General features: G+C 45.3%; 196 protein-coding genes, 5 tRNA genes, 1 riboswitch and 1 other annotated feature (2 of these 203 only partly in view). Of the genes, 160 read left to right on the forward strand and 41 right to left on the reverse strand.

Annotated features, from left to right (window positions below; translation table 11 throughout):
* Window positions 1-2,298: the 5' portion of an alpha-mannosidase gene (locus tag KCTCHS21_RS05390; RefSeq protein WP_130605666.1), read on the reverse strand. It extends 426 nt beyond the left edge of the window; the window shows 2,298 of its 2,724 coding nt (coding positions 1-2,298); the start codon lies at window positions 2,296-2,298; the stop codon falls past the left edge of the window.
* A 396-nt stretch (window positions 2,299-2,694) separates the two neighbouring features.
* On the opposite strand from KCTCHS21_RS05390, the gene KCTCHS21_RS05395 reads away from it, so the two are divergent.
* The 10 genes from KCTCHS21_RS05395 to KCTCHS21_RS05440 all read left to right on the forward strand — a co-directional run bounded on the left by KCTCHS21_RS05395 (window position 2,695) and on the right by KCTCHS21_RS05440 (window position 17,886).
* Window positions 2,695-4,788, forward strand: coding sequence for a carbohydrate-binding protein (locus KCTCHS21_RS05395; protein WP_130605668.1), 2,094 nt, complete (start codon window positions 2,695-2,697; stop codon window positions 4,786-4,788).
* Window positions 4,789-5,134: 346 nt separating this feature from the next.
* On the forward strand, window positions 5,135-5,746 hold the full coding sequence (locus KCTCHS21_RS05400) for a carbohydrate-binding protein (RefSeq protein WP_130605670.1): 612 nt from the start codon (window positions 5,135-5,137) through the stop codon (window positions 5,744-5,746).
* A 106-nt stretch (window positions 5,747-5,852) separates the two neighbouring features.
* On the forward strand, window positions 5,853-6,662 hold the full coding sequence (srtB, locus tag KCTCHS21_RS05405) for a class B sortase (protein WP_130605672.1): 810 nt from the start codon (window positions 5,853-5,855) through the stop codon (window positions 6,660-6,662).
* Between the two features lie 110 nt (window positions 6,663-6,772).
* Window positions 6,773-7,774, forward strand: coding sequence for an ABC transporter ATP-binding protein (locus KCTCHS21_RS05410; RefSeq protein WP_197726504.1), 1,002 nt, complete (start codon window positions 6,773-6,775; stop codon window positions 7,772-7,774).
* Window positions 7,775-7,781: 7 nt separating this feature from the next.
* The gene (locus tag KCTCHS21_RS05415; RefSeq protein ID WP_130605674.1) at window positions 7,782-8,582 is read left to right on the forward strand and encodes an ABC transporter permease; all 801 of its coding nucleotides are present in this window, start codon (window positions 7,782-7,784) and stop codon (window positions 8,580-8,582) included.
* A 1-nt stretch (window position 8,583) separates the two neighbouring features.
* Entirely contained in the window at window positions 8,584-9,390 is an 807-nt protein-coding gene (locus KCTCHS21_RS05420) for an ABC transporter permease (RefSeq protein WP_130605676.1), read from the forward strand.
* A 113-nt stretch (window positions 9,391-9,503) separates the two neighbouring features.
* A complete protein-coding gene (locus tag KCTCHS21_RS05425; protein WP_197726505.1) occupies window positions 9,504-12,620 on the forward strand; it encodes a glycosyl hydrolase family 95 catalytic domain-containing protein in 3,117 nt (1,038 codons plus the stop codon).
* 361 nt (window positions 12,621-12,981) lie between these two features.
* Window positions 12,982-13,650 (forward strand): hypothetical protein, encoded by a 669-nt coding sequence (locus tag KCTCHS21_RS05430; RefSeq protein WP_130605678.1) that lies wholly within the window; start codon window positions 12,982-12,984, stop codon window positions 13,648-13,650.
* Window positions 13,651-13,707: 57 nt separating this feature from the next.
* Window positions 13,708-13,917, forward strand: a complete 210-nt coding sequence (locus tag KCTCHS21_RS05435; RefSeq protein ID WP_130605680.1) for a hypothetical protein — start codon at window positions 13,708-13,710, stop codon at window positions 13,915-13,917.
* Between the two features lie 873 nt (window positions 13,918-14,790).
* On the forward strand, window positions 14,791-17,886 hold the full coding sequence (locus tag KCTCHS21_RS05440; protein ID WP_130605682.1) for a ThuA domain-containing protein: 3,096 nt from the start codon (window positions 14,791-14,793) through the stop codon (window positions 17,884-17,886).
* Window positions 17,887-17,997: 111 nt separating this feature from the next.
* Here the strand turns inward: KCTCHS21_RS05440 and KCTCHS21_RS05445 are convergent, their stop codons facing one another.
* Both KCTCHS21_RS05445 and KCTCHS21_RS05450 read right to left on the reverse strand, forming a co-directional pair.
* Window positions 17,998-20,643 carry a glycoside hydrolase family 3 protein gene (locus KCTCHS21_RS05445; protein WP_130605684.1) on the reverse strand — a complete coding sequence of 882 codons (2,646 nt, stop codon included), beginning with the start codon at window positions 20,641-20,643 and terminating at the stop codon, window positions 17,998-18,000.
* A gap of 137 nt (window positions 20,644-20,780) precedes the next feature.
* Complete coding sequence (locus tag KCTCHS21_RS05450; RefSeq protein ID WP_130605686.1) at window positions 20,781-21,632, reverse strand: AraC family transcriptional regulator; 852 nt, start codon at window positions 21,630-21,632, stop codon at window positions 20,781-20,783.
* A 221-nt stretch (window positions 21,633-21,853) separates the two neighbouring features.
* On the opposite strand from KCTCHS21_RS05450, the gene KCTCHS21_RS05455 reads away from it, so the two are divergent.
* The 20 genes from KCTCHS21_RS05455 (at window position 21,854) to trxB (ending at window position 51,555) form a co-directional block, all read left to right on the forward strand.
* A complete protein-coding gene (locus KCTCHS21_RS05455; RefSeq protein WP_130605688.1) occupies window positions 21,854-22,987 on the forward strand; it encodes an ABC transporter ATP-binding protein in 1,134 nt (377 codons plus the stop codon).
* Window positions 22,984-25,926: an extracellular solute-binding protein gene (locus KCTCHS21_RS05460; protein WP_130605690.1), complete on the forward strand. Its 2,943-nt coding sequence runs from the start codon at window positions 22,984-22,986 to the stop codon at window positions 25,924-25,926. The genes KCTCHS21_RS05455 and KCTCHS21_RS05460 overlap by 4 nt, the downstream gene beginning before the upstream one ends.
* Window positions 25,923-26,894, forward strand: a complete 972-nt coding sequence (locus KCTCHS21_RS05465) for a carbohydrate ABC transporter permease (protein WP_197726506.1) — start codon at window positions 25,923-25,925, stop codon at window positions 26,892-26,894. The genes KCTCHS21_RS05460 and KCTCHS21_RS05465 overlap by 4 nt, the downstream gene beginning before the upstream one ends.
* A 4-nt stretch (window positions 26,895-26,898) precedes the next feature.
* Window positions 26,899-27,756, forward strand: coding sequence for a carbohydrate ABC transporter permease (locus KCTCHS21_RS05470; protein WP_130605692.1), 858 nt, complete (start codon window positions 26,899-26,901; stop codon window positions 27,754-27,756).
* A gap of 26 nt (window positions 27,757-27,782) precedes the next feature.
* A complete protein-coding gene (locus KCTCHS21_RS05475; protein ID WP_130605694.1) occupies window positions 27,783-29,798 on the forward strand; it encodes a YIP1 family protein in 2,016 nt (671 codons plus the stop codon).
* Between the two features lie 40 nt (window positions 29,799-29,838).
* A complete protein-coding gene (locus tag KCTCHS21_RS05480) occupies window positions 29,839-32,028 on the forward strand; it encodes a DUF5696 domain-containing protein (protein ID WP_130605696.1) in 2,190 nt (729 codons plus the stop codon).
* Window positions 32,025-32,918: a carbohydrate ABC transporter permease gene (locus tag KCTCHS21_RS05485; RefSeq protein ID WP_232058092.1), complete on the forward strand. Its 894-nt coding sequence runs from the start codon at window positions 32,025-32,027 to the stop codon at window positions 32,916-32,918. Before KCTCHS21_RS05480 ends, KCTCHS21_RS05485 begins: the two co-directional genes overlap by 4 nt.
* Window positions 32,918-33,895, forward strand: coding sequence for a carbohydrate ABC transporter permease (locus KCTCHS21_RS05490; protein WP_130605698.1), 978 nt, complete (start codon window positions 32,918-32,920; stop codon window positions 33,893-33,895). The genes KCTCHS21_RS05485 and KCTCHS21_RS05490 overlap by 1 nt, the downstream gene beginning before the upstream one ends.
* A 136-nt stretch (window positions 33,896-34,031) precedes the next feature.
* On the forward strand, window positions 34,032-35,405 hold the full coding sequence (locus tag KCTCHS21_RS05495) for an ABC transporter substrate-binding protein (protein WP_130605700.1): 1,374 nt from the start codon (window positions 34,032-34,034) through the stop codon (window positions 35,403-35,405).
* A gap of 137 nt (window positions 35,406-35,542) precedes the next feature.
* Window positions 35,543-37,864, forward strand: a complete 2,322-nt coding sequence (locus KCTCHS21_RS05500) for a glycoside hydrolase family 95 protein (protein WP_130605702.1) — start codon at window positions 35,543-35,545, stop codon at window positions 37,862-37,864.
* A gap of 513 nt (window positions 37,865-38,377) precedes the next feature.
* Entirely contained in the window at window positions 38,378-40,072 is a 1,695-nt protein-coding gene (locus KCTCHS21_RS05505; protein ID WP_130605704.1) for a CocE/NonD family hydrolase, read from the forward strand.
* Between the two features lie 17 nt (window positions 40,073-40,089).
* Complete coding sequence (locus KCTCHS21_RS05510; protein WP_232058093.1) at window positions 40,090-41,598, forward strand: extracellular solute-binding protein; 1,509 nt, start codon at window positions 40,090-40,092, stop codon at window positions 41,596-41,598.
* Window positions 41,599-41,734: 136 nt separating this feature from the next.
* Window positions 41,735-41,917: a hypothetical protein gene (locus KCTCHS21_RS05515; protein ID WP_130605706.1), complete on the forward strand. Its 183-nt coding sequence runs from the start codon at window positions 41,735-41,737 to the stop codon at window positions 41,915-41,917.
* A gap of 155 nt (window positions 41,918-42,072) precedes the next feature.
* A complete protein-coding gene (locus KCTCHS21_RS31070; RefSeq protein WP_162309278.1) occupies window positions 42,073-42,279 on the forward strand; it encodes a hypothetical protein in 207 nt (68 codons plus the stop codon).
* 401 nt (window positions 42,280-42,680) lie between these two features.
* Window positions 42,681-45,392, forward strand: coding sequence for a glycosyl hydrolase family 28-related protein (locus KCTCHS21_RS05525; RefSeq protein WP_232058094.1), 2,712 nt, complete (start codon window positions 42,681-42,683; stop codon window positions 45,390-45,392).
* Between the two features lie 229 nt (window positions 45,393-45,621).
* Window positions 45,622-46,593: an ABC transporter permease gene (locus KCTCHS21_RS05530; RefSeq protein WP_130605712.1), complete on the forward strand. Its 972-nt coding sequence runs from the start codon at window positions 45,622-45,624 to the stop codon at window positions 46,591-46,593.
* A 33-nt stretch (window positions 46,594-46,626) separates the two neighbouring features.
* Window positions 46,627-47,511, forward strand: a complete 885-nt coding sequence (locus tag KCTCHS21_RS05535) for a carbohydrate ABC transporter permease (protein WP_130605713.1) — start codon at window positions 46,627-46,629, stop codon at window positions 47,509-47,511.
* 52 nt (window positions 47,512-47,563) lie between these two features.
* The gene (locus KCTCHS21_RS05540; protein ID WP_130605716.1) at window positions 47,564-49,144 is read left to right on the forward strand and encodes an extracellular solute-binding protein; all 1,581 of its coding nucleotides are present in this window, start codon (window positions 47,564-47,566) and stop codon (window positions 49,142-49,144) included.
* A 128-nt stretch (window positions 49,145-49,272) separates the two neighbouring features.
* Window positions 49,273-50,496, forward strand: a complete 1,224-nt coding sequence (locus KCTCHS21_RS05545; RefSeq protein WP_130605718.1) for an enolase C-terminal domain-like protein — start codon at window positions 49,273-49,275, stop codon at window positions 50,494-50,496.
* Between the two features lie 126 nt (window positions 50,497-50,622).
* Entirely contained in the window at window positions 50,623-51,555 is a 933-nt protein-coding gene (gene trxB / locus KCTCHS21_RS05550; RefSeq protein WP_130605720.1) for a thioredoxin-disulfide reductase, read from the forward strand.
* 563 nt (window positions 51,556-52,118) lie between these two features.
* Here trxB and KCTCHS21_RS30815 read toward each other — a convergent pair.
* The 4 genes from KCTCHS21_RS30815 to KCTCHS21_RS05565 form a co-directional block, all read right to left on the reverse strand.
* The gene (locus KCTCHS21_RS30815) at window positions 52,119-52,277 is read right to left on the reverse strand and encodes a hypothetical protein (protein ID WP_157993957.1); all 159 of its coding nucleotides are present in this window, start codon (window positions 52,275-52,277) and stop codon (window positions 52,119-52,121) included.
* A 56-nt stretch (window positions 52,278-52,333) separates the two neighbouring features.
* Entirely contained in the window at window positions 52,334-52,891 is a 558-nt protein-coding gene (locus KCTCHS21_RS05555) for a peroxiredoxin (RefSeq protein ID WP_130605722.1), read from the reverse strand.
* 131 nt (window positions 52,892-53,022) lie between these two features.
* On the reverse strand, window positions 53,023-53,784 hold the full coding sequence (locus KCTCHS21_RS05560) for a winged helix-turn-helix transcriptional regulator (protein ID WP_130605723.1): 762 nt from the start codon (window positions 53,782-53,784) through the stop codon (window positions 53,023-53,025).
* Window positions 53,754-54,158: a Fur family transcriptional regulator gene (locus KCTCHS21_RS05565; RefSeq protein WP_130605725.1), complete on the reverse strand. Its 405-nt coding sequence runs from the start codon at window positions 54,156-54,158 to the stop codon at window positions 53,754-53,756. The genes KCTCHS21_RS05560 and KCTCHS21_RS05565 overlap by 31 nt, the downstream gene beginning before the upstream one ends.
* 127 nt (window positions 54,159-54,285) lie before the next feature.
* Between KCTCHS21_RS05565 and corA the strand changes: the two genes are divergently transcribed.
* From corA to KCTCHS21_RS05595, 6 genes are all read left to right on the forward strand, one after another.
* The gene (corA, locus tag KCTCHS21_RS05570) at window positions 54,286-55,239 is read left to right on the forward strand and encodes a magnesium/cobalt transporter CorA (protein WP_130605727.1); all 954 of its coding nucleotides are present in this window, start codon (window positions 54,286-54,288) and stop codon (window positions 55,237-55,239) included.
* A gap of 36 nt (window positions 55,240-55,275) precedes the next feature.
* Window positions 55,276-55,941: an HAD family hydrolase gene (locus KCTCHS21_RS05575; RefSeq protein WP_130605729.1), complete on the forward strand. Its 666-nt coding sequence runs from the start codon at window positions 55,276-55,278 to the stop codon at window positions 55,939-55,941.
* Between the two features lie 100 nt (window positions 55,942-56,041).
* On the forward strand, window positions 56,042-57,136 hold the full coding sequence (locus KCTCHS21_RS05580; protein ID WP_130605731.1) for a GntR family transcriptional regulator: 1,095 nt from the start codon (window positions 56,042-56,044) through the stop codon (window positions 57,134-57,136).
* A 106-nt stretch (window positions 57,137-57,242) separates the two neighbouring features.
* Window positions 57,243-57,947 carry an L-ribulose-5-phosphate 4-epimerase gene (gene araD / locus KCTCHS21_RS05585; RefSeq protein WP_130605733.1) on the forward strand — a complete coding sequence of 235 codons (705 nt, stop codon included), beginning with the start codon at window positions 57,243-57,245 and terminating at the stop codon, window positions 57,945-57,947.
* A gap of 54 nt (window positions 57,948-58,001) precedes the next feature.
* Window positions 58,002-59,675, forward strand: a complete 1,674-nt coding sequence (locus tag KCTCHS21_RS05590; RefSeq protein WP_130605735.1) for a ribulokinase — start codon at window positions 58,002-58,004, stop codon at window positions 59,673-59,675.
* Window positions 59,676-59,800: 125 nt separating this feature from the next.
* Window positions 59,801-60,448 carry a TVP38/TMEM64 family protein gene (locus KCTCHS21_RS05595; RefSeq protein WP_130605737.1) on the forward strand — a complete coding sequence of 216 codons (648 nt, stop codon included), beginning with the start codon at window positions 59,801-59,803 and terminating at the stop codon, window positions 60,446-60,448.
* A gap of 3 nt (window positions 60,449-60,451) precedes the next feature.
* Here KCTCHS21_RS05595 and KCTCHS21_RS31460 read toward each other — a convergent pair whose 3' ends face one another.
* Window positions 60,452-61,939 (reverse strand): hypothetical protein, encoded by a 1,488-nt coding sequence (locus tag KCTCHS21_RS31460; RefSeq protein ID WP_179952662.1) that lies wholly within the window; start codon window positions 61,937-61,939, stop codon window positions 60,452-60,454.
* 610 nt (window positions 61,940-62,549) lie between these two features.
* On the reverse strand, window positions 62,550-62,678 hold the full coding sequence (locus tag KCTCHS21_RS31910) for a hypothetical protein (RefSeq protein WP_269472745.1): 129 nt from the start codon (window positions 62,676-62,678) through the stop codon (window positions 62,550-62,552).
* Window positions 62,679-62,842: 164 nt separating this feature from the next.
* On the opposite strand from KCTCHS21_RS31910, the gene KCTCHS21_RS05610 reads away from it, so the two are divergent.
* The 11 genes from KCTCHS21_RS05610 (at window position 62,843) to KCTCHS21_RS05660 (ending at window position 79,090) form a co-directional block, all read left to right on the forward strand.
* Window positions 62,843-63,871, forward strand: a complete 1,029-nt coding sequence (locus KCTCHS21_RS05610) for a LacI family DNA-binding transcriptional regulator (RefSeq protein WP_130605740.1) — start codon at window positions 62,843-62,845, stop codon at window positions 63,869-63,871.
* 132 nt (window positions 63,872-64,003) lie between these two features.
* Window positions 64,004-65,362 carry an ABC transporter substrate-binding protein gene (locus KCTCHS21_RS05615; RefSeq protein ID WP_130605742.1) on the forward strand — a complete coding sequence of 453 codons (1,359 nt, stop codon included), beginning with the start codon at window positions 64,004-64,006 and terminating at the stop codon, window positions 65,360-65,362.
* Window positions 65,363-65,582: 220 nt separating this feature from the next.
* Window positions 65,583-66,482: a carbohydrate ABC transporter permease gene (locus KCTCHS21_RS05620; RefSeq protein ID WP_232058095.1), complete on the forward strand. Its 900-nt coding sequence runs from the start codon at window positions 65,583-65,585 to the stop codon at window positions 66,480-66,482.
* Window positions 66,472-67,299, forward strand: a complete 828-nt coding sequence (locus KCTCHS21_RS05625) for a carbohydrate ABC transporter permease (protein WP_130605744.1) — start codon at window positions 66,472-66,474, stop codon at window positions 67,297-67,299. The genes KCTCHS21_RS05620 and KCTCHS21_RS05625 overlap by 11 nt, the downstream gene beginning before the upstream one ends.
* A 33-nt stretch (window positions 67,300-67,332) precedes the next feature.
* A complete protein-coding gene (locus KCTCHS21_RS05630; RefSeq protein ID WP_130605746.1) occupies window positions 67,333-68,424 on the forward strand; it encodes a Gfo/Idh/MocA family protein in 1,092 nt (363 codons plus the stop codon).
* Complete coding sequence (locus KCTCHS21_RS05635) at window positions 68,421-69,155, forward strand: ThuA domain-containing protein (RefSeq protein WP_130605748.1); 735 nt, start codon at window positions 68,421-68,423, stop codon at window positions 69,153-69,155. Before KCTCHS21_RS05630 ends, KCTCHS21_RS05635 begins: the two co-directional genes overlap by 4 nt.
* A gap of 471 nt (window positions 69,156-69,626) precedes the next feature.
* A complete protein-coding gene (locus KCTCHS21_RS05640; RefSeq protein ID WP_130605750.1) occupies window positions 69,627-72,893 on the forward strand; it encodes a TIM-barrel domain-containing protein in 3,267 nt (1,088 codons plus the stop codon).
* Between the two features lie 88 nt (window positions 72,894-72,981).
* Entirely contained in the window at window positions 72,982-76,833 is a 3,852-nt protein-coding gene (locus tag KCTCHS21_RS05645) for a TIM-barrel domain-containing protein (protein WP_130605752.1), read from the forward strand.
* A 159-nt stretch (window positions 76,834-76,992) separates the two neighbouring features.
* On the forward strand, window positions 76,993-77,895 hold the full coding sequence (locus tag KCTCHS21_RS05650; protein WP_232058096.1) for an alpha/beta hydrolase: 903 nt from the start codon (window positions 76,993-76,995) through the stop codon (window positions 77,893-77,895).
* 313 nt (window positions 77,896-78,208) lie between these two features.
* Complete coding sequence (locus tag KCTCHS21_RS05655) at window positions 78,209-78,547, forward strand: ArsR/SmtB family transcription factor (protein WP_130605754.1); 339 nt, start codon at window positions 78,209-78,211, stop codon at window positions 78,545-78,547.
* A gap of 27 nt (window positions 78,548-78,574) precedes the next feature.
* Window positions 78,575-79,090 (forward strand): SRPBCC domain-containing protein, encoded by a 516-nt coding sequence (locus KCTCHS21_RS05660; protein WP_130605756.1) that lies wholly within the window; start codon window positions 78,575-78,577, stop codon window positions 79,088-79,090.
* Window positions 79,091-80,000: 910 nt separating this feature from the next.
* On the opposite strand, the gene KCTCHS21_RS05665 is transcribed toward KCTCHS21_RS05660, so the two are convergent.
* Window positions 80,001-81,152, reverse strand: coding sequence for a virulence factor (locus KCTCHS21_RS05665; RefSeq protein ID WP_130605758.1), 1,152 nt, complete (start codon window positions 81,150-81,152; stop codon window positions 80,001-80,003).
* A gap of 166 nt (window positions 81,153-81,318) precedes the next feature.
* On the opposite strand from KCTCHS21_RS05665, the gene KCTCHS21_RS05670 reads away from it, so the two are divergent.
* From KCTCHS21_RS05670 to KCTCHS21_RS05685, 4 genes are all read left to right on the forward strand, one after another.
* A complete protein-coding gene (locus tag KCTCHS21_RS05670; RefSeq protein WP_130605760.1) occupies window positions 81,319-82,269 on the forward strand; it encodes an MBL fold metallo-hydrolase in 951 nt (316 codons plus the stop codon).
* 21 nt (window positions 82,270-82,290) lie between these two features.
* Window positions 82,291-83,919, forward strand: coding sequence for an ABC-F family ATP-binding cassette domain-containing protein (locus tag KCTCHS21_RS05675; protein WP_130605762.1), 1,629 nt, complete (start codon window positions 82,291-82,293; stop codon window positions 83,917-83,919).
* 228 nt (window positions 83,920-84,147) lie between these two features.
* The gene (locus KCTCHS21_RS05680; protein WP_130605764.1) at window positions 84,148-85,026 is read left to right on the forward strand and encodes a cation diffusion facilitator family transporter; all 879 of its coding nucleotides are present in this window, start codon (window positions 84,148-84,150) and stop codon (window positions 85,024-85,026) included.
* A gap of 1,005 nt (window positions 85,027-86,031) precedes the next feature.
* A complete protein-coding gene (locus tag KCTCHS21_RS05685) occupies window positions 86,032-86,910 on the forward strand; it encodes a C40 family peptidase (RefSeq protein WP_232058097.1) in 879 nt (292 codons plus the stop codon).
* A gap of 234 nt (window positions 86,911-87,144) precedes the next feature.
* On the opposite strand, the gene KCTCHS21_RS05690 is transcribed toward KCTCHS21_RS05685, so the two are convergent.
* Window positions 87,145-88,260 (reverse strand): MGDG synthase family glycosyltransferase, encoded by a 1,116-nt coding sequence (locus tag KCTCHS21_RS05690; protein ID WP_130605766.1) that lies wholly within the window; start codon window positions 88,258-88,260, stop codon window positions 87,145-87,147.
* Between the two features lie 103 nt (window positions 88,261-88,363).
* On the opposite strand from KCTCHS21_RS05690, the gene kapB reads away from it, so the two are divergent.
* The 3 genes from kapB (at window position 88,364) to KCTCHS21_RS05705 (ending at window position 91,415) form a co-directional block, all read left to right on the forward strand.
* Window positions 88,364-88,744 carry a sporulation phosphorelay system protein KapB gene (gene kapB, locus KCTCHS21_RS05695; RefSeq protein WP_130605768.1) on the forward strand — a complete coding sequence of 127 codons (381 nt, stop codon included), beginning with the start codon at window positions 88,364-88,366 and terminating at the stop codon, window positions 88,742-88,744.
* 196 nt (window positions 88,745-88,940) lie between these two features.
* The gene (locus tag KCTCHS21_RS05700) at window positions 88,941-91,223 is read left to right on the forward strand and encodes a hypothetical protein (RefSeq protein ID WP_130605770.1); all 2,283 of its coding nucleotides are present in this window, start codon (window positions 88,941-88,943) and stop codon (window positions 91,221-91,223) included.
* A gap of 15 nt (window positions 91,224-91,238) precedes the next feature.
* Complete coding sequence (locus tag KCTCHS21_RS05705) at window positions 91,239-91,415, forward strand: YjfB family protein (protein ID WP_130605772.1); 177 nt, start codon at window positions 91,239-91,241, stop codon at window positions 91,413-91,415.
* Between the two features lie 88 nt (window positions 91,416-91,503).
* Here the strand turns inward: KCTCHS21_RS05705 and KCTCHS21_RS05710 are convergent, their stop codons facing one another.
* On the reverse strand, window positions 91,504-92,778 hold the full coding sequence (locus KCTCHS21_RS05710; RefSeq protein WP_130605774.1) for a stalk domain-containing protein: 1,275 nt from the start codon (window positions 92,776-92,778) through the stop codon (window positions 91,504-91,506).
* Between the two features lie 287 nt (window positions 92,779-93,065).
* Here KCTCHS21_RS05710 and gltB point away from each other — a divergent pair, with 287 nt between their 5' ends.
* The 5 genes from gltB to KCTCHS21_RS05735 all read left to right on the forward strand — a co-directional run bounded on the left by gltB (window position 93,066) and on the right by KCTCHS21_RS05735 (window position 99,641).
* Window positions 93,066-97,670: a glutamate synthase large subunit gene (gene gltB, locus KCTCHS21_RS05715; protein WP_408621764.1), complete on the forward strand. Its 4,605-nt coding sequence runs from the start codon at window positions 93,066-93,068 to the stop codon at window positions 97,668-97,670.
* 224 nt (window positions 97,671-97,894) lie between these two features.
* Window positions 97,895-98,557 carry a hypothetical protein gene (locus KCTCHS21_RS05720; RefSeq protein WP_130605776.1) on the forward strand — a complete coding sequence of 221 codons (663 nt, stop codon included), beginning with the start codon at window positions 97,895-97,897 and terminating at the stop codon, window positions 98,555-98,557.
* Entirely contained in the window at window positions 98,554-99,084 is a 531-nt protein-coding gene (locus KCTCHS21_RS05725; protein WP_130605779.1) for an accessory gene regulator ArgB-like protein, read from the forward strand. Before KCTCHS21_RS05720 ends, KCTCHS21_RS05725 begins: the two co-directional genes overlap by 4 nt.
* Window positions 99,077-99,205 (forward strand): AgrD family cyclic lactone autoinducer peptide, encoded by a 129-nt coding sequence (locus KCTCHS21_RS05730; RefSeq protein ID WP_130605781.1) that lies wholly within the window; start codon window positions 99,077-99,079, stop codon window positions 99,203-99,205. The genes KCTCHS21_RS05725 and KCTCHS21_RS05730 overlap by 8 nt, the downstream gene beginning before the upstream one ends.
* Window positions 99,206-99,275: 70 nt before the next feature.
* Complete coding sequence (locus KCTCHS21_RS05735) at window positions 99,276-99,641, forward strand: LytTR family transcriptional regulator DNA-binding domain-containing protein (protein ID WP_157993958.1); 366 nt, start codon at window positions 99,276-99,278, stop codon at window positions 99,639-99,641.
* A gap of 460 nt (window positions 99,642-100,101) precedes the next feature.
* Here the strand turns inward: KCTCHS21_RS05735 and KCTCHS21_RS05740 are convergent, their stop codons facing one another.
* Complete coding sequence (locus KCTCHS21_RS05740; protein ID WP_130605785.1) at window positions 100,102-100,476, reverse strand: helix-turn-helix domain-containing protein; 375 nt, start codon at window positions 100,474-100,476, stop codon at window positions 100,102-100,104.
* 244 nt (window positions 100,477-100,720) lie between these two features.
* Between KCTCHS21_RS05740 and KCTCHS21_RS05745 the strand changes: the two genes are divergently transcribed.
* The 13 genes from KCTCHS21_RS05745 (at window position 100,721) to KCTCHS21_RS05805 (ending at window position 113,395) form a co-directional block, all read left to right on the forward strand.
* A complete protein-coding gene (locus tag KCTCHS21_RS05745) occupies window positions 100,721-101,179 on the forward strand; it encodes a PilZ domain-containing protein (protein WP_130605787.1) in 459 nt (152 codons plus the stop codon).
* Between the two features lie 19 nt (window positions 101,180-101,198).
* The gene (locus KCTCHS21_RS05750; protein WP_157993959.1) at window positions 101,199-102,254 is read left to right on the forward strand and encodes an LCP family glycopolymer transferase; all 1,056 of its coding nucleotides are present in this window, start codon (window positions 101,199-101,201) and stop codon (window positions 102,252-102,254) included.
* A gap of 271 nt (window positions 102,255-102,525) precedes the next feature.
* Window positions 102,526-103,446, forward strand: a complete 921-nt coding sequence (locus KCTCHS21_RS05755) for an ABC transporter ATP-binding protein (RefSeq protein WP_130605791.1) — start codon at window positions 102,526-102,528, stop codon at window positions 103,444-103,446.
* 4 nt (window positions 103,447-103,450) lie between these two features.
* Complete coding sequence (locus KCTCHS21_RS05760; protein WP_232058098.1) at window positions 103,451-104,236, forward strand: ABC transporter permease; 786 nt, start codon at window positions 103,451-103,453, stop codon at window positions 104,234-104,236.
* Between the two features lie 305 nt (window positions 104,237-104,541).
* On the forward strand, window positions 104,542-105,219 hold the full coding sequence (locus KCTCHS21_RS05765) for a CpsD/CapB family tyrosine-protein kinase (protein WP_130605795.1): 678 nt from the start codon (window positions 104,542-104,544) through the stop codon (window positions 105,217-105,219).
* A 149-nt stretch (window positions 105,220-105,368) separates the two neighbouring features.
* Window positions 105,369-106,256 (forward strand): UTP--glucose-1-phosphate uridylyltransferase GalU, encoded by an 888-nt coding sequence (galU, locus tag KCTCHS21_RS05770; protein ID WP_130616376.1) that lies wholly within the window; start codon window positions 105,369-105,371, stop codon window positions 106,254-106,256.
* Between the two features lie 46 nt (window positions 106,257-106,302).
* Window positions 106,303-106,935 (forward strand): sugar transferase, encoded by a 633-nt coding sequence (locus KCTCHS21_RS05775; RefSeq protein WP_232058212.1) that lies wholly within the window; start codon window positions 106,303-106,305, stop codon window positions 106,933-106,935.
* Between the two features lie 14 nt (window positions 106,936-106,949).
* A complete protein-coding gene (gene fcl / locus KCTCHS21_RS05780) occupies window positions 106,950-107,903 on the forward strand; it encodes a GDP-L-fucose synthase (protein WP_130605799.1) in 954 nt (317 codons plus the stop codon).
* Window positions 107,904-107,911: 8 nt separating this feature from the next.
* Entirely contained in the window at window positions 107,912-108,949 is a 1,038-nt protein-coding gene (gmd, locus tag KCTCHS21_RS05785; protein ID WP_130605801.1) for a GDP-mannose 4,6-dehydratase, read from the forward strand.
* Window positions 108,946-110,088, forward strand: a complete 1,143-nt coding sequence (locus tag KCTCHS21_RS05790; RefSeq protein WP_130605803.1) for a glycosyltransferase family 4 protein — start codon at window positions 108,946-108,948, stop codon at window positions 110,086-110,088. Before gmd ends, KCTCHS21_RS05790 begins: the two co-directional genes overlap by 4 nt.
* Before the next feature lie 52 nt (window positions 110,089-110,140).
* Window positions 110,141-111,496 (forward strand): sugar phosphate nucleotidyltransferase, encoded by a 1,356-nt coding sequence (locus KCTCHS21_RS05795; protein ID WP_130605805.1) that lies wholly within the window; start codon window positions 110,141-110,143, stop codon window positions 111,494-111,496.
* A 28-nt stretch (window positions 111,497-111,524) separates the two neighbouring features.
* A complete protein-coding gene (locus tag KCTCHS21_RS05800) occupies window positions 111,525-112,796 on the forward strand; it encodes a glycosyltransferase WbuB (protein ID WP_197726507.1) in 1,272 nt (423 codons plus the stop codon).
* Window positions 112,793-113,395 (forward strand): putative colanic acid biosynthesis acetyltransferase, encoded by a 603-nt coding sequence (locus KCTCHS21_RS05805; protein WP_130605807.1) that lies wholly within the window; start codon window positions 112,793-112,795, stop codon window positions 113,393-113,395. The genes KCTCHS21_RS05800 and KCTCHS21_RS05805 overlap by 4 nt, the downstream gene beginning before the upstream one ends.
* Before the next feature lie 201 nt (window positions 113,396-113,596).
* On the opposite strand, the gene KCTCHS21_RS05810 is transcribed toward KCTCHS21_RS05805, so the two are convergent.
* From KCTCHS21_RS05810 to KCTCHS21_RS05820, 3 genes are read right to left on the reverse strand one after another with little or no spacing between them, the layout of a single operon-like run.
* Window positions 113,597-114,901: a DUF4910 domain-containing protein gene (locus KCTCHS21_RS05810; RefSeq protein WP_162309279.1), complete on the reverse strand. Its 1,305-nt coding sequence runs from the start codon at window positions 114,899-114,901 to the stop codon at window positions 113,597-113,599.
* A gap of 33 nt (window positions 114,902-114,934) precedes the next feature.
* On the reverse strand, window positions 114,935-116,548 hold the full coding sequence (locus KCTCHS21_RS05815; protein WP_130605811.1) for a hypothetical protein: 1,614 nt from the start codon (window positions 116,546-116,548) through the stop codon (window positions 114,935-114,937).
* Complete coding sequence (locus KCTCHS21_RS05820; RefSeq protein ID WP_162309280.1) at window positions 116,545-117,861, reverse strand: DUF4910 domain-containing protein; 1,317 nt, start codon at window positions 117,859-117,861, stop codon at window positions 116,545-116,547. The genes KCTCHS21_RS05815 and KCTCHS21_RS05820 overlap by 4 nt, the downstream gene beginning before the upstream one ends.
* A 156-nt stretch (window positions 117,862-118,017) precedes the next feature.
* Between KCTCHS21_RS05820 and KCTCHS21_RS05825 the strand changes: the two genes are divergently transcribed.
* The 19 genes from KCTCHS21_RS05825 to KCTCHS21_RS05915 all read left to right on the forward strand — a co-directional run bounded on the left by KCTCHS21_RS05825 (window position 118,018) and on the right by KCTCHS21_RS05915 (window position 139,791).
* A complete protein-coding gene (locus tag KCTCHS21_RS05825; protein ID WP_162309281.1) occupies window positions 118,018-118,782 on the forward strand; it encodes a cytidylyltransferase domain-containing protein in 765 nt (254 codons plus the stop codon).
* A gap of 35 nt (window positions 118,783-118,817) precedes the next feature.
* Complete coding sequence (locus KCTCHS21_RS05830) at window positions 118,818-119,693, forward strand: aldo/keto reductase (RefSeq protein WP_232058213.1); 876 nt, start codon at window positions 118,818-118,820, stop codon at window positions 119,691-119,693.
* Window positions 119,694-119,708: 15 nt separating this feature from the next.
* Window positions 119,709-121,001, forward strand: a complete 1,293-nt coding sequence (locus KCTCHS21_RS05835) for an aminotransferase class III-fold pyridoxal phosphate-dependent enzyme (RefSeq protein ID WP_130605819.1) — start codon at window positions 119,709-119,711, stop codon at window positions 120,999-121,001.
* A 104-nt stretch (window positions 121,002-121,105) separates the two neighbouring features.
* The gene (gene pseB, locus KCTCHS21_RS05840) at window positions 121,106-122,086 is read left to right on the forward strand and encodes a UDP-N-acetylglucosamine 4,6-dehydratase (inverting) (RefSeq protein ID WP_130605821.1); all 981 of its coding nucleotides are present in this window, start codon (window positions 121,106-121,108) and stop codon (window positions 122,084-122,086) included.
* A complete protein-coding gene (gene pseC, locus KCTCHS21_RS05845) occupies window positions 122,083-123,282 on the forward strand; it encodes a UDP-4-amino-4,6-dideoxy-N-acetyl-beta-L-altrosamine transaminase (protein ID WP_130605823.1) in 1,200 nt (399 codons plus the stop codon). The genes pseB and pseC overlap by 4 nt, the downstream gene beginning before the upstream one ends.
* The gene (gene pseG, locus KCTCHS21_RS05850; protein WP_130605825.1) at window positions 123,279-124,328 is read left to right on the forward strand and encodes a UDP-2,4-diacetamido-2,4,6-trideoxy-beta-L-altropyranose hydrolase; all 1,050 of its coding nucleotides are present in this window, start codon (window positions 123,279-123,281) and stop codon (window positions 124,326-124,328) included. The genes pseC and pseG overlap by 4 nt, the downstream gene beginning before the upstream one ends.
* A complete protein-coding gene (locus tag KCTCHS21_RS05855) occupies window positions 124,322-124,969 on the forward strand; it encodes a formyltransferase family protein (RefSeq protein WP_197726508.1) in 648 nt (215 codons plus the stop codon). Before pseG ends, KCTCHS21_RS05855 begins: the two co-directional genes overlap by 7 nt.
* A 9-nt stretch (window positions 124,970-124,978) precedes the next feature.
* A complete protein-coding gene (pseI, locus tag KCTCHS21_RS05860) occupies window positions 124,979-126,037 on the forward strand; it encodes a pseudaminic acid synthase (RefSeq protein WP_130605827.1) in 1,059 nt (352 codons plus the stop codon).
* A gap of 3 nt (window positions 126,038-126,040) precedes the next feature.
* Entirely contained in the window at window positions 126,041-127,210 is a 1,170-nt protein-coding gene (locus KCTCHS21_RS05865) for a glycosyltransferase (protein ID WP_130605829.1), read from the forward strand.
* A 30-nt stretch (window positions 127,211-127,240) separates the two neighbouring features.
* Window positions 127,241-128,275: a GNAT family N-acetyltransferase gene (locus tag KCTCHS21_RS05870; protein WP_130605831.1), complete on the forward strand. Its 1,035-nt coding sequence runs from the start codon at window positions 127,241-127,243 to the stop codon at window positions 128,273-128,275.
* 20 nt (window positions 128,276-128,295) lie between these two features.
* On the forward strand, window positions 128,296-129,255 hold the full coding sequence (locus KCTCHS21_RS05875) for a GNAT family N-acetyltransferase (protein ID WP_130605833.1): 960 nt from the start codon (window positions 128,296-128,298) through the stop codon (window positions 129,253-129,255).
* A gap of 19 nt (window positions 129,256-129,274) precedes the next feature.
* Window positions 129,275-130,408: a polysialyltransferase family glycosyltransferase gene (locus KCTCHS21_RS05880; protein ID WP_130605835.1), complete on the forward strand. Its 1,134-nt coding sequence runs from the start codon at window positions 129,275-129,277 to the stop codon at window positions 130,406-130,408.
* A 97-nt stretch (window positions 130,409-130,505) separates the two neighbouring features.
* Window positions 130,506-131,258, forward strand: coding sequence for a YveK family protein (locus KCTCHS21_RS05885; RefSeq protein WP_130605837.1), 753 nt, complete (start codon window positions 130,506-130,508; stop codon window positions 131,256-131,258).
* Between the two features lie 48 nt (window positions 131,259-131,306).
* A complete protein-coding gene (locus KCTCHS21_RS05890) occupies window positions 131,307-132,446 on the forward strand; it encodes a glycosyltransferase family 4 protein (RefSeq protein ID WP_130605839.1) in 1,140 nt (379 codons plus the stop codon).
* A 21-nt stretch (window positions 132,447-132,467) separates the two neighbouring features.
* Window positions 132,468-133,901: an O-antigen ligase family protein gene (locus tag KCTCHS21_RS05895; protein ID WP_130605841.1), complete on the forward strand. Its 1,434-nt coding sequence runs from the start codon at window positions 132,468-132,470 to the stop codon at window positions 133,899-133,901.
* Window positions 133,898-135,469 (forward strand): murein biosynthesis integral membrane protein MurJ, encoded by a 1,572-nt coding sequence (murJ, locus tag KCTCHS21_RS05900; RefSeq protein WP_130605843.1) that lies wholly within the window; start codon window positions 133,898-133,900, stop codon window positions 135,467-135,469. The genes KCTCHS21_RS05895 and murJ overlap by 4 nt, the downstream gene beginning before the upstream one ends.
* A 38-nt stretch (window positions 135,470-135,507) precedes the next feature.
* Window positions 135,508-136,689, forward strand: a complete 1,182-nt coding sequence (locus KCTCHS21_RS05905; protein ID WP_130605845.1) for a glycosyltransferase — start codon at window positions 135,508-135,510, stop codon at window positions 136,687-136,689.
* A gap of 114 nt (window positions 136,690-136,803) precedes the next feature.
* Window positions 136,804-138,417 (forward strand): glycosyl hydrolase family 28-related protein, encoded by a 1,614-nt coding sequence (locus KCTCHS21_RS31545; protein WP_197726509.1) that lies wholly within the window; start codon window positions 136,804-136,806, stop codon window positions 138,415-138,417.
* A gap of 15 nt (window positions 138,418-138,432) precedes the next feature.
* Window positions 138,433-139,791, forward strand: a complete 1,359-nt coding sequence (locus KCTCHS21_RS05915) for a glycosyl hydrolase family 28-related protein (protein ID WP_157993960.1) — start codon at window positions 138,433-138,435, stop codon at window positions 139,789-139,791.
* A 61-nt stretch (window positions 139,792-139,852) separates the two neighbouring features.
* On the opposite strand, the gene KCTCHS21_RS05920 is transcribed toward KCTCHS21_RS05915, so the two are convergent.
* Window positions 139,853-140,704 carry a glycosyltransferase family 2 protein gene (locus KCTCHS21_RS05920; protein WP_130605849.1) on the reverse strand — a complete coding sequence of 284 codons (852 nt, stop codon included), beginning with the start codon at window positions 140,702-140,704 and terminating at the stop codon, window positions 139,853-139,855.
* 172 nt (window positions 140,705-140,876) lie between these two features.
* Between KCTCHS21_RS05920 and KCTCHS21_RS05925 the strand changes: the two genes are divergently transcribed.
* The 4 genes from KCTCHS21_RS05925 to KCTCHS21_RS05940 all read left to right on the forward strand — a co-directional run bounded on the left by KCTCHS21_RS05925 (window position 140,877) and on the right by KCTCHS21_RS05940 (window position 145,224).
* Window positions 140,877-142,070, forward strand: coding sequence for a glycosyl hydrolase family 28-related protein (locus tag KCTCHS21_RS05925; RefSeq protein WP_162309282.1), 1,194 nt, complete (start codon window positions 140,877-140,879; stop codon window positions 142,068-142,070).
* A gap of 54 nt (window positions 142,071-142,124) precedes the next feature.
* The gene (locus KCTCHS21_RS05930) at window positions 142,125-143,702 is read left to right on the forward strand and encodes an S-layer homology domain-containing protein (protein ID WP_162309283.1); all 1,578 of its coding nucleotides are present in this window, start codon (window positions 142,125-142,127) and stop codon (window positions 143,700-143,702) included.
* A gap of 123 nt (window positions 143,703-143,825) precedes the next feature.
* Window positions 143,826-144,572 carry a YveK family protein gene (locus KCTCHS21_RS05935; RefSeq protein WP_157993961.1) on the forward strand — a complete coding sequence of 249 codons (747 nt, stop codon included), beginning with the start codon at window positions 143,826-143,828 and terminating at the stop codon, window positions 144,570-144,572.
* Window positions 144,553-145,224 carry a CpsD/CapB family tyrosine-protein kinase gene (locus tag KCTCHS21_RS05940; RefSeq protein ID WP_130605857.1) on the forward strand — a complete coding sequence of 224 codons (672 nt, stop codon included), beginning with the start codon at window positions 144,553-144,555 and terminating at the stop codon, window positions 145,222-145,224. The genes KCTCHS21_RS05935 and KCTCHS21_RS05940 overlap by 20 nt, the downstream gene beginning before the upstream one ends.
* A 364-nt stretch (window positions 145,225-145,588) precedes the next feature.
* Here the strand turns inward: KCTCHS21_RS05940 and KCTCHS21_RS05945 are convergent, their stop codons facing one another.
* Window positions 145,589-146,917 (reverse strand): hypothetical protein, encoded by a 1,329-nt coding sequence (locus KCTCHS21_RS05945; protein WP_130605859.1) that lies wholly within the window; start codon window positions 146,915-146,917, stop codon window positions 145,589-145,591.
* Between the two features lie 185 nt (window positions 146,918-147,102).
* Between KCTCHS21_RS05945 and KCTCHS21_RS05950 the strand changes: the two genes are divergently transcribed.
* From KCTCHS21_RS05950 to KCTCHS21_RS05990, 9 genes are read left to right on the forward strand one after another with little or no spacing between them, the layout of a single operon-like run.
* A complete protein-coding gene (locus KCTCHS21_RS05950; RefSeq protein WP_130605861.1) occupies window positions 147,103-148,083 on the forward strand; it encodes a polysaccharide pyruvyl transferase family protein in 981 nt (326 codons plus the stop codon).
* Between the two features lie 31 nt (window positions 148,084-148,114).
* The gene (locus KCTCHS21_RS05955) at window positions 148,115-148,990 is read left to right on the forward strand and encodes a glycosyltransferase family 2 protein (protein WP_408621766.1); all 876 of its coding nucleotides are present in this window, start codon (window positions 148,115-148,117) and stop codon (window positions 148,988-148,990) included.
* 24 nt (window positions 148,991-149,014) lie between these two features.
* Window positions 149,015-150,103 carry a glycosyltransferase family 4 protein gene (locus KCTCHS21_RS05960; protein WP_130605865.1) on the forward strand — a complete coding sequence of 363 codons (1,089 nt, stop codon included), beginning with the start codon at window positions 149,015-149,017 and terminating at the stop codon, window positions 150,101-150,103.
* Window positions 150,100-151,263: a glycosyltransferase family 4 protein gene (locus KCTCHS21_RS05965; protein ID WP_130605867.1), complete on the forward strand. Its 1,164-nt coding sequence runs from the start codon at window positions 150,100-150,102 to the stop codon at window positions 151,261-151,263. The genes KCTCHS21_RS05960 and KCTCHS21_RS05965 overlap by 4 nt, the downstream gene beginning before the upstream one ends.
* Window positions 151,232-152,500, forward strand: coding sequence for a hypothetical protein (locus tag KCTCHS21_RS05970; RefSeq protein ID WP_130605869.1), 1,269 nt, complete (start codon window positions 151,232-151,234; stop codon window positions 152,498-152,500). Before KCTCHS21_RS05965 ends, KCTCHS21_RS05970 begins: the two co-directional genes overlap by 32 nt.
* A gap of 31 nt (window positions 152,501-152,531) precedes the next feature.
* On the forward strand, window positions 152,532-153,998 hold the full coding sequence (locus KCTCHS21_RS05975) for an MOP flippase family protein (protein WP_130605871.1): 1,467 nt from the start codon (window positions 152,532-152,534) through the stop codon (window positions 153,996-153,998).
* A gap of 24 nt (window positions 153,999-154,022) precedes the next feature.
* The gene (locus KCTCHS21_RS05980) at window positions 154,023-155,207 is read left to right on the forward strand and encodes a glycosyltransferase (protein WP_232058099.1); all 1,185 of its coding nucleotides are present in this window, start codon (window positions 154,023-154,025) and stop codon (window positions 155,205-155,207) included.
* A 3-nt stretch (window positions 155,208-155,210) separates the two neighbouring features.
* On the forward strand, window positions 155,211-156,557 hold the full coding sequence (locus KCTCHS21_RS05985; protein ID WP_130605873.1) for a UDP-glucose dehydrogenase family protein: 1,347 nt from the start codon (window positions 155,211-155,213) through the stop codon (window positions 156,555-156,557).
* Window positions 156,544-157,551 (forward strand): glycosyltransferase family 4 protein, encoded by a 1,008-nt coding sequence (locus KCTCHS21_RS05990; RefSeq protein WP_162309284.1) that lies wholly within the window; start codon window positions 156,544-156,546, stop codon window positions 157,549-157,551. The genes KCTCHS21_RS05985 and KCTCHS21_RS05990 overlap by 14 nt, the downstream gene beginning before the upstream one ends.
* Window positions 157,552-157,618: 67 nt before the next feature.
* Here the strand turns inward: KCTCHS21_RS05990 and KCTCHS21_RS05995 are convergent, their stop codons facing one another.
* Both KCTCHS21_RS05995 and KCTCHS21_RS06000 read right to left on the reverse strand, forming a co-directional pair.
* Window positions 157,619-158,044 carry a bactofilin family protein gene (locus KCTCHS21_RS05995; RefSeq protein WP_130605877.1) on the reverse strand — a complete coding sequence of 142 codons (426 nt, stop codon included), beginning with the start codon at window positions 158,042-158,044 and terminating at the stop codon, window positions 157,619-157,621.
* A 5-nt stretch (window positions 158,045-158,049) separates the two neighbouring features.
* The gene (locus KCTCHS21_RS06000) at window positions 158,050-158,979 is read right to left on the reverse strand and encodes a M23 family metallopeptidase (protein WP_130605879.1); all 930 of its coding nucleotides are present in this window, start codon (window positions 158,977-158,979) and stop codon (window positions 158,050-158,052) included.
* 117 nt (window positions 158,980-159,096) lie between these two features.
* On the opposite strand from KCTCHS21_RS06000, the gene cls reads away from it, so the two are divergent.
* Window positions 159,097-160,530, forward strand: a complete 1,434-nt coding sequence (gene cls, locus KCTCHS21_RS06005; RefSeq protein WP_331871863.1) for a cardiolipin synthase — start codon at window positions 159,097-159,099, stop codon at window positions 160,528-160,530.
* On the opposite strand, the gene ligD is transcribed toward cls, so the two are convergent.
* Window positions 160,527-161,408: a non-homologous end-joining DNA ligase gene (ligD, locus tag KCTCHS21_RS06010; protein ID WP_130605881.1), complete on the reverse strand. Its 882-nt coding sequence runs from the start codon at window positions 161,406-161,408 to the stop codon at window positions 160,527-160,529. The genes cls and ligD overlap by 4 nt on opposite strands.
* 136 nt (window positions 161,409-161,544) lie before the next feature.
* Here ligD and KCTCHS21_RS06015 point away from each other — a divergent pair, with 136 nt between their 5' ends.
* The gene (locus tag KCTCHS21_RS06015) at window positions 161,545-161,865 is read left to right on the forward strand and encodes a catDE operon transcriptional regulator CatR (protein WP_130616381.1); all 321 of its coding nucleotides are present in this window, start codon (window positions 161,545-161,547) and stop codon (window positions 161,863-161,865) included.
* 162 nt (window positions 161,866-162,027) lie between these two features.
* Window positions 162,028-162,978 carry an ATP-dependent DNA ligase gene (locus tag KCTCHS21_RS06020; RefSeq protein ID WP_130605883.1) on the forward strand — a complete coding sequence of 317 codons (951 nt, stop codon included), beginning with the start codon at window positions 162,028-162,030 and terminating at the stop codon, window positions 162,976-162,978.
* Between the two features lie 49 nt (window positions 162,979-163,027).
* On the opposite strand, the gene ku is transcribed toward KCTCHS21_RS06020, so the two are convergent.
* Window positions 163,028-163,915, reverse strand: a complete 888-nt coding sequence (gene ku / locus KCTCHS21_RS06025) for a non-homologous end joining protein Ku (RefSeq protein WP_130605885.1) — start codon at window positions 163,913-163,915, stop codon at window positions 163,028-163,030.
* Between the two features lie 124 nt (window positions 163,916-164,039).
* Here ku and KCTCHS21_RS06030 point away from each other — a divergent pair, with 124 nt between their 5' ends.
* The 3 genes from KCTCHS21_RS06030 to KCTCHS21_RS06040 all read left to right on the forward strand — a co-directional run bounded on the left by KCTCHS21_RS06030 (window position 164,040) and on the right by KCTCHS21_RS06040 (window position 165,251).
* Window positions 164,040-164,219 carry a hypothetical protein gene (locus tag KCTCHS21_RS06030; RefSeq protein ID WP_130605887.1) on the forward strand — a complete coding sequence of 60 codons (180 nt, stop codon included), beginning with the start codon at window positions 164,040-164,042 and terminating at the stop codon, window positions 164,217-164,219.
* Window positions 164,216-164,401, forward strand: coding sequence for an H-type small acid-soluble spore protein (locus KCTCHS21_RS06035; RefSeq protein ID WP_130605889.1), 186 nt, complete (start codon window positions 164,216-164,218; stop codon window positions 164,399-164,401). Before KCTCHS21_RS06030 ends, KCTCHS21_RS06035 begins: the two co-directional genes overlap by 4 nt.
* Before the next feature lie 289 nt (window positions 164,402-164,690).
* On the forward strand, window positions 164,691-165,251 hold the full coding sequence (locus KCTCHS21_RS06040; protein WP_130605891.1) for an FAD-dependent oxidoreductase: 561 nt from the start codon (window positions 164,691-164,693) through the stop codon (window positions 165,249-165,251).
* A 50-nt stretch (window positions 165,252-165,301) separates the two neighbouring features.
* Here the strand turns inward: KCTCHS21_RS06040 and KCTCHS21_RS06045 are convergent, their stop codons facing one another.
* Window positions 165,302-165,628 carry a YjgN family protein gene (locus KCTCHS21_RS06045; protein ID WP_130616382.1) on the reverse strand — a complete coding sequence of 109 codons (327 nt, stop codon included), beginning with the start codon at window positions 165,626-165,628 and terminating at the stop codon, window positions 165,302-165,304.
* A gap of 361 nt (window positions 165,629-165,989) precedes the next feature.
* On the opposite strand from KCTCHS21_RS06045, the gene KCTCHS21_RS30820 reads away from it, so the two are divergent.
* Window positions 165,990-166,157 (forward strand): hypothetical protein, encoded by a 168-nt coding sequence (locus KCTCHS21_RS30820; RefSeq protein WP_157993963.1) that lies wholly within the window; start codon window positions 165,990-165,992, stop codon window positions 166,155-166,157.
* A gap of 283 nt (window positions 166,158-166,440) precedes the next feature.
* On the opposite strand, the gene KCTCHS21_RS06050 is transcribed toward KCTCHS21_RS30820, so the two are convergent.
* Together KCTCHS21_RS06050 and KCTCHS21_RS06055 are read right to left on the reverse strand one after the other, a co-directional pair.
* The gene (locus KCTCHS21_RS06050) at window positions 166,441-167,370 is read right to left on the reverse strand and encodes an IS3 family transposase (protein ID WP_331872307.1); all 930 of its coding nucleotides are present in this window, start codon (window positions 167,368-167,370) and stop codon (window positions 166,441-166,443) included.
* Window positions 167,371-167,387: 17 nt separating this feature from the next.
* Complete coding sequence (locus KCTCHS21_RS06055; RefSeq protein ID WP_130605895.1) at window positions 167,388-167,708, reverse strand: transposase; 321 nt, start codon at window positions 167,706-167,708, stop codon at window positions 167,388-167,390.
* A gap of 179 nt (window positions 167,709-167,887) precedes the next feature.
* Between KCTCHS21_RS06055 and KCTCHS21_RS30825 the strand changes: the two genes are divergently transcribed.
* The gene (locus tag KCTCHS21_RS30825; RefSeq protein WP_157993965.1) at window positions 167,888-168,055 is read left to right on the forward strand and encodes a hypothetical protein; all 168 of its coding nucleotides are present in this window, start codon (window positions 167,888-167,890) and stop codon (window positions 168,053-168,055) included.
* Window positions 168,056-168,332: 277 nt separating this feature from the next.
* Here KCTCHS21_RS30825 and KCTCHS21_RS06060 read toward each other — a convergent pair whose 3' ends face one another.
* Window positions 168,333-169,091: a CAP domain-containing protein gene (locus KCTCHS21_RS06060; protein WP_130605897.1), complete on the reverse strand. Its 759-nt coding sequence runs from the start codon at window positions 169,089-169,091 to the stop codon at window positions 168,333-168,335.
* A 5-nt stretch (window positions 169,092-169,096) separates the two neighbouring features.
* Window positions 169,097-169,228: riboswitch (cyclic di-AMP (ydaO/yuaA leader) on the reverse strand.
* 245 nt (window positions 169,229-169,473) lie between these two features.
* Between KCTCHS21_RS06060 and thiL the strand changes: the two genes are divergently transcribed.
* Genes thiL through tsaD form a run of 5 tightly spaced genes read left to right on the forward strand, consistent with a single transcriptional unit; the run spans window position 169,474 to window position 173,392 of the window.
* Entirely contained in the window at window positions 169,474-170,511 is a 1,038-nt protein-coding gene (gene thiL / locus KCTCHS21_RS06065; protein ID WP_130605898.1) for a thiamine-phosphate kinase, read from the forward strand.
* A gap of 8 nt (window positions 170,512-170,519) precedes the next feature.
* Window positions 170,520-171,044 carry a tRNA (adenosine(37)-N6)-threonylcarbamoyltransferase complex ATPase subunit type 1 TsaE gene (gene tsaE / locus KCTCHS21_RS06070; RefSeq protein ID WP_130605900.1) on the forward strand — a complete coding sequence of 175 codons (525 nt, stop codon included), beginning with the start codon at window positions 170,520-170,522 and terminating at the stop codon, window positions 171,042-171,044.
* The gene (tsaB, locus tag KCTCHS21_RS06075; protein WP_130605902.1) at window positions 171,041-171,835 is read left to right on the forward strand and encodes a tRNA (adenosine(37)-N6)-threonylcarbamoyltransferase complex dimerization subunit type 1 TsaB; all 795 of its coding nucleotides are present in this window, start codon (window positions 171,041-171,043) and stop codon (window positions 171,833-171,835) included. Before tsaE ends, tsaB begins: the two co-directional genes overlap by 4 nt.
* 4 nt (window positions 171,836-171,839) lie before the next feature.
* Window positions 171,840-172,334 carry a ribosomal protein S18-alanine N-acetyltransferase gene (gene rimI / locus KCTCHS21_RS06080; protein ID WP_130605904.1) on the forward strand — a complete coding sequence of 165 codons (495 nt, stop codon included), beginning with the start codon at window positions 171,840-171,842 and terminating at the stop codon, window positions 172,332-172,334.
* Window positions 172,331-173,392 (forward strand): tRNA (adenosine(37)-N6)-threonylcarbamoyltransferase complex transferase subunit TsaD, encoded by a 1,062-nt coding sequence (tsaD, locus tag KCTCHS21_RS06085; protein ID WP_130605906.1) that lies wholly within the window; start codon window positions 172,331-172,333, stop codon window positions 173,390-173,392. Before rimI ends, tsaD begins: the two co-directional genes overlap by 4 nt.
* 79 nt (window positions 173,393-173,471) lie before the next feature.
* Window positions 173,472-173,736: a binding site (T-box leader), on the forward strand.
* A 151-nt stretch (window positions 173,737-173,887) separates the two neighbouring features.
* Here tsaD and KCTCHS21_RS31075 read toward each other — a convergent pair.
* Window positions 173,888-174,169: a hypothetical protein gene (locus tag KCTCHS21_RS31075; RefSeq protein WP_130605908.1), complete on the reverse strand. Its 282-nt coding sequence runs from the start codon at window positions 174,167-174,169 to the stop codon at window positions 173,888-173,890.
* A gap of 35 nt (window positions 174,170-174,204) precedes the next feature.
* On the opposite strand from KCTCHS21_RS31075, the gene KCTCHS21_RS06095 reads away from it, so the two are divergent.
* Together KCTCHS21_RS06095 and KCTCHS21_RS06100 are read left to right on the forward strand one after the other, a co-directional pair.
* Window positions 174,205-175,794: a 2-isopropylmalate synthase gene (locus tag KCTCHS21_RS06095; protein ID WP_130605910.1), complete on the forward strand. Its 1,590-nt coding sequence runs from the start codon at window positions 174,205-174,207 to the stop codon at window positions 175,792-175,794.
* Window positions 175,795-175,805: 11 nt separating this feature from the next.
* Entirely contained in the window at window positions 175,806-176,618 is an 813-nt protein-coding gene (locus KCTCHS21_RS06100; protein ID WP_130605912.1) for a class I SAM-dependent methyltransferase, read from the forward strand.
* A 414-nt stretch (window positions 176,619-177,032) separates the two neighbouring features.
* Here the strand turns inward: KCTCHS21_RS06100 and abc-f are convergent, their stop codons facing one another.
* Window positions 177,033-178,952, reverse strand: coding sequence for a ribosomal protection-like ABC-F family protein (gene abc-f, locus KCTCHS21_RS06105; RefSeq protein ID WP_130605914.1), 1,920 nt, complete (start codon window positions 178,950-178,952; stop codon window positions 177,033-177,035).
* A gap of 156 nt (window positions 178,953-179,108) precedes the next feature.
* Between abc-f and KCTCHS21_RS06110 the strand changes: the two genes are divergently transcribed.
* The 7 genes from KCTCHS21_RS06110 to groL all read left to right on the forward strand — a co-directional run bounded on the left by KCTCHS21_RS06110 (window position 179,109) and on the right by groL (window position 185,434).
* On the forward strand, window positions 179,109-179,735 hold the full coding sequence (locus tag KCTCHS21_RS06110) for a 5-formyltetrahydrofolate cyclo-ligase (protein WP_130605916.1): 627 nt from the start codon (window positions 179,109-179,111) through the stop codon (window positions 179,733-179,735).
* 154 nt (window positions 179,736-179,889) lie between these two features.
* Window positions 179,890-180,378, forward strand: a complete 489-nt coding sequence (locus tag KCTCHS21_RS06115) for a MogA/MoaB family molybdenum cofactor biosynthesis protein (protein ID WP_130605918.1) — start codon at window positions 179,890-179,892, stop codon at window positions 180,376-180,378.
* A 308-nt stretch (window positions 180,379-180,686) separates the two neighbouring features.
* The gene (gene tatA / locus KCTCHS21_RS06120) at window positions 180,687-180,917 is read left to right on the forward strand and encodes a twin-arginine translocase TatA/TatE family subunit (protein ID WP_130605920.1); all 231 of its coding nucleotides are present in this window, start codon (window positions 180,687-180,689) and stop codon (window positions 180,915-180,917) included.
* A 93-nt stretch (window positions 180,918-181,010) separates the two neighbouring features.
* On the forward strand, window positions 181,011-181,787 hold the full coding sequence (gene tatC, locus KCTCHS21_RS06125; RefSeq protein ID WP_130605922.1) for a twin-arginine translocase subunit TatC: 777 nt from the start codon (window positions 181,011-181,013) through the stop codon (window positions 181,785-181,787).
* 150 nt (window positions 181,788-181,937) lie between these two features.
* Window positions 181,938-183,209: a methyl-accepting chemotaxis protein gene (locus tag KCTCHS21_RS06130; RefSeq protein WP_162309285.1), complete on the forward strand. Its 1,272-nt coding sequence runs from the start codon at window positions 181,938-181,940 to the stop codon at window positions 183,207-183,209.
* A 231-nt stretch (window positions 183,210-183,440) separates the two neighbouring features.
* Window positions 183,441-183,725, forward strand: a complete 285-nt coding sequence (gene groES / locus KCTCHS21_RS06135; RefSeq protein WP_130605926.1) for a co-chaperone GroES — start codon at window positions 183,441-183,443, stop codon at window positions 183,723-183,725.
* Window positions 183,726-183,808: 83 nt separating this feature from the next.
* Window positions 183,809-185,434 (forward strand): chaperonin GroEL, encoded by a 1,626-nt coding sequence (groL, locus tag KCTCHS21_RS06140; protein WP_130605928.1) that lies wholly within the window; start codon window positions 183,809-183,811, stop codon window positions 185,432-185,434.
* Between the two features lie 169 nt (window positions 185,435-185,603).
* Here groL and KCTCHS21_RS06145 read toward each other — a convergent pair whose 3' ends face one another.
* Window positions 185,604-185,738, reverse strand: coding sequence for a sporulation protein YjcZ (locus KCTCHS21_RS06145; protein ID WP_130605930.1), 135 nt, complete (start codon window positions 185,736-185,738; stop codon window positions 185,604-185,606).
* A gap of 334 nt (window positions 185,739-186,072) precedes the next feature.
* On the opposite strand from KCTCHS21_RS06145, the gene KCTCHS21_RS06150 reads away from it, so the two are divergent.
* Window positions 186,073-186,432 carry a hypothetical protein gene (locus KCTCHS21_RS06150; protein WP_130605932.1) on the forward strand — a complete coding sequence of 120 codons (360 nt, stop codon included), beginning with the start codon at window positions 186,073-186,075 and terminating at the stop codon, window positions 186,430-186,432.
* Window positions 186,433-186,541: 109 nt separating this feature from the next.
* Here the strand turns inward: KCTCHS21_RS06150 and KCTCHS21_RS06155 are convergent, their stop codons facing one another.
* Window positions 186,542-187,714, reverse strand: coding sequence for a M20 family metallopeptidase (locus KCTCHS21_RS06155; protein WP_130605934.1), 1,173 nt, complete (start codon window positions 187,712-187,714; stop codon window positions 186,542-186,544).
* 209 nt (window positions 187,715-187,923) lie between these two features.
* Here KCTCHS21_RS06155 and KCTCHS21_RS06160 point away from each other — a divergent pair, with 209 nt between their 5' ends.
* Genes KCTCHS21_RS06160 through KCTCHS21_RS06170 form a run of 3 tightly spaced genes read left to right on the forward strand, consistent with a single transcriptional unit; the run spans window position 187,924 to window position 191,081 of the window.
* On the forward strand, window positions 187,924-188,910 hold the full coding sequence (locus tag KCTCHS21_RS06160) for a Gfo/Idh/MocA family protein (RefSeq protein WP_130605937.1): 987 nt from the start codon (window positions 187,924-187,926) through the stop codon (window positions 188,908-188,910).
* Between the two features lie 43 nt (window positions 188,911-188,953).
* Entirely contained in the window at window positions 188,954-190,009 is a 1,056-nt protein-coding gene (locus tag KCTCHS21_RS06165) for an AraC family transcriptional regulator (RefSeq protein ID WP_130605939.1), read from the forward strand.
* Window positions 190,002-191,081: a Gfo/Idh/MocA family protein gene (locus KCTCHS21_RS06170; protein WP_130605941.1), complete on the forward strand. Its 1,080-nt coding sequence runs from the start codon at window positions 190,002-190,004 to the stop codon at window positions 191,079-191,081. The genes KCTCHS21_RS06165 and KCTCHS21_RS06170 overlap by 8 nt, the downstream gene beginning before the upstream one ends.
* Window positions 191,082-191,135: 54 nt before the next feature.
* Here the strand turns inward: KCTCHS21_RS06170 and KCTCHS21_RS06175 are convergent, their stop codons facing one another.
* Together KCTCHS21_RS06175 and KCTCHS21_RS06180 are read right to left on the reverse strand one after the other, a co-directional pair.
* Window positions 191,136-192,896: a sensor histidine kinase gene (locus KCTCHS21_RS06175; RefSeq protein WP_130605943.1), complete on the reverse strand. Its 1,761-nt coding sequence runs from the start codon at window positions 192,894-192,896 to the stop codon at window positions 191,136-191,138.
* Entirely contained in the window at window positions 192,886-193,611 is a 726-nt protein-coding gene (locus KCTCHS21_RS06180) for a response regulator transcription factor (RefSeq protein WP_130605945.1), read from the reverse strand. The genes KCTCHS21_RS06175 and KCTCHS21_RS06180 overlap by 11 nt, the downstream gene beginning before the upstream one ends.
* Window positions 193,612-193,825: 214 nt before the next feature.
* On the opposite strand from KCTCHS21_RS06180, the gene KCTCHS21_RS06185 reads away from it, so the two are divergent.
* The 3 genes from KCTCHS21_RS06185 (at window position 193,826) to KCTCHS21_RS06195 (ending at window position 197,058) form a co-directional block, all read left to right on the forward strand.
* The gene (locus KCTCHS21_RS06185; protein ID WP_130605947.1) at window positions 193,826-194,839 is read left to right on the forward strand and encodes a M23 family metallopeptidase; all 1,014 of its coding nucleotides are present in this window, start codon (window positions 193,826-193,828) and stop codon (window positions 194,837-194,839) included.
* 170 nt (window positions 194,840-195,009) lie between these two features.
* Window positions 195,010-196,179, forward strand: coding sequence for a pyridoxal phosphate-dependent aminotransferase (locus tag KCTCHS21_RS06190; RefSeq protein WP_232058100.1), 1,170 nt, complete (start codon window positions 195,010-195,012; stop codon window positions 196,177-196,179).
* A gap of 42 nt (window positions 196,180-196,221) precedes the next feature.
* Window positions 196,222-197,058, forward strand: a complete 837-nt coding sequence (locus KCTCHS21_RS06195; RefSeq protein WP_130605949.1) for a VanW family protein — start codon at window positions 196,222-196,224, stop codon at window positions 197,056-197,058.
* A 626-nt stretch (window positions 197,059-197,684) separates the two neighbouring features.
* Here KCTCHS21_RS06195 and KCTCHS21_RS06200 read toward each other — a convergent pair.
* Complete coding sequence (locus tag KCTCHS21_RS06200) at window positions 197,685-200,792, reverse strand: ATP-binding protein (RefSeq protein WP_130605951.1); 3,108 nt, start codon at window positions 200,790-200,792, stop codon at window positions 197,685-197,687.
* Between the two features lie 194 nt (window positions 200,793-200,986).
* On the opposite strand from KCTCHS21_RS06200, the gene KCTCHS21_RS06205 reads away from it, so the two are divergent.
* The 5 genes from KCTCHS21_RS06205 to KCTCHS21_RS06225 all read left to right on the forward strand — a co-directional run bounded on the left by KCTCHS21_RS06205 (window position 200,987) and on the right by KCTCHS21_RS06225 (window position 204,977).
* Window positions 200,987-201,631, forward strand: a complete 645-nt coding sequence (locus KCTCHS21_RS06205) for a M50 family metallopeptidase (protein ID WP_232058101.1) — start codon at window positions 200,987-200,989, stop codon at window positions 201,629-201,631.
* Between the two features lie 97 nt (window positions 201,632-201,728).
* Window positions 201,729-203,288: a tetratricopeptide repeat protein gene (locus KCTCHS21_RS06210; RefSeq protein ID WP_130605955.1), complete on the forward strand. Its 1,560-nt coding sequence runs from the start codon at window positions 201,729-201,731 to the stop codon at window positions 203,286-203,288.
* Between the two features lie 32 nt (window positions 203,289-203,320).
* Window positions 203,321-203,650, forward strand: coding sequence for a hypothetical protein (locus tag KCTCHS21_RS06215; protein WP_197726510.1), 330 nt, complete (start codon window positions 203,321-203,323; stop codon window positions 203,648-203,650).
* Window positions 203,651-204,024: 374 nt separating this feature from the next.
* Entirely contained in the window at window positions 204,025-204,498 is a 474-nt protein-coding gene (locus tag KCTCHS21_RS06220; protein WP_130605957.1) for a 2-thiouracil desulfurase family protein, read from the forward strand.
* A gap of 260 nt (window positions 204,499-204,758) precedes the next feature.
* A complete protein-coding gene (locus tag KCTCHS21_RS06225) occupies window positions 204,759-204,977 on the forward strand; it encodes a hypothetical protein (RefSeq protein ID WP_232058102.1) in 219 nt (72 codons plus the stop codon).
* 195 nt (window positions 204,978-205,172) lie between these two features.
* Here the strand turns inward: KCTCHS21_RS06225 and KCTCHS21_RS06230 are convergent, their stop codons facing one another.
* Window positions 205,173-205,505 (reverse strand): hypothetical protein, encoded by a 333-nt coding sequence (locus KCTCHS21_RS06230; protein WP_130605961.1) that lies wholly within the window; start codon window positions 205,503-205,505, stop codon window positions 205,173-205,175.
* Between the two features lie 68 nt (window positions 205,506-205,573).
* Between KCTCHS21_RS06230 and KCTCHS21_RS06235 the strand changes: the two genes are divergently transcribed.
* Both KCTCHS21_RS06235 and KCTCHS21_RS06240 read left to right on the forward strand, forming a co-directional pair.
* Window positions 205,574-206,401 (forward strand): hypothetical protein, encoded by an 828-nt coding sequence (locus KCTCHS21_RS06235; RefSeq protein WP_130605963.1) that lies wholly within the window; start codon window positions 205,574-205,576, stop codon window positions 206,399-206,401.
* Between the two features lie 132 nt (window positions 206,402-206,533).
* Window positions 206,534-207,841 (forward strand): ABC transporter substrate-binding protein, encoded by a 1,308-nt coding sequence (locus KCTCHS21_RS06240; protein ID WP_130605965.1) that lies wholly within the window; start codon window positions 206,534-206,536, stop codon window positions 207,839-207,841.
* Window positions 207,842-207,913: 72 nt separating this feature from the next.
* On the opposite strand, the gene KCTCHS21_RS06245 is transcribed toward KCTCHS21_RS06240, so the two are convergent.
* Window positions 207,914-208,645 carry a class I SAM-dependent methyltransferase gene (locus KCTCHS21_RS06245; RefSeq protein ID WP_157993966.1) on the reverse strand — a complete coding sequence of 244 codons (732 nt, stop codon included), beginning with the start codon at window positions 208,643-208,645 and terminating at the stop codon, window positions 207,914-207,916.
* 334 nt (window positions 208,646-208,979) lie between these two features.
* Here KCTCHS21_RS06245 and KCTCHS21_RS06250 point away from each other — a divergent pair, with 334 nt between their 5' ends.
* From KCTCHS21_RS06250 to KCTCHS21_RS06285, 8 genes are all read left to right on the forward strand, one after another.
* On the forward strand, window positions 208,980-210,116 hold the full coding sequence (locus tag KCTCHS21_RS06250) for a LolA family protein (RefSeq protein WP_130605969.1): 1,137 nt from the start codon (window positions 208,980-208,982) through the stop codon (window positions 210,114-210,116).
* Window positions 210,117-210,331: 215 nt separating this feature from the next.
* On the forward strand, window positions 210,332-211,519 hold the full coding sequence (gene alr / locus KCTCHS21_RS06255) for an alanine racemase (RefSeq protein ID WP_130605971.1): 1,188 nt from the start codon (window positions 210,332-210,334) through the stop codon (window positions 211,517-211,519).
* A 188-nt stretch (window positions 211,520-211,707) separates the two neighbouring features.
* The gene (locus KCTCHS21_RS06260) at window positions 211,708-211,989 is read left to right on the forward strand and encodes a CopG family ribbon-helix-helix protein (protein ID WP_130605973.1); all 282 of its coding nucleotides are present in this window, start codon (window positions 211,708-211,710) and stop codon (window positions 211,987-211,989) included.
* 3 nt (window positions 211,990-211,992) lie between these two features.
* A complete protein-coding gene (locus tag KCTCHS21_RS06265) occupies window positions 211,993-212,343 on the forward strand; it encodes a type II toxin-antitoxin system PemK/MazF family toxin (protein ID WP_130605975.1) in 351 nt (116 codons plus the stop codon).
* Between the two features lie 86 nt (window positions 212,344-212,429).
* Window positions 212,430-213,662, forward strand: coding sequence for an aminopeptidase (locus KCTCHS21_RS06270; RefSeq protein WP_130605977.1), 1,233 nt, complete (start codon window positions 212,430-212,432; stop codon window positions 213,660-213,662).
* A 164-nt stretch (window positions 213,663-213,826) separates the two neighbouring features.
* On the forward strand, window positions 213,827-216,007 hold the full coding sequence (locus KCTCHS21_RS06275; RefSeq protein ID WP_130605979.1) for a Tex family protein: 2,181 nt from the start codon (window positions 213,827-213,829) through the stop codon (window positions 216,005-216,007).
* Between the two features lie 132 nt (window positions 216,008-216,139).
* The gene (locus KCTCHS21_RS06280; protein WP_130605981.1) at window positions 216,140-216,607 is read left to right on the forward strand and encodes an RrF2 family transcriptional regulator; all 468 of its coding nucleotides are present in this window, start codon (window positions 216,140-216,142) and stop codon (window positions 216,605-216,607) included.
* A 183-nt stretch (window positions 216,608-216,790) separates the two neighbouring features.
* Window positions 216,791-217,441, forward strand: a complete 651-nt coding sequence (locus KCTCHS21_RS06285; protein ID WP_130605983.1) for a nitroreductase family protein — start codon at window positions 216,791-216,793, stop codon at window positions 217,439-217,441.
* 98 nt (window positions 217,442-217,539) lie between these two features.
* Here the strand turns inward: KCTCHS21_RS06285 and cmpA are convergent, their stop codons facing one another.
* Window positions 217,540-217,680: a cortex morphogenetic protein CmpA gene (gene cmpA, locus KCTCHS21_RS06290; RefSeq protein ID WP_130605985.1), complete on the reverse strand. Its 141-nt coding sequence runs from the start codon at window positions 217,678-217,680 to the stop codon at window positions 217,540-217,542.
* An 87-nt stretch (window positions 217,681-217,767) separates the two neighbouring features.
* The gene (locus KCTCHS21_RS06295; RefSeq protein WP_130605987.1) at window positions 217,768-218,124 is read right to left on the reverse strand and encodes a hydrolase/acyltransferase; all 357 of its coding nucleotides are present in this window, start codon (window positions 218,122-218,124) and stop codon (window positions 217,768-217,770) included.
* Window positions 218,125-218,247: 123 nt separating this feature from the next.
* Between KCTCHS21_RS06295 and KCTCHS21_RS06300 the strand changes: the two genes are divergently transcribed.
* Window positions 218,248-218,739: a SprT family protein gene (locus KCTCHS21_RS06300; protein ID WP_130605989.1), complete on the forward strand. Its 492-nt coding sequence runs from the start codon at window positions 218,248-218,250 to the stop codon at window positions 218,737-218,739.
* Here the strand turns inward: KCTCHS21_RS06300 and KCTCHS21_RS06305 are convergent.
* Together KCTCHS21_RS06305 and KCTCHS21_RS06310 are read right to left on the reverse strand one after the other, a co-directional pair.
* Window positions 218,728-220,119 (reverse strand): MFS transporter, encoded by a 1,392-nt coding sequence (locus tag KCTCHS21_RS06305; RefSeq protein WP_130605991.1) that lies wholly within the window; start codon window positions 220,117-220,119, stop codon window positions 218,728-218,730. The genes KCTCHS21_RS06300 and KCTCHS21_RS06305 overlap by 12 nt on opposite strands.
* A gap of 62 nt (window positions 220,120-220,181) precedes the next feature.
* A complete protein-coding gene (locus KCTCHS21_RS06310) occupies window positions 220,182-220,709 on the reverse strand; it encodes a TetR/AcrR family transcriptional regulator (RefSeq protein WP_130605993.1) in 528 nt (175 codons plus the stop codon).
* Window positions 220,710-220,938: 229 nt separating this feature from the next.
* Here KCTCHS21_RS06310 and KCTCHS21_RS06315 point away from each other — a divergent pair.
* The 6 genes from KCTCHS21_RS06315 to KCTCHS21_RS06340 all read left to right on the forward strand — a co-directional run bounded on the left by KCTCHS21_RS06315 (window position 220,939) and on the right by KCTCHS21_RS06340 (window position 223,361).
* Window positions 220,939-221,014: transfer RNA gene (locus KCTCHS21_RS06315), tRNA-Asn, on the forward strand.
* A 1-nt stretch (window position 221,015) separates the two neighbouring features.
* Window positions 221,016-221,106, forward strand: a tRNA-Ser gene (locus KCTCHS21_RS06320).
* An 891-nt stretch (window positions 221,107-221,997) separates the two neighbouring features.
* Window positions 221,998-222,072 (forward strand) — tRNA-Glu (locus KCTCHS21_RS06325).
* Window positions 222,073-222,077: 5 nt separating this feature from the next.
* Window positions 222,078-222,153, forward strand: a tRNA-Lys gene (locus KCTCHS21_RS06330).
* 53 nt (window positions 222,154-222,206) lie between these two features.
* Window positions 222,207-222,291, forward strand: a tRNA-Leu gene (locus KCTCHS21_RS06335).
* A 500-nt stretch (window positions 222,292-222,791) separates the two neighbouring features.
* Window positions 222,792-223,361 carry a hypothetical protein gene (locus KCTCHS21_RS06340; protein WP_130605995.1) on the forward strand — a complete coding sequence of 190 codons (570 nt, stop codon included), beginning with the start codon at window positions 222,792-222,794 and terminating at the stop codon, window positions 223,359-223,361.
* 474 nt (window positions 223,362-223,835) lie between these two features.
* On the opposite strand, the gene KCTCHS21_RS06345 is transcribed toward KCTCHS21_RS06340, so the two are convergent.
* Both KCTCHS21_RS06345 and hutH read right to left on the reverse strand, forming a co-directional pair.
* Window positions 223,836-224,624, reverse strand: a complete 789-nt coding sequence (locus KCTCHS21_RS06345; RefSeq protein ID WP_130605998.1) for an IclR family transcriptional regulator — start codon at window positions 224,622-224,624, stop codon at window positions 223,836-223,838.
* 40 nt (window positions 224,625-224,664) lie between these two features.
* Window positions 224,665-226,278, reverse strand: coding sequence for a histidine ammonia-lyase (gene hutH / locus KCTCHS21_RS06350; protein WP_130606000.1), 1,614 nt, complete (start codon window positions 226,276-226,278; stop codon window positions 224,665-224,667).
* A gap of 277 nt (window positions 226,279-226,555) precedes the next feature.
* Between hutH and KCTCHS21_RS06355 the strand changes: the two genes are divergently transcribed.
* From KCTCHS21_RS06355 to KCTCHS21_RS06375, 5 genes are all read left to right on the forward strand, one after another.
* Window positions 226,556-227,338, forward strand: a complete 783-nt coding sequence (locus tag KCTCHS21_RS06355; protein ID WP_130606002.1) for an amino acid ABC transporter substrate-binding protein — start codon at window positions 226,556-226,558, stop codon at window positions 227,336-227,338.
* Between the two features lie 13 nt (window positions 227,339-227,351).
* Window positions 227,352-228,029 carry an amino acid ABC transporter permease gene (locus KCTCHS21_RS06360; protein ID WP_130606004.1) on the forward strand — a complete coding sequence of 226 codons (678 nt, stop codon included), beginning with the start codon at window positions 227,352-227,354 and terminating at the stop codon, window positions 228,027-228,029.
* A gap of 12 nt (window positions 228,030-228,041) precedes the next feature.
* Entirely contained in the window at window positions 228,042-228,785 is a 744-nt protein-coding gene (locus KCTCHS21_RS06365; RefSeq protein ID WP_130606006.1) for an amino acid ABC transporter ATP-binding protein, read from the forward strand.
* A 330-nt stretch (window positions 228,786-229,115) separates the two neighbouring features.
* Window positions 229,116-230,039 carry an ABC transporter permease gene (locus tag KCTCHS21_RS06370; RefSeq protein WP_232058103.1) on the forward strand — a complete coding sequence of 308 codons (924 nt, stop codon included), beginning with the start codon at window positions 229,116-229,118 and terminating at the stop codon, window positions 230,037-230,039.
* A gap of 15 nt (window positions 230,040-230,054) precedes the next feature.
* Window positions 230,055-230,686, forward strand: partial view of a carbohydrate ABC transporter permease gene (locus KCTCHS21_RS06375; RefSeq protein ID WP_130606008.1) — the 5' portion only. It continues 304 nt past the right edge of the window; 632 of the gene's 936 nt are visible here — the first part of the coding sequence; the start codon lies at window positions 230,055-230,057; its stop codon lies beyond the right edge, outside the window.

Below are 230,686 nucleotides of genomic sequence, written 5' to 3' on the forward strand. Positions count from 1 at the left end.
TAGCTCTCCGACCGACCGAAGAAGGGTTATGGCAAGAGTATTCCTTCCGTCGAGCAGTGTCTCGTACTCGTTCAAACCCTTCCCGCCTATAGTCAGCCCACGATTGTCTTCATGAACGTCAACGAATGCTTGCATATGCTGACAATAGCTCGGGTTTTGCCACTCCACGGAGGGGGTGGTTTGCCGTTCAGCCACCTCGAAGATGGAGTCTGCGAAATGAGTTGTAGCTTGCACATCCGTCGGATATAGCGCACGTATCCGATGGTCTTTCGCTGGATTGTCGAAGGTAGCTTTAATATGAACACTTTTACTTAATCGCTCTAGGCTAATTCTCGTCGTAATATTTAGAGTGACCAGCTTATGCGAGCGCTTGGATTTTCGATCCATTATCGATGCCATTGTGCGAATTTCCTGCTCAAGTCTATCGTCCGCAGATTCCGGTATTTCCAAGCTTTGCTTAATTTCTAGCGTTGCCCGGTAGGGTGTATTTTCAACAATGTGAATCTGTGCTGGCCGCCCCTTCGTTGTAATGGGGATGTCATTATCTGGCTGTCTGAATATATATTCGTTGCCGATATCCCCGACATCTTCGTAATGACCCAAATCAGTAAATTGCTGACCACTGACCTTATCTAATAATGTTATTCCGCCATCAGCTTCGACAGTTAAACGCAGATTACCATTTTCAAGCGTCGTAGAACCAGTGACTAGAGTGTTCTTTAATTCAGATTGTTCATGAGAGCTATCCGCATAGGGAATCCAAGCAAAGGTAGCATAGCCCATCGCGGGCAGCACGCCTGTCTCGAAGACTAGCTTAATGGTTCTTGCCATGTAAGGCTGTCTGAACTTGTCATCTGGTAAGTCATAGCCGAACCTCACTCCCAAATCTTCAGCGGTATAATCAACCTTTTCGCCACGATGATTTATAAGGTAGCCATTAGCATGTGTTCTCTGAAGAACCTCCTCCGATACTTGAACCGGATTCTCGCTTTGCTTAAAATAACGCTTCGACCACTCGACTTCGTAGGTAATAACGGACGATCCTTCGTATCCGCTTGTATTAAAGACAACAAACGGAGTGGCTTCAGGTCCATACCCCTCGAAGGTAGTCGTATCGACCTGATTGCTCAGATGCTTCGCGCTTTCTTGCACGATTGCCTTGGCTACCTCCATGCTCTTGGCAAATCGAATTTCCATCTCGCGGTATACCTCGTCTACGCTGCAGCCACAGATGCTGTCATGGGGATGATTCTGCATAAGTGTTTTCCAAGAGTAATGGAGTAGAGCATGCGGGTAAGGCTTGCCTTCACCATAAGCAAGAGTAGCTAGAGGTTCGGCAACCTTCTCAAGAAGAGTTTGGTTTTGCTGATTTAATTGCTTAATTGGAACTCGAGCCGAAGCCGTATTTACTAAGCTGAACCAGCCATCCGTTTTCTGACCGCGTAGCTCTCCTCGGGTCACACTTAGCTTAGGTGGCAGAGAGGAGAAAACGTCTTTTATATAATCGTCGAAGTTAGAATGTATAAATTCATGCTCTGGGTATAGCTTGCGAGCAACACGCAGAGCTTCCGAGAGATTGGTCTGAACCGGCTGATGATCGCAGCCATTCATAAGCAACAGGTGCGGAGTAGAGGCATAACGGGTAGCACTCTCAATTCGGTGCGCCCAGTACGACTTGGCCTCATCGGGGTCCACGGGAATTTCCATACCGTTGTTATACCAATTGGCAAACAAGATGCCAAGTACCTGAGAGCCATCTGGTGCTTCCCAGATTAACTCAGAGAAAGGGGATTCCAGATTAGCATCCTCCCCAACCTGGTTGTTAAAGCCTGTAGCTTTGACACCCCGACCGAATACGGCGTTATTAATACCAGCCTGCTTAAGAAGCTGAGGCGCTTGCCCCATATTGCCGAATGAATCAGGAAAGTAGCCTAGCTTGGACACAGGGCCGAAGGCAGCGGCATCGCGATGGCCGACCTGAAGATTTCTGACATTGGCTTCGCTGCTTGTCAGAAATTCATCCTGAAGGACATACCAAGGACCCGCCGAAATTTTTCCTTCCTGACACAACCGCTGCAGCAGCTCTCTTTTTTCCGGGTACACCTGCAAGTAATCCTCCAACACAATGGTCTGTCCATCTAAATAGAAGCTGCGAAATTCTGAATCGGATTCAAAAGTGTCGAGCAACGCATCCATTGTTTGAATGAGCTTAACGTGATGAGCTTCGTATGGCATATACCATTCCCGATCCCAATGGGTATGGGAGATAACGTGGATGACCTGCTTCGGCGTGTTCATGGGGGTGCCCCTTTTCTGTGAGTGAAATTGGATATACGCGGTAATTGTAAGGGAGAGGGCATCTGTTAAACAATGAGAGAATAGTAAACTTTATGGTGTGATCTTGGCGGTTGAAAATTATCCATCATATTGGATAGGATTTGCTTGGTAAATTTTAAGAATGACTCATATCCATTTCGGAGGGTGGTATTATACGATTTTTGGGACAGGCAACCCCTTTCATGAAAGCCCTTTCAATTAAACGTTAGAAGGGAGGTGATGGTGGGACCAAATGGCACGGAGTATGGCAGTAAGTCGTTGGCGGGAGGGAGGAGGAGGGATTAGTTTAGGGATTATTCTCAAAGGTTTAGGATGGTTTTCTTGGTCAGATCAAAAAACCGAGGAGGGTATTTATTTATGCGAACCTTTCATTCTTTATCGAGAAAAAATGTTACGATTGCGTGCATCCTCATTGCGGCTCTGCTTCTTACCCCATTCACATTGTCCCCGTCTATTGCATCTGCAGCATCGGCATTTAATCAAATTGCAGTGTCGAGTTACAGCAGCCAGTCTGGTATCCAGCTCGAGGCTTCCAGTGAAGGCGGACAAAATGTTGGATTCATTGATAATGGCGATTATATCGCTTTTACTAACATGGACTTCGGTAGCGGAGCTAATTCCTTTCAAGCTCGTGTCGCAAGCAATGCAAGCGGCGGTAATATTGAAATTAGGCTGGACAGCTTAACAGGTACACTCGTAGGAACCTGCGCCGTACCCGGAACGGGCGGCTGGCAGAACTGGACAACACAAACGTGCAGTCTAAGTGGTAGCGCGAGCGGCGTGCATACGTTGTATTTGAAATTCACAGGAGGAAGCGGAAATCTCTTTAATATTCTATGGTTTAAATTTGCTGGCGGTCTATCAGCCTTCAACCAGATTGAAGCGGCCACATACAGCAGTCAATCCGGTATTCAAACAGAAGCCTCTAGTGAAGGTGGGCAAAATGTCGGTTGGATTGATAGCGGTGATTATCTTGCTTTCTATAGTGTTGATTTTGCTGGGGGAGCGAACTCCCTGCAAGCACGGGTTGCCAGCAATACGACTGGCGGCAACATTGAAGTAAGGCTGGACAGCTTGAGTGGCACTCTTGCTGGAACCTGTACCGTGCCCGGAACGGGCGGCTGGCAAAATTGGACGACCATAACGTGCGCTGTTGCCAACGTGACGGGGGTTCATAATCTTTATCTGAAGTTCACTGGAGGGGCAGGTAACTTATTTAATATTAAATGGTTTAAGTTCAGCAATACGACTCCAGTTACCGGAGGTGATGTCGTTGGTAAGCTGTTCGCAGGATATCAAGGCTGGTTTAGCGCTGCCGGTGATGGCTCACCGAATGGAAGCTGGATCCACTGGTCCAAGAACAGCAATGCACCGACCGCTAATTCGAATGTGAATTTCGAGCTATATCCGGACATTAGGGAGTATTCGAAGCTGTATCAGACGAATCTTGCGAACTTCGGTAATGGAACCCAAGCTAAGCTATTTTCCTCATATGATCAAGAAACGGTCAACAAGCACTTTGAATGGATGCAGACTTATAATATCAGCGGAGCAGCCCTGCAGAGGTTTGGAGCCGATGAAAGTGATACTCCGAACAATTGGAAGACGAACAGAGATAACGTTGCAGTAAAGGTTAAGAACGCCGCAGAAGCCTACAATCGCAAGTTCTATGTTATGTATGATATTACAGATATGAATGCGAGCAATTGGGCAAAAGCGGTTAAGCACGATTGGACGACGAATGTTGTGAACAATATGAAGTTAACGAGTTCTTCCGCTTATGCCAAGCAGAACGGGAAAACGGTCGTTTGCATTTGGGGTATCGGCTTTACCGATCGTCCTGGCACAGCTGCCGAGCATGCTGATTTAATCAATTGGTTCAAAAACCAAGGCGTGTACGTGATCGGTGGTGTTCCGACTTATTGGAGAACAGGCAACAATGATTCCAAGGCGGGCTTTATGAGCGTATATGAGTCGCTTGATATGCTTTCGCCGTGGTTCGTTGGACGCTTCGGACGCAACGGCCTCAGCGATGTGGACGCGTATAAGACAAACCAATATGGGCCGGATTTTACGTATACTCAGCTTCGTAACATTGCTTACCAGCCGGTTATCTGGCCGGGCTCTGCATGGTCGAATATGACGGGTGGACCACGGAATGAGAACCCGCGTCTTCATGGGGATTTCATGTGGAGACAGGCATACAACATGAAAGATCTAGGAATTAACACGGGATATGTAGCTATGTTCGACGAGTATGATGAGGGTACAGCTATTGCGAAAATTGCCGAGAATAGCTCGATGATCCCGACTAATCAATACTTTCTAACCTTGGATGCAGATGGTGTTTCCTTATCATCTGATTTCTATCTTCGGTTGGCAGGGGACATTAACAGACTGTTTAACGGACAAATTCCGTTGACGGTTAATCATCCTACGAGCCATCAGTAGAACGTAAGGAAGCGGCTCTCTGGTCAGTTCATTGACCCGGGAGCCGTTTTTTCTTGTTAAGAATAAAAAAGGATAGCAATATACCGGAAAGTTTAAAAACACCTCATGTTGAAGTTCTGGTAGAAATTATAAGATAACCTAGAAAATCGAAAATAAAGTCAGAGGGCATGAATAAATGAAAGCACTTACAAATAAGTGGTCGGTAAGGAGGTGGTAGGCTAGACCTCGGGAAAATTTTCGTCTCGAGGTAGCGGGCGGTACCGCAACCTAGTTCATGCAAGGGGCGAAAGCTCGAAAATGCAATTCGAAATGGTCATTCGTACTTAAACTAAAAGGAGTGTAGAAAATGAAAAAATCTATGTTGGTTCTATCAATGGCATTGGTATTATTCTTATGCAGCTCAGCGTTAGCGTTTGCGGCTATTAACCCTTACGGTAAAATTGCGCCAGCGGACAATTCGGAGCTTAACAGTGATTCGGGTAAATTCTCCGATGGTAAGGGTCCACGTGTTGAGGAAAATGAGAACAAAAACCTGGGATACATTATCGCAGGAAACTACGCGAAATTCAGCGGCGTAGATTTCGGTGCTGACGGAGCAGCGAAGGTTAAGATTGAACTCGCGACCCCGAATGCAGGAGGCTCGGTTGCTTTCTTAGTAGACGATCCTAAGGGTACACCTTTTGCTACTGTTAAATATGATCCTACAGGAGACTGGCAGAAGTATCAGTGGTTTGAAGCTCCAGTAACAGGACTAACAGGTGCACACGATCTTTACGTTGTATTCATTGAAGGCGACATTAACGTTCGTGCCGTTCAATTCGAAGCAGCTGGTGGCGGCGGAGCGGCTGCTGCTAATCCGGCGACAGGTGATAACGGCGTTATGCTTTATGTGATGCTAGCAGCCGGTGCTGCTGCAGCAATGTTCCTGTCCAGGAAGACATTCGCGAAGCAGCAATAAACGGTTCAATCCTGCTAACTGCATATTATTCGATGACAAGCGGAAGTCCCGAAGCCATGATGATGGCGGAGGGACTTCCCTTTGTAGACGAAAAGGTGAGGTCTCAATGAGGACAATATACGATAGGTGGATAAGAAAGAGTGTGTTTGCAGTTGGGGCAATTGTGCTTCTATTTTCCATGGTTAAGGTAGGAGCTTACTTACAGGACGGTTATAAGAATCGTAAAACCTATGCGGAAATTAGGAATGTTTACTACGAGCCTGTTAGGGTACAACAGCTTTCTTCACTACCTAAGCCGTCTGAGCCAATAGCTCAACCTCAACCCTCAACTGCACCCCTAGAGAAGAAATTCAATGTCAGGTTCACGGACTTAGTAAAGAGGAATGAGGATATCGTAGGCTGGATTACAATCGAGGGCACGAGAATCGATTACCCCGTTACGCAAGGGGAGGACAATGAGTTTTATTTGGAGCATGACGTTAACAAGGAAGAGAACGTGGCTGGCAGTATTTTTATGGATTATAGGAATAATGTTGGGGGATTTAATCGGAATTTTATTATTTATGGGCACGACATGAAGAACAAGACGATGTTTGCAGATTTAGTAGGCTATGAAAGCAGATGGAATTTTGAAAATAAGGCGACTATCGAATTCGATACCATCTATGGAACCGGAAAATGGATCATTTTTTCGGCTTATACGACGGATTCTTCATTCGATTATATAAAGACGGATTTCGCATCAGATGAGGAGTATGGTGCTTTCTTAAATGAGGTGAAGGAGAAATCTCTTCATCATTCGGACGTAGAGGTGAGCTCTAAGGATACCATTCTTACTTTGTCCACATGCTCCTCGGCTTTCGAGAATGCACGCTTCGTCGTTCACGCTAAGCTTATAGATCAGAATGGAGATTAGCTAGGAAAGAACGGGAAAATTCAATATCACCTCATTAAGAATCGCGTGTCATTTCTATAGACTTGTAAGTATCTTCATTATCTATTTTCTCAGTGTAGCGAGGTGTAGCTTTGGCTTTCATAACCGTTGAAACATTAACAAAGCAGTTCAAGCGACAGATTAGAAGATCAGGCTCTATGGGCGCGTTTAAGGATTTCGTGGCGCCGCGGTATGAATTAAAGGAAGCGGTAAGAGACGTTAGCTTCCAGATTAACAAGGGAGAGATCGTTGGCTACATTGGACCTAATGGAGCAGGGAAATCCACGACGATTAAGATGATGGTTGGCATTCTGGTACCAACAGCCGGAAGGATAGAGATCGGTGGGCTGGCCCCCTATGATAACAGATTGGAAAACTCTCGAAAAATCGGTGTTGTTTTCGGGCAACGGACGCAGCTGTGGTGGGATATTCCAGTTATCGAAACCTACAAGCTCATGCAGTATATTTATAAAATTTCCAATGAGCAATATGAGCATAATATTCGTCAATTTTCTGAAATTCTAGGCATCGACGAATTTATGTACACGCCTGTCAGGCAGCTAAGCCTCGGTCAACGTATGCGTGCGGATTTATGTGCAGCACTGCTGCATAATCCCGAAATTCTTTATCTAGACGAACCAACCATTGGCTTGGACGTTGATGTAAAGGAGCGTGTACGAGGGTTTATTAAGGAGGTGAACCGAACTCGAGAAACGACTGTCATTCTTACTACACACGACACGTCCGACCTCGACAAGCTTTGCTCAAGAGTGATGGTCATTGACCAGGGAGAGCTTATGTATGACGGTGAATTGGACTATCTCAAGCGTAACTATTCCAAATGCGACATTTTGACCATAGAAACAGAGAGTGAAATGCCTGAGCAATGGCTTCGGGAGAGATTTAATGATGCATATACACGTGAAGGACGGAAGTGTCACATTCGTATCGAGCAGGAGCAGGAAAGCTCAGCTGATTGTATTGCATGGTTCATTCATAACAGCCGGGTTAAGGACGTGCAAATCCGTCAGACCGATATCGATGAGGTGATCCGAAACCTGTACCAAACCTTCAAGCAAGCAGAGCGGGAGTAGTGATGTTATGAGGCTCTATCGTGAAGTGATTGTTAGATCGTTCCAAAGCCATGCGGCCTATCGAATGGAAGTGTTCACCAAGATCATATCCTGCTTGTTCGCAATACTAATCCAAACCGCGATATGGCGAGCGTTGTACGAGAGAGAAAGCGAGCATATGACCCCTCTAGGAGGCATCTCCATGCAGGAAATGCTTACTTACTCTATACTCAGCGCTTGCGTATATCTTCTGATTGGTAATTCTATGATTGACAGGCTAGGCTCCAAAATCCAATCCGGTGAGATTGCTATGGATTTGATTAAACCTATTCCTCTGACTCGATATATGTTCGCGGAATCCGGGGGGCAGACGTTGTTTCGCATGGTGTTTGAGATGATCCCCATTCTTGTCTTTGGAATGGTGCTTTATGGTTTTGTTTTGCCGTCTGTAGCTAATTTCGCCATGTTTATCCTGTGTCTGTTCAACGGAATAATCATCTATTATCTGATGTCTTTTATATGCGGGCTCTTCGCGTTCTGGTACTTGATTTCATGGCATACCCAATCTATTTTCCAAATTGTCATGGCTTTGTGCTCCGGTTCGTTGCTGCCTCTTTGGTTTTTCCCAGAATCGTTCTCTAAGGTTGTAAGCCTGCTTCCTTTCCAGCTCGTGTTCTATGGACCAATCTCTGTATTCCTGGGCAAACGAACGCTGGAGGAAGAACTGACCATTGTGGGGATGCAGCTGCTGTGGATTGGGATTCTGAGCCTGATTCTGAAAATGGTATGGGTGAAAGCATTGAGGAAGCTCGTTATACAAGGAGGCTGACATGCACGGAATCAGATTGTATACGCGATTTATAATCGTTTATTTGAAAACAAAGATAGAGTACGACCACTTCTTTGTGGTAATGGATTTTGTGCTGAACACCATATCCCCCATTATGAATGTAGCCTTGCTCTGGCTAATGCTACACCGCTTCAATAACATAGCCGGCTGGAGCTTCGATCAGCTGTTATTTCTGTATAGTCTCAGTCATCTTGCGTATATGATATGCGCCATGTTTATATGGAATCCGACGAGGGAGCTACAGGAGCTCGTGCGTACGGGTGGGTTTGATAGCTATTTAACCCGGCCGATTCATCCGATTACTTACCTCATCATGCGCCAGTTTTCTCACGGTCACTTTTTTGGCTTATTTATTTCCTTTTGCATGTTATTTTACAGTGTTAGGCAGTTGGATTTACCAGTTACTGTGTGGAGCGTCCTGAGCCTGATTTCCCTTGTCATAGGTGGGGCGTTAATCTATGGTGCGTTTATGCTCGCATGCGGGAGCTTGTCCTTCTGGTTTATTAAGACGGAATCGATTTACAATCTCGTTGTTTACGATCTTAGATCAATTACTCAGTATCCCTTGTCTCTCTATAGTAAGGCGATAAAAGCTATTTTATTATTCGTAGTTCCTTATGGCTTCGTTAACTATATACCAGCTAAGGGGGTACTGTTTCCGGAAAAAACGGTATGGCCTGCAGAGCTACAGTTGCTTATGACGCCGCTGCTTGGAGTAGTCTTGTTTTCAGCAGCGCTTCTGTTTTTCAAATTTGGGATGAGAAGGTACCAGAGCACGGGAAGTTAGGCCTAAGGTAATCTGGAAAGGAGAGGATATAGCAGTTAAATGAAGCAGGGCACAATTGTAATGGATGTTCATGAAAGCGCTATCGTAATTATCTATTATTCAAGGAGGAGTATATGATGAAGAAGACTACGCTTGGCAGAATGCTAAAGATTATCGGTGTAACTATGTTCGCTCTTAGCAGCTTGAGTATTTCGAATTCGATGATTGGCGTTGTAAGTGCTAGTCCAACAAGTCATTCTTATAACACAAGTACAGGAACATTAAATGTGGATTACGCGAATTACCTTTCCAAGCACGATATTGTGTTCAACTCTCCCGTTACCGTGCCTAAGAGTGGACTAACCGTAGGTAATGGGCGGGTTGGCGCTATGGTCTGGAATACCTCTGGAGGGCTAACGATGCAGGTGTCGGGAGTCGACGCCTCGCAAGAAGGCTTCGCTTCTCAGGGCTTAGTTAATCTCTACACCAACCCTGGATTAGATACAAGCTATTCCTCTTATCAGCAAAGGCTATCCCTATACGATGGCTTGGTTACAACCAAGTACGACTCGAATCGCACAGTTACGATTATGGGGTCTCCTAACTCAGAGGTCATCGGCATCCATGTGGAGGATTCTCGCTCCGGCGTAGCTAATGTTTCGCTGGATTTAAGCCTTTGGGACGTAAGTACGTTCAGTGGCGGAGATGTACCAGACATTAATACTTGGCGTAACGTCTCGACCTTCGCGGATCCCACTGTCGTTGGCTTGAGCCGTGGGCAGACCGATGCGAACAATTTTGGCTACACGCTTGCTGCAACCGTCGAAGGGGCAAGCTTCACGACTCAGACCGTCGATTCGAAGAAAGTTAGATTGAACATTACGCCTTCTTCCAGCTACACGATCTGGATCGCTTCTGCTAGCAGGCTCAATGCTCCTAGCAACAACTCGGTCAATCAGGCTAAGACGGTTTTGAATGGGGTCAAGACCACCGGATATACATCAACACTTGCAGCATATAAGAGCTGGTGGCATGACTTCTGGGGAAAATCGTTTGTTCAATATTCTAATACTAATGGTGATGCCGACTATCTAGAAAACTTCTACTATTTGAGCACCTACATGATAGCAGCAGGAAGTTACGGTAACTATCCGTTTCATTTTATTAACGGCGTATTCAGTGCAGTGAACGATAATGACAGCGGCAAATGGAGCAACGCCTACTGGTACTGGAACCAAAGGGATGTTTATCATTCGTTCCTAGCTTCCAACCATCCAGAAATGGTGAATACCTTTAATAACCTTTACAGCCGTAATTTTGCCGCCTTAAAAGCCTACACGATGACGAGGTACGGCATAGATGGCATTTGGGTGCCGGAGACGATGGGCTGGGATGGCAATGCGAGAGGTACAATCTATAGCGATTATACGAAGGATACTCTCTCCACAGCAGCAGAGGCAGCGCTTAATATGTATTCGCAGTACAAATACACTAACGATTCTAACTATTTAAGCAATACGGCATATCCTTTTATGAAGGAAGCTACTAAGTTCTATGCAGGGAAGCTTTCTTATAACAGCAGCACCGGAAAATATTATATGGCTTCTTCCAACGTACACGAGCAGCATTGGGGCGTTCAGAACGCGATAACAGATCTAGCAGCGGTAAGAGCCTTGTTTCCAGTTGCGATTAAAACAAGTCAGGATCTCGGGCTTGACGCAACCTTGCGCACCCAGTGGCAGAACATCTTAAACAACCTGGTTGCTTATCCGATTGATCCAAGTAACTCCGCCAAATATTTCCCACACACTCCACCGTTGTCCCAGAATCGCAATAATGAGAACGTTGTGCTTGAGCTGGCGTGGCCTTATAGTGTAAGCGGGATTGGGGCAGCGGATCAACAGATGCTCATTAACAATTACAATAGCCGGCCATACCCATATGGCTCGAACAATGTGTGGGATCCTGCTCCGATTCAAGCAGCAAGGCTCGGCCTTGGCGATGAAACCTTTAGTGGGATGAAAATAATGCTCCAGAAGTATCAGGATTATGCGAATGGTCGAACTACGAATACGAACGGTGAGTTTGAGTACATTGGCGTACACTTGATTGCAATGAATGAATCATTGCTTCAGAGCTACAACGATAAGATTCGGGTGTTCCCGGCTGCACCGAGTGATTCTACATTTAACGGGAAGTTTACTCTTCTGGCTAGTGGAGGATTCTTGGTCAGCTCCGAGAAGGAAGCTAACGAGATTAAGTATGTAGGTGTAAAAAGCTTGTATGGGAAAAATGCGACTGTTATTAACCCTTGGGGTACGCAGTCCGTGCAGGTGAGAAGAGTATCAGATAACGCGATTATCCTAACCTCGTCGGCTGGTGAGCTTAATTTCGCGACTGGAGCTAATCAAGCCTATGTCGTGGAAAGAACAGTTAAGCCTCTTGGAAATTACACCTATCAGGCTTTGACTGGAACAGTTAACAATACACTAAGATCAGCTACCTTGAATGGAGTGGTGAAGACACTTGGATCAGCCGCCGCTTATTCGGGAGCTATGCCAACCTTCTATACGAATAGCAATTACGGTGGGACGGGGGTATCCTTGCCGCCAGGCAGCTATAGCATCGCACAGATGGTAGCGGCGGGAATTCCTAACGATGATATATCCTCAATAAGGGTGCCTGCTGGTATTACTGTTGTGGCTTATGGAGATGGTGCTTTTGATGGGCCATCTTGGACATTTACGTCTGATCAGCCGAATTTGGTAAGCGTGGGATGCGATAACACGATCTCGTCCTTTATTATTACGGCAAGTGGTGGCGGTGGAGGAGGAACTCCGCCTGTCGGAGGAGCACCGATCGGCTCGACAATAACCTTCAAGGCGACGGTGAACGGAAAGTTCGTCACAGCTGAGAATGCTGGTGCGAGCGCTTTGATCGCTAACCGTGCAACGGCAGGGGGCTGGGAGCAGTTTGCTGTTGAGGATGCTGGCGGGGGAACTATTGCACTGAAAGCACAGATCAACAGCAAGTACGTCACAGCAACGAGCTCAGGGGCAGGTAACCTGATTGCCCAAGCGAGCACGATTGGGAGCTGGGAGAAGTTCCGTTGGATTGATAATGGTGATGGCACGTTCTCACTTCAATCAGCAGGCAACAACCAATACGTCTGCGCAGATAACGCGGGCGTAGCCTCCTTAATCGCCAACCGCGCAGCAATCGGCCCTTGGGAGAAGTTCCAGCTCCCTTGAAAGGGAGAGGATGAGGGCAGCAGTGGAGGAAATTACTGGCTATGGTTATGGGTGGGAATTGCAGTTATAACAAGCCTAGTCATAGCTGCAGGCATCTGGTTACTCCGCCGCTCGAAGTAGGGTATGCTGCAGGTATCTAGTCACGCCTCCGCCCGATCAGGGTATAATTGTTAATTGGAATAAAATTTGTTATGATTAGTGGAGAAATACTGATTGACTGCGAACTGACTCCGCAACTGGGTGAAGCGTCAACAGCGGACCCAACTGAAAACTTTTTTATTGAACGCGCGTGAAGCACACGCCGCTAGCTCCTTTTTATGGGAGCTGGCGGCGTTTTTATTTTATTAAGGAGGCGATGAGAATGTTTGAGAAGGAATTCGAGAATTTATTAAAGGACCAGATTAGAGGTGCAAGCGGTCAGCGTTTGGAGATGCTTCAAAGGGATTTGACGGGGACTAGAAAAATGCTAGAGGTTCTATACCCGGTGTTAGGAACCTTGGATGGGCTGATTCTTGAATATGAAATGGTGAGCTTTTCTGGGGTTAAGATATACGGCGACGTAGTTCATCTTGATCTCCGAATCTGGTTCGAGGAAGAAAACTTCTTGACTCATGCCGAGCTCATTACTAGAGATCGGTTTACTTTTGAAAGAAGCAGGGTTCGATCTGTCACTATATCCGATTATATGTATTTCCCCTACAGTCGGGACGAACTCGAGAAGAAGCCAGAATTTTGCCAGCGCAATCTGCATGAGCTACTAGCACGAACCACGAATTCACAGTATATTGAGCTTCTCAAACTCCCAGTGTATGAACGTGAGGTACTACGTTGCGCACTACTCCGTGATAAAGCATTTCTGTTAGCGGATGCCTGCGAATGGCTTAATGTAACGAAAGAAACATGCAGAAAGATACTACGAACGTTAGAGACCAAATGCTATATCAGTCTTGTCGGCGGTGGCCCACTAAGATGTCATGGTTTTATAATAACACCTAAAGGAGCTTCTCTCTTTCATCGCTTTAGCATATAGCATGCTCGGGCCCGGGGTATACGAAAAATCGAGCTGCAGTGTCTCGGGGAGGCACGAATGGATGAGATGTACGATAATTTCGAGCAACTGGGTCACGAGGAGGCACGAATGGAGGGAGATGCTCGAAATTATCGAGCAATGGGGTCACGAGGAAGCACGATTCTAGGTAGATGTACGATAATTTCGAGCAATTGGGTCATGGGAAGGCACGACTGGAGTGAGATACTCGAAATTATCGAGCAACGGGGTCACGAGGAGGCCCGGTAGGAGGTAGATGCACGATAATTTCGAGCAACGGGGTCACGAGGAGGTACGAATGGAGGTAGATGTACGATATTTTCGAGCAACTGGGTCGTGGAGAGGTATGAAAGGAGTGAGAAGTAAGATAATTTCGAGTAACTGGGTCATGTGGAGGTACGAAAGGAGAGAGATGTACGATAATTTCGAGCAACGGGGTCGTGGAGAGGTATGAAAGGAGTGAGAAGTAAGATAATTTCGAGTAACTGGGTCATGAGGAGGCACGAAAGGAGGTAGATGCACGATAATTTCGAGTAACTGGGTCATGTGGAGGTACGAAAGGAGAGAGATGTACGATAATTTCGAGCAACTGGGTCACGGGAAGGCACGAATAGAGGAAGATGTACGATAATTTCGAGCAACGGGGTCACGAGGAGGCACGAATGGAGGTAGATGTACGATAATTTCGAGCAACTGGGTAACTGGGAGGCACGAATGGAGGGTGATGCTCGAAATTATAGAATAACGTTGTTGCAAATTTAAGCTTCCTGAGTGAACTACACATATGGGTTGGCAGACAGGTATGTGTAGTTCACTCAGTAAGTCTGGAGAAGAGAAGGGTTCGTGTGCGAACGAACCACACATATGGCAGACAGGTATGTGTAGTTCACTCAGCAAGTCTGGAGAAGAGAGGGGTTCGTGCGTGAACGGACTAGTAACGATCGGATGCAGATGTACGATAATTTCGAGCAACTGGGTCAGAGTGGAGGTACGATTGGAGGGAGATAGGTAACGAGATAGGAATCGCCTGTAAACGTTAAGATTAGCTTATTTCGGTGAAAGCGCCTATTAGGTAAACTGTTGTAAATTGTTAAACTTAACCGCCGACTAAGGGAGCCGATTATGCTTACAAACACGAAAGCCAAGGTAATTTTCAGCCTATCGTTGCTTGTTATCATCTTGCTTTTATCAGGAGCCTATTACTACTGGTTTGCCTCTTCACCAACCGAGAAATCCAAAAGCTTCAAGGTGCTCGTATTTAGTAAGACGGAAGGCTTCCGCCACGATTCTATACCCGCAGGCCTAGTGGCTATCCGGCAGCTAGCGGCTGAGCACCAATTCCAAGTCGATGCCACAGAGGACTCATCGAAGTTCACAGCTGATGGGTTGTCTCCCTATGCGGCTGTCATCTTTCTCAATACGACTGGGGATGTGCTGAATGCTGAGGAAGAGGGTGCTTTTCAGTCCTATATAGAGTCTGGGCGGGGATACGTTGGTATTCATTCTGCATCTGATACGATGCATTCCTCTGCGTGGTATATGAGCCTGGTAGGAGCGATGTTTACGGATCATCCTGCTTTCGCAGCAGGAACTGTGAAGGTGGCGGATAAGGTGCATCCTTCCACTGCTTCATTGCCATCGAATTGGCAGCGATCGGAGGAATGGTACAATTTTCTGCAAAACCCAAGAGGAAATGTTCATGTTCTAGCTACCGTAGATGAGAAATCTTACATGGGCGGGAAAATGGGCTATGATCACCCAGTATCCTGGTGTCAGGAGGTTAGTGGAGGAAAGTCATGGTATACGGCATTGGGGCATGCCCCGGAAAGCTATAGCAAGGATCCCACATTTCTGGAGCACATACTCGGCGGAATTCAGTGGGCTGCAGGTCAAGCGGAGGGTGATTGCTCAGCTACTGTATATACCGACACCAATTACCAGAAGCAGGAGCTGCTAACTGGTGTTCAAGCTCCAATGGGCTTTGATTTTGCTCCTGACGGAAGAATGTTCTTCATAGAGATCAATGGGAAGGTTAAGGTGTATTCCCCGGTCACAGAATTGGCTACCGAAGTTGTTTCTCTGGACATTGTTAGCGGGAATGAGCAGGGCGTTCTAGGGATTGCACTAGACCCGGAATTCGCAAAAAATAATTGGCTATACCTCTTCTATAGTCCAGCTGGGGCGGATAATGAGGATCGAATTTCACGTTTTACCGTTAAAGGGGACAAAATCGATAAAGCAACAGAGAAAATCGTCCTTCGTGTTCCAACACAGAGAACAGAGTGCTGCCATCATGGAGGTGATTTGGAATTCGGCGCTGACGGTAACTTGTATCTGTCCACTGGTGATAATACAAATCCGTTTGCATCTGACGGATATGCCCCCATTGATGAAACGGCGGGTCGCTCGGCTTGGGATGCCCAGAGATCAGCAGGCAACACCAAGGATCTGCGCGGTAAAATATTGCGGATAAAGCCCAAGCCAGACGGAACCTATACAATACCAGAGGGGAATCTCTTCTCTGATGGCTCAGGTAGTCCAGAAATCTATGTCATGGGTACGCGTAACGCTTTTAGATTCAGTGTGAGCCCTTTTGATAATACCGTATACTGGGGTGATGTAGGACCCGATGCTGGTGTAACCACTATGTCACGCGGACCGAAGGGCTACGACGAGTTCAATCAGGCCAAGACGGCTGGCAATTACGGCTGGCCCTATTGTATAGGGAATAACAAGGCTTATGTAGACTATGATTTTGCTACGCATTCCCTTGGCAAACCGTACAATTGTGATTCTCTGACGAACGATTCACCGAACAATACCGGAGCGCGAAGCTTACCACCAGCGAGAGCGGCACTCATCTATTATCCTTACGGTCCGAGCCCTGAGTTTCCGGAAATAACGGACAGCACGGGGCGAACCGCTGCCGCAGGTCCCGTCTACAAATACGACAAGAGCAATGCTAATGAGTTCAAAATGCCTGCTTATCTGGATAAGTCACTAATCATTTATGATTTTTCTAGGCAATGGTTTAAGGAAGTCAAATTAGATGAGCAGGGTAATTTACTAAAAATTAATCCCTTCCTATCTAACATGAAATTTGATCATCCCATTTATGCGAAAATCGACAAGGACGGCAGCCTGTATATTGCGGAGTATGGAACCGGTGGCTCAGATGGGAAAATATCAAAGATACTGTATACAGGTGCGGCGGGTAACCAAGCCCCGAACGCTCAGGCGACTGCGAGTGTCACGAATGGCTTGGCTCCTCTTGAAGTTTCCTTTACGGCAGATAAGAGCTATGACACAGATAAGGATCCATTAACATTCTCATGGGATTTTAATGGCGATGGTAAAGAAGATTCTAATCTGCCTAATCCAAGCTTCATCTATAAGAAAAACGGAAATTATAATGCCAAGGTGACTGTCTCAGACAATAAAGGTAACTCATCCTCGGTCATTATCCCAATAACGGTAGGGAACAATGCGCCTGTCGTAACAATTACGTCCCCTACTAAGCGAGGCTTCTTCGCATGGGGAGACAAAATAAGCTACACGGTAACGGTCACTGATGCAGAGGATTCCACTATTGATTGTGCGAGGGTCAAGGTGACACCAGCGTTGGGGCATGATGAACATTCACATCCAAGTCCTACGCAGACGGGCTGCACAGGTACCTTCGAGACGGTCTTCAGTGATACCAATATTGAGAATACGTTCTTTTACTTGACCGCTAGCTATACCGACAATGGTGCTGGAGAAGCAGCGCCATTGACAGGGGCCTCCACGATCGTGCTTCTGTCGAAGGATCGTCAGGCTGAGTATTACGATAATTGGAGCGGTGGGAAGCTGCAGACTGAGAATACCGCAGATGTCGGGGCTGGCCGAAATCTAGGCTTTATTGAAAACGGGAGCTGGCTGTCCTACAAGGATATTAACCTCGAAGGCATAAGCGGTATTAGCGCAAGAGTCTCATCGGCTGGTTCAGGCGGAACGATAGAGGTTCGAGCAGATTCGATTTCAGGACCTTTATTGGCGACATTAAAAATTCCCGTGACGGGTGATTGGCAGAAATGGGTGGATGTTAAAGAAGAGCTGAACAATGTTCCATCGGGAGAGCATAATTTATTTTTCGTGTTCAGTGGGGGATCAGGTTATTTGTTCAATGTTAATAAATTCGACTTCATAGGAAATGGAATCGCAATGAAAACCAAATAAAGCTATAACAAAATGCCTCCAAGCCCGCACATTGGGTTTTGGAGGCATTTTAATATCACTGGGTTCCGGAGGCATTTACTATGGAGAACATCATTTAATGAGCCTTTTATATCAAACAATTACCTCGAATTCTACTGAAGCTTTAATTAGTTCCGAGCTTGATCCAATCATCACTCTGAAGCTACCGGGCTCCACGATCCATTTTCCATCTCGTCCATATAGCTTGAGCTCTTTGGGCGTCAGAGTAAACGATAGACTTGTTTTCTCTCCTAGCGGCAGATGAATTCTCTTGAACTTTTTCAATTCCTTTTCTGGTCTGGCAATCGAACTGACCACGTCGCACAGGTAGAGCTGGACGACTTCATCCCCAGCCATTTGCCCGGTGTTCGTGACGTCGATTGATACATTGACTTCTTCCTCTTGCGAAATACGTGTGGAGCTGATCTGAATGGAGGAATATTCGAAGGTCGTATAGCTTAAGCCATGACCAAAGGAGTATAGTGGTTTATTGTCACCTTCCACGTATTGAGTCGTTCCTCCACGTCGGCGGTTGTAATAGACAGGAATTTGGCCAATAGTGCGCGGGAATGAGATTGGAAGCCTCCCTGCTGGATTGTAGTCACCGAATAGAACTTCTGCAATCGCGTCCCCCCCATTTTCTCCAGGATACCAGGCTTCCAAGATAGCAGGTATATGCTCGGCTTCCCAGCCAAGTGTAATAGGTCTGCCGTTCTGGAGCACAAGTACAATTGGTGTGCCGGTAGCATGAATAGCCTTTAACAACGTAAGCTGAGCTCCAGGGAGATCGAGACTAGATCGATCTGTGCCTTCTCCACTTGTTCTATGTGAGTCCCCAAGGGCAACGATAGCGATGTCTGATTGCCGGGCTATTTGGACCGCATCCTGTATGCCTTCAATAGCGTAGCTCCAGCCTAATAAAGCGGATACGCCATCAGCATCCTTACAATATTCCACGCGAATGTCATATTCATGGCCGGCGTACAGCATGACAGGGACGCTTTGAGTTGCGTTTTTTCCCTCACCCCAACCATCCACAATTAGATTTCCGTCTAACCAAAGTCTCATGCTATCTCTACTTACGGTACCGATGTAACCGGAGACATCTTGCTTAGGCACAAGCTTGCCCGTCCAGCGAACGGAAAAATGAAACGTATCAATGCTCTGATCGGGTTTCGTAATAACCCAATTGAAGTTAATAAAGGAATCAATTTTAGTTAATACGGGACACCCTTCAAGCTTCGGATTGTTAAAATATTCGCCGAGCAAGCCTGAATTACCACATCCATCTGAGAAGCTGCCAATTGGGATCGCATCAAGCTCGTCTTCAAGAATTCCGGTTCCCTTAGCGAATAGAATCGTTGTCTCAGGTGAGACGAGCTTGCCAATTCCTTTCAACAAGGTTACGGGCTCAAATCCTTCAATATAAGGGGTGTAGTCTCCTAATCTGACAACATCCGCGCTCGGTCCAATGACAGCGATTGTAGAAATACTCCTTCTGAGGGGGAGGAGGTTTTGGTCATTTTTTAAGAGCACAATGCCTTCTCGTGCAGCTTGAAGGGAGATATCTGTGTGCTGCTTGCTTCTAACAACGCTCTTATAAAGCTCTGGCTCCGTATAGGGCTTCTCAAATAAGCCAAGCATGAATTTTACCCTAAGCACACGACTAGCGGCTAGGTTAACCGTCTCGATGGGGAGCTCTCCGCTCTCTACCATATCAATAATAGCGTTCTGATAAAGCTCATGCGGAAAATCATAATATTGCATATCCGTGCCTGCCACTAAGGCCTGACGTATGGCTTCCTTCTCAGAGCTTGCTGTAAAATGAGCTGTTTTTAGTCGAGCAATTGCACCAAGGTCTGATCGAACAAAGCCTGGCATACTCCATTGTCCTCTTAACATGTCTGTCAGAAGGCTGCTATCTGCTGCGCAGGGTATGCCGTCTATTGAATTATAAGAGCACATCGCATTAACAGCGCCGCCCTCGACGAAAGCAGCTTCAAATATGGGCATGTAGTAGGTTTCAATATCATTGCGCCCGATTGAGCTAGGGGAATGGTTAAGCCCGCTCTCGGGGATACCATGTACGGCAAAATGCTTCGGTTCTGCAATGATACTCCGATCCGATGCTAGATCATCTCCCTGCAAGCCATGGACCATAGAGACAGCCATCCGACTGGCTAAGTGAGTATCCTCACCGAATGTTTCCTCTACCCGCCCCCATCTTGGCTCACGTGCCAGATCCAGTACAGGTCCGAAGCTCTCATGAATACCGAAGCTGCGGGTTTCTGCTGCAATGCTCTTTCCAATTTCTTCGACGATGTCCGGATTCCAGGTAGAGGCCATCATAATAGCATGTGGAAATATCGTACAGCCGGGGCGGAGTAACCCATGTATTGCTTCCTCGCTAAACAGAATAGGTATGCCAAGACGAGTTTGCTCGACCGCATACCTCTGCAGCTGATTATTGACCTTAGTAGTTCCGTACAGGTCATGTATACAGCCGACACCGTCCTCCCCAACGATATCCATAACCTTTTCCCATAAAATTTTAGCGTCTTTAGCCATGACCGTATTCATGCGGGGATGGCTGCTACTCATAAATGAAGCACCAAAATATTGATCGAGCTGCCGGACCTTTTCCTTCAGAGTCATTTGGGATAGAAGATCGGTTATTCGATCTTCCACAGGCGCATTGGGATCGCGAAAACCGACCGTTTCTTTTACGATGTCAATCATTTGTGGTTCCCCCTTTCAAGTGATGGAAACGCAATCTTGGTTACTCAGAATGTATCAATTCAATGTCTGCTTGCCTAATTAACTTAAATATAGAAAAAAACCCCCGACATTTCTTGTCAGGGGTTGAGAATGAGTAGTCATTTTTTGCTGCGGACCTGGGATGGTGTGCAGCCGTTCACCTTTTTAAACACTCGATTAAACGTTTCAATGCTATTAAAGCCCGAGCAATAGGCAATATCAGTAACAGATTGTTCCTCTCTCAACAGTAAGCGCATGGCAATGTTTGCTCTAAAGGTATTGACGTAGTCCACAAAGTTGGAGCCGGTTGCAGCCTTGAAAAACCTAGAAAAGTAAGAAACACTGAACCCCGCTACATCAGCAGCGCTCTGCAAAGTAATCTCGGAGCCGTAGTCTGATTCGATATATTTTAACACCTTATCTAATCGTTCAAGCTGCTCCAGACGCTTCGTCTTTTCGTGCTGAGAGAAGGCTTCCATTGGGAGATGTCTAATGATGGAGGCGGCTATATCACTAATTCTAGCTTTATATATTAGTTCATGTCCTGTTAGGTTCGTTTCCCACTCGTTAAGAATGCCAACAATGTGGGTCTTAATCCAAGCATGAAGACTCATCTTCGAGTCGAATGGGATAGAAGAATCGGGCTTGAGATGAGGAAACATAAAACGGTGACCAAAGATTAAATCGGCGTAAGTATCGAAAACAGACTTCCCCAATTGCAGGATGATTTTACGGCATCCTTGTGGATTGGGCAAGTAATGATGCACCTCGCATGAGCTGATAAACAAAATATCCCCCGCATCTAAAGAATAGACAATTTCGTTAATCCCGATCTGCATTTGCCCATCAATGACATAGACAATTTCTATTTCCTGATGCCAATGAGTGGGAAAGCCTTCCTCAAGAGTGCTCACTATGATCTTAAGCGGATTGCTTAATTGAAGAGATATTTTCTCATGCCATGGATTCATAGTTTTTTCTCCTAGGAAAGGTGATATTATCCATTAGTTTAGCTTAATTGGGGGATAGCGACAAGGGGAGTATGGGCAGCAGCATGATAGAAGTCAGAATGCTAGAGGAGGCTAATATTTGACTGCAAAAGCCAAGTTTCACTCCTGTTTTGCCTGCTCGGGAGTACGGTAACATGGATGATAGCAAGAGTAATCATAGAAAATGCGAGAGGTGAGAATAGGTGGGAAGCATCACATTCAGCCATGTGTTCAAACAATACAAAGGGGAGTCGCGCCCGGCCGTTAACGACTTCCACCTGTCCATTGAAGAAGGGGAATTTCTAGTTTTAGTCGGTCCCTCCGGCTGCGGCAAGTCGACAACACTGCGAATGCTTGCGGGTCTCGAGGAAATTAGCGCCGGGGAATTGTATATCGACGATAAATTTATGAATTATGTCTCTCCGAAGGATCGTGATATCGCGATGGTATTCCAGAATTACGCGCTATATCCGAACCTGTCGGTCTATGACAATATCGCGCTTGGACTTAAGCTGCGCAAAACGCCGAAATACGATATCGAGCTAAGAGTGAATAGAGTAGCTAAGGTTCTGGAAATATCTCATTTACTTGATCGCAAGCCTAGCCAGCTGTCAGGTGGACAAAAGCAGCGTGTTGCATTAGGGAGGGCAATTGCTCGTGAGCCACAAGTATTCCTCATGGACGAGCCGCTATCTAATCTGGACGCTAAGCTGAGAGCTCAGACTCGAGCGGAGCTTATAAAAATTCAAAGCGATCTTAAACGTACGACCGTATATGTTACTCATGATCAAGTAGAAGCCATGACGATGGGTACTAGAATCGTTGTTATGAAGGATGGAGTCATTCAGCAGGTCGCTCCGCCGAAGCAGCTTTATGATGAACCAGCTAATCTGTTCGTCGCGGGATTCATTGGCTCGCCTCAAATGAATTTCATTGAAGGCAACGTCACTCTGGAGGAAGGACGCTATTATTTCTCCAACAAGCGAATGAAGCTCTTACTACCACGGTCATATGATTCTTCATTCGAAAAATTAACCCGTGCAGTCCGTAACGTTATTCTGGGTGTTCGACCGGAAAATGTTCTATTAAAGCCGTTCGAGCCTGATGATGATGATGAGAATGGGTTTGCGATGTCAGTTGTGCAGATGACAGAGGTAACTGGAGCTGATTCATACGTGTACGTTACCGTTGGTGACTCAAAAGTTATCGCACGTACCGACCCTGAATCTATCTATCTTAAGGACGATAAGCCTGCAATTGGATTCAATATGGGTAAGCTTCACTTCTTTGACGTGAGCACAGGAGTATCACTAGCGGCTGGAGGAGATGGAGGATGAGGAGGATCAAATTTCCTCGATCTACCCTTCGTCTCCTGTTGGCAGCAATTGTCTTATTCGGAGCGTTTCGATGGATTTCCGGCTCCGATCCTGTCATTTACGCAACAACGATTAATGCTTCAGATTTGCTTTCGTACAAAGACAATAAGGTTACACAGCCCTACGCCAAGCTCATTAATAGTACTCCCGATGCTGGAAAGCCGGGAAAAGAACAGCCAATCCCAATAAATGCAACACAATACGCAAAGGCGTCAACTGAAGCCTCGCTCTCCAAAGACGCGGAGGGTGCTGCGTTGAACTGGAGCAACTCCCAAGGATGGGTGGAATGGACCTTTAATGTGGCCAATGCCGGATGGTATGAGCTGCATATGGACTATAACCCTCTCGAAGGAGGGAACTCCGCAGTCGTTCGTGGCGTGCAGATTGATGGGCGCTTTCCTTTCCTAGAATCGGAAAACCTTGAGCTTGAGCGCCTATGGAAGGATGCTAAGTATCCGTATGATCGCAATGAAATCGGCATGCAGATTCGACCGCAGCAGACGGAAATTACCGGATGGAAGACAAAGGCTTTATCTGATTTCTCGGCTTCCTCTGAGCCCCTTCTTTACCGGCTGGAGCAGGGTGAGCATACGTTGCGTCTTATCGGAGAGAGAGAGCCGGTTGCTTTAAGGAACCTTGTCTTTCAACCGAGGAATCCAACGATTCCTTACTCGGATTACATTGCAGCTCATCCAGCGAATACCTCGCAGAAAAGCTGGTATTCCGTGATTGAGGCAGAAAATTTCATGCGCAAGTCCAGCTTGGCTATTCAAACGGATCATTGGTCGGAGCCTTACATCTCTCCTGACCCTAAAGGCCGCATTACCTATAACGTGCTCGGAGGTCAGAGATGGCGAATGCCGGGTGAGTGGGTGGAGTGGAAATTGTCCGTTCCGGAAAGCGGCTTGTATGAGATCGATCTGAAAAATTTCCAAAATTATCGCAACGGCTTTCGGGCATATCGGACGCTTGAGATTGATGGGAAAGCTCCTTTTCGGGAGATGTTCCATTTCGGAATGGATTACCATAAGGAATTTCTTATTACGACTGTTGGAGATTCAGAAGGTAAGCCCTATCAGTTTTATTTAGAGAAGGGCGATCACACGCTACGAATGACGGCAGATTCGTCGGAGCTTCAGCCGGTGACCTTAGCCTTAAAGGACACTCTAGGCCAGCTTGCTGAATTCGATAGACACATCAGGCTGATTACAGGGAATTACAGTAAAAACGCCTTTGATGCGAATACGGATTCGACTAGAACATGGGATATGGTCAAATTCGATCCTGACATTGAAGCGAAGATGCAAAGCTTCATTGACCGTTTGTCAGCGATTCGTGAATATATCAATGGATTAAATAAGAAAAATTCAGACCTGTCGGAAGCCATTAAGGTTTCTATCACGATACTTGATGAGCTTAGGGCAAACGTCAATGAGGTCCCGAACAAAATCAACGATTTCTCCACCATTCAGAGCAATATTGGAACGTGGATGGCCACATTGGCACAGCAGCCGCTTCTTTTTGACTACATCGTCGTTCGTACCCCAGGTACGACTACCGGTCTTAAGGAGCCTACGCCCTTGTCTCGGGTACCTTACTCTATCGTCGATTTTGGTCGATCGTTCTACATGGACTATGACACTAAGAAGCATAACAAGAATGAGGCGCTAACAATCTGGGTACAGCGAGGTCGTGATTACGTCGATCTGCTGCGCGAAATGGTTGATCAGGATTTCACGCCAAAGACGGGAATTGAAGTCAACATTAATCTGATGCCGAACCCGAACGTGCTTGTTCTCGGTAACGCGGCTGGTGATGTGCCCGACGTTGCGCTAGGTATTGGAGAGGCAACGCCTGCAGACTTCGCGATGCGGGATGCGGCTCAGGATCTGTCCTCCTTTGCTGGATTCACGGAGGTAAGCAAACGATTCATTCCAGGCGTTAAACGTGCATTGACCTACAACGGTGGTACTTATGGGCTTCCTGAGATACAGAATTTCCAAATGCTCTTTTACCGAACGGATATCTTCGAGAACCTAAAGCTGAAAGTACCAGACACTTGGGAGGACGTCTTCGATATTTTGCCAACGCTGCAAGAGAACGGAATGACGATGAACTATCCGAAGGCCGATTTCATGACGATGTTCTTCCAGAATGAAGCCGAGATTTATTCGCCTAACGGCTTAAAAGCTAACCTGACAAGCACAGCCGGACAGAAAGCTTTCAAGCAATGGACAGAGATGTACCGTAAATACAATCTTCCTATTGATATCCCGGCATTCTTCCAGCATTTCCGCGATGGGGATTTACCCATTGGAGTTGCCGATTTCAGCACATATGTACAGCTCCTCGTCGCAGCTCCTGAAATAACCGGTCATTGGAAAATTGCTCCGCTTCCAGGTATTAAGCAGGCAGATGGAGAGGTAGCAAGGTGGTCGTCGCAAGGGACATCCGCGGCAATGATTATGAAGAAAAGCGAACGTAAGGACGATGCATGGGAATTCCTGAAATGGTGGACCTCAGGTGAGGTGCAAGCCCAGTACGCTAAGGACATTGAATCATTCTATGGGATTGAATTCAGGTGGAACACGGCAAATGTTGAAGCGATGCGAACCTTATCCTGGCCGAACGATGATTTACTGGCGCTCAGGGAGCAAGGAAGATGGGCCAAAAACATGCCTTACGTTCCCGGTTACTACTTCCTCACAAGGGAAATGGATTTTGCTTGGAACCGTACCGTATTTGACGGAATGCCTGCTCAGGAGTCGTTGGAAAAGGCTCAGCTATCTCTGCAGAGGGAAATGAACCGAAGGCAGAAGGATTTCGGAATTACGAGCAAGGACGATCTGCGAATTCCCCAAATTATTAAGCCTTACGAATGGGAGGGATCTGAGCCATGAATACGGAGCTTTCCCCCAGTTTAGTTAAAGTGGCACGGATGACTTCAGTTCGGTTGAAGTGGAATCGATTCTGGACGGAGATTCGTCGTGATAGCTTCTGCTACCTATTTTTAGCGCCGTTTCTAATCTGCTTCACAGTGTTTATCGTTGTTCCAGTCATCATGGCTGCGACACTCGGCTTTACGTCTTATGATGGCTTCGGGTCTCTAAGGTTCATTGGATTTGATAACTATATCGCTTTGTTCACGCAAGACATTATCTTTCTTACTAAAGCGCTTCCGAACACTTTTCTATTTGCACTAATTGTTGGACCTGGCGGTTATATTCTTGCCTTCCTATTCGCTTGGCTAATTCATCAGCTCCCCCTTAGGGTCCGAGACTATTACACCTTAGCGTTCTACGCACCTTCAATGGCAGGGGGAGTTGCATTATCCGTCGTATGGATTGCCGCCTTTAGTGGGGATCGTGTTGGCTATCTGAATAACTTCCTGCTTCATATGGGGTGGATAGATAATGCGATTGTCTGGCTGCAGAAGCCTGAATATTTACTCAAGGTCATGATTGTTGTATCCCTCTGGATTAGCTTCAGCGTTGGTTTTCTTGCGATGCTGGCGGGATTGCAGACTGTAAACCGGGAGCTGTACGAAGCCGGTCGTATAGACGGCATCTCCAACCGGCTCCAGGAAGTATTCTATATTACGCTTCCATCAATGAAGCCGCAGCTGCTGTTCAGTGCCGTCATGACCATTGTGACGACCCTGAAGGCGGGGAGCATCTCAACGCAATTAACAGGCTTACCTATCACACCGCAGTACGCGGGACATCTTGTAATCAATCATATTGATGATTATGCTTTTATCCGCTTTGAGCTGGGATATGCATCAGCGATTTCCGTTGTACTGCTGCTTGTTAGTTATTTCGCAATGAGATTCGCCTACCGGCTGTTCGGGTCGAAGGAGGAGCTGTAGAACGATGATTCGACGACTTCGAAGAATAACGCCGTTCCAGGTCATCCTGGTTGTGGTCTTTACCGGTCTTGCTGCATTCATGTCGCTGCCAATCGTTTTTATTCTGAATCACGCCTTCAAGCCTACGAATGAGCTATTTCTGTTCCCCCCGCGATTTTTCGTACAAAATCCGACGGGAAGCAATTTCGAGCAGCTGTTCCTTCACGCTACGAACGCTACTGTTCCGTTTAGCCGGTATGTGTTCAATAGCGTTGTTGTGGTGACGCTCACTCTTATTAGTGTCATTGTCGTCAGCACGATGGCTGCTTATGTACTCGCTAAATATCAATTTCATTTCAAACAGCTCATTTTGTCCTTGATTACACTTTCCTTGATGTTTGCCCCGGAGACGGTAGGCATTCCAAGATATCTCATTATTAGCGGCATTCATTTGAATAACACGTACCTCGGGCATATTTTGCCCGCCTTGGCTTCGCCGATAGCGGTATTCATGCTTGTCGGGTTTATTTCACAAATTCCCGGAGAGCTAATGGAGGCAGCAAGAATCGACGGTGCAAGTCATTTTGGGATATTCACCAAAATTGTGCTACCTCTAGCGGTGCCGGCTATCGCAACCATTTCAATCTTTACCTTTCAAGGCGTATGGGGAGATATTGAGACCTCTACCTTGTTTATGCAGGATGAGACGATGAGAACTCTCGCCTTTTACGTTAACAGCTTGCTCAGTGGGCTTCAGAACAGTGTAGCCGGACAGAATGTCGCTGCCGCTGCGGGACTGCTTATGTTTATCCCTAATTTAATTATATTCCTCCTCTTCCAGAGGAAAGTGCTTGAGACGATGATCCATTCCGGTATCAAGTAATTCCACCAGCAAAGGAAGTCGGAACGATGAAGAGATTGCTTGCTTTTGTGCTTCTGGCTGCGACGGCTTTGCTGGTCGCACCACAATCGACACATGCGCGAATCCCTTACCAGACCACGTATTTTGACAGCAATCGTTCCCTCTGGATGGGCATCCAAGCGGTCTATAAGCCATTTGGGGCCTATGGAGACCATTTCGATGAGCCTGTTGATCTTCATATCGGAGCGGACGACAAAGTGTACGTGGCTGACAAAGGAAATAGTCATATCTTCGTAATGAATAACGACGGAACACTTATTCAGACGATAGGTGACGAAGAGGGAGCAGGTCATCTTGATTCTCCTGAAGGTGTATTCGTTACGCCTGACGGAACGGTGTATGTTGCGGATTCGGGTAATCAGCGTATTGCTGTATTTAGTGCTGATGGCTCATTTGTTCGCGAATATAAGAAGCCTACATCTAACCTGCTGCAGTCAGAGCACTTCGTTCCTATTAAGCTTGTCGTTGATCGACGCGGCGTTATGTATGTTGCTATGAATGCCTCTTATCAAGGGCTTCTGCGCATGAATAAGGATGGGGAGTTCATGGGCTTCTTCGGCGCTAACAAAGCCCAGCAGACTCTGTTGAATTGGTTGAAGAAGGCTGTTCTCAATAAGGAACAGCTGGCGAAGGAAAACCCCAGCTTGCCTAAGCCGATTGTAAATATTTCTATGGATCAGGAAGGCTTTATTTACACCGCAACAGCAGGCGGATTCGGCTCGGCGGCAATTCGTAAGCTGAATGCGGGTGGAGTGGATTCTTATAAGGGGAAGCTGTTTCAACATAGTCAAGGCATAGTAGATGTTGCAATCGACCAGAATGGATTTTTGTACAACGTAGATTTAGATTTTGGTCGGATTAATATATTTGATCGCAATGGAACTGTCCTGTTTGCTTTCGGATTCACGGACAATAATACGCAGCAGTACGGGGTAATGGGTTTTCCGACGAGCATTGGCATTGATTCCAAGAGTAACATTTGGGTTTCTGACAGTAGAACGAAAACCGTTCATAAATTCGTGCGTAGCGATTTTGGAAATGACGTAATGAATGCGATTGTCCTCTATGGGGAAGGAAAGTATGCAGATAGTAAGCCGTATTGGGAGAGGGTATATGCCCGTAACGAAATGTTTACTGGAACCTATCAGGGACTAGGGAAGGTGTATTTAGAAGAAAAGGATAACGCACAAGCGCTTTCCTTCATGAAGGAAGCTTATGACACTAAGGGCTATTCCAAAGCATTCTGGGAAATTCGACTGGAGTGGCTCCAGAATCATTTTATCATCTTCGTTATGGTTCTTATCGCGATAGGTCTTATTATCAAATTTCTCCCATGGGGTATTAAGAAGCTTCTTAGCCGTTGGTCATTGCCCTCCGTGTTTAAACGCCTAGTAGCTGATTTACGTAATCTGGGCTACGTAATGATCCATCCTTACCATGGCTTCTATAAGTTGAAGGAAGCAAGAGTTTCTCTCTGGTCCATTCTTCTCATTCTGGCAGCAGTGATAGGCATGAAAATAATTACGGTGTACACGACTGGCTTTCTCTTCTATCCAGTTGATCTATCTCAAATCAATTTGCTTAGAATTTTGGGACAGTTCGTTCTCCCTTGGATCACATGGATTATTGCTAACTATCTTGTATGCAGCATCAAGGATGGAGAAGGAAAGTTCAGAGAGGTTATCCAAGGCAGTACCTATGCATTGGCCCCGTTCCTGTTCTTCTCCCCGCCAATCATTATTTTGTCAAACATTCTGACGCTTGATGAATCGGTATTAATTCGTTCACTAACGACAGTTATGTATATTTGGATGGCTGTTATGTTTATGGTCATGACGCAGGTCATCCATAACTTTGATTTCTTGGAGTCGTTGAAGAACATTGCCATTACATTGTTCGCGATTGCTACGATTTGGCTGTTTGGATTTCTTGTGTTCGGATTGTCATACAACCTGTACGACTTCTTTTATCAGCTTTACAAAGAGGTGAATTTCTATCGTTAACTTCATCAAGCGTCTCTCGCTTCGCGTAAAGCTTATAGCAATGTCTATATGCATTCTTGTTGTCCTACTGTTCATTTTCTTTACTCGGGGAGGAGAAACATCGCTCGTACATGCGCTTGAGGAAGCGGGAATCGCCGAGCCTGTCTCTATGCACACACCGCTTTATGTTGGAGAGCCATGGAAGCCTGGAGCTGGTTCGGACGGCTTTGCGCTTGCGTTAGAGAATAAGAATTATAGCCTTTATGTTCGACCTGACAATACGCAGATTGCGCTTTTGGATAAAAGATCAGGACATCGATGGACTAGTAACCCGACTAAGGAGCAATTAGCGGGTGAAACGGTTAAGGGATTGCCGCTTGCGAATCTGCAATCTCCCTTCGCATTGACCTATGTCACAACCACTGGGAAGGACCAGACGACAGAGAAGGTCGTTAATGCGCTTGATCCGAAGCTTGAGATTGCAATGATTAAGAACGATAAAGGGCTTCAGATTTCGTATAGCTTTACAGAAAAGAAGCTGGGTCTAGCTATTCAATACGAGCTCACTGACAAGGGACTCAAGGTGCGCGTTCCAACGGACGGGATTAAGGAGGAGGGAGACTTTGTCGTATTTTCCCTCGATTTACTTCCCTATTTCGGAGCTGCGGCGGCAGGTGAAGATGGCTATATTTTCGTTCCGGATGGCCCCGGGGGATTAATTAAATTTGATAGCAAGCGTGCAGATTTATCTAAGGGCTACATTCATCAGGTGTATGGGCTTGATGTCACTAATATGCTCAACTGGTTCCGTTCTGGAGAGCGGCGTGAAGATATCGCATTCCCCGTATTCGGAGTTAAAAGAGGAGCAAACGCGTTCGTGGCCATCATTACCCGCGGTGGTGACTCGTCGAACATAGCCGCTATGCCGCCGGGGATGAAATCGACATTCTACAACGTTTATACGAGCCAGATCTACCGGGAGAATTACTTGTACCAGAGAAGCCGTATTCCTCCAACACCCATTAAGGCGGTTCAGAAGGAACGGCTGAAAACAGACCGTGAGATTGAATATCGCTTCCTAAGCAGCCAAGATACGGACTATGTCGGGATGGCTAATGCTTACCGAGACTATTTAATCGAAACTGGTGGATTAGGTAGTCCCTTGAAGCCGGTAGAGCACGTGCCGCTGTATTTGAAAATAATGGGGGGCGGCTTCCGCGCAGCCTATAACCAAATCGAGTATGTTCCCACAACGACCTTTGCTCAGGCCACGGAAATTGTGCAGGGCCTTCAAAAGAAGGGAGTTGCCAACATGGAGGTAGTCTACTATGGATGGCAACGAATGGGTGGAAATAAGATAGATAAACGCTTCCCGATAGAAGCGAAGCTAGGAGGCAACTCTGCCGCCAAAGCATTCGTATCGGAGCTGCGTAAGAGCGATATCGGTGTTCAATTTTATGACCAGCTCATTTGGTTAGATGACTCAAGCACATCATTATCACCTAGAAACAGCGGAGTACGGAAAATGGATGGAACCGTGTTTAAGGACGAAACTTGGTTTCTAAGTAAGCCGGCCCGAACGGTGGATCTCGCTTACCAGTCGATCCAAGAACTGAAGAAAATCGGCGTGTCCGGAATGTTCTACGATGGACTGGGCTCAATGGTATTCAATGACTATGATCCTACAGGGCTTACTACACGCGAGGACGCCATTAAAATTTACAAGGGCTTGCTTGATTACACGAGGCGTGAGCTTGGAACCTCTGGTGTCTACAGAGGCAACGATTACTCGCTTAATAATGTCGATTATATCGATGATCTACCTAACGATTCCAGTTATGATTTCATGATTGATGAAACGGTACCCTTCTACCCAATCGTGCTGCACGGTTATGTTTCTTACAGCTTTGGAGATGGTGGGAATTTACGCAACGATGTACAAACTGAATTCCTGAAGTCCATCGAATATGGGGCGATGCCGACGTTCTTCCTGACTTACGACGAGTCGCGCAAGCTGATGGATCTGAACATTTGGTTTTATCTCTTTAGCAGCCAGTATGAGAAATGGGCGGACCGCATTGGCAAAGAATATGGTCAGTTCGATTCTCTCGCGAAGGTGTTCGCACAGAAAATTGTCGGTCATAAGAAGTTAGCTGATAAACGGTTTGAAACGACCTATGAGGACGGAACCCGCGTCATCGTCGACTATAACAAGGGAACGTTCGACGTTGAAGGAGGTGGAGGCGCTTGAGTCAGGCAAAAGTAATCGCAAAGCAGAGGCGCCTTTATTTTACCAAAAGATATGGAATTGGGTTGTTGTTCCTCCTTCCATGGCTAATCGGCTTCTGTGTTTTCGTCGCAATTCCGATCGGCTGGTCCTTGTTTATGTCTCTTCATAAAGTAGCAGTCGTTCCAGGTGGGTTCAAATACGATTGGATTGGCATGAAGAACTTCAGGGCCGCATTCGTAACAGACAACATTTTCCCGATTGAGCTCATTACGTACTTTCAGCAAATGCTTCTGATGGTTCCGATGATTGTCATCTTTGCTCTACTCATCTCCTTGATGCTGAATCAGCGCTTTCCCGGAAGATTTATTTACCGCGCGATATTTTTCCTGCCTGTTATCTTCGCCACCGGCCAGGTGCTTTCGGAGCTGTTCTCCCAAGGAGCGGGTGAAATTCCCTTTCTTGAGCAGTACAACCTTGAACCGCTAATCAATCAATATGTCGGGAAGCAATTCACCGAAATAATAATGGTAGTGCTCAGTAGGGCTATCTTAATTCTTTGGTACTCAGGTGTTCAAATCCTTATTTTCATCGCGGGCTTTCAGACGATTTCCCCGAGTATTTATGAGGCTGTCCGCATTGATGGGGCTTCTCCGTGGGACAGCTTCTGGAAAATCACGCTGCCAGCGAGCATACCTTTCATTAGCTTGAACGTGCTGTACACCATTATCGATCTATTTACATTTCCGCTTAACCCGGTATTAAAGCATATCAAGGACAACATGTTCAAGATAGAAACAGGCTATGGTTATGCCAGCGCGCTTGCTTGGATATACTTCGGGTTTATTTTCGTCCTGATCGCTCTTGTACTGCTGCTGTTTAATCGAAGCATGAATACAAGGAGGTCACGTTAATGAACAGCGAGTTATGGATCGAGAAGGTAAGCAGGCAGGTAAAAGGGGTTTTCTGGAGCCGCACAGCACAGAGAATCAAAGTCGTTGTCATAGGACGTAATATCTCGGAGGGGCTGCTTGCCAAGCTTATTTTATACGGACTTCTTACTATCGTTGCTTATCTCTATCTACAGCCAATCCTATATATGATCAGCACAGCGCTCAAAAACTTAAGTGATTTGCTTGATCCGACGGTAACCTGGATTCCACGAGTGATTACCTGGGATAACGTATCAGATGCATTCAGAGGGCTGCAGTATATGGATGCACTTAAGAATACCGCAATAATTGCGATATCCTGCTCGCTTATACAGGTACTTATATGTGCAATGACAGGTTATGCGCTCGCCAAGCTTTCAATCCCGTTCAAAGGGTTGTTCACGGCACTTGTCATCTTGACCTTCCTAATTCCACCGCAAATTATCATCATTCCGCTCTATGTTATTTATAGCAAGCTTAGTCTGTTGAATACACCTTTCGTGTTTCTGATTCCAGCCTTTTTCGGGCAAGGGCTTAAGAGTGCACTATTCATTCTGATCTTCCGACAATTTTTCAAGTCGCAGCCATTAAGTTTAGAGGAAGCGGCCAAGCTGGATGGAGCATCGACCTTAAGACTATTCTTTGGAATTATGCTTCCATTGGCGCGCTCGGCTTGCTTAGTTGTATTCCTCTTCTCCTTTATTTGGTACTGGAACATGTATTATGAGCCGCAATGGTTTCTAGCTAAAGATTTCACACCGCTGTCTATTAGACTTGATCAGCTGGAGGATGTGCTCAATCCGTCATTGCTGGGGCAAAGGAACACCATTGAAAATCCGGTAACAGAGGGTGCTAAAATGGCGGCTGCATTCTTAATTATTTTCCCGCCGATTATTGTCTTCATGTTCCTACAGCGATGGTTCGTAACTGGAATTGAAAGAACGGGAATCGTGGAATAATGTGCCCACTGTAACCTGTTCATAGAGAGGGAGGTGATGCTGCAGGACGAATGAAAGTGCTGTGGCATAGGGCTTACTTATACTCGTATGGGAATTATTTAGGATTATCAAACACTAATCTAGGGGAGGAAATACAATGACAAGCAACAAACGCGTTCTGACATGGATGTTAAGTATCGTATTAGTGTTATCCGTCATTCTTTCAGCTTGCTCTAGCAATAACAATGCAGGAAACAGTAAGGAGACTAAAGGATCAGAGGCAAGTCCAAGCGCTCCTGCAACTGAATCGGATAGTCAGCCAGTTACTGAGAAACATGACCCTGTTACCTTGAAATTTATTTCATGGAAGGACTCCTACAATGATTTGTATAAGCTGTTCAATGAAAAGTATCCATGGATCACAATTGAACAAATACCGGTTAATAGTCAGCCTATTATGGAAATTATTGCAACACTGGAAGCTGCCGGTACACCTGCTGACGTAACTGAGATCGATCAGGATCTAATTGCCTTTGACCAAAGTGGTCTGGTTGAGGATCTGACGCCTTACATTGAGAAGGATCTTATTTTCCAAGGAGCAACCTTCCCTAAAGGATTTTTTGATACGATGACTTATAACAATAAGAAGCTAGCCGTACCTATGGTTGACGTTCCGATGTGGATTTTGGTTAATAAAGACCTGCTTACTAAGAACGGCTTGGATATGCCAGCTAACGATTGGACTTATGACGATTTCCGAAATATTGCTAAGCAGCTCACTCATCCCGATGCAGGAGAATATGGTTTAACGACACAAGCTGAGTTCCAGATGCGCTTGCTTAGCACGAAAGCGATAGCCGATGGGCATGCAGCCAATCTGCAATATATGAATGAGGATTTAACGCAAAGCGTAATGGCTTCACCTGACGTCATTAATGATGTGAAATGGCTGAAGGAGTTCGTAACGAAAGACGGCTCATTGCTTAGCAATGCTGCTGCGACTGCACAGGGTGATGTCACTCGTGATTTCATTAACGGAAAAACAGGCTTTGCAATTGGTGGAGACTGGGTGCTTCCGAATCTAAAGAAGAATGCCAATTTCGAGTGGGATGTCCTGCCTTTCCCTAAAGGTAAAGTGAGCCAACCGGGATATACAATATATGGACCGCTTTCGCTTCTAGCGGGCTCCAAGCATAAGGAAGAAGCATTCCTGTGGCTGAGCTTCCAGTTCACGAAGGAAGCACAGGAATGGAAGATTGACCAAGGTGCCAATGCTTCTGTCGTTGATTCTGATTTGACTGCTTATTATGAAAAAACACCAATGTGGCAAGGTAAGAATATCGCAGCTGTGCAGCTTGCCAAAGAAAATGCCGTCATTCAACCAGGAGTTACGATTCCAGGATGGGGCGAGTACAACTGGAATAATATAATGAACGATATTATTTTCGGTGATCGCGACATTAACGAAATCATTCCACTGACGGAAGCTTGGAATAAGAAGACGCTAGAGTTAAGAGCGACTTTGAAGTAAGGTATTAAGCTCTAACAAAGGGGGCGGAAGATTTATTCCGCTCCTTTTGTAGTTGTATCTTTCCAGACATTCTCGAATTGCACGAATTAGACAATTTAATAACCAAAAAATGAATAGAGAGATGGTGTGGTGTTGGTATGACTACAAATTCGACGCACATTGATTCTTATATAGATTATCAGCTACGCTTCGACAAGCCTGCAGCTGCTTGGGAGGAGGCTTTACCCATTGGTAACGGGAGATTGGGTGGGATGGTATTCGGTCATCCACACCAAGAACGAATAGCCTTAAATGAGGATAGTGTTTGGTATGGTGGACCCCGAGACCGTAACAACCCGGATGCCCACGCCAATTTGGAGCAAATTCGTACGCTTCTATCACAAGGAAGACCTCGTGAAGCCCAGGATTTAGCTGCTATGGCTTTATCGGGAGTTCCTGAATCCCAGAGGCACTATATGCCACTAGGGGATTTAACAATGAGCTTTCGATATGGAGAAGGGGAGTTAACCGACTATTCACGAGAATTAAATCTTTCCGATGGGATTGCAAAGATCAGCTATCGGGTTGGGAATACCACATATGAACGAGAGATTTTCTGCAGCTATCCCGATCAGGCTATGATCATGAATCTTACGTCAAATGGCTCCGGTGCAATTTCCTTGAAGGCAAGACTGACCCGCGGGGAGACTAACCGTTATTATGATGAGATTGTACAGGTTAACTCAAGTACGATTGTAATGCGCGGTAATTGTGGAGGGGCGGGAGGGTCTGACTTCCGAACCGTCATTCAGATCGTTATTGAAGGAGGAAGCTTATCTCTTATTGGTGAAAATATTGTAATCGAGCAGGCTGACAAGGTGATGTTTATTGTGTCTGCTGCAACAACCTTCCGTTACCCGGATCCAGAAGCGGAGGCTATTCGAATTGCGGGAGAGGCTTCTAATAGAACCTATCGAGAGCTTAAAGAGAGACACTCCACTGATTTCCAAGCGTTAATGGGGAGAGTTGCTTTGAAGCTGTCAGACCCTTCTGATGCTGACAGACTTCCTACCGACATTCGACTATCTCGAGTGAAGGAAGGGGCAGAGGATTTAGAGCTCATTGCAATATATTATCAATTCGGTCGTTATTTACTCGTTTCCTCCAGCCGTCCGGGCTCATTACCCGCCACTCTTCAAGGCATATGGAATGAGCATATGCTACCGCCATGGGATAGCAAGTATACGATAAACATTAACACCCAGATGAATTATTGGCCTGCTGAATCAGGCAATTTGGCCGAATGTCATGAGCCGCTTTTTGAGCTTCTTGAGCGGATGCGGGAGCCAGGCAGAAGAACGGCACAGCTAATGTATGGATGCGGTGGCTTCGTCGCACACCATAACACAGACATATGGGCGGATACAGCACCACAGGATATTTACCTGCCAGCTACCTATTGGCCAATGGGTGCTGCGTGGCTATGTCTCCATCTCTGGGAGCATTATGAGTTTGGGAAAGATCGCTTATTCCTGGAACAGGCTTATTCGGTCATGAGGGAGGCCGCACTTTTTTTCACCTCCTATTTGACAGAAACGAACGATGGACTTGTTGTTACGACACCATCTGTCTCCCCCGAGAATACCTATCTATTGCCTAATGGGGAGTCGGGTACTGTTTGCATAGGCCCATCCATGGATAGCCAAATCCTGCATGAGTTATTTACAGCTTGTATTGAGGCTGCCCATGTTCTGGAAACGGACGAAAGCTTTGCAGGAATCTTGAACGAGCTAAGGAGCCGATTGCCACAGCCTACTGTAGGGAAGCACGGCCAGCTACAGGAATGGTTGGAAGATTTCGAGGAGGCCGAGCCTGGTCACCGGCATATTTCGCATCTGTTTGCTCTACACCCTGGGAAGAGATTTACGATTAGGGGCACACCGGATTGGACGACCGCTAGCAGGGTTACCTTGGAGAGGCGACTTGCAAGCGGGAGCGGGCACACAGGATGGAGCAGAGCTTGGATCATTAACTTATGGGCTAGACTGGAGGAGGGAGAGAAGGCTTATGACAATGTGCTAGCACTTCTTACTCATTCGACGCTTCCTAATCTACTTGATAACCATCCTCCCTTTCAAATTGATGGTAACTTCGGAGGTTCCGCTGGTATTGCAGAGATGCTGCTGCAAAGTCATACTGGTGTTATCCATCTGTTACCAGCACTTCCTCAGTCTTGGAAAGAGGGGGAGGTTACTGGATTAAGAGCAAGAGGTGGTTTTGAAGTAAACATACGCTGGAGAGAAGGTAGCTTGGAGGAGGCTGCTATAAGCTGCAATCTTACTGGTATCTGTACTGTCCGGGTAGGTAGGAGTATAAAGATTATGGACAGTGATAAAGAGGTTTCCTTCATAAAAGAGAGCGACGGTTTAGTAAAATGGGATGCTATAGCTGGGAGAAGGTATGTAATAAGCGGCTGTTAAATTTTTAACATATCAGTACCCTATTTAAGCGAGGCCAGACAGTTAATAATCTGCCGTATCCTACCGCATCCTACTACTTCCGCTACAATCCACATAACGATTACGATCTCGCCTGCGGCAGCGCGCATGCAAGGGGTAAATGTGTGTCTTAGCTTAACGAACCGTATTGTGCTTATTACCGATAAATGGACTACTTATTTATTCTTACGAACTCCAGTGGCGCTATTGAGGAAAATATAGGAGGAAAGGCGCTACTTTACTGGATATAAGTTGTCTGGAGTTCGTTAAAATATAAAACCATTAGATTTTGATCAAATAAGAGTTACTGAGTTCGTAAGCCAAATAGCCTTCGACATAAACGCTGAACGCCGTGAAAGGACGGCGTCAGTCGTTTATGCTTAAACAACGTATAAGATTTGAATTTCTTATACTCATCTAATAGCTCGATACAAACGTATACTGCCGTCCCAAGGACTGCGAAGCCATTTTACTTGGTAGAAAGGGGATTCCGAGTTGTCGAGAGAAACATCAGTTGGCCCAATGCCGGAGCCAGGCTACTCCCACGGGGAATACAAGAAGGAATTTGTTGAAATGAGCGACGGTATCCGATTAGTGACTCATGTATGGCTGCCCTCTGGAAAAGGCCCGTGGCCGACCATTCTTGTCCGGAATCCTTATGTGGATGGAGAAGATGTTCGTGATCCATCCCTATTGCAGTTCGTTGAGCATGGTTACGCAATAGTACTACAGGAATGCAGGGGAAGAGGGAGGTCTGAAGGAGTCTGGCACCCCTATATAAACGAGCGGCAGGATGGGCTTGATACGTTGCAGTGGCTTATTGTTCAGCAGTGGCAAAATGGAAATATCGGACTATACGGGGGCTCCTATCTTTCTTTTAACCAATGGATACTTGCTGATGTGCTACCTAAAGAAGTCAAGACGATGTATATAAGCGTGATGGGTACTGATGTCAATCGATTTGCTTATATGAATGGGATGTTCAGGCATGACATCTATACTTCTTGGCTGCTATCGAACTCAGGGGTTGATTGGGCAGGCAGAGATTTAAACGAGGTTGCCAGACAGGCTTATCGGATACGTCCCCCGATGCAGATGGATAGGCAGCTTATGGGTGTTGAAGCTTCTTGGTACCGAAATATCCTTGCCAACCCTGGGTCGGGCGATGATCTTTGGAATGATGCTGAGCCTTGGTGTCTAATGAAACAATTGCCCTCCCAAGTGAATATTCCGATTTGTATGGTCGGAGGGTGGTTCGATATAGCATTGGATACAATGTTTGAAGCATACTTCGGGCTACGTCAGGAAATTCGAGCTATTAGCCGTTTCGTCGTTGGTCCTTGGGTTCATTCTCTAGCACCTTATGGGGATTTAGATTATCCAGGGGGTTGGGTGGACGGACCAAATGGGGGCACTAAGGCCGTACTGGAATGGTTTAATTATACATTGAAGGGACAGTCCTACACAGAAGCGTTAGGTGTCGTTCATGCTTATGAGATTGGAGAGAATAAGTGGAAGACGTGGGGCCAGTGGCCGCCATCTAAGGAAACATTGACGTTTCATCTGAATGACCACCTGAGCTTAGGGCTCAAGCCCGTGGAGCAGGACTCAAAGCTATCTTACCTCTATGATCCTGATCATCCGGTAGAAACGGTAGGAGGAAGCGGTCTTCTGTCCGTATACGGGGATTCTGAATATTTGCCTAAAGCGGCTAGTGTGAAGCAACATGAGCCCTGCTACCGGGAGGACGTAATATCATTTCTGTCCGAACCTCTGGAACAGGATATGCCTATTGCAGGACAAATCAAGGCAGTTCTGCACGTAAGCTCTTCGGCTGAGGATACCGCATTCACCGTTAAGCTTATCGAGGTATTTCCAAATGGGGTAGCTTATAATATTGCAGACGGAATTACTAGTCTCGCCTACCGCAATGGGGCGGAGAAGGAAATGGTCTATTCGCCGCAGCAAAGAGAGAGATTAACAATCGAGCTCTGGGCAATATCATGGCGAATGAAGCAAGGGTCGAGAATTAGGCTGGATGTTTCCTCGTCTAATTCCCCGGCTTATCATGCTCATCCTAATCTTCCAGGTAACTGGGCGAAGCAGAAAGATGTAATAATTGCAAACCAAACCTTATATTGGGGAGGGGAATTCGATTCTCATATTGAATTTCCTATATATACGATTTAATAAAGGGAGAAGCGCACATGCCGATAGTGCAGATCCGTATACGTCTCATCGTCATAGCTGTTCTCTTGATGGTAGGACTACCTCTTGCAGCTTGTAGCAAGCAGGGTGGTCAAGCCACAGATCTTTCAAGTACAGTGGTTACGCTAAAGTTTTATTTTGGTGGGGAGAAGAAAGCAGCTACTGACGAGGTTTGGAATAGGGTGAGCGAATACGTCCAATCGAAAGGGCTTGGCGTGAGGTTTGATGTGCGTTTTATCTCATTTACAGATTATAAGGAGAAAATGCTTACTAAGGCCGCTGCAGGAGACAAATGGGACATGAACTTCGATTCAGATTGGCAGTCTTATAAGGAAATGGCCTCAAGAGGCTCCTATTTGCCGTTAAACGATCTTCTACCCCAATATGCGCCCAATCTATTTCACAAATATGAAAAGCTCGGAACACTGGAAGCAGCGACCATGAATGGAGAAATTGTAGGTCTTCCATGGACGTTGAAAATGAACGAGCGCCCTTTCGTAGGCTGGCGTGCTGATCTTGCCGAAAGTGTAGGAATTTATCGTGAGCCTAACACCGTTCGAACAATAGAGGATCTCGACGTTCTCCTCCATGAGCTTAAGGATGCCTTTCCTAGCTTTAAGCTTTCTCGAATTCCACCGCTTGCGTTATATATTACTCGTGAAGAGTGGGTCGATCTTGCTTTTCATGGGCTTGGCTTTTATTTGAGTGACCCTAAGATGACTGTAAGGGCAATTGAGCAGCAGCCCTTTTACCTAGAATCCGCTCTTATGAGCAAAAAATGGAATGATTATAAAATTTTGAATAGGGACGCTGCAATTGATATTGAAAATGGTGCAGACCAATGGAGAGACGGAAATATGCTCTTCACGATTACGTCTCATGAATGGGCGAACGCGAGCACAGGGTTCGTAGACCCATCGTTTCGGCAGCAAATGTCGCTCATTTATCCCAACAAGAAGTATGTCAATCGGACAGCGCTTGCTAACGTCTTAGCTATTAATCGTAATTCCGAGAATCCAGAGCTTGTTCTGAGATTTCTAGATATGATGGAAACAGATAAAGTACTGTACGATCTCGTGCAATATGGAATTGAGGGAAAGACATATGTACTCCATGGAGAAGCGGCTGATTACCCCGAGGGAATGCAATATTTCACTAGTAATTATATGGAGTGGGATAGCCGATGGGCATTCTGGAAGCCTCAGTATATGCGACCTACCCCTACGTATCCCGGAGATTTCTGGGTGAAGGAGGCTGAGTTTGCCGATTTGCCTATGAACATCAATTCTCCCGTGGATGGTCTTCTGATTTCAGACGACAGAATTAAGAATGAAGTGGCTAAAAGAGACCGTGGAGCAAACGAAATCGGAAAGCCGATTGAATACGGCAAAGTTAATAACGTAGAGATGGAGGTTCAGCACTACGTAGATACACAAAAAACTAACGGACTAGATAAGATTATCTTGGAAGTACAAAGACAAGTTAATGATTACCTTTGGAATAAATAATAGATAATAGATTGTAGTAGAGAATGAAGCCGCCCGGTCTGGGCGGCTTTTTCTGTTGCATGGTTAGCAGCACGTGGGAGCGGGAGGCGCTATGATGCTCGAGAAAATCGAGTAACGGGGCAGTGAAGGGGCAGGATTGGCTGGAGATGTACGAATATTTCGAGCAACGCGGTTGTGGGGCGCGATTGGCAGGAGATGTACGAATATTTCGAGCAACAAGGTTGTGAAAGACACGATTTGCTGGAGATATACGAATATTTCGAGTAACGGGGTTGCGAAAGGGCAGGAATGGAGTGAGATGTACGATATTTTCGAGTAATTGGGTTGCGAAGGTGCACGACTGGCTGGAGATGTACGAATATTTCGAGTAACGGGGTTGTGAAAGGGCAGGAATGGAGAGAGATGTACGATATTTTCGAGCAACAAGGTCTGGAGAGGGCACGATTAGAGTGAGATATACGAATATTTCGAGCAATGGGGTTGCGAAGGGGCACGAATGGAGAGAGATGTACGAATATTTCGAGCAACGGGGTTGTGAAGGGCGCGAATGGAGAGAGATGTACGATATTTTCGAGTAATTGGGTTGTGAAGGGCGCGATTGGCAGGAGATGTACGAATATTTCGAGTAACGGGGTTGTGAAGAGGCGGGAATGGAGGGAGAAGTACGAATATTTCGGGTAACGGGGTTGCGAAGGGGCGGGATTGGCTGGGGATGTACGAATATTTCGAGTAACTAGGCGGTAGTGCGGCAATTGTCTTCCTCCTAACAAGCCAATTCTAGCCCGCAAAGTTTAAGTTTGACTCATGGCGGGGGTGGGGAAGCCCAAATAAGATTAAAGGCAGAGTAGTTAAACAATAGATACCAAGCACGAAGCACCAGACGAAGCACCAGACGAAGCACCAAACGAAGCACAAACAAAACACAAACGAAACACCAGACCAACCACCAAATCAAGCACGAGACCAAGCACTAGACCAAGCACGAGACCAAGCACGGAGCACCAAGGAACCAACCAACAAAACGCCAAAACAACAAAGGAAGATGGATGATGGGTACGAGCAAGATGTGGAGGAGCAGGCGAATGCTAATTGCATATTGCGCTGTCGTTATATTGGTCATTGCCGTGTTTATCGCGATTCAGGCATCCAAAGATAGCCGCAATAAAGAGGCTGGACAAGACCCAGAGATATCTGCCCCCGTTGTCAAAGAAACAGAAGCAACAGAGGATAGCGAGCCCAGTCCCGTACGAGCGGTTTGGATAAACCCGGAAACACAGAAAAAAGTAATCAAAACGCAATTTCCATCGGAGGATATCGTCATTGCTGATTTTAACGTTGCGGACTTTGGAGCAGCAGCCGACGGAAAGACGGATGATACCGGAGCCTTGCAGAGAGCGCTAATCGCAGCAGGTAAGAACGGCGGTGGAGTCGTATTCGTGCCTGCTGGAAGATACAAAATTATGGGGACACTGCTTGTCCCAACGGGGGTTACATTAAGAGGAGACAGGAGTAATACATGGTCGGGTGGTGCGGTCGAAGGAACGATTTTAGAGGCGTATTCCGGCAGAGGAGAGGAAAAGGGAGAAAGCTTTATCTCACTGAAACAAGCGAGCGGGATAACGAATTTATCCATCTGGTATCCAGAGCAACGATTAGAGGATCCCTATGCTTACCCTTGGACTATTGCTCAGCTATCAGGTGACAGCGCGACAATCGAGAAGGTAACACTAGTTAACTCTTATAACGGCATTAAAATTGGACCTGACTGGAACGAGCTACATTACGTCAAACAGCTGTCCGGAACAACGCTGAAAACAGGAATTTTTCTGGATTTTACGACGGATATCGGTCGACTTGAAGGCATTCAGCTATCTCCTGAGTTTTGGGCAAATTCAGGGCTACCGGGCGCACCTGTACCGGAGGCACTGTTCGAATACATGACAGCACATGCAGAAGGTATCGTTATGGGACGCTCGGATTGGGAGTATATGTCTGACATTCGCATCTCAGGCTTCAAAACGGGCATGAGAGTTACGACAAGAACAGGCTCAACCGACACAGCCAATGCGCAATTTTATCGCGTCGACATCGACAATTGCAATGTTGCGTTGAAGATTGAAGGCGTGAATGATTACGGTTTATTGATTTCAGATAGCAGCTTCAAGGCCAATGCTGGAAAATCTCCAGTCGCGATTTACGCAACAGAAGGCTTTCGAGCTATTGTGCAATTTAATAAGGTAACGGTTGGAGGCCTGCCACTTAATGCCGTCTTGAACGAAGGCAGCGGAGTATTGTCTTTCGAAAATAGTCTTATTGGCGGCTGGGATGAATCGATTGGGCACGGAATTGTAGCTAAGGCGGGCTCACTTATTTTAGGAGAGACGAAGTTCTCGCAGCCCAAGGGGCATTTATTGCTTGAAGAAGCCGTAGCATCGGTCAATGCGCTTAACTCGGGCTTCGACAATAAGCTCGATATAGAAAATCATAGTCTCAAGGCAGAAGTAAAGGTTCTTCAGGATAGTCAGGTTCAGCTGAAGAAGCTCCCACAGGCTGTGAAGCTAGATATTGCCATGCAGCCTAAACCGACGACTGCGCTCCTGTTTGATGTGACCGCATCCCCCTATGACGCAGATAGGACCGGACAGAAAGACGTATCTGCTGCTATAAAGATGGCGTTGGAAGATGCCGGAGCTTCAGGTGGAGGAACTGTTTATTTACCTGCGGGAACATACAGAATTCAACAATCACTTACAGTGCCTAGCGGAGTAGAGCTAAGAGGCTCATGGGACGTACCTCATCATACGATTGGCGGGGGAACCGTCATTTTTACGAACCATGGGGAAAATGATGCTCAAGCAAGTCCATTCATTTCTTTAGCAAAGAGTGCGGGAATTCGAGGGCTGAACATTTATTACGACGGGCAAAATTGGGATGCAATTAAGCCTTATTCTTGGACCATTCAGGGACTAGGGCATGACGTATATGTCATCGACACGACTCTTCCAGACTCCTATCAAGGCATTGATTTCGGAACCTATGATACTAGTGGCCATTACATTGACTACGTTGCTGGCTCCCCGCTTAAAGAAGGTATTTACGTGGGTGGCGGCGCGGTCGGTGGGATTATTCGTAACGTACAATTCAACCCGCATTACTCAGCAAGAAGCACCTATCCTAATCGTCCGATGGACAATGAGTTTGACAAGGTGTGGGGCTATCAGAAGGAAAATCTGGACGCTTTCCGTGTTGAGAATGTAAGAGAGCAGATTATTTTTAATACGTTTGTCTATGGCTCCCTATATGGCATCCATTTTGCTAGTCAGGACGGCAATGGGCCTGAAGCGATTGTCATCGGGCATGGTACTGATGGAAGCAAGAAGGGTGTTTATTTGGAGGCGGCAGGACCCAAAGGATTGACCTTTATTAATACAGAGCTCGTCTCTATGAGTTCTACGGATAAGGTGTACGTGACCATAGGAGAACAGTTTAAATCAGAGGTTACCTTTTTCAACACCTCGATGTGGGGCGATCCTTCTCGCAGTATCGATGTGAAATCCGGGAAATTTACGATGCAGCAAGGGAATTTTACTGTTGTTGGCTTCCGGGGAATTAACTCGAGCGGGGGCGAGGTGTACCTGTATAATTCCTATTTTCAACAATCTGGAAGGACACACGTTTATGCTGGGGAAAAAATCGAACGTATGGTCGTCACTAATAATCTTTACAGAGGTGGAATGGGTTACGACGACGATGCACCTGCGGGTTCGGTTTCGGGAAGCGATATATCGCCATAGTTCGACTATCAGAAAGTATAAATTTCTATGTCTATATACTCATCTGATAGCTCGATACAAACGTGTATAGCCGTCCTAATGACGGCAAAGCCGTTTTACTTGGATGATCTATTCCTCTTAAACATTGAGAGGGACAATTATCGCCAGCAAAGTTTAAGTTTGACTCATAGAAAGCTTTTGGAAGCGCATTTATGATTAAAGCATCCCTACAAGAGAGAGGTAAAAGGCTATGAAAATCGTCACGGGAGCTGAACGTACGTCGACATCAGTAGGTCTGAAGAGTAAAGGGGTCTTACGCGAGCTTGTCCGAAATCGAGCCCTTTTGCTTATGTTTCTGCCAGCCGCGACTCTCTTGTTTCTCTTTAATTATTTACCGCTTGCAGGCCTTGTGATTGCTTTCAAAAATTTCGACTTTAGCAAAGGAATTTTCGGAAGCGATTGGGCACAGCCCTTCTTTAACAATTTTGATTACTTAATTTCCTCTGAGACAGCTTACCGAGCGGTGCGGAACACGATACTTCTAAATGCTTTATTCATCGCAGCTGGATTGGTGTTTGAGGTTGGACTTGCGTTATTGCTCAATGAAATTAGAAACAAGTATTTTAAGCGAATCACGCAATCATTAACCTTCCTGCCCTTCTTCATCTCTTGGATAGTCGTCGGTGTCTTCGCCTACAACCTGATGAATTTCGAGAGTGGAGCCATTAACCGAATTATACAATCTCTTGGATTCGACCCAGTTGATTTCTACAGTGAAGCAGGATTATGGCCCTTCATCTTAACGCTCGCCGTTCGTTGGAAGGTGACCGGATACGGAACAATCATTTACTTGGCAGCTCTCACGAGCGTTGATAATTCTTATTACGAGGCAGCTTCAATAGATGGAGCCACCAGATGGCAACAAACGCGTTACATTAGTTTACCGATGCTGAAGCCAACAATCATGATTTTAACGTTGCTAGCAGTAGGACGTATCATGAACGCAGATTTCGGAATGTTCTACGCAATGATTGGGGATGCGGCACTCTTGTTTCCGACAACGGATGTTATTGATACCTTCGTTTATCGAAGCCTTCGCAAGTCGGGAGATATTGGTATGGCTTCTGCAGCAGGATTCGTTCAATCGACAGTCGCGTTCGTTCTCGTTCTCGTAAGCAACTATATTGCTCGTAGGACAGATAAAGATTCCGCCATTTTCTAACCTGATCCCATTCGGAATTGGAGGTAAAACGCTATGCTCCGCAAGAGATATTCAGTCGGCCAAATCTGTATTGTAGCACTCATCTCCTTGTTCAGCTTAGCCTGTCTCCTACCCTTTATTATGGTAGTTTCAGGCTCCGTGAGCTCGGAGAAGGACATCGTGAATTATGGTTACTCACTTTTACCTAGGCATATCAGCTTTGATTCGTACCGCATTCTTATACTAGGCTCCCATAGAATTGTTGATGCCTACATCATTAGCATTATTGTTACAGTCGTTGGAACTGTTCTCTCCTTGTTCGTTACAAGCATGGCCGCATACGCGATGGCAAGACGTTCGTTCCGATTTCGCAATGCGCTTTCCATCTACGCTATCATCACGCTGTTGTTTAACGGTGGCTTGGTTCCATGGTACATCATCTGCGTGAGGTACCTGGAGCTGAAGGATACGATGTGGGCTATGATCCTGCCTCCGTTAGCCAATGCCTTCAATATGTTTTTAATGCGTAATTTCATTATGGCTATGCCGGAGGATTTGCATGAATCAGCGAAAATGGACGGAGCGGGAGAGTTTAGAATTTATGCACAGCTCATCGTTCCGCTTGCGAAGCCAGTGCTAGCAACGATTGGTTTGTTTATTTCCTTGAGCTATTGGAACGATTGGTTCCTAGGGCTGATGTTCGTAGATAAGCAAGAGCTACAGCCGCTGCAGCTTTTACTGAGAACGTTAATTTCTAACGTCGAGTTTCTAAGAAGCTCCAGCAATGCGATGGACATTCAACGCATAGCGTCTCAGCTACCATCGGAATCGATCAAGATGGCGTTAACGGTCGTTACGATCGGTCCAATCATTTTCCTATACCCTTTTCTTCAGCGATATTTCGTTAAAGGTCTGATGGTAGGAGCAGTTAAAGGATGACAATGCCAGCTTCGGCTGTATTGTATACAACAAACGAAAGGGAGAGGTTTGGATGTTAAAAGGATATACAAAGCTGCCTATCATCGCGATCGTTATTTTACTTCTAATGCTTTCATTGGCAGCATGCAACGGAGGCAAAAACAACAAAGCTGAGCCGAGTAAAGAGCCTCCAAGCGGAAGCGTGGCTTCTCCATCCGCATCCCCGTCGGAAGAGCCTTCGAAGGAAAAGGAAGAGGAAGAGGTCACACTCAAATTCTACTTTGGCGGTGACAAGAAAGCAGCGACTGATGAAGTATGGGGGAAGGTCAGCGATTATCTGAAAGCTAAGGGTCTTAACGTTAAATTTAACGTTAACTTTATCCCATTCGGCGATTTCAAAGACAAAATGCTTGTCATGGCCGCATCTGGAGATAAGTGGGATCTGAATTTTGATGGAGACTGGCTGTCCTATAAGCAAATGGCTGCTAAAGGTTCTTATATGGCCCTTAACGATCTGTTGCCTAAGTACGCGCCGAATCTCAATAAGAAATACCAGGAGCAAGGAACGCTGGAAGCAGCAACAATTAATGGGCAAATCGTCGGTCTTCCATGGACGATGAAAATGAACCAACGTAACTTCGCAGGCTGGCGCGTTGATTTGGCCGAGAAGGCGGGCATTACACGTGCTCCGGATTCAATTAAAACAATTGAAGACGTAGATGCTCTACTTCATGAGCTGAAGGCAAAATACCCGAATGAAAAGTTGTCCCGTACGCCTTCCCAAGCTATCTATATGGCTCGTGAAGAGTGGGTCGACCTCGCTTTCCACAATATGGGCTTTTATTTGAATGACCCAGCTATTAAAATTCAAGCGTTAGAGCAACAGCCATTCTACTTGGAAGCAGCGAAGATGACTAAGAAATGGTATGACGACAGAATTCTTAATCGGGATGCCATGATAGATAAGGAAAATGGCGCGGATCAATGGAGAAACGGCAAGACGCTGTTCACCATGACCTCGCATGAATGGGCTTTCGCAGATCCGGGCTTCGCTGATCCATCTTACAAGCACCAGATGTCCTTGCTGTATCCAGACAAGAGATATGTTAATAGAACGGCACTCGCGAACGTGCTTGCCATTAACCGTAACTCGGAGCACCCTGACCGTGTCTTGCGCTTCTTGGATATGATGGAGACAGATAAAGTGCTGTACGATCTCGTCCAATACGGTATTGAAGGCAAAACCTATGTTCTTAAAGGCGATGTAGCTGAATATCCAGAAGGCATGCAATTTACGACCTCTAACTATATGGAGTGGGGCGGTCAATGGGCATTCTGGAAGCCACAATTCATGCGTCCTAACCAAACTTATCCTAAGGATTTCTGGGTGAAGGAAGCAGAATTTGCTAGCATACCGGTCAATGTCAATTCACCTGTCGACGGTCTATTTATCGCAGAGGATAATGTCAAAAACGAGATCGCCAAGCGCGATACAGCTTATGAGGAGTTCGGTAAACCAATCGAATTTGGCGTAGTGAAAAATGTCGAAAGCTCTGTAAACGACTATATTGCGAAGCAGAAGGCTCTAGGTCTCGATAAGATCATCGCCGATGCCCAGAAGCAAATTGACGCTTACCTTGCTGCAAAGAAATAAACAAATCATACATCAAGAAAAGCCGTCCTTTCTCGAGAGGCCGGCTTTTCTTTTTCACAGAAACCTGCAATATGACGCTGATCCAGCGAAATTTAAAGATGCATCATTAAGAAGGAGAATACACGACGATGGCTATCATAACTGGGGTTAAGTGCATTCGTACAAGACATGACGGTAGCTGGACAATTGTGAAGGTAACGACGGATCAGGATGGATTGTACGGAGTGGGATCGGCTTCGGATATGTATTACCCGGATGCGGTCGTTCAAGTGATCGAGCAAATACTGGCGCCGGTTATTATTGGTAGAGACGCTGCCCAGGTCGAGGATCTCTGGAATACGATGAGCTTAAGCGGCTATTGGCGCAACGGAGCCATTGTACAGACGGCGATAGGCGGAATTGACATGGCGCTTTGGGATATTAAAGGTAAAGAGGCAGGTATGCCCGTCTACCAGTTGCTTGGAGGCGCTAGTCGGTCTGCCGTTGCCTGCTACGGACATGCTGGAGGACGGGATATCGTCGAGCTGAAAGAAGATGTCCATCGGTTTACCGAGGAAGGATATACCGTTGTTAGATGCCAGCTTGGAGGGTATGGAGGAGGAGGTTTCCTCACAGGCAAGAAAATGAATGTTCCCGACAACGCATGGCAGACGGATAAAATATTCGATGAGCACTTCTATTTAGATGCTATTCCTAAGATGTTCGAGCAGCTGCGAATGACCTTCGGACCCGAGGTGCAATTTACCCATGATGTTCATGAGCATATATCGCCGATCATCGCAATCCAGCTTGCGAAGCGGTTGGAGCCTTATGGTTTGTTCTATCTAGAAGACGTCCTTCCGCCAGAGCAAATAGGCTGGTACCGTCAACTCAGACAGCAAAGCTCGACTCCCCAAGCTGTCGGAGAGTTATTCGTAAACCCACAGGAATGGATTGAGCTAGTGAAGGAACGACTAATTGATTTCATTCGTGTACGCGTTTCAAAGGCTGGGGGAATTAGTGCATGCCGTAAAATTGCCACGTTATGTGAAGCTTTCGGAGTACGAACAGCTTGGCAGGAAGGTGGGGAGAATGACCCCGTTAATCAGGCTGCCGCTGTTCATCTGGACATGGCAGTGTGGAACTTTGGCATTCAGGAAATTAATCATTTCCGTCCGGAAGAGCGGGACATCTTCCCAGGCATCATTGAACGTAGGGGAGGATATCTCTATACGAATGATAAGCCTGGGCTTGGTATTGATATAGATGAGTTAAAAGCCTCGGAGCTACTAGAAGACGGCTGGAAACGAACATCGTACCATAGGCCATATTCCTTAGATCGTAAAGCAGATGGAACACTTATTCGTCCGTAGTGAGAAGCTTCCATATTTCTCTTCATGAAACCTTCATCTAACATTCATCATACCTTCATGCAGCTTTTGGGCATGGATGGTATGATTTTTTTATAGTAGCAATATAAAGATAGGAAGTGAATGATCATGAGCACACACAAAACAATTATTATTGGAACGGGACCTGCAGGATTAACGGCAGCTATTTACTTGGCACGTGCCAACTTGAATCCTCTCGTTATCGAGGGGCCAGAGCCAGGTGGTCAATTAACGACTACGACCGAGGTGGAGAACTTTCCGGGATTTCCGGATGGCATTATGGGACCTGAGCTAATGGCTAATATGCGTAAGCAGGCCGAGCGTTTCGGAGCGGAATTTCGTTCTGGCTGGGTCAACAAAGTAGACACGTCGAAGCGTCCGTTTACTTTAACCGTTGAAGGCTTGGGTGAGCTGACGGCAGAAACGTTAATTATATCTACAGGCGCATCGGCTAAATATTTAGGAATTACGGGAGAAAAGGAAAACATCGGACGTGGAGTGAGTACCTGTGCAACATGCGATGGTTTCTTCTTCCGCAACAAGAAAATTATCGTCGTTGGCGGCGGAGATTCCGCGATGGAAGAAGCCCATTTCTTAACTCGATTTGCATCTGAGGTTGTACTGGTTAACCGTCGTAGCGAGCTTCGTGCATCGAAGATTATGCAGGATCGCGCTCGCAACAATCCTAAAATCAGTTGGAATCTAAATCGTACTCCACTTGAAGTCGTAAGCGGTCCGCTCGGAGTAACAGGGTTGAAGGTTACTAATAACGAAACGGGGCTGGAGGAGACAATTGCGACAGATGGTCTATTCGTAGCGATAGGACACACACCGAATACTCGGTTTTTGGACGGGCAATTAGACACTGACGAAACGGGTTATCTGCTCGTTAAACCAGGGACAACAGAAACTAATATTCCAGGCATATTCGCTTGTGGAGACGTTCAGGATCATAAATACCGTCAAGCCATTAGTGCTGCGGGTACGGGATGTATGGCCGCGCTCGATTGTGAAAGGTATTTGGAAGAAGTAGCTCATTAATAATGATCGTGTAAAGGAAAGAGTTGTTATTCCGAGGGTTGAAATCAAACCTTGGAATAACAACTCTTTTATTAAGTTATTCAGGAATGGATAAGTTTCATTATATCCATTTCTGAATAACCTCCGACATAAACAGCTTTCGCTATCCAAAAGACAGCGAAAGCTGTTTATACTTATCCTAAAACTAACCAAGCCCAGCTCATCGTCGCAAAATGCAACGATGACGATCCGAAAGCTAACCGAGCCCATCTCATCGTCGCAAAATGCAACGATGACGATCCGAAAGCTAACCGAGCCCATCTCATCGTCGCAAAATGCAACGATGACGAGCCGAAAACAAACCATGCCTATCTCATCGTCGCAAAACGCGACGATAATGATCCGAAAACAAAACAAGCCCGTCTTATCGTCGCAAAATGCAACGATGACGAGGCGAAAGCTAACCAAGCCCAGCTCATCGTCGCAAAATGCAACGATGACGAGGCGAAAGCTAACCAAGCCCAGCTCATCGTCGCAAAATGCAACGATGACGAGCCGAAAGCTAACCAAGCCTATCTCACAGCCTAGTGGTCAGGCTCAGCTGTTATTTCACATGCTTGTTCTGCAGCGGCTTGAAACTCCTCATCATTGTCAGAAGCCAGCTTATCGCCATATTGGCTAAGCTGGCTTGGGCTGCTTGAAGGTCCATCATTATCAGGCTTACTGTTCCGTCCGGTCATCATAACACCCCCTGAGGTATATGATGACCCAAACAGATCTTCTCATTCATCGTTAATCGTTAGCCTAGAGTCTTATCTCCTTTTTTCCAGCCGATTGGGCACATTCCACCGGATTGCAGAGCTTCCAGAATACGAATAGTCTCTTCTACGCTACGGCCAACGTTCATGTCGGTAACGACCTGATAACGGATGATGCCTTCTGGATCAATAATGAACAATCCACGGTGCGCTGATCCTGTTTTCTCATCTAGCACGCCGTAAGTTCTTGCTGTTTCCTTCGTGAAATCTGAAACCATAGGATAGCGAATGGTACCAATACCGCCTTGATCGCGAGGAGTATTCATCCAAGCCCGATGAGTGTAGACACTATCTACTGAAGCTCCGATAATATCGCATTTTAGATCTCGGAATGTGCCGACAGATTCGTTAAAAGCAATGATTTCCGTAGGACACACGGTAGTAAAATCATAGGGCCAGAAGAAGAACATAACCCAACGTCCTCGATAATCCTCTAGTCTTATATTTTCAGATAACGTGTCCAAGTTTTTGGTGGATGGAAGATCAAACAGAGGGGCTAATTCTCCAATTTTAGCAATTTTCGTGATGTTTTCTGACATGAATGAATCACTCCTAAATTTTTTATAATTAAACTAAATCTAAATTTAGTTATAAAAAAATCATACCCCAATGCGACTTACGCTGCATGAAGGTATGATTAAGGTTTCATGAAGATCTAATGAACCTGAAGTTATTGGTCAGCTAAGCGGTATCCTGCACCTCTTACTGTAGCGATATACCGAGGATCCTTGGGATCGTCATTAAGCTTACTTCTAAGACTGCGGATATGCACGTCGACTGCATTACTGCCCCCAAAATATTGCTCACCCCACACCTCGTTCATTAATTCCTGTCGGGTCATCACTCGGCCGTTGGCTGCAATAATAATTCTTAGTAGATCATATTCCGTTTTCGTTAGATCGACTTTAGTCCCATTATGAGTGACGGTCATACGACCAGTGTCTAGAACGAGCTCTTTGAACGTATGGTGGCTTGAATCTTCAGAGGAAATAGCGGGAACGCTAATGCTCAAGGAAATTTGCTGGATTTTGGCTATGAGCTCCTCTATTGGACATGGCCACTTCACCCACTCCTCTCCTAGGGGAGGGACCGACTCTATTTCATGCACTAATGCCAGAACCGGAGAAGAACCGTTACCAGACCAAGCATTCGTGACATTACTAGGAGACTCAACAGTACGATCAATGACAATGATATTACCTTGAACCATGCTTAGAAGTGGGTCATCGGCATGGTGTAGCAGCAGAACGTCGTAACATTTCTCAGCAAGCTCTGCAACAAGTGCTCTTAAGGACGCGGGCCGAGGGCTGACGATCAGAATTCGGTTCGTAATTTCACAGAAGCCCTGTTCATTGAGAGCAACGGGTGACGCCATACTATTATTAATAATATCGGTTTCGTTTAATGAGCGGATTTCTTCGCGTTCCTGCATCCTTCGCACACTCCTTTGAACAAGTACTGTTCCTCTGTGATCTCATAGCCGGTCTGCTTGGCGATAGATTGAAGCCATTCAGAAGGTGTTTCTATGAAAACCTCATCAACTTTACCGCATGTGGTACAAACAATATGGTGATGATCTTCCGTTCTCGCATCATAACGGCTTGCATCTCCTTCAAGCTTAAGCTCTTGAATAAGACCTTCCTCCGTTAAATATTTCAGTGTATTGTATACTGTCGCATAGGCGAAATTGTGCCCGCCTGCTTTCAGCTTCTCGATAATATCAGATGCAGTCGGGTGATCTTGGGCCGCAGTAAGAAGATCATATATCGTTTTACGCTGTACGGTCATCGCTCCTGCTTTTCTCATGGCGATCATCCTTTTTAATTTAGAATTAGTTTAAGTTTAATCCAGTGAGAGCAAGGTGTCAAACAAATACAGCATGTTGCCATCATCCTCTAATTCGGAGCATAATGAATAATAGAGGTGATTAGGCTTGCTTCGAATAATGGCGGTAACAGATAATCAGGAATTGCTGGAGGATGTCCCTCTCCAAAGCTTGATGAATGACAATATCAAATGGTTTTGGGTAGATTTTGACTGTCCGACAGAAACAGAAATTTTGCTGCTGGATAGCTTTTTCAATTTTCATCCCCTAGCTATCGAGGATTGCATGCATTTTCTTCAACGACCGAAGGTAGACCACTATGAGGAAACGCATTTTTTCGTCCTTCATTCTCTTCATCCGGGTACTTTAAAAGCGGAAGAGGTGGACTTCTTTCTCGGTCCCCGTGGAATCGTAACCTTTCATCTAGCGCCCTCTCAGGAAGTAGAAGAGGTATGGCGTAAAATTCATGACCCCCTTGTCGCTTCGGGGAAGGATCATAATCATGTAGCTTATTTAATTTTGGACAAGCTTGTCGATAACTATTTTCCAACCCTCTACTTAATAGAAGACCAATTGAACGAGCTTGAGGTACAAGAGGAAAATAATGCAGATATACAGGTTATGACAGAGCAAGTATATGACATTCGCGCCAGCTTGCTTAGAATACGTCGTACGGTTTTTCCTATGCGGGATTTGCTATATCGAATAATCAACTCCGACAAAATTGTTGCTGTTAAGGGGCAGTTGGTGTATTTTACAGACATCTATGACCATCTTCTGAAGCTTACGGAAATGATTGAATCGAATCGAGAAATGACCGCTGATTTAAGGGATAGCTATGACTCCTTGCGTTCAAATCGAATGAATTCCATAATGAAAACTTTAACAGTAATGACGACAATTTTTATGCCTCTTACCTTCATTGCCGGTGTATATGGAATGAATTTTATTAATATGCCTGAGCTGAACTGGCATGCAGGCTATTATATTGTTATTGGAATCATGCTCTGTCTTGGTTTGGGCATGTATTTGTGGTTTAAGAAAAAAGGCTGGTTCGACTAAGAAATAAGCTTCGTCTAATAAGGAGTGCTTGTGGGAATGACGATTAAAGCAGTCATATTTGATTTTGACGGTACGCTAATGGATACGGAAACATCGGCTTACGATGCCTATTGCGGTATCTACTCGGAATATGGTCATACGTTCGCTTTAGATGCTTGGGCAGTTGGCATTGGAACACAAGGAAATACGTTTGATCCCTATGCGGACTTAGAGAGATTAACAGGGAACCCGGTAAATCGTAAAGAGCTGAAGGAGCGATATTTGGAAGCTCATGAAGCCAATATAGCTAAACTAGTATTATTGCCAGGTGTATTGGCTCGTTTGGAGGAAGCACGAAAACTGGGGCTAATGATTGGTCTAGCTTCAAGCTCAGATCGGGCGTGGATTGAGCGTCATCTGACAAAGCAAGGGATTAGAGAGTATTTTCAAGTGATCAAAACCTCCAATGATGTGGAGCGGGTTAAGCCTGATCCGGCTTTGTACAGGCTGGTAGTAGAGGGGCTTGGTGTCCAACCACATGAAGCGATGGCCTTTGAAGATTCGCTTCATGGGCTTAGTGCAGCTAAGGCTGCAGGTCTCTTCGGGATAGCTGTGCCGAATTTGGTTACAGCCAAGATGGACTTCTCAGCAGCGGATCTTATTATGAGTAGCATGGAGCAGCGTTCATTAGAAGAGATCATCGTGCTTCTAGATTCCAAATAACAGTTAACCGTACAATCTCCTAGATGGTACGTACAAGTTGAATTCCCTATGCTATAATAGGTTTTACATTGAAGCGGCGTTGTATATGGAGGTACTATTTATGAATTCCCAATCCCCGAAATATTTGCAGCTTAAGGAAGAAATACTGTCTTGGCTGGCCAGCGGACGTTATCGTCCTGGAGATAAGCTGCCATCAGAAAATGAGCTTGCTGAGCAATATTCGTTAAGCCGTCAGACGGTGAGACAATCGATTGGGGAGCTCGTTCAAGAAGGCTGGATTGCCCGCGAGCAGGGGAAGGGAACCTTCGTCAGCAAGCAATCGGCCGAGCGCCGAAATGCCTCAGGTAATCGTACCGTAGGCGTTATTACAACATCGATTTCCGATTATATTTTCCCATCCATTGTTCGAGGTGTTGAATCGGCATTAAAGGATAAGGGCTATCGTCTACTGCTGTCCAGTACAGATAATCGTAAGGAACGTGAGCGTGAAAGCCTAGAAATGATGCTGAGTCATTCGGTTTGTGGTCTCATCGTAGAGCCAACGAAAAGTGCAGAGGGAAATCCTAATTTCGATAATTATCTTGCTATTGAGGATCATGGAATCCCGATGCTGATGATTAACGAGACTTATTCTGATCTGGACTGCCAGTCTGTGAGGGTGGATGACGATGCTGGCGGGCTAATGGCCGCGAATTATATGCTTGAGCTTGGGCACCGGCAGCTTGCTGGTTTCTTTAAGACGGACGATTATCAAGGTGTACGGAGAATGAAGGGATTTATTCGTGCTTGCCGGGAACACAACCTTGCTTCTGAGGAAAGCACTATTGTTCGTTATTCCACCGAGGATAAAGGGGAGCGTCCCCAAGCAATGCTACGCGAGCTTCTTCAGTCAGATACGCCGCCTACGGCAATCGTATGCTACAACGATCAATTAGCAGTCTCCCTGTTGGATACGATTAGGGAGCTTGGGCTGCGTGTGCCGGAGGATCTCTCCATTATCGGATATGACGATTCGTTCCTAGCGACAGCTACAGAAACTAAGCTAACGACGATAGAGCACCCAAAGTCAGCGTTGGGGGAACGAGCAGCGAATTTATTAATTATGCAATTGGAAAAGGGGCAGGCCCCGACGAGTAAAGAATCACTGTATCCTCCAAAGCTAATCATTCGACAATCTACGAGGGAGTTTAGATAATTTTTTTATCGACATACATGTACGTACAAGTATATAATGTGGCTATAGAATTTAATTATATTCATGTTTTAATAGCTGTTATTGCATGTACAAAGGAGTGTTTCACTTGTTGGAACAACTTAAGGGAGTCGTATGTCGAGCGAATGCCGAGCTTCCCAAATATGGTTTAGTGACATTTACTTGGGGGAATGTAAGTGGTTTTGATCGGGAGTCAGGATTGATGGTTATAAAGCCGAGCGGAGTACCTTATGAGGAACTGAAGCCAGAGCAGATGGTTGTTGTTAATTTAGATGGAGATGTTGTGGAAGGAGGTATGCGTCCGTCTTCAGATACTCCGACTCATCTGGTGCTTTATCGTTCTTTTCCGAATATCGGGGGCATTGTGCACACTCATTCTCCATGGGCAACGATTTGGTCTCAAGCGGGTCAAGGTATTCCGGATCTAGGTACGACTCAAGCTGATTATTTCTATGGAACGATTCCGTGTACAAGAGCAATGACCGATGAAGAAATCAGAGGGGCTTATGAAGCGGAAACAGGCGAGGTTATCGTTGAAACATTCGAAGGCTTAAACCCAGATAGAGTTCCAGGTGTACTTGTGAATAGCCATGCTCCGTTTGCATGGGGCAAAGATGCAATGGATGCATTGCATAATGCCGTCGTGCTTGAAGAAGTTGCTAAGATGGCCTATCATACACGGCAATTAAATTCGGGTATACCTTCAATGAATCGGGTGCTCCTAGACAAGCATTATTTACGCAAGCACGGATCGAACGCCTATTATGGCCAGCCTGGAGACTCCAAGCACTAATGCATAATTTTTGAGCGGAAATAGATGATCATTTAATTAACTAGGAGGCTTACTATGAGCCAGAAATATGCGATCGGTGTGGATTATGGAACCCAGTCTGGGCGGGCGGTGCTTGTTGATTTGTCTAATGGTAGTGAGGTAGCGGATCACGTCACCCCTTATCCTCATGGTGTAATAGATGAAATTTTGCCTACCTCAGGCAAGCCATTGGAGCACGATTGGGCTTTGCAGCATCCAGACGATTACCTAGAGGTTCTTCGCTGTTCTGTTCCTGCAGTGCTCAAACAATCGGGAATTAATCCGTCTGATGTAATCGGGCTTGGAATTGATTTTACAGCGTGTACGATGCTTCCTGTCGATGAGCAAGGTGTTCCTCTATGCTTGAAGCCGGAATGGAGAGATAATCCTCATGGCTGGGTTAAGCTATGGAAGCATCATGCTGCTCAGGATGAGGCTGATCAATTAAATGCGATTGCTGCTGAGCGGGGAGAGAGGTTCCTTCCTCGTTACGGCGGTAAAATTTCATCCGAATGGATGATCGCTAAAGTATGGCAGATTGTTAATGAAGCTCCTGATGTTTATGAGGCAACCGATTTGTTTACAGAGGCGGCCGATTGGGTAATCTCGCAGCTCACAGGTAATTTTGTGAGAAATAGCTGCACGGCAGGCTATAAGTCAATCTGGCACAAGCAGGACGGGTATCCAAGCAAAGAGTTCTTTAAAGCGTTGGACCCTCGTCTGGAAAATATTACAGAAACGAAGCTGCGTGGTGACATTGTCCCATTGGGTACAAAATCGGGTGAGCTTACAGCTGCAATGGCTGAGCTAACTGGATTGAATGCCGGTACGGCTATCGCTGTAGGCAACGTTGATGCGCATGCAGCTGTTCCAGCTGTCGGTGTCGTAACACCGGGTAAGCTTGTGATGGCGATGGGAACTTCGATCTGCCATATGCTGCTTGGTACGGAGGAAGTTGAAGTCGAGGGCATGTGTGGAGTTGTAGAGGATGGAATTATCCCGGGATATCTAGGTTACGAGGCAGGACAGTCTGCGGTAGGTGACATCTTTGAATGGTTCGTTGAGGAAGCTGTGCCCGCATACGTGAAGGAAGCCGCAGCTGCGGATGGCGTAGGAGTTCATCAATGGCTGACGGAACGTGCGGGGGCGTATAAGCCGGGAGAAACGGGCTTGCTTGCACTAGATTGGTGGAATGGTAACCGTTCAGTCCTTGTAGATACTAACTTGACTGGTGTTATTGTCGGTTACAGCTTGCTGACTAAACCAGAAGAGGTATACCGGACTTTGCTAGAGTCGACTGCTTTTGGCACTCGTAAAATTATTGATGCGTTCCATAACAATGGAGTTCCGGTTGATGAGGTGTATGCATGCGGAGGTCTGCCTCAGCGTAACCATTTGCTCATGCAAATCTATGCTGATGTCACAAATCGTGAAATAAAAATAGCAGACTCGAAGCAGACGCCTGCTATTGGAGCGGCCATGTTCGGAGCAGTGGCAGCTGGAAGTGCCAAAGGCGGTTATGACAACGTTGTTGATGCTGCTAAAGCAATGGCACGAGTCCGTGAGGAGACGTTTAAGCCAATTCCCGCAAATGTGGCGGTCTATGAGAAGCTGTATCAAGAATACAGCGAGCTCCACGATTACTTCGGACGTGGTGCTAACGATGTAATGAAACGACTCAAAGCACTTAAGGATGAAGCATCCCATTAATAGATTAAATAATAGGCTAGCTCACATGTTGTTTTTTAACTTGTGGGCTAGTCTTTTGTTATAAGATTTAAGTTCTTGTATGATACTGAGGTATAGATGGTAAACAAAGGAAGGGGCTTGTCCGCATGCGTCGTTCAACGGTTTTGAAAATAACGGCTGCAGTCATTATCGTCGCGGCATTGCTTTGGTTGGATTTCAAATATTTGAAGGTGAATCCAGAAACGATTCGTACATGGGTGCTGTCGTTCGGTTGGCTGGCACCTGTGCTTTATATTGGAATGTATATCGCTCGTCCATTTATTTTGTTCCCAGCTTCGGTTATGTCTATGGCTGGCGGTTTGGCTTTTGGGACGGGGATGGGAATACTTTACACATTAGTTGGCGCAGTGACTGGGGCTGTACTATCTTTTTTGGTTGCAAGAAAGATAGGAGGGGGATTTTTTCGCGGAAGAGAAGATCCGAGGCTAGCGAAAATAGAAAGGGCGATGGAGAGGCGTGGATTTATGATGGTGCTTCTGTTAAGGATTGCGCCCTTTGTTCCCTTTGATTTGGTTAGCTATGCGGCAGGTGTAGCCCGGGTGCCGTTGCGGGCTTTTCTGCCCGCAACGTTCATTGGAACACTTCCCGGTACCTTTGCTTATAATTTCCTCGGCGCTAGCTTAACTAAGGGAAGCTGGCGTGAGTTTCTAATAGCAGGGTTTGTTTTTGCTATAGCGTTATCTGTTCCTTTTCTGCTGCGACGTAAGGTACAACGAGAGGTCGAGGATAGTTGAGTGTTATAAGGGAATTGGAATCGCTCCTGTAGAAGAATAATATAGATTCAACCCAACAATACTTCCCGGATCTGCTGGTGCATCTAGTAGTGTTTGAGGAATGACACGTCCGTTGTAACTAAGAGCGACTTCCGTATTTCCGCTGATAGGAATACCTGCAACGTTACTGATGAAGCCTATAGGCCCGAAATCAACAAGTCCGGTAGATGCGAGAGCTTGGCGAATCGTAATCCCTGGGAAAAAGGGAATATAGTTCGTGTAATTGACTCTTGGAAATGCGGCTCCTCCGTTGATTGTTACGGTGATGAAAGCAGGTGCTGGTGGGATTGGTTGCGGTCCTGGAATCGGAATCGGAATGGGGATCGGTATAGGGATTGGAAACGGTCCAGGTCCAGGGAACGGAGGCCGCGGCGGCGGAAATGGTCCAGGTCCGGGTCCAGGTCCAGGGAATGGAGGCCGTGGAGGTGGAAATGGTCCAGGCCCGGGTCCAGGTCCGGGATGTGGCGGCCGTGGTGGCGGAAATGGCCCAGGTCCGGGTCCAGGTCCGGGATGTGGCGGCCGTGGTGGCGCTCCATGCCCTGGAGAGTGTGGTCGTGGAGGCATCGGGAAATTACCAGGTCCTCCCGGCCCACCGGGACCGCCAGGTCCAGGGAAGAAACCGCCTCCCGGCCCACCGGGACCGCCAGGTCCAGGGAAGAAACCGCCTCCCGGACCGCCGGGACCGCCAGGTCCAGGGAAGAAACCGCCGCCTGGTCCGCCGGGACCACCCGGTCCAGGGAAGAAACCGCCCCCTGGCCCACCGGGACCGCCAGGTCCAGGGAAGAAACCGCCACCCGGACCGCCGGGTCCGCCAGGTCCAGGGAAGAAGCCACCTCCCGGACCGCCAGGTCCAGGGAAGAAGCCACCTCCCGGCCCACCGGGTCCACCAGGTCCGGGGAAGAAGCCACCTCCCGGACCGCCAGGACCACCAGGTCCAGGGAAGAAGCCACCTCCCGGCCCACCGGGTCCGCCAGGTCCAGGGAAGAAGCCACCTCCCGGACCACCAGGCCCGCCAGGCCCAGGGAAGAAACCGCCTCCCGGACCTCCAGGTCCGCCAGGTCCGGGGAAGAAACCACCACCCGGCCCACCGGGTCCGCCAGGCCCAGGGAAGAAGCCACCGCCCGGCCCGCCGGGTCCGCCAGGTCCAGGGAAGAAACCACCGCCGGGACCACCGCCGATCCCTCCAGGACCGCCCAGCAAGCCTCCGAGTAATCCGCGTTCTTCTGGGAATACCCACCATGGAATAGTTCTGATCTGGTCAGGCGCTTGTTCTTCGTTCTGATGTAAATGTACAATTTCACCTTTTGCCGACGCTTTATTTGTATTTTTACCGGATGCGGCTTTGGGTTTTGGTTGGGTGATTTGTATTTGGCGGGAAGAGAGCTTGGCTTTCGGATATGCCGCTGCTTTACGTAATAATGGCTTGGCATCCGTCGACCTTAATTTCGACATCTTTGTTCCTCCTTTGCCCATGGGCATTTGACGATTAATGCAGGATATGCGCCCACCCGAGTTCAGGTGCTTTAGACATAATAAGTGGAATAATCGATACAAATTGTGTGCCCCCCACTACTAACCAATCCCGGAACTGTTGCTCGAAAAAATCGTACAACACCCCACAAACGTGTTCTCCCAAAGCCCAGTTACTAGAAAAAATCGTACAACACCTGCCAATCGTGCCCCATCCGAGACCCGTTGCTCGAAAAAATCGTACAACACCCCACAAACGTGTTCTCCCAAAGCCCAGTTACTAGAAAAAATCGTACAACACCTGCCAATCGTGCCCCATCCGAGACCCGTTGCTCGAAAAAATCGTACAACGCTCTCCAAGCGTGCTCCTTCATAGACTAGTTACTAGAAAAAATCGTACAACATCCAACAAACGTGCTCTCCCAAACCCTAGTTACTAGAAAAAATCGTACAACGCTCCCCAAGCGTGCTCCTTCATAGCCTAGTTACTAGAAAAAATCGTACAACACCAGCCAATCGTGTCCCGTCATAGCCCTGTTGCTCGAAAAAATCGTACAACATCCCACAAACATGCTCTCCCAAACCCTAGTTACTAGAAAAAATCGTACAACGCCTGCCCTGAAGCCAATCCCCCCACCAACAAACCTATATCCCCACCCGCCGTAGCCCATCCCTCCAATAAATCCCCCACAACGTGCAGCACCAACCCGAGCACTACCAATAATAGTTAACCGGTTAAATTAAATAACCTCCAAATATCTTTTAAAATGGTATTGTAATCGCTTTATTTCCATCATATAATCCGTTTATAGGTTAAACGCTTAAACAAAACCTCCACATATCATTTACACAACTAACGACCAATACTTGAAGCAGGTGACGAAGATGAAACGCATTACGATTCGAGACGTGTCAGAAAGAGCGGGGGTTTCCACCGCAGCGGTGTCCTACGTGCTTAACGGGCGGGAGGGCAAAGTATCGCCGGATACGATCTTGAGGGTACGACGCGCAGCAGAAGAGCTTAATTACATTCCTGATTTCTCAGCACGAAGCTTAGCCAATAACAAATCGAAGCTAATAGGTGTTGTCATTCCTCAGACGGAGGAGCACAAGCAGCTGCTGCTGCAAAACCCATTTTACTCCGAGCTGATTTGTGGCATTGAAGCCCGGCTTCGACAATCTGGTTACCATATGATTCTATCTGGTGTTGAGAAAGGAGAGGGTTACCTCGATACCTCAATGCAGCGGAACCTCGACGGTGCGATCATTATGGGAATTTATCAGGAGAGCTTCTATGAGGATTTGAAAAAAGCGAGAATGCCAATAGTGCTAATCGACAGCTATGTGTATGACAGCCACTTTCATGTAGTAGGCATCGACGACGAGCTGGGTGGCTATTTGGCAACGAAGCATTTTATCGACAACGGTCATACGAATATTGCGCTAGTTACGGGAATGATTCGGAAGGACGGCGTTGTGGAGAAACGGTTTCTTGGTTACAAAAGGGCACTGAAGGAAGCGGGGTTATTTTATCATCCTGATCATGTTTTTGAGCACTCTGTCACTTACGAATTTGGGCAGGAGGCTGCCAAGCTAATTGTAGCGAAGTATCCAGAAATAACAGCCGTGTTCGCGACAAGTGATCTCATGGCAATGGGTGTCATGCAGGGATTAAGAGATGAGGGCAAGGTAGTGCCTCAGGACGTATCGGTTATTGGATTTGACGACATAACGATTGCCCGTATGTGCACACCGCCCTTGACGACGATTATGCAGGACACGATTAACAGAGGAATTACTGCTGCGGATAGGTTACTATCGGCGATTCATAATCCGGATGGAGGACTACCGCAGGAACCGACGATCATGCCACTTACTCTCGTAAATCGAGATACCGTACGCAAGCTGTCATAACGGTATGTGGGGTGAATATTTTCAAAAGGTACATTACTTATAGGGGGTGATTGGGCTTAAGCATGAAGGGTGGCGCATAGTGGCTGTATTTAGAAAGAAAAGGTGCTCATCATTAATAAGGAGTGGGTTCAATTGTTGAGAAAAAGCGGGGCTATATTGCTAGTAGCTATTATGATCATTATTAGTGCATGTGGGTCAAACAACAATAACAAAGTAGAAAGCTCTCCATCAGCAACGAAGTCACCAGAGCCATCGCCATCCCCGTCACCAACAGCATCAGAATCGGATTCGCCATCCCCTTCCGCAAAGCCGGTCACAATCAAATTACTGACATATACGGCTAACGGGCAGGAAGAAACATTAAAGGCGATGGTAGAAGCATTCCAAGCGAAAAATCAAGATGTAACTGTAGATTACGAGGTTGTGCCATACGCAGATTATGATACGAAGCTTACTACATTATTAGCGAGTGGTAGCGAGCCTGATATTTACGAGGTTGGCTATGAGAACTTCAGAAAATATGCTGCTAAAGATCTTCTACTCGATTTGTCCCCAATTATCGCGGCAGACACTTCGTTTAACCCAGCCATTTATAAGAAGCTAGCTTATGACGCTTTTAACTACAATGGTAAGCAAATGGGTGTGACCGAAAGCTTCTCAGACGTTGTTCTGTATTACAACAAAGATCTGTTCGATGCAAAGCAAATGAAATATCCGGATGCGTCTTGGACTTGGAAGGAAGAGCTGGAAGCGGCTCAGAAGCTGACCGATCCTAAAGCGGGCGTATGGGGGACTTATGCTCCGATTCAGTTCTATGAGTTCTATAAGACAATTGTGCAAAATGGGGGCGGCGTGTTTGACGCAAGCGGCAACCCTACGGTAAACAGCCCTGCCAACGTGGAAGCATTGCAATGGATGATCGATAAAGCTAGTAAATATAAAGTATCACCAGCGCTGAACGATGATACCTTTAATCAACCGGACGCCGACTTGAATGCATTTTTAGCTGGTAAAATTGCGATGGTACGGTTCGGAATCTGGAACTTCGGCAGATTTAAGGATGCGCCTTTCAAATGGGACATTGCGTTAGAGCCAGGCAATACTCAGAAGGCTCATCATTTCTTCGCTGATGGTCTTGTCGCATCGAAAAATACGAAGCAATCAGATGCAGTATGGAGATTCTTGAAATTCTTCACTAGTGATCCAGATTCGGTTAGTAAGCGGATCGCCGCAGGCTGGAGTGTACCAGCTGTTGCTGATGACGCGGTAATGGATGCCTATTACAAACAAACACCACCTGAATCCAAGAAGGTTGTTATCGAAGCACTGGATTCGCTAGTCCTTCCTCCTGTTGGTCCTAAACCGGAGAAGTGGGGAGAGCTTCAGACCGCTGTAGTAGAGCAGCTGGATAAAGCGAAGCTCGGACGGATTACCGCTCAGAAGGCACTTGATAACGCCCAGAAGAGCGTCGAAGCTTTACTAAGCAAATAACCTAAACCCCTCTTGATTTATCCAGCTTAACAATGCCGATGTCGGAACCGCGCTCTTGGTCGGAGGCATAAATCGGTTCTGGCATGCGGGCTATGGAGAGATGGGATCATGTATTCGTGTACAGCGATCCCGTCTCCCTATTTTATAGCGTTGTCGAAATTAAGTATATAGTGTTGATCGCTCGGCTTAAGCTCCACGTCCACGTCTTAGAGAAAGGAACATGCGAATGGTTGGACAACGCAAGTGGAATCGACGAACGGCAGCTTTCGTTTTCTTGCTCCCTGCCGTGCTGGGGCTGATAGCGTTTCAACTGCTGCCAATGATATCTTCGATATTCATCAGCTTCTCTGATTGGGATTTGCTTAGTAAATGGACTCAGATTCATTTTATCGGCTGGACGAATTATGTAGAGGTTTTTAGCAATGAGAAGTCTTACACCTCTATTAAAAACGTGTTTATTTTCCTCATTGGATATATGCCTGTCATTACATTGCTCGGTATTATGTTCGCGGTACTATTAAATAGAAACATTCGTGCCATCAAGCTTTATCGAGCTGCGATATTCGTACCTGTAATTACCTCTTGGGTAGCGGTATCTATTGTATGGCGTTGGCTGCTGAATGGGCAGAGTGGATTGATTAACTACGCGCTCTCTAAGATCGGAATTGAGGGTCCGATTTGGCTACAGGATGACCATTGGGCGATGGTGGCCATTATTGCGGTAACGATATGGAAAGATATTGGATTCGTCTCTATTATTTTGCTTGCTGGCTTGCAGGACATATCGGAAGACTATTATGAAGCAGCGAATCTGGATGGAGCCTCAGCCTGGAGCAAGCTAATTAAAATTACGATACCTTTGCTGTCGCCGACCTTGTTCTTTATCATCACCATCTCGCTTATTAATTCGTTCCAGGTATTCGATCAGGTACTTATTATGACGAATGGGGGACCAGCGGGAGCTACTAGCACTATTGTTGAGCAGGTGTATAGAAATGCTTTTCAATTTAACAAAATGGGTTTTGCCGCGGCGCAGTCATGGGTGCTGTTCGTCATTATCTTCTCTGTGACTATGGTTATGCAATGGCTCCAGAGGAGGTGGGTCGTCTATGAAAGATAGAGGCTCGTTAATCAAGAACGCCCTTACTCATCTATTTCTTATAGTGGCTTCAATTACGCTTATTTTCCCGTTTCTATGGATGCTTTCTGGTGGCTTTAAGGATAGTCTTGAAGTCGTTAAAATGCCGCCACAGCTTCTTCCATCCCAATGGAATTTTGATAATTTCATTCAGATCGAGAAGTTCTTTCCCTTATATCGATTCCTGTTCAATAGTGTTGTTATTGCAATTGTGACAACAGTTCTACAGCTACTTATTTGTGCAATGGCTGCCTATGTGTTCGCCAAAATCACGTTTAAGGGCCGCCAAGCTATTTTCGTAGTATTCCTCACGACGATGATGATTCCGGCTCAAGTGACGTTAGTGCCGCTCTTTATTTTATTCTCTCAAACGAATCTCATCGATACGTATGCAGGCTTAATTTTGCCGGGGATATTCAGTGCATACGGGACGTTCCTACTACGTCAAAATATTATGACAATACCAAATGAGCTTCTGGAGGCGGCGTTCATAGATGGAGCTTCTTATTACCGGGTATTCGGTAGCATCATCATGCCTCTCATTAAGCCGACGCTTGCCGCATTAACTATTTTCGCCTTCATGAGCTCGTGGAATAGCTTCCTGTGGCCACTGATCGCAACGAATAGCAAGGAGCTTATGACTTTGCCTCTTGGTCTTAGTAAGCTACAAGGAAAATGGTCGACGGAATGGAACCTCCTCATGGCGGGTAACGTCATCAGCTTCTTACCGATTTTCGCAGTTTATTTATTTGCTCAGCGTTACTTCATTAAAGGAATGACGATGACAGGAATTAAATAACCGCCAGCAAGGTGGTATCCGGGGGAATTCATTATGAAGGAAATACGTCTAGGGTTAATAGGGCTCGGAGGCATGGCTTCCGTTCACGCAGAACAAGTCGAGCAAATATCAGGTGCGGCTATAACCGCCATCTGTGATCGGGATAGCGTTAAAGTAGCGGAATGGGGAACTAAGCTAGGTATTGATGAGGGCTCGCGCTATTCGGACCCCGAGGATTTAATTAAAAATGCTGAGATTGATGCTGTGTTATCCATTACCCCGAATAATGTCCATTATGAAATCATTCGTCTTTGTTTGATTCACGACATGCCGATTATGACGGAGAAGCCTTTTACTAGAACATATGAAGAGGCTAAGGCTTTGTTAGAGCTTTCGGAGGCGAATAATACGACCTGTATGGTTGGCTTTTCCTATCGCTATACTCCATCGTTTCGAATGGCAAGGGAAATGATTAGGAGTGGCAAAATTGGTCAGGTTCGGCATGTGTTCTTCCAATACTTGCAGCAGTGGGGAGGTCCGTTGTTTGATACGAAAATGAATTGGCGATTGGATCGTTCCATCACTGGATCAGGAGCTTTGGGCGATCTGGGCTCACATATGGTAGATGCTGCTCGTTTTCTGATCGGAGAGCCGATTGAAATATCCTCGCTAATGAGCTCGTTGATTACAGAGCGGGAGGATCCCGTAACAGGTAATCCAGTCCAAGTGGACATTGATGATTTTGCTGCTTTCGTTGCGGTACTCGAGCAGGGAATACCTGCGGTGTTTCAAACCTCACGCAACGCTTATGGGAGTCAAAACCAGTTTGAGATTTCCGTATTTGGAGATACCGGCTCACTTCAGATGGGGTGGGAATATGGGGATACGTTGAAATGGGTGCATCCGGATGAAGAAGGGAATCAGGTAAGGGAAGAAATTAACGTGCCTGATGAATATCGACTGAAGCAGCTGCAGGATTTCATAGATTTGTTGCGAGGAACTGTGAGGGAAGAAACGGCAACATTGAGAGATGGGTATTTGAACCAACGAGCGTTAGAGGCGATTGAGCAAGCCCATTTGAGTAAAAAAGCAGTTAAGGTAGCGGACGTTGGAGTAACTTCTGACAGAGTTGAGGTGACAGGATGAGCATCAGAGTGACTGTATGGAACGAGTTCCGTCATGAGCGCAATAATCCACAGGTAACGAGCGTTTACCCTGAGGGCATACATGAGGCATTGCGAAGCGGACTATCCGCCTATGGTTTCACTATTGGTACAGCAACACTAGATGAACCCCAGCATGGTCTCACTGAGGAAGTGTTGAACAGTACTGATGTGCTCATTTGGTGGGGGCATCAAGCTCATGATGAGGTTGATGATGCCATCGTTCAGCGGGTGCAGGATCGTGTGCTGAATGGGATGGGCTTAATCGTGCTTCACTCGGGGCATTACTCCAAAATCTTCAAGAGGTTAATGGGTACATCCTGTGCGCTCAAATGGCGAGAAGCAGACGAGAAGGAGCGCCTTTGGGTCGTTAAGCCGACCCACCCGATAGCAGCTGGGTTACCGGAGTATTTCGAGCTGGAGCAGGAGGAAATGTACGGTGAATTTTTCGACATACCCGACCCGGACGAGCTTGTTCTAGTTAGCTGGTTTGAAGGTGGCGAGGTATTTCGCAGTGGAGTGACCTATAGTCGGGGGCTGGGGAAGATTTTCTACTTCCGCCCAGGTCATGAAACGTACCCGACCTATTATCGGGAGCCTGTTGTCAGGGTCATAGCGAACGCGGTGAACTGGGCGGCAGACGAACGGGGCGTTGCTCCATTCTATGGAAATGCGCAGCCGTTGGAGAAAATTTCTCGTAAAGTGAATGAGTAGTTGGAGGTAACAGGGTCTCAAGGCGGGCTATCATTGCTGCCTTGGGACTTAACAAATCATTAAAGCAACGAAGCCAGAATGATGGCCTAGATCGTTTAATTGACATATAGACAGTGTGGCCTGTCGTACAAGTGTTCAGCGCATTCCCTTTATTGAGGTGACGCTGTTTTTGTCGTCCTCTTAGGTCCCGATAATCCGTTCTGATTTGGGGCTCAGACACCCGAGAATAGCGCATTCGAGATTCTACTTACCCGCATACAATGAACACTATGTGGAGAGGGGGTGGTTCGAATCGAATCTATTGAGAGGTACTAAGTCTGAAGGGAGGGATGCGATATGTGACGAAACTCGATTCGGGAAGTCAGCAAGCAACAGTAGCGATGTGGGGTGAATAAGTATTTCTACAAAAATCATGCAAGTGGACAAGCCTTATCGTATTTCAAAATAGCCTAATGAGAGGGGAATACCGTAATGAAATTTCGCTGGAAATCAAGATGGATGACTGTGCTTCTGCTTGCCTTGGCTATGCTCATCGCTTTACCGGCCAGCGTGTTCGCGATCGACGGAGTTTATCATGCACCCTACGGAACAGATGACTTGTACGAGGTACAGCAGACTGAACGTTATCCTAGAGATCCAGTCGCCGGTGACACGGTAACTGTGAAATTAACGACTTGGCCGATTGAAGCGGGACAAGCCACTTGGATTACCTGGACGAAGAATGGAGTTGCGCAATCAGTCGTAAATGGCGCTTGGAAATACAATAGCGGCAACAACAGCTACTGGGAAGTTAATCTGGGTAGCTTTAGCAAGGGCGACACCATCTCCTATACGGTGCATGCGAACAAGAGTGGGGCCAATGAAAAAACGATTGGACCGTTTACATTTACCGTTACAGGCTGGGAGTCGGTAGCAAGCATTAATAGCTACACGAATGCTACTAATCATATTGTTCTAAACGCGAGCCCGAATACTGGGACAATGTCTCCGAAAATCAATATTGCTTTTCAGGCAGATGACGTATTCCGGGTACAATTATCTCCCAAAGGAACGGCTACGCTGGCTACAGGGCTAAGCAACTATACTTTTACCGATAACACGACCTATTACTTGATTAGCACGACTGCCTTGAAAATACGCATCGACAAAAGCCCTTATAAGATGAGCGTCTATAAGCCGGATGGCACGACGTTAATCGCTAGGGAGTACGATAGTGCGGTTAATCGAAATATGGCTTGGCTAACTGACGGCAGCAATATCATAGACAAGGTTCAGAATAATCTATACTCTCCGACCTCTGAGCAGTTTTACGGGTTCGGAGAGCACTACAACAATTTTCAGAAGCGAGGTTATGACGTAGACACCTATGTGTATAACCAGTACAAAAATCAAGGCAGCAAGACGTATATGTCTATTCCGTTTTTCGTGAATACGAACGGCTATGGAGTGTACGTCAATTCAACCTATTACTCGAAGTTTAAGCTGGCAACTGAACGTAGCGATATGTACAACTTCACCGTTAATACGGGTGGAGGCTCGACCTCTATGCTGGATTACTATTTTGTGTATGGAAGCGATGTTAAGGACGTCATATCGAATTATTCGGACCTTACCTCCAAGCCGACAATGCTGCCCAAGTGGGCGTTCGGTTTATGGATGTCCGCTAATGAATGGGATCGGCAATCCGAAGTAACGACAGCCCTTAGCAACGCAAGTACGAATAATATCGCTGCAACTGCCGTCGTGCTTGAGCAGTGGAGTGATGAAAACACATTTTATATTTTCAACGATGCAACTTATACGCCTAAGACGGGAAGTGCTGCATTCAGCTACAGTGACTTCACGTTCGGAACGAAATGGCCCAACCCCGCGCAAATGGCGACTGACATTCACAATGCCGGGATGAAGCTTGTCATGTGGCAGGTTCCAATTCAGAAATATACAAACTATGCGTACACACAGAAGGACAATGATGAGTCGTATATGATTTCTCAAGGCTATGCGGTTGGTGACGGCAATAGTGGACAGTATCGTCTGCCAGCAGGCACCTGGTTCGAGAATAGCTTATTGCTTGATTTTACGAGTACAAATGCTAAAAACTGGTGGATGTCCAAACGTGCGTATTTGTTCGATGGTGTTGGTATTGATGGATTCAAGACAGATGGCGGAGAGATGGTATGGGGGCGCTGGCTCACCTTCAATAACGGCAAGAAGGGTGACGAAATGCGTAACCAATACCCGAACGATTATGTGGCGGCCTATAATGACTATGCTCATTTGAAGAAGGCGGATTCCGTTTCCTTCAGCCGTTCCGGCACAAGCGGCGCACAGAAGAGCCAGATTTTCTGGGCGGGCGATCAGGAGTCGACCTTTAGTGCTTTCCGCGATGCGATGCATGCGGGTCTGACCTCTAGTATATCCGGCGTTCCCTTCTGGAGCTGGGATTTGGCGGGGTTCACGGGGGATACTTTTCCTTCAGCGGAGTTGTACAAGCGGTCGATTGAGATGGCAGCATTCTCGCCGATCATGCAATTCCACTCTGAGAAATCGGATCCAAGCCCAAGTGAGGAACGTTCTCCTTGGAATGCTGCTTCGCGGACTGGGGATTCCACCGTGCTGTCTACTTCTCGGAAAGTGATTAACACACGTATGAACTTATTGCCTTATCTATACAGTGAAGCCAAAAAGACAAGTGACACGGGTATTCCGCTTATGAGGGCGATGGTCGTTGAGTATCCTGGCGATACGAGCACTTATGGACTGACGGAGCAGTACATGCTCGGAGATAGCTTACTAGTTGCACCAATCGTGAACCAAGGTGAAACGAACAAGAGCATATACCTTCCTGCTGGGGAATGGGTTGATTTCTGGTGGGGTGCGATGCATCCAGGCAATCGGACAATCAGCTATTATGCGGGCGTAGATGACATTCCTGTTCTAGTTAAAGCGGGTGCCATTCTGCCTATGAACCTTAACGGCACTTATACAGTAGGTGGAACGATCGGCAACGATTTGACCAACTATACGAATTTGTCCTTCCGTATTTTCCCGCAAGGAACGACCTCGTACAGCTGGTACGATGGATCAACTACGCGCACAATTACTTCAACTGAGCAGTATAATCTGGACAAAGTAACCGTATCTGTGCCTGCGCTTACCGTTGCTAGCACGATTCAGGTGCTGACAAGCAAGCCGACCTCAGTAACGAAGGATGGCACGGGGTTAACTGAATACTTTAGTGCCAGCAGCTTGAGCAGCGCTTCCCAAGGCTGGTATTACGATTCTGCCGCCAAGCTTGCTTACGTGAAGATCAGTTCGGGCGTATCGGCTCGCTCGGTCGTTCTTAACGGGGTAGACAAGAACGCATACGAAGCAGAATTCGGCACCTTGAACGCTGTATCTACGAATACGAACCATACCGGATACTTGGGAACTGGCTTCGTTGATGGATTCGAGACAGTTGGCGATTACGTGGAGCTTCAGGTTTACGCGCCGTCTGCTGGTACGTATTCCATCGACGTTCGTTACAGTGCTGGGGGCGGAGCAGGATCGCGGGCTATTTACAAAAATGGCACGAAGGTATCCGATCTCAGCTTGTCCGCCACTGCTAACTGGGATACGTGGAACACGGCTACATTGTCTACGTCCTTAAATGCAGGGCTCAATACGATTAAAGTGCAGTACGATTCCGGCAATTCTACGGGTATCAACCTCGATAACGTTGGCATTCGTTGGTAGAAAGGCTTGAGCAGGGGAAGAGCGGGATACAGAATTTGTATTTCCGCTCTTTCTTTCCCTAGCAAATCTAATGAGAGGTGGAAGATTTATGATTGCATATCGTGGCTTGCTTAATAAACGTTTTTTCATGCTTGTACTTGTCGCAATGCTCGCATTAGGATTACTGCCAATGGGCCCGTCTCGGACTTATGCGTATGCTGGCGCTTTGGGTAACGTTCTTAGCAGCAGTGTGTCTGGAGACACACTTACACTTACGATAGACAACGGGGCAGAACCGAATGACGATCTTCTGGAGATCAAAGTGCTTAGCAGCAGTGTGGCTAAGGTGGATTACCGACCGAATTCTGTAGCTGCTAGCAACGATACGCCGATGATTGATCCAAATAAAACATGGAGCGCGGTCGGTGCTACGATTAACACGGCGACTAGTCCCATCACGATAACGACAGCGGATATGAGGATTGAAATAGCCAAAACGCCTGCTCGTGTAACTGTAAAGAAGGCTAATGGAACGCTGCTTTTCTATGAGCCTTCTGGGGGCGGTATCTATTACGACGGCGTACGATTCATTCGCGGTACTTCAGATAATCTCTATGGAATTAGGAGCTATAATGCATTCGAGGATGGAGGAGATCTTCTGCGGAATGACAATAGCCATGGTGCCCATGCGGGTGAGCAAGGTGATGCAGGAGGACCTTTCATATGGTCGACTGCTGGTTATGGCATTCTGGTCGATAGCGATGGCGGTTATCCTTTCACAGAAGCAGCCTCTGGGAAAATGGAGTTTTATTACGGTGGGACTCCGACGGAAGGCCGTAGGTATACGAAGGACGATATGGAGTATTACATTATGCTTGGAAGTCCCAAAGAAATTCTAGCATCTTATGCAGAAATTACAGGGAAATCTCCCATGCTCCCGAAATGGTCGCTGGGCTTTTCTAATTTTGAATGGGATACGAACGAGACAGAGCTGACCAACAGCATAGACACCTATAGGGCGAAGAATATTCCACTAGATAGTGTTGGACTCGACTATGACTGGAAAAAATACGGTCAGGACAACTATGGAGAGTTCGCCTGGAATACGTCGAATTTTCCTAGCGCTTCGACGACAGCACTGAAGACAGCAATGGATGGCAAAGGTGTAAAGATGATTGGTATAACAAAGCCACGTATCGTGACGGAGGATACACCGGGCCACAATACAACACAGTATGTGGACGCGAATACGGGCGGTTATTGGTACCCCGGCCATTCTGCGTACACGGACTATTTTATCCCAGTGAAGGTACGTAGCATCGACCCCTACAATTCCGCAGAACGCACATGGTACTGGAACCATTCCAAGGATGCTTTCGATAAAGGAATTGCGGGCTGGTGGAATGATGAGACAGATAAAGTATCAGCAGGCGGGACGACGCTGTGGTTTGGTAACTTTACGACAACTCATTTCTCCCAAGCGATGTATGAAGGGCAACGATCCTATTCATCGACGAATCGTGTCTGGCAGACGGCTCGGACATTCTACCCAGGGGCGCAGCGGTACGCGACTACGTTATGGTCGGGAGATATCGGGAGTCAGTGGAGCAAGGGGGATAAAATCAATTGGGCAGCCGGTATGAAGGAGCAGCGTGCCGTTATGCTGTCTTCTGTTAACTTGGGTCAGCCTAAGTGGGGGATGGATACCGGTGGATTTAACCAGCAGGATGGGACAATAAATAATCCTTCTCCTGAGCTGTACTCCAGATGGATTCAATTCAGCGCCTTTACTCCGGTATTCCGTGTTCACGGTAATAACCATCAACAGAGACAGCCTTGGTACTATGGTAATACAGCGGAGGAGTCGGCAAAATCGGCAATTCAGCTGCGTTATTCTCTTATTCCGTATATGTATTCCTATGAAAGGAGTGCGTATGAGACGGGGATTGGTCTCATTCGTCCTCTTATGCTCGATAATCCAACGGATAGTAGTGCTAGAAACTACCTCGACGCTTGGATGTTTGGAGATTGGCTGCTAGCCGCTCCTGTTGTCGATAAGCAACAGACAAGCAAATCCATATACTTGCCGAGCGGCACTTGGATCGATTATTTCCGTGGCACGACATACAGTGGAGGGACGACAATTAGCTATCCAGTTAATGCGAATACTTGGAGCGATATCCCCTTATTCGTGAAGAAAGGAGCAATTATACCAACGCAGAAGGTGCTTGATTATGCGAGCCAGAGCGCAATTTCTACGATCGGGGTCGATGTGTTCCCTGATACGGCTCAGTCTAGCTTTAACTATTACGACGATGATGGCACGACTTACAATTACGAGGGGACAGGGTACTTTAAGCAAATATTGACGACTCAGGACAATGGAGGCAGTGGTATTAGCTTTGGTGTAGGTGCAAAGAGTGGTACCTATTCGGCGCCTGTTATGTATTATTTGGCAGCTATTCATGGCAAGGCCGGATCAGGTGTGACGATTGCTGGTTCTAGTGCGTCCTCTTATGCTTCGCTCAATGCGCTGAAGGCTGCTGGTGGTGAGGGTTGGGCTAAGGGCAAGGATATCTATGGAGATGTGACTTATGTAAAGGTATTGGCGGGCAGTGGCACAGCAAGAAACGTTGTCATTAGTGGAACGGCTTCTGTGACGGCTACTGCATTTCAGTATGAAGCAGAGGAAGCTTCGTTGTCTGGCAACACGAATGCAACGAAAGCCTCGGTTAATACAAATCATACGGGATATGAGGGTAGCGGCTTTGTGGAAGGTTTTAATAACAATGGAGCAGCAGTAACCTTCTATCCTAGTGTAGCAGTGGGCGGTGACTACCCGGTTGATCTAAAGTACGCCAATGCATCGGGCTCCTCCAAGCTGCTTAGTATTTTCGTTAACGGCAAACGAGTCAAACAAACAACACTTGCTAACCAAGCAAATTGGAACACATGGGCGACACAGACAGAGACGATTCCGCTGGAAGCGGGACGTAACAGTGTCTCTTATAAGTACTATGCTGACGCTGGAGATACTGGGAATGTGAATCTAGACTTTATTAAAGTTCCGTTTGCACCAGCTGTAGCTAAATACGAGGCAGAAAGCGCGAAGCTTACGGGTGGTGCATCCATTAACAAGGATCATTGGTTCTACTCGGGTGATGCATTCGTAGCATCGATGTCGGCGTTGAACGCGCAAACCGAGTTTACGGTTACGGCTCCTTCGGCTGGTAGCTATACGCTAGCACTGCGGTATGCGAATGGTAATAATGCAACGAGAACCTTGACCGCTTACGTAAACGGGACAAGTGCCGGGGCAATAAGTATGACAAGCCCGGGTACGAATTGGAACGTCTGGCAAGACGTTACGAAGACGGTTACTCTAAGTACTGGAGTCAATACGGTAGCGTTCAAATACGATTCCGGGAACAGCGGGAATGTGAATTTGGATCGGCTGCTGGTAGCTGCTTCGACTCCGGGTACACCAGAATCGGAAACTAATCTACTAGACAATTCAGATTTCGATCGAGATGGGGCATATAATAGCAACTGGACAGAATGGCATCCAGCAGGGCAGACGCTAGCTTATGGTGTGGACAGTGGCTCAGGCTCCAACCCGCCAGAGTCGCCATGGACGCAGGATAAACGGTCTTATTTTTGGTTAGGCACTGCCTATCAGCAGAGTATTCACCAGACTGTTGCGGTTCCCGTTAATAACGCCAATTACAAGTTCGAGGCGTGGGTGCGGATGAAGAATACGAACCCGACGGTTGCGAGGGCTGAAATTAGCAGCTATGGCGGCAGCGCGCAGTATTACAACATCTCCAACGACGGGGTATGGAAGTATATTAGTATTAGTAATATTTTTGTGACGAATGGTCAGATTGATATTGGCTTCTATGTGGATTCTCCAGGCGGCACGACGCTGCATATCGATGATGTGCGGCTGACAAAGCAATAAAGCCTAAGTAATAAAGCCTAAGCAAAAGTAACAAGCAAAATCCCAGAGCTGACGTCAATACGTCGGTTTTGGGATTTTTACATAATCAATGATTTTTGTCTCAAGCTAAACTGGGTTAAAATAGGGAGAGCAGGCGAAAGCGCGAACGGAGGAATAAGAATGAGCATTGCCATAATTGGGTGGATGGTTGGTGGAGCAGGGGCGTTAGCAGGAAGCGCTGGTGCGGCTTTATACGGTTTAACAGTTAAGGCACAACGACCTAGGCTTGTTCCTAATGAGGTTGAACCATCCGTGCAATATGAATCGGTGGAGTGGAAAAGCGAGGGCAAGACAATCAAAGGCTGGTTTTTACGACAAGCTGCTGCGGATCATTCAACACCGGGACCCGTTATTATCATTGCTCACGGCTGGGGCTCAAACCGTTCACGCGTGCTACGATATGCTCTTCCTCTATATAAAGAAGGTTATTCAATTCTCATGTATGATGCTCGAAGTCATGGTGAAAGTGAATATTACAAGACGCCGACAGGTCTGCAGTTCAGGGATGATTTATTAGCTGCATTGGATTGGCTTCGCACACGTCCTGAGGCGGATCAGGCACGAATTGGTGTGCTTGGCCACTCATTAGGAGGTTTTGGAGCAGTGCTTGCACTGGATGTTGGTGCTCCAATTGCGGCCCTAGTAACGGACTCGATGCCCGTAAAATTTGCGACTATGATTGGTTCCGAGCTTAGACGAAAAAAGCTCCCACAATTTCCCTTGGCTCAATTACTACCTTGGATGATGATAATGCGCAGCAGAATCCCGCGCTCAATGATGAAACGGGCGAATCCTGCGAGAATATTAATGGACAACGCATCTGACCGCCAAACTCCAGTATTACTCATACATTCACGTAAGGACAGATTCATTCCGCCTACAGAGCTTTCCCATATGCTGTCTCGCGCCCCCAATTTGCCCCACTTATTCGTCAATGCCGAAGGACATAGCGCTTCTGAGCGAGATCCGGCATTCTGGCCAGCAGTCACTTCCTTCTTCGAATCAGGGCTACAAAAAAAGTAGGCTTGCGGCAACGGGCCGCAAGCCTCAAGATATATTATTGAAAAGGGGGGTCATGTATGTATTGTAACCCCTATAGATGAAGAGAAGATGAAGGTAATATTACGGTTTCATTACAAAAAGCCCGGAAGGACATTTTAGGCTCCTTAACAGGGCTGAATTACAAGCCTTTTCATTTTTATGCGGAGTTTTATTCTAAATATTCCTTGACGGGAATATTCCCTAATTGGTATATTGTATTCAGCAGGATGAAGTTATCTTGAGTGCAGGGGATGATTATACAAGAAACCATTAGGTCAGAGGTGAGGATCATGTCATGAAAATATCCGGAATGGACATAACCACGCTGAGTGCTTTAGCTGAAACCAATCGTATGAATATCGTTCAACTGTTGCGCGATGGTCCTTTGGCCGTAGGAGAAATCTCTGATCGACTTGGTATTCGCCAACCACAAGCGTCGAAGCATTTGAAAGTGCTTAGCGAAGGCGGGATTGTAGAAGTGCGAATAGATGCGAACCGTCGGATCTATGCACTCCGGTCTGAGCCCTTTCAAGCGATGGAGTTCTGGTTGCAGTCCTTCGGGCACATTATGGAAGATCGGTTTGATAACTTGGACAATTACTTGCGTGAACTGCAGAACAAGGAAAAACCATAAAGTCATTATTTAGGGGGAGTAATAACGATGTCAAACAATTATATGATTTCGAACGTAGAGAACGATCGAGTTCTAGTGCTGGAGCGCGTGTTTAATGCACCGCGCGATCTCGTATTCCAGATGTTTAAGGAACCTGAGCATCTTAAACGTTGGTGGGGACCGAAAGGTTGGGAGATACCGGTTTGTACTATCGATTTTCGTCCGGGTGGCGTGTGGCATTACTGCATGAAATGCGTTGATCAGAATCAAGGTCATTTTTATGGCATGGAATCATGGGCAAAAGGCATCTATAAGGAAATTGTCGAGCCGGAGACTATCACTTATAACAATTATTTCTCGGATGCTGAAGGAAATATAAACGAATCCTTGCCAGGGTCTCTAATCAAGATGGAATTTATTGATCTGGGCGGCAAAACCAAATTGGTAAACCGTTCTGAATATGCGTCGGCAGAGGCCCTCAAAGCTGTCATGGATATGGGGATGCTGCAAGGAATCACCGAAACATGGGATCGTTTGGGCGAGTTGTTGGAGTCAATTAAGTAAATGGAGCTTCCCTCCAGCAGAGTCCTTTAACTTCGCAGATAATGAAGAGAACTACTATGCTTTATCGGGAAAGAAATAAGATAGTTGAATAAGTTACGGAAGCGGCTATCTAAATGATCAGCTGCTTTTTTTAATCATCGATCAATGATCTAATTTGCTGAATAAAAAAAAGGGAGGCCTGCGGCAACGGGCCGCAAGCCTCAAGTTTTATATTTCAAAGGGGGGTCATGTATGTATCTTAACCTTTGAACATGAAGAGAAGATGAAGGCTATATTACGTCTTTGTTACAAATGAGAAAGCGGTATCATTTTGGATGGGAAAAACGACCACAAAAATGATCATTCTTGTGGTCGTTTCTGCGATGGTGGGATGTTACTCGGATTGTAAGTGTGCCACCCAAATAGAGTACTGAGGGCTACTAAGATCCGCGAATTTAGCCACTTTCCCCACAATAACGCACTGAGGGCTACTAAGATCCGCGGATTTAGCCACTTTCCCCGCAATAACGCACTGAGGGCTACTAAGATCCGCGAATTCAGACACTTGCAGCACAATAACGCACTGAGGGCTACTAAGACCCGCGAATTTAGCCACTTTCCCCATAATAACGCACTGAGGGCTACTAAGACCCGCGAATTCAGGCGCTTCCCCGCAATAACGCACTGAGGGCTACTAAGAGTCGCGGATTTAGCCACTTTCCCCGCAATAACGCACTGAGGGCTACTAAGACCCGCGAATTTAGCCACTTTCCCCACAATAACGCACTGAGGGCTACTAAGAGTCGAGGATTTAGCCACTTTCCTCGCAATAACGCACTGAGGGCTACTAAGAGTCGAGGATTTAGCAACTTTCCCCGCAGTAACGCACTGAGGGCTACTAATTAGCCCACACAGCAACCATGTCTGTCCGTTATTTACCCTCGTCGCGGCTCTCTTCCCGCATCCGGGTCATCTGCTGCCAGACGGAGCCTGCGGCTTCCTCGCCGCGCTCGATCCGGGCGACCGCCATCTCGGCCTGCAGCTTCACCTCGAATTCGGACTCACTGGAAGCTGTTTTACGCAGGGCCTCCAAAGCCGACTCGTCGCCAGCCTCATAAAGAAACCGAGCAGCCCGCCAACGTACGAGCTTGTTCGAGTCAGTCAACACCTCGATCATCGGCCCAATAGCAGCTGTATCTCCTATATCCGATAGCGTATCCCCGGCCGTCCGTCGAACGGATCCAGAAGTATCCTTAAGCGCAACGAATAGATGCGGCATCGCTTCAGGAGAGCGAAGATCGCCAAGATAGACGACGGCCAACCGTCTTACTGACATTTGGCTATCGCTTAAAGCTTTTTCCAGTACCGGCAAATCGTCCGGCTGGGGCTTCAACCGCTCCAATGCCGCGTAACGCTCGCGCCAATCCTGAGAATCCAGCGCCTGCATAACCACTTCTCCCGTCAATGGAGCGGGAGGAGCAGGTGGCGCAGCTTCCGGTCCGGCTGCCTTTGCCTGTTCAACTAAATCGCGAAGCCGCGCTTCAGAATAAGCTGCTTCAAGCTCACGCTGCACCTCATCCAATACCTCTTGAGGCTCGCCATATCGAACGCCCAGATCCTCAAGCATACGCTCGCGGATCATTGTAGAACCAGCCGCATCCGATACAGCTTGGTTGAACCGGGCAGGCATTGCTGCGCGAAACTCCTGTCCGCCGCTCCGAACGCGAAGCTGCATCGGAATACCTCGAAACATTTGTACACGGACATAAGCTTCGCCAAACCCTGTTGCTTCAACAGCACCAGCGGTTAATGAGCCACTACCCGCTATTCCGAATACTTCTCTAATTCCATCCAGAATAGTTGCCCAGTCTGCATTGCCCCTGCGATCGAGAGCTAGGAAATCAGAGGTGTGGAAAATCGATTTAACCCCGGGTACCTCTAACAAGCTTGCAATGAGCGGTGGTGCCACGGCTGTTTGCTCCTTGCCACCGTAATTCAACTGAATTCCAGGCTCAAGCCGGACATCCACGTTGAGCTTCATTGTATTTGGACTTGGGGTTGGTTCAATGGATAACAGTTTCATACAAAACCCCTCGCTTTCTTCTTTACTCAACAATACCTCAACTGAACACAATTTGCCAAAAAGAGTCGCAAATGAGACGAAGACAGTTCCAATTTTTCTTCAAGTCCTTGGTACATTTCGGCGTTTCCTGATATAGTATACATGAGTACATCATCGGAGGGATTTCATGATAAGAAGACGCTTCGGTAACTTGGACTCTATCGGTGCTGGTAAAGCATCCAAAGCTCAATTCAACCGTTGGCGTGAGGACCGGATTCGTAAGCTGCGAAACAAAGAATACGGCGAGTGCGTTCCTAGCGTGGCGCCAGATCTACGATTTTTACAGCACAACCGCAGCGAGCCATCCATTACATGGATCGGTCACTCAACGTTTCTTATACAGATGGCGGGCTTGAACATTGTAACCGATCCCGTATGGGCGCGGAGAATGGCTTTTCAGAAAAGACTAGCCCCACCTGGCATCGAGCTATCGGACATGCCGTCTGTTGATGTCGTTCTTATTTCACATGCCCACTACGACCACTTGCATGTCTCTTCATTGCGCAAATTAAGAGGGCCCAAGAAAATGATCGTACCAGCTGGTCTGCGGAAAAAGCTAATGCTGAAAGGTTTCCTTCAATCACAAGAGCTGCATTGGTGGGAGGATACTAGTTTCCATGGAGTGAAGTTCACCTTTGTTCCTGCACAGCATTGGACTCGACGTAATCCTTGGGATATGAATACTTCTCATTGGGGAGGCTGGGTGCTGGAAATCGATCACGGTCCGACGATTTATTTTGCGGGGGATAGTGGTTATTTTCGCGGCTTCAGTGAAATTGGGCGTAGGTTTGATATTGATGTAGCTTTGCTTCCTATTGGTGCTTATGATCCTGAGTGGTTTATGGCATCACAGCATGTCAGTCCAGAAGAAGCATTGCAGGCTTTCCTGGACGTCAAGGCCAAGTATTTCGTACCTATGCATTACGGTGCATTTAAGCTTTCAGACGATACACCTGCCGAGGCTTTGCAACGCTTGGAGACAGCTAGAGCCCAGTTAGGTATTTCAGAGGAGAAGCTGCTGCTATTGCAACACGGTGAAACGATGCGTTTCGAAAGCCATAATTTAGAAAACCCATAAAGTAAAGGATGGATTAGACCCATGATTACCGTATCTGGCATAAGCCTGCGTTTTGGCAAACGCCCCCTGTTCGAAGATGTTAACATTAAATTCACCCCAGGCAACTGTTACGGCTTGATTGGTGCTAATGGCGCGGGTAAATCCACGTTTCTGAAAATCTTGTCCGGAGAAGTGGAGTCAAGCTCAGGCGATGTATTTATTACACCGGGTGAGAGACTTGCAGTCCTCAAGCAAAACCATTTCGAGTACGATGAATTCAATGTACTGGAAACCGTTATTATGGGGCATGATCGCCTGTATAAGGTGATGAAGGAAAAAGACGCTATTTATTTGAAGGAAGATTTCTCTGATGAGGACGGCATGCGGGCGGGTGAGCTTGAAGCCGAATTTGCTGAGATGAACGGTTGGGAAGCTGAGAGTGAAGCAGCAGGTATGCTGAACGGTCTTGGTATCACAACAGAGCTTCATGACAAGACAATGGCCGAGTTGAATGGTAATGAGAAGGTTCGCGTATTGTTAGCGCAAGCGTTGTTCGGTAATCCGAATATTTTGCTGCTCGATGAGCCTACCAACCATTTGGACCTCGTGTCGATCAACTGGCTGGAAAATTTCTTGGCGGGTTACCAAGGTACAGTTGTGGTCGTATCCCATGACCGTCACTTCCTGAACCAAGTATGTACACACATTGCGGATATCGATTTTGGCAAAATTCAGATGTATGTCGGTAACTATGATTTCTGGTATGAGTCCAGCCAATTGGCTATTAAGCTCATGCGTGACCAGAATAAGAAAAAGGAAGACAAGATTAAAGAGTTGCAAGAGTTCGTTCAACGTTTCTCCGCGAACAAATCGAAAGCTAAGCAAGCGACAAGCCGTAAGAAGTCTTTGGACAAAATTACGCTTGATGATATTCGTCCGTCTAACCGTAAATATCCGTTCATTAACTTCAAGCCTGAACGTGAGGTGGGCAAACAGGTTGTCATGGTTGAGAACCTTACTGCTTCCGTTGATGGGGAGAAATTATTGAATGGCGTTAACTTTGTCGTAAACAAAGGTGACAAAATCGCCCTTGTTGGTCCTTACACTCATGCTAAGACATTACTTTTCCAAATTCTCGTTGGAGAAAAGGAACCAGAGGCTGGAGCGGTTAACTGGGGTGTAACAGCAGTTAAAGCTTACTTCCCTAAGGAAAATGCTTCTTACTTCGAGAATGATAACTTAAATCTAGTTGATTGGCTTCGTCAATATACCAAGGATCCGGACGAATCATTCATTCGTGGCTTCCTGGGACGCATGCTCTTTTCCGGTGATGAGGCTTTGAAAAAGGGCTCTGTTCTATCTGGGGGAGAAAAAGTTCGCTGCATGCTTTCCCGTATGATGCTGACGAACGGTAATGTGCTTCTGCTTGACGAGCCGACTAACCATTTGGATTTGGAGTCTATAACGGCGCTGAATAATGGCTTGATCGATTTTGATGGTCCGATCATCTTTACTTCTCATGACCATCAGTTCATGCAGACGATCGCCAACCGGATCATTGAGATTACTCCAAATGGAGTTATTGATCGCATGATGACCTTTGATGAGTACTTGGAGCATCCAGAAGTACAGGAGCTACGCGCTCGTTTAATTCCTGAAGAAGATAGATAATAATGATAAGACGCTTGCCGATTGTCGGTAGGCGTCTTTTTTATAGTTATTATTCTGAATAACCTCCGACATAAACATTCTTTCGATTACCAAGGGACCGCCTTCTACCTCTAATCGTTCGAATAATATTTAGTGATACAGTGTTTCGAAGCATGAGGGGACGGATACACTATTGTGATGGCCATAATGAAGCTGTAATCTGAGTACGGTCGGGGTGGGGGAGATCAAGTGGACATATACGGCGATATAAAAAAGGGAGAAAGAGGCGCGTGGATCAGCATAGCCTCTTATCTAGTGCTCTCATCAATAAAATTAGTTGCCGGATGGATTTTTGCTTCTGCGGCGCTAACGGCAGATGGCATTAACAACGTGACGGATATTGTGGCGTCCGCGGCCGTACTCATCGGTCTTCGCATATCACGAAAGCCACCGGATAAGAACCATCCCTACGGACATTTGAGGGCTGAGACAATTGCGGCATTATTGGCTTCTTTCATCATGGGGGCAGTCGGTCTACAGGTGCTGATCGTTGCTGTTCGTAATTTATGGAAAGGGGAATTTGTGTCCCCAGACTTAAATGCAGCGTGGGTTGCATTATTCGCAGCGGTAGCTATGTTTGCGGTTTATGTTTACAATATTAGACTTGCTCGACGTATCCACAACCAAGCATTACTGGCAGCAGCACAAGACAATCGATCAGATGCACTTGTAAGTATAGGCGCAGCTATTGGCATCTTCGGTTCTCGTCTAGGATTGCCTTGGCTTGACGGTGTTGCGGCTATCGTGGTCGGTTGCATAATTTTAAAGACGGCATGGACGATTTTCATGACGGCAACGCAAACGCTAACTGACGGGTTCGATGTTCAGCAGCTGATGAGCTTAAGGACGACGGTTGAGCGGACAGAGGGTGTTAAAGACATCAAAGACATCAGGGCGCGAATCCACGGAAGCACAGTGTTAGTTGATGTCGTCATTGTCGTTAACCCTACTCTCACTTTGGTGGAGGGGCATGAGATATGCAATACCATCGAACAGCGTATGAGAAAAAAGCATGAGATCTTAAATGTCCATGTCCATGTGGAGCCGGACGATTCGTTGGTGAAATAAGGTGCTTCGAGAGTTAGTTATATGGGCCCCTTCACATAACTAAGCCACAGATCCGAGTCACATCCTAGCCAGATCTCCATGCCATCCAAGCTACAATCCAAGCTACAATCCAAGCCACAATCCAAGCTGCAATCCAAGCCACATATCTAAGCCATATCTACGCTGTTTTTCAGGTTGTTTCATGCTGTATCTAACCGCATATCGCGGTTTTTTTTGTGCATGTGGAGGATAGAAACAAAACTGCCACTATAGGGGGATATATGCATTTGGCTCAGGTAGTGTGTTTTATCCGCTTGTTTATCTGCTGAGGTGCAATAACTGTGAAAATCATAGTTATTCTTGCTCTACGCCCCTCTCCAAGTCCGGAGTACGGTTCAAAACATCGTAGTTTCACAATTGCAGCAGACACCTAGGTAGTTTACACGGCAAAAGCGATGAAAAGCATCGTATTTGTCCAGCCCTCCACACACCAATGCTCGAACTACGGTGAATATCATCGTAGTTTATTGTCTTGCCGACTAAGTCATGTCCGTGCGAGGTATGTTGGAGCAATTAAGAGGAGAGGCCGACTAAGTCATGTCCGTGGTGAGGTATGCTGGAGCAATTAAGAGGAGAGACCGACTAATTCCAGTCCGTGGCGAGGTATGCTGGAGTAATTGAGAGGGGAGACCGACTAATTCTAGCCCGTGGCGAGGTATGCTGGAGTAATTGAGAGGGGAGACCGACTAATTCTAGCCCGAGATGGTTTATGTTGCAGTAATTAAGAGGAAAGTTCGACTAAAGGGTGTGGTAAATAAACCCTGCACCTATCTTTTACTACCTGTATCCCCCTTGATAGGTGGTGCTTCCCATACTAATTGCCTATAGCAGGATGGAACTCATTTCCCAGAGTGGGAATTAGGTCTGAGTTTGGAGACCCATGGAAGATCAATCCCAAGGAAATATAATGGACAAGGAGGGGCGGAAACCTGCTCCTATCGTGGGATTTATGGGAGGGCAAGACAGTTGAGAAAAGGAATGTTACTTCTAATTGCATCGTTGCTGTTGCTCGTTTCTGTTCCAATGTTCGTTTCGGCTGCTCAGTCGGAAAGCACGGGTATTGTATCTACTGTAAGCCTACGTAAAGGACCAAGTACTTCGGATGACGTTCTGAAATACTTGAAAGCTGGGGAGTCTGTTTCTGTACTGGATGCATCGAATTCTTACTGGCTTAAAGTGAAAGACGTTAAGGGAGTCACTGGCTATATTTCTTGGAATAATAAATATGTTAATTACAAGACTAATCCAACTCCAACACCAAAGCCAACACCGACACCGACGCCAAAGCCGACACCGACACCGACACCGACACCGACACCAACACCAACACCAACACCGACACCAACACCAACACCAACACCAACACCAACACCAAAGCCGACACCGACGCCAGCCCCGACAGTTAGCCAGAAGGTGGAGCTGGTAATCGCTGCTGGAACCAAATATTTGGGCACGCCTTATGAATTTGGGTCGGATCGTGATTCGACGAAGACGTTCGATTGTTCAGCTTTTGTTCGTCAAGCGTTTAAGGATGCCTTGAAGGTGACACTGCCTGCAAGCTCCAGCCAACAAGGCGTCTATGTTCGTGACAAGAGCGCCGTTACGACTAATTGGCAGTCGTTAAAACGTGGAGACCTCATGTTCTTCATGGATTATAAGGGAACGAGCGCATCTAGCTATGCGGGTAAAAAACCCTTCTCAGAAAAAGTTTCTCACGTAGGCATTTACTTGGGAGACGGAAAAGTACTTCATACATACTCGATTGCCTCAGGTGGCGTCCGTACGGATAGTATCGTTGATAAGCATTGGGAATATCGTTTCTTGTTCGGAGGCAGTGCGCTGTAAATAGAGTAAGTTGTCCCAAACCGCTTTCAGGCTAGCAGCCTTTGAAGGCGGTTTTTCTAATTAATTCACAACTAAACGGCTACAGCCACCCAAAGCTCGACAGAACCAGTTTGAGTTAGCCATTATCAAACCAGAAAGCAATCAAATAAGCCCCCTGCCACGCTCGGCAGAGGGCTTCTAAAGCTATGTTTGCTACTCCTCAATGAAAGGAACAGCCTCAGAATCGCTTGTCCGCTACTCCATCAATGCGAGAACAGCCTCAGAGCACTTGGCTGGGTGATATTCCGCATTGCGCAAAGCAAGCAATGTATCTCGGTGCTGGTAAGCGGCATAAGGCTCTTGAATCAAACGGAACCAACGATCGATGGTATCGTTCGTTTTCATTAATTCGCCAAAGCCGTGGGTAACGAAGTATTCTGCATTTTCTTCTTCTTGACCAGGAATAGGCTCATAGAATAACATCGGAATACCTTTAGCCATACCTTCGGTACAGGTCATTCCACCGGGCTTCGTGACGAGAAGGTCTGAGACGTCCATAAGCTTGCTTATCTCTTTCGTATATCCAATAATATGAATATTCGGATGCTGAAACCGCGGATCAGAGAGCAGCTTCTCTCTTTCCTTCTCATTGTTTCCCATACAGAGTATGAGCTGAATGCGGTCAGCATAGGCAGTCATGTATTCAACAAGCTCTTCACCGTATAGAAGCCCCCAGCCGCCGCCCATAATGAGAACAGTGGGCATGTCCCTTAGCTGAAATTGCGAAAGAATCTCTGCTCTGTCATGAGGGTGCCAGAAATTCGGATGAACGGGAATACCCGTCACTTCTATAGAAGTGGGTGGGACGCCGCGAGCGATTAATTTGTTCCGAACTGTAGGCGTGCTCACCAGATAAGTATTAACCTCTGGATTAGTCCAAGTAGCATGCGCATCGTAATCCGTTATAAGCGTATACAAAGGGACGTCCAGCCCCAGCCTTTTTAACCGACTAACGACGGCATTGGGAATTGGATGAGTGCAGACGATGGAATCAGGCTTTAACTGACGAACAACGTCCGAAACCTGATTGTAGAATAACCGGTGCAGCGCAAATTGCGTCATGCGGTTTAATGATTTATGATAGCCGCTGCGGTAGAATCTTCCGATTAACTTTGGCTGTTTGCTCACAGTTTTGCGGTAGGCGGACAAAATCAATGGACCGATGATGGGATTTAGAAAGGTGCCAAGCTCAATGACACGAGTCTGAATCCGCGGGGAGAGCTGTCGCAATCCAACCGCTAACGCATAAGCAGCCTGGGTATGTCCGGTACCAAAACCTTCGGAAAGCAGCAGAACTCGTTTTTTACGCATAAGAAATAATCCTCCACTTTACCTATTTCCATTTTACGCTGAAGCGGGGCTTGGAACAAGTGGTACAATGATAAGAAACCAGTTATAGGAGGAAAAGATTACGATGAGTGAAGCTAAAGAAACAACGGATTTTGTCAAAGTTACATATAAAACAGGGGATTATGTCGGAGAGGTGATGGATCGTGATGATCGGCGGGTGTTAGTAAAGGTGTTAGTGGTCCTTCAGCATCCGACCCAGGGCGATTTGCATAGCACCCATGATCCAGATGCGGTTATGTTTCATGAGCGCAGGGCGCTCTCTTACACGGAGAAGGTATGGGTGCCAGCTCAAACTGCACAGCCCTATACTGGAGCCATTCCCGAATATAGGGAGTCATTGCGCACAGCTCTTAGCATTGAGATGGAGAGAATCGATAGACTAAAGCGTTGGTCTGAACGTTGCATGGTCAATTTGGAAACCCTGCGCAAGGATTACGGAATGTGAAGCTACCCCATAAGTCCTGTTTTGAAGTTTACTTGCTCTAAATTGCTGCTGTCTCTTAGTCGAATAGACCTAGGGGCAGTTTTTTTATGTGAGAATAATGAGATTTTCCAATTATATCTTCAGGAATCCACAGTTGAAGCCGTTATAAAGAAAGAGTATGCAAAAAGAATAAAAGCAATGGAGGATCCGCTTAAAAATGAAAATGTGGAGTAAAACAGCGAAACATAAGTCCCCGTCGTCCCGCCCAAGCAACATTTATAATCGTATTCTCACCGTGTTCCTTGTCTTAGCTCTAATCGGCAGCACGTTCGGAGGAGTCGTATCTGCAGCAGACATTACCGTAACAAATTTGGATATAAGCTCTGATAATTCAAGTGGCAAATTATATGTAGAAGATAATACGATTCTGCTGACTGCAAATGCGAGCATTTCAGGAGAGTCTACTCCAAGGGTCGTAACTGAAGATGCCACATGGTCTTCCAGTTCTTCAGCGGTAAAGGTTGTTAAAGGTGTTGTAACTGCAACGGGAGCCATATCGTCAGCTACGATTACAGCCAAATATAAGGATAAAAGTGCTTACTTCTATGTCACTGCTGAATATTATTATACTGATGTTAAGCTTAAGACAGGTGACTCCGGAGTAGATGCCCCTGCTAAGCAAGACGTGAATATTGGAACAGATCTTAAGTTTACAGTTAGTGCAACTAAATTGGGCGGTGCCACAGAAATTCCTTCTAAGCCACAATGGACGACATCTAATGCAGCAATTGCTACTGTAAGCGAAGGCACAGTTACCTTGCTGACTGAAGGCACAGTTACCATTACTGTGAAGTCTAAAGGGAAATCTGATTCTATCGTGCTTACTGTATCATCGCCATATTCATCCATCGATATTGTCGGTAGTGATGACAAGGTCATTGAAGGACCGATCCATCTAGTTGTTGACGACAACAAAGAAATAACATTGAAATCTAAAGCAACCCTAAAAGACGGAATTCCCGAGCCAGCATCCGCTAAGGAAGTCTGGACGAGCAGTAATACAGCAATCGTCAAGATAGGCGAGGCTGGTAAGCTCGATGCTGGCAAGCTGACAGCTGTAAGTAAAGGCACGGCAACTATTACAATTAGTCGTTTAGGTGTTTCGAAAACTATTACCGTTATTGTAAGAACAGAATACGAAGCTCTAACGGTAACTCCTGATAAGCCGATTTATGTCACCCTATATGGATCGTCAGTTGAATTGGGTGCAACGGCTATGAAAGGAAGCGATAAGCCTGAGCCCGTAACAACTAAAGCAGAGTGGAAAATATCCGATACGGATCAGGCCTACGCTGTCATTGACAAAACGACTACTCCAGGGAAAGTGTTTGTTTCCCCGAGAGGTGTAGGCACAGCCAAAATTATAGCTACCTACATGGGATTATCCAAGGAAATTTCAATTACAGTGTTGCCTACTATTAAATCAATCGAGATTTCAAAGGATTCTTTGGAAGTATTCGTAGAAGATACTGCAGCCCTACCAAGCGTGTCAGGTACAACGGTATCAGACGGTAAAGAGGATGTCGGCAAGCTTGTAAAGTGGACTTCAAGTGATCTCAAGGTCATAACGATTGAAGACGGCAAATGGAAAGCAGTTAGTAAAGGTACTGCTATTCTGACAGCAGAAGTGGAAAGTGTATCGGGAACAATCGTAAGAGATACGATGACAATAGAGGTTCATAACAAAATTCTAGCCCTGATTCCTTCGACGGACACGTTGAGTGTTGTAATCGGTAAAGAAGTTGATCTTCCTACCGTTCAACTCATCTATGAGGATGGCGAAGAAACGCCAGTTACCGATAAAATTGTTTGGAAGTCATCGACGCCGAACTTGCTAGTTAAGACTAAGTCGGTTAAGGGACTTCTAGCTGCAAATGCTACATTAACGGGAACTTATTTGAATAAAACGATTAAGGTTAAAGTGACTGTCGAAGAGGAGTTTACCTCCTTCGTTATCGAGCCGAATAAAATCAGCTTAACCTTAAACAAATCTCAGAGCATTAAGGTAACCGGTAATACGAAGAGTGGTAAAAAGGTAAATATAAGCTCGCGCCTTAACTGGATTGCTTCGAATGTTGAGCATGTAACCATTAAAGGAGCTTCAATTAAAGGTCTTGTTGAAGGAAGCGGCAAGCTAACAGCTACCATACAAGGAAAAATACTCGAAATCCCTTATGTGATAACAGCAAAGCTAACTAAGCTTACAGCATCTAATAATGCCATTCAGTCTGCAATCGGCGATCAAGTAGTTATTGAATTGACTTCGTTGTATGAGAACGGCAAGTCAGCCAACGTAAATGTACAAGCGGTCTGGACGACCTCTAAAGCTTCTGTAGCCGTTGTAGAGAATGGCAGAATAACGGTTAAAGGCAAAGGAAGCGCAACGATTAAAGCAGCCTTCGGTGGCAAGTCCGTATCGATTCGCGTCTCTGTTAAATAGGAGGGAGGTGAGATCATGAGTAGTATTAGTGCAGTAGGATCAGCAGCAACGGGTTCTCTGAAGCAGCAGGTGGGTATTGCAGTATTAGCTAAAACCCTTGATTCTAACGAACAGCAAGGCCAACAGATCGCTCAACTGCTTCAACAAAGCGTTCAGCCTCATTTAGGCAGCAACATCGATATTAAAGTATAAGATCATAAATTCACGTAAAAAGAGCCCCCTTGGAACAACGAGGGGGCTCTTTTTACGTGTTGAATGGGTATGCTAGTTATTATGAAGGTTACGAATTAATAAAGGCAGCGAGTAAGTTTTTACGGTACACAACCTGATAATCCAAACCAGAGCTAATAACTGCAAGTGGTACATAAGTTTTCAGGTTTTTCCCTACCGTCTGAAAGTAAGCTGGGGTCGATATTGGCTGGCTTACACCATTAATCGTTATTGTTTTGGCACCAACCGTAATGGAAACTACCCGACCGTTTTTCGAGAATACCGCAGTTTTCGTTTTCTGCGTCCATTTCACTTCGGCTCCAACTGCATCCGCAACGTCTGTTAAGGCTAGGAAGGTTGTATTGTTAATCATAGTTGGCTTATTCGGAGGCTCTTTGCCGTTAATAATAATGGAAATAGGAACGCCAGAAGCTCTTGGTGCCGGCTTAAGGTACTGCTTCCATATCACTTCAGCGAAGGTCTGAGCAATGGATTCATATCCAGCTTGGCTAGGGTGCGTATCAAATTCTTCAACGACATTAAAGTGAGTGAACTTTTTCTCGTTTTTCACGAACTTGGGAGAGACATGTGCGATCTTTAAAGGAATATCTTGTTTGTTAAGGTCTTCCGCAAGCGTGTCTAACCTGTTGGCAAGTGTGATTACAGCGTTAGATAGCTCGGAGTAATACGGAAGCGGTTCCCACAATGGAAGATACTGATCCGCGAGTACAATCTGAGCATTAGGTGCAAGTAAGTGCAAACCTTTGATCACTTTATCCATACTTTCTGCATAATTATTCATTGTAATATTAAAATTATTCTCTATTGTTTGCTTTGCTGTATCACCTGTTAGGTCTTTAATCGCCTTGATAATCGGACTAAAATCATTCCCTCCGATGGTCAATACGACTAAGTTAGCTTGAGCAAGATCGGCAGCAAGCTCTGGTGTTTTCGCCCCAATGCTATCTGCTTGTTGAAGAACTTCTGCAGGTAATGTGGTTTCTCCCAAAAGGTCGGCTGAAGTGAGTTTTTTGGCGTCAGCGGCCCCCTTTAGCAGGGTACTGAGACCTGGTGCTGTTAATCCCATTACAGCATAGCTTGCAAGCTCAGAACGACCGTGGAATAAGGCTTGTTCATATAATCGGTCTACATATCCATAGGGGATTGAGCCTGTTTTCATGCCTGGTTCATAACCAACACTGACCGAATCTCCAAGCGCTACAATACGGTAAACATCCTTGGTTTCTGTCTCTTTGGGTGCAGCTGAAGCTAAGGAAGCGATAGTCGTTAATACCATGATTGCGGAGAGAATTACGGTTAACGGTTTGCGTAAATTCAATTGCATAGTGAATGATTCCTCCTTAAATGATTTCTTCAATTAATTGTTGTCCTGAGAATAGCTTATCGGCTTCATAAAAATATTAAATTGCCATTCAACTCGCGGTGATGTTAAAATAATATAATAAGAAAATGAATATTTATGAATTATTACGACTAGCTACATCAACCTCCGAATCCCCAGCATTTCCCGAAGCATCCCTCCTATATGTTTATTCTAGGTCATTTGGGTCGGGATTTGAAGCTGTCATTGCTTAAATTTCTCAAACACTGCTTGTAGAAAGGTTGATATATATGATAGAGATGCGCAAAGGTCTACCTGTCAAACAGGGGATGTACGACCCACGTTTCGAGAAGGATGCATGCGGGATGGGTTTCGTCGCGCATATTAAAGGGCAGAAATCCCATGAAATCGTTGAGCAGGCATTAACGCTACTGTTTAACATGGAGCATCGCGGCGGGCAAGGCAGCGAGCCTAACACGGGGGATGGAGCAGGAATACTGCTGCAAATTCCACATCGTTTCTTTCAGAAAGAGGCGATTAAGCTTGGCTTTTCCCTACCTGATGAAGGCTTATATGCTGTAGGTATGGTGTTCCTTCCGCAAGAAGAAGCAGCGCGTCGCAACCATGAGGAAATATTTGAGGCTATTATTGTAGAAGAAGGCCAAACACTTCTGGGCTGGCGTACGGTTCCGACGAATGACGATACATTGGGCGAATCCTCTAAGAAGGTGAAGCCGTTCGTTCGTCAAGCGTTTATTGCACGCTCTGAAGAATTGACCAGCGATATGGCATTCGAGCGCAAGCTTTACGTCATCCGCAAGCGTGCCGAGCAAGCGATTCGGTATTCTGGTATCGAAGGCGCGGACATGTTCTATTTTCCGAGCTTCTCGAGCAAAAAAATTGTATACAAGGGAATGCTGACGACCGAGCAGGTGGGGCATTTCTACGAGGAGCTACACAATCCAGAGCTGGAAACGGCTATGGCGCTTGTTCACTCGCGGTTTAGCACGAATACATTCCCAAGCTGGGAAAGAGCCCATCCGTTTAACTACTTGATTCACAATGGTGAGATCAACACCCTGCAGGGCAATGTGAACTGGATGCGTGCACGTCAAACTCTGTTTAATTCAGAGCTGTTCGGAGATGACATTAATAAAGTTAAACCAGTAATCGCTCCGGATGGTTCCGACACGGCTATGTTTGATAATACTTTTGAGTTCATGTATTTGTCTGGACGCTCCATGGCCCATGCGGCAATGATGATGGTTCCGGAGCCGTGGCAAAATGATGAGCATATGGATGAGGAGAAAAGAGCCTTCTACGAATACCATGCTTGTTTGATGGAGCCTTGGGATGGACCAGCAGCAGTAGGGTTCACGGATGGTGTGCAAATCGGTGCTATCCTCGACCGTAACGGCTTGCGACCAGCTCGTTACTATGTAACGAAGGACGATCTAATTGTCCTCGCATCCGAAGCAGGTGTTGTGGATATTCCTGAAGAGGATATCGTTTTGAAGGATCGTCTGCGTCCAGGTCGTATTTTGTTAGTAGATACGAAGGAAGGTCGCATCATCTCTGATGAAGAAGTAAAGCGTTCAATCGTAACCGAGCATCCTTACCGCGAGTGGTTAGATGATCATTTGATCGATTTGGAAGATCTTCCTGATGCAGCAGAGCTACCTGAACCGGATCACGATACGGTTCAACAGCGTCAGCAGGCTTTCGGCTATACATTCGAGGATATTCGCAAAGTTATGGAGCCAATGGCGTTAACCGGTGTTGAGCCATTAGCATCTATGGGGTATGACTCCCCTCTAGCTGTGCTTTCTGAGAAGCCGCAACGATTGTTCAACTATTTCAAACAATTATTCGCACAAGTAACGAATCCACCGATTGATGCCATTCGTGAGGAAATTGTTACTTCAACTTATACAACAGTCGGACCTGAGCGTAATTTGCTCGATCCTGAGCCAGAAAGCTGCCGCCATATCCGTCTCTATACGCCTATTCTATCGAACGAGGAATTCGCGAAGCTGCGACATGTTCACCGTCCCGGCTTCAAATCCATTACTCTGCCGATCTTCTTCCAGGCCAAGGACGGAGAAGCTGGCTTGCGTGAAGCTCTTCAGCTACTATGCACAGCTGCTGATCGCTTAATTTCTAAAGGCCATAATATTCTCATTCTGTCTGACAAAGGAACAGATGCTGAGAATGCGGCTATTCCTTCCTTGCTGGCTGTGTCGACGCTTCATCATCACTTAATTCGTCAAGGCACTCGGACAAAGGTAAGCATTCTGCTCGAATCTGGAGAGCCACGGGAAGTTCATCATTTCGCTCTGCTACTAGGTTATGGCGTAAGCGCGGTTAATCCGTACTTGGCTTTCGAGACACTTGATGATCTTATTCGCGAAGGCATGATGCGAAATATTTCCCACGAGAAAGCTGTTAAGAATTTTATTAAAGCAGCTACCAAAGGCGTCGTTAAGGTGTTGTCCAAGATGGGGATTTCCACTATTCAATCTTATCGAGGTGCTCAAATTTTTGAAGCCGTCGGCTTGAATACAGAAGTCATTGATCAATACTTTACAGGAACAGCATCTCGCATCGAGGGTGTGGGCTTTGACGTTATTACACAGGAAACTCTTGTCGCTCATCTTCGGGCATTTTCCACGCAGGAAGGTGCTAGCCCTGAGCTTGATTCCGGTGGCGATTACCAGTGGCGTAAAGACGGGGAAGACCATCTCTTTAATCCGCAGACTATTCATACACTGCAGATGGCCACTCGTACTGGCAATTACAATACGTACAAGAAATATTCTGCTCTCGTTCAAGGTGAATATGAACAAGTACGCACGTTGCGTTCCTTACTGAAATTTAACTCGAAACAGCCGTCTGTGCCGATTGAAGAAGTAGAGCCAATTGAGGAAATTTTCAAAAGGTTCAAAACCGGTGCGATGTCATTCGGCTCAATTAGCAAAGAAGCGCATGAATCATTGGCTATCGCAATGAATCGAATTGGAGGGAAGTCCAATTCCGGTGAAGGCGGAGAGGATTCTGCAAGATATATTCCAGATGCGAATGGGGATTCTCGTCGCAGCGCGATCAAGCAAGTAGCTTCTGGACGCTTCGGCGTAACTAGCTATTATCTCTCTAACGCAGAAGAGATACAGATCAAGATGGCACAGGGAGCTAAGCCTGGAGAAGGCGGCCAGCTGATGGGACGCAAGGTGTATCCGTGGGTAGCTGAGGTTAGGGGAACGACACCAGGTGTTGGTCTGATTTCACCTCCTCCGCATCACGACATCTACTCAATCGAGGATCTAGCTGAGCTTATTCACGATCTGAAGAATGCTAATCCGCGTGCGCGTATTAACGTTAAGCTTGTATCAGAGGTTGGTGTCGGAACGATTGCAGCCGGCGTTGCCAAAGGTCGTGCCGATGTTATCCTTGTCAGTGGATATGATGGCGGAACAGGAGCTTCTCCAATAGGCTCGATCCGGCATGCGGGTTTACCTTGGGAGCTAGGTCTTGCGGAGACGCATCAGACTCTCATTCTTAACAACTTGCGTGATCGTGTAGTCGTGGAAACCGACGGTAAAATGATGACAGGACGAGACATTGCTATTGCGGCATTGCTCGGTGCTGAGGAGTTTGGCTTTTCAACGGCTCCACTTGTTGTTCTGGGCTGCATTATGATGCGGGTTTGTCAGTTGGATACTTGTCCGGTTGGCGTTGCCACGCAAAATCCTGAGCTTCGCAAGAAGTTCATGGGTGATCCAGATCATGCCGTTAACTTCATGAAGTTCGTGGCGCAGGAGCTCCGTGAGATTATGGCAGAGCTTGGCTTCCGCACTGTGCAAGAGATGGTCGGACGCGTTGATCGTCTAGACACGAATAATGCGGTCAGTCACTACAAAACGCAGGGAATCGATTTGACTCCGCTGCTTCATATGCCAGAGCTGCCTGAAGGCTCGTTCCGTTATAATGCCAAAGGCCAGAATCATTTGCTCGAGGAATCGCTTGATATGCAATCCTTGCTTGAAGCGGCTGCCCCAGCTCTTGAAAGCAAGCAGCAGGTAAAAGCTGTGTTTCCGATTAAGAACACAAATCGTGTTGTCGGAACGATTGTCGGTGCTGAGGTGACGAACCGTTACGGTAAGGATGGCTTGCCTGCAGACACGATACAATTCCATTTTGTCGGAACCGCTGGACAAAGCTTCGGAGCGTTCATTCCTAAAGGAATGACCTTAACGCTTGAAGGTGATTCTAACGACTATGTGGGCAAAGGGCTGTCAGGTGGTAAAATTGCTATCTATCCATCAGTAAAATCTTCATTTAAGGCTGAGGATAACGTCATTATTGGTAATACGGCGCTTTACGGAGCGACAAGCGGCGAAGCCTATATTCGCGGTGCAGCGGGTGAAAGGTTTGCAGTTCGTAATAGTGGTGCCAATGTTGTTGTTGAAGGCGTGGGCGATCACGGCTGCGAATATATGACTGGCGGTCGCGTTGTAGTATTAGGCAAAACTGGGCGGAATTTCGCTGCAGGGATGTCCGGAGGTATTTCCTACGTCATCGACTGGGATGGGGAATTCGTTAATCGCTGTAACTTCGAGATGGTTGGTTTGGAGCGTCTGGAGGAAGAAGCGGAGATTTCGGAAGTTCACGGACTGATCCAAAACCATGTTCAATATACGAATAGTGATCTTGGACGTCTGGTGCTAGCGGATTGGAACAACATGGTAAAGAAATTTGTGAAAATCATTCCTAAGGATTACAAACGGATGATGGAGCAGATTGCTAAAGTTCAAGCGCAAGGTCTTAGTGGAGAAAAAGCGCTGCTTGCTGCTTTCGAAGCCAACATGCGCGATTTATCCCGTGCTGGTGGCAACTAAGCCGAACCATAATTAAAGAAGAGAACGCCGATAGATGTGCTTTTGAGCACTTCTGTCGGCGTTTTTTGAGCTGCAGACGCTTATTACTCTTCTTTTTCTTGCGGTAAAAGGATAGAAAGACAGCATTCGACTATTTTATAAGTAAATCTATTAAAATTCTTCCAAAATGGTAAAAATAGGTGTAAAATGAAAGCGACTACATATAGAGTTACAGGGGGAACAGCATGTACCAATTCCTGATGGACATCTCGGTAAACATGTATGAGGTTATTGCTATGTTCGCGATAATGTTGGCTTCATTCCGTTTCTCTTTGATTGGAAATTTGAAATATGCTTTTATAGCTGCAATTGTAATGGCTCAGACTTCCTATCTACTCCGTTTTGTGTTTAACGAGGACAGCATAACTCCCTTGTTCATGTTGCTATGGTTCATTATCTTCTTGTGGCTACTCTTCCGTATACATCCTTTCTATGCTTTGTTGATGACCGTAACAGGTTATCTAAGCTACCTCATTGTCCAATCTTTTATATTGCTAGTATTGCAATTGAGCTTAGATATGCAAGATATTGTTTCTTCATTCCTAAATGCCAAGCTTATTCAGATCGCGGGATCAACGGTTACATTGGGAATAGCATATTGGCTGCTGCAAAGAAGAATTGGTTTTTCATTTGTCCCGGATCGATCCGATATTAAAGTAGATTTTAGTGGCTTAAATCTTATATTGCTTGCGGTCTCTCTTGTAGCCTGCTTGTTTATTACTGGTGGAGTCTATTTGTTTGTTAATCTCAACTTCTTGTATAGCACACTTAGTATCATCTGTTTACTTTGCGTAATCTCTATATTGCTTATCCTGAAGTTTGCTTTCAAGAAGGAGATGATATCATGATAGAATCGCTTTCCGAGCGCATAAGTGGCTATGTTTACCGCAATAATGACCGTCAGCATGTTAATGAAGATGTTATGAAATATGCACTAATCTCCATTATGACGAACATATGCACTATAGTACTTAGCTTAAGTGTCGGGCTTATTCTTGGTATGTTTAAAGAAACTTGCATCACTCTAGTTGTGACTGCTGCGCTGAGGCTATTGGCTGGAGGTCATCACGTAAGCTCTCCGTTACTCTGTGTTATTCTTTCCGCTGCAGTTGTAGCTGTTGTTCCTTTTATTCCGTTAGCCCTGCCCTTGATTTATGCTTTTACCGTCATTAGCGTGCTTCTGATATGGAAATTCGCGCCGATGGGCTTTAAGAACAATACTAATATTTCTGATAGATCATTAAATATTATGAAAATTGTTGCTATGGCACTCGTTCTTTCGAATTTTTTCTTTCAATCGGAAATGCTGGCTGTTTCGTGGATGATCGTATCGCTTACGTTAATCCATTTCAAAGGAGGTGAAACTCATGAATAAAAGATTTGCAGGCGTATTAGCAACAGCACTTGGAATGGCTGCTGTATTGTTCGTAACGACTGCTTGTGCAGGATTTGTTGGTCATCGTCCTACCGCACCAGCAGAGCTATTAAAAAAATAAGTCCTGCGCGGCTGCCCGGGAGATCCGGGTAGCCGTCAACAGCATGGAAAAACCATATGGAGTGGAAGATATGCATCAACCCGTCACAAGGGATCGGAACAACGAAAGTGAAGTCATCATGATGGATATGGCAGAAGTACTTTATATCCAGACAGAAGATGGAGCAGTCGTATTTCACACATCCAGCGGTCGGGTGTATCCACTCGTTCCATCTCTCAGCATGTACTCGAAGCACATCGAGGCACTAGGCTTTTACAAGCTTGATCGGACAAATTTAGTGAACATGCGCAAGCTTAAAGATTTCGATGAAAAGCGGGGTTTAGTCTATTTTGACGAAACCTCCTCAGCAGATAGACAAAGTGCTATTGTAGCCTTCATGAATATTGGAAAGCTTAAGGATTTGATTACATCCTGGATAGAACGTAATCTTAAATGAGTAGGCCCAGCTTTATGGACTTACTTATTTGTTGATTACTTAGATAAATATTAAATTGCTAGGAAGGAAATTGATAATCAGCCGTATTCGTGTAAAAGGGGCCCTTTTCGACAAAACTTCTGAATAAAAAATACGGTATGGCCTACATCGCTCGACACCCTCCGCAAGCCCTATGACCTATACTTCTATTAGTGATCCATTACTAGAAGCATAGAGAGGGTTTGAAAGCGGAGATGGAGAGGGATATACCGATGGGAATGAATGTTGAAAAGCAACCGTTGGAAATTGACATCCGCAGAATTCTAGAGCAACTTGGTATTCAGAAAGAAAAGTGGCCCGAGGAATACAAAAACCCGATTCAACAGTCATGATATATATAAAACATACATAGGGATAGGTATACAAAACCTCATGGAAAGAATGCTTCTGCATTCTCTCCATGAGGTTTTATTTGCAATCATTAGCTGTTGCTCATATTACGCTCTGCACGAACAAAGGCAATGAAACGACGTGCTTCCTCAGCAGTAAGCTTGCGTCCATCGATTGTGAGTGCGAAACGTTCTAGTAATTCCACATCTGCTAATTCGAGCTCGTCTGTAAACTGACGAACTTCAGGATCTAATGTGACTGAAGACTGATGGGTTCTTCCAACCAGATAATCTAAGGAAACTTGGAATAAGTCCGCTACTTTACCTAAAGTTTCCGTATCGGGTTCTCTACGGTTTTTCTCATAGTGGGATAACGCCGCACGTGAGATACCAAGGGAAGTAGCTAGCTCTTCTTGAGTTAAACCGCGCTGGTCTCTTAGAAAGGCGAGACGACTGCCGATATTCATTAGATCCCTCCGATGATAGTCTTTAATTTCATCATAATATTTATAGTAAACAAATGCATTATTTGCGACAAAATGTCGCAAATAATTGTATGATATATTATTGTCCATTGTCCAGCATAACTAAACCTATCAATGAAATAAACACATAAGCAATAACAGTATTGACTTGTTACGAAATGTATCGTACATTAAACTCAAATATTTAGATACGTTTTGTATCTTTAAATAGGAGTTTGGTGATGAAATGGAAGACGAAATACAGGAGCATCGTCGTGAGCATATTCGTTTCGAATTAACCACACCATTATATGCCGAATTATCCCTATTACGGGTTCAGGAAAGGGAAATCGGCAGTCGTTCACAACGCGTTATGCTTAACAACATAAGCTTGGGTGGCTGTCAATTCAAAACACATTTGCAAATTCCTTTGCGGGACGATGTTGAATGGCTCCTTAAGCTTAAATTAGGTCATTATCTCATCCAGCTAAAAGCAGTTGTCGTGAATGTGGCCGAAGATGAAGGTTTATATTTGTACGGGGTGAAATGGATACTGACAGGGCTGGAAAAGCAATCGTTCCAATATCGCCTAAATGAGTATTTAAGAATAATGCTAATATCTAGCCCTCATATTTATAAGCTATATCAGAAAATAGCAGATCGCAGCAATGATGGGCAGTTCAAACAATTGGATGTTTCATCTTAGAGTTAGAAGGAGGCCATATATGTTGAAAAGGGCTCGAATCATTCGGATAGTTCTATACTCTCTATTAACGATACTGGTTCTTACATTAATAAGTGGAGGTTATGTTTGGTATTCCATGCATAAAACAATAAGTGCTATGTATGAGCCTCTTCCTTCTACCAAGTGGGTTGAGCCTGTTTTCGAGTCAGAGACGCTACCAAGTGAGTCACCTGATCCCGTTGACAATTCTTCCAATAATAATGAGCAAACGACTCAAGCTGCTGTGAATCCTCTCTTTACACTTACTGCTAACACTCTAGATGATATTGGAGCAGAGCGGCTGCGCCACCCGAGCTTATCTAAGGAAGATCCTTTTAGCATGCTCATACTTGGAGTTGATGAAAGACCGGGTGATCGTGGGCGAAGCGATACTATGATTTTGCTCACACTACTGCCTCAGCAGGAAGCAGCCGTTGCGATTTCTATTCCTCGAGATACAAGAGTTCTTATGCCTAATTCAGGTAAATACGATAAAATAAATCACGCTTATGCCTTCGGAGGAACATCTTTGGCCGTCGAGGCAGTTGAGAAGTTATTCGGAGTACCTATTGCTTATTACATGAAAACGAATATGGAAGGCTATGTGAAAATCGTTGATACTCTAAATGGGGTGGACGTAACCAACGCTCGCGAATTTACTTCCATCTTCCATTTCCCTAAAGGATCACAGCATTTGAATGGAGATCAGGCATTGGCATATATTCGAATGCGTAAGGAAGATCCACAAGGAGATTTCGGCAGAACACAGAGACAGCGCGATGTTCTTACGGATGCCATCAAACGTGTTACTAGTGTAAGCTCCATCACGAAGCTTCCCAAGCTGTTATCACTTCTCGCAGATAATGTTAAAACTAATCTAACCGCTCAGAATATGCTTGATTTAGCGAAGGACTACAAACCCTTAATAAAGAAAGTGGACACGTTGATCTTAGATGGCAAGGGAACAATGATCAATGGAATTTATTATTATACCGTGACACCAGAGGAGCGTAAGAAGATTCAAGATCAGCTGCTCAGTTACTTAAATGTGAACTAAATCTAGATGTGCTGACCTATTGTTCAGTTTGAGGAGGCCATGATGGAGCAGAGCATTTTATTTTATTGTGTGAAGTGTGATCAGCTTAGAACGATGGAGCAAGCGGGGCTATTGTTCCGAACGGGCTTTTATCGCGCCCTCTATCCTCTTGGCTACTGTGTTCAATGTGAGCGTCTGGTAGATAAAATTTACCTAAATACCAAGGCTTTATACTAATATTATTGGTATAATTGTAAGGTGTGTATTTATTCTAAATGTCGGAGGTTAGCTCATGTCACAGGCTCCCGTCGTCAGTTTGCAGAACGTGACTAAGGTCATAGGCAAACGAACGATTATCGACCGCGTGTCCTTTGAGGTACAGCCGGGCGAAGTATTTGGGTTTTTAGGTCCTAATGGATCAGGAAAAACGACAACGATCAGAATGATTGTTGGATTGATGGGTATGACCTCAGGGGATATCCAAATTGCTAATCATAGTGTTCGTACGGAATTTCCGAAAGCGATCGTACATGTTGGCGCTATTGTAGAAAACCCGGAAATGTATAAGTTTCTGACTGGCTACCAGAATCTACTTCATTTCGCTCGGATGAATCCTTCCATCACGAAGGAAAGAATTCAAGAGGTTATTGAGCTTGTAGGCTTACAGGGTCGTATCCACGATAAGGTTAAGAAGTATTCCCTTGGAATGCGCCAGCGTCTAGGTGTTGCACAAGCAGTGTTGCATAAGCCTAAGCTACTGGTGCTAGATGAGCCGACGAATGGATTGGATCCTGCAGGGATTCGTGAGCTTAGAGACTATTTGCGCCGGTTAGCACGGGATGAAGGGACGTCTGTCGTTGTTTCCTCTCATTTATTGTCCGAAATGGAGCTTATGTGCGATCGGATTGCCATTTTGCAAAATGGTAAAATTATTGATGTCCGCTCCATCAGGGGGCAAACGAGCGATGCAGCAACGACGGAAGAGGTTTATTTCGAGGTTGATCATCCGGATGCCGCACTTGGTATTTTGGAGGGGAAAGGCTCAGGGCGGATTGTGGATGGCCAGCTAGCCCTTTCGTTGGATCGAGCGGGAATAGCCGAGCAGAACCGTCGTTTGGTAGAGGCCGGTATTAATGTCTATGGAATTCGTGTGAAGACGAAGTCGTTGGAAGACCAATTCCTCGAGATGACGGGGAGTGAATCTATTGGTTAACTTTATGAACCTCATTAAGAACGAGAATATGAAAATTTTTCGTCGTGTTCGGACTTGGATTATGTTGGGGATCACAATTGGATTGCCTATCCTAATTTCAATCATAGTGCTTTTAGCTAGTGGCTCTGATGCACCAACGAGCTGGGCTATAATGAATATTGAAACAACGATAATGTTTGTCTTAATTACGATGTTTACCGTTGTTATCGCTTCTGAAACAGTGGCCGGTGAGTTTACATGGGGGACAATTAAATTATTATTGATTCGTCCATGGAGTCGCTCTGCTATATTGTTATCGAAATATTTATCAACACTACTTTTTGCTCTTATTCTTACCGTGATTACATTTATCGTAACTTGGCTGATTAATATGGCCGTATTCAGTAGCTCTAGCGATTCAGATGTTTTATCTTCAGTAGTAGGCATGTCAAATATGGAGTACATGCTTAAGTTTTACTTGTATGAATTCATAACCCTTATTATCATTGTAACGTTTGGCTTTATGATGTCATCCGCATTCCGCAGTAGTGGCTTGGCAATTGGATTGTCTATTACGCTGCTGTTTGCAGGCTCTATCATTACAAACTTATTGTCACTGACGAATAAGGCATGGGTTGAATATATACTATTCATGCATTTGAATCTCACAAGCTATATCGAGAACGCAGATGGCCCTTTCCATAACCACCCGATGTCACTCGGCTTTTCTCTCTCCATACTTGCGGGTTATTTCGTCTTATTTAACCTCATCTCTTGGACAGTATTTCGGAAACGTGATATTGCGGGTTAAGAGCGTTTGTAGAGGTACGACAAGCAGATAACAAAAGAAAACGGTAACAATTAGGAACCTTGCGGCATTTGCTGCAGGGTTCTTTTATTTGTTATTCAGAATGTATACGTTTACACCATATCCATTTCTGAATAACCTCCGACATAAACATTCTTTCGCTATTTAAAAGACAGCGAGATCTGTTTATGCTTGTGAAACAAATTGTCGCAAAAATAGCTTAAATTAACCGTTAACGTCTTGACATGCTACACTTTGTATCTTATTGTTAGAATTAATTCTGATTACGCAAGGAGGCTTTGATTCTAATGTCAGCTAACAACCGAAAGATCATAACGTATGAAAATCCATTCTCCCCCATTTCAGAGGCCTACAAAACTTTAAGAACGAATCTTCATTGGTCGTCAATTGATCGACCGGTACAAACGATACTCGTAACCTCAACAGAGAAAAATACCGGTAAGTCTCTTACCGTTGTTAATATGGCAGTTTCATTTGCCCAGCTAGGCAAGAAGGTAGTCATCGTCGATTGCGATTTAAGAAAGCCAACCCAGCATGAGTACTTCATGAAGTCCAATCGTAATGGACTGTCACGCCTGCTCGAAGGGCATTATCAATTGGAGCAATGTCTAGTCGACACGCATATTGAGCATTTAAAGCTTCTTCCCTCCGGTATAATCCCGACCAACCCAGCAGAATTGTTAGAGTCCAGCAGAATGTCAAAGCTTCTAGAGGAATTAAAAACTTTATTTGATGTCATTATCATTGATTCTCCCCCTGCCTTAGTCGTCACAGATGCTCATATTTTAGCTCCCAAGTGCGATGGTGTCGTATTTGTAATCCGCTCCGGTAAGACGAAGAAGGAGCTTGCACAGAAGGCTCTTACTTATTTGAAATATGCTAATGCTCATATTCTGGGGATTGTCCTCAACGATCAGCGAGATATGAAACGTGAAATTCAATATGGGTATGGCAATAAAGGGTAAAATTATGCTTGACATGATACAATATGTATCATAAATTGGATAAATAGCGATACAATATGTCTCGTTGTGAAGAAAAATAAACGGGGCAGCAAGCACGAAATCAGATTATAAAAAATTAGGTGTTAAGGAGGGAACAGACAGTGAATAGGATGAAAAAAATCAAAAAGGCTATTATTCCAGCTGCGGGCTTGGGAACCCGATTCTTGCCAGCTACCAAAGCGATGCCGAAAGAAATGCTACCAATTATTGATAAGCCGACCATTCAATATATCGTGGAGGAGGCTGTTCAATCAGGGATAGAAGAAATCATTATTGTTACTGGCAAAGGTAAAAGGGCGATCGAGGATCATTTTGACAGCCACTTCGAGCTAGAGCATGCATTGTTCGAGAAAAACAAGCTTAAGCTTCTTGAGGAAGTGAAACGATCTTCAAATCTGGTTGACATCCACTATATCCGTCAGAGAGAGCCGCTTGGTCTAGGTCATGCTGTGTGGTGTGCTCGGAAGTTCATTGGTAATGAGCCGTTCGCCGTATTGCTTGGTGACGATATTGTACAAGCTGAAGTACCTTGCCTGAAGCAATTGATGATGCAGTTCGAGTTTACTCAGAAATCTATCCTTGGCGTTCAGCCTGTACCGATGGTAGAAACTCACCGATATGGAATCGTTGTACCGGAAGAGGAGCATGGGAGACTTTCGAATGTATTGCAAATCGTAGAAAAGCCGGCGTGGGGTACAGTATCGTCTAATCTGGCTGTTCTCGGAAGATATATTTTAACCCCAGATATATTTGAGATATTAGAAAATCAAGTGCCGGGCGCAGGTGGGGAAATTCAGCTAACGGATGCTATTCAGCAATTGAACATTATGGATCAGGTATATGCTTATCAATTTGAAGGCAAGCGGTTCGATGTCGGAGATAAGCTAGGATTTATTTTAACAACGATTGATTTTGCCCTTCGTAATGAAGAATTGAGATTCCCATTGCTCAACGTGCTTGAAGAAATTGTACATAATCTGAAGACACCAAAAATATAAAGAAGATTTATAGGAGTGGTGGTAAATGATTTCAAGAGAAGCTGACATGGAGTTAGAAGCGCCTCGAATTAGTTTACAGCAGGGATTAGCCAAAAGATTGCTGGATGTGAGTCTGGCGGCATTCGGAATGATTTTCCTTCTGCCGGTATTTTTACTGGTTGCCGTTTCCATTAAATTGGATGACCCCAAAGGGAAGGTGTTCTTCCAGCAGACGCGTGTGGGGAAGAATGGGAAAACCTTCAAGATGTATAAGTTCCGTTCCATGGTTAGCAACGCGGATCAAATTCTGAATCATATCCTTCACCTTAATGAGATTGACGGGGCAATGTTCAAAATAAAGGACGACCCACGCATTACTAGAGTAGGTCGCTTTATACGGAGAACAAGCTTAGATGAGTTGCCGCAGTTCATTAATGTTCTCAAGGGGGATATGAGCTTAGTGGGACCACGCCCCCCACTGCCGCGAGAGGTCGAGACTTATACGACCTATGAAAGACAAAGACTCCAGGTTATTCCAGGCTGCACGGGCTTATGGCAAGTCAGTGGCCGTAATAATATCGACTTCAAAGCGATGGTGGAGCTTGATTTGAAATATATTAACCAAAGGTCCATTTGGTTTGATATTAAGTTAATTTTCAGAACGATAAGTGTGATGTTTCGAACGAAAGACGCTTATTAGAAGGAGTAGTTGAGATGGAACTGAATTCGAAAATATATGTTGCTGGTCACAGAGGAATGGTGGGATCCGCAATCGTTAGAAAGCTGCAAAAGGAAGGCTACAACAATCTTGTGTACCGCACTAGCCGGGAGCTGGATTTAAGGGACGCCAATGCTGTTAATGAATTTTTTGAGAAGGAATCTATAGATTATGTATTCCTGGCAGCGGCCAAAGTGGGAGGTATTGTTGCAAATCGGGACTATCCTGGAGAGTTCATACGCGACAACCTGCTTATTCAGACCAACGTGATTGATGCAGCTTATAGCCATTACGTTAAGAAGCTCATATTTCTAGGAAGCAGCTGCATCTATCCTAAGCATGCTCCTCAGCCGCTTAAAGAGCATTATTTGCTAAGTGGTCCCCTTGAGCCGACGAATGAGCCTTATGCGATTGCTAAAATAGCTGGAATTACGATGTGTCAGTCCTATAACCGTCAGTATGGCACGAACTTTATATCCGTCATGCCCACTAACTTATACGGTCCCTTTGATAACTTTGATATGCAAACCTCGCATGTGTTACCAGCATTGCTTAGAAAAATGCATGATGCCAAGGAAAGCGGGCAGAGGGCCGTGGAAATATGGGGAACAGGTAAGCCGTTTCGCGAGTTTCTGCATGTGGATGACTTGGCGGATGCATGTGTGTATCTCATGAATCAATATAATGACAACGAAATTGTAAACATAGGCACAGGCGAAGATTTAACCATTCTTGAGCTCGCCAATCTTGTGCGGGATGTAGTCGGCTATAAGGGTGAGCTTATTTTCAACAGTGATATGCCAGATGGAACGCCTAGAAAACAGCTAGATGTTTCAAAGCTTTCCGAATTAGGTTGGAATGCAAGCATTTCTCTCAAGCAGGGTGTTGAAAATACGTATTCGTGGTATTTGCAAAGCAAGCAAAATCTAGCGCTAACGGGCGAACATTAGGAGGATTTATGAAAAGAGCTCTCATTACCGGTATTACTGGACAGGACGGTTCCTATTTAGCTGAGTTTCTTCTTCACAAGGGCTATCGTGTTTTCGGATTGCGTAGACGTACAAGTACACCTAATTACACGAATATCGAGCATATCTTAGATAGAGTCGAAATTATTGATGGGGATTTATCGGATTTGAGCTCCTTGATCAGGGCGATACAGATCTCTGACCCAGATGAGGTCTACAATCTCGCTGCCCAGTCGTACGTTGAAACCTCTTGGCCACAGCCGTTGCTAACGAGTGAGTTAACGGCCATTGGAGTAACAAATATGCTAGAAGCTGTGCGTTTGGTGAAGCCGACCACTCGTTTCTACCAGGCATCCAGCAGCGAAATGTTCGGTAAAGTGCAGGAAACACCGCAGAAGGAAACAACACCATTTTATCCAAGAAGCCCCTACGGTGTTGCTAAGGTGTACTCGCATTGGATGACTGTGAATTACCGCGAAAGCTTTAATCTATTCGCATGCTCAGGAATTTTGTTTAACCATGAATCTCCGCGCAGAGGCATTGAATTCGTAACTCGCAAGGTAACGAATGCAGTAGCTCGCATTAAGCTTGGGCTGCAGCAGGAGCTGCGGATGGGGAACCTTGAAGCGAGACGGGATTGGGGATTTGCAGGGGACTATGTTCAAGCTATGTGGCTAATGCTGCAGCAGAACACACCTGATGATTATGTCATTGCTACGGGAGAAACGCACTCGGTTAGAGAGCTGCTGGAGGTTGCCTTCTCTTATGTGGGATTAGATTACAAGGACTATGTCGTGAATGATGAAAGATTCCATCGTCCTGCAGAGGTTGATCTGCTGCTGGGTGACTCTGACAAGGCCAAAAAGCAATTAGGCTGGGAACGCAGGGTAGGGTTTGTGCAGCTTATTCAAATGATGGTTGATTCGGATATTCAGCTCAATCAAGCGAAATCATACGGTGCGCTTAAGCAGCAGGCCTATGACTTCTCCGACCCGTTGGTCGCGGCAAGCTTGAGCGATGTTGTATGATGAATGTTTTATTCATTACGAACATTCCATCGCCCTACCGGGTAGAGTTTTTTAACGAGCTAGGCAAGCATTGTAACCTGACGGTGTGGTTTGAAGCGGAGTCAGAGTCCAACCGACAATGGAACGTAAACAAGCAGAACATGAATTTTACGAGTGTCTTTCTTAAAGGCATAACTGTTGGGTTGGATAAGCACGTCAATTGGTCAATTATTAAACAGCTTAAGCAAAGCAAATTCGATATTTACATTTTGGGCTGCTACAGCTCGCCGACAGAAATGGCTGCCATACGCTGGCTTAAATCAAATAACGTTCCGTTCTTGCTTAATTCGGATGGCGGCTTCGTGGCCCAAGAGAATAAGTGGAAGTACAGACTTAAGAAGTACTTCATTTCCTCTGCCACAGGCTGGCTTTCTTCAGGCAAGCACTGTACTGAGTATTTCGTTCATTACGGTGCAGATCCTAAGCTTATTTACGAGTATCCCTTCTCTTCGTTAGCGTACACCGAGGACGAACTGAGACCGATGCAGCCCTCGAGGCTTCATGCCTTCAAGCTTAAGGAGCGGTTAAAGCAGAAGGTCATTGTATCCATCGGGCAGTTTATTCCGCGTAAGGGGTTCTCGGAGCTTATTGAGTCCTTTCCTTTGCTGGATGATGGGAACACGACTCTCGTCATTATTGGGGGAGGGCCACTGAAGGAGCAATATCAAATCATCATTAAGGAATTACGATTAAAGAACGTCATTTTGAAGGAATTTATGAGCCGAGAGCAGCTAATTGAGTTCTATAAAGCAACTGATGTGTTCGTATTGCCTACCCGCTACGATGTATGGGGATTAGTTATTAATGAAGCCATATCCTTTGGTTTGCCTGTCGTTACGACAACAGGGGCTGGCGCTGCTTATAGCTTAATTGAGAATGGCGGTAACGGGTTCATCGTTGATGTATCGGATACGAATGGACTTGTAATGAAATGTAAATTTTTATTGGACAATGACGATATTCGCAGTGAGTTTGGGGCTGCTTCCCTGGAAGTTTCCCAAAGCTATACGATTGAGAAGATGGCTGAGAAGCATTTGGAATGGTTTGATACCTTTCTAGCAGCATCCAAAGAGCAGGAGAATAAAGAATTAATTGGGTAATGGCCTAAAATTCCTTAATAGGGATGTAGGATCGCGAAGAGGGGGAATACCCATGAAGCTGATTTTGCTGTCTGGTGGCTCTGGGAAGAGGCTTTGGCCACTATCAAACGAGGCACGTTCTAAGCAGTTTTTGAAAATATTAAAAAGCCCCGAGGGGCACATGGAATCGATGCTACAGCGAGTTTGGCGTCAGTTGAATAATGTAGGCTTAGCAGAAAGCACCTTATTCGCAACGAGCTCCAAGCAGGTGGATATGATTACGCAGCAAATCGGCCCAGAAGCAAACATTATCGTCGAGCCTGAACGGAGAGATACCTTTCCTGCCATTGCGCTCGCGGCCTCCTATTTATATTCCGTTCAAGGTGCCAATCTTGATGAAACGGTTGTTGTGCTTCCGGTAGATCCATTCGTGGAGGATAAGTTTTTCGAGCAATTGAAGCAATTGGATCAGCTTTTGAATAAGTCCTCAGCTAATTTGGCACTAATCGGTGTGCAACCGACGTATCCATCGACCAAATACGGTTATATCGTCCCTGAGGCAATTGCCGGCACGACGGAGTACTTAAAGGTTAAGAGCTTTCGTGAGAAGCCGGAGGAACAGGAAGCCTCGCGCCTGATTGAAATAGAAAAAGCGATGTGGAATTGCGGAGTGTTCGCGTTTAAGCTGGACTACTTGATCACACAGCTTTATGAACAGGGAATACCATTGCAATATGAACAGCTGTCTAAGCAATATCATGAGCTAAAGAAAACAAGCTTTGATTACGAGGTCGTCGAAAAGAGCGATCAGGTCGTCATGCTGTCATACGAGGGATATTGGAAGGATCTTGGAACGTGGAATACGTTAACAGAGGAAATGGCTGTTTCGCAAATTGGTAAAAGTGTTATGAGCGAGGATTCCCATCATACGCACATTATCAATGAGCTTCATATTCCCATTACTGTTCTAGGGCTATCTAATGTAGTTATTGCTGCAAGCCCGGATGGTATTCTCGTATCTGACAAAGCGGCGAGCACCCGGCTGAAAGAATTGATTTTGTTCGAGCAGAGGCCGATGTACGAGGAGCACCAATGGGGTACGTCCAAGGTGCTGGATCACTATATTTTAGATGAGAGCAAAGAAGTGTTAACGACCCGCATTTCGGTGAATGCAGGTAAGCAGAAGGGGATCGAGGTTCATTTCCAGAGGACAGAGGTTTGGAATGTTCTCAGCGGAAAAGGAGAGGTGTACCTGGATGGCAAAACGATTCCAGTCGAAGCCGGCTCTATCTGCGAGATTCCTCCGAGAGCGAAGCACGGTTTAAAAGCGATAACCGATTTAGAGATTATTGAGATTCAAACCGGTGGCAAGCTGAATGAGGGTGACGTTGTCGAATTTTCCTTCTCATGGGGAGAAGCAGTTGTTTAGCAAAGGCATATTCAGGAGTTGAATGGGAATGGCCCGATCATCACGTCAAATAAAGCTGTTGCTCTACAGCATTAATTTTGCTCCCGAGCTAACGGGTATAGGCAAATATAATGGGGAAATGGTTAGATGGCTCGCGGAGCATGGATATGATGTGCGTGTCGTAACAGCCCCTCCCTACTATCCGCATTGGAAGGTACAGGAGGGCTATTCTGCCTACCGTTATACTGCGGAGGAGTGGAACGGTGCAAAGGTATGGCGCTGCCCAGTGTGGGTGCCGAAATCGGGTTCAGGTATTAAGCGACTGCTTCATTTGTTCTCATTTGCGGTGTCCAGCATTCCTTTGCTAATAAGGCATATGTTATGGCGGCCTGACGTTTGTCTCGTTGTGGAGCCTCCTATCGCGCTCTCTCCAATGGTAGTTGCCTTAGCCGCAATCCTAAAGGTCAAAACCTGGCTGCACGTTCAGGACTTTGAGGTCGATGCCGCATTTGAGCTAGGGATTTTGCCAAACCATAAGGGGTTAAATTCATTCATTGTCGGTTTGGAAGGCTGGTTGATGCGAAGATTCAATACCGTTTCCTCGATTAGCGAGCCGATGACTCAGCGCCTTCTGAAGAAAGGGGTCTCCCAGAGCAAGATTAGGCTTTTTCCTAATTGGGTAGATATTTCAGCTATTCATCCCCTACCAGAAAGCGTGAGAAATAAATATCGGCAAGAGATGGGTTACCGTGATGGAGATTTGGTCGTGCTGTATTCGGGCAATATGGGGGAAAAACAAGGCTTAGAAACGGTGCTCGATACTGCGGAGCGATTACGCTCTATGCCCAACATTACTTTCATCCTCTGCGGGGATGGAGTAGCTAAGAAGAAGCTAGAAGAGAAGGCACGGACTAAGCAGCTAACCAATGTCCGATTTCTATCCTTGCAGCCTGCGGAAAAGCTCAACGAGCTCTTAAACATGGCGGATGTTCATCTACTTATGCAGAAAAGGAATGCTTCCGATTTGGTTATGCCCTCTAAGCTAACGGGGATGCTGGCCAGTGGAAGGGCGGTTATCGCAATGGCAGAAGAATCTACGGCGGTATATACGGTTATTCAGCAATCACGGGCGGGCATGCTTGTGCCACCGGAGGACGCGGATAAGCTGGCTGAAGCTTTGGTGTCATTGGCGGACCGAGCAGATGATCGTAAGCTTTGTGGAACGCATGCGAGAGAATACGCAGTTGCCCACTTAGGCTACAATTCGGTCATGAGTAAATTCCAACAAACTATGATAGAAATAGGAGTAGGCATAAAATGAACAATCTCATTCGTCTGGACTTGTATGACCAAACGGGATATTCAAGAGGCAGGAACGGACTGATCGTTTTATTATGGTGGTTCGTTCAAGGTTCGCTCTTTCGGTATTCTCTACAGCCGATGTATTCTTGGAGAAGGCTACTGCTCAAACTGTTCGGTGCTGATATTGGGGTGGGGGTGAAAATTAGACCTTCTGCGAAAATTACTTACCCTTGGAAGGTGAAGGTTGGGGAGCATTCGTGGATCGGCGATAATGCTGAGCTGTACAGCTTGGATACCATTTCAGTTGGAAGCCATTGTGTTATCTCGCAAAATAGCTACCTGTGTACGGGTAGCCATCAAGCGACAGATCCCCATTTTTCTTTAGTCGTCAAACCCATTGTTATTGAAGACGGGGCGTGGATCGCTAGCGATGTATTCCTCTATCCAGGGGTGACGGTCGGTTCAATGGCTGTAGTTGCCGCTCGCAGTACTGTTCTCAATAATGTGCCAGCAAATGAAGTACATGCAGGAACACCTGCCAAATATATTAAGATGCGGTTCGAATCCGGTGAGGAAGATGCCGCATATAATAGCAAAATTCATTTACTGCGCCGATAACAGCTGATGAGGCTGTTTTTTTTGTTTTCTAAACTCATGTAGATAGCTCACAAAAGGAGCTTGGAGTAATAAACACTCCAAGCTCTGTTTTTTTAGACATATGGGGTAACAAAGAAGAAGGTTTCTCTGATTGCACTGTTAACCATAAAATCTATAGTTATTGCCCCAGCCAAAGCGGTTAAGGGCGCTGCAGAAGTTGATTCAATTAACTAAATCGTATTGAGTATTGTATCGTTCAACATTTAAGCTGCGAAGTAGTCCGTGCTGCTCCAGAAGCTGAGCGGGCTTATTGAGCTCTTTGCCCATCTCGCCTAGCTTTTCTGCGATATCGATAAGATCGTTATGCCCATCGCTGAAAGCAATTAAGTTGGTAATGAACGAAATCTGGCGTTGCTCCTCCTTCGTTCGGGTACCTCCTAGATAGGGATACAATCCGCGCTTGTCGAGCTTAGGCTCCCCATGAATGTGGGTGCATTCGTATGTTTCGTTTGCTTCAAGTGTTTCGATTAGGTCGATGTACATTTGGATAGTTTCCAGCAGCACCTCCTCGGAAATTAGCGATCGGTTGTCGAGAGAGGTATGGTATTCCGGATATTGTCCATACATCGTACGCATAAGGCTCCCCATCGGAAGCTTGAAGCCTTCGCTGCAGTATTGCCGCTCGTCACTGCCGAATGGATTCCAGTCGACTACAGTATAGGGCTTGCCGGACTGCTTCAGAACATGGATGGCTGCCTTATCGGCAAGTGTATCGGCGCGTTTGCTGCGCTTATAGGTAAAGGATTCCCCGTGTCCCACGCAGGTCACAACATAACCAGCGACAACCCGCTGTTTGAGCTGTTCCCCATACTGGCTTAAGTAGAGGAGAGAACCAATGGTTTCCGGCAAGTACAGAAATCTGTAGCTGTATTTCAAGTTTTTTCTATGAAGCAGATAGTGATAGATCATCGTTTGGACTAATGGTCCGGACAGCTCGTTAATAGCCATGGATGGATGACAGATATAGGTGGACAGAAGAATTTCCTGCTTGGAGGAGCCTTGGATGAAACCTTCTCCCAGCGTCATATGTCCATCTTGTAGGTCGGAGTCAATGAACACCTCGTACCACTCATCTGTAAATTCCGGCAAACGGTTATGCTCAACGCAAAAGCCCCAGCTCTCCTTATAGTAGGACATCATATAAGGAATAGCATTCGGAAGGTCGGGCCGCGTGAGTAGATGCTCCATCAATTCTTCCCTCGATACGTACCCCCGAAAGGGCACGCTGTATCCCATCAGATGCAAATTGTTTTCCTTAAAATCGATGAGAGTACGACCCTGACTATCCTTAACGTAAGCTCCTCTGACGTTCCATTCTTTCGGAACCGTCCAGTCAAAGCATTCCGTTCCTGTCGCATATTCCGTCTGCTTAATCGGGACGATTTCGCCCAGAATACGGAGCGACTGTCTAACCCCGTCACCGGTAATACTTCTGTTAATAGGAAACAGTCGATCAAATAAGTCCATAAGCATATAGGAATGCCTCCGCTATTTCTTAAGTTAGAAATCATGGTCTCCGCCTACAATACCGGAGCTACTTTCGCTCAAATAATAGGTTTTGATATGAGGATTATCAGATACACATGAATACCATCCAATGCGGCTGCCGAGGAAATTCCGCAGCTCTGGGTGCTCGCTTAAACGAATGCAGTAGCTGCCATTAGGCGCTAACATCAACTCGCGAATGATTGTTTCTGTATCTTGCTCGCGGTAGAAGGTCAAAGTAATGGAGGCACTACGTGTGTAAGGATTCATCGGACTGCTGTTCATAATCCATATAAGGCTGTCCAACTGATCGGTAATGATCGGAGCCCAGTGAAAGCTGCTTCTTTTCTGCTCTAGGGCAGGATTGAATACATCCATGCTTTTGCAAATATTACAGGAGAGAGCACTGTCGTTTAATCCATAGTCCAGCCCGAGCTTTAGACGAGTTGGCAGTCTGCTGTTGTGGATCGGTCGGGCGATCAGATTTGCGCTCAGAGGCTGACTTTCAGTTATGCCCAAATTACGAATAAGTGAGTTGAGATCTAACGTTTGTAGGCGATTGTCCCTTGGAGTGATAGACTGCGCGTTGCTCTTGAATCCAAGCAGATGGCCTTCGGAATCATAAAGCTCGATATCAATTTCCAGCTCGGAGGGAGAATAGATAGGATAAAAATTGACATGGGTATAGCGTTCATCAGAAAGCGTTAGAGGAATGAGCATATTAGCTGCATGCCAACCTTGCTGCGGCTCATGCCAATAATCATCTGTAGTAGCTCGATTGGAGCAATCGTAATAGGTGTGGGTTACGCTGAGTGCTTTCTTAGAATGCTGCAAGTTTCCGGCGACAATTCGCGGAAAAATCCAAGCCACATCAAAGCGAATTCGAGCGGTTCCCGGCTGCCCATTCAGGAAGCTTTGAAGATCGGTGTGACGATCGGGATAGATGATCGTTGTTTCGTAGGGGGCCAGCAAGGGGACCTCAATGTCGAAATCCATTGTCTCCTTCTTGCTATTGTAGAACTTCATCGATACTCGCCCATTCCGTACAGGCTCGAATCCGTTAATGAAGGAGAAGAAAGGCTCTCGGTCGCCATCGGCATATATATTGAAGCCAGCTTCTGATACGAGAGCTTCCTGATTCGTGCTGCGGTCCTCGGCGTCATTGTAGATTCTTTGGGCGGTATGTACGACACTGCTAAACCCATCCCCGTAATAGTTGACGACCACTGCGGGGTAGGAGAATACAAGGTCGCGCACGGAGAAAAATTCGATTTCCAAGCTGCCGGTAAACTCCGTCTGAGCAGGAATGGAAGCCGAAGCCGTTGCCATTGCTGTAGCTGCAACTGCAGCTAACAAGTCCCCCAGCTCAATCTGATAAGCCTTAGCTTGGGTAATTCGTTCTGAAATACGATACAAAATCTGTCCTTCCTTTGACCGCAAAGTAACAACAGATTGTATTTCTGGAATACTACGCTTAACCATCCAATACCCTAGAAAACATATCCGAGTCGTAATGTCTGCGGTTTGAAATACAGGAAATATTGCGGATGATCGAAAGGTAGGCTTACGAATAATAGCTGTTGATACGGGAGTAGAGGTGTGTGAGAGATGTTTCTGGTAGCTTCTCATCTAATCGCCTCCAAGAGCAAAGTCGAGAAGCTGGAGTCGATGGCTGTTGTCGGGGTATTAGAATGCTTTAGGGTTACTAGCTTATGCTTGCACAGTTCATTAACGAAGGTTCTTACAAATAGGAAATCGACGCCGATTAGCTCCGCAATTTCTAGGCAGCTTCTTTGCCCATTCATTAAAATCTGTATTTCCTGAAGGGCGGTATATCCTCGCTGATCCAATTTAGGGTCAATGTATAGATTGTAGTCTGTTAAATATAGCGGACCCTCGAAATTGCGAGATGGAATAGTATCGGTCTCGAACGTCTCAACGATATCCTTTAGCACAGCAAGCGACTCCTCCAATTTGTCAAAATCACAGTTTTCGAGATTGTCCCAATCCGTATGATAATAACGATAGGGATGACGGCTGAGACAAACCGTCGGAATTTCAAACCCCGGGCCATCGTAGAACATCTCATCGTTCCCATAGAGACTGCGATAAGGTGCCCCTAATTGATCAGTATCGTAATGGGCAAGAACACTACGGGCTATTCGATCTGCATAGCTATTTCCGCTAAAGGAGCGGGAGAAGCTCAGAGGCAGGGCGTTAGCCATCATGTCTAAATAAAATCCGTACCGAAGGTGCTGGATGTCTTTCCCATGCGCTAATATCGCTGCTGCTGCATAATACTCAGGTCCTACGATTAGGCGGTATGTGTAATGTCTCTCGGGCAACGATTGCAAATATTGAAACAGCTCAACCAGTACCGCAATGCAGGCGACTCCATCGTTTACTTGTCCGGGGTGGCAGGTATGGGCGGCAAAAAACACCGTTTCTTTCGTTTGACCAGGCAAGATCCAGTCAATTACATCTAACTCCCCCGGCTCGAATGAAGTGTCGACATGAACCCGATAATGTTCATCCTGCAGGCTATCGACCTTAGATTTGGGAATGCTGAAGCCCCATTTGGTGTGCTTCTTGTGGTACTGCCAGCGGTTGAGATAAATGAGTCTATCTTCTAGCTCGGGATGGGTGGATACATACTCTAGCAGCTCCGAGAGGGATAATATTCCGCTAAATGGGGCTGAGTAAGAATTCAAGTAAAGCGGGTTCCATGCGAAATCTGCAATCCGCTCTCCCTCTAATGTTTCAATGTAGGCTTCCCGAACGACCCACTTGTCGGGAACGGTCCAGGTCAAGCAGGGTGTTCCTGAAGGGAGGGATAGGAGGTCTGCATTTAACTGCGTAGCAAGGCTACGGGCAAATTGTGATGTCTCATCTCCTACAGTAACGCGATTAAGCATGTAATAAGGCTCGATTAAGTCTCTCATTCTTTGGCGACTAAGAGTGGAAAGATCCATAGTTACCTCCTTGAAGTATACATTTTGGAATATTTATGTTACATATTGTATCGTTTATGTTTTTACTTTATACTACAAAGCATATAGAGTCAATGTCGTTTTTAACAAAAATTGTATAGATAGGACGTGGAAAAATTGAAGGTCGTTGCTATCATTCAAGCACGTATGGGATCATCCCGATTGCCGGGGAAAGTATTGCGGTTATTAGACGGAATAACAGTGCTGGAGCTTATTGTTGAGCGCCTCTCAGAATGTCGTACCTTGCATGAGATTGTCGTGGCGACAAGTGTGTCAGAGAAAGACGATGCGGTAGCGAAGGAAATGGAACGCCTTAACATTGCAGTATTTCGTGGCGATGAGAAGGATGTGCTAGACCGATATTATCGGGCAGCTACCCTTACGAAGGCGGATGCTGTGCTACGAATTACCGGAGATTGTCCGTTAATTGACCCGGAGGTTGTCGACGCCGTTGTTGAAAGCTTCGTCAAGCGATATCCGAGTCTACAATATAGCTCTAATATTCACCCGCCAACCTTTCCAGATGGTCTTGATGTGGAAGTGTTTTCTTATGAAGCCTTGGAGCAAGCATGGAAGGAGGCTACATCCCCTTTTGAGAGAGAGCATGTTACGCCATACATTCACTCCAAGCCACATATGTTCGCAAAAGCAAATGTCGGATCTTCAGAAGATTATTCTAGGTTGAGATGGACATTGGACGAGGAAGAGGATTACTTATTTCTGTCCGCTCTCATAGATAAAGCACGTGAATGGGGAATCAATCCGCGCTTGGCTACGTTAGAGCATTGGATACATATTTTGGAGCAATATCCGCAGCTTACTGAATTAAATAGCGGAATTGTTCGTAATGCGGGCTCTGCGATTACAAAGTGAAATGAGAGATTCAAAGGAGAGATTAGCTCGTGAAAATGGGGCTTGGAACCGTTCAATTCGGCATGGATTACGGCATTTCAAATCAAACAGGGCAAACGGCTCTAGAGGAAGCAAAGGAGATTCTTGAAACGGCGAGGCGTAGCGGAATATCCATCATTGATACGGCAGCCTCGTACGGCAAAAGTGAGGAAGTACTCGGCTTGCTGCTGCCCAAAGAGCATTCTTTTCGGATAACGACAAAGCTACCTGGGCTTGTACCAGCAAACGGAGGTGATTTCGATTCGGAAGAGGTCGTAAGACTGATGGAAGGGTCACTGTTACGCCTTAAGCAGAGGAGTGTCTATGCACTTATATTACATCGAGCGGATGATCTTCTTACTCCTTACGGTGAAATGATTATGAGAGGGCTACAAAAGTGTAAACGAATGGGCTTCACTGAGAAGATTGGTGTTTCCATCTATGCAGAGGATCAAATAGAAGAGCTGATTAGCCGATTCCCAATTGATTTAATCCAGGCGCCAGTCAATCTGTTCGATCAGCGACTCATCCACAATGGGTTTCTAAAGCGCTGTAAGCAGCAAGGAATTGAGGTGCACGCTAGATCGGTGTTTCTACAGGGCCTACTGTGTATGGAGCCGTTGGAATTGCCGAGTTATTTTCTACCTTATGCTGCACAAATAAATAAATTTAGAAGCTACATATCCGAGAGGGGAATAAGTCCCATCGGGGCAGCATTGTCCTTCGTTAACGACATTCCGGAAGTCGATGCTTTCGTGTGTGGGGTTAACCGTCAAGAGCAGCTACAGCAGCTCGTATCCCTATTACGTCAGCCGACGAAATGGCTTGATTATTCGCAATTTGCCGCTACTGATCCGGCGTTCCTTAATCCATCCCAATGGAAAATAAGCTAGAAGAGGGGATTCCCAATGTCCATTCGTTATGCTCAGTCTGAACAACTATTAAATAGAGCTTTGAACACCATTCCGCTAGGTAGCCAAACCTTCAGTAAGAGCAAGACCCATTACCCGCTCGAGGTTTCCCCTTACTTCATAGAGAGAGGACACGGCAGTCATGTATGGGATGCGGACGGAAACGAATATATTGATTTTGTTAATAGTCTAGGCGCAGTTACGTTAGGCTATGTTGATCCTTATGTGGATGCCCAAGTGCGAAGCCAGATGGATAACGGAGTTTCCTTCAGCCTACCTCATAAGCTGGAAATGCTAGTAGCGGAAAAGCTAGTTGAGCTTATCCCATGCGCGGAGATGGTGCGATTCGGCAAGAATGGCTCGGATGCGACTGCAGGAGCGATACGACTGGCAAGGGCGTATACCGGGAGAGAGCATGTCGCCGTATGCGGTTATCATGGTTGGCAGGACTGGTACATTGGATCGACCGCACGGCATTTGGGAGTCCCGAAGGCAGTAAGGGATTTGACGCATACTTTTACTTATAATCGCTTGGACACTTTAGAAAAGCTATTCGCAGAGCATCCCGGTCAAATCGCCGCTGTCATGCTGGAGCCAATGAGTATGACGCCACCTGAGGTCGGATTTCTGGAAGGTGTACAACGGATATGTCGGGATAACGGAACGGTGCTTATTTTCGATGAGACGATTACAGGGTTTCGATTTCATCTGGGTGGAGCGCAGAGTAGCTTCGGGGTAACACCTGACTTAGCGACTTTCGGTAAAGGCATGGCTAACGGGTACCCGATCTCGGCAATCGTGGGCAAGAAGGAAATCATGAAGCTAATGGAAGATATTTTCTTCTCCTTCACATTCGGTGGGGAAACACTGTCTCTCGCTGCGGCTTTAGCTACTATAACTAAGATGGAAGTGGAGCCGGTTATTCAGACGCTTCATGGTCAGGGTCGCAAGGTAATGGAAGGGATCACACAATTAATAGAGACGTATCAATTAAATCAGGTATTATCTGTGGGGGGAAGCCCAACCTGGTCATTTTTGGTCGTTCAGGATTTGCCACAATATAGCTCGTGGATAATTAAGACCTATTATTTGCAAGAAATGCTGGCGCGTGGAATATTAACGGTTGGCTCCCATAATATGAGCTTTTCCCACTCTGATATAGATATTACAAGATTACTAGTGGCTTACGATGAAGTGCTGAGAGGACTACAAGCTGCATTAAAAGAAGGGGATTTGGAGCAGAGGCTGCACTGCAAACCGCTGGAACCTTTATTCAAAATAAGAGGATAGAAATAAACAAATTCTGGCATTTTTATACTTGACATGATACAAAGTGTAACATATTATTAATGTATATTAACAAAACGTATCGAATAAGAGGGGAAGTAAACTTCATGGACTTCAATGGGAAAGTCGTTCTAGTAACAGGAGGAACGGGGTCTTTCGGTAAAAAATTCGTTCGCAAAATGCTGGAAATGGACGTTCGAAAGGTTATTGTCCTCAGTAGGGATGAGTTAAAGCAATACGAAATGAGCCAGGAATTCACTGATCCTAGAATGAGGTTTTTCATAGGAGATGTGAGGGATCTGGAGCGGTTAAATCGGGCATTCGATGGTGTCGATATTGTCGTTCATGCAGCAGCGCTTAAGCATGTTACGGCTTGTGAATATAATCCTTTTGAAGCGGTTCGCACGAATATTCTTGGTGCGCAGAATGTCATCGATGCGGCCATTAACCGCGGTGTAAAGCGTGTTATTGCGCTAAGCACGGATAAGGCGGCTAATCCCATTAATCTGTATGGAGCGACAAAGCTCGCCTCGGACAAGCTTTTTGTTGCAGCCAATTCATATGTAGGAGAAATTCAAACAAGATTCTCTGTCGTAAGATATGGCAATGTCGTTGGAAGCAGAGGAAGTGTTATTCCATTTTTCCATAAGCTTAGAGATACAGGGAGATTGCCCATTACCGACGAGAGAATGACACGCTTCTGGATTACGCTCGATCAAGGAGTACAGTTCGTTCAGGATTGTCTAGTTCGAATGAAGGGCGGAGAAATATTCGTTCCGAAAATCCCCAGTGTAAAAATCGTTGATCTAGCGCGCGTTATTGCCCCGAATTGCCGGATGGACTATGTAGGTATTCGTCCAGGCGAGAAGCTGCATGAAGCGATGATTACAGAGGATGATGCTCGTAAAACCGTCGAATTCGATCAATATTTCGTCATCAAGCCGGAATATCCGGTTTGGTTAGATGAGCATGAGGCCGATTTCTACGGGGGAACACCTTTACACGAAAGATTCAGCTACAGCAGTCATACGAATAGCCATTGGTTATCGGATGAAGAGATCAGGATGTACCTAGGTGAATATGCATGAGTCGCCTGGAAGGAAAGTCAAAGCGAGCGTCCATGCTTCCCTATGGAAGGCAATGGATTGATGAAAGCGATATTGAAGCGGTAACTACCGTGCTTCGTGGAGAGTATTTGACGACGGGACCGCTTGTTCCAGAGTTCGAGCGAAAGCTTGCGGCTAAAGTAGGTGCTCGCTATGCTGTTGCTTTCGCCAATGGCACTGCAGCATTGCATGCAGCTTGTTATGCAGCAGGAATTGGGGCAGGAGATGAGGTCATTACGTCTCCTCTGACATTCGTTGCTAGTGCTAATTGTATTTTGTATCAGGGCGCGACGCCGGTTTTTGCTGACATTGATCAGAGAACCTACAATATAGACCCCCAAGCGATCGAGGCACTTATTACAGAGCGTACGAAAGCTATTATTCCTGTTGATTTTACCGGGCAGCCGGCAGACTTAGAGAGAGTTCATAAGCTGGCAGAGCAGCATCAATTAATTGTCATTGAAGATGCCGCGCACGCTCTTGGTGCTACCTATCAAACTAGAAGTATTGGTTCGGTAAGCCATATGACTATGTTTAGTCTCCATCCGGTAAAGCATATCACGGCCGGTGAAGGAGGCGTCATTACGACGGATAGCGAGTATTTTTATCACAAGCTGCTTGGGTTTAGAAATCATGGTATCGTACGAGATCCCGAATGGATGGAGCACCCGTCACGGGGGAGATGGTACTACGAGATGCAGGAGCTTGGCTACAATTATCGTCTGACGGATATCGCCGCCGCCCTCGCGATTAGCCAACTGGACAAGCTAGATACCTTTGTAAATAAGAGAAAGAAAATTGCAGAAGCTTATCATCAAGCATTCTGTGAATGTGAAGAGATCATCATTCCCTATCAGGAGGGTAAAGGTGAATCAAGCTGGCACTTATATGTTATTCGGATTATTACGAAGAGCTTGACCGTAGGGAGAGACGAGATTTTCGACCGATTGTATAGCGAGAATATTGGTGTAAACCTGCATTACATTCCGGTATATCTACAGCCCTACTATGAAAAATTGGGTTATAAGCAAGGTCTTTGTCCCATAGCAGAGCAGGTGTATGAAGGGATTATAACCTTGCCCTTATTTCCAGCTATGACTGACGAGGATGTAGATGATGTTATCCAAGCAGTCCGCCAAGTCATAAGCGATTGTAAGGAGACGACTGTTACCGGATGAAAATCTACATTAGAGCTGATGCTTCTGTTGAGATCGGTTCAGGCCACATTATTCGCTGCTTGACGTTAGCGGATCGTCTCAAGCCTAAAGCTGATATTGCGTTCATCTGTCAGGAGCTTCAAGGGAATTTAATTTCGTACATACGTAGCCGAGGATATTCTGTAGGGGTTCTTCCCCCAACTCAGGGAAGCTGGCAAACAGACGCTGAATTCACGATGGCTTATGTGAGCAATCATTCATCATTAACCGTCGATTGGCTCATTGTTGACCATTATGGGCTGGATGCTAGGTTCGAAGCCATGTTGAATCGACACGTTAAGCGTGTAATGGTAATCGATGATTTGGCAGACCGACCCCACCAATGTGATCTGTTGCTGGACCAGAATCCCTATGAGAATGGGGAGAAGCGATATTTGGGGTTAGTTAAGAGTAGCACAACCTTACTGCTTGGTCCTGAATATGCGTTGCTCAAGCCCGAATTTACTGGTGCAAAGACTCATGTAAGTCGAAGGTCCGGGGAAGTTCGGAATGTACTCGTCTCTTTCGGGGGGGCAGATCATACGGGAGAAACGGTTAAAACACTTCAGTCGTTAGAGCAGCTTCAACAGATAGTAGAGGACAAGCTGTGCATTAAGGTTTTAATAGGCAAAATCAATGCACAAGCAGAGCGAATCCATACGATGTGTGCAAGGCTTAATAATACGGAATGTTATGGTCATGTGGAGGATGTAGCCAGCTTCATGAAGGAAGCAGATTTGGCCATAGGCTCTGGCGGAACAACGACATGGGAAAGATGCTGTCTCGGACTGCCTGCCATCGTAATAATAACGGCAGACAACCAGATGGAGTTATCTGAATATGCTGCAAGGTTAGGTGTGATTACCTTGTTAGGCAGAGCAGAGCAAGTGCAAATCGGTCATATTCGGGATAAAGTGCTTGAATTTATGCGTAATACCCAACAAATGACAATGATGTCCGAGAAAGGCTTCCAGCTAGTGGATGGTCTTGGAGCGGACCGTACGGTAGAGGAGTTACTAATATGCTAAAGCAAATTACAATCGTCTCGGATCGGAAAAATTGGATTAACGATCATATTCCTAAGTGGCTGCCTACCTTAAAGAAGCATGCAGAAGAAATTATGTGGATCCACGATGCTTCTGATTTGACGAGTGGGGATATTGCTTTTTTTCTAGGGTGTGAGCAGATTGTTTCCCCAACACTGCTGTCTCGGAACCTGCATAATCTGGTCGTTCATGCCAGCGATTTGCCAAAGGGAAAAGGCTGGTCTCCCTTAACGTGGCGCATACTCGAAGGTGATAACGAAATTCCGGTTGTGCTGTTCGAAGCAGTGGGGAAGGTCGATGACGGCCCAATTTATCTTCGGGAAAAGCTCGTGTTTGAAGGAAATGAGCTAATCGACGAGATGAGACTGGAGCTTGGTAAAACGACAATTTCACTATGCAATCAGTTTCTGCAGCAATATCCGGCCGTTATTGCGAGAGCAGAGCAGCAGCAAGGCGACAGCAGCTACTATCCACGGAGAACACCGGCAGATAGTCAGCTTGATCCCGACCTGACCATTCGTGAGCAATTTCGTTTAATGCGAGTAGCTGATAATGCCAGGTACCCTTGCTATTTTGAATTGGATGGCTGCACGTTCGAGATCAAAGTGGAGAAAAGAAGGTGACGGCAGGTCATGGGTGAAATTCAGTTGGGGCACCACAAGATCGGTGACGGGCATCCTCCCTTCATTATCGCGGAGATGTCCGGGAACCATAATCAATCGTTGGAGAAGGCGCTTGAGATTGTAGATGCAGCGGCAGCAGCTGGTGCACATGCATTGAAGCTCCAAACCTATACGGCTGATTTAATGACGCTTGAGCTAGATACTGGAGATTTCTTCATTAATGACCCGAATAGCCTCTGGCAAGGTCAGTCTCTATATCGCCTTTATGAGCAAGCTTATACGCCATGGGAATGGCATAAACCGATATTCGACCGTTGTCGGGAGCTAGGGATTATCCCATTCAGCACCCCTTTTCATCCAACAGCTGTAGATTTTCTTGAGCAATTGGACACACCATTTTACAAAATTGCTTCCTTTGAGAATAACGATCTTCCCTTGATTCGTTATGCTGCGAGAACAGGTAAGCCATTAATTATATCTACGGGGATGGCAACTCTTGCAGAGCTGGAGCAATTAGTGAATGCCGCTAGGGAAGCTGGCTGTAAGGACCTCATTCTTCTTAAATGTACAAGCACTTACCCAGCTTCACCGTTGGATAGCAATCTGCGTACTATTCCACACCTGCGGGAATTGTTCCAGTGCGAGGTTGGCTTGTCGGATCATACGCTTGGAATTGGAGCTGCTGTTGCCAGCGTTGTATTGGGTGCATCGGTCATCGAAAAGCATTTCACGCTTTCAAGGGCGGATGGTGGAGTAGATTCAGCATTCTCACTAGAGCCATCGGAGATGAAGCTGCTTGTGGCGGAAACTCGGACTGCCAAGGAAGCGCTTGGTGTCGTCCATTATGGGCTAAGCGATAAGGAGCAATCCTCGTTGAAATTTCGTCGCTCTCTGTACATTAGTAAGGACGTACAAGATGGAGAGAGGCTTAGCGAGGACAACATGAGAATTATAAGGCCGGGTTATGGACTTTCTCCTAAGTACATGGAGCAGTTTTTAGGGCAGAAAGTGTTCAAGCCAATTAAGGCAGGTACTCCTGTGAGCTGGAGTCTATTGCAGAGGGAGTAGAAGATGAAAAACATCCTGTTCATCCAACCCTACGCTAGCCAAGTCGGTGGGGTAGATACGGTTTTGCTTCAGCTCATACAAGGAATAGACAAGACCAGATATCGTTCCTTTGTTATGCTTTCGGCACCTACAGCTTATGTGGAGAAGTATGAGGCGTTAGGAGCTACGGTTCTATTCGGCCCGCTGGCTGTGTTCGGTAAACCGACAGATGCTGGCTATTACATAAGAAACTTATATGTATTGCTGAAATCCTTAAGGGTAATCCGACAATTTGCCCTTAAATATCAAATTGATCTTATACACACCCATAAGATGGAATGCATTGGTGCAAATATCATTGGAAAATGGCTAGGAATTCCTACGATCCAAACTGTACATGAGTTAGCGCGTAAGCCACTCCTTGCCTATAAGCTCGTTGCCGGGCTTAATCATATATTCAACGATAAGGTTATCGTGCTGTGCGATCGTAGCAAAATTATGTTTCGCTGGTTCAATAAGGAATCTACCAAGATCGTAAAAATCTACAATGGGATACTACAAGCTCAACCAAGCCTTGAACTATCAAACCAATCAGATCCACCAAGCCTCTCTCTGCGTGAGCAGCTTGGCCTATCCACAGAAGATCTTATTGCCATAACGATAGCAAGGCTGTCGCCTATGAAAGGGCTAGAGTATCTCATTGAAGCCGCAGCCAAGCTAAAGAGCACTCACCCTCAGGTGAAGTTCGTTATCGTTGGGGATGTAGCCTTCGAGCATGAGAAGCCTTACAAGGATAAGCTCATCCAATTAATTAAGGTGCTAGACTTGGAGCAATCTGTGTTTATGCTTGGCCTAAGAAGAGATGTGCCTCAGCTATTGAGGATGAGTGATGTGCTGGTGCTGCCCTCTGTCTATGATATTTTCCCGACAGTTATTCTGGAGGCGATGAGCATGAGTCTTCCTGTTGTCGCAACGGATGTGGGTGGCGTGCCGGAGATGGTAAGAGGTAACACAGGAATTCTTGTGAGCCCAAGTAACAGTGAAGCTCTGAAGGAAGCCCTTGTACGGCTTTTCACGATGGATTATACCTTGATGGGTTATGAAGCTAACAAGCTTTATTTAAGAGAGTTTACCCAAGAGCAATACGTTCATAAAACCGCTGCCCTATATGAAGCGGTGCTATTGAAAGGGTAGCTATTATCCTAATCTCAAGAGGTGTTAACGATGATTGAAGGAACAGTTGTGAGAATGAATGCCGGCCAAACTGCGAAGAGCAAGTATCGACAATTGTGTGCAAGCAACACAGATATGTCCTTGTTCGACCAGGATTGGTGGCTGGATATCACTTGCGGCGGGGCTGATAACTGGGATGTTTGTCTGGTGGAGCGGGACGGCGAGATCATCGCAAGCTTACCGTACTATAAGGTGAAGAAATATTTGTTTAACGTTATTCAAATGCCAGAGCTGACGCTTACGATGGGGATTTGGATTCGATATCCCGATAATCAGAGCGCAGAGCTAAGGCTAATCTATGAACGGGAAATCCATCATAGGTTAATTGAGCAAATGCCGCATGTCGATTATTCCTATCAGCACTTTAATTGGAATATTACGAATTGGACTGCCTTCCTCTGGAAGGGGTTCAAACAAACGACGCGTTACACCTACGTATTCGAGGACCTTACTGATTTCGATTTAATTTACGCTAATTTCAGGGATAACATCCGAGCAGAAATTCGCAAGGGCGAGAAGCTTCTAAGGGTAGTTGAAAGCGATGATCTTGAGAAGTTCCATGAAATTAATAAAAAAACCTTCGATCGGCAAAACGTTCCTATGCCCCACAGCATCGAGATTTTAAGACCGCTCGACGAAGCATGTCGTTTGCACAATTGCCGTAAAATATGGTTCGCGATTGATGAGAAGGAACAAATTCATAGTGCAATTTATATGGTTTGGGACAATAACTGTGCCTATTATCTTCTTGGTGGAGCAGATCCTGAATTAAGAAAGAGCGGGTCACACTCGTTCCTGCTCTGGCATGCGATTAAAGAGATGTCTACAGTGACGAAGGCATTCGATCTGCATGGTGGCATGCACGAGCCTGTTGAACGGTTCTTTAGAGCAATGGGTGCTTTACAGAAGCCCTATTTTCAAGTGACTAAGATTAAAGGGAAAATCTTTAAGCTCGCCTATTACATGAAGCAGGCCCTAAGCCAAGTAACGGCTGTCATTACCCTTTCAGTGTGCAGTTATTTATAGATAAGGAGGAATTGCATACAATGAGTGATGCGAAGAGCAAGTACCGCGAATTATGCCGTAATAATCCGGATCTGCCGCTATTTGACCAGGATTGGTGGCTGGATATCGTTTGTGGAGGCTCGGATAATTGGGATGTATGCATCGTGGAGAAGGGCAACGAAATTGTCGCAAGCTTGCCCTATTACAAGGTTAGAAAATATGGCTTCAAGCTTATTGAAATGCCACAGCTGACACTTACGATGGGGATCTGGGTTCGCTATCCGAAAAATCAGAAGTATGCCACTAGACTGGCTCATGAACGAGAAATTTACTTGGAGCTCATTGAACAGCTGCCGCCTCTGGATTATTCTTATCATCAATTTAACCGAAAAATAACGAACTGGAGTACCTTCTATTGGAGAGGCTTCAGGCAGACGACAAGATACACTTATGTGCTCGAAGACATCCACAATCTACCCGCCGTATTCCAGAGCTTTACTGATACTACACAAGACGAAATACGGAAAGCAAACGAACAATTCAACATCATCGAAAGCGATGACGTCGAACAATTTTATGAAATTCACAAAAAAAACTTTGACCCCAAAACCTTCCCAATCCCTTATAGCTTTGACGTTCTTAAATCTGTAGATGAGGCATTACGCGAGAGAAATAGTCGGAAAATCTGGCTTGCCGTCGATGACAAGGGCCGAATTCATAGTGCGGTATATATCGTGTGGGATGCTGGTTGCGCTTATAACCTTCTTGGTGGTGCGAACCCAGATCTCGAGAGAAGTGGGGCACATTCCCTGCTTATGTGGCATGCCATACAGGAGATGTCGCCAATTGCAACTCAATTTGACTTCTATGGGGGCATGCACGAGACGATAGAAGGCTTTTTCAGAGCTTTTGGGGCTGTTCAGAAGCCTTATTTTCAAGTGTCCAAAATTAATGGCAGGCTGTTTAAGTTCGCCTACTATTTGAAACAGGCTATCCGATAAGGGAGAAAGGAGAATACAGGTGGGAGAAGAGGCTGGGGGAAAGAAGCTGTTCGTCTGCACGAAGCCGTATCAATATTTAATCGCAAGATTGATTAAGCAGGGATGTGGATTCGAATATTGTGATCTTGTCATCTTGAATCACTTCTATAAAGCGGAAGAATTCAGCGATCGGGTTCGGGAAACCGGGGTTTGGGGTCAAGTAATCTATATTGATGACGGTATGCTCGACCAGATGAAGCTCCAGTTAAATCCGATTAAAAAATATTTTTTTTACCATTCGTGGAGAAAGTTTCTCCCTACTGCTTTTTTAGATATTTCGGCTTACTCGGAAGTATTCGTCGCACACGATTTTGTAGCTTTAGAATACGCGATTATCCGAAAGTTTAGCAGCGAGAGCAAAAGTGTCATTTTATACGAGGAAGGCTCAGGTAACTACATAAACAACAGTACACATAAGAAATGGTATATGCGTTTTCTAAAAAGAGTAGCTCCTTGGTTCGGACTGCCCGGGGGTTATTTTGGGAGTTTAAAATGGATTAAATCGATATGGCTCCAAAGACCGGAATTAATTACAGCTAATCGCAATAATCCTATTTATCACAAAACCCGTGGATTGCCTATTACCCTAGAGGAGTTTATGAGAATGCCGGATATTATGAGTGAATGCTATCAAATATATCCGGAGTTACATGATGTAGATAAGCTTGTTCGAGATCATGACGAGCTGACGGTTATTCTCACAGATCCATTTCTTGATGAAATTACGGATAGAAAAGCATATATTCATTCAATTATCGAGAAAGCGACTGAGGCTGCAACGAGGCCGGGCAGTCCTATTTTCTTTAAGCAGCACCCTGGTGAAACCATACAAATAGAAGCGTCTATTACATCAAATGACCAAGTTGCCATAATGCCTCAGAAGCTCCCGATTGAGCTTCTTTATTTGATCATTCAAAAAAATAAAATAAGCAAAATCAATCTGATTTCCTTCGGGAGTACAGCGATTTTGAATTTATATGATTTATGCAGATCCAATGATTATATGTCGGTATTCATTATTGAAAGCATGAGCATGGACGAGGAATTAAAGCTAATTGCATCAAGATTTGTAGATTTGGCGGAAAAGCATCAAATACAGTTCCAAACCCTATAATTGAGAAAAAAATAACTTGACAATGTTACACTTTGTATCATAAATTGAACATATTGGTGATACGTACTGTTGCAAACTTAGTTTGGCAAGGAGGATCATGATGGAATCCGAAATGATAGAGTACTTCCGAATATTATGGAAGCGGGTGTGGGTAATTGTCATAGTCACCGTGTTACTGTGCGGCGCTACCGGTGTTTATAGCTTTCTTAAGGATATTCCTATCTATCAAGCGAGCTCCAAGCTAATCGTCAATACTTCAGATCGCCAGGATGGGAAGACGGGGCTTGATTTTAACCAAATTAGCTCCAATCTCTTATTAATTGAAACCTACAAGGAAATTATTACTGCCCGGACCATACTGGAGAAGGTAATTGCTGAAAATCCAGGCTTAGTGAAGGATACCAATGAATTAAGCTCCAAGATTAGTGTAGGCTCCTCCTCACGATCGCAGGTTATGTCTATAACGGTTAAGGACGAATCCTATACGAAGGCCGTACAGCTTGTGAATGCAGTATCAGAAGTGTTCCAGCGTGAAACACCTAATATTATGAGTGTTAACAACGTTACTATTCTCACCAAAGCGGATATGTTAGACCCTGCAGTAAAGGTTTCATCAGGAATTATGTTCAAGGTTGTTATTGCCTTTGTATTGGCGTTAATGATTTCAATTGTTCTTATCTTTGTATGGGAATATATGGACGACACGTTCAAATCGGAAAGGGATGTAAGTAGACTGGGTGTGCCGACACTAGCGGTAATCTCGCACATCAAAAGGTCCGACTGGGGAGGGAAATCGAAGCACCCAAAGAAACAGGTTGGGGACAAGCTCCAGATCGGGATAAACCAATAAGAAAGATAGAGACCATACAGGGTAGGGAGTGAAGGTTATTAATTGCCTATGAAAAACATTCTATTATATGACCTATCCAATGATGGCCACCATTTTATTTATAACTCAACAGTTATGAACAAGATCAAGAGCCAGTATAACAAGGCTTGTTATTACACGGCAACCGACAATAAGGACATTATTAACGAGCTTAGAGACAAGCAGATTGAGGTTCATAATATTCATGTAACAAGGAAAGCAAATCAGTACTTAAGTGTAGGTTATCGAACGATACTCCTCATTCGAATGCTCCTCTTTGCCAGAATCAACGGATTTAAGAAAATCCACTTATTCCATCTAGATAGCAACATTATTTCATTATTATGCCTGCTCCCCTTTCTATTGGGGCTCCAAGTAACAGGAACGCTTCATTGGTTTCCCACTCGGAAATGGAAGAAAAGAATACTGTTATTCCTTCTCAGATTCTCGATGGTCAACAAAATTGTCGTACACGGTGACTATACGCAGCATGAATTCAATGAGCTATTACGTCCCGAGCACGAACAGAAAATCGTTAATATCCATTTTCCTAATTTCCCTATCCCACAGGTTTCCAGCAAGGACAATACGAAGGAAGTTGAAGAGAAATTAGCGGGACTTACACGCCCATTCTTTCTCTGCTTTGGTGGACTCAGATCGGATAAAGGCATCGATCTTCTACTCGAATCGTTAGCTCCCTTGAGAGGGAAATCTTTTACTTTAATTGTAGCCGGCTCGGAGGGTTACTTCACAGGAAATGACATTAAGCAGTTAGCGAAGCAGTATGGCATTGAGGATAAGGTATTTCTAGACCTTCGTTTTATTCCAGACGATGTTATGGATTATTATTTCAATGCTTGCGATGCTGTCATTTTGCCTTACCGCACCCTGTTTTCTGGGCAAAGCGGTCCACTGACGGAAGGGGCAGCACGAAACAAATATATTCTTGGTCCTCGACACGGCGAGATCGGTCACACGATTCAAACCTATCACCTGGGTAACACGTTTGAAGCAGAGAATGTTGAAGATCTTACGGATAAGCTGCAGCAGACACTAGGTACTATTCATAACGAGGGCAGCACTCTCCCTAGTAACAACACCTATGCACCTCTAATTAGTATGGAAAGGTTCATCCATAGTTATGACCAGTTTTTCGCGTCAAATGGCTAGAGGGAGAGGAGACTGATTAGAATGGGGACGAATAAATCTGGTTTTGTAGAGAAAGCCATCATCTATACTTATTTATTGTTGCTGCCCTTCAATAGCGGTCTCCTCCGCGAGTCCCTTCATTCCTTGTCTTCCTCTGTTTCATTCATCCCGCATCTTCTGGGAATAGGGTTAATGGCTATATTGATCTATTCTAAGAAGCGGGAATACCGACCATCGGACATTGTTAAAAAAATGATTATTATTATTCTCCTGCTTAATCTTTCTAGTTTAATTATGGCTATTATTCAATTTAAGGATCTCGGTACGGTTTTTGGAAGGAATACAATAGTCGCTGCAACTCCTCACATTATGTATTACCTGCAAATTATGCTGGCCATTGTATATAACGATTATATTCTCAACCAAATCGAAATTAAGAAAGTCCTACGAGTAATCCTGACTTCATTTTCTGTCGTTCTAGCCATCGGATATGTCCAAATTTTGTCTATATTATCGGGGGGCGGGATTGCTAACTCCATTTTGGAGCTACTTGGACGGCTCTTTTTTACTGATGAGGTATATGTAGCTAGAGCTGCTAAGTTAAATTTGATGACGCCCGAAGCTTCTACTGCCGGCGCTCAAATGGCTGTTTTCATCTTTCCTTTGCTTCTGGCACTGATTAAGCATAAAAAAATGAATAGAGTTTATGGAATAGGGCTCCTTCTCGCCTATATTCCGATCATCATTTTCAACAATAGCTCTAGTGGTTTGCTGGGTATCATGATTTGTCTGTTCTGCTTCTTATTCTTAATTTCCTATCGTAAAAAAATAAACATATGGAACGTCAGAATAATGCTTCTATTAACGGTACTTTTAGTATTCTTGATCAACTTTGATACAATCAAGCATTCAGATTTTATGGAGAGAACGTTCCTCAAAGCCGTCGATACAGAGAATTTATCTACGTTACATCGCACGACATCTATTTATACGAACATGCAATCGTTGAAGGAGTATCCAATTATGGGGGTAGGGAACGGAATTCAGGGCTTCTACTATATGAAGTACTTTCCCAATTGGGGGTTTCAGTCACAGGAATCCACGGAGCTTTATTACGGGGAAGCAGGCTGGCCAGGCTCAGGAGCATTCGTATTTACCTATTTATCCGCATACGGAGCTGTGGGACTGCTCTTGCTTTGTTATGCGATTTATCTGATTAACCGCAATTTGAGAAAATTCAAAAATACATCCTACCACTATATATATGATTTTGCCTTCATTGCTAGTATTGGACTACTATTCCAAGCCTACTCCACCTTAGATATCATTGGGAACTTTTATGTCATATTTATTATTTCCATCGCAGCGCTTCGCCGGATCGAACGAAATCCTGTGGCCATTAATGTCGATGAGCCTCGGCATAGGATTTTGGATACGGGCTTCACATTCCAGCCTGCAGTCAGGAGCATTCCATGAATTCAAAGCTAATCTTTTCAGGTGCTTTTATTTTGTTAGTTGGTAATTTATTGAGTAGTGTCCTCGGCTTGACTAGGGAAATTATGTCCGCGGCTTATTACGGTGCTAATATGCATATGGATTCTTACTTGTTCGCCAATACGGTTCCTTCGATATTACTTTCCTTTATTGATGGTATTCTAATGGCTGGTTTTATTCCTCTGTATATTAGAAAAAGAGTGAATTATAGTCCAGATGAAGCTTCTCTTATGCTCAGCAATATGGTCAATTGGCTTATTCTTTCCGTCGTAGCGGTGACCGCTTTCTGTTACTTGTTCAGCGATACATTGTCTGCCTTCTTCTCCGTAAACGAAGTAGCACACCAGCAAATTAAACATCTGCTATGGATATTGCTGCCGGGCGTTCTCTTCTTTAGTGTCTCCTACGTTCAGACAGCTGTTCTTAATAGTATGAACCATTTTAAGACTCCAGCCTTTCTGACTGTTATGAACAATGCGATTATTATTATTTTTATGGTTGTTTTTCATAAGGTGCTAGGCATTGATTCCATGGCTTGGGGATTTGTGATTGGAACCGTGCTTCAAGTGGTCGTTCAATGGCCCGTCATGCGCAAGCTAGGCGTAAAGTATAGACTTCATTTGACCTGGAAGGACGACGATTTGAAGAAGCTACTTAAGATGTCATTGCCCATTATAAGCTTGGTCGTTATTACTCAGTGCGTCATGTTCGCCACTCGTTATTTTTCCGCATATCTCGATGCAGGAAGTGCCTCATCATTGAACTATGCCAGCCGATTCATCATGCTACCCGTTACTTTGTTCGGAACAGCATTGGTGAGTGCAAGCTATCCTTCGGCTATTCAGATGCTAGCGGAGCATAAAATGAAGGATTTCAATGCTATCGTCATCAACTGTATTAAAAGTCTTTCGCTGATTCTGGCCCCAGTTATGCTTATATGCATTCTGTTCTCTCACAATATTATCCGGATTTTGCTAGAGAGAGGGGCTTTTGATGACAAGGCAACGGATATGACTGCAACGGCATTCATGATTCTGTCCGCTGGAATTGTGATCATCCCGATGAGGGATCTATTCAATAAGATTTTCTTCGGGAAGGAAAACATGACCATTCCAATCCTCACGTCCTCCCTGTACTTGGTAGTTTTCATTGCAGCATGTCTGGTATTGGTTCCCAGTATCCGTTTCATGGGCATTGCTACTGCTAGCACACTGGCTTCGCTTTCTTCGTTCTTATTCCTTATTTACCATTATAGAAGGCTAGATGTGGATAATAAGCTTGACGTTTCCTTGCTGTATTTTGTTAAAATCCTTTTCGCATCGGCTGTTGGTGCGAGTACGGGCTACTCTATATACCGTGCTTGTGCGAATTATTTTGAGATAAGCTCTCTCGATTTTATTCTAGTACCCTTGTCGATCGGGCTTAGCGTAATTGTATATCTCGGTCTGATCAAGTTGTTCAAGATTAAAGAGATTGATATCGTGTATGAGAAAATTTTTGCGAAATTCAAGCTTCGGAAAGACAGAGGCGCTGTTGTTAGCAAAAGCTAATGAGCTGAGGGAGCAAGGGAAGGGCGGTCGAGCATCAGATGAAAATATTGTTCTTATCGTGGGCATATCCGAAATCGAATACCCCTTATTTAGGGATATGGGCTCATCAGCAGGCGCTGGCTTTGACAGCAAAGGGCGTGGATGTTGAAGTTATGAATACGGTGCCGTATATACCCCACCTAGCGGGTCATTTGTCAGCGAAAATTAAGAGATATGCCCACATCCCGAAGCAAGAGCATTACGATGGAATTAAGGTATATCACCCCAAATTTCTTAGGGCAATTCCTGGCTCTATACTAGATAGATTACTATTCCAGCTAACGGGTTTACAGTCTAGGATGGTTCTCGCTGCTATGGGAAAAACGGTGGATCTTCGGCAATATCAGCTTATTCATGCGCATAATCTGTTTCCGGATGGTGCAACCGCTTATCTGCTTAGTCGAAAGTACCGGATTCCTTACGTAATTACGCTTCATGACGTGGATCAATATAACAGCCTTGCCGATAAAGGCATGCTAAAGGAATTGTCCAGAAAAATTATTTCCCATGCCAAAAAGGTATTCGTCGTAAGCAACCGAGTTAAAAACAATATCATTAGCCAGCTCCCTGAGCAAAATGTGCAATTGCTATACAATACGTTCTATACAGAGGATAAACAGCTTCAAGGTAGGGGGAGGAACAAGAAAATTGTAGCGATTGCTTCTTTAATAGAACGAAAAGGAATTCATATTTTGCTACAAGCCTTTCACCGAATCGCGAGTTTGAATAAAGATTATGAGCTCGTTATTATCGGTAATGGTTCAGAAATGGAGAGCCTAATTAAGCTAACCCAGCAATTAAACCTTCAAGAGCGAGTTACATTTAGAGGGACATTGCGCCATCAGGAGGCGATGGAGGAGCTGGCGAATGCGTCTATCTTCTGTTTGCCCAGTTGGGATGAGGCATTCGGCGTCGTATATGCAGAAGCCATGTCTTACGGAATTCCCATAATCGGTTGCAGAGGAGAAGGAATTGGGGATCTCGTTACGCACTTGGAAAACGGGATGTTAGTTGAATCGCAAAACATCGATGAGTTGACTGAAGCATTGCAATATTTAATTTCCAATGTGCAAGAGGCATGGTTGATTGGAAATCGGGGGAAAGAGAGCATCGACAATCTTCATCCTCGTACCTTCGGGGGAAAGCTGCTTGAACAATATGAAGAAGTGCTTAGCTCATAATGAATGCTCTTCCTTTGAATAGGGAGGAGCATTTTTTTGTGGTGTCCGTTATCAGTACACGCAAGATTTGAAGCATGAGCATATGTAGAAGTAACAAATAAAGTAAGAGGGTCGGTGAAACAGTTGATTAATGTTAAGGATAGTCCCTATAAGGCTGTGGGAGATGGCAAAGCAGATGATACTAAAGCAATTCAGAAAGCGATAGATGCTGCAGGATTAGGGGGAAATGTCAGTATACCGAAAGGGAATTACCGCATTACGGACACGCTGAATATTGGGTTCTATCCAGGCCTTAGTATAGACGGGGAAAATTGGGAAGGCACTGTTATTCTTATGGATGCCAGTAATAGACCTATTTTTCGGTTTAATAAGCAGGATACGCATACGGTAACTTTGTCCAATCTAAATTTGCAGTACAAAACTCAGCAGACTAAAGACGGACAACCAAATAGCAGTGCAATAGAGTATACGAACTCGGCAAGCAATGAAAGTGGAATGTATCATCACATTTACCGCAAGGTAAGAGTTACGTACGCAACTTATGGCTTCAATATTAATTCCAAGGACCAGCTTCCGATTTGGGGATGTAAGTGGGAAGACATTATTATGAGTAACATCGGAACTACCTGCTTCAGAATTCGTTCTGGACAACCCGTAGGTAAACCGATGAATATGTTCGAGAATATTAAAATTTTTCAAAATGCTAAAGCCGTATCGTCCTATGCTTTCGATATGCAAAGTGAGTTTTTAATAGATGCCCTCGATATTGAAGGTTGGAAAAATGGGATTTTAATTAATGACAGTGGGTTTAATTGCGTTATTCGTTACGTACATGCGGAGCATCATGTCATTACAGAGGATTACTCCTCCCTCTTCATTCTTCAGGACGGGAGCTACGACGTTAGCGCAATCGATGTATCGATCAAGGCTTGGACGAATAGCCAGCATACACTTCTTCAAGGAAACCCAAATAGTACGCTTAATGCCAGGAATATAAGGGTTCACTCTGAAGACACCTTGGTCGGAGGAAATATGTCTATCATCGGCACCTTTAGAAAAGCCGTAGTTGCAGGTCTTCAGAAGGGTAGTGACAGTGATCGTGTGGACAGTTACACCGGGTACTTGAACTACGTGTGGAATATTTATTCTGTGGATGGTTTGCCGCCTTATATCGAGGATGGCTATGCACTGCCTGTGGCCAGCAATGATTATCGGGGACGAATGTTCTACAAACGTGTAAGCAAAGGAAGCGACCTATTATATTTGTGCATCAAAGACACGAATAACGCATTTACCTGGAAGGATATAACATCCAGCGGAGGGGGTGTCGTTAGCCCACATGCTTCCACACATATTTCTGGTGGCACCGATACGATTCCGAATGCAGGCTCGGGCTCGGGACTAATGACGTCCTCAGATAAAGCTAAGCTAGATAAGATCGATCAGAATGCCAACTACTATGTCCATCCTGACACTCATCCAGCTACGATCATTGTTGAAGATTCTAAACACCGGTTTGTAACCGATGCAGATAAGGTGGCATGGAATAACGCAGCAAGTGGTGGCGGAACGACTGTGAAGGCTGAACAGCTAGCAACATTGCCAGCCGCGAATGCCGATTCTAGGGGGCGTATTGTACTTCTTCTTGGGGCGGTTAATACAGCCGATGCAACCTACGTCTGCAAGAAGCTGGCCGACAACACTTACGATTGGAAACAAATTGACTAAAAGGGGTTGATTATCGTGATCAATAGGACAGTAGTAGATGTAACAGATTTTGGTGCTAAGTCTGGGGGAACGTTTGACTGTACCAAAGCCTTCATTGCTGCCATCGCTATGCTAAAAAGCAGTGGAGGCATCCAGAATGGGAAGCTGTACGTTCCTGCAGGGATATATAAAATAACGAGTCAAATTGTTATTCCGTTTATGACAGGCTTTCGTATCCAAGGGGATTCGAGAGGCGGCACGATTATTAGACAGTTCACGAATAATATGCCGATCTTTAATTTTGGAACATCGCTTACTCATTCTTGGAAAATCTCTGACATTACTTTAGATTACAACACACCACAAACATCTGCCTTCACTAAGTCAGCCCCGATATATTTCGATCTATCTTCTGGTACAGCAGATGGGTACTTTAACTTTGAAATCGAGAACTGTACGCTAACTAACGGCTACTATGGAGTGTTGATGAATCCGAATGTTCAATTGGCTGTTTGGGGTGCAACTATTCGCAAATGTAACATCGGCTCGATGTCTGGAGGAGCTGTGAAGCTTCTGCCTAATCCGGCTGTCGGGCAACCGATTATTAAGCTGGAGGATTGCTATATTCACTGTCGCGGGATGCAGGAGCGGGCTATTTTTATCGGATATAGTGATACGGTATTGCTCGATACAGTCGAGTTTAATGAAGGGGATTTCAGCACGCTTCCAGTCATTGAAATTACAACTTGTTATAATGTTACCCTTATTAATTGTAGAACCGAGAGCTTCAGAATTGAAACCAAAGGAGGAAATTACTTCTTTTGGAGCTTTCCTAACTCCTCTGCCTATCTTATCGGCTGTACGATTACGAATACCACCATTAGCGGAGGTGGGGACACTTATCTTGTAAATGCAGGTACGAATGGGAAACTAACGGTACAAGGTCTTATTACTGATGCTCAACTGAAAGCTGGAGGAACTGTAACGGCTGCCAAAGCTGACGATTTTCTTATGGCGTGCAATCTTAGAGCTATCGCTCCCGTTACTAGGTACAATCAAGCGTGGAGTCCTCGTCTTGATGTTGATCTCATACAACGCCCGAAAACAACGGATCGGGCCGATGTGGATGTAACCTTAACAGCATCGGATTCCCTCATTCAACGCTTTAAGAAGCTATCGACCAAACGCACGATTCACTTGCCTAGCGTCGGCGTATATCCAGGCCTGCAATTTACAGTAATCAAAGCGACAATAGCTCCATTCCCTTTAACTGTAAATGATCCGTTTGTAAGCAACAATGACGTAGTGCTTCCGGTGGGAAGCAAAGCATCCGTCACCTATCTGGCAACAAGTGCAACGGAGTGGCAACCCATCTCTTTTAATACTTGGCCGTAAGAGGCTGTCATGACTTTTTGTGGGCTGGCGGTCCGTAACTGCCGGCCCCTCTCCCACCCCACTAACTCCGCTGCAGCAGAGGAGCGAGCTTTAGCAATAGGACGGTGTATTTTTGTTTGAGCTGACGTGGTAGTAAGTTTCTTAAGGTGTATAAGCTTCTCATAGATTTACTTTCGAAGAAATGGTTGAATCTCATATCCCAGAGGCCGTTGCGCTCGAACAGGTGAGGATGATTGCTGTAAAACTTATTTTTATCTTGGTCGACACTCGTGTTGCTGCCGAATTTGAGCGTGAGCTGCCCATAGTGGACGGCGTAGGAATCCCCGACTAAATATACCTTGAGGTTGTTCTCCCGCAGCTTTAAGCACATTTCGAAATCATTAAAGTTCCCCGTATAATCCTGCGTCATTCCCCCTACTAAATCATAAACCTCTCTTCTAAACACATTCAGGTTAAATGTCATCCCAGGAGACTGGCAGTTGCGTGACAGCATCGTATTCGTGTATTGCTGCGTAGGAAGATCGGATTTGGACAGGTAAGGGATCAGACAGCCGATCTGTTTTGGGTTTTTGTGCTGACTAATGAACTGGTCTATCGCGGTAAAAGTAGTAGGCGTGACGTAGACATCAGAGGCCATTGTAACGATCCACTCCGTAGTTAGCTGCTGTACACCGGCATTATAGCCTTCGGGAAACGAAAGAATTTTACCGGAATGTAAATAGCGCATATTTAAAGAATCACAAAAATTGCGTAATTGATCATCCGGATTCTCAGATCCATCAGACAATACGATTTCAGTGACCTCTGGACAATTTTTAAGTAGTGATAGAGCGAACTGAACTGAATATTTTACAGAAATCGGGTGATTCGGTTTACTAAAGTAATTAACGACGACACCAAATGTGTGTGACATCTTAGCCAGCTCCTAAACCTATTTGATACATATTGTAACACAGAGAAAGAATAGAATTCAATATAAAAAACCACAATATTAACCTTACATCCCCGCCGATACTGATTGAATTTGTATTTTCTTATATGCAACAATTGAGAGGTTTGCATTAAAGTGTTACAATATGTATCTAATGATTCGTTTGAGGGAGGGGAGGACAGCGATCTATATACGAAACATATTAGCTGCATTGCTATTGCTGCTGATCGGTTTTTGTTTCGCTTATACAATCTTCCACATCAGAGAGAGTGACAACAAAAATGAGGTTAGCAACTATGCTGGAGAAATTAATGTTAAGGATTATGGGGCGAAAGGTGACAATGTAGCGGATGATACAAGAGCCATTCAAGCAGCGCTAGATGCACTGGCTGAAGAAGGTGCGGCTGTTTTGTATTTTCCCCCGAGTATCTACAAAATTACCTCTCCACTCATCGTGCCGTTTATGCAGGGAAAAGAGATTCGTGGCGCAACCTCCTTGCAAAGCACTGTTCAGCAGCATACGAATAATGTAGCGGTATTCCAGTTTACATATCCAGACACACACTCGATATATATGCATGATTTAGGCATATCATATAGAAACCAGCAAAAGGCGAGAGATGGGAACGCATACGGAATCGGTTTTGGCTCCACGCAGGGCAGTCCTAATGGGTTTTATCATCTCATGTTTGAGCGGCTTTCGATCGCAGGGGCAGCTGTAGGCATCGGTATTAATCAGAAGTCTGGTACACAGACGGTATGGAATTTCTCACTATCGGATACTTCATTTGCCTCCATAAGCAAACATGTCATCTACTTTAATCCACCGACTCCCATCGGTATGCCCATGCATGTCTACAACAATATTCGTGTAATGAATACAGGTAACGGAATTGCTCCTAAGGGCGAAGCTTTCGTGTTCACTGCCGTAGAGGCTGAGATTGAGCATCTGGATATTGAGGGATGGCATAATACGATATTTTACGGAATCGGTGGACCTAATTACGTTGTGCGGCATGTCCATGTGGAGCATCATGTTTTTGACGAAGGGGCCGATAAAGATCTGTTTTATCTTGCGAATGGGTCTCTAACTGTGGAAAACCTTGCTTATCAAGGAGTATCCAATAACACAACCAGCGTTCAACTCTTCCACTCCGACACACCTGAAGCCAATTTATACTTGAAACAAATTGTAGTAGGAATGAGCAGAAATAAAGGCGGGGCAGTAGTCATTGCAACACAACAATCAACTGCCTTTATTCAAGATGTCAGAACCAATATCCCCGTCACTTATCCTCTCGATAGTTATGAGAAGCATGTTCGAGGTAATGTGATTGAGTCTAATTGATGTACAGAAGGACACAATGTTATCGACAATATCCATATGCATTGGGGGAAGCCTATGCTCCGCTCAAGTAAAATAATACTCGCTGTTTTATTAACAATCTCAATCTTCATTATTTCGGGAGCTTCGAGCCTGAGTTCGAGTGTCTATAAGGATGTCGAAGGACATCAAGCAGAATCAGCGATTATTTGGGCTACTAATCAAAAGCTAGTTAAAGGCTACAAGGACGGAAGCTTCAAGCCTAACCTCGAAGTAACAGAAGCAGAGTTTCTTGCTATGCTGCTTAGGTTATTTCCTAATGCAATAACTTTATTGAACAAGAGTACCTCTAAGCCTTCGGATAATTGGAGCGATTCGTATTATTCGGTTGCAGCACTATTTAATATGCCTGTAACGGGATTAGTGGAGCCTAAGCAGCGTGTGAATGCGATTACCCGCGGACAAGTCGCAGAGCTCGTTACAGGTGCCTTCGGATTTCATTACGATACCGACGGCTCTATCGCTTTTCTATTCGATAGAGGGCTCTCAATCGGCAGATCGGGCAAAACAATTAAAGGCTACGAGGCTTCCAAAAATTTGACTAGAGCCGAGGTAGTTGTGTTATTAAAGCTTGTATCGGACAAATCACCTTCTCCCGAATTACAGGTAAGAGCCAAAGAGCTAAGCAGCAATAAGTCGACAGACAAGTATAGGGATAAGATGTCACTATTTTATGGAACTAACGGCCATCTTAGCCAAGGGGGAGCCTACCGGAAAACAAGCTTCGCCACTCAATTATCTCAGCTTCAGGACCTAGGCATGACGGTCTACCGCAATGACATATGGGATGCATCAACAGCTACACAGCTTGCTGAAATGGCGGATGCATTCGCTGGCTCGGGTGTACAAATCGTTCCCGTGCTCACACCTAAGCCTCAAGCATATAGCAACGAAGCGGAAGCCTATAAAAAAGGATTCGATCTGGGTCAAGCGGCTGCCAGGGCGTTGTCGGGGAAAGTTGGCTACTATCAGGTCGGCAATGAATTAGAGGTCGGGGCTATCATTCCCAGAGCAGACGGAGTGAGTTCCAAAGACTATGACAACAGTAAATTTGTTAAAGCAAGAGGTTCAATTCGGGGGATGATCGCGGGGATCAAATCGATTGATGATTCCGCCCAAATCATCAGTGCATCTGCTGGTTGGTTGCATTATGCCTTTAATGACATGTTATGGAACGGGGTTCAGCCGGATGGTTCCACAGGGAATGATGTTATTCGGTGGGACATTACGTCATGGCATTGGTATTCGGACATGCGCGATATTACCCAAGCTTGTGGCGGGAGTGGCTGTTATAACGTGCTACAGCAATTAAAGGATCGGTTCGACAAACCGATCTGGCTAACAGAGTATGGTGTTCGGCCTAATGTCGGCAACGATGAGCAGATAGCTGAGTATACTACAGGCGATAAAATGCTGGCGCAGTTCGTATCCTTGGCTAGCGCTTATCATATCCAAAGCGTTGCGCAATATAGTCTTTACGATGATCTAAAGTATGGGGGAGATGGCAATTACGGGCTGCTAAAGGATGACGGGATTTCACAAAAAGTAAGCTACGACGCAATCAAAAGGTTCATTAAATCTCATCCGATGGATTGATAATGAAATGACTATTGACATGATACGAATTGTAACTTAAAGTGAATAATGAGTCGAAATGTTACGTATAGTATCTAATTTTAGTTGTGCATTTATTAATCTAAAAGTATCGGGGGAGATGAATTGGAGCTTAAGCAGTATTGGGCTATTGTTTGGCGCAGAAAGTGGATAGTTCTTCTGCTAGTCCTAATAGGTGTTGCTTTGACTAGCGTTTATTCCATGTATTTTGTAGACAAGCAGTTCTTGGCATCAACTAAGATTATTGTTAATCAAAAGGAGTATCCCACAGCTATAAATCAGGATCCGAGATCAATAGATTACAATATCAACTTAATTAAAACCTACAAGGAAATTATTAAGACTCCTCGAATTATGAGCGCTGTTGTCAAACAGTATCCAGACTTGAAAATATCGGTATCGGATTTGATCGACAAAGTCAGTGTTTCTACCGTCAATGGCACTCAGGTTATGTCCGTAGTTGCCATGGACACCTCTTACAAGCGGGCAGCACAGGTTGCCAATGCAGTATCCCAAGTGTTTCAACAAGAAATTCCACTGCTTATGAATGTAGATAACGTCAATATTCTAAACGAAGCTGATGTGAATGCGCTGTCTAAGCCTCACTCGCCGAACACGGAGCTCAATATCGTCTTAAGCACTGTTTTATTTTTAGTATTAGGGCTGGGGCTGGCATTTCTGTTGGAATACTTGGATGATACCGTTCGAACAGAGCTGGATCTTAAGGTGCTCCTTGAATTGCCTACATTTGCTCATATCCCGAGGGTTAAAGCTAACCGTACAAGCCGCCATAAGAAGCTAGATACAGATACTTCTGTAAGGAGGGGTAAGGGTGCTACGTTCAGCGTTTAAGAATCATCTCATCAGGGAGGATAGCTTAAATATCCCTGCGTCTGAAGCCTATAAGGTACTGAGGACGAATATCGAATTCTCCAACATAAATGCTAGTATCCAGACGATAATGATTGCTTCCACTCAGAAAGGCGAGGGAAAAAGCGTTACTTCTGCTAACCTTGCCGCAACGTATGCTAAATCGAACAAAAAAGTGCTCCTTATTGATGCCAATCTTCGGAATCCTTTGCAGCATCAAATATTTAACCTATCTAATTCGCTTGGTCTTTCCACGCTATTGAGTAACCAATCAGAGCTTAGAGAGATTACGATGGTCACAGACATTAAGAACTTAAGCGTTATTCCAAGCGGTCCCCTATTAGCTAATCCCCCGGAAGCATTAGGCTCTTATCGTATGCTAGCTTTCTTGGAGGAAGCGAAGCAACTTTACGATATCATTATTATCGATACCCCGCCGATCTTGTCGGTCGCTGATGCCCAGATAGTAGCTGCGCAATGTGATGGAGTACTGCTAATCGTCAAAGCCGGTAAAGTGAGTAAAGAAGCTTTAACCAAAGCAAAGGCGGTTCTGGACCTCGTGGGTGTAAAGGTCATGGGAGCAGTACTTAATAATGTGAATGCGAAAAGAGCAGCCTTCTACAGCGCGTACTGATAGTCATTAAAGGAAAAGAGGGTTGTCCCATAAGTGAATTTTAAGATCAATTATGGAATAGCTCACTTTTATCAAGAATGACGTTCAAACGAAAAGGTGTTGGTGCAGGAGGTTATTCCTGAGCCAACACCTTTTCGTTTTTGATCAACTGTTGCTTGCTTGAGCAGATTATGTGCAAGCGAATAATTACGCATGGAAGTTTGCCTAGTATGGATTTTGCTTCGTGGCATCTTTGAATGTACAAAGGAAACTCCATCTCTTAAATGGTTGCTCGACACTTCCATTTTACGAAGGGTGGTTTCTTTTGTGTTTTTAATGACTGACCTTAATCGATGATAAAAAAGGAGATACTTCCCCGCAAAAACTATGATCGATTGTAGGACTTATAGTACTGCCGTCGCAGCGAGAGTAATTGCCTCTGCTCTTTTAACTTTGCATAAGCTATCCCGACAAACAGCCAAATGGTTAAATACGCAAACTCGGATACTGAGATCATCGCAGTGAAGTAAATGACGATAAGCAAGCATTTAATGCCGATAGTCTCGTAATCATTTTTTAGCTTGAGCACCGGCACTAAGAAGAGCAGTGTAAATAAGGCAGTACCTACAATCCCAATGTTACATAGAAACGTCGACCAAAGATCGGCAGAGCGCACATAGCCAAAGCCTACCCCGAACAGCTTGTTAAGAAAGGGGAGCTCATTAAAAAAGGCTAGATGAGTGTCCATCAGACTCTGGCGCTCCATGCCCGAATAGGTTTGAGTTTTGTTCCCAATAATCGTATTAAACAAGGCTTGAATATAAGTAGAAAGAAAGGGGGCAGCAACCAAGAATATAGTTACTGTAACAAGCAAATACCTATCCCTAAGCCGGAAGAATAGGATTCTTAAGCAGAAATAGAGCGAAATTCCGATAAATGCAGTCGTCGAAAAGGTAAGGATTAAGGAAAGCAGCAAAACAAGCTGTGTCTTCGTTCTGCGAAGATGAATGGCGAAAATCCACAAAGGCAGCATTGTAAAGCTAAACATACTCGGTTCCCCGGTCAAACTCTTTAATCGCATGAATTGTGTTCCGAATAAGTTCATCGTCTGAAACAAGCTGCCGGAATGCAACGCTTGATCCTCGCCACTAATAAAAATCCGATTAGATAAGAAATCTCCATTAGAGTGGAAGACCAGGAAGTAAATGAATTCATATAATCCGTACAAAGCAAGCAAAGTCGCACCATATAGAATAATTCGATTCCAAGAGGCCGAGTAGAAATTTTTAACGAAAACAGCCAATGTAACAGCGACAAGTAAGTAGAAAGATTGAGTAATAAGAGAGGATCGGAACAGGATGGAATTCAGGCCTTCTGAGGAGACAAGATTTATTTTATCAAAATGAAGAGGAATTCCATTATCGCTTGTAAGAGATAGGCTCAATTGCGCGGCGAGTACTAAGGTGAGAAATAGAAGAGTAAACCGTAACAGGTCACGAAAGAAATCCCCGCTCTCTATCCGTTCGTAAGTAAATCGGTATTTTGGTAGGAGAAAGAGTAGGAACAAATAGCCGACCGAGGCAATCCCCATCAGGAGCCCAGGTGTCGTACCTGGAATACTGGGGATTATAACAACGGACGTAATAGGAAGTAGCAAAGCCCATAAAGAAAAATAGCGGTTTAGAGCAGATTGCATGGCGTTCACCCGTTTCATTAATAAATATCACTTAATAAACAAATGATACAATTTGTAACTAATTGTTGTCAATGCAATAAAAAACGGTTAACTCAACTTGACAGGTTACAGAATGTATCGTAAATTAAGAATATAAATGGATACAATATGTATCGAAAAAGATTGAAAAGAACTGCTTTTTGATTCGCGTGGGAGGGTTTCAAATGAATGATGAAGTAGCAGGCTTTCAAACGATGGAATGTATTAAACAAGAATTAGCAATCATTGCGAAGGTTATTCCTCGAGGCTCCCAAATCGTCTATTTGGATTATCCCGTCTATGACAATATTGGCGATTTGCTCATTATGAAGGGAACGGAAGCCTTCTTCAGCGATTATGGCATTAAAGTCCGCAAAAGATATTCTTATGTTAATTTCCGTTCTAACTTAAAGGTGCCAGAGGATTGGATCATCGTCTGCCAAGGCGGGGGCAACTTTGGAGACACGTATCCTCATCATCAGCAATTGAGGGAGAAGGCTGTGAAGGCTTTTCCACGTAACCGTATCGTTATATTGCCACAAACCATATATTTCAAGGATGCAATAGAAGAGAGACGCTCCTTACAATGCTTTAGCACGCATTCAGATCTTCATCTCTTTGTCAGAGACAACAATTCTTATTTAACAGCTAGTTGCTTGATAGATAACGTTTATTTGTCCCCTGATATGGCTCATCAGTTATATCCACTTCCATCGACTCCTTCGAAAACTAAGCTTAAGCTAGCATTGCTCAGAAACGATAAAGAGGTGCGCCAGCAGGAGGTCAGCATCTCGTATGATAGAGCATTGGATTGGCCGCAGCTGTTCTCTGCTTGGGATCATTGGTTCATTAAACAAATGATCAGATTCTATTCTCTCGATCGACGGGTAGGGAATATTATACCGCTACAGCCTCTATGGTATTTCCTAGCTAATAAATATATTGGCAGAGCTGTCGCTTTATTTAATCAGTATGACCAAATCGTGACCTCAAGGCTGCACGGGCATATTCTTTCCTGCCTCATGGACAAGCCCAATCTGTTGCTAGATAACAGCTACGGAAAAAATATGAGCTATTATCGGCTATGGACTCACAGATTGGAGGAGTTATCCATTGACGCATCTACAGAGAATAACGTTGTCTATATGCACTCGAAATCGTCATGAGGATCTAGAGAGATGTATCCATTCTATCTCCATGCAGAATCCACAATTTCCTGTTGAGGTTCTCATCGTAGACGATGGGGAAATACCCGAAACTTTACTTACAGATTTTGAAATAATACTGAGCAATCCTAATTTTGAACTTCACTATTATAAGAAACAAATACCTGGACTCATACACTCAAGGGTAGAGACGATAAGATTAGCAAAGCATGAAGTTATTCTATTTCTGGATGATGATGTGGAGCTAGCTAGTGGCTATCTAGATCGTCTAATGGATTTGTATAATCGGTATCCCGATGCTGCTGGGGTTGGGGGCAGGGATGTCCTTCTAGGCACAAGCTTTATTTGGAGGATGTTCTGCAAGGTGTTCTTGTATGGCTCGAATAAACCCGGCAAACTCTCGTTAAGTGGATACGGTGGCTCAATGACCTTATGGTGTTTAATGAAAGAGCCTTTCCAGACGGAATATTTGGTCGGGTGCAATATGTCGTTTCGAAGAGGCGCGTTGCTAGATTTACAGCCTGTACCTTGGTTGATCGGCTATAGCGTAGGAGAAGATCTCTATTTGACACAGGTTGCTAGGTGTTATGGGCAGGTATGGTTGGATCCCGATTTGAAGGTTATCCATCATCAATCCTCTCAGTCCAGAGATAAGGTGAAGCAGGTCGCGTACTCGGATATCGTGAATCATTATTACCTTCTCCGAGAAAACGGTAGCGCATTCTGGCGTTATATATGTCTTCTATGGACTTCTATAGGTCTCCTCATCAGGTCAATGCTTCGCAAGGCACACCGTCCGAAGCGGTCTGGGTATTGGAGCGGGCTCAAGTTTGTTATTACGCGTTACCGTGGGAGGTTTACACATGAGACTGTCGTTAATCATGGGAAAGAACAAACGTACCGTTGAGGGTTCTCAATCTAGAGGCCTGAGATGAACATTTATATTAACGCTCGTTTCTTAACTCAATCCGTTACGGGAGTGCAGAGATACGCAATAGAGCTTGTAAAGCATTGGGATCAATTGCTTGAAGAGAGCAGAGATGACAGGGAACAGTTTTCCATCACATTATTAGCCCCTCGGAAGATCATTCACAAGCTAGAGCTCAAGCACATTAAGGTCAAGCAAACAGGTACATTCGGTGGGCACCCTTGGGAACAGCTCGTACTGCCTTACTATGCTAGAAAAGGGCTGCTAATTAATTTATGTAATACCGGCCCTTTACTTATGAGAAATCAGATCGTGACGATTCATGACATGGCCGTGTTTGAATATCCGAAATCCTATTCGTTCTTATTTCGGAATGCTTACAAAATCATTCAAAAGGCTTTAGGAATTCGTGCGCTCCGAATTATGACGGTGTCGAAATTTTCTAAATCTCAGCTCATGGCGCATTGTCGGATTAAGGAAAATAAGATTAGCGTGGTTGAGCTAGGTAAAGAGCATATGCAAAGGCTGGAGCCTGATAGGGAATGGCTCAATCATCACCAGCTAGCTAAGCAAAATTATCTGTTGGCCGTCAGTAGCATGAATCCCAGCAAGAATTTCTCTAACATCGTGAGAGCGATCGAAATGCTTGAAGGAGTCGACTACCAAATCGTAATCGCGGGTGGCACGAATGGTAAGGTTTTTAGTGCAGCTGGACTGCCGCATTCGGACAAAGTGAAGCTGTTAGGTTATGTCACGGATAGGCAGCTGAAGGCACTTTATGAAGGGGCCGCCTGCTTCTTGTTTCCTTCTATATACGAAGGATTTGGGCTTCCTCCCTTAGAGGCTATGACATGCGGAACACCAGTAATTGTCTCTCGTTCTGCCTCACTGCCTGAGGTATGCGGGGAAGCAACGATCTATTGCAACCCTAATGATCCAACGGATATTGCTTCGAAAATTAGTCAGGTAATGAAAGATACACATCTTCGTCAGTCGTTAAGTGTTAAAGGATTGGAACGCGCATCCGGATTTAGCTGGGAAAAGTGTGCACGACAAAGCTGGGATGTCGTCAAGGAGGTTGTTCAAGCGTGAAAGTAGCAATCGTTCATGATTGGTTAGTTGTTTACGCGGGTGCTGAGAAGGTTCTGGAACAGCTTTTGAAGCTGTATCCTGACGCGGATTTATTCAGTATTGTAGACTTTCTCCCGTGTGATGAGAGGAAGTTCATCCGTAACAAGCCTGTTCATACTTCCTTTATTCAGAAGCTTCCCTTTGCTAAAAGTAAATTTCGTCACTACTTGTCCTTAATGCCTTACGCCATAGAGCAATTCGATTTATCACAATATGAGCTCATCATCTCCAGCTCTTATGCGGTAGCCAAAGGAGTAATTACGGGTCCTGATCAATTGCATATTTCCTATGTGCATACTCCAATACGATACGCTTGGGATATGCAGCATCAATATTTGAAGGATTCTGGACTGACGAAAGGCTTGAGGGCTGGCTTTGCAAAATGGATGCTCCATCGTATGCGGCTGTGGGACAGCCGTACCGCCAATGGAGTTAACTCTTTAATTGCCAACTCGCAATATATTGCCAATCGAATTTGGAAGGTTTATCGCCGCCATTCCACGGTCATTTATCCTCCCGTAGATATTGAGGGCTTCATGCTTCAAGAAAACAAGCAGGATTATTATGTAACGGCCTCGCGAATGGTCCCCTACAAGAAAATAGAGCTTATTGTTGAAGCCTTCTCTACTCTCCCGGATAAGAAGCTCATCGTTATAGGAGATGGACCTGAATATGCCAGAATTAAGGCAAAGGCCAAGCCAAACATTACCTTGCTAGGTTATCAGCCATTCGACCAGCTGAAGAAGTACATTCAAGATGCTAAAGCTTTTGTATTCGCAGCAGAAGAGGACTTTGGCATAGCACCGGTGGAGGCACAATCGTGTGGAACACCAGTGATTGCCTATGGTAAGGGCGGAGCCCTAGAAACAGTAAGGGGCTTGGATGAGGAGTCACCTACAGGAGTGTTCTTCTTTCAACAGACCGTTCCTTCACTGGTGGAAGCGATAGCTGCATTTGAATTGAACGAGCACCGTATATCTCATCGGGACTGTCGTGACAATGCCTTACGGTTTTCCGCGGATGTATTCCGGGAGCATTTCAAGCAGCATGTACTGGAGCAGCAAGGCAATTGGAAGAGGGAGGTTGGCCATGGGACAAGAAGAGAAGCAAATTCATATTGATAAAGTCGTTGTCGAGGGAAACAACACGATTCGCTGCTCCGTGAAATATGGCTCAAAGGTTAGCTCTTTCTTCTCCGGTGAGGACTTCTTCGTAGAGTACGACAAAGATATTAGCAAGGTGCCTCCCGGAATTCTAGTCATTCCCTTGCTTGCCAATCTATGTCCCGTAGCGTGGGTTGCTGGAGCCGACGTGTATGTTGAGCAGCTTGATAGACAATTTTACGATAGCTTGAGGAAGGCTCAGCGCTCCTTTAATATTTTGTACCCCCGCCTCAAGTTTACGGGAGATATTCATGTGGGAGGGCTGAGTGAGGATATTCCTCCCACTGAGCCTTCAAGGTGTGCTGCTTTTTTCAGTGGGGGAGTCGATTCTCTGGGAACCTTCCTTCAAAGAAAGGAAGAGAATCCGTATTTCATTACGGTGTGGGGAGCTGACATTCGCATTGATCAAGCGGACATATGGGGTGAAGTTAAGCGGGATAACGAAGCTTTCGGCATAGCTAATGGTATTGAAAGCTTATTTGTTAAATCCAATCTTCGAAAAATAATAAATAATGAGAAAATTTCCTTCAAATATGGAAGGTTCACAAATGGCTGGTGGCCAGGCGTGCAGCATGGGATCGGATTAGTCGGCTTGATTGCTCCTCTTGCTTATGCGTTAGGGATAAAAAACTTATACGTCCCCTCTGCATTACCTCCCAAAATGGCGTTGTCGACTCCAGATGGCTCTAATACCTTAATTAATAATCATGTCGAATGGGCAGGCACTAAGGTTAATCTTGATGGGGAAGAGTTCTCGCGACAAGATAAAGTAGCTTTAATCGCTGAATATATCCGTACCACTGGCGGTCCATTAAAGGTTCGGGTGTGCTGGTCGAACAAGGAATCTGGGAATTGTGGTCGATGCGAGAAGTGTCTGCGGACCATTGCTGCCTTCCTTGCAGAAGGAATAGATCCTGCAAAAGTCGGCTTTACGATCAGTCAGACAACGTTTGACCTCATTCGGCAGAAGCTGCCCGGTTGGCTTCCTTTCAACTCATTAAAAATGGAATACTGGGATGAGATTAGAGTACGCAGTATGAAAAATAATCAACTCATTCCGCCAGAATTGAGGTCGTTCTTTGATTGGTTTCAGTGCTTAGATATCCCATCGTATATCAAGAAACGTAGCCTGAGGAAAGCAGTAATTAATTTGATTCCGCATCCCTTGTACTTATATATGAAGAAATGGATATAACACCGCACTCTAATCCGAATGAGGGAATGACATGTCACTAAGAGTTAAGGGTATTACGGCAATGAAATGGTCCAGCCTATCTACAGTGGTATCCATAGTTATTCAGATCGCCCAGATTGTCATCATTTCTCGGTTACTCAAGCCCGGTGACTACGGCTTGATGGGCATGATTATGGTATTCGTCGTTATGGCTGTAGCGATGAATGATCTCGGTATATCTAATGCTATTATTCATAGGCAGAACGTCACGCGTAAAGAGCTGTCCAGCCTGTATATTCTCAATCTAGCTGCTGGCGCGACTGCTTGCTTAACGGTATGGCTTCTTGCTCCTGTTGCGGCGTATTTTTACCATGAGCCCAAATTAATTGGACCGATGCATGTGATGGCTTTTCTTTGTTTTGTGCCATCCATCGGTCAGCAGTTTCAGGTGTTGTTTCAGAAGGAGCTAAAGTTTGATTATTTGGCCAAAGTAGACATTGCAGCTTATTTGTTCGGGTTTACTGTTGTGCTGATTGGGGCGATTAACGGCTATGGTGTCTATGCCTTAGTCTGGTCACACTTGGCTAATGCGCTATTGAAATCAATAGCATTGGCCATTGTAGGCTGGCGAAGGTGGAAGCCAAGCTGGCATTTTTCTACGAAGGATCTTAAAGGCTATCTGAGCTTTGGATTATATCAAATGGGTACGAATATAACGCAAACCTTCATATCTAACTTGGATTACATGATCTTAGGTCGAATGTTCGGAGCAGAGAAGCTAGGCTATTATACCTTTGCTTTTCAAATCTGCTCGATGCCCGTCCAGAAGCTGAATCCTCTTTTCTCGCAAATTTCTTTGCCGATTTTGGCCAGAATACAGGATCAGATCGAGCAGCTACGTAGAGGTTTCCTGAAGATAACTAGTATTGTGAGCTATGTGAATGCACCGATTTACTTGGGATTAATTGTTACCGCGCCATTTCTCGTGCCGCTTGCCTTCGGAGAGCAATGGACACCAAGTATTCCGCTCATTCAGGTGTTAGCAGGAATGATCCTCATTAGATCTATCATCATGAATACCTCTAGCCTCTTGTTAGCCAAAGGCAGGGCTGATATTGCTTTTAAGTACACGCTTATTAGCTTGGTCGTCATTTTGCCAGCGCTGACACTGGGGGCTTATGTAGGAGGGGGGACAGGTGTTGCTGTTGCTTACTTGCTTGCTCAAGTCGTGTTGTTCGGAATTCACTATCGGATTTCGGTCAATGGCATCTTAGGTGCATGCTTACCCGTCTATCTTCGCAGCTTGTCGCCTGGTATTTCTTATAGCTTATTGATGGCTCTTGGGGTGCTAGGGATTGGCCAAATTGTACAATCTTCCTATACCCATATCGTCATTGTCTGCTTGCAAATAGCTTTCGGTGCCCTTCTATATGCCGTCTTATTATATCTGTTTAACCGGGGGAAGGTTAAAGAGCTGGCTGCACAATTTATGCTGAAATATACGAAGAAGCAAGCATAGCATAGTAGAGGTGAGGTGAGGGGAATGGAAAGTAAAGAGAAGCCATTGAATATTATGTTCGTCAGCCATACATATATTGGCGGCTCATTCGTGGTAGGCTCACATCATTTGGCGCGTGAGCTGTTGAGCTTAGGACACCGTGTTTTACACTTAAGCACATCCATTACCCCTATCCATCTGCTGCAAATGAAGAAGAAGTCCGTCTCGGATCGTTTCAAGCAGTGGATAAATATTAACAAGCAAGATAAGAACGACCAAATTATACATTGTGTACCTTTCTCCTGGGTGCCGTGGAAATTAGCAGGACGTATTTTTCAGAAAACGGGAATAAATTGGTTCGTCCGTTGCATAGCTTTTCCAAGCGTGACCAGGATGCTCGCTAATCATCGCTTTACGGAAGTGGATTTGCTACTGATTGATCAGCCCTATTTCGTAGGCATTGAACGATATATAAAAGCGAAGGTTATTGTATACAGACCAACAGACAATTACAAAGATATTCTCGATGACCAGACGGTGGAGAGTGCTGAGAAGGAAATTGTTAGCCGAGCTCATGGCATAGTAGCCACATCCGATCCTGTATTTCAGAATATTCAGAAATATAAGCCGGAGCTTCCTGGCATTGTTATGGAGAACGGAGTTGAGTTTGAGCATTTCTCGACGGCAGGAGCTGAGCCTGAAGAGCTAATGCACATCCCGTGGCCACGGGCAATTTATATAGGTGCTGTAGATAATCGGCTAGACATGGAGGCTATTAAGCAGCTGGCGGAGGCGCGCAAGGATTTGAGCATCATCGTCATCGGTCCCCATCTCCCGTCCTCATCCCTATCTACGAGTCCGAATGTTCACATGCTTGGCGCAAAGCCTTACTCTCAGTTACCTGCGTTTTTACATCATGCGACTCTAGCGCTTCTACCGATGTCCAACCATGCCGCGAATGCAGGCAGAAGCCCGATGAAGCTGTATGAATATGCAGCAGCGGGGCTCCCTACAGTCGTAACAGCTACTCCTGAGCTTCTTAGAAGAACAGATCATTTTCTTTACTTCTACAAGGACAAGCAGGAGTTTATCGCACAAGTGAACGATGTTCTTAAGAAGCTAGCTAACAACGAAATCTCGAAGAGCAAAATTATTCATGAGGCTAGAAAACAATCTTGGGAAGCAAAGGCCGAGCAGCTTCTAGCTTTCGGCAGTAGTCTGGGGGGATGAGCGATGAAGCTGACCATTATAGGAACCGGGTATGTCGGACTAGTATCGGGCGTTTGCTTTGCGGATCTAGGTAATCATGTCACATGCGTAGATAAGGAAGAAGGGAAGATAGAGAAGCTGCAGCAGGGAGAAATTCCGATATATGAGCCAGGCTTGCAGGAGCTACTACGTATTAATGCGGATGCCGGTAGGCTGTCATTTACAACCGATTTAACTAACGCAGTCAGGAATGCGGAGCTTATCATTATTGCAGTAGGAACTCCATCTATGGCTGGTGGAGAAGCCAATATGAGCTATATTTATAGAGCTGCAAGAAGCATAGGGGAAGCCATGAACGGCTACAAAATAATTATGATTAAGAGCACGGTTCCCGTCGGTACGAACGAGAAAATTAAAGCCATTATTGCTGAGTGCTCCAGCTATCCTTTCGATGTAGTAGCTGTACCTGAATTTCTTCGAGAGGGCTCAGCCGTTAAGGATTCATTCCACCCTGATCGCATTATTATCGGTTCTGATAATCCTAAGGCAGCAGCTATTGCGGTCGAGCTGCACCGGGAGCTTACCGATAACATACTAGTGACTGATATTCGAAGTGCAGAGATGATTAAATATGCTTCCAATGCTTATTTAGCTACGAGAATTTCATTTATTAATGAGATTGCTAACATCTGTGAAAAAGTAGGAGCCGATGTTACAGAAGTAGCGCTTGGCATGGGGCTTGATCAACGAATCGGTTCGTCTTTCCTGAATGCAGGTATCGGTTACGGAGGCTCTTGTTTTCCTAAAGACACAAAGGCTCTCATACAGATTGCAGGAAACGTGGATTATGACTTTAAGCTCCTGAAATCAGTTGTAGATGTAAATAGGGATCAGCGAAATAATGTCATTCAGAAGCTGGAGGAGTTTATAGGGAGCTTAAGAGGGAGGACAATCGCGATATGGGGCCTAGCCTTCAAGCCGAATACTGATGATGTTCGCGAAGCTCCCTCGCAGGATATTATTGAGGAATTAGTTCGCAGAGATGTCATAGTAAAAGTGTATGATCCTGTAGCCATGGATAATTTCCGCAAAGGCTTCGATCACCCTAACATCATTTGGTGCAGCAATGCGATTTCTGCGACGGAGGGAGCGGACGCGTTATGCTTACTAACAGAATGGCCGGAATTCGCAGAAATGGACATGAGAGTAGTAGGCAGTAAGATGAATAATGCTGTTCTATTTGACGGTAGGAATGTGTTCAAACGGGAGCTTATTCATCACTTGGACTTCCAGTATTATTCGGTAGGCAGGCCTCATCTTAATCGGACGAAGGCAGGTGAGAGAGATCACCGTATTTATGCTGCCGATTAAGCTGGAAGGAAATAAGTACATGGAGCTGCTTGTGGACTCCCTACAGAGCAGTAATATTTCAATTAAAGCCTTTAATAAGAAGAGGCTGCATCTGATGAGGCGGGGCGATGTCTTTCATGTGCATTGGCCGAGCTTCAGCTATACGGGAAGCAGTTTTTTAGGAACCTTGTTTAAGTCAGTTACTTTCCTTCTGCTGCTACTATTTTTCAGGTGGAGAGGAATTAAAATCGTATGGACCGTTCATAACGTGTGGCCTCATAAAGGTGGAGTAAGCTTGTTTAACCGCATCATGAGGACAATGCTATGCTCCTTCAGCACGAGCTTAATCGTAATGGGGGACTCGGCAAAGCAAGAGTTAATTCGTAATTTCAAAGCCAAGGAACGCCAAATCTATTTTATACCTCACGGTCACTATAAAGATGCTTATCCTACTAGTGGGTTGAATGTTAGGGAACGTTATGGAATTCCGGATAATGCTTACGTCTTTACATTTTTAGGACGAATAGCACCTTACAAAGGCGTGGAGCAGCTTCTTGCCAGCTTTAATGAATTGAGAGATGAGCAGGCTCATCTCCTGATAGCGGGTAAGCCTTCGGAAGAGTTTAATCTTGATTTATTTAAAAAGGGTATTCAAAGCTGTAACGTGCATGTATCGCTTAATTATGTTAAAGATGAAGAAATTGCTGACTATATTCGATGCGCGGATTGCGTAGTATTGCCCTATCAGAATATAACAACCTCAGGCACGGCCATACTTGCATTGTCTTGTACAACCCCGGTAGTGGCTCCGAATATCGGGCTGCTCAGTGACTATTTGACACCAGAAACCTCTGTTCTGTATGACCCATTGGAGGCGGGCGCGTTAACACGCTCTATGAGGGAAGTTAGAGCAAAGAAAAGCTTCTTCCAGAATGCAGAGCCGTATCGTCTTAAGCTGGAAGAGCTGAACTGGCAGAGGATATCAAAATTAACGCAAGAGGTTTACAGTAGATAGGTGTAGATGAAGAGATGTCAGTTGCTAAATGCTCAATAGTTTTATGCTACTGAAGAAGCAGGCAGGTTCAACCTGCCTGCTTCGATTTCTTATCTCCGCCGTTGCTTGGGCTCTCCACAGCGACTCCTAGTGGTTTGGCCTCCTTGCGATGATCCATATTGCTGGTACCATTAAGGATCCCTCCTTCATGGATGTTAAGCACAGACGCATAGGAGCTTCCATGTAATTGTCCTGTTGAAGTAATGATTAGTTTGCCGCGGGTATGTACGTCCCCATATACTTTACCCGCAATTATAACGTCCCCAGCGACAATATTGGACTTCGCTACGCCGCCTTCACCAATTACGATGTCCCCTTTGCTATCGATGTCTCCCTGGAATGCCCCTTCGATTCGAACTCCAGCTTGTGTTTTAAGATTTCCACTCATTTCAGTTCCGGTCCCGATTAAGGTGTCGGTCACACGAGATATGAGCTTCTTATGGTCCTTGAACATTATGCTCAGTCCTCCTTGATTTGTCTCAAATAAGGGAGAGGATTTACAGGCTCCTCGCTAACGACAATCTGGAAGTGCAAATGTGTTCCGGTGCTTCGACCGCTATTGCCCATTTTGCCGATGATATCTCCACGCTTAAGCTGATCGCCTATTTTAACTCCAATTTGGCTTAAATGCATATACCATGATTCCAAACCGTTGCGGTGGGTAATGATGATATAATTGCCCCTTGTACGGTTAAACCCGGATTCCTTAACCTTACCGTCTCCTGCAGCATAGATAGGATCGCCAGTATCACCAGAAATATCTACGCCTGCATGAAAGGTAGTCTTCCCGGTCATCGGATCACGCCGGAAGCCGAACCCAGACGTTAAGCGCCTTGCAACGGTTGGCCATCCTGAGGGAATGGCATCGAGCTCGGCTTGCTTCTGCACGGACTTGCGCAAGCTAGACTCCATAGAAACGGCCATTTCATCCAGCATTTGCGAAAGCTCGGAGAAATCGGTTATCGTTGATTCAAAGACTGCTGTAGAAGAGGCATCCCTGTTAGATGGTTGAGGTACGCCTTCTCCATACTTTCCGAGAAATTGCCTAAGTCGCTGCTCAAGCTCACTTAGTCCGCTCAACTGCTCCTTCAATCGTTCAGTCTGTCCGTTTAGGAGATTGAATTCACTAGTGAGGGCGTTCATCTCACTGTTCTTTCCTTCCAAGGAGTTTTTGTGCTGAATTGAATCGTGGGCAAGACGAGCCTCCAAATCATGAATATGATTCAAAGTCTGAATTTGCCAAACAGTGAAACAGCCCGCAAGAGTAAATGCCGCAGCGACAGGCAACAATACGACTGCTCTTCCCGACACTTGAAATTGCCTAACCCGCTGGTCGGCATCCCGAATAAGGAAAAAGGACCATTTTGGCTTGCGTTTTCTATGTGCCATTTTTGCTCCTTTCCAAATAGTAATGAATCTTGAATTGTAATCCTGCTCTAATGCTATTTATTCTTGTAGTCTTTCTTTCATTCCTTATAAATCATTAAGAGACGGCGAGGTAAGGATATGATTGTGCTAGCTCTAAGCATTCTGTTGTTCATATTTATCTTTCAAGCGGCCACGATACTGCTCCTCGAATTTCGTAGACCTGCGCATGCTACTGCTTGGCTGTTTATTTTGTTTCTCTTCCCGCTGGTCGGCTTCATCTTGTACTATTTTTTAGCTACCGAATATCGCAGGAGTCGGAAGGCACGTCGTCGAGGTAGCTTAGATCAGCGGCGCAGAGCAATGCTGATTGCCAAGAGTACGAATGTTACACGGGCTTCAGAGCTTCCTGCTCCTGATTTTGCTTCGCAAACAAGACTGTTCAGGGCCATACTTAAAGGGGGAGAGCTGCCTATTTCCCTTAAAAATCGCTGTGAAATTTACAATAACGGTTATGATACCTATGAAGCTATGATAAAGGCTATTCGTCGTGCCAAGGATCATATTCATCTGGCTTCTTATATTGTGCGGGATGATGAGACTGGAAGAATGTTTCAGAAGGAATTGATTGAGAAGGCGCAGCAGGGTGTACAGGTAAGATTTCTATTCGACGGAATAGGTAGCATTAAGCTAAGTGAATCTTATATCCAGACTTTAAGGGATGGCGGTGTGGAGTGCGCGTGTTTTTTTCCACTAAGACCTTCCTTTTTGAAGAAGAGGATGAATTATCGCAATCATCGAAAAATCATTGTTGTAGATGGGGAGATCGGCTTTATTGGTGGGATTAATGTTGGAGATGAATACATAGGAAAGCACCCACGTCTAGGCTACTGGAGAGATACTCACATTAGGCTGGAGGGGGACTCAGTCTATTGGCTTCAAGAGGTTTTTCTGAAGGACTGGGAGATGGCGACGCGAGAAAAGCCGAATCATGCAGCGTTCTTCCCCAATCATTCCTGTGAAAATGAAGAAGCGGTACAAATCGTTCCTGCTGGACCTAATCGGAGTGGAGATGCGATTCACGACTCCATCTTCGCAATGGTGTCATCTGCACGAGAGCGCATATGGATAACTACGCCGTATTTCATTCCAAGCGCAAGCATTGCCATGGCGCTGCATGACGCTGCATTGAGCGGATTAGACGTACGAATTATTATCCCTTATGTACCAGATTCGTGGCTAGTTCACTATGCGACATTGTCTTATGTAGAAGAAATGATGCGTTCAGGAGTCAGAGTCTGGCAGTATAAAAAAGGCTTTATCCACGCCAAAACCCTTGTTGCGGACAAGCTTGTTGCAGTCGTTGGCTCAGCTAATATGGATCTGCGCAGCTTTTACAGTAACTTTGAGATTAATGCTCATCTGTTTGATCTTGAAGCTATCGAACATATGGAAAGAGATTTTCTGCTGGATCTGGATAACAGCACAGAAATCAATTTACAGAGGTTTCTGAAGCGTCCGCGCAAGCAGAAGCTGAAGGAAGCTATGTCACGAATTTTATCCCCATTGCTTTAAGGGATTTGATTAATGATGTCCGCAAGAGATTGCCGGGGAGCGGTGGACAAGATGTCGCCCTGTGCTCGAAGCCGCTGCCTAATGTTAAGTAAGTGGAAATCGGTTGGTTTGACGTTAAGCTGAACCTCCTCCCAAGAAATCGGTGTGGACACAGTTGCGCCGGGGCGAGCTCTAGGAGAATAGGGTGCTGGTAATGTTTTGCCAGCATAGTGCTGGAGATAGTCCAAATAGATGAGGTCACCGCGATCCTTCGTCATACGTTCTACGGTAAATAGCTTAGGGTGCTGGGCAACGAGATATTCGGATACGAATTTGCCAAACCGTCTGAGCTTGTCAAAGTCGGGTCCACGCTCAATAGGCATGACGATTTGCACACCAGTTGCTCCGGAGGTTTTGGGTATGGCGTGTAATCCGAGTGATTTTAGTAGCTGCCCTACGAGAGATGTTGCTTCCATAAGGCGAGGCTCATCCTTTAGAGTAGGATCGATATCAAGCATCCATGTATTCGGTAGTACATTGGCAATTTCATCAGAGGCGACATGGAATTCAAGACTATACAGGCTCCCCATCCACAGAAGAGTAGGCACGGAATCCATTACCACATAGCGGATACTGCCGTCTTGCGCAGTGCGGACATAGTCAGGGGTGGGCTTGGGACAATTTTTCTGGTAAAAGGAAGTTCCGTGTATGCCCTCTGGAAAACGAATTGTTGTTAAGTATCGACCTGTGCTATAGGGGAGTAAATATGGTGCCAGCTCTGCAAGTATTTGTACATAATCTAGCTTAGTAATCTCAAGCTCAGGCCATATGAGCTTGTCTGGGTGGGATATGGTTAATTCAAACTCATCAAGCCGCACAATCGTTGGTCGCTGTGCCATTTCGTTCCCCTTCCATCTTTGTGTTCTCATTAGCATTTCCAGATGTGACAAGAAGGACTCTATCTAATGATCGATATTAGACTTTCCTTCCTCAAGAATCTGATCTAGCGTATAATGGGAAGATGGGGTGATGAGAATGGATCAGTCGCAATTATGTCCTCGATTTGAGAAGGCTATGGAAATATTGAGTAAACGTTGGACAGCTTTGATTGTATATCAGCTGCTCGCTGGTCCTCAGCGTTTTGCTCGAATTGAGAGCTCATTGCCTAATCTAAGCGGTAAAGTACTGTCCGAACGGCTAAAGGAATTAGAAGCCGAGAGCATCATTCAACGTGACGTTTATCCCGAAACGCCAGTGCGCATTGAGTATAAGCTAACGGATAAAGGCAAAGCCTTAGCTCCGTTATTTAATAATATTGAAAGCTGGTCGAGCGAGTGGATCGAGCTGAAGGAATAACATTATCGCTTCCATACTGCTGATAGTAGCAGCTTGGGGGCGATTTTTGTTATGGAGGGTGGTAGAAGCTGTGCAATCTATGTATGTATTCTAGCCGAACAGTCCACTCTTTAGAGGATAGGTGGAAGCACCTAATTATTCATTTAAGGAGGTATTGGGCAGATGGAATGGCTTCCCCTTGCGCCCTTCGAACCGATCTCGGCTACGCAAATACCGACTGGAGAACAATGGATCGCCCAAATAAAATGGGACGGCGTTAGAATGTTAACTTATTTTGACGGTCAAGAGGTTAGATTATTCAATCGCAGGCTTAACGAACGAACGATGCAATATCCGGAGCTATCGCAGCCCTCGACATTTTGCCGTTCATCATCGTTTATTATTGATGGGGAGCTAATAGCCTTCGATGAGAACAAGCCGTCATTTCATGAAATCATGAAGCGAGATAGCTTGCGCAGATTAGATCATATCGAACGAGCTGTGAAACGAACTCCAGTCGTATATATGATTTTTGATGTGCTGTATATTGAGGGTAAATCAGTTATGGATAAACCCTTATTGGAGAGACAAGCACTATTAAACGAATATATTATCCCTCATGACAATATACAGGTTGTGCAAAATTTCAGTGATGCCTCCCAGCTGTTAAAGGTTATGAAAGCTCATCAGATGGAAGGAATCGTCTGCAAAAATACAGAAAGCACCTATTCTGTAGCAGGGAAGGATAAGCGATGGCAGAAGATCAAGATTTTTTATGATCTTCATGCCATCGTAGGAGGCATTACGTTAAACCATGACACCGTAAACTCCATGCTCCTAGGCTTGTATAATGCAACAGGTGAATTTGTATATATCGGGCATTCCGGTCCAGGCAAGCTAGCGGGGATGGAGCTACAAAATTTAACCAATCAAGCTAAAGCAGCGATAATCCCTGAAATGCCCTTTATGAATAAGCCGGAAAGGTATAAGGATGTACTGTGGGTGAATCCGCAGATTATCGTAAAGATTCAATATATGGAATGGACAACGCATGGAACAATGAGACACCCAACTGTACAAGCAATTGTTACGGCGGTTCATTTGGAGGACTGTACTTTTAAGCAGCTTGATTGAAATGTGGATTCCGGACCGATTAGGGTGAAAAGGGTTTCTCCACAATCGTTTAGGGAACGGCGCCCTCTTTCTTGCGACCACGTGTGCCACGAGGCTTGGCTTTGCTACGGTCTTCCCCTGTGTCGGTTGGCGTAGCAGCAGTGGTAGGTGGCTTAGCTGGCTTTGAATTCGTAGCCTCTAGGCTAGCCTGGAGAGCTGCCATAAGATCTATGACATTTGTTCTTTCTGCGGCAGGAGCCGTAATAATATCCGTGCCTTCACCAGCAATTTTACGTTGGATAGCTTCTTGCAAGGCAATTCGGTAATCGTCCGTATATTTGGCCGGATCAAAGGGAGTTGAAAGCTGATCAATGAGCATTTTAGCCATTGTTAGCTCCCGTTCATTAACGGAAGTTTGCTCGGGTAAGTTTGGTACCTGCTGTAAGGGGCGGATTTCATCTGGGTAGTGCATGGTTTCCATGCATATACAATTGTCTACAGCCCGAATAGCGGCCAAGCTACTTTTGCTTCGTATTGCGATTTTAGCTATACCGATTTTACCCGATTGACGCATAGCCTCGAGCAACAAATTATAAGCACCTGAGCCTGCTTGGTCGGGAGATAAATAATAAGCCTTCTGATAATATAAGGGATCAATTTCCGTCAAATCGACAAAATCCAAAATTTGAATCGTTCGAGTATTTTCCGGCTTTATAGCGTCAAGCTCATCGGATTCGAACAAGACGAAACGATCCTTTTCGCTTTCGTAGCCCTTCGAGATGTCATCCCATCCCAGTTCCTTCTCGCAATGAGGGCAGGTGCGAACATTGGCGATAGGCGTACCGCATTCTTTGTGAATCATCCGTAAATGAATATCTTTGTCTTCAGTAGCTGTGAACATTTTGACAGGTACATGAACCAAGCCGAAGCTGATCGCACCTTTCCAGACCGTATGCATGGGTATTGGCTCCCTTTTACTCAAGGTGTTTACTCCTTTATAAGCTTCCCCGTCCGAATGGAAAACAATCGTGCAGGGAATATTGGAAAGGGTTATAAGCCAGAAACCAAGGAGACGAAGAAGCATGGACTCGGAAAATGTACAGGGTAAGGGCAATTCAGACTCTATTCATGAGGGCAAGGACGTCTACGACATGGATATAGACCGAATGATTAACGAAGGATTGGGTGGGGGGCAGGTAACTCTTCATAATGGGCTGATCTCGGAATCAACGACGGATACAATGGAGGAAAATAATCCATGAATGCACAGAGAGCAAAGGAAATTTATGAATCATCTGATAATATATCGGTTCAATTGGACGGCGAGGAATCCGTTTGGATTGAGAACGTAGATGTACCAAACGGCGTGGCTACGGTTCAGGTTGGGACAAATCCGATGAATACTCAGACGGTTGGGGTAGAGCGATTGAAAGAGCGGGACTGAATGAGGGAGATTGAGTGGGACTGAATGAGTGGGACTTAATAAGCGGGATTGAATAAGGGCGCAAGTGAATCTCTATGGCACGCATCGGGGTATTTCTGACCATTCGATTCTACGTTAAGAAGGGGCATCTCTGATCCCCTGATTCTACGTAAAGAAGGGGCACCCCCGATCACCCAATTCTACGTTAAGCTGCATTTGCTTCAGCACAGGAATACTTACTTTTTGGAAGTAAGTTGTTCTCATGCTAAAATGAGGTGAGTTCCATTATATCCCTCAAGGAGTGATTGTTATGTATGAAATCGCAATAATCGGCGGAGGTCCCGCAGGCGCAAGTGCGGCTATTTTTACTGCGAAAGCAGGGAAGAAAACACTTGTACTCGATAGCGACCAGAGCGTAACAAAGCGAGCATGGGTTGAGAACCATTATGGAGTCAAAGAAATTACGGGTCCTGATCTCGTGGCTATTGGGAAGGCACAAGCAGTTAAGTTTGGTGCGGAGTTCGTGACGGCCAAAGCGACCAAGCTAATTGCTGGGGACGGGTTTATTACTATTGAAACAGACGGAGAAACCTACGAAGCGAGTCACGTTATTCTCGCCACCGGGCTATTCGTAGATGTGGCTGAAGCTAGTGGCGTTCGCACCAAGCCAGGAACAGAGCCGAGAATTAAAACGATCGTTGATGCTTCTCCAGAAGGAAAGACGAGCATAGATCGTATATGGGTAGCTGGTACCGCCGCTGGTGTGAGTATGCACACAATCATAACCGCAGGCAATGGTGCCAAAGTTGCCATCAACATCATTAGCGAGCTCAACGGCGAACGCTATGTCGATCATGATTTTCTGAAATAAGAATAAAAAATCCCGCCTTGCCGCATGGGCTAGGTGGGATTTTTTTGTTCTTAAGCAAATGTTGTATGTTTGGTCTTCCATTTTTCTAATGATATAAATAACCAAAGGCTATAAATGCCAACTGTCACGATGCAGAGTAACCACCATTTAATCCAGTTGCCGAATAAACCTACAGCAGATCCATTAAACTTGAGTCTACGACCCTCAATTACAGTATGCTCAATTTTCCAGCGATAAAGCATTGTTAGTGCCCAAGGGTAGCAAATACCTAGCGTGCATACAGTTACGATAAAACCGAGAATACTCCAACCAATATACTGCAGCAAGCCCCCATCAAAATATGATTGCACTTCAATTTTAATTGGCCTTTCAGATATTTCCCCGTTTACGCTTGTAGCGATGCTCACAACAACACTCCTCATAGTATATCCTGATCGGTTCAGGTAATTATTCCTATATGTGTGACATTATTCTACATCAAAAGTCCTGATTTGGCGATAAATAAAAATTAAGGAAGCTATACCCAATAAAGGATGTCCTATAGACTTTTTTTTACACGTGACTCACTTCTCCAAACAGCTTTCAATAATTATCAACGAACCAACAAATAAATGTGCGCAAAGACAAGTGGGAGATGCACGAAATAATCGAACAACGGTGTCAGGGAGAGGCGCGATTGGAGGTAGGTGTACGAAATAATCGAGCTACTGGGTCTGGGAGAGGCACGATTGGAGGTATATGTACGAAATAATCGAGCAACGAGGGCGTGGAGAGGCACGATTGGAGGTAGATGTACGAAATAATCGAGCAACTGGTCAGAAAGAGGCACGTTTGAAGGTAGATGTACGAAATAATCGAGCAACGGGGTCAGGGATAGGCACGTTTGAAGGTAGATGTACGAAATAATCGAACAGAGAGGTCAGGAGGAGGTACGATTGGAGGTAGATGTACGAAATAATCGAGCAACGGGGTCGAGGATAGGCACGATTGGAGGTAGATGTACGAAATAATCGAGCAACTGGGTCAGAGAGATGCACGTTTGAAGGTAGATGTACGAAATAATCGAGCAACGGGGTCGAGGATAGGCACGATTGGAGGTAGATCGGTTCGGTCCCCTAATTCCGGAGAGTCTCCAAGTAAAACTGTTGTTATTATAGAATCCCATTCTTTTTCGCCGTTTTGCTCAAAATTACAGCACGCGATCGAATTTTTTGAGGTCTTCTTTGGTACCTTTTAACCAGTTCATGAATGCTGCTGGTGAACGCTTCCCTAAGCTGCCGTGCATCCGACGTGCGTTGTAAAATTCGATGTAGTCCCGCACTGCCTGGTACGCTGCTTCGAATGTTTCAAACGACGTCTTGTCCAATACGTCGCGTTCCAATGTGGCATGAAACGATTCGATGTAAGCATTCATATTTGGTGATTTTGGCGGGATACGCTCGTGAATAAAGGGCTCATTCTCATCTGCACTGAGCGCACCAAACGCCTTGCTTATAAACTGCGGGCCGTTGTCGGTCCGGATAATTGGCCTAGCTTCGCCCTGCGACAAGCGGGCTTTGAATGCAGCTTTCACTGTTTGACAGATATGGATAGCACTGCACGACGAGCCTAAGTGGTAACCGACAATGGTTCGGTCGTAGACATCGATCATGTCTGCCAGATAGAAGAACTGATCGTAACCCTCGACGTACCCATACTTAATGTCGAGCTGCCACAGCTGATTTGAAGCAGTGATGGTATGGTTGCGGGCTAATCGCCTTGGATAGTGAACAATTTTCCTACGCTGAGGCTTCAAAATGCCTAGCTCCTTGCAAAAACGGTATACCTTCTTATCATTAATCAAAGCCTGGTACTGGACACGTAAGCATTCTGCGAGCATGCGGTAGCCGTAGATATATTCTTCACCTGAAATGAGTTCCGTCAGCCATTCCTGCACCTGTGAATTGCTGACCTTATCGCCATTTTGCAGCAGGGTATGGGTGGACAGAGGTCTACCACGGGCAGGCGGACTCGAGGCAACGACTTCCAAATGGTTCTTCCTAAGACGGCGCTCATAGTACGTGGAAGAAGCCACTGCAACCATCTGTAATACGATTACGACTGCGTTTCCCCGCTCAATGAAGGTTGTGGCAACCTCTAGTTTGTCATCGAGAGAGGGTTCTTCTTTTTTATAAGTTCACGCAAAATCTCGAGTTCAAGTTCTTTCTCGCCCAAGACCTTCATAGCACGGGCATGTTTTTCCTCGAGTTCAAGATAGCGTTGTTCATCTGCTGCGCGTTCACTGAATGTAGGTATGCTATCATCGCCATGGGTTTCTTGAAACTCCTTCACCCAAGAGCGTATGGTCTCAGATGTAACCTCGTACTTACGTGCAACAATAGCTGGCTTTATACCAGATAAAGCTTCCCTAGCTGCTTGATGTCTTATAGCTTCAAAAGTGCGATTACGTCTCCTCATATATCCTCATCCCCCTATCTTAGTGTACCTTAACTTTGCAGGCACTCTCCAATCTATTTAGGGGGCTTAATAGAGATGTACGAAATAATCGAGCAACTGGGTCAGAGAGATGCACGTTTGAAGGTAGAAGTACGAAATAATCGAGCAACGTGGTCAGGGGGAGGCGCGATTGGAGGTAGGTGTACGAAATAATCGAGCTACTGGGTCTGGGAGAGGCACGATTGGAGGTAGATGTACGAAATAATCGAGCAACTGGTCAGAAAGAGGCACGTTTGAAGGTAGATGTACGAAATAATCGAGCAACTGGGGCGTGGAGAGGCACTCTTGGAGATAGATGTACGAAATAATCGAGCAACGGGGGCGTGGAGAGGTACTCTTGGAGATAGATGTACGAAATAATCGAGCAACGGGTCTTTGGAGAGGCACTCTTGGAGGTAGGTGTACGGAATAATCGAGCAACGAGATCGGGAAGAGGCACGTTTGAAGGTAGATGTACGAAATAATCGAGCAACGAGGTTTGGGAGAGGCACGATTAGAGCCAGCCAGATGGGGGAGGTAAGAAATTAAAGCCAAAAGGCGTTGATACAGGTTTTCCCTGCATCAACGCCTTCTGCCCTACTTCTTTTAAGAAATAAATTCTTGAACCCAGACGCCATTGTGGTAAGCAACGCCAATAATAGTGAAGTTGGCACTTAGGATATTAGCGCGATGACCAGGGCTATTCATCCATGCTGTCATTACTTCTTGAGGAGTACGTTGTCCCTTGGCAATGTTCTCACCTGCATAGCGATAGCTGATACCGTACGTTTTCATCATATCGAACGGTGAGCCGTAGGTCGGTGAATTATGGTCAAAATAACCGTTGTTATACATGTCTTTTGCTTTATCTAGAGCCATTTTGGTTAGAGTAGCATTAGATTCCTTCAAAGCACTTAGACCTGCTTTGGCGCGTTCCTGATTTACAAGTGTTACGACTTCAGTTGCGAATGAGGATGCTGGAGCTGTTGTGCCTGTGTCTGTCCCATTCCCTGGATTAGGCTTAGATGGCTGGGTTGGCACAGTGGGTTTAGATGGCTGAGTAGGTACAGTAGGCTTAGAAGGCTGGCTAGGCACGCTTGGCTTAGTTGGTGTTGATCCTTGACCGGAGCCTGTGTTTCCTGAACCCGTTGATGGTGCAGTTACGACTGGGTATTTGCCTTGCAGCCATTGTTGAAGGAGAGCATTAAGATCTATTCCAAGGCGACTATTGATTTGCGTAGTCGCTTGATTATTTCCAGTTACGCTTGCTGCTGATGCCGCGCCAACACCTGTAGGAATGGAAATCGCTAAAGCTAGCGTTCCTAATATAAGAGCTTTCTTAAAACCTGATTTGTTGTTACGCATAAATATGTTCCTCCCTTTGTTTGCCTGCGAAGTTAGCTGACGGGTTCGGGTCAAAGAGTTCCCTGCCGCACGATTAGCGGCTTCACCCCACTATGTGGTTTCTCCGCGTCCGCTGTGGACTTAGGCTTGGAATATCTCAAAGTCTATCAGCTAATCTGCTTGAAAACATTCCATAAATAATAGCAATTGATAAATACAAAGCCCGTTTTTATTGTTGTATCAGTGGATTAACTGCTAAAATTACAAATCGTTCATAATTATTTGAAGCTAGAAATATCGCTGTTTGTACTATAATAAAGCTTGGCAGAGTCGGGGTAGATTCTTTGCATGTTCAAGCACACACCGATATAATTAAAAGCATAATGAGATAAAGGGGTGCGCCGTGCCGCCACTCGACGAGTTCGGACTAATTCGTGCCTGGACGGAAGGTCGTCAAACTAAGGAGCTCCTTGGTGCTGCTGGCGTTACGCTTGGCATCGGAGATGATGCAGCTATTGTCGCTGGTGAATCAAGTCAGGAGTGGCTTTTTGCCATGGATACGATGGTGGAAGAGGTTCATTTTCGCAAGGAGACGATGAGCGAGTCGGATGTGGGTTTTAAAGCACTGGCCGCCAATATTAGCGATATTGCGGCGATGGGAGGTATCCCGAAGCTGGCGCTTGTGTCGGTAAGCGTTCCTCCTCACTGGACGGCTACGCGAATGAAGCAATTATTCGACGGGCTTTATTCATGCGCGAACCGATATGGAGTTGCGGTAATTGGCGGTGATACGACTTCAGCACCGAATCAGCTGGTCGTATCTATAACGGTTGTCGGCAACGTAGAGGCTGGCAAAGCTATTCGCCGTGACGGAGCAAAGCCTGGTCAGATCGTTTTTATGACTGGACCCACAGGATTATCTGCCGGAGGCTTACATGGTTTGCTTAAAAGCGCTGCGGAAGCAAGCCATACTACATTCAAGCTGCCACCAATACCATCTAGATTAGTTCAAGCCCATCAACGCCCTTCGCCTTCTGTGAAGGCAGGACGTATGCTGCTTGAGAATGGGTGGGGAGCGTCACTTAACGATGTAAGCGACGGAGTTGCCAGTGAAGCTTGGGAAATCGCTGAAGCCTCTCAAGTGAAGCTCGTATTGCATGAGAAGCTCTTACCTATTTCTGGTGAGCTAGCGTCGTATGCTCATGATAACGGTATCCAACCGTTGGAGTGGGTGTTGTACGGTGGCGAGGATTACGTCCTTCTTGGGACTGCGGACAAGCAGCATGAGCAAGCGATGAAGGAACATTTTCGCGCAGAAGGAATCCCCTTGTTTATTATTGGAGAAGTTGAAGCAGGAATTCCGGAAGTGGCTATGGAAACAGTGGGAGGCATCAATAAGCCCATTCCCAAGAGAGGTTACAATCATTTTTCGAAGGGATAATGTGAAGAATGCAGCACAATGAAAAAGCGGATTCACCCCAGCTATATAGCTGGGAAGCCTCTTCCGAGAAGGATACTATAGGTTTTGCAGAAGCGTTGGCTAAGCTAGCTGTCCCTGGAACTGTCCTAGCCGTTGACGGAGATTTAGGAGCGGGAAAAACGCGTTTTGCTCAAGCGTTTGCTGCTGCTATCGGAGTACGGGGAATTGTGAACAGTCCTACTTATACGATTATTAAAGAGTACGAGGGAGAGCATCTCCCTTTTTATCATATGGATGTTTATCGTTTGACATTGCCTGAAGCTGATGAGCTTGGGTTAGACGAATATTTTCATAGTGAAGGTGTAACTTTGGTTGAGTGGGCATCTCTTATTGAGCCCATTCTTCCTCAGGAGAGAATGTCTATTCAGATTGTGACGACTGGTCCTGATTCGCGGCGAATTATATGTCAACCGATGGGACAGCCCTACGAATCTTGGTGCCGGCAATTAGAAATGCTAGAGAAGGTAGACGAAGGGGAGAAACCAACCGTATGAAAATGAACGCAAGTAAGAGTGAGGATTCATCTGTGACGGTGCTTTCCTTCGATACCTCGACGGCTTTACTTGCAGTGGCTATCGTAAAGGACGGGACTCTGGTGGATTCCATTACCTCCTTCACGGAGCGTAATCATTCAGTCAGAATATTATCTGAAATTAAGGAGCTTCTTAACCGTAATGGGATAAAAGGTACAGAAATAGATGCCATCGCGGTAGGACAAGGTCCAGGCTCTTATACAGGGGTTCGCATCGCAGTTACGGCTGCCAAGACGCTAGCTTGGGCATGGGACAAGCCATTAATTGGAGTATCCAGCTTAGAAGCATTGGCATTCGGGGCGTGGAACTCTCTTCGACTTGCTAATGAGGATATGGCTTCAGATCGTGATACATGGATAGTTCCTCTAATGGACGCGAGACGTGGGCAAGTGTATACATCTCGTTATGCCGCTGACCATTGCGGAAAATGGGACACAATCGATAGTGACGCTATCCGACTTATCGCGGATTGGGCGGAGCGAATTGAGGAAGAGGCTACACTCGATCCGCAGGTAGCCACGATTTGGTTCGTCGGTGATACTTTACCCCACAAGACGACAATTGAGCTTTCAGAGCAATCCGGAATTCGCTTGCGTACTTTCGATTTCGACATGGATGCTGGAGCAGTTGGGCAGCTCGCAGAGCTTCGTTATCGACAAGGCGAACGGGACGATGTACACACCTTTGTTCCGAATTATACGCAGCTGACGGAAGCGGAAAATAAGCTCATTGCTGCTTCCAGAGGAGAGTGACGACATGGAATACCGATTAATGAATCTGAATGATATCAGCACAATCGTAGAGATTGAACAGGAATCCTTCACGGCCCCATGGTCGGAGGAAGCGTTCCACAATGAGCTAACCAACAATCTTTTTGCCAAATATATGATTATGGAGCTCGAAGGTACAATCTTAGGCTATGGCGGAATGTGGCTCATTATTGATGAGGCCCACATAACGAATATTGCGCTTAGAGAGCAGTATCGGGGTGTAGGTAATGGAAAAAAACTGCTTCAGGAAATGATGAAGACAGCCTATTTTCTAGGAGCACGGCGTATGACCTTAGAGGTACGTGTAACAAATGAAAGAGCACAGGCCTTGTATCGTAAGCTGGGATTTTATCCTTCCGGTGTTCGCCCTGCCTATTATTCCGATAATCTAGAGGATGCACTAATTATGTGGGCGGATCTAGTGCCGGATGACTTCGATGAGCTAGAAACAGCGGGTAAGGTAGGGGAGGAAGAAGCATGAGCGAATTGGACAATGAGATAGCTTCCTCTTCGAAAAGTAATTATATAATGCTTGCTATTGAGACGAGCTGCGATGAAACCTCGGTTGCAGTTGTTCGGAATGGGCGTGAGGTGCTTTCCAATATTATCTCTAGCCAGATAGAGACACATAAGAAATTTGGCGGCGTTGTGCCTGAGATAGCTTCCCGAAAACACGTGGAGAGTATTACGGCCATTCTGGAGGAAGCGCTGCGCGAAGCTCAGGTTGGCTTAACCGATATTGATACGATCGCAGTAACCCAAGGTCCGGGTCTGATTGGGGCATTGCTGGTAGGCGTCGTAGCGGCGAAGAGCTTAGCCTTGGCGTTAGATGTACCTTTGATAGGAACTCATCATATTGCCGGGCATATTTATGCTAATCATCTGATGGGGGATATTGTTTATCCTGCTCTTGCTCTCGTTGTTTCTGGCGGGCATACGGAAATTGTACTTCTTGAACAAGAGGGCAAGTTTCGCATTCTCGGAAGGACAAGGGATGACGCAGTCGGAGAAGCTTATGATAAAGTGGCAAGAGCGCTACAGTTCCCTTATCCAGGGGGCCCCTATGTGGATAGATTAGCACAGGAAGCAACGGAGGAAATCGTACTTCCGCGTGCATGGCTGGAGCCGGATTCCTATGATTTCAGCTTTAGTGGGTTGAAATCAGCTGTTCTGTCGGAGATCAACCGTTCACGAATGAAGGGCGAGTCACCGGATTTCTCGGCTTTGGCTAAGGGGTTCCAGCAATCGGTTATCGACGTGGTTACAAGTAAGGCAATTAAAGCGGCTAAGGAGTTTAACGTACGACAAATGCTGTTGTGTGGCGGTGTTGCGGCTAATCGAGGGCTGCGTGATAAACTAAGCTCATTATGTGAAGAAGCAGGCTTACCGTTACTTATACCTACGAATCAGCTATGTACAGACAATGCGGCTATGATTGCCGCCGCTGCAGACTTAAAATGGCGCCGTGGCGAGTTCTCATCGCTTGATCTTAAGGCAGAGCCGATACTATCGCTTGAGGATTGGTCGGTTAACGATTAAAAATATTTTGTAATAAGGAATTGACAGATTATTTTTTGGTGAATATAATAAGACCAATCCCCAAGGGGAACATACTTAAGGAAACGCGATGAACAGGAATAGTAGGGAAGACCCTGAATTCAGAGAGCTGCGGGATGGTGCAACGCAGTAGATGGGAACCTGAAGCTCACCTGGGAGCGGATGTATGGAACGGCCGGACAATAAATCTGGTGCGCTACATTCATACGGTTAACCCCCGTGATAAGGTACAAAGCGGATATTTTCCAGCCTGACTGATTTAAGGCTAGTGAGAATATCAACAAGAGTGGTACCGCGGATGGCTAAATAAGCCCACCGTCTCTTATACAGAGACGAGTGGGCTTTTATATTTGGATACGCAATGATCGGGAGTAGTAGGATTTCCTCGGGAGCAGAGAGCTGCGGGTCGGTGCGACGCAGCCGAAGAGGAAACTGAACTCGCCCAGGAGCGGAACGATGGAAAGGGATTTGGCGTAATTAGCCAATACTAGGTACATCGCTACGGTTGGCCCCCGCTATAGGGCGCTCGTCCTTGTTAATCGACCGAACGATTAGCATGGACGCACAAGTGGGAGGAACAAGCTCGTCCGTCGGAAGACGAGCTCCTCCAAGCAGAGTGGTACCGCGGCGGCTTCCAAGCCCGTCGTCTCTAGCCTTAAGAGACGACGGGCTTTTTGTGTTTTCCCCGCAAGAATGGGCTGCGCATCCATTCTCAAGGACAAATCCTTTCCCCGTCGTTCTCTTAGATTGATCGGACATCCCTTACGGGATGAAATCTAAGGAGGTTAACCCCTATGACATCAACTACTCAAGCAAATATAATAACCAATTCCGCTAAACGACGCATAAAGATTTTCGATACGACACTTAGAGATGGCGAACAAGCCCCGGGAGCTTCCATGAAGCCTGAGCAGAAAATCGTCATCGCACGCCAGCTAGCGCGTCTGGGCGTAGATACTATTGAACCAGGCTTTGCTATTTCAAGTCCTGGGGAGTTTCAAGCGATACAGCAAATTTCACGCGAGCTGCAAAATGTAGAAATATGCGGATTTGCCCGTTGCGTTAAAGCAGACATTGATTCGGCTGTTGCCGCCACGCAGGATGCTGCACGCCGCCGTCTACATCTGTTCATATCGGCTTCTCAAATCCATTTGGATTTCCAGCTCCGCAAGACGCAGGACGAGGTCATCGAGATGCTTCGCGGGATGGTCGCTTATGGAAAGCAATTCGTAGATCAAATAGAATTTTCACCGATGGATGCTTCGCGCTCTAGCGAAGAGTTCCTGTTCAGGGTCGTTGAGGCGGCTATAGAAGAAGGGGCGACAATTATTAACATCCCGGATACGATGGGATATGCATTGCCAGAGGAATTCGGACCATTGTTCACACGGGTTCGCGAAGGTGTGCGCGGCGGAGATAAAGTGATCTATAGTACCCATTGTCATAATGATTTGGGCTTAGCGGTTGCTAACAGCTTAGCTGCTATCCGCCATGGTGTCACTCAGGTTGAGGTGAGTGTAAATGGGGTTGGCGAGCGTGCAGGGAATTGCTCCTTGGAGGAGCTGGTTATGGCTATTGAAACCCGCGGGGATTCGATGGGGGTAGAAACTGGAATTGTCACCGAGCATATATATGAAACCTCTCGGATGGTGAGCCGCACGATGCATTTTCCAATTGCATTTAACAAACCGATTGTTGGACGTAATGCCTTCCAGCATGAGTCAGGCATCCATCAGGATGGCTTGCTGAAAAACCGCAATACCTATGAAATCATGGATCCGGAAGCAATGGGTATTCCACGTAGCATGATTATTCTGGGCAAGCATTCAGGACGACATGCGATTAAGCATAAAATTTCCGAATTCGGAGTTAAATTAAACGATGCTGAAATGGAGGATTTCTATAACCGTTTCAAGGAGAAGGCTGATGAGCAGAAAATCATTACAGACGACGTTATGATGCAGCTGTTGGGAGAATCAACAGACACTATCGTGCAGCCGTACTCGTTGGTTGATCTGCAAGTGTTGGCAGGGTCGAGCCGTTCCCGTATCGCCTCCATCACCATATATAGCTCAGCCGATGGGAAAGAGCAAACCTACACGGGTGCTGGTGAAGGACCGCTTGAAGCAGTGATCCAATGCATTCGCGAGGCGATGCCTGTCGACGCTATATTCGAGGATTTGGAGATACATTCGTTGTCGACGGGCGAGGATGCCTTCGGAGAAGCCGTTGTAACTGTATCAAGCGGAGACCAAAGAAATATCGGAACTGCGATTCATCGGGATATTATTTTGGCGGCAGCCAGAGCTTACGTTTCAGCGGTTAATGGTGTAATACTCGCTCGTAAAATAAGCGAAGCCCATAAAGAAGCATCCGGGGAGTAGAGGTTAATCCTATGGAGCAAATACTGAAATACTATGACTCGTTCGATGAATGGGGGAGGCTCGATAGGGAACCAATTGAGTTCATGGTTAACCTCCATCATATCCAGAAAAACCTTCCCCCTAAGGGGCGGATTCTCGATATCGGCGCGGGACCTGGGAAGTATTCTATTGCTCTTTCTGAGCTTGGGTATGAGGTCAACCTTGCTGATCTTACGCCAAAACTCGTTGAGATGGCGAAGCTTAAGGCGAGGGAAGCTGGAGTACTAGAACGGTTTAATGGATTCCACGTTGTCGATGCCAGGGATATGAGCAGCTTCAAGGATGAGCAGTTCGATGCTTGCTTAATGCTCGGGCCAATGTATCATCTACAGACGGAAGAGGATCGTTCTAAAGCGATTCGTGAATTGCATCGGGTTACGAAGAAAGGTGGTCCAGTATTCGTCGCCTTCATGTCCAGATTAAAGCATCTCACAACTTCCATGATGTTTCCCGGGGCTTGGAAGCCGAACGATACTTCCCAAGGGCTAGCTGATTTTCTGGCATCGGGAATATTCAATCATAGCGATGAAGGAAGGTTCACGGGTGCTTATTATTTCGACATTGACGAAATCAACCCTCTCATGGAGGCTCATGGGCTCAAGAGCGTGAAGCTAATAAGCTCAGAGAGCGTTGCCGGATCGATGAATACAGAGCAATGGAACTATTGGAGACAGCGAGGCGAAGAAGAATTCGGGCAAGTGATGCAAATCGTCATGAAGGCGTCTGAAAGTCCCTACATTCTCGGGGCAGCGTCGCATCTATTGTATATAGGGGAAAAGCAATAAGAACGGGCTGTTCCGTAAGTGTGAAAATCACTTGCTGAGCAGCCTGTTTAAGATTTTGGGCGTAACGATTTATAAGTTGAAGCTAGTTTCGTTGTCCAACTTATCCAATTGTAGATCAATAAGTGATGTGGACAAAGTTATCCACACCCCCTGTGTGTAATGTGGATAAGAGCTAATAACCCTTGCTACATATAGGGTTGGAGGTTATTGAAAGTGGGATCAATTTTTCAGCCCTTTTGTGTGGAAAGTGTGGATAATGTGGATAAAACGGTGGAAAACTGTGCCATTACGCAATAGAGGACAAAAAAATGCTTGCGTACCAAGAGGTGGTTGGGGATAGAAGATCTTTCCCCACTGACTCTTCCTGCACGCAAGCTGTGTATAACTGTGTGAACAACTTATTTTCCAGTAATTCTACGATTCTTCCATTAAAGCTTCCCAAGTCTGAAAGGCTTCATCTAAAGCAGCACGTGTTTTATCCGCTTCGGCTTGTTTTTCTCTTAACTTCATATAATCCGTAACCATCTCTGGGGAAGCCATCTCAAGCTCAAGAGCAGAAAGCTCATTCTCTAGTCGAGAAATGTCTGCTTCGGCTTGCTCACGTTTACGTATTCTTGCTCTGTCCTCACGTTTCGCCTGCTTGTCCGCTTCGTAGTTACTGACAGCGGGTTGGGCAGCTTGTGAGCTAGAGTTATTTAATTCCGTTTCCCATTCTTTCATTTCTCGCTTTTTAACAACCATTTCGTCATAATTTCCTAGGAAATGCTCAGTCCCATCTGATGCTAATTCAACAATACGGTCAGCAATTCGGTTAAGGAAGTAGCGATCATGGGAAACGAAAATGAGAGTGCCGTCATATTCATCCAAGGCGCCCTCTAGTACCTCGCGGCTCATCAGATCCAGATGGTTCGTCGGCTCATCGAGCAGAAGAACATTCGCTTTGCGCAGCATCAGCTTCGATAAAGCGACTCTTGCCTTCTCTCCTCCGCTTAAGGAGCTAATCTTCTTGCGAACATCGTCACCGCTAAATAAGAAATTGCCAAGAACCGTACGAATTTCTGCTTCAGGATGCTGGGCAAATGCGCTCCAGACTTCCTCTAAAACTGTATTCGCTGGATTCAGCTCTCTTTGCTCTTGATCGTAGTAACCAAGCGAGACGCCAGCCCCCCATTCAATGACACCTGTGCGTAGCGGTAATTTATCGATAAGTGCTCGGAGCAAAGTCGTCTTGCCGACCCCGTTAGGTCCAAGCAAAGCGAGTCTCTCTCCTCTTTTTACCTCGAAGGACACATTACGAAACAAGGGAGCCATCTCTTCCTTAGGAGCAGCAGAACAATTAATGGCTCTAAGAACCTCTTTGCCGCTCCGGCGCTCCGTAGAAAAGGAAAAGCTCGCTTGCTTTAAAGTGCCGGGCTTCTCTAAGCGTTCAATTCTCTCCAGCGCATTGCGCCTGCTTTGGGCACGTCGAGTCGTCGAGGCACGGACAATATTTCGTTGTACGAAATCCTCCATACGGGATATTTCCTTGCGCTGCTGATCGTATAGCTTGATTTGTTGTGCATAAGCTGCTGCCTTTAAGTCCATGAATCGGCTGTAATTGCCAGTATATCGTGTGGCTGCATGACGCTCGATTTCGACTATGGCTGTAACGGTGGCATCGAGGAAATATCGGTCATGGGAGACGATAACCATAGCACCAGCATAAGATCTCAGATACTGCTCTAACCAAGTAAGGGTGTCAATATCCAGGTGATTGGTAGGCTCATCTAGCAATAGCAGCTCAGGTTGGACAAGTAGCAGTCTGGCAAGCGCAAGACGCGTCCGTTGCCCCCCGCTAAGCGAGGAAACCTCCGTATCAGGAGAAAAGTCTCCAAAGCCCATTCCGTGAAGAATGCTGCGGATGCGGTTTTTCATTTCGAACCCGCCATTTTCCCGGAATTTCTCGCTTACGTCAGCATACTGAGCTAGCAAAGCTTCGTATCGTTCTGGATTTTCTAGCTCTTGGGGATCTGCTACCCGGTTTTCCAACGCTAATAATGCTCGCTCTTGATCCAGTAGAGGACCGAACGCAGAATTCATTTCTTCCATTAGAGTACGATGTCCTTGAAGGCCGCCATTTTGAGCCAAATAACCGACCTTAAGCTCTCTCGGCTTGGATACGGAACCCGTATCAGCGGTTAGCTCACCGGCCAGGATACGTAAGAAGGTTGATTTGCCGGCTCCATTGACACCTACAAGACCAATGCGATCGCGCTCATTGATTTGCAGAGATACCCCATCTAGTACAGGGGTAACGCCGTAATGCTTTGTAATGCTGGATGCTTGTAATAGCAAGAGGAATCCCTCCGAAAATTTCGATTCATTCTTGCTACAAGTGTACCGTAAACATATAAGAAAAGTCCAAGTCGTTATTCTTTGGCGAAAATAGACATAAAATGATAAAATGAAAATAACTTTTCTACGGATTTTCAAAAGGTAGGCCAATCGCTCATGAATAATGCTCAGAGTAATTACGATAAGGTGGAGTGGCGACGCCGGATGACCGCCATAAGGGACGGGCTATCACCCGAGGATCGAGATAATTATTCTTTACGATTATGTCGTCTAATCGAGCTTGAATTATTGAGCCCACTTCGCCAAGAGCGTTCACGCTCTTTGAATATTTGCGTGTACGCGCCTTTTCGCTCGGAAGCATCTCCGCTCCCTTTGCTCTCAAGCTGCTGGGAAAGGGGAGACCATCTATTCGCGCCAAGAATTTTGCCAGACAGAGAAGGAATGGAGTTGCGTAAGGTCGAAGCACTGACTAACTGGATTCCGGGGAAGTGGGGGGTTCCGGAGCCCGACCCGCTACAAACCTTGCTGGCAGAACAATCACAAGCTCTCGATGTCGTACTCGTACCTGGTCTTGCTTTTACGAAAGAAGGATCTCGATTGGGTTACGGCGGGGGGTATTATGATCGCTTATATGCAGATAGACTAGGCTTTAGCAACCCAAAGACGTTGTGGATAGGCTTCGCTTTTGCTAACCAGGTCATAGCCGACCCATTGCCTATGGAGACGCATGATCTTCCTCTAGATGGATTGGCAACGAACGAGCAGGTTATTTGGTTTAATTAGGGGGGAAATAGCGGATAGCTTGAAAGTTGGTTGACTTATTACAATGTGCAAGGTCATTTACGTATAGTGGACAACTATGCTTAAACGGTCTAACATTTGATTAAAAGATACGATCACGATAAAGCTCGTATTCATGGGAGCGGGGGGATGGAGCATGCGTTGGAAGGTCGCTTTATTGACAGCTAGTGATAAAGGCTCGCGAGGGGAACGCGAAGATACGAGCGCTCAGGTTATACGTGAATTAATTGAGGAAGAGCTTCATGGGGACATCATTGATTATCGGATTGTGCCGGATGATCAAGATGAAATAAGAGCAGCACTAATAGAAATGGCCGATTATTATCAGGCAGACCTTATATTGACGACTGGTGGAACAGGTCTGGCATTCCGTGACGTTACACCTGAAGCGACATTAATGATCGCGGAAAGAATTGTTCCTGGAATTGCAGAGGCGATGCGGGCTACCGTTATTCAGCGCTCGCGTAAGGGAATGCTTTTTCGCGGGATTTGTGCGATACGCGGTCGTACCTTGATTCTGAACTTACCTGGAGATCCTAAGGGCGTTCATGAGCATTTGATGGCGGTAATGGACGTTCTACCAGAAGCATTGGATCAGGTAAAAGGATTGCGTGGGGAGCAGTAGATAACAGCTTCCTAGTTTCTTTCGTGGCAAGGAATAATGCTTATTAGTCCGCTATGTTAAGTGAACAGAATGCTACCTGGATTTAGACATATAATTGTCAATGATAATGACTATTTCCTGTAACAAGGGTATGATATGATACTGATACTGGGCGGAATGCCGGTAGTTGCCGACGATGAAACCTTATATTTCTATCGATGTTTTTTGCCGAGAAATTTGGCTGGATATACCGTAATAAAGGAACATATTATCGAAATGGTCTGCGACAGATTATGCCGTCGCTAGAACTGGGAAACGGAGGTTTATTTATGTCAGGAATTGGTGCTTCGGGTATGATTTTACTCGTAATCGTTGCTTTGCTGCTGTTCGGACCGAACAAGCTACCTGAATTGGGAAGAGCATTCGGACGCACGCTCCGTGAGTTCAAGAAGGGCGCTAATGAGCTGATGGATGATACTAAGGAACGTCCAGCAGCAAACCGCGTGGAAGTGTCATCGGAAGATACACAGCCGAAAGCTGAACGACGTCTGCCTGAATAAGGTATGAACATTACACAAAAAGGGGCTGTCCCTCATCGCAGATGAATCATTTGCGAAAGGGGCAGCCCTGTTGTTGCATGGAGGCGAATAAGGATGAAGGATAGTTCAAGTGCTCGGCAGGATGAAAACTGGATGCCGATAATGGAGCATTTAGGTGAGCTACGTAAAAGAATTATATACTGTTTAATTGTATTTGTACTTGGACTGGTCGGAGGCTTATTCGGTGCCCAGCCTGTCTTTGATTATTTAGTTGCTGCAGCCCCTACGGAAAATCTTAAGCTAAATGTGTTTTCTCCTTGGGATGCGATTGGCTTATATATGAAATTTGCCATTATCATTTCTTTTATTCTGGCCATTCCCCATACGATGTTCCAATTGTGGGCATTTGTGCGTCCCGCGCTCGGGAAACAAGAGCAGAGAGCGACGCTACGCTATGTTCCATGGGCCTTAGTCATGTTTCTAATCGGACTTGCGTTTTCCTATTTCGTCGTTTTTCCGATGGCCTATTTGTTTACAGAGAAAATTACCGAGACTATGGGACTAGAACAAACCTATGGAGTAGCGCAATACTTCGCCTTTTTGTTCAACATTCTCATTCCTATTTCCTTGCTGTTCGAGCTACCGCTTGTCATTCTGTTCTTAAGTCGGATAGGTATTGTGACCCCGGATCTTCTCAAAAGGATTCGTAAGGTTGCATGGTTTGTCCTAATCATAATTGGAGTAATGATTACTCCGCCCGATGTCGTTTCGGATTTATTAGTGGCAGTTCCACTGATTCTGCTTTATGAATTAAGCGTACTTTTGTCAAGAATAGCTTACGGCAAACGAATGAAAGCACGTGAGAAAAGAGAACTAGAGGATTCAGAATAAGAACTAGTCCTTTCCTACTGAACCCAAAAACAAAACCTTCCATAAAGAAGCAGAATGTGTCAAATTTCGTATTCCAAATGCCGAAATTATGGTACACTTGTCTCAGGTAAGGGCTTACATGTTCAGGGACAATTAGGGAGGGGCAAAGGCATGCGTGATATGACCTTAGGTCGCAAAATTACGATCGGTTATGTTGGGTTAATCGTGTTATTGGTTTTAGCATTTGTATTGTTATTAACAGGCATGGATCTAACGGATCATAAAGCCTTGTTCGTCGAAGTCATTATTATTTTCGTTGTTTTGGCGGGTGGGGCTGGCTTTGGGTTAATGTGGCTAACGCGTAATTTGACCGAGTCTATTGGTGGGGTAACGTCTGCGTTGCGAAATATCGCTTCCTCCGGCGGTGATTTAACAAGAAGAATACATATCCGTTCTACAGATGAGATGGGTGATCTCGCTAACGCGGCGAATCATATGCTTGACGGCCTGCAGAAGATGATGAAGGAGCTTCGCGATAGCACGGCTGAGCTAGCAGCTTCTGCTATTCAGCTTCAGCAGGGAGCAACCGAGAATGCTCGTGTGAGCAGTGAAGTGTCTAAAGCGGTAGAGAAGGTTGCGGCCGGCTCAGAGACACAGGTTGCCCAGTCGCAAGAAATTTCTGCAACGATGCAAGAAACACTGGATGGTTTGAATCAGGTAGCTTCAACGACTACCGGAGTATCTGACGCAGCCCAAACGACTGTTAGTCGTGCAGCAGCTGGCTCTGAATTGCTGCAATCAACGTCTGGAGAAATTGCTCAGGTTGAGAAGGCATTCCGCTCTTTGCAGGAAGTTGTTAGAGGCTTGAATCATAAGTCAGAAGAAGTACGTGAAGTCATCGGTTACATATCGGAAGTAGCGAATCAAACCAATTTGCTGGCGCTTAACGCAGCAATCGAAGCTGCTCGCGCAGGTGAGCATGGACGCGGCTTCGCAGTTGTTGCAGGAGAAATTCGTAAGCTTGCGGATCAGACGCAGCAATCTGCGGTTCAAATTGGAGATACCATTGGGACAATGTCTAGCGATATTGGCAAAGTGGCTACGATGTTCGAGCAAAGCGCGAATCAAGTATTCTCGGCTGTGTCTGGTATGCAGAATGCAGAAGAGACATTCCGCGATATCGTTGATAAAGTCGGTCAGCTTAGCACGAATATCGTTGATGTAGCAGCGTCTGTCGAGCAAATGTCTGCTGGAAGCACTTCCGTAGTGCAATCGATTCAGGATATCTCACGGATTACGGAGGAGACTGCTTCCTTCACCGAGCAGGTTTCGGCAATGACTGAGCAGCAATTGTCCTCGACAGAGGAGATGGCACGAACTGCTGAGAATCTAAGCAGTATGGCTTCTCGTCTGAAAGGCTTGGTCGGTAATTTCAAGACATAATGGTTTTCTTTTCTAACTAGAGTCTGCAATTGAACGAAAATAATAGCGATGCGGATCCGCAACAAATGCGGGTTCGCATTTTTTTATGTACATTTAACGCAAAGGACTTGAAAAGCATCCGTAAAAACCGTATCATAGAAAATGGTTATTAGCACTTAACACAAATGAGTGCTAACAAGGAATGGCTTCAAGTTAAAAAACTTACACCTATTTAAGAAGGAGGCTATTTACATGATTAAACCTTTGGGTGACCGCGTTCTTGTAGAAGCGAACGCAAAAGAAGAAAAAACAATTAGCGGTATTGTATTGCCTGATAACGCTAAAGAAAAGCCGCAAGAAGGAACGATTATCGCGGTGGGTAGCGGAGCTTTAACTAAAGACGGTGAACGTATCGCGCTTGAAGTAAAAGAAGGCGACCGCGTTTTATTTTCCAAGTATGCAGGTACTGAAATCAAATATGAAGGTAAAGAATATTTGATTATGAAAGAAAGCGACATACACGCGATCGTTGGCTAAGCTTTAGTTTAACGATTTAGACATAACGAAATAGACCGGAAACGGCAGCAAATAGTTTCAGATCTTAAGGAGGGTAATTCACGATGGCTAAGGAAATTAAATTTAGTGAAGACGCTCGTCGCGCAATGCTTCGCGGTGTCGATGCATTGGCAAACGTTGTAAAGGTAACACTTGGACCGAAAGGTCGTAACGTTGTTCTAGAGAAAAAATTCGGTTCTCCACTAATCACTAACGATGGTGTAACGATTGCTAAAGAAATCGAACTAGAAGATGCATTCGAGAATATGGGTGCTCAGCTAGTTAAAGAAGTAGCAACGAAAACAAATGATATCGCTGGTGATGGTACTACAACTGCAACTGTTCTAGCTCAAGCGATGATTCGTGAAGGCTTGAAGAACGTAACTGCAGGCGCTAACCCTATGGTTATCCGTAAAGGAATCGACAAAGCGGTTAGAGCGGCAGTTGAAGAGCTTCAGAAGATCTCCAAGCAAGTTAGCGGACGTAACGACATCGCTCAAGTAGCTGCTATCTCCGCTGCTGATGACGAAGTTGGTCAACTGATTGCCGATGCTATGGATAAAGTCGGAAAAGACGGCGTTATTACTGTTGAAGAGTCGAAAGGCTTTAACACGGATCTAGAAGTTGTAGAAGGTATGCAATTCGACCGTGGTTACATTACACCATACATGATTACAGATACGGATAAAATGGAAGCTATTCTTGATAATCCATTGATCCTTATTACAGATAAGAAAATCTCCAACATCCAAGAGATCCTTCCTGTTTTGGAGAAGGTTGTTCAATCCGGTAAGCAATTGCTTATCATCGCTGAAGATATTGAAGGCGAAGCATTGTCTACGCTTGTTGTTAACCGTCTTCGTGGTACATTTACTTGTGTTGGTGTTAAAGCTCCTGGCTTCGGCGATCGCCGTAAAGCTATGCTTCAAGACATCGCTGCGCTTACTGGTGGTCAAGTGATCACTGAAGAGCTTGGTCTTGAGCTGAAGTCCACTACACTTGAGCAATTAGGTACTGCACGTCAAGTGCGCGTTAACAAAGAAAACACTATTGTAGTTGATGGTTCCGGAGATAAAGCGGATATCACTGCACGTGTTAGCCAAATTAAAGCGCAAATCGAAGATACAACTTCTGACTTCGACCGTGAGAAATTGCAAGAGCGTCTAGCGAAATTAGCTGGTGGCGTTGCAGTTATCAAAGTTGGCGCAGCGACTGAAACTGAATTAAAAGAGCGCAAGCTTCGCATCGAAGATGCTTTGAACGCGACTCGTGCAGCAGTTGAAGAAGGTATCGTTTCCGGTGGTGGTACTGCACTCGTTAACGTATACAGCGCTGTAGCTGCAGTAACTGCAGAAGGCGACGAGCAAACAGGCGTGAACATCATCCTTCGCGCATTGGAAGAGCCAATTCGTACAATCGCGGCTAACGCTGGCCAAGAAGGCTCCGTTATCGTTGAGCGTCTGAAGAAGGAAGCTGTTGGAACAGGCTATAACGCTGCAACTGGCGAATGGGTTAACATGTTCGAAGCTGGTATTATCGACCCTGTTAAAGTAACTCGCTCCGCATTGCAGAACGCTGCTTCCGTAGCTGCTGTCTTCTTAACAACTGAAGCGGTTATCGCTGACAAGCCAGAACCAAACAAACCAGCAGGCGGCATGCCTGACATGGGTGGTATGGGCGGCATGATGTGATAAGGGTGATAAACCCTTATGCATCAAGGGTTCTTCTGCGGAGGAACGTCGTTTGACAGTATTTAATAAGAGGCTTCTCATGAGTTCAATCGAACTTATGGGAGGTCTCTTTGTTTTGTAATGTAAAAGAAACCCGCCCCATTTGATAATAATGGTGGCGGGTTGGAGCTTAGTAGCCTGCTTTGAGGATAATAACCAACAAGATAAATAGTACAAGTACGAACGCAGCGGCTTCCATTCCGCCACTTGGTTTTACAACATTACAACAGTTTCCATACCCTGCTCCAGCAACTGGATAACTCATAAAATCACCACCTAGCTTTTGTTTGAGATCATCTTATTACCGACTTAGCTTATGTATGGTTATTAATATGGTCAGTGCATTCGTACAGGACTGTTATTAATCCGCACTTGTACACGTTTAATGGGAGATGCACGAAATTATCGAGCAACGGGGTCTTGAGGGGGCACGATTGGCAGGAGATATACGAATATTTCGAGCAACGGGTTCATGAAAGGGCACGATTGGAAGGAGATGCACGAAATTATCGAGCAACGGGGTATTGAGGTGCACGATTGGAAGGAGATGTACGAAATTATCGAACAATGGGGTCAGGAGGGGGCACGATTGGAAGGAGATGCACGAAATTATCGAACAATGTGGTCAGGAGGGGCACGATTGGAAGGAGATGCACGAATATTTCGAGCAACGGGTTCATGAGAGGACACAATTGGCAGGAGATGTACGAATATTTCGAGCAACGAGGTCAGGAGAAGGCACGATTGGAGTGAGATATACGAATATTTCGAGCAACGGGTTCATGAGAGGGCGCGATTGGAGTGAGATGTACGAAATTATCGAACAACGGGGTCTTGAGGGGGCACGATTAGCAGGAGATGTACGAAATTGTCTAGCAACGGAGTATAGAGAGGGCACGATTGGCAGGAGATGTACGAATATTTCGAGCAACTGGAAAAGCCAACTATACAGCTGTTAGCTTGGTGCCGCAGGCTGCATAGCTGGCTTCAATTTGTTTTTGTGGTGTTCCAAACGATAAAGAGTTCCTAAGTGGAAAAAGCTTCTTCGATTAAGTATATTGACTAGGTTTAACGCACAGCCCCGAATTCTGCCTTAACCCGCTGTAATAGCTGTGCATCTGTTAGAACATCACAAGCTGTATAGGCAAGCATGGTTGCACCGAATACCATGGCCTTGTAAGCGGGATCGGTCTGTGCCGCATCGCGGAACTCTACTGTATGGAGCTCGTAAGGCTCGTTAACAACCTTGATGTAAGGGTGGATGACTGGACAGCGCAGGGACACGTTTCCAAGGTCCAAAGAGCCGTTATCATGACCCACTTGAATTTCCTCTACCGGAATCCCACTGGTGATCAGATTTGCTGTGAATGCCTCAGATAGGCTCTCGTTCGTACGTAATTCATCATAGGAGTATTCGTAATTGCTGGTAGTTAGTCTGCAACCAGCTGCAATACCGGCTGCTTCGGCGCAGGCGTTTACCTTACGCACGAGCTCATTCGTGTATGCGCGTGAAGCAGATCTGACGTAGAACTGAGCAGCCGCATAGTCGGGAATAATGTTCGGTGCTTGTCCACCGTGAGAGATGATGCCGTGAATTCGGGCATCTTTTTTGGTTTGCTGCCGTAGAGCATTGATAGCGTTAAATAGAAGAATAACTGCATCTAGAGCATTAACTCCCTGATCTGGGTTTGCTGCAGCATGTGCGGCTTTACCGTAGTATTCAAATAGCAACGCATCCATAGCAAGGGATGAACCGGATTTCTCATAAGTGTGGTAGGGATGCGCCATAATCGCAATATCGCAATCATCGAACAAACCTGCCTCTGTCATGTCAATCTTCGCGCCCTTCGTTTCCTCAGCAGGCGTTCCATATACTCGAATAGTTCCGCCCGTTGTATCTGCAATAGCTCTTAACCCGGCTGCTGCACCTAGCGCCATCGTGCATATGAGGTGATGACCGCAAGCATGCCCAAGCTCTGGAAGGGCATCGTACTCTGCGAGTAAGCCGATTATAGGTCCAGGCCTAGCAGAACGATATTCGGCAATGAAGGCTGTTTCCAAGCCAAGAATCCCTCTTTCAACTTGGAACCCCAGTGCTTCTAGCTCGGAGGTAAGTAAGGCGGAGGCTTGTTTCTCCTCATGCCCTAGCTCTGGATGAGCCCCGATAAATGTAGCAATCTCGATTAAACGGGATGAGAAGCCTTGAATTGTTTCGTGAATCGTTATTTTTAAGTCGGCCATATTGTGGACTCCTTTAATAGTTAAGTATCTCTGTAACACTATCGTATCCGTTCTAAGGGTGGACAAGCAAGCAAACTTCTATTTATAGCTTACAATGTCGTAATTTTATAGTTTAAATGGCACTGAAACTCATTATAAACAAGGAATAAGTTGTGTAATCTTGAAGTGTTGTCGTATATTTTAAGTTAACCAGCCAAGGAGGCTACCTCATGATTAGAATAGGAAAAATTAGTTACTGGCACGTTCACGCAGATGATTACACTCGTCAAGCATTAGCTAACCCATCCACTGAATTGGCGGCAGTATGGGATGAGGAGTCTGAAAGAGGAATTAAGAAGGCTGCTGAATACGGCGTTCCTTATTATGCTTCACTTGATGAAATGCTGGCACGGGATGATATCGATGCAGTTATCGTAGATGCCCCAACGAATATTCATCATGAGGTTATTATTAAAGCCGCTAAAGCGGGTAAGCATATTTTTACTGAAAAAGTAATCGCACCAACAAATAAGGAAGTTACGGATATTGTTTCTGAAATTAAGCAAGCAGGAGTGAAGTTTGGGGTTTCATTACCTCGTCTCTATACGGCATCTACACAAATCGTTAATAAGGTCATCCAAGAAGGAACATTGGGAAAACTGACGCTTGCACGTGTACGCTTGTCCCATAACGGAGCGATTGCTGATTGGCTGCCCTCTCATTTCTATTCCAAGGAGCAGTGCGGTGGCGGAGCCTTGATAGATCTTGGCTGCCACCCGATGTATCTTGTTAGGCAGTTTCTAGGCATGCCGGACAGCGTAAGTGCTAGCTTCGGCTATGTAACGGGTAAAGAAGTAGAAGATAATGCGGTTGCTGTGCTTCAATATGCCAATGGAGCGCTAGGAATCGTCGAGGCAGGCTTCGTGAACAGTCATTCTCCTTTTTGTATCGAGCTGCACGGAACGGAAGGAACATTATTGATTGGATTTCCAGATGAGACTCCAATCATACGTAGTAACAACGGAATACCTGAATGGGAGAAGCTTGATAAGGGACAAGATGTCACTATGGCATTCGACCAATGGGTAGCACATATTGAGAATGGAACAGAAGCAACAGACAATGTAAATATAGCGATTGATCTTACCCGGTTAATGGAGGCCTCTACGCGTTCGGTAGCAGAAGGCCGTCCGATCCGCATCGATGAATTAGCTTAATTAAACCGGAATAAGGAATGGCAACACGAGAAGAGGGATGGGCATGGCGGAAGAAGAGAAGGGAACACGAGATAGCGGGATAAAGAAGCATCAGGAGAGAAAGTCAGCCGGAAGTCCCGGCTCCTTTCCTTATGCCCGGATGCTTGATAAGCAAGATGCGCTGGATCGCCTGGATTTGCAATTCCGCTGGGGCTCGTACGGAATTCGTGTGCTGCGCTGTCATCTTGCAGCGTTCCCGCCCGGATGTATTATCAATTTTCATAAGCACTCTGAATACGAATTGCATTATATTGCAAAGGGCAAGGGAAAGGTTATTCTTGTCGATCAAACCTATGATCTTCATGAAGGATTGTTTTATTTAACCGGCCCTGACCTTGTCCATTACCAAGAGTCAGATCTGGAAGAGCCGATGCACGAGCTTTGCTTGCATTTGGATATTGTACCTTTGGACGGAACACTTGAGGACAATAGCTGGGGAGACGTGCTTGAAGCGAATGAGGCTCAGGAATGCATTGCCGCTCTTCAACGCATACCAGCTATCCCTTTTGTCGATCGGTTCCATGCCATGAATGGATTTCTAGATGCGTTTCGTATTTGGGAGGATCAGCCTTCCGGGTTTTATACCTTGATTAAGCAGGCCATCGTTCAAATTCTTCTGCGAACGACTCGCGTATTTGACGATCCGGATGGAAAGTCGGGAATGCCGGAACGAGATATGAATTTTCACCGGTATCAGCTTGCTACGCAATACATTCAAGATAATGAAGGCTTGCCGATTTCCTTAGAGCAGGTTGCCGAATCAATCAGTATTAGTCCGAGGCAGCTGCAACGAATATTTCGTAGCGAAGGGCAGACGACCTTTAGCGATTATTTAGAGCATGTTCGTCTAACTAGTATTTGCTCCGAGCTGATCCACACGGACAGATCGATAGAGGAAATCGCGTTAAGCCATGGGTATGCGAACCCGAACTACTTGTATCTCGTCTTCAAAAGCAAATATGAAATTACGCCTACGAGCTATCGCAGGATGCATACGGTTGATGCTAACGCAAAGATAAATACTATATTCAGAGAGAAGGCAGAGAATCATCATGAGTAAAACGTTGAAAATTGGAATTATTGGTAGTGGCGGCATAGCTAAAGCGCACATAGCTGCTTATAGTAAGCTACCTTTTGTGGAAATCGTCGCAGTTGCAGACGTCATTCCAGGCAAAGCAGGACAATTCGTTGAGTCCGAGAAGCTTGTAGGGGCTGCTGCTTACGATGGGCATCAGAAGCTGTTGGAGCAAGACTTAGATGGAGTAAGCATTTGTACACCTAACGTTTCCCATCACATCACAACAGTAGACTCACTGCGCGCGGGCAAACAGGTATTGTTGGAAAAACCAATGTCTGTCACGTTCCAAGAAGCTTTGGAAATGACGCAGGTGGCGAAAGAGACGGGGAATATGTTAACGCTTGGCTTCCAGCCTCGTTATGATCCGAACATGAAGCTATTACAGGATATTGTACAATCCGGACGACTTGGCAAAGTATACTATGCCGAGACTGGCGGCGGACGTCGCAGAGGGATGCCAGGGGGAACATTCATTAGTAAGAAGCTTGCTGGAGCGGGAGCAATGGCAGACATTGGCTGCTACTCATTGGATATGGCTCTTAACGCGATGGGATACCCTCGTCCGTTAACTGTATCAGCATTTACTTCAAACCATTTCGGCACGAACTCTCTCTATCATCCAGAAGCAAGTAAATTCGAGGTAGAAGATTTCGGAGTAGCTATGGTGAGATTTGAAAATGATTTAGTTCTTCAATTTAAGATTTCATGGGCAATGCATATGGATACTCTGGGTGCAACAATGTTCCTAGGAACCGATGCAGGATTAAAGGTTACTCCAGCTGGTAAAGGTCCATGGTCGGGAGTATGGGACGGAGCAGTCGGCTCGATTAGCTTATTCCATGACGAGTATGGCGGACATACAGAAACGCCAATTCCACTCGTGGAGCATAAGCTTAATCTATTCGATGAGAAGGTTAGAGATTTCGCTGAAGCTGTTCGAGATTGTCGTCCTGCACCAATCCCTGGGGAGCAGATTCTAATACAGCAAGCCATTATTGATGGTGTGCTTCGCTCGGCAGAAGCTCGTCGTGAAGTATCTATTGAATTACCTTGATCTAATCAAGCAGATTAAAAAGGGCCCTCCATTAAAGCGGAGGGTCCTTTTTGTCTAATCCGATCTTACCACTGAAGGCCATTTAATAATTAGGGTCGTTCCTTGGCCTACAGAGGTAATCACTTGGATCGACCCACCTAGTGCCTCTACCAGTGCTTTGGTTATGGCCATGCCAAGTCCAGAGCCTTCTGTCCGGCTTTCGGTGTCCGTGCCACGGTAATACCGTTCAAATAATCGAGCTACGGTTTCTTCATCCATACCTTTGCCATCGTCTTTGAGGGTTAGAATGATGGTATTAGGCTCTTTTTCCTCAATTGATATCGTCAGAGTAGTATCTTCCCCATTATGCATTAAGGCATTAGCAACTAGGTTGTCTACGATCCGCTGAAACCATGGTTTGTATAGGATCATATAAATAGGCGATTTTGCCGGAATATATTTGACACTGCTTTCTTTAAAGACTGGATGGTTAGTTGCTTCTAAGATAGCCTCTGCCGTATATTCATTCAGATCCACCAGCTCTGAGGACGGTGCCCCATGGCCATTCCGTAGCCGGTAGGTTAGCGCAAGATCATCAATTAGATCATCCAAATGAGAGGACTTGTCTAATATTATTCGCGCAAATGATCGTATCTCACCCGTCGTCCATTCATAGGAATCGTTGTCTAACAAATACGCATAGCCTTTAATAGATGACAGCGGAGTTTTCAAATCGTGGGACACTCCTGCAATCCATTCATTCCGCATTTTCTCCGTTTCATCTCGAAGCCGTTCATTGTGATGTAAGGTTTGCGACAAGGAGTTCATAGAATCAATTACGTCCTGGTAAACGCGATACTTGCGCTTTCTCTTACCTCTGCGATTCTGGCTGCGGACGATCCCTCTTGCATCAACAGGCTCTTCGTAGCGGCCTTCCCCTAGAAATCTGAGCCATTTGAGAATATGAACAATAGGAGAGCCGAATCGTTGCCCAAGCCAATAAGATACGATCCCGAACAAGATAATGGCTCCAAGCAGAAAGCTTCCGATCCCAATAATTAACACGCGATTTTCCGGATCTAGACGTGGCGCACTGCCTGGCTCTGATCCAGGTAATGGCGTATTTAGCACCCAGGTTAGACTGCTATCCTTGTCATATTGGGAAACCAATCTCGTACCATAACGATCTGGGTAAAAGGATCGAAGTGCCATGTCTTGAACGGTGAAGTTGCTAATGGCTTTTTCAGGCTTATTAAAGGATGCAAGCTCTGTGCCCTTCTGATCTATGATTTGCAACCATGCATGGCTGCGTCTCAGATCGTCTTGAATTTCAAGAGGTAGAAGAATGCTATCCCCGTTTCTTGTGCCCTTGATCGTTATCTCCTCAAGTAGAGAGTTGTCATGGCTCTTGAAGCCATAGATCAATGTGTGCAGAATGCCATCCTTTTCCTGAATCCACAAGTATAGATGGTAAGGAAACGGACTCATACCGAACGTATAGGCCATTAATTCACCTGGACCATAGGAGAGTGGTACATCCGCAGGGGTGAAGAAGGCGTCAGTGACTACGCCGTTATTATCAATTCTTTGGAGCCATCCCCCACTTTTACGAATAAGGTCGATAAGCTCTTCATCAAATTGGAGGCTGTTTCCTTTAGACTCAACGGTACGTACTAATTGATATAAGCCTGCGCTCTCGAATTGGCGTCCAGTTTCAATGCGTGACAATTGATTTACTGTCCAGAGCAGAGTGCTGATGGCTAGCGCTAACAAGACGAGGCCGACTATCAACAGCCAAGTGATCAGGCGAAAAGTAAGCCGTCTCTTAATGCTCATGAGGAGCTGTCTCCTTCTTCACAAGCTTGTATCCAAGTCCTCGTACGTTTACCAAATATTCTGGACGCGCAGGGTCGGGCTCGATGCGTTCACGAATACGATGAATATGAACCATGATCGTGTTATCGTCGCTAATACTGTTATCGCCCCATACCCTTTCGTACAGCTCGCTTTTTGTAAATATCCGATTTGGATTTTTGCTGAGAAACAGCAACAACTGGAAGACAAGAGTAGGGCAGGCTACAGGTATCCCACCTACACGTAGCTCGGCAGAGGCTTCATGGATCTGAAAGCGTCCGAAATCGATTAAGCCATTTGCTGGAGGCGTTACTGCAGATATGAATTTACTGGAGCGGCGTAGTAATGATTTGATTCGGGCGACGATTTCGAGAGGATTAAACGGCTTTGTTACGTAATCATCTCCACCTACAGCAAAGCCAGTCAATTTATCGAAGTCTGTTGTTCTAGCGCTCAAAAATAAGATTGGGGCATCGGTAAGTCGGCGTATGAAAGGACAGGCTTCAATACCGCTCATGTTTGGAAGGGTTACATCTAGCACAATAATGTCGTAGCTTCTCCGTTCGCATGCGAGTAAAGCCTCTTCCGCTGTTCCTACTTTGTCTATGTTTAAGAAACCTTCTTTATGAAGCACCGTTTCTAATAACTTAACAATCGCTTGCTCATCATCTACTAGAAGAATTGCAATGTCTTTCAATCTAAGGTTACTCCTTTATATGCAACGTTTACTTATTATTTTATCATGCTCCCACTATTCGATGATATTAGCTATCTTAACGGAGTCTTAATTTTTCCTGTTATTTTTAAGAGAGAGTTAAGTTTCCGTTTCTTACGGATTAAGACTAGGCATTCATAATGAAGTAAGAACACATAGAGAATGGATATAGAGAATAGGAGAGTGGATTGTTAAAATGAAAAGGTTAATCGTAGTATCAGCAGTTTCAGCAATTCTTCTGACGGGCTGTAACAGCAATAATAGTTCAAGTGAGCGGTCAACGCCTCCTAAGACTGAAACCGCAACAGCGACCGAAACAGCAATAGAAACCGCATCGGAGGGATCCACAGTGACGAAGCTTGAAGTGGGACAAATCGGTAAAGCTCTAATCGACGGAGAATATGATCGTGTCTACAATCAGACGAGCACTGCGTTTCAGGAGAGCATATCTTCAGCTCAGTTTCGCGAGGCAGTAGTTGGCTTCAGCGAGGGTGTTACATCATGGGAACCGAATTCGCAGCTGGCGTTAAATGGCGGAAATTATTACACCTATCTTGATCAAGGCAAGAAGAAAGGGCTCATTATTACGATGGGCGAGGAGAAAGTCATTGACGGACTTCAATTTAAGCCGATAGAGAGCTTCCCGGAATCGGATAAAGCTCAGACAAAGCTTGCTTATGGGCTTCCTTTTAAGGGGGAATGGTATGTGTTCTGGGGTGGAGAAGATGTTCTATCCAACTATCACTATGAGTATGAAGGCCAACGCTACGCTTATGACATCATTAAGGTAGAGAATGGCTATTCCTATAAAGGCGACCCAACAAAAAAAGAAAGTTACTTTGCTTATGGGCAAGAAATTGTGGCAACACAGGATGGAACGGTCGTCAATGTGGTTAACAATCTAAAGGATAATGAACCTGGTGCTACAGATGCAGAAAATCCCGCTGGGAACATGGTCGCTATCGATCACGGTAACGGTGAATATAGCATCATAGCACATCTTCAAGAAGGCTCCATCAAGCTCAAAATTGGAGATAAAGTATCTAAGGGAGATCTGATTGGCCTCTGCGGTAATTCAGGTAATACGAGTGAGCCACATCTGCACTATCAGGTATCTGATAATAAGGATTTTTTCGAAGGAAAGGCAGTGAGGGTGCAATGGGAGGATGGCTTGAAGGTTCGTCAAGGAGAAGTAGTTAAAGCTAAATAAGAAATAAGAGATGAGTGCTGCCCCTTTGGTCTATTCAGACCTGATTGGGCAGTTTTTTATTGATTTTTTTGGTTATTCACGTAACTTTTGGGATATTGAATACGTCTGTTTATTGAAAGATTAAAATTTTCTAATTTTATCAACATCTTAAAGTGCAGGAGGTTCATAGCGTGGATTTGTTGCCATTAAGGACGAATATTGATTTCTACGAGCAGCGATTCCTGATGTTCGTATTAGATCAAATGGCTTACGAGTATGAGCAGGACAATAAAGATGTTATTCGCATGACGCTTGGAAAATCCGAGCTACCGCTCCACCCTCAAATCAATGCGGCGATGGCGGAGGCTATTAACGATTTCAGCAAGAGCTCCAAGGTGTTCCCTGCTGGCCTTCCGGAGCTTCGGAACAGGCTCTCTGAGTATTACTTGGAAAAATACGGGGTTCATATCCCTTCTCGTCATTTCATCATCGGATCAGGTACCAGCTCGATATTTCGTAATCTGTTTCAGCTTCTGCTAAATCATGAGGATGAGGTGCTTCTTCCAAGCCCTTATTATTCGCTTTATAACTTTTCTGCTTTGCTGGCAGGTGCGAAGATTAGGTACTATCTTATTGATGAGCAGAGCATGTCAGTGGATATGTCATCATTTCGCGCAAACCTTACTCCTCGCACGAAGGTGGTCGTTATTAACTCTCCTGGCAATCCGCTAGGTAATATTATTACGAAGGAGGAAATGCTGGAGATCGACACCCTCGTTAACGGACAGGCTGTTATTATTCACGACGAAATATATGCCAATATGAGCTTTGATTCACAGCCTATTTCATCTGTACAGCTTGAGAATACTCGATCTGCCTTTATTACGACGAATGCTTTTTCTAAAGGACATCGTATGTACGCCCGTCGTGTAGGCTATTGTATCGTGCCTGAACAACTGATTGAGCCATTAACGGTTATCCAGCATCATACGTTATTGACACTTGATCCCGTCGTACAATATGGCGCTATAGCGGCTTTGGATCTGCATGAAGAGGTTGAGGTGTTGGTCGGTCTTTATAGGGATCGTCGCAATTATACGGTTGAGAGCTTTGAGCCAGTACCTGATGTAAAGGTGCTCCATTCGAATGGTGGATTTTACATTACTTTGGATTGTTCCTCCTACATAGAGAAGCAGGGAATGGCGGATAGCCTGGAGCTAGCGACTCAAATCATTGAATCTACATATGTGGCAGTCGTGCCGGGATCGGATTTTGGTATGCCAAGCTCACTAAGATTATCTTTCTCTTCGTCTAAGTATAAGGAAGGGATTGACCGTTTGGTTCAATACTTTATTAGCTAGCTAGAGCTGACATCATGCAAAATATCCGCGGGAGGCATTCAGATGGCTAGAAGACGAAATAGATCTTATATTAAATTCTTAAGAGCAAGACTGTTGCTTGATGATTTACGCAGTTTACTGCGGGGCTGGTATTTTCGTATGACACCTCGAAAAGTAGAAGTGTCCGAGCAACTGCTCCAACGGCACGTTCTCTCTGAAGTCAGTGTAAAAATCAATTGGCGCGAGGAGTTAAAGGAGATTAATTACAGTAGAATCCATAACATGGGTCTAGGTTGCGAATTGGTTAGCCAAGTAAACCTGCGGCCAGGCGAGGTTTTCTCATTAAAGCGGTTTTTCCGAGGAACGACGGAGGAGCAGGGGTTTCAGAAGGGGCCTATGTTTATGCGAGGTCGTACCGATTATGTTGCAGGCGGCGGGACCTGTTTAATCAGTACCTTGCTATTTAATGCAGCATTAAAAGCAAACTTAAGCATTCTTGAGAAGCACAATCATAGCACGGACCTGTGGGGCGAGGATCGATTTATTGATTTAGGGTTGGATGCTACATATGTATTCGGCAGAAAGGATTTGAAATTCAAAAATACCCATACAGCGGACATCCTTATCATTGCCGAGCTTGTGAGGGAGGACTTGATGCTGCATTGTCGTTTTATCTCATCGAAGCCTCTGCCCTATAAGGTGTCGGTAACGACCGAAATTGTCGAGGAGCTTCGACCTGATGATTATCCAGATACTTCGGCGAGTGCAGAAGCGCGTCCATATCGTAAGGGCTGGGTTGTCATGACAAATCGATTCATTAAAGGGCATGACAATGTAGAAAGGAACACCTATACGAAGCGAGAAAGGTACAAGCCATATTTACTAAAGACTCAGCAATGAAAGTGGGTCCATGGTAATTGATAAAGAAACCGCTCTTGATGGTTGACGGGTGCTACTGCCAATTAAACAAATACCGCATCCCACCGCACCCACTACTTCCGCTACAATCCGCATACCGATTACGATCTTGCCAGCGTCGTCGCGCATGCAAGAGGGAAATATGTGTCCTAGCTAATGAATCGTATTGTGCTTATTACCGATAAATGGACTACTTATTTGTTCTTACGAACTCCGGTGGCGCTATTGATTAAAATATAGGAGGAAAGGTGCTACTTTACTGGATATAAGATGTCTGGGGTTCGTTAAAATATAAAACCATTAGATTTTGATCAAATAAGACTTATTGAGTTCGTAAGCCATATACCACGGAGTCAGCCGAGTATGCTTGGTGAATTTCTAGGCCTATTTAATCGATAAAAAAAAGAGGGGATGTATCTCCTGTAGGAGCGAAGCGTGTGCCTTTGGAATCGTGAAATCTCCTTGTTAGGAGTTTACCCATTCAGATTTCACGATTCCAACCAGCACCCGGAAGGAGATACTTCCCCGCAAAAACTATGATCGATAGAAATCGCACTAGAAATCGTACTAGAAATCGTCCTAGAAATAGCAAAAGGTTGAACGCACTCCTACTTCTTACGCTTAAGCACATCAAAGCAAATCGTTGTTCCACGACCAGGGGAGCTCTCAATGTGAAGTCCCTTACCATATAGTTGTTTTAATCGACGATCCGTATTAAGCAGACCGATCCCCGATCTATCGTCACTATTACCCGATCGTGCATAATCGTATATTTCCTCTGACATTCCCACGCCGTTGTCCTCAATGACAACTTCCGCATAATCCTCGTGATCATTGATTCGGATCGTAATTTCTCCGCCTCGCGAACGCTTCATGATACCGTGCCGAACGGCATTCTCGACCAAAGGCTGGATGGAAAGCGGAGGGATCAGTAAACGGATTTTCTCGTCAACCTCCCAATTTACTTTAAGTCTATCTTCAAACCGTTCTTTCTCAATGTACAGATAGGAACGAACAAGTCCTAGCTCATGCTTAAGCGGAACGAGCTGATCTGCATTTTTGAAATCAAAGCTAGCACGGAGATATTCCCCGAAGGCTTGCAATAATGAACGCATTCTTGAAATGTCAATCTCACTTAGTGCAGCTATAGCAGTTAAAGTATTAAATAAGAAATGAGGCTGAATTTGTGCTTGTAGCCAAGCTGCCTCCATGCGAAGCCGCTGCCGAACAGAATTTTTTAACCCCGTTAGTGCGCGAACTCGTGATCTAAGCTCCATCGCATCCATAGGCTTAGTAACATAATCATTAGCCCCCGATAGAAATCCGGTCTCAATGTCCTCTGATCGGCTGCGTGCAGTAAGCAGTAGAATCGGGAGCTCAGCAGTAGAGAAACGCTCACGAATAGCTTGCGACAATTCATATCCAGACATATGCGGCATCATGACATCAGAAATAACCAAGTCCCATTCTTGAGTATCCAGCAAGGCTAGTGCTTCTTTTCCACTGGTTGCGGTTACGATTGTGTAAGATTCAGGAGAAAGGACATTAACAAGTATATTCAGATTTAAGGGGTCGTCATCTACTGCTAATATGCTAAGCTTTTCCATACTAAGGGAATCTTTCGAATCAGAGATAGAGTCTGTAGGTACGTCCTTATAAGAACTAGCCAACGTTTCTGCAAGAACAAGAGATGCAGGTGACGTAGTGATCATTTCATTAATTTCTTGCTCCAAAGAAGAACCATTGGATAGCTGCAACGTAAAGGTAAATACAGAGCCTTGATCAGGGCTAGAGTTTACCCAGATGGTTTCACCATGTAGCTCCACTAGCTGCTTGCAAATGCTTAAGCCTAGACCAAGCCCGTTACCCAGGGAGGTCATCCCAGAGTCGCCTTGCTCGTAGGGGATAAAAATCCTTTGTTGGGTCTCATGATCCATGCCAATACCCGAATCCTCTATGAGAATATGGGCTTTTCCGTTTATTATTTTAGCTTCAAGCGAGATAGTGCCCTCGTTAGTGAATTTAACAGCGTTATGGAGCAGATTAAACAAAATTTGAATAAGTCGATTTTCATCTGCTATGACAGGGGGAAAGGAATCGGGGATGTTATTCAAGAGGGTGACTGATTTTCCCTCCGTCATAAAACGTAGCATATCAAATACTCCCGAAGCCGCAGCTTGAATTCGGACGTTTGTTTTCTGTAGCTTAATACCTTTCTCCTTCAAGCGCTCAATATCTAGCAAATCATTCAAAACAAACGACATTCTTCGCCCAACGTTAATGAGAAGCTCTAGATTTTTCGTGTTCTTTTCGCCCAGAGAGCTCTTTTCGCTTTCGAGAACAGTCTGTGCGATATTGACCATGCCGTGAAGCGGATTCCTTAGCTCGTGAGAAGTGTTGGCTAAGAAGTCGTCCTTCAGCTTATCTGTCTTTTGTAGCTTATCTGCAAGGATCTTCGTCTCTTCGGAGCTTCGGAAATAACGCCTGAACCAGAAGGCTGCAAATGCAAGGAGTGTGACGATCAAATCAACCGGATAAAAGCCCATTTCATTCCAGAAAGCTGCCTTATAAGTGCTCCATCCGACATTAATTGTGATGGCTGTTGCACCTAGCAATAAGAAGATGGCGTCTTCTTCTTTCTTCAAAACCGTATGCAGCGTGAGAGCAGGTGTGACAAGGACCGGGAATAATAAAATAAATACAAACAAGTATTTGTAGCTAAGGAACAGAGTAAGGGAAACAGGGAAACACAGAATAAGCAGTGCGCTTATGAGACTAATTATGGTATACCAACGAAAAGCTTTGATTTTACGATATTCCGGCAGCAAGTGCAGGATAAACTGAAGCAGGAAAACAGCAACGCCAATAAGGGATAAGTATCCGAGCTTAATATTCCAATCGTAGTTCAAGGGTGTCCATACTAGCAGCAGCTTATCATCGTTAAGTAAGGTCAAGAGAACCATTGATATAATGAGCAGGGAAAAGAAAATGAGTGCTCTTAGTCGTGTTCCTATTAAATAAAGAACAAAAACATAAATAACGTGCATCAGAAGAACAATGCACACAGTTAGCTGCATTCCTATAGAAAACCAAGCTTCTTTATTTGTAGCATTTTCGGAGCCTAATTTAATCGATTGGGTTATTCCACCGAAGTAAGGGTTTTTGTAGTTAGCTACTTGAATAATGATTTCGACTTCATCTGTATCCGTTGTAAAAGAAACCGAGTAAGGATTATTCAGTGAAGTGTACGTTTCCTTACTAGATGAAGGCTGACCTGATCGGCCCAGCGGTCGCCCATCGATGAATAGCTTTGAAGAGGTTGCTATGCTTGGAATATATATGCCGAAGGATTGTCCCGCAGCTTGATCAATGAGTACGCGCAACCGATAAGACCCATAGCCATAATCAGATTCTGAGGAGCTCGACGATAACGCCTTTCCCCATTTTCCCGGAACCTGAATGAAGCTTGAAATTTTATGTAAAGAAGGATCATCTAATTCTTGCCCCGTAATAAGCTGATCCGGGTAGAGCTCCCACTGACCATCTAGTGTAAGGGGGCGATTCTCCTTAAAGTCCCAGCTTCTTAAATCCAACACACCTTGAACGGCATGAGGATGCTCAGGTGTCGCTTGTAGAGTAATCCAAAGAAGGCGTATACCTGTAAGAATCACTATAAATAAAATAGTAATGAGGATTGATTTTCGAGTTTTTGTCATAATCAGTTATTTCGACAAATAAAATAAGAACCCTCCTAAATACCCAGCATCTTCTATTTAATTATATGTAATTAACGTTATTTGGGTGGTATAATCTAACTAATTTACGGGGGTGAAGAGGATTTTGTTAGAAGTCGCCTTACCTTCTAGTTAAGAAAGAGGAGATTACTATCCAATCCTGGCTAAAAACGGCTGTGTTCCTAGCGGTAACAGTATTTCTAACTCGATTCATTCCGTTCTCTGAATTTTTCCGCAATGTAGATACATTGGTGCATGAGCTGTCACACGCCCTTGTTACTCTTATGCTGTCAGGCAAAGTCATGTTTATTCATCTCTATGCCGATCAGAGCGGCGTTACGTATTCTTCCTATGCGGGTACGTGGAAGTCCATTCCGATTTCACTTGCGGGATATATGGGCTCGGCGTTGTTTGCGATGCTCTTATTTTACCTGCACTCCAAGAAGAATGAGAAGGAAGGGTTAATTGCAATTGCGGTTGTCGCCTTGCTTGGCTTGTCTTTATTTGTTCGAAATGGCTATGGTATGGCTTGGTGCGGGGGCTTTGCTGCTCTAACGATCATAGTATGCTATTTTTCACGTCCAGGGTTGCTGAAAGCTTATTATTTACTCATTGCCTTTCTCTGCTTAGTGGAGTCAGTCATTAGCTCATTGATTATTCTTAGTAATACGTTTCAAAATTCCGGACCTGGGGGGGATGCGGCTAATCTCAGCAGCGACACTTACATTCCCGCAGTATTCTGGGCACTATTTTTCACAGTATTCTCCCTCTGGTGCGCGCGCACATCGATCAAGCTATTTTACAAACGAAGCTTTGATTAATGAATAGCTTCCTCACACAGCTTTCTCTAATTCGCGACTATGGAAAATAGGATAGACTAAGCTTGTCAGTAAATTATGTGAAGCAGGTATAAACAAGATGACACAAACAGAACAGCACCTTTACCGTTTCAGTGAATCGCCCATCTGGGAGCTGCAGCGCTCTTATTATGAAGAGCAAGGAATTAAGGCGTGGCAAACAGAGGAAGTCCCTCAATACATAACAAGTAATCCAATCATTGCTATGGCTTATGCCGAAATGATATTCGGGTTTCTTCAAGATAGAGCCCGATTAGATAGCACCTCTGAGCCTGTCACGATCGTTGAGCTTGGAGCAGGCTCAGGTCGATTAGCCTTCCATATTCTTAACGAGTTGTGCGGGCTTATAGAATTTGCGGGTATTTCGCTTCCCCCTTTCCGTTATGTTATGAGTGATTTAGCTGACAAAAATATAAGCTATTGGCAACAGCATAGAGGCTTAATTCCCTACCTTGAACAAGGGATATTGGATTTTGCGAAATTTGATGCAGTTAAGGACACAGAATTAAGACTGGTGCAATCGGGTGTCCTTTTGGGAAAAGGTGATCTGCATCAGCCGTTGTTGGTTATAGCCAATTACTTCTTCGATAGCATTCCGCAAGAGCTGATCTACGTAGAAGAAGGTAAAGTCTACGAATGCAAGGTTTCCTTACAGCTTCCGAGCGGGGTGGAGGGTGCTGATCAAAGCCCATCGGAAATGCTGAAGCAAGCCGTTCTTGAATATCACTACCGGCGTGCAGCCGATTACGAACGAAAAACATATCCGTACCATAACGTGGTTGAGCTTTACAGAGAGAAGCTTGAGGATTCCCATATTCTTTTCCCAGCTATTGGTTTGGAGTGCTTAGAGCGGATTGGACAGCTGTCACAACAGGGCTTCCTGCTGCTGACGGCGGATAAAGGTGACCATCGATTAGAAAGCTGGGAATTCGCTGAGCCTCCTAAGTTAATTCATCACGGAAGCTTCTCAATTACAGCCAACTATCATGCTATTCAAATGTTTTTCGAGCAGAAGGGTGCAGTGTCGTACTTCACCACGCATCATCATAACAACTTAAACGTAGGCTGCATTCTCATGCTACATGATCCGATGGGTTATGCGAACACTCGGCTAGCTTATCGTAGATTCATCGAACGGTTTGGTCCTGATGATTTTTTTAGCATGAAGGAATGGTTCGATGGTCAACTGGAGGAAATGGAGCTGCGACAAGTTCTAGCCCTCTGGCGACTAGGTGGCTATGATGCCCAATGGCTGCTGCAAAGCGTTCGTCGGATATCTGATCTTCTTCCAGATTGCACAGAGCAGGAGATGGAGGATATTCGTAGTGGGATTCACAAAATGTGGAAATCCTATTATGATATGAATGAGATGCACAACTTGGCGTTATACTGCGGGTTCCTGCTTTATCAGATGTATATGTTCGAGGATTCGTTGTTTTTCTTTGAACAGTCACTTCATCATAGTGAGGCAGATTCCGAAGTGCTCTATCATCTTGCTGTTTGCAGCTATGAGGTGGAGAGCTATGACTGTGCATTGGATTATACGGTTAAAACCTTGGCCCTTGAGCCTGAACATGAAGGAGCCCTGACGCTTTATAAGCTTGTTAAGGTGTTAATTTAGGACATCGAATCACAAAAAGTGAAGGCGAGGAATTGAAAGTGCGTATTGATGGAATTGATGGAATGACAGTAACGAATATTCAGGATGAAGTACAGCAAGGCGGGAAATTCGTGGTTTATACTTACTGCTTCTCCGTTATATTAATGACCTTCAAACGCAGCTCAGATATTTATTTTGTTAGATATAACGAAAGCTCTGTTGGGAAGGGGATGAAATATACTCTCCTCAGTTTGTTAGTAGGCTGGTGGGGGATACCGTGGGGCCCGATCTATACCATTGGCGCGTTATTTACAAACCTAAAGGGCGGCAAGGACGTAACCGAGGAAGTAATGAACTCGATTATGGAGCAAGTAGCTTCATAGTGCCGATGTCAAAATAGCATCCAAGAGACATACATACATACATATAGATAGACAGAGAGCCGTCTTTCCCACAAATGGGTTAGGCGGCTTTTTTTATTTATAAACCCTGAATAGGCGAGAACTCACTCTTCAATCGTCTTTTCTTCGATACCGCACGCGTGTCTTCGCTTGGAGTGCTAGAGGTATACAAATTATAGCTATTGTCCCAAGTGATACGGCGAATGGTGTTGCAAGCCTATTGTTCTAATGGTTTTGTTTCAAAATTTTAGCAGAGAATGCTGTTAAATCAATCCTTTATAATATATACTATTCATATTGGAATTTAAGGTTTAATGTAATTAATTTGTCTCAATTAAATGACTGGAGGAGTTACGATGACTCAAAAAGTGTTAGTAAGCGCCTGCCTATTAGGCCATAAGGTGAGGTATGACAATGGAGATGTTCCTTGTCTGGATCAGCGGTTCTTGAATTGGCATGAAGCGGGGAGATTGGTTCATATTTGCCCGGAAGTGGTCGGTGGGCTTCAGACACCTCGCCCGGATGCGCAGCGTCAGGGAGATCGTGTCGTTACTGGAGATGGTGTCGATGTCACCGAACCGTTCGAGAAGGGTGCGCAAGCGGCACTGAAATTAGCTTTGGAGCATAAGGCGACGATTGCGATTTTGAAGCAGGATAGTCCGTCATGCGGAAGCTTGTTTATTTACGACGGGTCATTTACTGATGCGAAGATAGCAGGTGAAGGTACGACTGCGGAATTGCTAAGAAAAAATGGAATCAAAGTATTTGGAGAAGATCAATTAGATGAGGTTGAACGGGAGTTAGCTATAGTTGATGGCACAAGTTCATGAATAATGTAAGATAGGGGCATATTTGATAGGGTTTTATAGTGAATGAGTTGTTCGTCATTCTATGTTTTTTAATTCCGATAGAAGTGGTAATTCCAACTGGAAAAGTCAGAATAAAAGGGCTAACTAATATTTATATCACATAGAAAACGCAGTAGCAATAAAAAAATAGTAAAAAATGCAAAAAAGTTCTTGAATAGGTTCAAGAACTGTAGTAACTTGTATATGAAGCTAATAATGAGGAGATGGAATAAATGGAAAATATGGCGATGAAGATGATGATGAACATGTGTATGGAAGAAATGATGTGCAAGATGAAGTGTATGAAGATGATGATGGACCAAATGCAAATGATGGACATGAACATGATGAAATCAATGGACATGGATGTAGACATGATGATGGCTAAAATGCAAGAGTGCGACGAAATGACAACAATGATGATGAAAATGATGCGTGAGATGAAACAAGTTTCCATGTAATAACGTCTTTGGAATCTGACCATTCCGCAGACGGGCAGAGCAGACAGCTGCATGCCATCCCATTTTCCGGGTAGAGCAGATGAAGCTGTAATAATAGCATATGATAGTGCAGGTGTTTCGGTTCCGGTAAAGGGATCGGGGCTTTTTTTATTTTATAGACTTTATAAGGTGCAAATGCCAGTACTCATAAAGGTGTCATCCAATTTCGCGGATTTGGTGGCCGATAACGTTCCTTTGTACTTTTAATTCCCACACGCGCTCTTTCAACGCTTGTTGTCTGTCACTATTATCATTAATGCGAAGCTGTTCATATAGCTCAAGCATCTTCTGGTTAACCTCGTCAAACCGAATCCACAATTCTTGGCGTACTCGGTGTGCCTTGAGTTCCTCAATTGCAACTTCCTTATGCTTGAACTGCTCAAGGATCTGGTTCTGCCACTCGGAGTCACCGATTTCCACAGCAAAGTTGAATAAATCCAATTGATCGTCGATCCAGACTTGAGCAACTTGCTTCGGTAATGTCCTCATGGGAATCAGCTCCAAACTCTCTTTTTGGTGTATACCAAGTATTATACTCGGAATTAAAGGTTTTGCAAGTGAAGAATGCGGAATACTTAAATTTTATTTTAAAGTGGGTAAAAGTTAGAGGTTGTAATAGCGGGCTTTTAGCGCACCCCACTTCCTCTATTGTGGAAGAAGCTGTGGATTGGCGGGAGATAGTGAACGGAGGGTTCCTTATTAGGGCTGAAGTTACTGTTTGGCGGGAGATAGTGAACGTAGGGTTCCTTATTAGGCTAGAAGTTGCTGATTGGCGGGAGATAGTGAACGTAGGGTTCCTTATTAGGGCTGAAGTTACTGTTTGGCGGGCGATAGTGAACGGAGGGTTCGTTATTAGGGCCGAAGTTACTGATTGGCGGGCGATAGTGAACGTAGGGTTCCTTATTAGGGCTGAAGTTACTGTTTGGAGGGAGATAGTGAACGTAGGGTTCGTTATTAGGGTTGAAGCTACTGTTTGGCGGGAGATAGTGAACGCAGGGTTCCTTATTGGGGCTGAAGTTACTGTTTGGCGGGAGATAGTGAACGGAGGGTTCTTTATTAGGGTTGAAGTTGCTGATTGGCGGGAGATAGTGAACGGAGGGTTTCTTATTAGGGCTGAAGTTACTGTTTGGCGGGAGATAGTGAACGGAGGGTTCGTTATTAGGGCCGAAGTTACTGTTTGGCGGGAGATAGTGAACGGAGGGTTCCTTATTAGGGCTGAAGTTACTGATTTGCGGGCGATAGTGAACGTAGGGTTCCTTATTAGGGCTGAAGTTACTGATTGGCGGGAGATAGTGAACGGAGGGTTCGTTATTAGGGCCGAAGTTACTGATTGGCGGGCGATAGTGAACGGAGGGTTCCTTATTAGGGCTGAAGCTGTTGTTTGACGGGCGATAGTGGAACGAGGGTACGTTAATGTGACCGAAGCCACTGTTGGCACGCCCAATTTTTTAACCCTAGTAGATTGGTAATGTTGTATAATATTCCTAAAATATTAAAAAGGGTGGAATATTTTGCGGATGAAGAAATTTCTAGCGATTTCAATGCTAACTATTATGGCTTGGAGCTCATCGGGATGCAGCGATAATAAGGAATATTCGAAGGCCGTCGAGATTCATTTTCAGGTCTTCTATCCAGAGAATCATCCTTTCTTTGCAGATGGGAAGCTCGTAAAGGCTGCTGAAAATTTTCACAAACTAAACCCAGATATTAAAGTAATAATAGATTACTTGGAGTCTAATGAGGCAATGGCTTTAACCGATAACGATACAAAGCTACTTGAAAGTGATAAGCCGCAGGATATTGTCCCATTTGCAATTAACAAGCTCGGTTTGGCAGAGCAAAATGGATGGTTGAGAGATATGTCTTCACTAGTAAGCTTATCTGGGCCAGGGCAAATGGATATTAATCAGACGATCCTTGAAGCGGGCACAATTAATGGCAAATTACTTTTGCTACCGTATGCCGTTAATCCAAGGGTGATTTTATATAATAAGGATATTTTTGATAAGGCGAGAATTCCTTATCCTCAAGAGGAGTGGACCTGGGAACAGTTTAGAGACATTTCGAAAAAAATAAAACCGTCCATTGGCAGCGGCTCAGTGTTACCTTACGAGCCTTTAACCTTCGACGTACTTATGGCGAGTACAGGAAAAGGGATATTGTCGCCGAGTGGGGATACTTCAGTTGGGTATTTAGATAGTCCTGAGGCAGTCCGCACCATACAGTGGCTTAATCAGTATTATCAAGACAATGTGGACGAGCTTCATAAGCTAAGTCCTAAAAGCAATAGTGATGCCTTGGATGGATTTGTCGACTATAGCACAGGGATGATTCTTAATAGTGCCTTCTCTAAATTTTATTCTTTCGAGGGAACGAATAAGGATAAATTGGGCATTGCATCGCTTCCCTATTTCGAAGCAGGTAAGCGAGCTAATGCTATTGGATTCTCAACAATTGGAATCTCTCAGAAAAGCCAGCATCCCCAGGAAGCGTGGGCATTTATTGAATATCTCACGTTAACGAATAATGAAGATTCAATCCAATTCTCAGATACAATTCTAACCAGTGCGAAAGTGGCAGAAGCGGCAGGCCAAACAACAGATCCGAGCAAAAGCGTAGCCCTTAAGGAAATGGATTATGTAGTGAAATCATCTAGTGAGGCAAATCAGTTTTTTACCCAGGCATGGAATAAAGAGCTGACTGCCCAATTTCAAGAGCTTCTGAGAACAGAGGATCATAATATTCCTGCTAGGTTACACGAATTAGCACTAGCGCTTGATAAAGAATTGAACCGTTTGAAAACGATAGATGAACAGCTGGAATAAATGCTTGTTCGTTGTGTTGTGATCAAAAAGAAGACAGCGGCAAATATTTACTCGCCGCTGTCTTCTCTTATTTTATATTCTTTGTGCAACAATCATAATTTCAATGTCAGATACAGACAATTGCTTATCACTAAAGTTTCCAGCGGAACATCCATATCCGTTCAATACTCTGAATCCGGATTGTTCAAAGAGGAGCTTGAGCTCTCGGAAAGTGAAGGCGGTTGTGTAAATCCCAACTTCCTTTGAAGCTCCTTCGGAGTTGGTGATCGTTTCAATAGCGCTTGTAGTATTGGTGTAAGCATTCATGTTATCGTCAATTCTAACTGCGCTTAGGGCGTTAATGGCCGTTAAAACAAACAGTGAGTCACGCTTTAATACGCGATGAACTTCACGAAGTATTTGTTTATGCCCTTCATCGTCACCGGCTAAACCAAATGCACCTTCACATAGACAGATGGCTCCATCATATGATTGAGTCAACGGTAAACGACGGGCATCTGCCACGATGAACGTAGCATTCAAATTTTCCTCGGCAGCTCTTCTTTGAGCCAGTTCAATAAAAGATGAAGAAATATCAACTCCCGTTGTCATGAAACCACGGCGTGATAATTCTAAGCTATGCCGACCTGGACCACATCCGATATCGATTATTGAAGCGTCTGCTTGCAGGTCCATGTGCTCTATCAAAAAATCAACTTCTTGCAGTGTCCCCTTAGTAAAACCAAAATTCAAGTAATTTTCTCCTAAAAAGTTACCTATCTCTTCGTAAAAGTTACCGCTATATTTATTGTTTTGGTTTGTCATGCTTACCTCCATTAATATATGTGACACAGAGGAGGTTATATTGATGAATATTACAGCTCCGTGTCCCTTATTTGATATTGCGCTGAAATAAGACATAAACTTTTCATGTTCATCACTCGCTTTTCTTTAGATATTTTATAATAATCATAGAAGGAAACTTTTGTCTACGAAGAGATTTTTTTCAATAAAGTGGTATTGGGATTCAAGTTATTGATGTAATAGGTGTGATTTAATACTCCCATTCAAAAAGCTTGTCAGGCTAGTCTGCATAAATGGTCAAGTCCCCTCATAGACATGAACCATGGAATTATTAATGTGCAGAGGGGTGGATCGCATGCGTCGTCGGATTTCATGGATCACTGCTATTGCTCTTGTCTCGGTCATTTTATTGGCCGGCTGTGGGAGCAAAAACGCGGATTCGATCGTGAAGGACTTGGACAAGGTTGTTGGCAAGATGGAGAGTTATGAAGGCAGCGGTACGATGATCTTACATACAGGACAGCAGCCGCAAACGTACAAGGTAGAGGTGTGGTACCAGAAGCCGGATCTATACCGGATATCGCTAACGAATGAGAAGCAGGATGTTACGCAAATTGTGCTTCGTAACGCAGACGGTGTATTCGTTCTCACGCCGCAGCTCAATAAAAGCTATCGTTTCCAAAGCGATTGGCCGAAAAATCAAGGACAGGTTTACTTGTACCAGACGTTAGCTCAGAGCATTATCTTGGATAACTCTCGTCAGTTCACTACAACTAAAGACAGCTATGTATTCGATGTCATGGCTGGTAATTATCAGAATGGCTCGTTCGCACGTCAGAAGATTTGGTTAGCACAAAATGATTATGCTCCAAGACATGTCGAGGTTTCGGATGCAAATGCAAAGCTGATGGTAGAGGTCAATTTTGACACCTTCAAATTCGGCAAGAAATTTGATAAATCCGCATTCGACATGGAAAAGAACATGGGAGCCACTCCTAACACTAAGCCTTCAGATTCGTCAAATGGTAGTGCGAGCCCAGATAATACAGCAGCCCCGGATCCTTCGGCAACACCTGACAATGAAACCACCGCGCAACCTGATCAAGAGGGGGTAACTGGAAATGGTAATACTACACCAGTTGCAGCCATTGAATTTAAACCAATCGAGCCGGATATAGATGCATTACCGGTAGGTGTTGAGCAAAGAGATACAACAGAAGTGCAGCTCGGGGAGCATCAAGGTATTATGCTTCGTTATACTGGAAGCTATGATTTTACAATAGTAGAGTCAGTGGCTAAGGATAGAGCTGTTACGTTAAGCAAAGGAATTGCACTGGACCTTGGATTCACGATGGGGCATCTCACAGAAGGCGAGTCTAGCACGCTGACTTGGACGAAGGATGGAATTGAATTCCGTCTGAGTACAGAGGATCTTCCGCCTGAAGCTATGATTACAATCGCTCAATCGATGACGGAATCCTCAGGTAAATAAAAAAGTAGCCAAAGGCCGGTCGTTCTATGATCGGCCTTTGGCACAAGCATAGTTATCTAAGCTTCTGCCACGTGGTCCCATAGATTACGACTATCGTTTGAAATTATCTAGATAGGAATAGGTTTCCAACCTGTTTAGCGTTGACAGTACCGCATCCTCCCGGTAACATTACTATAATGTAGCATTAGCAGCAGGGTAGGGTAGGTGAACGGTCTGTGGACTGTTATTATCGGCCAACTGTGGCCGAGATTTCTTTAGATGCCCTTGATCACAACATTAGGGTGTTCCGTAAACGTGTACCTGAAGGTACAAAAATACTAGCATCAGTTAAAGCAAATGCTTACGGGCATGGGGCAGTAGAAATTGCCCGCAGAGCTGTAGCGACTGGTGTAGATTACTTAGGGGTTGCGTTCTTGGATGAAGCGTTGCAACTACGCTCATCAGGAATAGAGGCTCCCATTCTGGTGCTAGGATATACTCCGGTAGAGGGACTGCTCCTTGCAAGGGAGAAAGGCATTACAGTAACTTTATATCGTGAACAGATGCTGGATGATGTAGAAGCTCTTCCTGTCTCTGACGTGGGTAAGAAATTAAAAGCGCATATAAAAATTGATTCTGGGATGGGCCGATTAGGTTTACTTCCAGGCAAAGAAGCAGAGCGGTTCTTGGAGAGGGCTTTCACGCTACCCCAGCTTGAGGTAGAGGGGCTATACACTCACTATGCGCGTGCGGATGAAGTAGATAAGGAATACACATTACTTCAGGTGCAGCGGTTCGGGAGTGTTGTAGATTACGTAAAACGCTCAGGGCTACCGATATCAATTATTCATTGTGGAAATAGCGCCACGGGAATAGATTTGCCAGAGCATGTCGGTCAAATGCTGCGTCTCGGTATTAGCATGTACGGTCTGTACCCTAGTCCGGAAGTCAATTCCGACCATGTGGAATTGGAGCCCGTGCTCACCTTGAAAACCTCCGTTGTGCATGTCAAAAGCTTGGCTGCTGGTGAAGGGATTAGCTACGGAACGCGTTATTTTACGCAGGACACTGAATCTATTGGTACTTTGCCGATTGGTTACGCGGACGGTTTTAGCCGAATGTTAAGTGGAAATGCGGAAGTGCTTGTTCGTGGACATAGAGTTCCTGTGCTAGGCAGGATCTGTATGGATCAATGCATGATTCGCTTAAGTGATGCCGAGGTTCAAGATTTGCCGCAGATTGAAGTGGGCGAAGAGGTTGTGCTGATCGGGCGACAAGGAGATAGCACTATATCTGTTGAAGAAGTCGCAACGAGGCTAGGGACAATTAATTATGAAATAACTTGCATGCTGGCGGCTAGGGTTGCGCGGGTTTATCGCAGTAATGGTAAGATAATATCGGTTGTCAATCCGCTGCTTGGGTAATATTGGATAGCATTTTTTTGTATGATTAAGGCAGGAATGTTAGGCATCTATCTCGAATGCTAATTTAGTACGATGATAGATATTAAAAGTTATGCTGTTTTTAACTTATGGTTCGTATATTTCTTAGCAGACTCATGCATACTGGGAAATAGGGTGCTTGTTGGAAAATCTTTGGGGGTGTCCGTTCGGTGGCCAATTTACACAATACGAAACGCATTATGATCAGTCTTCCGGATCATTTGCTGCGTGAAGTCGACTTCGTAGTCGCCAAGGAAAATACCAACCGCAGCGAGATAATCCGCCAGGCTATGAAGCATTACTTAGTTGATCGCAAGAAGCGGTTAATTCGTGATGCGATGCAACGTGGCTATTTGGAAATGGCCAAGATCAATCTGAATATGGCATCTGAAGCTTTTCACGCCGAAGAAGATGCCGACAATATACTCGGACGCCTCGTAAGCGGGGTGTAGGCTTTGATTGTGAAGCGCGGGGATGTTTTCTACGCCGATTTGTCGCCGGTCGTTGGTTCGGAGCAGGGTGGTGTTCGTCCTGTTCTTGTTATCCAGAATGATATTGGCAACCGTTTTAGCCCAACAGTTATTATTGCGGCTATAACGGCTCAGATTCAGAAAGCGAAGCTGCCCACACACGTCGAAATCGAAGCAAAGAATCATGGCATGGAGCGCGACTCGGTTATCCTGCTTGAGCAAATCCGCACAATCGATAAGCAACGATTAACGGACAAAATCACGCATCTGGACGATGAGACCATGCGCAAGGTGGATGAAGCTTTGCAGATTAGCGTAGGATTAATTGATTTCTAAGACGAGGCAGGGGCTGCGTAATAGCGGTTTCCTGTCATTTTTATATAGAATAGGGTTGTACATAGAGGATGGGAGAGTGAGCAGTAATGGGATTGGAAAAGCAATTGGAGAAATATGCAGAGTTAATCGTTAAGGTCGGTGTGAACGTTCAAGCAGGGCAGGAGGTATTCATCACAGGCTCTATCGAGATGGCTAACCTTGTTCGCCTAGTGGCTGACAGAGCCTATGAAGCTGGAGCAAGCAACGTTCATGTCGATTGGACGGATGAAGCTTTGTCCAGATTGAAATACGAGAAAGCGGCGGATGAGGTATTTACTCATTTTCCAGCATGGGAGACAGCTAAGAGAGGTGCTTTTGTAGCGAGTGGAGCTGCATTCATCTCCATTATCTCGCCTAATCCGGATTTGCTTAAAGGCATTGATTCAAAGCGTATAGGTAATTATCAGAAGGCAGCGGGCACGGGACTTGCAGAATTCAGACGCGCCATTCAGGCCGATAAAGTAAGCTGGACAGTAGTCGCGGCTTCTACAAAGGATTGGGCTATCAAAGTGTTCCCTGACAGTAGCTCGCAGGAGCATGCAGTCGAGCAGCTATGGGAAGCTATCTTCACTGCCGTTCGTCTAAATGCTGCTGATCCCGTTCAAGCCTGGGAAGAGCACAATGCAACGCTGCATCGGAAGAGCGATATTTTGAACGAAAAGCATTTTCATAAGCTACAATATCGTGCTCCGGGAACAGATCTAACGATTGAACTGCCAGAGAAGCATGTTTGGGTTGCTGCTAGCAGTACGAATGTGAATGATGTGCCTTTTATGGCTAATATACCGACGGAGGAAGTATTTACAGTTCCTCTTAAAACTGGCGTTAACGGTTACGTATCAAGCACAAGGCCACTTAGCCATGGAGGCAATATCATCGATGGCTTTAAGATAACGTTCGAGAACGGGCGAATTGTTCAAGTCGAAGCTGAGAAGGGACAGGAGATTCTGCAGCAGCTGGTCGATACGGATGAAGGCTCGCATTATCTTGGTGAGGTCGCGCTTGTGCCCCACGAGTCGCCAATCTCTCAATCCAACGTATTGTTCTTCAATACATTATTTGATGAAAATGCTTCAAACCATCTCGCCATTGGAAGCGGGTATGCATTCAATGTAGAAGGCGGCAAAGTCATGTCTCCTGAAGAGCTAGCGGCAAGCGGTGTTAACTCCAGCATCATGCACGTTGATTTCATGATAGGGTCCGGGAACATGGATATTGATGGCGTGCTTGCTGACGGGACGGTCGTTCCGATCTTCCGCAAAGGTAACTGGGCTATCTAAAAGGACAAACGGGTGCTTATCACAAGATTGCCTCTGTACCGGTAATGCCGGGAAGGGGCTTTTTCTTTTACTAAAAGCGCTAGTTCATCGGTGTTTACTTGCTTTCTTATGACTAAGAACGACATAATAATAGAATGTAAATCATTGGCGGGAGGCACTATTTAATGAGCGTTGGCAATGAGACGACAGTAGTGAACGTGCAAGAAAGAATGATTAAGCAAATTGCGGGAGAGCTTGGCATCGGCTTAGGGCAAGTTCGTACCGTGGCGTCTTTATTGGACGACGGGAACACGATTCCTTTTATCGCTAGATACCGTAAAGAAATGACAGGTGAGCTAGACGAGGTGCAGCTGCGTGCCATAGACGATCGTCGTACTTATCTGAAGGGTCTTGAAGATCGCAAGGGAGAGGTTATTAGGCTCATTGATGAGCAGGGTAAGCTTACTCCTGAGCTGCAAGCGGCTATTGAGAAGGCGGTCAAATTGCAGGAAGTAGAGGATCTGTACCGGCCCTATCGGCAAAAGCGGAAAACGAGGGCGAGCGTCGCCAAGGAGCGGGGCTTGGAGCCTTTATCCATATGGCTGTTATCCCAGCCTAGGCAAGGGGATTTATTAGGGGAAGCGGCTAAGTATGTCAACGCAGATAAGGGCGTCAATACGCCTGAGGAAGCGGTTCAGGGTGCATCGGATATCGTGGCTGAAGGGCTAGCAGACGATGCGGATATTCGCCGTTGGGTGCGCCGGTTTACATGGGATCAGGGCGTGCTGTATAGCAAAGCGAAGGATGCAGAAGCGGAAACTGTGTATGAGATGTATTACAAATATTCTGAACCGATCAAACGGCTACCTCCGCACCGCGTTCTAGCGATGAACCGGGGCGAACGTGAAGAGGTGCTGGGTGTTTCTATTGATGTGCCTATAGAACGGATTGTCGAAGAGCTTAATCGGAGAACGATTAAGGGACCTTCAGTGACACGAGATACATTAGCAGTCGTTACTGAGGATGCTTATAAGCGTCTAATCTCGCCATCTATCGAACGAGAGCTAAGGGGCGAGCTGACAGAGAAAGCTGAGGAGCATGCTATCGGGATTTTTTCCGAAAACCTACGTAATCTCCTGCTTCAAGCGCCTGTGAAGGGGCGGGTTGTTCTTGGTGTCGATCCCGCGTACCGGACGGGCTGTAAGCTAGCTGTCGTTGATGATACGGGCAAGCTATTGGAGGTCGCTGTTACTTATCCGACCCCACCTCATAATAAGAAAGCCGAGGCGGAGGTTGTTTTCCGTCGATTAATTAATCAATATGGCATTCAATTGATTGTTATCGGCAATGGCACGGGCTCGCGTGAGACGGAGCAGTTCGTTGTAGGCATCATTCATAGTACGCCTGAGCACAAGCTGCAATATTTAATCGTGAATGAAGCGGGTGCGAGTGTTTATTCGGCTTCCAAGCTTGCAGCTGAGGAATTCCCTGACCTGGATGTATCCGAGCGCAGCGCGGTCTCAATCGCCCGCCGCTTGCAGGACCCGCTAGCTGAGCTGGTCAAGATTGAACCAAAGGCGATCGGTGTCGGTCAATATCAGCACGACGTCACGCAGAAGAGGCTGGACGAGAGCTTGTCTGGTGTTGTAGAATCCGCGGTTAACCATGTTGGAGTGGATGTGAATACGGCTTCTCCATCCCTTCTCTCTTATGTATCGGGAATCAGTGCGACAATGGCTAAAAATATCGTAAAGCTTCGTGAGGAAAACGGAAAATTCGTGGAGCGCTCACAAATCCAGAAGGTTCCGCGGCTTGGAGCTAAAACATATGAGCAATGTGCAGGGTTTCTACGTATTTCTGATGGTAAAAACCCACTGGACCAAACCCCTATTCATCCCGAGTCTTATGGGATTGTCGGGCGTCTCTTTAAGGATTTAGGGCTTAAGCTGACTGACATCGGAACCGATACGCTGAAGGAAAAGCTGAAGGATATCCAACTGCAGGAAATATCCGAGCGGCTCGAAGTTGGTGTTCCTACACTTCGTGATATCGTAGATAGCTTGCAGCGTCCTGGACGTGATCCGCGTGATGAGCTATCGCCGCCTATTTTCCATACGGATGTGCTCGATATTGAAGATCTTAAGCCGGGCATGGAGCTCAAGGGTACCGTTCGGAATGTTGTAGACTTCGGCGCATTCGTCGATATTGGCATTAAGAACGACGGACTCGTACACATTTCCCAGATAAGCAATAAATTCGTTAAGCATCCTACTGAAGTCGTCGCAGTCGGCGATACGGTGACAGTATGGGTACTCGGCTCAGATTTGAAAAAAGGACGAGTCAGCTTAACGATGCGCCAGCCTTAAACGATAGATATGATGAGCCCGGACGGCCTTGCCGCTTCGGGCTTTTCTGTGAATTTTTATGAAAGGGCTTAAAGTATTCCTTGCCCTATCGTAACGACTTCGATACAATTTAAAGCAACTGGAGGTGATAAAATGAATTCTGAGAAATGCGTTGGATCCCATCATCCCAAATGGTTTGGATTAGCGCTGCAGGCACTTGTCATTTTATCTAAGGACAGTGTGAAGACTTGCCCAAGCGCAGAATTGGCTGTATATATTCAATCCGAGGCGACGCTGCTACGGAGGATTCTTGCAACGCTCGTTAAGGGTGGTATTCTAGATACACGCGAAGGTCGTGAGGGTGGATATCGTTTGAGAAGAGATCCCTACTCCATTTCGTTGGCGGAAGTATATTCCGTTTTACAGGTAAGTGATCCACTCTGTTTCGGTATTAAAGAAACGACGGGTACTCATTCCTTTGGGCTGGAAATGAAGGAGATTTTCTGCGAGCTTACTACGGAAATGGACCGTTCTTTAATCAAGCTGCTTGAGCGCTATACGGTTGGACAAATCGCTGAACGTGCGAACGGCTACCGGGCAAGCTCGTTGGCTGGTACGTGAGATTGGGTAGTTGACTTTTCATTTTACTCGTCATATACTGTGCGATATATACAACAGTTAAATTTGTTTTTTATTTGCAGTGTACTGTGCAAAATATATAACAGTTAAATTTGTTTCTTATTTGAGGTATACTGTGCAAAATTCACCTCAGTTAAAAAAGTTAAAAATAATGGAGGAATTCAAATGTCAGCTACTCAAGCCTCGCAGAACGCCGTTTTCTCTTCAGTTATTCGTGAACGCCGGTCCGTAAGAGCGTACGATCCCACTTTTAAAATTTCTAAGGAAGATTTGACTGAGCTTCTAGAGGAAGCGGTATTAGCTCCGTCTTCGTCTAATGTTCAGCCTTGGAGATTCCTTGTTATTGATTCACAGCCGCTTAAGGAAAAGCTGCTCCCGATTGCAAATAATCAAAAGCAAATTGTTGAGGCATCAGCCATTATTGCGGTTCTTGGAGATTTAGAGGGCTATAAGAACGTGGAAAAGATCTATAATCGGACTTATGAGGCTGGATATATGCCAGAAGCAATGAGGGATAGTTTTATTGCTGGCACGGTAAAGATGTATTCTTCGCTTCCACCCGAGGTTGCAAGCAGAATCGTATATACAGACGGTGGTCTTGTGTCTATGCAGTTAATGCTAGCTGCCAAAGCGAGAGGATATGATACGGTTCCAATGGGAGGGTACAACAAGGATCAATTCGTAGAAGCCTTCGGAATTGGAGAGCGTTACGTTCCTATTATGCTTATCGCAGTAGGTAAAGCAGCGCAAGAAGGACGTCCTACTGTTCGCTTGGCCGTAGACGAGGTAGCAAGCTGGAATGAATTTAATTTCTAAGACATCCGTTAATGGAAATATGTAAAAGGGATCTTCACATCCTGCCAGGTGGCGGGGTGGAAGATCCCTTTTTGCTTGCTTGTGCTGAATTGGAACGTTCAAGGAATAATCCCTAACGTATCTTTGGCTTTCTCGGGTTTGGCACGGTAATAAAACCAGCAATCGTTCAATAGACGAATTTGCCGTTGATCCTTTTTCTGAAATGCGGACATTAATTGGTTGCAAAGCCATTGTGGCATCGGAATCGTCCTCCTCCCATCACATGCTGTATGAATAGCATATGGGGTTAGGCGGATGACCGTGCAGGTCCGAGAGAGGAATGGTTGCTACAGCATATCCTCATCTTCGTACCATTGCTCTAATTGTGCCTGCAGAGCACGTATTTCGGTCAGAAGTGAAATAAGCGGATAAGAATCTTCACGTATTGCTGCGAAGGTTTGCTCCAATTCGTTCACGTAATGTAAGCCGCCGATTGGAGATTGATTCTCGTCTAGAAGATCCAAGCTGCGAAATTCTGCAATCGCTCTTGGAAGCTGCGGCACATTATCCGCCGTTAATTTGGTTAATTCTTTATGAAGGCGAAAGTTCAAAGCGCTTAGTTGATAAGCGTGGGAAGCAGGCATTTCTACAAATTGAAGATCACCTTGCTCCTTTTGTAGCAAAATATAAGACATTTCGGGCATAGTAAGCGGTCTCCCCTCAACCATTTCTACTTGACAGTGTAGCCCAATCTCAGTCTACAATTCAAGTAGGCCAAGCTGATCTCATTTTAGAAATATTAAGACTAGGCTCGGGGAGGACATAATATGGAAGATCAGGAGCTTCAGCATTGGATTGAAAGGGTCTCATTGACCTACTTCGGACGACCATTCCTACATCAAGCATCGTTTAATCCACGGCTTAGAACGACTGGTGGGCGTTATTTTACGAAAAGTCACAATATAGAGATCAGTCCGCATCAGCTGGCAGTTAATGGGCCCGAAGAGACGGAAGCGATCATTAAGCACGAGCTCTGCCATTATCATCTGCATTTGCAGAAAAGGGGCTATCAGCATCGTGATGCCGACTTCAAGCAATTGCTCGTTGCAGTTGGTGCCACACGGCATTGTAAGGCGTTGCCTGGCGTGGCTAGACGGCTTCCGATTAAATATTTACTCGTATGCCAGTCCTGTGGAATGAACTACCCTCGCAAGCGCCGCACAGACCCTCGTAAGTACGCATGCGGTCGCTGCAAAGGGAAGCTTAAGCTATTTCATGCTCAGGTGGAGCCGTCGGATAGTGCGGGATCAAGCAGCTAAGGCTGTTTTGCTTCTTCTTTTTACGAAAATCGCAATAGCAAGGAATGAAATAGCCATCATGAGTGCGCCGACCGCTAGGCTAGGTACAACGTGTTTGGCAAAATCATGTGGTGACGAAATGACTGCCCCGGATTGGAAAATCAAGCCGCATATGGCGATGCCGAATACGCCGCCTAGCTCTCTTGTGGCATTGCCTATACCGACGGCTTCTCCAGTTGCATCCTCAGGGACGGAGGAAATGAGTCCGTGTGATAGCGGGGTAAAGCTTAGTCCCATCCCTGTACCTGCTAGCATCATTGGTCCAAGCATTTCGATGAATGGGAAGTCGAAGCCTTTCGCTTGAATAAGCAAGGCAAACCAGGTGAGGGCGATAGCTTGGAAGAGCAGTCCGCTAAGCAGTACGTTACGGTTACCTAAGCGGCTGATGGCTAACCCGGCTAGTGGGGCCGCAATCATGGTCATCGTTGTCCAAGCCATTTCTCGTACTCCGGCTCCGAGAGGTGTATTCCCTTGGGCTTGCTGGAGAAACAAGGTTAATAGGAAAATAGCACCGAACACGCCCGCGTTCATCCAAAAGCCAGCGAAAACATAGAAGGTATATTCTTTGCGGCGGAACAAATCGAAGCGCACGAGAGGATTTTTCCGCTTTCTCTCCCAGAAGTAAAATAGGAGCAGCAGCAAGCCACCGGCAGCCATAGATGCAACGACTGTTGTAGAGCCCCATCCCTCCGAATTTCCGCGCTCCAAGCCGAAGATAATGCCGAACAAACCCGTAGTTAGCAGTAGGATGCCTAATGGATCCAGCGGCTTACGGATACCGCGCGATTCCTCTAGCCATTTTAACCCTAAAACGAATGCAATTACGCCCACAGGCACATTAACATAGAAAATCATTTGCCATGGAGCGCCTTCCATAATCAACCCTCCAACTAACGGACCTACACTTAGCCCCAGACCGGAAATTCCGGACCATAATCCGATGGCTGCTGCCCTTTTTTCAGGAGGGAATGCGGAATTGACCAGTGTAAGGCTAAGTGGCACAATTGCGGCTCCTCCAACGCCTTGCAGAGCCCTGGAAAGGATCAAACCAATAGACGTGTCGCTGAGACCCGAGAGTAAGGAGCCAAGCGTGAAGACAACAACACCAGCTAGAAAAACCTTCTTCCGACCGATAGAGTCTCCTAGCACACTGAAAGGGATTAAGAGTACGGCAAAGGCCAAGGTGTAGGAATTCATGAACCATTCCAAGTCAGTCAAGGTTGCCCCAAGGTCCTTCTGAATAGAAGGGAGCGCCACTCCAAGCACCAAATTATCAAGCATGGCCATGAAGAGGGCGATACAGGTAACGAATAGTAAACGTACGCGAGCGGGTGTAAACATTTTATCTCTCCTCTATTTTATTTATTGATAAATAAATGATTGCTAGAGTGAAACCCCAAAAATTAATCGGGGTCACGCCACGGGGACAATTTAGGCATTTCTAATACTTCAGAGAGTGTAATGATGAGTCCGCAGGAAATAAACAAACTGGCCTCACGGCTTGCATCTGGTACTCCCGCATTCTCAAACCGTTCTTTTATTCTTTCGTAGATATTAGAGTATGTTTGCTTCGCAAATTCTCGTACTCCGGGCTCGGGTGTTGTGAAGCACTGCATGAGCAGCAGCATCTCGTTCCTATGGGATTCGAGTAGATTGTTGAAAGCTTCGCCCATTAGGTGGGTTAATTGCTCAGGGGGGCCTTCAATAGAAGCGAATGCTGTCTGAATTCGTTCAGTGGCACGATCCAATACGGCGATATATAGTTGTTCTTTAGTCTTGAAGAAATGAAAGACATAAGGCTGGGTTACTCCAATGGCTTCCGCGACATGCGCGGTCGTGGTTTTGTAATAGCCTTGAGAGGCGAACAAGACTGCCGCGCTTTGTAGGATTTGTTCTTTCCGGCTTGCTACGATTTCCTCCTTGGGGCTCATGGGTCATCTACTCCTTTTTTAGTTTTTAAGTGAAGGGTGGGTTGAGGATTATTTATTAATCAATAAATAACATTTAAAGGGAGGGGAAGTCAATGGGGCATCATCATATTTCTCATACATACTGAGATCAAAAACACGTATTAAAAAAGATTGAAAAAAATATTGCGCAAATGCTTGACTTCATTTCTGAATCGTGATAAATTATTACTTGTCGCTTTTGAAAAAACATTCCCTGATAGCTCAGTTGGTAGAGCACTCGACTGTTAATCGAGTTGTCACAGGTTCGAGTCCTGTTCGGGGAGCCATGGGGAGATACCCAAGTGGCTATAAGGGGCTCCTCTGCTAAGGGAGTAGACGTGTCATGCGTGCGAGGGTTCGAATCCCTCTCTCCCCGCCATCCATGAATTCAATTAGACGACATAGAAAATGCTCGCTCAGCTCTGTGCTGACGGGCATTTTTTGATTTGTTTTGAGAAGGGCGCGTTCGCGGTCGCGGTGCGAAGGTTATGCTGGGGGCGGTGGTCGTGGAGCTGGGAGTGCGGTAGTGGACCGGGAGTGTGGCTTGGAGCTCGGAGTATGGTTGTGGAACTTGGGGTAAGATAGAGGACACCATGTACGATCGTGGAACTTGGAGTATGGTCTTGGAAGCCGGAGTATGGCGTGGACGCGAAGTACGGCCGTTGGAACCCGGAGTGTGGTCGTGGACCCGATGTACGATCGTGGAACCCGTAAGTATGGTCTTCGAACTTGGAGTACGGTCGCGGAACCCGGAGTACGGTCGTGTAACCATAAGTGCGATCGAAGCGCCCGAAGTGAGGTCTTGGAACGTGAAGTACGATGTATTTCATCCGTATTGGTTCAAAAGCAATGGGTGAAATGCAGAAGTACGATGTTAATAATCGCTATTGATGCATTTTTAGTGTGTGGGCAGTTGGTTTTCCTCTCAAGTAGAATGTTTTTCATCGTTGTTGATACATTTGATATTACTCAAGTACGCATTAGCGATGTTTTACATTGTAGTTGTTAACTACGTGCTTCGTGGAAATGTTGTCTGTGTGCTAATAAGTAGATTCCCATGGGAACGCCGCCGGAAATAAATGCTTAGGTATGACTATTTGGTATGAGAGGGGCATAAGTGGAGCATTGTAAGTAGCGTAGATTTAGAGTATTTAAGGTGTTTCGAAAATAATGCGAAAAAAATGCTTGCACTCATCATCGGATTCAGATATAATCATATTTGTCGTCTGAAACGGGTTGCCGCTTAAACGCGGTATCGCAGACCTAGATTGGCCCCTTGGTCAAGCGGTTAAGACACCTCCCTTTCACGGAGGTAACAGGGGTTCGAATCCCCTAGGGGTCACCACTTGCGAGCCATTAGCTCAGTTGGTAGAGCACCTGACTTTTAATCAGGGTGTCGAAGGTTCGAGTCCTTCATGGCTCACCATTATTTTCTCCAGTTGGCGTAAGTAAGCCGATATGGACAGCAACAACTCATGTGCGGTCGTGGTGGAACGGCAGACACGCTATCTTGAGGGGGTAGTGCCCAATGGGCGTGAGGGTTCAAATCCCTCCGACCGCACCATACCTCACAAACACAGGACTCTTACTTCGGTAAGGGTTCTTTTTTGTTTTTGTATTCCACATTTAAACCGAGGGACGGGCAGGATAGTTTAGTCACTTCGCGAATACTTCAAACATGGAAATTTGCGAGGTTCGTAAATAATAAGTTATGTGAAATCATCCAAGATATTATATCTTAAGGAAAAGCATACATGCCACCATATTTTTTAGTTTATTGTTCATTTCCGTATTCTTCACTTTCATCTAACGTTTGTATATGAAGTTTACAATACATGTTTTAAGCATTTTTCTTTTAAATCTGGATATTGGATATCAGAGAATAATACACTGGATGAGGCATTGCAGTAGCTATCAACCGGAATCAACCGGACACACCCGCACCACCTAACCGAATCGCGGCCAATCGCTACGCTCATTTAGAGTGGTGGGGTGTCGTGAATATCAGATACGTTAGCTGAATTAACCGAAATTACAACACAAACTTAAAAAGAAGGTGTAATAATGATGAAGTTTACTTATGAACTTCACAGTATCGGATGGGCTAATACCCACCTTCAAGTAGAAGATTCAGAAATATATATTGAACCTAGTTATCTTTCTGAACCATTAATTGATTTAGTTCAATCTGTTGAATCGTTAGTCCCAGAATGCGTTGAACCTGATGAAATGAAAAACATAGTCCAATTTGATTGGGATTCTGAACCGGCAATTCACAATTGGATAATAGAAAAAAGAGCAAATGGAATGATCCAAATTTCAATTGTTCTTTATAGAGATGGGATTAAGACATTGCCTGGGGAGATTGTCTTTGATAGAGAATGTTTGTTAGATGACTTTATAATTAACATAGTAGAATCAATGGAATTATTATTAAAGAAACACGGATTTATCGGATATCGTAAGCAGTGGAATCGTATGGACTTTCCGATAAGTAGCTATCTTCAATTGAAAAACTATTTAATGAACAGAAACAGATATCCAATAGTGATAAAGAATCAAGATGAGTGGAATGAATCAATTGAATCAAATCTAAGTGAGGAATTACAAATAATTGATATGAGCGTTGTATGAGCAATTCAAGGAGTCGGAGAGGCATTTACAGTTGCAGGTAGAAGATTCAGCCGGACACACCTGCACCACCCAACCGCATCACGGACAATCGGAAGGGTGGTGGGGCATGATAAATAACAAAAACTGTTCGTAAGACTTACATATGCCTTAATGTACTTAATGATTCACTCACCAGTAACATGCTGACTCTGATGCATTGTTCCATTGAATTTGTTATACCTGAATATTCATTTTCGATTGAGCACTAAAACAAAAGAAAATCCGCCATTTAGACGGATTGATCTGAGAAAAGACTATCAAGTTGGGTGACTGCAGTTGTTCTATTCCCTGAGGCGATCACTCAGCGGAAATTGCTCGTTCCCCGTAAGGGCGTGGGTTAAAGGGGTCTAATAAGAACCAATTATGATTACATAATAATTCATAACAAGTCGTCCCCATATTACCTGTAGCAAAAAAACAGCATATCTATCTTTTTTAACTTGTCCTTGGTACCAAAGAATAACCAAGAGCTACTGAAATTGTAGCGGCGGCTTTTTTAACGGCTTCTCCATATTGTTTGGTTATATCAGATGTGAAATCCTGAGTAAAACCTAGAATCGTAAGGCTCCCATTAATCCGGCCAAAGCGGTCAAATATGGGGGCGGCTACTGCACTGACGCCTTGATCCAATTCCTGGTGTGATTCGGAATATCCCACTCGACGGGTTATCTCAAGGTCATTTGTTAATTTATGGACATCAATAATTGCATTTTCGGAAGATGACTTCAATGATAGGGGATCCATATAACTATCTTGTTCCTGTTGTTCAAGAAATGCAAGAATCGCCTTACCGGAAGATCCCAAATGAATTGGGCTCAAACGACCGAGTAGATGCGTTACATGAACAGCTGCCGTACTGTCCACTTTATCGAGACACTTCACCTGGCGATTAGAAATGATAGATAAAGTAACCGTCTCCTTCACTTCAGAGGCCAGACGTTCTAATTCGCTGCGTGCAACTCGCTGAACATTCAATCTATCGGACAGGCGGTCCATAATAAATTGAAATATTTCCACACGTGCCTCATACTTTCCGTCAGGTAGCTGGGATACGAATCCCCGCCGCTGAAGCGTACGAAGAATACGGAAGGTGGTTGATTTATTGAAGCCGGAAGCAAGCGAGAGTTCAGCCACACCCCATGCTCCATCTCTTTCAACCAGTCGCATCATAACTTCCAATCCTCGATCCAGTGTTTGCAGTTGGTCTGTATCCATTCCCGACATAGATTCTACCTCATCATTTTTCCTCAGTATACAACATCAATTAAATTAATACTCCAATAGAAGCTTCAATTTTTTTCACGATCTCGCCGGATTCAGCAAGCTTAATAGCTCCTTTAGAAAGAAAAGGCATGTAAGTATCATTGTCTGTAAACGGAATGGCTTCCAATAACACATCATACGCAATTTGCGTGCCTGCCCCTAATTTGAAATCACCCAATACATCTCTTGTAATGTAGATGGCTCTTGATGCTAACAAATACTCTATGCCAATAATTTTGGGAAGATTATCAATGATTTGCTTCGTTTTCCTGCACGCCCAAGGAGCCATACTCACATGATCTTCCTGATTACTTTTGGTAGACAGTGTATCTACACTGGCAGGAAAGCATAGTGTTTTATTCTCGGAGGCGATCGCTGCAGCTGCACATGATATGACAGGGTATCCACAGTTTAAACCTGCAGGCTCCCCGGCAAGCATTGGAGGTAAGCCATAGTTTAAGGTTGAATCACATAACGCGAAAATCCTTCGTTCCGAAATGTTACCAATTTCCGCTAGGCTCATGGCCAAAATATCCATTGCAAATGCGATAGGTTCACCGTGAAAGTTCCCCCCGCTTAAGAAATCAAGCTCGCCTTGTTCATTCCAGAACACAAGCGGGTTATCCGTGGCCGCATTAATTTCTCTCTCCAGAATTTCTCTGACATAGTTTAAGTTATCTCTGCAAGCACCATGAACTTGTGGCACGCAACGAAGCGAATATAAATCTTGAACTCTCGGTTGATATTCTGGATGCAAGACATCATGTTTAAGATGTACTTTCCTTGCGTCTTCAGTGATCCGTTCACTATTTTGGACAATCCGTCTAACATTGCTGGCGCTGTCGATTTGCCCTTTTTGCCGTCTTACAAGATGGATTCTTTCATCAAAAGCACTCGGTTCTCCGCGCATAGCTTCAAGACTTAGTGAGGCAGAAGCCTCTGCTTCTTTAAGTAGCTTTGCAGCATCGGAGTAGTTGAGCACAGCCATCCCTGCAAACATTGTAGTTCCATTAATAAGCGCCAAAGCGTCTTTTGCTTTCAACTGAAAGTTAATGGGATGGATGCCGGCTCTTCTTAAAGCTTCAGGGGCAGGCAATATTTCACCTTCATAGTAGGCTTCGGCAGCATCAAACCCTATGAGAACAGATGCCATATGCGCCAATGGTGCTAAATCGCCACAAGCCCCAACAGAGCCTTGAATGGGGATTACGGGGTGTACACCTTTATTAAGCATCTCAACAAGCCTATCTACCACTTCAATTCTTAACCCCGAAACGCCCTGACAAAAAGCATTAATTCTTACTACCATGGTAGCTCTAACCACTTCTTCCGAAGCAGGCTCACCTACTCCACCGCAATGCGATAAGATAATGTTTTTTTGAAATAAATCATTATCCTCTACCGAAATGTTGAAATCCTTTAATTTTCCTACGCCCGTATTAAAACCATAGATAGGAGGTGCGTCACTCCTTATCCAATTTTTCTCGATGTATTCTCTAACTTTTATAATTTCATTTCTGCTAGATTCGGCTATTTGAACCGGTAATTTATATCTCGAAACATTAATAACATCCTCAATCGTTAGGTTCTCTCCATCCAAGATGACTTCGTTCATATTCAATCCAATCCCCCGTATCATCGAACCGTTTCTATAATAGAAACGATAGTTTCTTTATTCGGTCTATAAAATGAAGTCTAATAGACTGATGATCGCATGTCAATGTTTTTCTTATAGGCTTAGTCGGAATTAAAAAAAGGGGGCAATTTTAGTGTGAAAATTAACGCTTCATCTAATCAAACTAATCCAATAAATTATATTGGAATTAATATTGACGTGAAAAATTACGTGTGATAATATCGTGAACATTAAATAGATTTGTGGAGGAACAACGATGAAAAAGACAGGATTTTCTATTGCAGCACTAGTAATAATTGGGTCACTTATATTCACAGGTTGCAGTAAGAAAGAGACAAACTTACTGGAATCTATCAAAAAGAGCGGTGAAATACGGATAGGTACGGAAGGCACTTATGCGCCATTTACTTATCATGATAATGATGGGAAGCTCGTCGGTTTTGATGTGGAAATTGCCGAGGCGGTAGCGAAGAAATTAGGTGTAAAGGCTAAGTTTATTGAAACGAAATGGGACGGTATGTTTGCTGGGTTAGATGCCAAACGTTTCGATGCCGTAGTGAATGAAGTGAATATTAAAGAAGATCGCAAGGTAAAATACGATTTTTCGGATTCCTATATTGTTTCTAAAGCAGTCCTTATCGTTCATAAAGATAACGACAATATTAAACAATTTTCGGATTTAAAAGGAAAAAAAGCTGGAGAATCATTGACGAGTAATTTAGCAGATATTGCCAGAGAAAATGGGGCAACTATCGTGCAAACGGATGGATTTAACCAGGCTATTGATCTACTGACTAGCAAGCGAATTGATGCTACAATCAATGACGGTCTTTCTTTCTTGGATTTTACTAAGCAAAAACCAGATGCTCAAATCAAGGTAGTTGATGAGCTGGATAACGCTGCTCCAAGTGGTATTTTATTTAACAAGGGTAATCAAGATCTAGTCGATGCCGTGAATAAAGCTCTGGCAGATATTAAAGCAGATGGTACGTATTTAGAAATATCACAAAAATATTTTGGTGCTGATGTATCCAAATAAAGGATAAAAACCAATGAGTGATCAAGCGGAACGATTAATTAATATTTTTTGGGAATCATTTCTACCTCTGTTAAGAGCAGGGGTAGCTTTTACAATTCCATTGACTTTAATTTCCTTTTTTCTAGGCTTAGGTCTCGCTTTGTTAACAGCAATAGTTCGACTTTCTGAATGGAAATTGTTGAAAGCTTTAGCCAGATTTTATGTATGGGTGATTCGAGGAACGCCGCTAATCGTGCAATTATTTATTATTTTTTACGGATTACCAAGTTTAGGAATTACAATTGATGGTTTTCCAGCGGCCGTAATTGGTTTTACGCTTAGCGTAGGTGCATATGGTTCTGAAATTATTCGTGCAGCGATTCTTTCTATTGCTAAAGGGCAATGGGAGGCTGCATATTCCATGGGTATGACGAGATCTCAAGCGCTTCGTCGTATTATTTTACCGCAAGCAGCACGTGTTTCTGTTCCACCTCTTTCTAATTCTTTTATTAGCTTAATAAAAGATACTTCCTTGGCCTTTGTCATAACAGTGCCAGAAATGTTTGCAATATCTCAACAAATAACTGCTAAGTACTACGAGCCTTTGTTGCTCTATTGTGAAGTAGGCTTGATCTATTTAATTTTTAGCAGTGTGCTTTCTAGTTTTCAACGACGGTTGGAAAAACACTTTGACCGATATAATGCAAAATAGAGGGAGTAAGTGATGATAGAAATTGCCAAGCTGAGAAAAACGTTTGATAAGCTAGAAGTACTCAAAGGGATAAACCTAACTATTATAAGGGGCCAAGTCACTGTTATTATTGGTCCTTCTGGTTCAGGAAAAACAACCTTGCTTCGCAGCATGAATTTATTAGAGTACCCTACCGAAGGAACTATACAAATGGGTCCCACAACAATTGAGTTTAAAGAAAAATCAAAGCCAAAACTCAGTGATGTATTAGCTTTGCGTAAACAATCTGGGATGGTGTTTCAGTCCAATAACCTATTTCCACATATGACTGCTTTGGGTAATGTGATGGAAGCACAGGTTATCGTGCAGAAAAAATCAAAAGAAGCAGCCAGAGTCCGTGCATTAGAGCTCTTACAAAAGGTCGGTCTGAAAGAAAAGGCTAATGCGTTTCCGCACCAGCTATCCGGTGGACAGCAGCAGCGGGTTGGAATTGCGCGTGCTATGGCTACTGACCCACAGTTGCTCTTATTCGATGAACCAACATCAGCATTGGACCCAGAATTGATCGGCGAAGTATTAAAGGTAATTAAGGAGTTGGCCACAGAAGGAATTACTATGGTTATTGTGACTCATGAAATGAAGTTTGCCAGCGAGGTGGCGGATCGAGTCATCTTCATGGATGATGGCCGGATACTGGAGGATGGGACACCAGATCAAGTTTTTAATCATCCGACGAATGAGCGAACACGCCTATTTTTATCACACTTAAATCATTAAAATAGAGGTTATGAAAATGCTAAAGGACAGGAAGTAGGGAGTCATTATCAGGTCCGGGCGCGAGCTGCAATTTAATAAAAACACCTTCAGCGATGTACTATTTCGTAAGAGATAGCATCTTGAAGGTGTTTTTGCGTTTATTCTACCTCATCCCACCGAATCCCATCCCAAGATGCGGTATGTTTGTTCCATTTGGAACAGCATGCCGCATTTTCACGCGCATTAACATGTCACCAAAGTACAAATTCAGGTCACGCGTGCGGTGTGTTGAGGGCTACGTGGAGCTCTATGATAAGAACATACCAACTAGAAAGGGCGCGATTGACTAAGATGCCGAATTCGTCTATCTGGAAATCTTTTCGAAAATATAAGGTACTGCTGCTCATGCTGCTGCCGGGCTTTCTATACTTGCTGCTGAACAACTATTTGCCAATGTTCGGCGTGGTTATCGCGTTCAAGAACATTAACTATGCGCAAGGGATATGGGGAAGTGATTGGAACGGTTTCAAAAACTTTGAATTTCTGTTCCGAACGGAAGACGCTTATATCATTACGAGAAATACAATTCTGTACAATTTAACTTTCATTGTAATCAACTTAGTAGGCGCTGTAACGCTTGCCGTGCTTCTCAATGAAATCCGAGCCCGGTTGGCGGCTCGATTGTATCAGAGCTTGATCCTGTTGCCTTATTTATTCTCGACCGTCATCGTCGGTTATCTCGTTTATGCATTCCTGAGCGCGGATTTTGGTTTCCTGAATCATCGGGTGCTACCCCTATTCGGAATGGAGCCACTGGTCTGGTACAGCGAAGCAAAGGTATGGCCCTACATTCTCGTTATCGTGAACACATGGAAATCCGTCGGCTATTTGAGCATCATCTACTTGGCTGCAATTGTGGGACTCGAAAAGGAATACTACGAAGCATCCCGAATTGACGGCGCGAACAAGTGGCATCAGTTCTCGAGAATTACGATTCCCTTGATCTCTCCAGTCATTGTGATCATGACGCTCCTACAGGTCGGTCGTATTTTTAACTCCGATTTCGGTTTGTTTTACCAGGTCACGATGAATTCCGGTTCTATCTTGCGGACGACTAACGTTATCGATACTTACGTTTATCGCGCTTTGATTCAATTGGGGGATATCGGAATGTCGTCTGCTGCAGGTCTGTTCCAATCCGTTGTTGGATTCGTTTTAGTTTTATCCGTCAACCTGATCGTTCGTAAAATCAACAAGGACAACGCTTTGTTTTGATAGGAGAGAAACCTCATGCGGAATACCAGTGTCATTACGCCCAGCACCACGCAAACGGCAACACGTCAGCAGAAATTTTCCGTCTATCAATTGCTGTTGCACATTATTTTCATCATCACATCAATCCTTGTTATCATTCCAGTTATTCTTGTGCTTGCTGTGTCCTTTTCCGATGAGAATTCGATCTTTATTGAAGGGTACTCCTTTATTCCCAAAAAGTTCAGCATGGATGCCTATACCTATCTTTGGCAAGATAAAATGGCTATTCTTCATGCGTACGGCGTTTCGATATCGGTTACGGTCATCGGTGGAATCATAGGTCTTCTGCTTACGGCTTTGTTCGCCTACCCGATTTCCAGACGAGATTTCCCATTACGAAACGTATTCTCGTTTTATGTTTTCTTTACGATTTTGTTTGGAGGCGGCCTCGTTCCTTGGTACATGGTATTTACGAATATCATCGACGTCAAAGATTCCATGATTGCCCTGATTTTGCCGGGTCTGCTGATGAACGGCTTTAATGTCCTCATTATGCGTACCTTCTTTCAGAACATGGTTCCACCTTCCCTGATCGAATCGGCGACGATCGATGGTGCGGGCGAATTCCGGATTTGGTGGCAGATCATCATGCCGCTTTCCTTGCCCGT

This window comes from Cohnella abietis (assembly GCF_004295585.1).
Taxonomy (GTDB): Bacteria; Bacillota; Bacilli; order Paenibacillales; family Paenibacillaceae; genus Cohnella; species Cohnella abietis.

Excerpts from the sequence above, each read along its gene's own strand:
- KCTCHS21_RS05560 (WP_130605723.1), bottom strand. The coding sequence starts at position 53,784 with ATGCAGGAACGCGAAGAAATCCGCTCATTAAACGAAACCGATATTATT.
- tsaB (WP_130605902.1), top strand. The coding sequence starts at position 171,041 with ATGAAAATGAACGCAAGTAAGAGTGAGGATTCATCTGTGACGGTGCTT.
- KCTCHS21_RS05395 (WP_130605668.1), top strand. The coding sequence starts at position 2,695 with ATGCGAACCTTTCATTCTTTATCGAGAAAAAATGTTACGATTGCGTGC.
- KCTCHS21_RS05535 (WP_130605713.1), top strand. The coding sequence starts at position 46,627 with ATGCTCCGCAAGAGATATTCAGTCGGCCAAATCTGTATTGTAGCACTC.
- KCTCHS21_RS05865 (WP_130605829.1), top strand. The coding sequence starts at position 126,041 with ATGAAAAACATCCTGTTCATCCAACCCTACGCTAGCCAAGTCGGTGGG.
- KCTCHS21_RS06365 (WP_130606006.1), top strand. The coding sequence starts at position 228,042 with ATGATAGAAATTGCCAAGCTGAGAAAAACGTTTGATAAGCTAGAAGTA.
- KCTCHS21_RS06270 (WP_130605977.1), top strand. The coding sequence starts at position 212,430 with ATGGGATTGGAAAAGCAATTGGAGAAATATGCAGAGTTAATCGTTAAG.
- KCTCHS21_RS05450 (WP_130605686.1), bottom strand. The coding sequence starts at position 21,632 with ATGAATCCATGGCATGAGAAAATATCTCTTCAATTAAGCAATCCGCTT.
- srtB (WP_130605672.1), top strand. The coding sequence starts at position 5,853 with ATGAGGACAATATACGATAGGTGGATAAGAAAGAGTGTGTTTGCAGTT.
- KCTCHS21_RS05765 (WP_130605795.1), top strand. The coding sequence starts at position 104,542 with ATGTCAGCTAACAACCGAAAGATCATAACGTATGAAAATCCATTCTCC.
- KCTCHS21_RS05435 (WP_130605680.1), top strand. The coding sequence starts at position 13,708 with ATGGATGAGATGTACGATAATTTCGAGCAACTGGGTCACGAGGAGGCA.
- KCTCHS21_RS05595 (WP_130605737.1), top strand. The coding sequence starts at position 59,801 with ATGCGTCGTTCAACGGTTTTGAAAATAACGGCTGCAGTCATTATCGTC.
- KCTCHS21_RS06275 (WP_130605979.1), top strand. The coding sequence starts at position 213,827 with ATGAGCGTTGGCAATGAGACGACAGTAGTGAACGTGCAAGAAAGAATG.
- KCTCHS21_RS06295 (WP_130605987.1), bottom strand. The coding sequence starts at position 218,124 with ATGCCCGAAATGTCTTATATTTTGCTACAAAAGGAGCAAGGTGATCTT.
- KCTCHS21_RS06015 (WP_130616381.1), top strand. The coding sequence starts at position 161,545 with ATGGATCAGTCGCAATTATGTCCTCGATTTGAGAAGGCTATGGAAATA.
- fcl (WP_130605799.1), top strand. The coding sequence starts at position 106,950 with ATGGAACTGAATTCGAAAATATATGTTGCTGGTCACAGAGGAATGGTG.
- KCTCHS21_RS05760 (WP_232058098.1), top strand. The coding sequence starts at position 103,451 with ATGAACCTCATTAAGAACGAGAATATGAAAATTTTTCGTCGTGTTCGG.
- KCTCHS21_RS06200 (WP_130605951.1), bottom strand. The coding sequence starts at position 200,792 with ATGACAAAAACTCGAAAATCAATCCTCATTACTATTTTATTTATAGTG.
- KCTCHS21_RS06150 (WP_130605932.1), top strand. The coding sequence starts at position 186,073 with ATGCACGAAATTATCGAACAATGTGGTCAGGAGGGGCACGATTGGAAG.
- KCTCHS21_RS05460 (WP_130605690.1), top strand. The coding sequence starts at position 22,984 with ATGAGGAGGATCAAATTTCCTCGATCTACCCTTCGTCTCCTGTTGGCA.
- KCTCHS21_RS31075 (WP_130605908.1), bottom strand. The coding sequence starts at position 174,169 with ATGTCCGATCAATCTAAGAGAACGACGGGGAAAGGATTTGTCCTTGAG.
- KCTCHS21_RS05480 (WP_130605696.1), top strand. The coding sequence starts at position 29,839 with ATGTCTATATGCATTCTTGTTGTCCTACTGTTCATTTTCTTTACTCGG.
- KCTCHS21_RS05990 (WP_162309284.1), top strand. The coding sequence starts at position 156,544 with ATGCTGCCGATTAAGCTGGAAGGAAATAAGTACATGGAGCTGCTTGTG.
- KCTCHS21_RS05735 (WP_157993958.1), top strand. The coding sequence starts at position 99,276 with ATGCATCAACCCGTCACAAGGGATCGGAACAACGAAAGTGAAGTCATC.
- KCTCHS21_RS06210 (WP_130605955.1), top strand. The coding sequence starts at position 201,729 with ATGACACAAACAGAACAGCACCTTTACCGTTTCAGTGAATCGCCCATC.
- KCTCHS21_RS05635 (WP_130605748.1), top strand. The coding sequence starts at position 68,421 with ATGAGCATCAGAGTGACTGTATGGAACGAGTTCCGTCATGAGCGCAAT.
- KCTCHS21_RS06355 (WP_130606002.1), top strand. The coding sequence starts at position 226,556 with ATGAAAAAGACAGGATTTTCTATTGCAGCACTAGTAATAATTGGGTCA.
- KCTCHS21_RS05970 (WP_130605869.1), top strand. The coding sequence starts at position 151,232 with ATGGGACAAGAAGAGAAGCAAATTCATATTGATAAAGTCGTTGTCGAG.
- KCTCHS21_RS05445 (WP_130605684.1), bottom strand. The coding sequence starts at position 20,643 with ATGATTGACATCGTAAAAGAAACGGTCGGTTTTCGCGATCCCAATGCG.
- KCTCHS21_RS06305 (WP_130605991.1), bottom strand. The coding sequence starts at position 220,119 with ATGTTTACACCCGCTCGCGTACGTTTACTATTCGTTACCTGTATCGCC.
- gmd (WP_130605801.1), top strand. The coding sequence starts at position 107,912 with ATGAAAAGAGCTCTCATTACCGGTATTACTGGACAGGACGGTTCCTAT.
- KCTCHS21_RS05745 (WP_130605787.1), top strand. The coding sequence starts at position 100,721 with ATGGAAGACGAAATACAGGAGCATCGTCGTGAGCATATTCGTTTCGAA.
- ligD (WP_130605881.1), bottom strand. The coding sequence starts at position 161,408 with ATGGCACAGCGACCAACGATTGTGCGGCTTGATGAGTTTGAATTAACC.
- KCTCHS21_RS05630 (WP_130605746.1), top strand. The coding sequence starts at position 67,333 with ATGAAGGAAATACGTCTAGGGTTAATAGGGCTCGGAGGCATGGCTTCC.
- KCTCHS21_RS05775 (WP_232058212.1), top strand. The coding sequence starts at position 106,303 with ATGGAGTTAGAAGCGCCTCGAATTAGTTTACAGCAGGGATTAGCCAAA.
- KCTCHS21_RS05625 (WP_130605744.1), top strand. The coding sequence starts at position 66,472 with ATGAAAGATAGAGGCTCGTTAATCAAGAACGCCCTTACTCATCTATTT.
- KCTCHS21_RS06280 (WP_130605981.1), top strand. The coding sequence starts at position 216,140 with ATGAATTCTGAGAAATGCGTTGGATCCCATCATCCCAAATGGTTTGGA.
- KCTCHS21_RS05610 (WP_130605740.1), top strand. The coding sequence starts at position 62,843 with ATGAAACGCATTACGATTCGAGACGTGTCAGAAAGAGCGGGGGTTTCC.
- KCTCHS21_RS06370 (WP_232058103.1), top strand. The coding sequence starts at position 229,116 with ATGCCGAATTCGTCTATCTGGAAATCTTTTCGAAAATATAAGGTACTG.
- KCTCHS21_RS06185 (WP_130605947.1), top strand. The coding sequence starts at position 193,826 with ATGAAAAGGTTAATCGTAGTATCAGCAGTTTCAGCAATTCTTCTGACG.
- KCTCHS21_RS05640 (WP_130605750.1), top strand. The coding sequence starts at position 69,627 with ATGAAATTTCGCTGGAAATCAAGATGGATGACTGTGCTTCTGCTTGCC.
- KCTCHS21_RS05655 (WP_130605754.1), top strand. The coding sequence starts at position 78,209 with ATGAAAATATCCGGAATGGACATAACCACGCTGAGTGCTTTAGCTGAA.
- KCTCHS21_RS05430 (WP_130605678.1), top strand. The coding sequence starts at position 12,982 with ATGTTTGAGAAGGAATTCGAGAATTTATTAAAGGACCAGATTAGAGGT.
- KCTCHS21_RS05955 (WP_408621766.1), top strand. The coding sequence starts at position 148,115 with ATGCAGAATCCACAATTTCCTGTTGAGGTTCTCATCGTAGACGATGGG.
- pseG (WP_130605825.1), top strand. The coding sequence starts at position 123,279 with ATGAAAATCTACATTAGAGCTGATGCTTCTGTTGAGATCGGTTCAGGC.
- cmpA (WP_130605985.1), bottom strand. The coding sequence starts at position 217,680 with ATGCCACAATGGCTTTGCAACCAATTAATGTCCGCATTTCAGAAAAAG.
- KCTCHS21_RS05740 (WP_130605785.1), bottom strand. The coding sequence starts at position 100,476 with ATGAATATCGGCAGTCGTCTCGCCTTTCTAAGAGACCAGCGCGGTTTA.
- KCTCHS21_RS06160 (WP_130605937.1), top strand. The coding sequence starts at position 187,924 with ATGATTAGAATAGGAAAAATTAGTTACTGGCACGTTCACGCAGATGAT.
- KCTCHS21_RS05590 (WP_130605735.1), top strand. The coding sequence starts at position 58,002 with ATGAGCCAGAAATATGCGATCGGTGTGGATTATGGAACCCAGTCTGGG.
- KCTCHS21_RS05790 (WP_130605803.1), top strand. The coding sequence starts at position 108,946 with ATGATGAATGTTTTATTCATTACGAACATTCCATCGCCCTACCGGGTA.
- KCTCHS21_RS31460 (WP_179952662.1), bottom strand. The coding sequence starts at position 61,939 with ATGTCGAAATTAAGGTCGACGGATGCCAAGCCATTATTACGTAAAGCA.
- KCTCHS21_RS05945 (WP_130605859.1), bottom strand. The coding sequence starts at position 146,917 with ATGAAACGGGTGAACGCCATGCAATCTGCTCTAAACCGCTATTTTTCT.
- KCTCHS21_RS30815 (WP_157993957.1), bottom strand. The coding sequence starts at position 52,277 with ATGATGACCGGACGGAACAGTAAGCCTGATAATGATGGACCTTCAAGC.
- KCTCHS21_RS06300 (WP_130605989.1), top strand. The coding sequence starts at position 218,248 with ATGGAAGATCAGGAGCTTCAGCATTGGATTGAAAGGGTCTCATTGACC.
- KCTCHS21_RS06100 (WP_130605912.1), top strand. The coding sequence starts at position 175,806 with ATGGAGCAAATACTGAAATACTATGACTCGTTCGATGAATGGGGGAGG.
- KCTCHS21_RS05540 (WP_130605716.1), top strand. The coding sequence starts at position 47,564 with ATGTTAAAAGGATATACAAAGCTGCCTATCATCGCGATCGTTATTTTA.
- KCTCHS21_RS05960 (WP_130605865.1), top strand. The coding sequence starts at position 149,015 with ATGAACATTTATATTAACGCTCGTTTCTTAACTCAATCCGTTACGGGA.
- KCTCHS21_RS05895 (WP_130605841.1), top strand. The coding sequence starts at position 132,468 with ATGGGGACGAATAAATCTGGTTTTGTAGAGAAAGCCATCATCTATACT.
- KCTCHS21_RS05820 (WP_162309280.1), bottom strand. The coding sequence starts at position 117,861 with ATGAGAGACTTAATCGAGCCTTATTACATGCTTAATCGCGTTACTGTA.
- murJ (WP_130605843.1), top strand. The coding sequence starts at position 133,898 with ATGAATTCAAAGCTAATCTTTTCAGGTGCTTTTATTTTGTTAGTTGGT.
- KCTCHS21_RS05675 (WP_130605762.1), top strand. The coding sequence starts at position 82,291 with ATGATTACCGTATCTGGCATAAGCCTGCGTTTTGGCAAACGCCCCCTG.
- KCTCHS21_RS05475 (WP_130605694.1), top strand. The coding sequence starts at position 27,783 with ATGAAGAGATTGCTTGCTTTTGTGCTTCTGGCTGCGACGGCTTTGCTG.
- KCTCHS21_RS05720 (WP_130605776.1), top strand. The coding sequence starts at position 97,895 with ATGTACCAATTCCTGATGGACATCTCGGTAAACATGTATGAGGTTATT.
- KCTCHS21_RS05755 (WP_130605791.1), top strand. The coding sequence starts at position 102,526 with ATGTCACAGGCTCCCGTCGTCAGTTTGCAGAACGTGACTAAGGTCATA.
- KCTCHS21_RS05545 (WP_130605718.1), top strand. The coding sequence starts at position 49,273 with ATGGCTATCATAACTGGGGTTAAGTGCATTCGTACAAGACATGACGGT.
- KCTCHS21_RS06020 (WP_130605883.1), top strand. The coding sequence starts at position 162,028 with ATGGAATGGCTTCCCCTTGCGCCCTTCGAACCGATCTCGGCTACGCAA.
- KCTCHS21_RS06095 (WP_130605910.1), top strand. The coding sequence starts at position 174,205 with ATGACATCAACTACTCAAGCAAATATAATAACCAATTCCGCTAAACGA.
- KCTCHS21_RS05510 (WP_232058093.1), top strand. The coding sequence starts at position 40,090 with ATGCCGATAGTGCAGATCCGTATACGTCTCATCGTCATAGCTGTTCTC.
- KCTCHS21_RS06115 (WP_130605918.1), top strand. The coding sequence starts at position 179,890 with ATGCGTTGGAAGGTCGCTTTATTGACAGCTAGTGATAAAGGCTCGCGA.
- KCTCHS21_RS06155 (WP_130605934.1), bottom strand. The coding sequence starts at position 187,714 with ATGGCCGACTTAAAAATAACGATTCACGAAACAATTCAAGGCTTCTCA.
- KCTCHS21_RS05525 (WP_232058094.1), top strand. The coding sequence starts at position 42,681 with ATGCTAATTGCATATTGCGCTGTCGTTATATTGGTCATTGCCGTGTTT.
- KCTCHS21_RS05800 (WP_197726507.1), top strand. The coding sequence starts at position 111,525 with ATGGCCCGATCATCACGTCAAATAAAGCTGTTGCTCTACAGCATTAAT.
- KCTCHS21_RS06340 (WP_130605995.1), top strand. The coding sequence starts at position 222,792 with ATGATGAAGTTTACTTATGAACTTCACAGTATCGGATGGGCTAATACC.
- KCTCHS21_RS05805 (WP_130605807.1), top strand. The coding sequence starts at position 112,793 with ATGAACAATCTCATTCGTCTGGACTTGTATGACCAAACGGGATATTCA.
- KCTCHS21_RS06060 (WP_130605897.1), bottom strand. The coding sequence starts at position 169,091 with ATGCGTAACAACAAATCAGGTTTTAAGAAAGCTCTTATATTAGGAACG.
- galU (WP_130616376.1), top strand. The coding sequence starts at position 105,369 with ATGAAAAAAATCAAAAAGGCTATTATTCCAGCTGCGGGCTTGGGAACC.
- KCTCHS21_RS05905 (WP_130605845.1), top strand. The coding sequence starts at position 135,508 with ATGAAAATATTGTTCTTATCGTGGGCATATCCGAAATCGAATACCCCT.
- KCTCHS21_RS05490 (WP_130605698.1), top strand. The coding sequence starts at position 32,918 with ATGAACAGCGAGTTATGGATCGAGAAGGTAAGCAGGCAGGTAAAAGGG.
- KCTCHS21_RS31070 (WP_162309278.1), top strand. The coding sequence starts at position 42,073 with ATGGGGTTGCGAAGGGGCACGAATGGAGAGAGATGTACGAATATTTCG.
- KCTCHS21_RS05700 (WP_130605770.1), top strand. The coding sequence starts at position 88,941 with ATGAAAATGTGGAGTAAAACAGCGAAACATAAGTCCCCGTCGTCCCGC.
- KCTCHS21_RS06165 (WP_130605939.1), top strand. The coding sequence starts at position 188,954 with ATGGCGGAAGAAGAGAAGGGAACACGAGATAGCGGGATAAAGAAGCAT.
- KCTCHS21_RS06030 (WP_130605887.1), top strand. The coding sequence starts at position 164,040 with ATGGACTCGGAAAATGTACAGGGTAAGGGCAATTCAGACTCTATTCAT.
- hutH (WP_130606000.1), bottom strand. The coding sequence starts at position 226,278 with ATGAACGAAGTCATCTTGGATGGAGAGAACCTAACGATTGAGGATGTT.
- KCTCHS21_RS06220 (WP_130605957.1), top strand. The coding sequence starts at position 204,025 with ATGACTCAAAAAGTGTTAGTAAGCGCCTGCCTATTAGGCCATAAGGTG.
- KCTCHS21_RS06145 (WP_130605930.1), bottom strand. The coding sequence starts at position 185,738 with ATGAGTTATCCAGTTGCTGGAGCAGGGTATGGAAACTGTTGTAATGTT.
- KCTCHS21_RS06360 (WP_130606004.1), top strand. The coding sequence starts at position 227,352 with ATGAGTGATCAAGCGGAACGATTAATTAATATTTTTTGGGAATCATTT.
- cls (WP_331871863.1), top strand. The coding sequence starts at position 159,097 with ATGATTGTGCTAGCTCTAAGCATTCTGTTGTTCATATTTATCTTTCAA.
- KCTCHS21_RS05690 (WP_130605766.1), bottom strand. The coding sequence starts at position 88,260 with ATGCGTAAAAAACGAGTTCTGCTGCTTTCCGAAGGTTTTGGTACCGGA.
- KCTCHS21_RS05665 (WP_130605758.1), bottom strand. The coding sequence starts at position 81,152 with ATGAAACTGTTATCCATTGAACCAACCCCAAGTCCAAATACAATGAAG.
- KCTCHS21_RS05555 (WP_130605722.1), bottom strand. The coding sequence starts at position 52,891 with ATGTCAGAAAACATCACGAAAATTGCTAAAATTGGAGAATTAGCCCCT.
- kapB (WP_130605768.1), top strand. The coding sequence starts at position 88,364 with ATGAGTGAAGCTAAAGAAACAACGGATTTTGTCAAAGTTACATATAAA.
- KCTCHS21_RS05980 (WP_232058099.1), top strand. The coding sequence starts at position 154,023 with ATGGAAAGTAAAGAGAAGCCATTGAATATTATGTTCGTCAGCCATACA.
- KCTCHS21_RS05725 (WP_130605779.1), top strand. The coding sequence starts at position 98,554 with ATGATAGAATCGCTTTCCGAGCGCATAAGTGGCTATGTTTACCGCAAT.
- KCTCHS21_RS06130 (WP_162309285.1), top strand. The coding sequence starts at position 181,938 with ATGCGTGATATGACCTTAGGTCGCAAAATTACGATCGGTTATGTTGGG.
- KCTCHS21_RS05995 (WP_130605877.1), bottom strand. The coding sequence starts at position 158,044 with ATGTTCAAGGACCATAAGAAGCTCATATCTCGTGTGACCGACACCTTA.
- KCTCHS21_RS06170 (WP_130605941.1), top strand. The coding sequence starts at position 190,002 with ATGAGTAAAACGTTGAAAATTGGAATTATTGGTAGTGGCGGCATAGCT.
- KCTCHS21_RS06310 (WP_130605993.1), bottom strand. The coding sequence starts at position 220,709 with ATGAGCCCCAAGGAGGAAATCGTAGCAAGCCGGAAAGAACAAATCCTA.
- KCTCHS21_RS05425 (WP_197726505.1), top strand. The coding sequence starts at position 9,504 with ATGATGAAGAAGACTACGCTTGGCAGAATGCTAAAGATTATCGGTGTA.
- groES (WP_130605926.1), top strand. The coding sequence starts at position 183,441 with ATGATTAAACCTTTGGGTGACCGCGTTCTTGTAGAAGCGAACGCAAAA.
- KCTCHS21_RS06345 (WP_130605998.1), bottom strand. The coding sequence starts at position 224,624 with ATGTCGGGAATGGATACAGACCAACTGCAAACACTGGATCGAGGATTG.
- KCTCHS21_RS05580 (WP_130605731.1), top strand. The coding sequence starts at position 56,042 with ATGAATTCCCAATCCCCGAAATATTTGCAGCTTAAGGAAGAAATACTG.
- KCTCHS21_RS05975 (WP_130605871.1), top strand. The coding sequence starts at position 152,532 with ATGTCACTAAGAGTTAAGGGTATTACGGCAATGAAATGGTCCAGCCTA.
- KCTCHS21_RS05620 (WP_232058095.1), top strand. The coding sequence starts at position 65,583 with ATGCGAATGGTTGGACAACGCAAGTGGAATCGACGAACGGCAGCTTTC.
- KCTCHS21_RS05470 (WP_130605692.1), top strand. The coding sequence starts at position 26,899 with ATGATTCGACGACTTCGAAGAATAACGCCGTTCCAGGTCATCCTGGTT.
- KCTCHS21_RS05705 (WP_130605772.1), top strand. The coding sequence starts at position 91,239 with ATGAGTAGTATTAGTGCAGTAGGATCAGCAGCAACGGGTTCTCTGAAG.
- KCTCHS21_RS05830 (WP_232058213.1), top strand. The coding sequence starts at position 118,818 with ATGGGGCTTGGAACCGTTCAATTCGGCATGGATTACGGCATTTCAAAT.
- KCTCHS21_RS05660 (WP_130605756.1), top strand. The coding sequence starts at position 78,575 with ATGTCAAACAATTATATGATTTCGAACGTAGAGAACGATCGAGTTCTA.
- KCTCHS21_RS05870 (WP_130605831.1), top strand. The coding sequence starts at position 127,241 with ATGATTGAAGGAACAGTTGTGAGAATGAATGCCGGCCAAACTGCGAAG.
- KCTCHS21_RS06000 (WP_130605879.1), bottom strand. The coding sequence starts at position 158,979 with ATGGCACATAGAAAACGCAAGCCAAAATGGTCCTTTTTCCTTATTCGG.
- KCTCHS21_RS05835 (WP_130605819.1), top strand. The coding sequence starts at position 119,709 with ATGTCCATTCGTTATGCTCAGTCTGAACAACTATTAAATAGAGCTTTG.
- rimI (WP_130605904.1), top strand. The coding sequence starts at position 171,840 with ATGGAATACCGATTAATGAATCTGAATGATATCAGCACAATCGTAGAG.
- gltB (WP_408621764.1), top strand. The coding sequence starts at position 93,066 with ATGATAGAGATGCGCAAAGGTCTACCTGTCAAACAGGGGATGTACGAC.
- KCTCHS21_RS05950 (WP_130605861.1), top strand. The coding sequence starts at position 147,103 with ATGAATGATGAAGTAGCAGGCTTTCAAACGATGGAATGTATTAAACAA.
- KCTCHS21_RS06195 (WP_130605949.1), top strand. The coding sequence starts at position 196,222 with ATGGCTAGAAGACGAAATAGATCTTATATTAAATTCTTAAGAGCAAGA.
- KCTCHS21_RS06175 (WP_130605943.1), bottom strand. The coding sequence starts at position 192,896 with ATGAGCATTAAGAGACGGCTTACTTTTCGCCTGATCACTTGGCTGTTG.
- KCTCHS21_RS05925 (WP_162309282.1), top strand. The coding sequence starts at position 140,877 with ATGATTCGTTTGAGGGAGGGGAGGACAGCGATCTATATACGAAACATA.
- KCTCHS21_RS05890 (WP_130605839.1), top strand. The coding sequence starts at position 131,307 with ATGAAAAACATTCTATTATATGACCTATCCAATGATGGCCACCATTTT.
- KCTCHS21_RS05670 (WP_130605760.1), top strand. The coding sequence starts at position 81,319 with ATGATAAGAAGACGCTTCGGTAACTTGGACTCTATCGGTGCTGGTAAA.
- KCTCHS21_RS05495 (WP_130605700.1), top strand. The coding sequence starts at position 34,032 with ATGACAAGCAACAAACGCGTTCTGACATGGATGTTAAGTATCGTATTA.
- KCTCHS21_RS06110 (WP_130605916.1), top strand. The coding sequence starts at position 179,109 with ATGAATAATGCTCAGAGTAATTACGATAAGGTGGAGTGGCGACGCCGG.
- KCTCHS21_RS30820 (WP_157993963.1), top strand. The coding sequence starts at position 165,990 with ATGTACGAAATAATCGAGCAACGAGGGCGTGGAGAGGCACGATTGGAG.
- KCTCHS21_RS05930 (WP_162309283.1), top strand. The coding sequence starts at position 142,125 with ATGCTCCGCTCAAGTAAAATAATACTCGCTGTTTTATTAACAATCTCA.
- KCTCHS21_RS05710 (WP_130605774.1), bottom strand. The coding sequence starts at position 92,778 with ATGCAATTGAATTTACGCAAACCGTTAACCGTAATTCTCTCCGCAATC.
- KCTCHS21_RS06240 (WP_130605965.1), top strand. The coding sequence starts at position 206,534 with ATGAAGAAATTTCTAGCGATTTCAATGCTAACTATTATGGCTTGGAGC.
- KCTCHS21_RS05875 (WP_130605833.1), top strand. The coding sequence starts at position 128,296 with ATGAGTGATGCGAAGAGCAAGTACCGCGAATTATGCCGTAATAATCCG.
- KCTCHS21_RS06035 (WP_130605889.1), top strand. The coding sequence starts at position 164,216 with ATGAATGCACAGAGAGCAAAGGAAATTTATGAATCATCTGATAATATA.
- KCTCHS21_RS05750 (WP_157993959.1), top strand. The coding sequence starts at position 101,199 with ATGTTGAAAAGGGCTCGAATCATTCGGATAGTTCTATACTCTCTATTA.
- KCTCHS21_RS05815 (WP_130605811.1), bottom strand. The coding sequence starts at position 116,548 with ATGAGAAGCTACCAGAAACATCTCTCACACACCTCTACTCCCGTATCA.
- pseI (WP_130605827.1), top strand. The coding sequence starts at position 124,979 with ATGGGTGAAATTCAGTTGGGGCACCACAAGATCGGTGACGGGCATCCT.
- pseC (WP_130605823.1), top strand. The coding sequence starts at position 122,083 with ATGAGTCGCCTGGAAGGAAAGTCAAAGCGAGCGTCCATGCTTCCCTAT.
- KCTCHS21_RS06230 (WP_130605961.1), bottom strand. The coding sequence starts at position 205,505 with ATGAGGACATTACCGAAGCAAGTTGCTCAAGTCTGGATCGACGATCAA.
- tsaE (WP_130605900.1), top strand. The coding sequence starts at position 170,520 with ATGCAGCACAATGAAAAAGCGGATTCACCCCAGCTATATAGCTGGGAA.
- KCTCHS21_RS06285 (WP_130605983.1), top strand. The coding sequence starts at position 216,791 with ATGTCAGCTACTCAAGCCTCGCAGAACGCCGTTTTCTCTTCAGTTATT.
- KCTCHS21_RS05730 (WP_130605781.1), top strand. The coding sequence starts at position 99,077 with ATGAATAAAAGATTTGCAGGCGTATTAGCAACAGCACTTGGAATGGCT.
- KCTCHS21_RS05500 (WP_130605702.1), top strand. The coding sequence starts at position 35,543 with ATGACTACAAATTCGACGCACATTGATTCTTATATAGATTATCAGCTA.
- KCTCHS21_RS05420 (WP_130605676.1), top strand. The coding sequence starts at position 8,584 with ATGCACGGAATCAGATTGTATACGCGATTTATAATCGTTTATTTGAAA.
- KCTCHS21_RS05650 (WP_232058096.1), top strand. The coding sequence starts at position 76,993 with ATGAGCATTGCCATAATTGGGTGGATGGTTGGTGGAGCAGGGGCGTTA.
- KCTCHS21_RS05920 (WP_130605849.1), bottom strand. The coding sequence starts at position 140,704 with ATGTCACACACATTTGGTGTCGTCGTTAATTACTTTAGTAAACCGAAT.
- trxB (WP_130605720.1), top strand. The coding sequence starts at position 50,623 with ATGAGCACACACAAAACAATTATTATTGGAACGGGACCTGCAGGATTA.
- KCTCHS21_RS05530 (WP_130605712.1), top strand. The coding sequence starts at position 45,622 with ATGAAAATCGTCACGGGAGCTGAACGTACGTCGACATCAGTAGGTCTG.
- KCTCHS21_RS05465 (WP_197726506.1), top strand. The coding sequence starts at position 25,923 with ATGAATACGGAGCTTTCCCCCAGTTTAGTTAAAGTGGCACGGATGACT.
- KCTCHS21_RS05795 (WP_130605805.1), top strand. The coding sequence starts at position 110,141 with ATGAAGCTGATTTTGCTGTCTGGTGGCTCTGGGAAGAGGCTTTGGCCA.
- KCTCHS21_RS05565 (WP_130605725.1), bottom strand. The coding sequence starts at position 54,158 with ATGAGAAAAGCAGGAGCGATGACCGTACAGCGTAAAACGATATATGAT.
- KCTCHS21_RS05400 (WP_130605670.1), top strand. The coding sequence starts at position 5,135 with ATGAAAAAATCTATGTTGGTTCTATCAATGGCATTGGTATTATTCTTA.
- KCTCHS21_RS05415 (WP_130605674.1), top strand. The coding sequence starts at position 7,782 with ATGAGGCTCTATCGTGAAGTGATTGTTAGATCGTTCCAAAGCCATGCG.
- KCTCHS21_RS06245 (WP_157993966.1), bottom strand. The coding sequence starts at position 208,645 with ATGACAAACCAAAACAATAAATATAGCGGTAACTTTTACGAAGAGATA.
- pseB (WP_130605821.1), top strand. The coding sequence starts at position 121,106 with ATGGACTTCAATGGGAAAGTCGTTCTAGTAACAGGAGGAACGGGGTCT.
- KCTCHS21_RS05855 (WP_197726508.1), top strand. The coding sequence starts at position 124,322 with ATGCTAAAGCAAATTACAATCGTCTCGGATCGGAAAAATTGGATTAAC.
- ku (WP_130605885.1), bottom strand. The coding sequence starts at position 163,915 with ATGCATACGGTCTGGAAAGGTGCGATCAGCTTCGGCTTGGTTCATGTA.
- KCTCHS21_RS06040 (WP_130605891.1), top strand. The coding sequence starts at position 164,691 with ATGTATGAAATCGCAATAATCGGCGGAGGTCCCGCAGGCGCAAGTGCG.
- tatC (WP_130605922.1), top strand. The coding sequence starts at position 181,011 with ATGAAGGATAGTTCAAGTGCTCGGCAGGATGAAAACTGGATGCCGATA.
- KCTCHS21_RS06250 (WP_130605969.1), top strand. The coding sequence starts at position 208,980 with ATGCGTCGTCGGATTTCATGGATCACTGCTATTGCTCTTGTCTCGGTC.
- groL (WP_130605928.1), top strand. The coding sequence starts at position 183,809 with ATGGCTAAGGAAATTAAATTTAGTGAAGACGCTCGTCGCGCAATGCTT.
- tsaD (WP_130605906.1), top strand. The coding sequence starts at position 172,331 with ATGAGCGAATTGGACAATGAGATAGCTTCCTCTTCGAAAAGTAATTAT.
- KCTCHS21_RS05440 (WP_130605682.1), top strand. The coding sequence starts at position 14,791 with ATGCTTACAAACACGAAAGCCAAGGTAATTTTCAGCCTATCGTTGCTT.
- KCTCHS21_RS05985 (WP_130605873.1), top strand. The coding sequence starts at position 155,211 with ATGAAGCTGACCATTATAGGAACCGGGTATGTCGGACTAGTATCGGGC.
- KCTCHS21_RS06225 (WP_232058102.1), top strand. The coding sequence starts at position 204,759 with ATGGCGATGAAGATGATGATGAACATGTGTATGGAAGAAATGATGTGC.
- tatA (WP_130605920.1), top strand. The coding sequence starts at position 180,687 with ATGTCAGGAATTGGTGCTTCGGGTATGATTTTACTCGTAATCGTTGCT.
- KCTCHS21_RS05810 (WP_162309279.1), bottom strand. The coding sequence starts at position 114,901 with ATGGACTTATTTGATCGACTGTTTCCTATTAACAGAAGTATTACCGGT.
- KCTCHS21_RS05645 (WP_130605752.1), top strand. The coding sequence starts at position 72,982 with ATGATTGCATATCGTGGCTTGCTTAATAAACGTTTTTTCATGCTTGTA.
- KCTCHS21_RS05885 (WP_130605837.1), top strand. The coding sequence starts at position 130,506 with ATGATGGAATCCGAAATGATAGAGTACTTCCGAATATTATGGAAGCGG.
- KCTCHS21_RS05575 (WP_130605729.1), top strand. The coding sequence starts at position 55,276 with ATGACGATTAAAGCAGTCATATTTGATTTTGACGGTACGCTAATGGAT.
- KCTCHS21_RS06055 (WP_130605895.1), bottom strand. The coding sequence starts at position 167,708 with ATGAGGAGACGTAATCGCACTTTTGAAGCTATAAGACATCAAGCAGCT.